The following is a 230686-nucleotide window of genomic DNA, read 5'->3' as shown; positions in this document are numbered from 1 at the left end:
CTTCAAAAGTGTCAATAAAGCGTTGAGCTTCTTCTTCTGTATTTTCAAAGCCAAAGCTTAGACGAATAGCCGAATGAGCCCAAGACCCATCGACTCCCATGGCTAGTAAGGTTGATGAAGAATGACCGGTTTGGCGGCTAGAACAGGCACTGGTGGTGGACACATAGATGCCCTTTTCTTCCAAAGCGTGGACCATCACTTCTCCACGAACCGCCTTTAAGGCAAAGCAGAGTACATGGGGAGAAGCGCCTGATTCAGGAGAGAAAATGCGGATGGTATCAGGGTATTGTTTGAGGTAAGCTCTGATTAAAGCTTGGATGGCTTCTTGGCGCTGATTTTCTTCCTGAGCCCGCTCTAAACTTAAGCGGAAAGCCTTGGCTGTTGCCACAATTCCGGGCAAGTTTTCGGTACCACTCCGTAGATTCGCTTCTTGGCCGCCACCTTCTACTAAATTCTTTAAAGTCCGGTTTTTCTTTTTGTAGAGAATTCCCACTCCCCGAGGCCCATTGAATTTATGCGATGAGAAGGAATACAAATCTACCCGAGAATGAATGAGGGGATTCTTAAAACGGCCTAAGCTTTGGACGCCATCAACATGGAAGTGGATGGTGGGGAAATCGGTTAAAATTTCAGCTATCTCCTTGATCGGTTGGATGGTCCCAATTTCATTATTTACAGCCATGATTGACACCAGAATCGTATCCGGTCGTAATGCGGTCTGAAGATCCTTGGGGTTTACCCGCCCTTCCTTATCAACAGGTAAGTAAGTCACTTCAAAACCTTCTTGTTCCAGCTCTTTTAAAGTATGACTGACTGAGGGGTGTTCAACACTAGAAGTAATGATATGTTTACCCCGGCCAGCTTTTTCGTAGGCTGTGCCTTTAAGCGCCCAGTTATTGGATTCCGTTCCCCCACTGGTAAAAAAGATTTCCTCTGCCTGACAGCCACAGAGTTCTGCGATTTGCTGGCGGGCCTTATTGAGCAAGGCTTTGGCTTGGTTACCTAAGTCATGCAAGCTGGAGGGGTTGCCGTAATAATTCTCCATGGTCATCACCAGGGACTTTAAAGCGGCAGGATCAATTTTAGTTGTTGCACTATTATCAAAATAAATGATTTCTGACATGATTACTCCTTTATATACGGACAAAATAATGACTGCTAGTCATTCAATCAATGGATAAAAAGCAAAAGTGCATCAAATCAATAGCTATCCAATTGATTGAAGCACTTTTCTTGTTTAGAGACTGATCAATGAGTCCCTATTAATATTTAATACAAACGCTCTTCTTTCTCTTGACGATATTGGTTCTCGACTTTATTAGAAGCCCCTGACTCTAATTGGTCAACAGCTTGACTAATGGTCTGATGGGCTTTTTTATAATCGAAAGTTTGATTAAAGTAATAAGAAGATTTTTCGATGGCTTGATTCAGTTCAGGATGGTTGGCCCGGTAGCGGTTAGCATATTGAACGGTTTGTTCGGTCAATAAGGCTTGGTCAATCATATTTTCCGTTTCTAAATCAAGACGCTCAATTGCCTCGGAAACTTCATTGACGAGCTGGTCAATTTCATCCATATCCAGTTTGATCCGATTCATTTTGCGCTCGAGTTCTTCAACTTTATCTTCAGTAGCAAAATAACGATCTAGATAAGCATCAGGCAGTCCCGGTAAATGATACTGATTAACCCGGCGTTTCATATTACGCATATCTAAGTCGAAAGTATAGAGCATGTCACGGGCATCGCGTTCTTTTTGCCGGAGATTGGCTAAGGAGCCCACAATATGGGATTGGGCCTTATCAATTTCATTAAGTTGTTCATATTTGTCTTTATAAACGCTCTGCATGTCGGTATAGGCAATGACGTGGGCTCCTAGACGTTGGTTAACGGTATCTACTTCTTCGTGGATGCGGTCAATTTGATCGGCGTAGTCCTGTAACTTGCCCAGTTCATTATCATGGAGCAGATAATTTTGGGACACCCGGTCAATTTCTAGTGAGCCATAGCGATTACTTTGGCGGACTTGGTTAATTCTTTGTTCAAGGTTACCTTGGTTTTTCTCAATATATTCCTTAGCCCGTAATTCAACTTCCATTAATTCATAGCTGCGGTCAATTTGAGCTTCAGTTGCGCTCATTAAGGAAGATGTTTCACTTAAATCGCATTCAGCTAAGGCTGCATAGCATTGCTCGATGCCCTTTTCTACCTGTTGAATTTCTTCATCAACCCGTACACCAGAAGGGAACTGGAAGTCCATATCTAGCATTTGCGAATAGCCAGATTTAAGGTCTTCAAGTTGTTCTTCATATTCATTATCAATCTTATCCAATAACTTAGGAATTTCTTCCATCATCGCTTCTAAGGCTTCGATATCTTCCTTAGTTTGGTCTAAAACATCATGAGCTGCTAGGTAGTCGGCATCGCTCATTAAGGTATTGTATTTGGTAAAGTCCAATTCAATATAAGAAAGATGTTTTTCCAAAGTTTCTTGTGAATCCCCATAGGCATAACCATGGGCAAGGAGTTGTTTTCTTATTTTGGCATAGCGGTCATTAACCTCTTGAAAATAAGCTTCATTTTTTGACTCGCTAGCTAAGAGTTCTTCTAAGGATTGATTGATATTCTGAACATCTTGCAAAGTATCATAAATCAACTTTTCGGTTTCTTCGGCCGTTTTTCTAGACTTAATCAGCGAAAATTTATCAGCATCTGCCTGGGCCTGCACCAGTGCCGCTTCAATTTCAGGCAACTTATACTGTTTAATGGTTTGCCACTTGGCTTGTTCAGCCTCAAATAGCCGGCGTGTATTTCCACTCACATTTTTATTACGGATAGTGTAGAGTTTATCTGCAACAGGAATGGCCATGATCTCCTGTTTCTTCTCATCAAGTTCTAGGTTGGTTTTGCTTTGCTTGCGACCTAAGTAGTAGAGTAGGCCATAGCCAATCAAAATAATCACAATGATGATGATTAGAGCAATTATAAATCCCACTGTCTTCCCCCCTCTATTGCTAAAAAGACGCTTTTATACCTAATAATAAACATTATACGCTAAAGTTGGGACTTAGTCCACACTAGCCTCAGAGCAATGGCCAAAGTATTCGCCAGGCAAAGGTCTACTCCCGCTATACAATAAAAGTCTGTTACAAAAACTGTAACAGACTTTTCTAAAAGCAGATTAAACTTGGTTGTAGTATTCAACAACGAGTGATTCGTCGATTTCTTGGTTCATTTCATCGCGTTCTGGTAAGCGTGATAATGAGCCTTCTAGTTTATCAGCATCAAATTCAACATAAGGAACGTGACCGTATAAACCTTCAACAGAATCTTTAATCACTTGTAAGTTCTTAGATTTTTCACGAACGCCGATAACTTGTCCTACTTCAACAATGTAAGAAGGGATATCAACACGTTTGCCATCAACAGTGATATGTCCATGGGAAACTAATTGACGTGCTTGGCGACGGGTAGAAGCTAAACCTAAACGGTAAACCATGTTATCTAAACGTTGTTCTAAAAGGGTCATGAAGTTGGTACCCACAGTACCTTCTTTGATCTTTTCAGCACGGTTGTATAGATTATGGAATTGCTTTTCAGTTAAACCATAGATAAAACGTAATTTTTGTTTTTCTTGTAATTGAAGACCGTATTCAGATAAGCTCTTACGACGTTGGTTAGGTCCATGTTGACCAGGAGCGTAAGGGCGACGAGCTAATTCTTTACCAGTTCCGGATAATGAAATCCCATAACGACGTGATTTCTTCCAGCTTGTTCCAGTATAACGTGACATAAATTGTTTCCTCCATTTTTTAAAATAATTAGTATTGGAGTAAAATAATTATGGAATTGATCGCATTCGTGTAGTTCATCCAAGGCTTTCCCCTATGCAGCCGCAGGTACTCACTACACCATTCGTGGGCGAACTATTGACGAGCTTGCTTCAACTCTGCTGCATTATTTTACACAACCACTAGTGTACTAAATATCAGCCCTGCTGTCAATTTATTTACCAATATTTTTCTGATACTTCATCCTAAGCAGACTTATTGAAGTTTTGCTATAAAGTCCAGGGTAGCTTGGGCGCTTTGACGCCCCACTTTTTCAATAAACTCTTCAAAAGTTATATTAGCATCATGGTTAGCGGTATCTGAGATGGCCCGGATAATGACGAAAGGAATCTTAAAACGATAAGCCACTTGCCCTATCGCCGTGCCTTCCATCTCGGTACACATGGCTCCGGGGAAGTGCTCTTGAATCCAAGCCACCTTGTCTTGGCTAGCGATAAAGGAATCTCCAGAAACAATCGGGCCAACTTTAATGTTAGCTTGGCTAGCATGTTCAGAGTAATACTGATAAAAAGCTGAACGCCATTGAGGGTCGGTTGGGTAGTTCACCGGCATCCCATCCACTTGGCCTAAGACATTATCAAACGCAGTTGCATCGACATCGTTATAGATGGCATATTCCGCCAAAACAATGTCACCAATCTTTAAACTAGGATCAATAGCTCCAGCTGAACCGGTATTAATAATCACATCCGGATCTTCCAGAGCAACGACAGTCGTCGCCAAGGCCGCATTGACCTTGCCGACCCCGGACTGGGCAATCACTAAGTCCTTGCCTTGATAGCTGCCTAGCCAATAGGTCATATCAGCGATAGTCTTTTCTTCTAAATGGTCAATAGTTTCAATATAATAATTCACTTCCCGACTCAGGGCCGCGATAATAGCAATTTTCATTCTTCTCTCCTATACAAAAAATGCGATAGCTGTCACTATAATGATGGCTAAAATTAAAATAACGATGCCCCAATTAAGGAAGCGGTCTATTGAAGGCCGCTGATTAGCTTTTCTTACGCTTTCACTTTGATTCGTTTCATCAAGGTCTGCTGATTGGCTCGCTGCTTTAGTCGCTTCCAAGTCTGTTTCGTCCTCTTGAGAGCTTGCAGAAACTTCCTCGCCCTCCTGATCACTAGCTGCTTCAGAGTGATTGACTGAGGGCGTTGGACGAGATTCATTATCCACTTCATCTTGATCATCAAACTCTTCCTCTTGTTTGAAGAGGCGCCGCCAGATATTCTTGCGGTTGTTCTTTTCCCGGGCCTTCCGATAAGAGCGTCGGGTAATTAAAGGATCCTTTTGCTTCATAATGATTACTTCGTTTCACCTCGTAATTTGATAATCTCCCATTGTTTGACGGCATAAATGGTCTTCATGTCACAGATATCTCCTTTTTCAATCGCCGCTTGTACTTCTTCGAAACTCAATTGAAAAACTTCAATATGTTCATCCGCGTCTTGGGCTTTAGGATGAGCGACCTTAGCCAAGCTGGAGGCTTGATAAATTTGAAGATATTCATCTAAATAGCCCGGTGAGACATAAAATTTATCCAGGGCTTGCCAGTTTTTAGCTTGAAAGGCGGTCTCCTCTTCGAGTTCACGCTTGGCAGCAGTTAACAGGTCTTCTCCGGGATCGACTAAGCCAGCTGGAATTTCTAAAATAGCCTTTTCGATGGCTTTACGGTATTGCTTGACCAGTAATAATTTATCATTGTTAAGGGCTAAAATTGCCACTGCCGGGGCATGGTGGATGATTTCGCGATTGGCTTTTTCTTTATTTTGTAACTCCACCACGTGCTTTTCAACTTCAATCAAACTTCCTTGGTAAATGGTTTCTTTAGTGAGTGTTTTTTCACCGAATTCCATGAGGCTACCCCTTTTCTTTGAAATTAAATTCTTTTTTATTGTAACAAAAATCTCTCAGAATGGGTCAAGCTCTCTTATTCTTAAGCAGAACTTACATATTATTTGTTAAAAGCGTCTTTTTCAACTAGAATATAAACAGACAAAAATAAAGGAGGTAATCACTATGGGTTGGATTTGGTCCCTCATTGTTGGTGGTGTACTTGGTGCAATCGCTGGTGCCATCATTGGTAGAGACGTTCCCGGTGGAGTGATTGGAAATGTAATCGCAGGTATTCTCGGTTCCTGGCTAGGTGGAAAATTAATGTCTGGCTTCGGTCCAGAAATCGGTGGTTTTTACATTATCCCTACTCTACTCGGTGCCATTATTATTTTGCTCATCTATTACTGGCTGGCTAAAAAGCTAGGCTAATTAATTATCAATTAAAAAAAGGCCCTGAGTCACTTGATTAGCATTTAATCAGTGACTCAGGGCTTTTTATTTTTCTTAATGGCTGCTATTTATCAGCGCTTAAAGCCGCCATAGTAACATAGTTATAAGGTTGGTTATAGTGAGGCAAGAAGAAGATATCTAGGAGTTGTAATTTATCCATGGTTAATTGTTCTTGAATGGCTAAGGAGAACATGTGGATTAATTGGTGCATATCGTAATGAGAAGCTAATTGGGCACCTACGATCCGGTTACCTTCTTCAGTATAAACAATCCGAATTTTTACCTTTTCATTCTTTTCTTCTGGCATAAAGCCTGGTAATTGTAAGTCTTCATAGTCAACATATTTCACTGGAATATCGGCTTTTTTCGCAGCCTTAACACTTAAACCGGTGGAAACTAATTTCAAGTCAAAGATTTCAATCCCATTTGAGCCTTGAACACCAGCGCCATCAATGGCAGTCCCTGCTGCATTGTGGGCACCAACGATCCCGGCACGAACTGCATTACTTGCTAAGGCAATATAGGTAGTATCTTGCAAAGCGTTGGAATAGTTGGTGGCACAGTCACCCACAGCATAAACATCAGGGTCAGAGGTTTGGAAACCACGGTTAACTAAATATGCGCCATTGCCGAAACGTTCCAAGTGGTCTTCCCCAAGGTTTGAATTAGGTCTAAAGCCGATACAGTTAATCACAGCATCCACTTCATATTGGCCTTTATCGGTTTTTAGTCCAGTGACCCGTCCATTTTCACCTAAATACTCTTGGGCGAATTCACCGTAATGGGTCTCAATCCCGTTTTCTTTAAGGTTTTCATCCATTAATTGGGAGAACTCTTTGTCATAGTAGGAAGCCAAACAAGTATCTTCAGCATCGAATAATAAAACATTCTTACCACGACGTCTTGCTGCTTCAGCAATTTCTACCCCAATATAACCGGCACCAATAACGGCTACGGTATCTACACCTTCCTTGCTGAGTTCTTGGTCAACCGCTTGGCCTTCTTGGAAGAGTTTTAAGAAGTGGATCCCATCTAAGTCTTTACCTGGTAAGTTAGGAGCAATTGGTGCAGAGCCTTCAGCAAGAATTAACTTATCATAAGATTCTTCAATTTCTTGCCCGTCTTTTGTTTTGGCATAAACGACCTTCTTATCAAAATCAACCTTTTCCACATTAGTTTCCAAAGAAATTTTAGCCCCTTTGGCTTCAAAATCTTCTGGTTTAGTATAGAAAAGTCCTTCATAGCCATCGATTTGACGACCTACCCATAAGGCAGTCCCGCAGCCTAAATAACTTAAGTTTGAGTTGCGGTCAAGCATGACTAATTCATTGCCTTCTCCATAATTATCTAAGATAGTATTTGCCGCTGCAATCCCAGCATGGTTTGTACCAACAATTACAAATTTCATTTTGCTACCTCCTAAATTTTGTACTATTTTCTACATGTTTATTATATCACGAAGTCATGTAAGCGCTATTTATATTAGCGAATTAGCGTAAAATCAAGGTAAAAAGACACAATTTGTATTTATTTTCACTAACTAGATACAATTATTGTTTATTTTATAACTAAATTAGCTTTTTGCTTTCCTTTTTTGTTTTTATTTACCCCTCTTCTATGGATTAGACAAATAAAAAAAGCTACCCCAATCAGGATAGGAATCTGATTGGAATAGCTTATTCATTTATTGAACGTTCACCGCTTGAGGGCCTCTTTGTCCCCAAGCAATTTCAAAAGCTAGAAGATCATTGACCAGCACTTTTTCATAGTCAGCTGCCTGTAAGGCAGTCCGGTGGATAAAAACATCTTTTTCAAAATAAGGATGAAGGACTTGGATAAAACCATAGCCACGTTTTTCATCGTATGACTTTAAAATTCCTTGGTACATGACTAATCTTCCTCTTTGACTAGTGCTTCAGGGAAGTAATTAAGAACGATGTCAGCACAACGTTGGCAAAGACTTTCAGCTCCTTCAACACTACCTACTGAAGGATAAACGCCCCGGCAACGGTCACACACCTTACCCTCAGCCGGAACAATGGCAATGGCATAGTCCTCGTAATCGCTGGCTTGGTTATCTGCTTCTTGATAGTCTTTAATTTCTAACTGGGAAACAATCAGATAAGTTTTTAGGTCATCCCCAATGCTTTCCAAGAATTGGCGACTATCTTCCTTAGCATAAACAATGACCTTGGCTTCTAAAGACTTACCGATCACTTTTTCGTTACGAGCACTTTCTAGGCTATGGTTAACATCATCTCTAAAGTCAAAGAATTTTTCCCATTTTGCTTTTAATGCTTCAGCATTACTATAGTCTTCTACTTCAGGGAAGTCTGCTAATTGAACATAGTCCTCAGCTTCACCCATGTAGGACCAAATTTCTTCCGTGGTATGAGGAATGATTGGTGTAAGTAAAATAGTAATCTTCTTCAATACTTCGTACATTACTGTTTGCATGTTGCGACGTTTAGGATCATCGGCTAAGAGAATATAAGTGACATCCTTGGAATAATCCAAATAGAAACTAGACATGACTTGGGTGAGGAAATTAATGATTTCTTGATAAATACTGTTGAAATCATAGTGATTGTAGTAGTCAATGACATGGTCGACTAATTCATTAAGTAGGACCAAGATATATTGGTCAATACTGTCAAGATCGTCGTAAGCGACATAATTTTCCTCGGCATCGAAATCAAAGAGATTGCCTAGGGTAAAGCGCAAGGTATTCCGAATCTTCCGGTAGGACTCAGCCACTTGACCCAGGATATCATCAGAAATGCGGACATCATAGCGGGAATCTACTGAAGCCACCCAGAGGCGCAAAATATCTGCCCCACGTTGGTCACAGACATCATTAGGAGACACGGTGTTTCCTAATGACTTACTCATTTTACGCCCTTCCCCATCATTAACAAAACCTTGGGAAACGACTTCCTTATAAGGCGCATGGTCATTCACTGCAACAGAGGTTAAGAGACTAGAGTTAAACCAACCACGGTATTGGTCAGACCCTTCCAGATACATGTCTGCTGGATAGGAAAGATCATTTCGCGTTTGTAAAATCCCAGCCCAAGATGAACCTGAGTCAAACCAAACGTCCATAATGTCATTTTCCTTGGTGAATTCTCCATTTGGTGAGTGTTCATTTTGGTAGCCTTCAGGGAGTAAGTCTTTGGCTTCTTTTTCAAACCAAATATTTGACCCATGTTCTTCGAAGAGCTTAGCCACATGGTTGATGGTTTCTTCGCTAATGATTGGTGTGCCGTCTTCTGCATAGAAAATAGGTAGCGGAACGCCCCAGACTCTTTGTCTAGAGATGACCCAGTCACCCCGGTCGCGAATCATGTTATAGATCCGGTGTTGACCAGAAGGATGCCACCAAGTCACTTCATTATTGATAACATCTAGGGTCTTTTCACGAATTTTGTCTACTGAACAGAACCATTGAGGGAGGGCTCTAAAAATAACTGGTTTCTTGGTCCGCCAGTCATGGGGATAACTATGGACAAAGTATTCTACCTTTAATAAGGTGCCATTTTTAGTCATTTTATCAATGACTAAGTCATTCCCTTCTTCGTAGAAGATCCCTTCTAAGCCTTCAGCTTCTTCAGTAAAGCAGCCTTGGTCATCCACAGGGGATAAGACATCTAAGCCATATTTAACCCCGACATAGTAGTCATCTTCCCCATGTCCAGGCGCCGTATGAACTAAACCAGTACCTGATTCAGTGGTCACATGGTCTCCCAGGATGAGTAGTAATTCGCGGTCATAGAATGGGTGGTTGGCCTTCATCAATTCCAGGTCTTGGCCTAAGACTCTATCTTCAACTTGATAATCGGTCCATTGGAATTTTTCTGCTAAACTTTCTAGCAGTTCGCTAGCAACGACATAGTGATGACCATTGACCGCCACTAAACTGTATTCGATTTGTGGATGAACTGCAATAGCTTCACTAGCAGGCAGGGTCCATGGTGTGGTGGTCCAGATAATAAATTCAGTATCCTCTGGTAACTTACCCTTAGTATCCTTGGCCTTGAAGGCAGCATAGATACTTGGGGTTTCCACGTCCTTATATTCAATTTCCGCCTCAGCTAAGGTCGATTCACTTGAAGGTGACCAATAGACCGGTTTATTTCCCCGATAAATTAAGCCCTTCTTAGCCATTTCACCAAAAACTCGAATTTCTTGAGCTTCAAACTTTTTAGTATAGGTAATATACGGATCTTCCCAATCACCTTGTCCCCCTAGTCGTTTGAAATCTTGACGTTGGCTATCGATTTGTTGGCTCGCGTAATCTTGACAGATCTGACGAAATTCAGCGGTCGACAATGACTTACGGTCTACCCCTGAATTAGTCACTGCTTGTTCAATCGGTAGGCCATGGGTATCCCAGCCCGGCACATAGGGGCTGTAGTAGCCCTGCATGCTTTTAGAACGGATAATGATGTCCTTGGTAATCTTATTTAAAGCATGACCAATATGAATATTCCCATTAGCATAGGGAGGGCCATCATGGAGAACAAAGGGTTGATTGTCCTTATTTTGTCTCAAACGTCTTTCATAAACCTGATTTTCTTCCCATTCTTTCTGACGTTCTGGTTCTTTTTTGGGTAAATTTCCCCGCATAGGGAACTTAGTTTTTCCTAAGTTTAAAGTATCTTTCATTTTCATAAACAATTGCTTCCTCTCATTAAAATAAAAAAACACACCGCCCAAAGGGACGATGTGTGCTCGTGGTACCACCCAATTTTACAGATAAAGTTCTGCCTTAAAGTCTTAACGCAACTAACGGCCCAGCTTACTCTACATGTTCAGCCAAACAGGTCAACAGATGATAATCTAAGGCTTTAATCATCTATCTCACACCCCACATAGACTCGCTCACACTAAAGTACCCTAAACCGTGTTCTGTTGTAAATCTTATTGCAATCAATTATACGCAAGAAAAGCTAAATTTTCAACTTCAAAATAACGCCCATTTGCTCAGTTCTAATTATCGCTATCCAGCTTCTCAGCTTCTTCATCAAATAGTTTTTGTGCCTCCTCAGGCATTTGGGCAGGTTGGTCTCCAGAAGCTTGGTCAAAAAATTCTTTTTGCGCTTGTTTATGCTTAGCCTCATCCAAAGCTTCTTGGTAGAGTTGGTCAGCTTCCTGGTTGCGTACCTGGAAGTTCTCCCCAGCTAGGACTTCGTCCAATACCGGTGTCTCAACTTTTTCTTCTTCTTGATCTGCAAAGAGTTCCTCCCATTGCGGATCATCTAAAACTTCTTTTGCATTATTAATCAAGCCTTGCATTTGGAAGATGTAATAGCGCGACATTTCCCTGAGCCGTGATTTCTCTTTAACAATGGTATTGGCTTTATCCGCTGCCGTTTGTAGGAGTTTTTGGGCTTCCGATTCGGCTTTTTGAATAATAAGATCAGCCTCATTCAAGCTATCCGCGCGCACCCGGTCAGCGGCTTGTTGGGCAACGACTATAGACCGATTCACTGAGGCTTCTCGTTCACGATATTCATCGAGTTGGTTATTGACATCGTATAATTCCTGTTGCAAATATTGGTTATTGGTCTCCAGATTATCCATGACCATGGAAAGCTCTTTAAGATAAGCGTCGACCTCTTTTTTATCATAACCCCGCATTTTGCTATTAAATGTTTTTTCTCTCACTTGTTTAGCTTGCATCGAAAGTAACCTCCTAGCGATTTTCTAAACGACTTAATTGTACCCGATACTTGCCCTTTTTGCTGACCTTAAGCACCTTGTCTAGGCGCAGCCGCCCATGATGTCTAAGCGATAAAATATCTCCTTCAGACACTGTTTGAGCACTGTTGGTTAAGGGCATCCAATTGTATTTCACTAAACCAGCTTCAATGGCTGATTTTACCTTTGACCGCGACAAGTTAAAGCCCTCGCTTAAAACCAAGTCCATGCGAAAGGAGGTTAGTGACCTTTCCAAAGGCTGCCAAGGGTCTTCCACTTGGATCCGATCAGCAAAATCGATGGCTTCTAATTTAACACTGACTTTTCCAATACGTTGAATTTGACTGTTTACAAAGTCAGTGAGAGAAGCATCAATAAAAAATTGCCAGTCCAAGTCAGAGTGAATGATATCGCCAATTCGATTTCTTTGTAAACCTTCCCCCAGTAAAGTTCCTAGGACTTGGCGATGTTCAATATGGTTGAACTTGACGGCATAATTAATCTGAATCAAACTAATGTTAAAATCACTGTCATTGACCTCCTCATAGCGAGGGGCAATGATCATCCGGCGCATTTCAGCTTGAGGATAACCGCCAAAATCTTTAACCTGTAGGTCTTCATCCTTACCAATGAGGGAATAGACAATGGCCTGCTCTCTAGGATCCAAAAAGTGGCTTAAAAAAGGTTGAAAAGATGCAGACACTCGGTTTTTCCAATTAATCACCTGGTCAACAAAATCCGCCTCACTCGGCAAGAAATGCATCAAAGTCGAATCGGTCATCTCAAATAACAGTCCTTCTAGCGTAAAACATTTAAGCCACTAATGGCTAGTTCTAAGACTAAGATGGCTACAATAGGGCTAAAACTAATGCCGCCGATCGGTGGGATTATCCGTTCGAACCAGTCAATATAGGGCCTGACGATCCGGTCCAATAATTGGCCCAAACGACTCTGTCTAGCGCCTGGCAACCAAGATAAAAGTGCCCAAACGATGATAACAGAAATATATATTTGCAATACATTTTGAATAAAATTAATCATTAACATTCCTACCTTTTTGGCTAGTCTTTGAAGAAAGCTGACCCTACTCGAATAAAGCTGGCCCCTTCTTTAATGGCAAGTGGATAGTCTTGGCTCATTCCCATGCTAAGCTCGGTGCAAGGAGCGTGCATCCATTGTTGGTCAGCAACTTGGTCACGCAAGCTTGCCAATTGTCTAAAAATTTCTTGAACTTCTGAGTCACTGGCAGCACTCGGAGCCATGGTCATCAAACCCACTACCTTGATTTTCTTAAATTCAGCTAAATGTTCGATGAAGGGAAGGGTTTCTTCCTTGGTTAGACCATGTTTAGAAGTCTCTCCGGAGATATTCACTTCAACAAAACATTTAATCTCTTTAGTCGCCCGCTTATCAATCTCTTTAGCTATCTTTATACGGTCTAAGGCATGGTAATAGTCAATTTCATTAATAACCTCTTTGACCTTTCGTGACTGCAAGGGACCGATTAAATGCCAAATCACATCATCCGGCATAGCTGCTTTTTTAGCTAATAAGCCTTGGACATAATTTTCTGCAAAGTGACGGATGCCACAATGGTATACTGCCATGGCCTCTTCAGAACTATGATATTTAGAAACGCAAATCAGCGTGACCTTGTTTGAAGAACACGCTGATTGCTTAGTATCCTCTATGATACCTTCAATTTGTTTAACATTGGCTTGAATCGTCATGATCTTAACGACGACGCTTTCTAAAGAATGGTGGTGTGTCTAACTCATCATCTTCACTAACGTTATCAGTAAAGCGGTTGTCTTGTTGGTAGCGTGGGTCTTGGCCACCATAATTACGTCCTGAATCATTCCAAGGCTCTTGGTTTACTTGCCCTTGGCGGTTTTGGAAAGCTTGGTTATTTGGAACTTGTTTTTCTTCAAAGTATTCGGGACGATTACCTAAATTTCTGGCTTGTCCTTGATTTTGAAAGGCTTGGTCTTGATAATTTGGTGTTGCTTGGCTAACGGGACGTTGCTTTTTTGCCTTACGTTGTTTTTCTTGGCGACGTTCAGGATCAATCCCGGTAGCAATAACGGTTACCACCACTTCGTCATCTAAACGATCATTAATAGTGGTACCAAAAATGATGTTCACTTCGCTAGAAGAAGCCGCACCAACGATTTCAGCAGCGTCTTGGGCTTCAAATAGGGTTAGGTCTTCTCCACCAGAAATATTCAAGAGAATTTGTTCAGCCCCATCAATGGATACTTCTAATAATGGTGAAGAAATGGCCTTCTTGGTTGCTTCAGCCGTACGGTTTTCCCCGCTTGCTGTACCAATGCCCATTAAGGCTGTCCCTTGGTCTTGCATCACGGTACGCACGTCAGCAAAGTCCAAGTTCACATAGCCGGGTGAGGTAATCAAGTCAGAAATTCCTTGAACCCCTTGGCGTAAGACATTGTCCGCTTCACCAAAGGCTTCCCGCATTGGGGTTTTCTTATCAACAATTTCTAATAAGCGGTTGTTAGAAATGGTCACTAAGGTATCCACATATTCCTTCATGTTGGCAATACCTTCTGCTGCTGCACGACCACGTTTAGGGCCTTCAAAGGTGAATGGGCGGGTAACTACCCCAACGGTTAAAGCACCTAAGTCTTCCTTAGCAATACGAGCAACAATTGGAGCAGCACCGGTACCAGTACCACCACCCATACCAGCGGTAATAAAGATTAAATCAGCACCTTCTAGTGCTTCGCGAATTTGGTCTTCACTTTCTTCAGCGGCTTTTTGCCCTACTTCTGGTTGGGCCCCAGCACCAAGACCACGGGTCACTTTAGGACCTAAGTGAATCTTTGCATCTGCTTTAGAGTTAGCCAAGGCTTGGGTATCAGTATTAGCAACAATAAATTCAACACCCTTAACGCCTTCATCGATCATGCGGTTAACAGCATTGTTACCCCCACCACCAACACCAATGACCTTGATGTTAGCGTTATTGTTGTATTCTGCAGTATTATCAAATTCTAAATCCATAGTTAATCCTCCTATTTATAAGCAATTCCCTCTTAACTAAACATATCATCAAAAACTTGACGTATTTTTTGTAAGAATCCTTCATCTTCTTGGTTGTCATCTTGATACTCTTGACCAGCATCTTCAGCTGTTGCATAAACATCACGCTCATCATTCGTTACAGAATCCTTATAAGTTGGTTCATCCACAACTGCCTCTTGATGAAGGGCTTGATTGGAAGCTTGGTAACTTGGTTTACTTTGATTACTGTTTACAGAATGGGTCTTTCCTTGAGCAACATGATAAATATCTGGTAGCTTAGCTGCATAAGCCACAACGCCATATGCTGTTGTAAAGCTTGGATTTCTTAGGCCAACTTGTTCAGGAATATAGAATCTAACATCCGTTCCAAACATTTCCTCAGCCAAATCAACTAAACCTGGTAAGGAAGCGGCTCCTCCGGTGATCACAACTCCTCCAGGAAGTTCAAAGGCTTCCACTTGGTCTAAGGCTTTCTTTAGCGTTTCAAATATTTGTTGTAAACGTGCTTCAATAATTTCTGCAAGATACTGTTCATCAACACGAACAGGGTCTTTTTTCCCGATCGTTTCAACTGGGAAATATTCATCAGGACTGGTAACGTCTGATTTTGCGTAGCCATATTCTAATTTAATACGTTCAGCATTTTCTAAAGTCGTATTGAGTATAGTGGAAATATCTTTTGAAACATATTCTCCACCTTCTTGATCAACATAAGAGAATTTTAATTGACCTTCATGAATCACACTGGCTGTAGATTGCCCGCCACCCATGTCGATGATAATAGTTCCAAAATCGCGTTCATCTTCAGATAAGGCCACTTGACCATTGGCCAAGGGTTGAACAACTAGGTCATCAACAATGAGACCAGCTTTATCAACACAACGTTTAATGTTGTGAATGATGGTTTTGGGCCCGGTGATCATGCTGGCGTATAATTCTAAACGAACGCCAATCATACCACGTGGGTCGCGAATGCCATCAAAACCATCAACGATAAATTCTTCAGGAACAACTGATATAATTTCTCTCTCGGGGGGTACAGCTCTCACTTTAGCTGCTGATAAGACATTGTAGACGTCCTTGTCGGTGATTTCTCGATTTTCTCCTGAAACGGCAATCATTCCGTAACAAGGTTCAATATTAATTTGATTACTTGGAACGCCGACAACCACTCGATCAATTTGTATGTTAGCTTTCTGTTCGGCTTGGTTTACTGCACTTCTAATCGCTTCGACGGTTTTATCAATATCAACAATAACTCCTCGGCTTAGGCCTTCAGAGCGTTGACTACCAACACCGATAATATTTAAACGTTGATTAACATTTTCGGCAACAACGACTTTGACGGAAGTGGTTCCAATGTCTAATCCTACATATGTTTTGGGTTGAACCATATGATTGAAACCTCCTATTTAATTCTATAAGTATTAGATATGACTATATCGCAATTAATTTTAACATAAATCCTATTAAGACGAAACGAATTTGTTAGTAATCGGCCTTTTTACTTCTACCACTTGGCCAGCAAATAGGACTATTAATTGTTTTTAATCATTGTATAAGAGACATGTCCGTTTTTTCAATCCAATTTAATAGATAAATTCTAAGAATTACTTGACCTAGTCTGAGTCACTGTTGATGACTGCTGGCTCGAATTAGTGCCGGGTCTAGGGTTGGACTGACTACTAGTTTGCCTTTGTGAAGAAGTCCCTTCCTCACTTGCTCCGCTTTGCTCTCCTCTTGGCTTAGGTTTATCTCCTGGCTTAGACTCGCTGCTATGCTTATCAGCCTTTGACTGCTTTTCTTTAGACTTTTCCTTTACCTGGTCCACTTTTTCTTGGTAGGAAGCTTTTTCCTCCGGACTCACAAAAGGATCGTTGAGGGGATTCTTTTCTTGGAAATAGCTCCCTACTTCCATATTAATTACCCCGGTTTTTCCTTCTAATTCACTAACGATTTGCTCATAATACTGCATCCGGTCAGCGATACTATCGATAAAACCTACCACGATATTACCATCTTCCATTTTTAAAGCAATATGGTTAGGGTAATTATCATCGCTAATATTCACAACCTCATTAATCTTAGCCAGTAAGTCATCAGACAATTTGGAAAGTTGGTTGGCCAGGTGAAGAAGTTCTTGGTCTTCAAAACTCGTAAAGAGGGGAATATCCTGGTCAAGATAAGGAATAGCCCCATCAAGAATAATATGATTTTCCAAAACGGGATAATAAAAATCTTGTTTCTTCACATAGCCAATGGCACGGAATTCTTGGACATTAACTTCGACCGTTCGATTTCCCTTAGCATTCAGCTGAACACTGCGGACACTGGGGAACAATTGTTTTAAGCGGTTATCCACCACCCCGGTTTTTGATTCAATCCCTAGATAGGTCATATTTTCCCGTAAGCCTGATCCATAGAGAATCTGCTCTTGGGGGACAATATTATTCCCACTTACTTCAATTGCAGCGATACGGTTAAGTGGTGAAAGCCAAAGGACACTAAAAATAATCATAAAAAGGAAAGCAGCAGCTAAAATCAATCGTGCCCACGAGACTGATTTTAACTGCACTTTTTTGTTCTTTGACCGGGATAAATAGGTCCAATTGATATACTTTCTATAATTAAAAGTCTTTTTGTGCTTTTGCTCTTGATCTTTAGTGGAATCTTCGCCCTTTCCCTCTTCTTCATTTGGCAGGCCTTGTTGCTTATCTTTTAGCCCTAAGTGTTTTTGCGGATGCACTTGACTTAGTCCAGGGTCATCACTGGACTCATCGGCTTGCCCTTCACTTGAGGCCAATTCTTCCTGCTTCTCGGCCTCTTGACGCCGTTGACGAAAGCGTCGGGCTTCCTTATCCCAATCAACCATAATAACCTCCTTTAGAGCAGATCTTTAATGACTTGAATAATCCGATCACTAGCATCAGGGACGCCTAAGTTTTTTGCTTGGTGGCTCATTTGGATGCGCTTACCCGGATTGGTCATTAGTTCATCAATAGTTTGCAGTAAGCGTTTAGGGCTGAGGTCTTTTTCTAGGATCATTTTGGCAGCCTGATTGTTGACCAAACTTTCAGCGTTATGCTGTTGGTGGTTATTAGTTACATTAGGACTAGGAATCAAGATACTTGGTGTACCGACTGCCGTCAGTTCAGTAAGCGTCGTTGCTCCACTCCGACAAACAACTAAGTCTACCTTACGCATAAGTTCAGGCATATTATTGATATACGGCAGGATTCTAACATTGGAAAAGTTCTCCATATTAGGAAAGCGAGCTTGCCAATCCTCATAGTAAATATCTCCAGTGGCGATGATACTTTGATAGGACCGGTGTTGTAGTTCACCTACCATGTCCAAAACCACTTCATTGATCCGTTGTGCCCCCCGGCTTCCGCCAAATATAAGCACTGTAGGCAGGTCATTATCTAAGTGAAAACTTTCTAAATCAACTTGAGAAGAATCTCCAGCTAATTCTTGGGCCCTAGGGTTTCCCGTAAAGACCACCTTATTATTGTGATGTTTAAAATCTTCCTTGACCTCAGAATAGCAAATACAAATTTTATCAACATAGCGACTGAGAAACTTATTAGTGACCCCAGCAACACTATTTTGTTCATGAATAATCGTTGGAATTTTCATCTTAGCGGCTTGGTAAAGAACCGGTGCACAAACATAACCACCTGTTCCAATCACCACATCTGGTTGGAAAGCTTTTAAATATTTTTTACATTGATGAATACTTTTGACCATGTAGGCTAGAGTGCGCACATTGTCAAAAGAAAGTGAGCGTTTTAGCCCCTGGATTCTAATCGTCTGAAAGTCAATGCCCAAATTAGGAACAATTTTCCCTTCAAGCCCCTTTTCTGTTCCAATATAGAGGAATTCCGCTTGGGGGTATTGCGTTAAAATTTCTTTCCTCAGTGCTAGGGCTGGATAAATATGTCCGCCTGTCCCACCACCAGATAAAACGATTCGCATAGTAAAACTCCTTTTTAGCTTTCCTGATTCTTTAATTCTGCTACTGCATCGATAAAGCGTTGACCACGCACTTCAAAATTAGGGTATTGGTCCCAAGAAGCACAGGCAGGGGATAAAAGAATCACATCTCCTGGCTGGCTTAAACGGTAAGCAGCTTGGGTCGCCTCTTCAATATTTTTAGCGACACTAATTTGAGAAATTCCTGCCTTATTAGCGAGATCGATAAATTTATCCTGGGTTTCTCCCATAGCTACTAGGGCATGCACATGACCTAGCTCTTTTAATAGCTCTTCCACACCATTTCCTCGGTCCAAGCCACCAGCTATCCATACTAAGGACTCTTTAAAACTGCGTAAGGCTGTGATGCTGGCTTCATTATTGGTCGCCTTGGAATCATTGTAAAAGCGGCGGTCTTTTATTTGATCAACAAATTGAATCCGGTGTTTGACTCCATGGAATTGTGAACAAGCTGCTTGGATACTTGCATTGCTTACGCCTAATAATTTAGCGATAGCAAGAGCGACTAAGGCATTCTGAACATTGTGTTTACCAGGTAAGAAGAGGTCTTCTCGTTTTAAGACCGTCTCACTCCCCCACATTAGGGTCCCTTCTTTTTCATTATACCATGCCCCTTTTTCCAACTCACTTTCTATCGAAATCGGAATAACTTGGGCAGAACTTTCCTTAGCCTTTTGCCAAAGGATTTCTTGGTCATAGTTTAATAGTAAGTAATCGTCTGGACCTTGGTTCTTAGTAATCCGCCATTTGGCAGCGAGGTAATTTTCAATACTTCCATGATAGTCTAAGTGGGTTGGGTAGAGGTCAATGATGGCTGCAATATGGGGACGAAATGTTTCAATTCCCATTAATTGAAAGCTGGACAATTCCAATACTAAACGATCTTGACTGCTTAATCCTTGGCTGGCGGTTAAAGCCGGTATTCCTATATTGCCGGCTACTTCCGTTTTTCCGGTTAATTCCCTAGCGCCTTGTAAGATCTCTCCCAATAAGGAGGTAGTGGTTGTCTTACCATTTGATCCGGTAATACCAATGACCTCCGCTTGGTTAAACCAGGCTAGAAGCTCGATATCGGTATAAATCGGTAAGTTCAACTCCTGGGCTCTTTGAACCATGGGGTTGCTATAAGGGATGCCAGGATTTTTGACCATAAAAGCAAAGTCCTCGTCTAGGAGCTCAATAGGATGATAGCCAGAAATAATACGAACATTGTGCTCAATAAGATCTTGGGCGGCTTTATTTTCATCTAGGGGCTGCTTATCATTGACAGTCACAATCGCACCTTCGGCAGCGAGTTTCTTAACCACACTCAGACCCGTTTTGGCCAAACCTAAGACCAAAACCTTTTTATTCTTTACTGTTTGCTTACTAGATGTTTGCTCCATAATATACTCCTAAAAAATAAAAATTCCGATAACACTTAAAGCTGCAGCAATGCCCCATAAAACAAAGTCAATTTTCCATTCACTCCAGCCTTCCATTTCAAAATGATGGTGGATGGGGGTCATTTTGAAAATGCGCTTGCCAGTCTTTTTGAAATAAGTCACTTGAATCATGACACTAGCCGTTTCCACGACGTAAATAAAACCGAAAACTAATAAACTCCAAGGATTTCCAGTCATTAAGCTAATCACCGCTAAGCTAGCGCCAATTGCCAATGAACCAGCGTCACCCATAAAGACTTTAGCGGTTTTCATATTAAAGATTAGAAAACCAAACAAAGAAGCAATCAAGGCAACGTTGAAGAGCGCCAGATCCATCTGCCCTTGTTTTAAAAAGATAATGAGATAGGCAGTTAGGCTAATAATCCCGTTACCACTGGCTAAACCGTCAATTCCATCGGTGAGGTTGAATGCATTGGAAAAGCCGGTGATCCAAAAAACCGCAAAAATAAAGACCACTAAAATAGATGAAGTACTCAAGCCAAAGGGAAGCGGTAAGGAAAAGTTTAACCCCGAAAAATACATGGCCAGAATCAGAACGGCCGAGGCCATAAGCTGGGATAAAAATTTTTGCTTCGATGTTAGGCCTTCATTTTGTTTTTTGAAAATTTTCAAAAAGTCATCCACAAAGCCGATCCCAGCGAAGAGAACTAAGGAAAGCATTAGAATTACCAGAGGAAGGGAAAAGTAATGATTCCAAAGTTTGTGGATCGTCAAGGCCAACAAACTAGCAAATAGGAAAACTAAGCCTCCCATAGTAGGGGTGCCACTTTTTTGCTTGTGCCAGCTGGGACCAATGGCTAAAATCTCCTGACCAAATTGTTTAGCATGCATCCATTGGATAAAGATCGGTATTAAGATAACCGTTATTACAAAACTCAATATAAAGGTAAATAGCATAAATGATTCTCCCGTTCTCATTATTGTAATTCTACAGTAAGCCCCTGGCCATCAGAAATCGGCCGGCCAGGTTCTATATTTTGACTGATCACTTTACCTTCACCATTCACTTTGAGATTAATTCCTAACAAACGTGCTAAGGTAATAGCTTCTGTCTTTTCTAAGCCAAGGAAGTTTGGCATTTCCACATGCCCGTTGGTTAAGAGATAAACACGATTATCTAAAGATCGTCTAGTCCCCGCTTGTGGAAATTGTTCAATCACCTTATCTCCGTCACCAATCACTTCAACGTTGACAAAGCCATTTCCCTGCATGGTTTGCTGGCCACTTTGGATACTGCTGTTAACCACATTAGGCACTGCCGTTAAATGCGCTTGGTCGGATTGATCTAACTTCCCATATTCCATCGCCCTTTTCATAAAGGGAACAAAGATTTCTGAAAGTTGTACCTGAGCCAACTTTCCTGCTGAAGGAGATGGTTTCTTTAGGGTTAAGTATAAAATGTATTGGGGATGATCGGAAGGTGCAAAGCCGACAACAGAATGTAAATAATTCGATTCACCAGATAAGTAACGCCCCGCTTTTTCATCAAAAATTTCTGCTGTCCCGGTCTTAACCGCCAGACGAGTACCTTCAACATCATAGATTTTACCAGTACCAGTTGGGGCATAGACGATGGACTCCAAAGCTTTCAAGGTTTTTTGAGCGGTTTCTTCAGAAATCGGTGAGGAAATCACTTCTGGTTTGACAACTTCAATACTGCCATCTTCTTTTTCAAGGCGGTCTATTACATGTAATTTCATCATCTTGCCACCGTTACCGACTGCGGTATAAGCTTGCATTAAGGCCCAAGGAGTGACTTGGATTCCTTGTCCAAAAGCGGTATTGGCCTTTTGGAGTTCTTCATCATAATTCATCGAACCCGCTATCTCATCAGAGAAACCTGAATTAGGTTTCTGAGTTAAGCCAAATTCCACCATATACTTATGCCAGGTATCATAGCCCATGGCTTGAACCAATTTTACCACAAGCACGTTAGATGATTGGGATAATCCTTCTAACTGGGTAATGGTTCCCCAACCGACCTTATTCCAGTCACTAATGCGGATACCATCCACAATAATACTCCCCGATTGATAGGTAGCATCAGGATCAAACACCCCTTCTTCAATAGCAGCAGCAATGGTCAAAACCTTAATAACCGACCCGGGTTCAAAGGCTTCACCAACCAAAAGATTGGTCCACATATCTTCAATCCCTTTGCGGGTTTGCATGTTAAAAGTCGGTCGTTGGCTGGCTGCCAGAACATTCCCAGTAGAAGGCTCAACCAACATGGCTGTCATCGATTCAGGATGGTAATTATCATAGATGTTAGACATCAAACCCTCTAGGTAGGTTTGTAAACGGGTATCGATGGTCGTGTAGACATCTAAGCCATCTTTAGCTTCACTGTTAGCCGCTTCATTATCATCACTATTGGCATCATTGACAGCGACTTGGTCATGGCCAGCCTGGTAGTCTTTGATAGCATTCTTTCCTGCCAGATGGGAGTCTAAGCTCTTCTCTAAGCCTAATTGCCCCACGAGGCGACTATCCAGGGGATTTTCCGCTTCTTGAAATTGGGCATAACCAATCACGTGAGAGGCAAAGATTCCCGAGGGATATAGGCGGGAAGGTTGGGGGTCAAAGTGGATCCCTTGCAGGTTTTCATTTTGAATCTCTTGCATTTTCGCATAGGAAAGGTTTTTCCCAGCTTGGCCAAATTCAATTTGAGTGGCATTTTCCGTGTTTAATTGTTTGAGGATGTCTTCTTTTGACATATCAATATGCTTACTTAAAACTTCTGCTGTGTGCTCTTTTTGATCATCAGGAACATGGATGGGTTCGGCGCCTTCATCGGCCCAAGCGGAGGTTAAAACAGCGTATAAATTATAAGAAGTAGCATCCGTAGCTATCGCGTTACCACCAACATCATAGATGGTCCCACGTTTAGCCAATTGAATACTACTTCTTCCATATTGTTGCTGTGCACTTGCTCTTAAGTCCACCCCATCAACTTCTCCACCCAGCATGATATAAGCTAGTCTCCCTACAAAGAGGACAAAAATAAAACTAACCAAAAGCATCATGATATGCAGAAATTGTAAACGGTTTTGCTTGCTATTTTGATGTTTCATTGGTGACATTCCTTATATTTTCTTCTTCTAGCTTCAAGCCGTTGTCCTTGGCATACTGCATAACTCTTTCATAACTAGATAGTTCATTAACTTCTTGTTGGAGATTACCTTTTTCCGTTTTTAAGGCCTGGGTTTCTCTTTGCACATTTTGTAATTCTTGTCTTTTAGCGTCCACTGATGAACGTGCATTAATCAGCCAAAAAATCGCCACCATTAAAAAGAGAATCATTCCTGCTGAAAGCAAAAAATCTTTTCCCGTAAAAAAAGTAGAGGTCTCTACATGGTAGTGACCATTTAAAGATTTTGCTGAATGACTATACCTATGATCAATTTCCTCCTTAGGCAGGGCATATTGAAGTTTAGCTTTCTCTCTTTCAAGTGCTGGTGATGACACATTAACGACTCCTCTCAAATTACTCCGATACCCGTTCAATGACACGTAACTTGGCGCTTTGTGCCCGTGAATTCTTGTCTAATTCTTCCTGGCTGGGATAAATCGGTTTTTTATTTACTAGACGAAACTTAGCTTGGGGCAGTTGGCTTTCCAATAAGGGCAACTGGCTAGGAAGATTATCCACAGTGCTGGCCTCTTTAAACATGACCTTAACAATTCGGTCTTCCAAGGACTGAAAACTAATGGCTGCAATCCGCCCCTCAACCTTTATCAATTGCAAACCCTGACTTAAGGAACTTTCAATGGCTCCCAATTCGTCATTGACTGCAATACGGATGGCTTGAAAACTGCGTTTAGCTGGGTGACCGCCCTTGCGGCGGGCGGGAGCGGGAATGGCTTCTTTGATAATTTCCACTAATTCAGCTGTCCGAGTAATAGCTGCCTTTTGGCGGTGGTTTTCAATGTTACGCGCAATGGCCTTGGCAAACTTTTCCTCACCATAGCGTTTGAGGATGCGAACTAAATCGGCATAAGACCATTCATTAACCACTTCTTTAGCAGTCAATGATTGACTTTGGTCCATCCGCATATCTAAAGGAGCATCCTGCTTATAGGAAAAGCCCCGCTCTCTATCATCTAATTGCGGGGAAGACACGCCTAAGTCATAAAGAATACCGTCAACTTGCTTAACGCCTCTTTGGGCAAGTTGCTCTTCTAACTGAGCAAAATTAGCATGGATCAAAGTCAGTTGCCCAGCTGCAATCGCATCAGCGAAGCGGTCCTTAGCATGGTTGATGGCCTGGATATCTTGGTCAAAAGCATAAAGGCGACCCTTGGCTGATAGTTTACTTAAGAGATAGCTGGTATGACCGCCGCCTCCCAAGGTGCAATCGACATAAGAACCATCTTCTTTAACATTTAAGGCATCAACCGTTTCTTTTAAAAGAACCGTAATATGATGAAATGTTTCTGACATAGGGGCCTCCTTCTCCTAAAGACCAAAATCAAACAGGTTTTCTGCAATATCTTCAAAATTATCTGAAAGCGACTCAGCTTCTGCTAGCCAGCGGCCTTCATCCCAGATTTCTATCCGTTCACTGACACCAATCACGCGACAGGCCTTTTCTAAATGAGCAAAATCGATCAAGGTTTGGGGAATATTAATCCGCCCTTGCTTATCCAGTTCTACCTCTTGGGCAGCTGAGTAAAAAAAACGGGTAAAGGCCCGGGCATCCTTCTTAGCTAAGGGAAGTTGTTTTAACTTTTCCTGGACCAGGTCCCAGGTAGCTTTCGGATAACCAAAAATACAGCCATCCAAGCCGCGAGTAATTACAAAACGCTCCCCTAAATCATCGCGCAATTTAGCGGGCATAATCAGGCGACCCTTGCTGTCGATATTATGTTTATATTCTCCCATTAACATAATTTTTCGCCTTTCTGTGTCCCTGGTCCGCCTAGCTTACTAAGATAATATTAGTTTACCACAATCCTCCACAATCCTCCATTATTCCCCAAATATTTTTGAATTTTTACCACATCCTCCACTTTTCTAAAAAAGGCAGCAAAAAAGCTCAAGCAAGAAAGCAGAATTTACTTTCTCACCTGAGCTATTCACTCTAGTATTTACAAAAAAGACCTACTTGATGATAACTTGGATAAAACGGACAATAAGCATGAGCAAGTAAGAAATAGAGGTCAGAACAAAGAGACGTTTGGAGAGTTTCCTAAAGAAACGAGTCCAGCAAAAAATTCCCTCCAGCTTTTCCTCCTGGTACAGGCCCCAAAGCCCCAGGATACCTAAAATAATAAAATACAAGGGAAGTAAGGAAAAATAAAAAATGGTCTCGGTTAAATAATGGAAGCATAACCATAGTATAGGATGCATGACATCGATGGGCAACAAGTGGATATGCCGTCCATCATTTAAATACTGACGAAAATAAAGGGCTAAAAATAAAGTTAAAAATGGCATAAGATAAATAATAATTTCTGTCCATGAAAACGACATCGGCTGACCTCCTTAGTATGTAAAGGCTAAAAAATAGTGGACAAACTGGGTTGATTAAATAGGCTGACTAATGCCAGCTCTCTCAAAATGACATCTATATACTAACCTAAAGTCAAAAAAAGCAAAAGCCCTTTCGCTAAGTAGCCACAGACCTAAACTGTTTAAGACTCGGATAAGAGAGTAATAAACTAAAAATAAAAAAAGAGATCAGAACTTATGTCCCAACCTCTCACAGCAGAATCATTATTCTGCATCTTCATTATTAGACATCACGTCTTGGCCATCGTAGTATCCACAACTTGGGCAGACATGATGTGACTTACGGTATTCACCACAATTTGGACAAGTAACCATTCCTGGAACTTCCAACTTGTAATGAGTACGGCGTTTGCGTTTTCTTTGTTTTGATGTTTTACGTTTTGGTACTGCCATCTCCATTACACCTCCTAATTAGTTTCAGATTATGATTCAGAAGTATTATCGCTCAATAGATCCTTCAACTTGGCAAAGCGAGGATCGATTTGATCCGATTTTTTTTCATCATTTTGAAATGAAGCTTCTGTCATTAAATTCCAATCGTCGCCAGATGGTAATTCTGTTGCTTCCAACTCATCAGGCGTCAATCGTTTAAGAGGGATATGTGTGATGATATTATCAACAATGGCCCTCCCCAAATCCACTGTATTATCCTCAAGTTCAATGACTAAGTTGTCCTCGTCTTGGACAAGTTCACTTTGCCAACCTGATTCAATATAGCGTTCTCGAATTGGAAACTGCATTGCCACATCTACCGGTTCAAGAGACCGTGAAGATGGGAGCGTTATAGTTAAAGCTATTTCTAATTGAGCCAATACTGTATGATCGTCGTATATCAAATACCCTTGAACCTTTACTGGTGATAAGTCGAGGACTTCTTGATTTTTATTCATTAAATCAGCTTTAAGGTCCAAGGTCTTATCAACCTTTAAGGGATCTTGGGCTTTTATACGGAGTTCTTGAAAAGACCATTTCATCATTGACCACCATTAAGCAACAAGAAAAATTATACCGATTTTCAATCGCTTTGTCAATGTTATTTCCTTGACAATCTTTTTCTCTACTTGCTCCCTTTCCACTATTTTTTATAACATGATCGGAGGATGAGCGAAAAGTTGACTTTCTTTACTTTTCATAACTACTTGCTGATAGATTTCATCCACACGAATCCATAAAGGCCAGGCCTTACTTTCATCCTTGCCTACACGGTTTATCATAGCATAAGAAGATGGATCTGTAATTTCTAAGCCTTTTAAATATTTTCTTCCCCTAGCATTAGCCCCTAAAAGATAGAGAGGTTGACGTTTTTTTAAATGATCCTGCATTTCCTGGTCAGAAACCCCTAAAAAAATCATCAAGAGCGCCCGTTGGATCCGGTACTTAGACCATTTTTTATTGGTAACCCGATTGAGAAAATCGGCATAGCAGGTCTCCCGCCGGGCGGATTCAATAAATTTTTTTTCAATTCCTTCGTAAACTTGATAATAGTCTGCCAGCTTTTGACGGGATTCAGATAAGATTTTATAACGCAATAAGGGGTACAAAACTGACCAAGAACTGTCATAATTGACTAATTCAAGCTTTTCCACCATCGCCTTAGGCATCAGCCAGTCGAGCTGACGGCAATCTACCTGATCTTCCAGTAGAGCCTTCCTAATACTGGTACTGGAAGCATAATTAGCCCCTGGGCTCATGTCTTGGTCTCGGTGCTGACTTCCTTTTCGCTTGATTGCAGTTAGGGACATGGGCGCTTGATACTTAGCATTGGCCTTGGCGTAAGAATAGGCTAATAAGACATTACTGTTATCAGTGAAATCGATCTTTAAATGCCTTAATTCAGGAACGTCCGCCACTAAATCAGCTAGGAGACTAATCGAGCTCTTGCCATAATTATTGGCATGAAAGGCTTCATTTTGCTGTTTCAAAGCCACCGTTTCCTCATGATCACTCACCCATTGAGCTAATTCTTGGTAGGGGGAAAAATCCTCTAGCTCACTACCAAAAGCTAATTGCTGGCAGCCCAGTGCATGTAGGCAACCCACTGCCCCTTCTGCGAAGAGGTCAGCCGGTTGAACGGCATACCAGAAGGGAAGTTCGACCACCAAGTCGCAGCCATTTTTCAAAGCGACTTCCGCTCGATGCCACTTAGAAAGCAAGGCTGCTTGACCCCTTTGGACATAATTGCCACTCATTATGGCAATGATAACTGTATCCGGTTGACGGCCCTTAAGCTGTTGGATCAAATAAGCATGGCCATTATGAAAAGGATTCCATTCTACAATCATTCCACAGACAGACATGTTAGGTTTACCTCCTTAACTCACTCAGTCTTCCCCTGGAAAATATCTACTTACTTTTTACAGGAAAAGAAGAGGCGGCGACTCTTTTCGCTAGGTTTATCTTGGCTAAAGTCTGCTGTGATTTGAATATCAGTAAAACCTGAGCTGAGTAAGGCTTCTTGATAGTTTATTAGGGGCCAAATTTGTTCCTGATGTACTTCTTCAAAACGCTGGTAAAGTTGACTGTCCTCATCCTTAACGAAGATATTCAATAAATGATCGATGGTATTAGGCCCCCTCAGCTGGTCACTTTGCCAAGTAAAAACAGCATCATCCCAGCTATCCACCCATTGAAAGTCAGGGTATATGCAATTCATCTGGTAAGAACTATGGATATCAAAAAGCAGGAGGCCACCCTTTTCTAAGGCCTCATAGCAAGCCTTAAAGGTAGCTTCTAAGTCAGCTAGACTATCTAAGTAACAGATACTGTCACAAAAGATGGAAATCAGGTCATAGCTTGTCTCAGTTTTGAAGCTACGCATATCTGCTTGAAAGTAAGGAATATAGATGCCTGCCTCCTGCATCTCTGCTTGAGCAATCGCTAACATTTCTTCAGACAGGTCCATGCCTGTCACATCATAACCCGCCTTAGCCAGTTCCAGGGTTAAGCGCCCATCTCCACAAGCCATATCCAAAATTTTTAGTCCCTCCTGATGAGTCAAGCGCGTCTCAACCTGATCTTCTAAATAATTCTGCCAGGCTTGGTAGAGGGATTGGTCAAAAATTTGGTGGTAGACTTCACTAAACAAGGCATATTGGTTAGTCTTCATCATCAGTTTCCAACAAAGCAGTTAAATTAACCAATGGCGCATCATTCCATAATTTTTCAATATTATAATGACTACGCACCTCTTTATTAAAGACATGGACAATGACATCCACACAGTCAATTAATACCCAGGCATGGCCGTCTTTTCCTTCAATGCCTTTGACCGTATACCCTGCAGTTTCAACAGCTTCTGCAATACTATCCACAATGGCATTGACTTGTCGGTCATTTTTAGCGCTAACAATAACGAAATAATCAGTCAGTGGGGTTAATTGGTTAACTTCAAGAGCAACAATATCTTGCCCTAAACGATCATCAGCTGCCTTTACAATAAGCTCCATTAACGGACGATTTAATTGATTAGTCATTCACTCTTTCCTTTCTTATTAATCCAAGCATTATATACCGCTAAGCTCTCAGGATAAATACTTTGTCCCTTTTCAATCAGATGTTTTAGATTTTGCTTAATTTTATAATCCACCGCCAAATCGATGGACTTTTCAGTTAAGTTCCGAGCCTGGTCCACCCCAGGAAAATCGCGGCCTGGCTCCATGTAGTCTGCTAAAAAGACTAACTTAGCCGTATCGGTCCAGTCAATACTTCCGGTGGTGTGCTTATAAATAGCATAATAAATTTCTAAGTCGTGGAGGCCAAATTCATCCACAGCCTTCATCGCTGCTAGGGGGCCATGCCAGATCGCATTACCATAGTTCACCCACTCTTCATCAAAACCAGGGAAGTGGGCATAGGTCTTTAACGTTTCCAGACTATCTTCTTTGGCGTAGTCATGGAGCAAACCAGCAATCCCAGCCCGCTCCCAGTTCAACTGATATTTTTGGGCGAGTTCTATAGCGGTGGACTCCACCCGTAAACAGTGCTCGAAGCGATCCTTAGATAAATTATTTTTTAATGCCTTAATTAAGTCTTCACGACTAGCCACAATGTATTTGTGGGAATAATTGATTTCTTTAGTCATGATATAACCCTTCCTTATTAATATAATCTCTGACCGCTTCAGGTAATAAGTAGCGGATGCTGGATCCCTTATTGACGCTTTGCCGTATATAGCTTGAAGAAATATCAATTTGAGGACTATCGACATAGATAATATTATAGTCACTCGGCATATCATAGCCAGGTCTTTGAACCCCGACAAAATGACAAAGCCGCATTAATTCTTCAACCCGGTACCACTTGGGGAGATTTTCCACCATGTCACCGCCGATAATAAAATAATACTCATTGTCAGGGTGGAGGGTGGTCAAGATATCCATAGTATCGTAAGTATAGGATTTACCGGGACGATCGAGCTCAATTTTTTCTATTGCAAAGTGATCATTTGCTTGGATGGCAAGGTCTAGCATGGCCAAACGTTTGTCGGCAGCAATAGTCTCCTTATGCTCGGCATGGGGCGGAAGATTGCTAGGCATAAAGTCCACTCGGTCCAGGCATAACTTTTCATAGACCTGTTCAGCCACCATCAAATGCCCTTGGTGAATGGGATTGAAGGTCCCCCCTAAAAGACCAATTCTTTTTTTAGCCGGACTGCTTTCCTGGGCTTCTTCAAGGACTTGGCAGCTGTAATTCCCTTGTCTTTGCCTATTCTCAGCCATTCATTACACTCCCTTATTTTTTAAGGCGCGAATTTCTTTCGATAGCTTTTGATTCTTTTCCTCTGAGGAAGTCCGGTAGAGGACGATAGTGTGTCCGATACTATAAGCGAATTGAGGCGCTAGGGCCTGGTCAATGGCTTCAAGAGCTTGGTCGGTTTCAATTTCTGCGTTTTGTAAGACTGAGACTTTAACTAACTCTCTCTTCTCTAAGGCTTGGTCAATTTGTTCCATTAGCTCATCTTTTAAGCCGTTTTTTCCAATTTGCAAAATGGCCTTTTCATGATGAGCTGCTTTTTTGATTGCCTTTTTTTGTTTATTAATTAGCATATTTCCTCCTAAATAAGTGGTTTTCTTTGAAAAATATCGACTGTTTTAGGTGCATAAATAGCTACTTTTCCTGTTTTCTTGATACTTAGCCAACCTAGGCCAGCAATAACCAAGTCACATGATTCTTTAATGGTATAGTCCTGACCAACAAGATCAGGAAATTGCTCGACTTCACTGGCACTTGGTGGAGTGAGTAGGCCCCCTTGGTGTTTAGCTAAGAATTCATCTGATCCCTCGGTTTTCCGCCGGTGAATGTCCACTTGATTACTTAAGTAAACTGTTACCCCTTGCTTGTCTCCTGCTAAGTAGTCAAAGCGAGCCATTCCACCTAGGAATAAACTCTGACCCGGATTTAATTGAAAGGTTCTCGGCTTTATCCGCTTTTGGGGGAGGATCTGCTCAATACTTTTATAATCCAACAAACTGGTCATTTGACTGTCCTTAAGAATACCAGGCGTGTCAATTAAGTCACTATCCTCATCGAAAGGAATTTTTATCAAATCTAAAGTGGTTCCTGGAAATTGACTGGTAGTAATAACACTATCGCTAAAGCCTTGGGCCCTAAGCATACTGTTAATTAAGGTCGATTTCCCCACATTACTTACTCCAACAATGTAAACATTGCGGCCCTTGCGGTGTTGGTCAATAAAATTAAAGAGATCATCTATGGCTTTATTTTTGACGGCAGAGGTTAGGAAGACATTTCTGGCTTTAAAGCCTTGGTCTTTTAAATATTTCTTCAACCAGGCTTCAATTTTACTGCTTTTGACATCACTAGGGAGCAGGTCAACTTTATTTGCTACAAATACAATATCATTATTGCCCACTAAACGTTCTAAGGCGGGAATAATGGTGGACTGTACGTCAAAAATATCAATGACATTGACGATTAAAGCATCGTCCTCACTGATCTCATGTAAAATCTGCCTAAATTCTGCTGGAGTCATTTGGACTTTTTCTAATTGGTTATAGTGGCGCAATTTAAAACAGCGTTGGCAATAGAGCTCGCCACTTTCTACCCCCTTGTCATAGGCACTTTTTGGAGTGTAACCTCGCTCCTTGGGCTGGTCTGTTTGCAAGCCTGCTCCACAACCAATACAATAAAGGACTTCCTCAGTCAATCCGATCCCTCCACTTTAATTCTGAATAGCGTCTTTTTAGTCCATTAAAGACAAAGCTTTCGATACGACGGTTTATCCGCGTGACTAGACTATCACTGTTGGTCACCGGTCGGACCAAGACACTGCGCAAGCCTTGCCGGTTGGCCACAAAAATATCAGTCAATAGCTGGTCGCCAATAATAATAACTTCCTCTTCTTTTAAGCCGGAAATTTTCAATAAATGTCTTATTCCCTTGCGAAAGGGTTTAAAAGCTGCTGAATAGTATGGAACTTGCAATTGATCTGCGACATGTTTTACCCGCTGTTCATTGTTATTGGATAAAATCATGACCTCAATGCCGTTGTCTTGCATCTCTTTGACCCATTCAATCAATTCCTGGGTAGCATCTGGAAAATCCCAGGCAATTAAGGTATTGTCTAAATCAGTTATTATCCCTTTCACACTCAAGCTCTTTAGGGCTTGGGGCGAGATGGAATAAATTGTATCTACCAACCAGGTCGGTAGGAAGTAGTCTGTGAGCATATCCCTCTCCTCTCTACATTTCTTACATTATAGCATAATCATTGGCATTGATAATTGATGGGGTCTTTTAAATAGAGGAAAACACGACTCCTAAAACTAGCCGCTAGAAGTCGTGTTTAAACATATTATTCAAACTCATCCAGGGTTTTCACTTCTTCAAAGCGACTCCCCTTATCATCAATAGCAAAGTCATAGAGGCTGACCTCTTCAAGGCTAGTCTCCAGCAGGTCCTTAATTTCTTGACTATGGGAAGCCTGAACCATGGTCATTACAGTAGGTCCAGCTCCACTAAGATAAGTGCCATAGACTCCAGGAACACCTTTTAAAAGTTGACGCACTTGTTCTAATTCAGGCACTAAGCTCTTACGATAAGGCTCATGGAAATAATCCTGTTCCATTAACCGCCCCGCGTCATCCAGATTGCCTTCCATTAACTTGGAAACTAGAACATTTCCCATCCCGTTGGCCCGGACAGCATCAGCATATGACAGCTGGTCAGGAAGAACTTCGCGGGCTTTTTTAGTCGATAATTGATAATGAGGTACGGTAGCGATTAAGCGGGTATTAGGAAAGACCTCCTTAGACCAAATCACTTCTTCAGACCCGATGGCCACTCCAATCACTAGTCCGCCTGCTAAACAAGGAGCAATGTTATCAGGATGTCCTTCGATTTTATTAGCTAAATTAATTTTATGGCTTAGTGACCACTGGAATTGATTGAGATAATCAACAATTTCAATAGCAGCAACAATGGCACTGGAACTGCTCCCTAGGCCACGTGTGATGGGAATCTGACTGTGCATATATAATTGTTGGGGCGGTGTTTGGGGGGCAAGATCGAGAATGGTTTTTATCAATAAGTTATTCTCATCAGTCGGGACATCATCCCCCAGGTTATGTCTAATCTCCCATTCTTGACTAGGGCCGATAATATCTACTCTCAAATACAGGTCGACAGCCACCCCGACTGAGTCAAAACCTGGGCCTAAATTGGCTGAAGTGGCGGGAACTATAACACGCTGCATGCTTTAGTCCTCCTTCTCTTCTTTAAAAATAGGATAGGAAGCCAGTAATTCCACTCCTGGGGCGCTTTCAAGCTGCTTGGCAATTTCTTGATGGGCAGAATAGCTTCCTGGACTGGTTAATATATACAACATTCCTTCTTGGTAATTGCCCAAGTGGTTGATAGAGATTCCTTCTTGGTTGAGGAGATCGAACAGGGTCTTTAGGCCTTGACTCTGGTCCTGGATGGCTAAACGATAGTAATAAGGATAGTTGGCTTGGGCAGACAAGTGGACCTTTTCGTCTAAAGAATAATTGGCAAAGACTTGGTAGTCATCATTTTCCTGGTTCTTAGCGACTTGGATGATATCACTCACAACAGCAACCCCTGTTGGCAACTCGCCGGCTCCGGGACCGTAAAACATCATTTCTCCCCCAGCCTTGCTCTTGGTATAAACAGCATTCATCTCTTGCTTAACCATAGCTAATGGATGTGATTTTTCTAGTAAAAAGCTTTGCACTTCACAGGCGAAATTTTCTCCTTGACGGTCAAGAACTGCCAGGGATTTAATCACGTAACCTAAATTCTTAGCAATCTCAATGTCTAGCGCATTTAAGTCACTAATCCCTTTGATCATCACGTCATCTAAGTTAAGACTAATACCAAAGCCCATCTTAGCGAGGATAACCGCCTTACGACCAGCATCAAGGCCATCAACATCGGCACTAGGATCGGCTTCGGCGAAACCGAGTTTTTGAGCTTTAGCTAAGGCTTCTTGGTAGCTAGAACCATTTTCGGTCATTTCGCTAATAATAAAGTTAGAGGTCCCATTTAGAATCCCTAATATTTCAGTAACTTCATCGCCGGCGAAACTATTTCGTAGGGTGTTTAAGATAGGGATGCCACCAGCGACCGCCGCCTCGAAACGTAAGTCAACTTCCTTAGTTTCAGCGAGTTGACTTAAGGCAGCTCCATGTTCACAAATAAGGTCCTTGTTGGCAGTAACCACCGCTTTTCCGGCTTGAAGAGCGCCTTCAATACATTGCTTGGCAAAATCGATGCCACCCATAACTTCAACCACAATATCAATGTCAGGGTCAGCAATAATCTCTTGATAATCAGTAACAATTTCAGCCTGACTAGAAAATTCTTCGGTGACTTTTTCGGGGCTTCTAACAAAGATCTTTTTTACTTCAAGGGAATGGTGGAGTTGGCTGGTAATTTTGGCCTGATGGTCGCGCAAAACGCGGAATACACCCTGACCAACTGTTCCTAAACCTAAAATAGCTATCTTCTTACTTACCATACTTGCCTCCTTCTTATCTAATGCTTGGGTATTTCTTCTAAAGCCTGCTTCACATAATAACGATCGGTTGGGTAAGCTTGGTCGACACCATTAATTTTCATGGTATCTTCATCCCCCTTACCAGCAATCAAGACCACGACCTCTCCATCATAAGCAGAAGCTTGTTGAAAAGCATAGGCAATGGCTTGGGGACGATTAGGGATAATTTCTGCCTGACGCTTAGCCGCTTGAATGGGTTGGTTGATTTCTTGGCATATTTTTTCTACTGATTCAGTCCCAGGATCATCCATAGTAAGAATAATTTCATCCGCATATTGGGCGGCTACTTTCCCTAAATCCTTTCGCCTAGAAATTGCTTTGTCCCCTGCAGAGCCAAAGACCACAATGCTATGGGCCTTAGGATACATTTGTTGGCTTGCTTCAAAAAGTTTTTCTAGGCTCAATTTATTGTGGGCAAAGTCAACGATAGCATGGATGCGTTTATCCGTGGAATGATAGACTTCCATCCGGCCTTCAGTTTGTGCTTTTTGTAAGGCCTTTTTTATGGTGTCATAGGGGACCTGATAATAGCGGGCAATCGCAATGGCGACTAGGGCGTTTTCTACATTGAACCGCCCCAGCATCTTCATCCGGATCTCCCCATCAAAATCAGGGGCATGTAAGCTAAAGCGTTGTTGGTCGGGACCAGATACAATATCCTTAGCTAGATAATCGGCCTGTTCATTCTTAGTAGAGACCGTCACAATTTTCTTGACCGTTTTCGAATCGCTTGCTCTTTGATAAATTCGGTCGATATGGTCAGCGTCTAAGTTAATCACCGCCAACTGACTTTGGTCAAAAAGCTTCAACTTACTCATGAAGTAATCTTCGAAATTAGGATGCTCGCTTGGCGAAATATGGTCCGTGGAAATATTCAGAAAAGCGCCAACTTCAAAGGGAACTTCTGCTACCCGGTGATACTTGAGAGCCTGACTAGAGACTTCCATGGTCATAAAGTCGATTGCTGACTCGCGGACATGGTTAAAGCGATAGAAAAGTTCAAGGGACTCAGGCGTGGTTAAGTGGGATTCTCCTTGGTCAACTCCATCATAATAACTAGAGGAAGACAGATAGGCAGTTGGCTGCTTTCCTAAGCTTTCCTGGTACAAATCAAGAATCTTAGTTAAATAGAAGGTAGTCGTTGTCTTCCCCTTCGTTCCCGTAATCCCAGTTAGGTGAAAGGCTTGGTAAGGGGCTTGGTAAAAGAAATCCGCAATAATGGGCATGGCTAAACGGATATCTTCCACTTGTATAAGGGGGAGATTCAGACCATAGTCCTGCTCACTCACATAGGCAATGGCTCCTAAAGCTTGGGCTTGTTCTAAATAAGCCGGCTTAAAGTGAGCTCCCTTGCAGAAGAATAAGGTTCCTTCAGAAACCGCTTTGGAATTGTAACTTAAGTTTTGGACTGACGCCTGGCTCGTTAGCAGCGGACTCTTTAATTGCCCTCGTTCATCAAGTAGGCGACATATCTCCCTTAATGTCTTTTTCATAATTGCCTCACTTTCTCTTCTGAATTTTCATTATACACTAAGTCAACTTTGTTTAACAAGATCAGTCCAATGTCCAGCTACAGAAAAAGCCTGGACAATCTCCAGGCTGTTTGTTAGTCAAATTATTGAATGAGGTCATAAATCTCCATAGCGGCTAGATCGATGTCATCAAATTGAAAAGTTTGATCTACCCCATGCTCGATTAATAGAAAGCTTTCACTTTCACGATCATAGCGCACCATGCATCGTTCCTCGCCCTCTTTTTCAAATCGTCTCACTTCAATATCTGATCCCTCTTCAAGCATGGCCTCAAGTCGAGAAATAATCGCTTTTAGTTGTGAAGCTTGCATTTTCTGTCCCCTTTCATTACTCTTGTTTCATTTTAACAAAAAGTCATGAAATGAAAAGGAAAAATTATTGAAAGGGCCAGATATTTTCGGAAATTTTCTCAAAAAAGCTAGTATCATCATCTTCCATCTGACTTTCTTGCTCCCTTATTAAAGAAGTATACAAGGCATAGACCCGTTCACAGAAAGTCTGGGCAGAAATTTCCTGCTCCAAACGCTGAAAGGCTTGGCAATTCTCAGAAGCTGAGCCTGCTAAGGAAAGTACTGCCTGGCTGAACTGGTCAACTTGGTCAAGTAATTTACCTATCGGAGCTGTCCGGTTTAAGTTAAGTAAATAGTCATTCTTCATAGCCACAATGGGCAAATGATTGCCAATGGCCTCGATAAAAGTAATTCCCTGGGTCTCAGTCACGGATAAATTCACATAAATATCAGCGATTTGATAATAACCGTTAATTTCTTCATGGGGAACCATCCCAGTAAAAATAACTGCATGACTTATCTTGAGTTCTTGGCTAAGGGCCATTAAGTGGTCTTTTTCCGGTCCATCACCGACTATCAGTAGCCGAGCCTGGGGGATAAGTTCCAGAAGCTGAGCCATCTGCCGAATTAAACTATCTAAATTCTTCTCTTGGGCAATTCGGTTAACCGTGATAAGAACCAGCTGGTCATCCGCAAGCCCTAGCTCATCCTTTAATTGTTGGCGGTCTGCCTTTGCTAACTGCTTTGAGAAACGGACACCGGACGGTATGACTTCAATCGGGCGCTCAACACCGTATTCCTGTAACACTTGGCGGATCATTTGGCTAGGAGCAATAACCGTATTAGCTAATTGACAAAAATAACGGGTATAGGACTTAACCGCCGCCTTAGGCACTAAGTGACCATTTAAGATATAATGCAGGTAATTTTCATACCAGGTGTGATAAGTATGCACAATGGGTAAACGCAAACGGTGAGCCACCATGACGCCAAAAATCCCCATGGTAAACTCGGTATGGGTATGGATGATATCTAATTCTAATTCTTTGGCCTTCTTATAAATCGGTCGCAAAGTTGTCACCGCCACCCGACGTTCTTTAAAAAAGAGAAAGGGAATGGATTCGTACCTAAATATTCCTTCTTCCGCTTGATCCTCTTTCACCTTAGGATCTGTCGTGGTGAAAATATAAACTTGGTGGCCGGCTTTGGTCAATTCTTCTTTTAAGGTCTGAATTGAGCTAGCCACCCCACTAGTTTGTGGAAAATAAGTATCCGTAAAAAAGCCGATCTTCATTTTCCTCTCCCCTCATTATCATCTACTATTAAGCTGTGCAAAGTACTTTTATTTTAGCACAGGTCAGAGTGAATACCAATCCAAGAAAAAAGTGCTGGTATGATTGAATCACTCTCCTTCACTGAAGGCAGTATTCATTACCAGCACTTAATTAGTTTATTCTTTTTAGTCTAACTTAGACACATAGTCATGAACCATTTCGGCCACTTCTTCTGAACTGGTCTTTTCATTCATGGCTTTGTGAGCTAATTCTTCACATTCTTTAGAATCTAAGCGAGCCATTAAGGAACGCGATTTAAGAATTGAAGTTGCGCTCATAGAGAATTCATCTAAGCCCATACCAACAAGTAATGGGATAGCAGTTTGGTCACCAGCTACTTCCCCACACATACCGGTCCATTTACCTTCTTTGTGACTAGCTTGAATCACATAGTTAATCAGGCGTAGAACGGCTGGGTTATAAGGTTGGTAGAGGTAAGAGATATTATTATTCATCCGGTCAGCAGCCATGGTGTATTGGATCAAGTCGTTGGTTCCAATACTAAAGAAGTCAACTTCCTTGGCAAATTGATCAGCTAAAACAGCAGCTGCTGGGATTTCAATCATAATCCCCACTTGAATATTGTCAGCAACTTCAACGCCTTCGTCAATTAATTTTTGACGTTCTTCCTCATATAGGGCTTTAGCTTGACGCCATTCTTCTAAAGTGGCTACCATTGGGAACATAATGCTTAATTTCCCATAAGCGGAAGCACGTAGAAGTGCCCGCAATTGGGTCCGGAACATATCCGTTTCTCTTAAGCAAATCCGGATAGCACGGTAACCCAAGAAAGGATTTAGCTCTTCAGGTAAGGCTAAATAAGGGAGTTTCTTATCTCCACCAATATCCATAGTCCGGATAACCACATTCTTACCATTAAGAGATTCTAAAACTTCCTTATAAGCTTCAAATTGTTCTTCTTCAGTTGGGAAGTGGTCTGAATCCATATAGAGGAATTCTGTCCGATAAAGCCCCACACCTTCAGCTCCGTTTTCATGGACACCAGGTAAGTCTTTAGGCGAACCGATATTGGCAACAATTTCAAACTGTTTACCATCTTTGGTTAAGGAATCCGCATCTTTTAGGCTTTCCCATTCAAGCTTTTGTTTTTGATAAGCCTTAGCTTTGTCCTTATAGCTATCAACAGTGGCTTGGTCTGGATTAATTAATACTTCCCCTTCAAAACCGTCAACAATGACTAAGTCACCATCACTAACCGCTTCAGAGGCAGAAGTGGTCCCGACAACAGCGGCAACTTCTAAGCTACGCGCCATAATTGCTGAGTGAGATGTCCGTCCACCAATATCAGTAACAAATCCTTTAACATATTTGTTTAATTGTGCTGTATCACTCGGAGTTAAATCAGGAGCAATAACAATTGCATCCTCATCAATTAAACTCAAGTTAGGAATTTTGGCGCCGATTAAATGTGCGATGAGGCGGTCGGTAACATCTTTAATATCCGCTGCACGTTCTTGCATATAAGGGTTATCTTCCATGGCTTTAAAGATAGCAATAAAGCCATCAGCAGTTTGGCGCACAGCAGTTTGAGCATCAAGATTTTCATCTTTGATTTTTTGTTGGTAAGTCGCAATCATTTCTGGGTCATCTAGCATTTGTAAATGCGCATCAAAAACTCCTGCTTCTTCTTCAGATAGACGTTCTTGCGCAATCACTTTAATCTTAGCGATCTCAATGCGACTATCGTCAATAGCCTTAGTTAAGCGGTCAATTTCCGCATCAGCATCTTCTACTTTTCCTTCTTCAAAGGATAAGTCAGGTTGTTCCAAAAGAAAGGCCTTAGCAATGGCGTAACCATCACTAGCCCCAATTCCTTTCAACTTTTCCATGTTATTCTGACAACCCTTCACTTTTCATGGTTTCTTGGATAGCTGCCATTGCTTCTTCTTCATCTTCACCTTCGACAGAGATGGTTACATCGGCACCTTGGCCTACGCCTAAGGACATTACACCCATGATGGATTTCAAGTTAACAGATTTACCCTTATATTCTAAGTTAATATCAGATTTAAATTTGCTTGCAGTTTGCACAAGTAAGGTTGCTGGACGAGCATGGATACCAGTTTCTGCAGTAATATTAAAGTCTTGAGTTTTCATTATTATAATCTCCTTTTTTTAAATCTACATAATTTGACGACTTTCCCAACTATCGCTTAAAGAAAAGAAAACCGTTACATTAATAATGTACCATTTTTTAAGCATGGTGACAACTACTTAATTAAATTCTCCTTGGCTTTAGCATGGGAAAACAAGCTTTATGACTTGAATGTCAAACATGGTCAATGTATAATAACAATTGAAGGTCAATGTTTATCAAAAAGGTATTTTTACAATATATGGATATAAAAATATTGGCCAATTTCTTAAGAAAGGAGCGTGGCACTATTGAAATGCCAACGTTGTAACCAACGCGAAGCTGCCATTCACATGTATGCGAATATTAACGGTCAAAGGCAGGCAATTAACCTTTGCCAACCTTGTTATGCAGAGATAATTCGCAACCAATCTCAAACCGGTAAAAGCAATAATGATAATAATTCATGGGGCAACCTCTATGAGCTACTCAGACAAATGCAAGATAAAGGATCCCATAATGCTAACGGTCAAGAGCCTCCACACCATCCTAATGATGGCCAAGGAAATAGCTTGTTGGCTAATTATGGAACCAACATGACTGAATTGGCTCGGCAAGGCAAGTACGACCCGGTCATTGGCCGTGACCAAGAAATAAATCGGGTGATCGAAATTCTCAACCGTCGCACCAAAAATAATCCTGTCCTCATTGGAGAAGCCGGTGTTGGTAAAACGGCAGTTGTGGAAGGTTTAGCCCAAAAAATAGTGGCTAAAGAAGTTCCTGAAAAGTTACAAAACAAGGAAGTTATTAGTTTAGATGTGGCTTCCTTAGTCCAAGGTACTGGCGTTCGGGGCCAATTTGAAGAAAAAATGCAAGCCCTGATCAAAGAAGTCAGCTCAAATCAATCAATCATTCTATTTATTGATGAAATCCATGAAATCGTGGGAGCAGGAACAGCTGATAATTCATCAATGGATGCTGGCAACATCTTAAAACCTGCCCTGGCCCGAGGCGAAATGCAATTAGTCGGTGCAACAACTTTAAATGAATTCCGTCGTATCGAAAAAGATGGCGCTCTGGCCCGCCGCTTACAACCGGTTCAAGTGGATGAGCCTTCGGTGGAAGAAGCCATCACTATTATCAAGGGCTTAGCCGACCAATACCAAAAATTCCACCATGTTCACTTTACTGACCAAGCCTTAGAAGCAACGGTTACCCTGTCTAATCGTTATATCCAAGACCGGCAATTACCTGATAAGGCCATCGACCTACTTGATGAAGCGGGGTCCAAGAAAAACTTAACCATTCCCTTCTTGGATAAGGAGGCCTTAAAAGATCAGATTCAAGAATTAGAAAAATTAAAGGAAATGGCTACCGATGCTGAAGACTATGAGAAAGCAGCCTATTACCGCGACCAATTAAAGAAATATAAGGATATGGCCGCTAATAATGAAGCTGTTGTTGAACAAGTCCCAACGATCACTGTCGAAGACATTGAAGAATTAGTGGAAGCCAAAACCGGTATCCCCGTTGGCCAGTTACAAGACCAAGAACAAAACAATTTATTGCAACTTGAGGATGAACTCAAGGAGACAATTATCGGCCAAGATCCTGCTGTCGAAAAAGTATCAGCAGCAATCCGCCGTAACCGTGTGGGCTTCCACCCAGGTAATAAACCCATTGCTTCCTTCCTATTTGTGGGGCCTACGGGTGTCGGCAAGACAGAATTAGCCCGTCAGCTTGCTAAGCAACTCTTTGGTAGTGAAGAAGCAATGATCCGCTTTGACATGTCCGAATACATGGAAAAACACAGTGTCTCTAAGATGATCGGTTCACCACCCGGCTATGTCGGCTATGACGAAGCTGGCCAATTAACTGAGCAAGTCAGACGGCAACCTTATTCCCTCATTCTCTTAGATGAAGTGGAAAAGGCCCACCCTGATGTCCTCAACCTCTTCCTACAAATCATGGAAGACGGTCGACTTACTGATGCACAAGGTCGTACGGTTTCCTTTAAAGATACCCTTATCATCATGACCTCCAATGCCGGAACGGGTAACGTTGAAGCTAGCGTCGGTTTTGCCGCTAGTCAACAAGGAAAAAACCAATCTGTCTTGGACCAATTGGATAATTACTTTAAACCTGAATTCATGAACCGCTTTGACGGCATCATCGAATTCCAACCACTGACCAAGGAAGAATTAATTCAAATTGTCGACCACATGCTCACCAGCATGAACAAATTACTCAAGGGACAAAAAATCAGCATTGCCATTGACGACCAAGTGAAAGAAGCTCTTGTAAAACTGGGCTATGACCCCAAACTGGGTGCCCGCCCATTAAGACGGGTCATTCAAGAACAGATTGAAAACCAAGTCGCGGATCTATACTTAAAGGATCCAAGTATTAGCTATGTCCACTTTACTGTGGATGATTCTGGCAACATTGTTGTTAATGAGAGTGAAAATAGTCAGGCACTTGAAGAAACCGAAGCCGATTAATTAAATAAGCCATTTTAAAAGGAGCTGGGACAAATCCCAACTCCTTTTTTGTGCATAATTAATAGAGTATTTTTAAAACGCTAATCAAGCACCTATTTAAGCAGTTTAGCCGCGTGAATAGTTAGGAGCCTCCTTAGTGATTTGAACATCATGGGGATGAGATTCCACTAGGCCAGCCGAACTGATGCGGACAAATTGACCATTTTGGCGTAAGTCTTCCACATTGTGAGCACCGCAATAGCCCATTCCTGACCGTAAACCACCCACCATTTGATAAACAATAGCACTAACAGGCCCTTTATAGGAAACTCGGCCTTCGATACCTTCGGGCACCAATTTATTAGCTTCATTCACTTCACCTTGGAAGTAACGGTCGGCCGACCCTTTTTTCATGGCAGCCATACTCCCCATACCGCGGTAAGTCTTGAAGCGTCTGCCTTGATAAATTTCCATTTCACCAGGGGCTTCATCAGTACCCGCTAGCATGGAACCTAGCATAACTGCGTGACCACCAGCTGCCAGGGCTTTCACGATGTCCCCAGAATACTTGATACCCCCATCGGCAATAATGGTTTTACCAAATTCATTAGCTACTTGGGCCGCATCGTAAATGGCGGTTAATTGGGGCATCCCTACCCCAGCGACCACCCGGGTAGTACAAATAGAACCAGGTCCAATGCCTACCTTAACCACGTCCACGCCTGCTTCAAAAAGTGCTCTCGTTCCCTCAGCAGTCGCCACATTACCAGCAATAATGGTGAGATGAGGATAGGATTGACGGACTTCTTTGATCTTATTTAAGACACCTTGAGAGTGACCGTGCGCCGTATCAATCACAATAGCATCAACCTCTGCTTCAGCTAAAGCTTGAACCCGACGGAAGGTATCGGAAGTCACGCCCACAGCCGCAGCACACAATAAACGGCCACTGTCATCCTTAGCCGCATCGGGATAATTTCTTACATTTGCTAAATCCTTAAAAGTAATCAAACCGGACAGATTTCCCGCTTCATCGACAAGGGGAAGCTTTTCAATCCGGTGACTTTGTAAAATTTCTTCAGCCGCTTCTAAACTGGTCCCGACAGGCGCGGTGACTAAATTATCCTTAGTCATATAGTCAGCGATTTTTCGTGAGCTATCCGTAACAAACCGTTTATCGCGGTTAGTAATAATCCCCACTAGCTTATGAGAGCTTTGACTTTCCACAATGGGAACACCAGAAATGTGGTAAAGGCTCATTAATTCTTCGGCTTCTCTAACGGTACTATCAGGATAAAGATAAAAAGGATTAGTAATCACACCACTTTCTGAGCGTTTAACCTTTCTGACTTCCCCCGCCTGGTCATCAATGGTCATATTTTTATGGATGACACCCATACCGCCTGAACGTGCCAGAGCGATGGCCATTTCTGATTCAGTCACAGTATCCATACTTGCCGAGAGTATCGGAACGTTTAAGCGTATATTATCAGCTAATTGAACACTGACATTGACCTGGTCAGGGACAATATCACTCGCTTGGGGTATCAATAATACGTCATCAAATGTTAGTCCTTCTTTAACAAATTTATTTTCCCATTGATTCATGAAGCCAAAACTCCTTTTTTTGATATTTTATATTGATCCCTAATATAGCACAAGTAAAAGCAAAAATACATACATTTTTAGTAAATATCTAATAAAATATACGACTTATAAGCGATTTAAAGGAAAATAAAACCCCTTTTTACCAAAATAGACTGTTTTTGGTAAAAAGGGAGCATTAGTGAATTAACTAGCTATAAGTGTTCACCTTATCAAAAACTGACAGGGCTTATCGCTATCCTATTAGGGCTGCTTTTGCTTTTTTGCGCACTTATTCGATTCCTATAATAAGGATTCCAATTGCACATCAGGATATTTTTGTTGGAACCAATTTTCAGCAAATTGATTTTCAAAAAGAAAGACAGGTTGGTCAAAGCGGTCTTTGCAGAGCAAGTTACGACTCGATGACATGGAAGGATCCAGTTGATCTTTGGAAATCCAACGAGCAATTTTATTGCCCAGGGGTGTCATTTCCACTTCCGAATTATATTCATTTAACAAACGGTACTGGAAGACTTCGAACTGGAGTTGTCCGACTGCCCCTAAGATATACTCCTCGGTGTGCCAGGTTTTATAAAGTTGGATAGCCCCTTCTTCAACGAGTTGTTTAATCCCCTTATGGAAGGATTTTTGCTTCATGACATTCTTAGGACTCACCTTCATAAATAATTCCGGCGTAAATTGTGGGAGGGGTTTAAAGTTTACCTTGTGCTTGCCTGAATAGATGGAGTCTCCAATTTGAAAGTTTCCGGTATCATAAAGGCCAATAATATCCCCTGCCACTGCTAAACTAGCATGTTCACGAGTATCGGCCATGAAGCGCGTGGTATTATTCAGCTTTAACTTCTTATCCGTTCGAGCTACAGTGACATCCATGCCTTCATGAAACTCGCCCGAGCAAATCCGAACAAAGGCAATCCGGTCACGGTGTCGGGGATCCATGTTGGCTTGAATCTTGAAGATAAATCCGGTTAATTGTTCATCAAGAGGGTCAACTAAGTCCTCTTCCACTGTTTCAACCGCTTGGGGCGCGGGAGCAAAATCGACAAAGGCATCTAAGAAGGTTTGAACACCAAAACCCGTTAAGGCAGAACCAAAGAAAACTGGCGTTAACTTCCCTGCTTGGATGGCCTCCGAGTCAAAAGGATTTCCGGCCTCATTTAAGAGTTGAGCATTCTCCACGGCCTCCTCATACCAAGGCGAATTTTTCACTTCATAATCCCCTTCAAGTTCACCATCTTCATTTAAAGGTAAGAAATCATTACCGCCATTAGCTTCTGGGTGAGTCAATTCTAAGCGATTATTAAAGAGATCGTAGTTGCCTTGGTAGGTCTTTCCCATGCCCATGGGCCAGTTCATGGCATAGGCATCGATCCCTAGGACTTCCTCTAGTTCACTAATCAGTTCCATAGGTTCACGGCCATCACGGTCCAATTTATTCATAAAGGTGAAGATCGGAATGCCCCGATGGCTAGCCACTTCAAACAATCTCTTGGTTTGGGCCTCAATCCCTTTCCCAGAATCAACCACCATGACCGCAGCATCCACTGCCATCAAGGTCCGATAGGTATCCTCGGAAAAGTCCTCGTGGCCCGGGGTATCCACAATATTAATTTGGTAGCCGTCGTAATCCACCTGCATCACCGAACTGGTCACTGAGATCCCACGCTGTTGTTCAATCTTCATCCAGTCGGACTTGGCAAAGTGACCACTTTTCTTGCCCTTAACCGTCCCTGCCTGGCGAATAGCTCCTGAATATAGGAGTAATTGTTCAGTAATAGTCGTTTTCCCGGCATCGGGGTGGGAAATAATGGCAAAGGTCCTTCTTTTTTTTACTTCTTCTGCTCTATTCATGCATGACATCCTTTTTTTATAACTTCTTTTTTCTATGGTTCAGTAAAAAACTTGCTTATTTATCATATCATAACCCCATAAAACTAAGAAAGTTTTCTTTTAAAAAAGAGAGTGTGACAGTCACACAAAGGATAAAATTGCTGGAGAAAATTGAGATAAGCTCAGTGAAACTGAGCGTTACCAGTTTTTGAAGTGGACGTTCGTCCTGTGACTGGAACACGTTTTGATTAGATAGTTCGTATTAAAAAAGCTGGGACTTTCGCCCCAGCCTCTTAGTTGAGTTTATTTTTCTGCTAAATAGCGTGACAAGAAGGCCTTGGTCCGTTCATGTTGAGGGTGATTGATCACTTGGTCAGGTTCGCCATCTTCAACAATGACCCCTTGGTCCATAAAGCAAATTCGCGAAGAAACGTCACGAGCAAAGGCCATTTCATGGGTCACCACAATCATAGTTAGGCCTTCTTTAGCGAGTTCAGTCATAGTTCCTAGCACCTCACCGACCATCTCCGGATCCAAAGCCGAGGTCGGTTCATCAAAGAGTAAGATTTCTGGGTCCATAGATAGGGCCCGGGCAATAGCGACCCGTTGCTGTTGTCCACCTGATAGTTGGTCAGGACGAGCATCACGGTAAGGAGCCATGCCTACTTTTTCTAGGTTTTTCAAAGCGGTTTTTTCCGCATCTTTTTTATTTCTTTTCAGAATTTTTTCTTGGCCGATCACACAGTTTTCCAGCACATTCATATTCTTAAACAAGTTGAACTGTTGGAAAACCATGCCCACCTTGGCCCGATATTTATTCTTATCAAAGTTTTTAGCTAGGATAGACTGGTCATGATAGATAATATCACCAGAAGTGGGCTGTTCCAGCAAGTTCATACAGCGTAATAAAGTTGACTTCCCTGATCCTGATGAACCAATAATAGAGATCACATCACCAGGGCTAACCGCAAAGTCAATATCCTTTAAAACCAAATTATCGCCAAACTTCTTCTCTAAGTGAGAAATTGTTAAAATCTCATTTTTCATGAATATTCACCTCACTAGTCGATGATTGATAGACAGTATAAGTATCGCTTCCCGACATCTTCTTTTCCACCAAGCGTAGTAAGCGGGTCGTGGTAAAGGTCAGTACGAAGTAAATAATCGCTGTGATGAAGAAAGTTTGGAAGGTCAGATAGGTAGTCCCGGCTGCCGATTTAGAAACAAAGAATAGTTCAGTAACAGCAATAACATTTAAGACTGAGGTGTCCTTGATATTAATCACAAACTCATTTCCTAAAGCAGGTAATATACTACGAATCGCTTGGGGTAAGACCACATAGGTCATGGTTTGGAAGTGATTCATACCAATTGCTTTAGCCGCTTCTGATTGACCATCGTCGACACCGATAATCCCACCCCGGATAACTTCAGCGAGGTAAGCACCGGTATTCACTGAAACAATGAGCAAGGCAGCGAACATGGAACTCATATCAATCCCTAGGAATAATTTCGACCCATAGAAAATCATCATGGCTTGGACCATCATTGGGGTCCCCCGGAAGACTTCAATATAAGCCGTAATCAAGAATTCAACCACTTTGTATAAGATAGATACTATCCCGCTACTTTCGCCAATTGGCATCGACCGATAAATCGCAATCAATAAACCAATTAGAAAGCCGACAATGGTAGATATCAAGGCAATATACATGGTCGTCGCAGCACCTTTAAGCAATTGACCCTTGTAAGTCGACCAGATGCTGGCCACTTCACCCCAAAAACCAATATCTTCGCCGCGATTATTTAAATCAACCATTTCTTGCATCAGGTTTTCCCGATCCTTATCTGGAATGGTCGCTAAGGCTTGGTTAATTGGTTCCATTAAAGGTGAATCTTTGCGGAGTCCGACGGAGGACCAGTTAGCAATATCCCCCGTATCAAAGCCCTTCCCTTCATCAAAGGAAACAATCTTTAAGTCCGGATTAGCAGCGACAGCAGAGAGGGCTCCCGGCCGGTCTGAAATATAGGCATCAATCTTATTACTTAGCAAGGAAGAGATCATAGTTGGGAAAGAATCCATTGGGGTTTGTTTGTCAATTCCTTGCATTTGATCGAGTAAATCAACGTGGAAAGTATTTAATTGTGCGGTTACCTTGGCCCCATTAAAGTCATTAATGGATTGGGCATTGGCATAAGGACCATCCTTTAAGGTCACTACAACCATGTCTGAGCCATAATATTCATCGGTAAAATCGATTTGTTTTTCCCGTTCAGGTGTCGGTGACATTCCCGCTACAATGGCATCAATTTTTGCCGATTGTAAGGCAGGTGGCAAACCATCCCATTCCATCTTTACGATTTCTAGCTTTAGCCCTAAAGCATCGGCAATTTGCTTGGCTATTTGCACATCGTAACCATTAGCATATTCCCCACTAGCGTTACTAATTTCGATGGCGCCATTAGCGTCTGTCGTTTGACTCCAATTATAGGGAGCATAATTTGCTTCCATCCCTACTCTTAATACACCAGGTGTCTCTAATCCCTGATTAAGAGCTTCTTGATCAACCTCAATTCTTGGCTGATTTTCAGCAGCATCTACCCTTAGTGGACTAGCTAAACCAACCAAAAGGGATAAGGTTAACAAGAGAAAAGAAAGCGCTGCTCCAAATCTCTTTGACATATATCTTCGCTCCAATCTTCTATTTGAGTGGTTCTAAAATAAGAAATAAAAGTTATATTCACAAAGCTCTCTACTCCCTTATTGATAGAACATTTCTCTATTATAGACCAAAGGAAGTCCATAGTTCAAGAATAGCAAAAAATATCCAAATAAAAAGCCCTGCTAGGTCTAACTAGACCAAAAGCAGGGACTTTTCATCGCGACTACCCGTTCATGTCTTTAATTTTGATCATCCGGGTCTTAGTGGATCGCTCATTCTCTTCTAATTTACTTTGAATATAAGCGATCGTTTCCTTGGTATCGGGAATAACCCGATATTCCAAGGCATTCACCCGTCGTCTGGTTGATTCAATATCATCAGCCATTAACTGACAGGTCTTTTCAATTTCACTGAGTTCTAATAACTTAGGCATGACTTGATTTAAGGTTGCAATCGCGTCATCTAACTCACTTGCAGTATTTAAGAAACTATAAGTGTTACGATCCTTACCTTCTTGGTATTCATCTGAATAGTGGAAATTCATCTTAGGAACATCGACACTCATAATATTTTCATGACGAATTTCAAGTTCCACACTCTGACTAGGTATGGCCACTAATTCATCAATGTAAGCCTCGTTAACCAGGGCAGATGCAAGCACAAAATTTTCCAGAGCTAAGGATAGGTCTGCTTCGACCTCTTGACGAAGGTCATTATTTTTTCGAATGAGGTCAATAAACTGACGCATTAGCTCATCTTGCTTATCTTTTAACAATTTATGGCCGCGAGTTGCTATGGAAAGATTGCCTTGGAGTTTTTGCAATTCCATCCGAGTAGGCTTAACATTTAAAGCATTTGCCATAAAATATCACCCCTTCTTCACTAGGCCTCTTCATGACTTTCTTGATCAGCTTGCTTATTGTCTGATTCTTGGTCTTCCGATCCCTGATCAGATTTCGGATAGTATTTTTCAATATACTTATCATTAATCCGAGTTAGTTCTGATTTCGGTAGGATGGTTAACAATTGCCAAGCCAGGTCTAAGGTTTCATAGATGGTTCGGTTGGTATCGAAACCTTGGTTGACATATTCTTTTTCAAAACGCTCAGCAAATTTTAAGTAAAGTTTATCCGTATCAGAAAGAGCTGATTCACCTAAGACAACCGCTAATTCACGCGCTTCTTTCCCCTTGGCATAGGCTGCAAAGAGTTGGTTCATGGTGTCGGCATGGTCTTCGCGGGTTTTCCCTTCACCGGTCCCATCATCTTTTAAACGTGACAAGGAAGGTAAAACATCAATCGGAGGAGTAATCCCTTGGTGGTTCAATTCCTTATCCAAAATAATTTGTCCTTCAGTAATATAACCGGTTAAGTCAGGAATTGGGTGGGTAATATCATCTTCAGGCATGGTTAAAATTGGAATTTGAGTCACTGAACCTTTAGCGTCCTTAATCCGACCGGCACGTTCATAGATTCCGGCCAAGTCGGTATAAAGGTAACCAGGATAGCCACGACGTCCCGGCACTTCCCGCCGAGCAGCAGACACTTCCCGCAAGGCTTCACAATAGTTAGTCATGTCTGTCATGATCACTAAGACGTGCATGTCCTTTTCATAGGCTAGGTATTCAGCTGCCGTTAAGGCCACTTTAGGAGTAGCCAAACGTTCAATGGAAGGGTCATCGGCCAAGTTGATAAACATCACTGACCGGTCAATGGCCCCAGTTTCTTTAAAACTATCAATGAAGAATTGGGCATCCTCGAAGGTGACCCCCATAGCGGCAAAAACAACCGCAAAGTTTTCATCGTCATTTAAAACAGTCGCTTGACGGGCAATTTGGGCAGCTAATTCCTTATGGGGCAAACCAGATCCAGAGAAGATAGGTAATTTTTGCCCCCGGACTAAGGAGTTCATATGGTCAATGGTTGAAATCCCGGTTTGGATAAATTCATCCGGGTATTCCCGGGCCATGGGGTTGATTACCTGACCATTAACATCACGGGATTGTTCTGGAATCGGTGTTGGGCCACCATCAACCACATTCCCTAAACCATCAAAAGTTCGGCCAATAATGTCCTCTGACACACCGAATTCCAAAGGATGGCCTTGGAAACGAACCCGGGAGTCACGGATATTAATCCCTGAGCCACCCCCATAAATTTGGACAATGGCCTTGTCTTCTTGAACTTCAAGCACTTCACCAATGCGGGACTCGCCGTTTTGCATTTTAATTTCAACAAGTTCGTTATACCCGACACCTGATACGTCATCGACAACCATTAACGGGCCCGAAATATCAACAATGGATTTATATTCTCTTTGCACTATTTCACGCCTCCTTTTTGAACAACTTCCTGCATAGTCGGTTTGATTGAATTGTTCAAGTCATCCAACTTGGAAATTTCAGCTTCTGGAACATATTTCATCCGGGCGATTTGCTCACGGATGGTTGAAGTTCCTTCCACAATCTCATCATAATAAGCCCCTAATTCCATGGCTTTACGCGCTTCACTGTTGAAAGCTAGAATATTTCTTAACATCTTAAACTGCTTTTCTGAAGAAGTCTTGGTGTCGACTTCATCATAAGAGTTTTGTTGTAAATAATCTTCTCTCAACATACGAGCGATAACCAGAGTCAGACGGTCTTCTTGAGACAGGGCATCCACACCAACTAAACGGACAATTTCTTGGAGGCTATCCTCTTCTTGTAGAATCGCCATAGACTTAGTGACCATACCCGTCCAATCCACATCGAGTTCTTTTGAAATTCCCTCAGTCACTTCTTTTTGGTAGAGAGAATAAGAATCCAGCCAGTTAACCGCTGGGAAGTGTCTTTGTTGGGAGAGGTTAGCATCCAAGCCCCAATAAACCTTAATCACCCGCATGGTATTTTGGGTAACGGGTTCTGAGGTATCTCCCCCTGGAGGTGAAACCGCACCCACTGCGGTAACTGCCCCACGGCGTTCATCAGAGCCCAGAGTCTCAACCATTCCGGCACGTTCATAATATTCAGCCAAACGACTACCCAAATAAGCTGGATAACCTTCGTCCCCTGGCATTTCTTCCAAACGACCTGACATTTCCCGCAAGGCTTCAGCCCAACGAGAAGTCGAGTCAGCCATGATAGCGACAGAATATCCCATGTCACGGAAATATTCAGCGATGGTTATCCCTGTATAGATCGAGGCTTCCCGGGCTGCCACTGGCATGTTAGAGGTATTAGCAATCAAGACCGTCCGTTCCATGATCGATTCACCCGTTTTGGGGTCAATCAATTTAGGAAATTCATCAATAACTTCGGTCATCTCGTTACCACGTTCACCACAACCAACGTAAACCACAATGTCAGCGTCAGCATACTTGGCAATTTGGTGTTGCAAGACGGTTTTCCCAGCACCGAAAGGCCCAGGGATGGCTGCTGCCCCGCCCTTAGTAATTGGGAAGAAGGTATCAATTACCCGTTGTCCTGTCGTCATAATTTCATGCGGTAAGAATTTTTGCTTAAAGGGTCTTCCGACACGCACAGGCCAACGTTGAGACATCCCGAAGGATTTTACTTGGTCACTGTCTTTTAAGCGAATCGAATAGACATCATCATCGAGGGTATAGTCGCCTGATTCAATGCTTTCAATGGTCCCACTCACCCCATTAGGAACGAGGATGCGGTGTTCAATCACTGATCCTTCTTGAACGGTACCTACAATATCACCACTGACTACTTCATCACCTACTGATTTAGTGGCTTGGAAAGTCCACACTGCTTGGTGGTCAAGGGAGTCGACTTCTGATCCTCTAACCAGGTAATTCGACTCAGTGACTTGCATAAATTCATCTAAGGGACGTTGGATCCCATCAAACATTTTGGTTAACAATCCAGGCCCCAATTCTACAGAGAGTGGAGACCCCGTTGGGTGAACGGGTTCGCCTGGTTTAATTCCTGAGGTTTCTTCATAAACCTGAATATAAGCCACGTCTTGATGCATTTCAATAATTTCACCGATGAGGTTTAAATTCCCTACCCGGCAAACTTCTTGAACAGCTGCATCGTCCATATCTTTGGCTTTTACTAAAGGACCAGAAACTTCAATAATTTTTCCTGATTTCAACTAGTTTCCTCCTTCATCCTATAAAATATTTTGTCCAACAGCTTTTTCGACATTATCATTCACACGTTTCTTACCAATTCCCAAGCTGCCATTATTTGTTGGGATAAGAATAATTGCTGGAGTGACTTGGGAATCGTAAAAAGAAATGGTTTCTGGGATTTCCTTGGCAAGACTTTCTGTCAAATAAATAATCCCATAATTATTTTCAGCTAAATGATGAATGGTACGGCGAGCTTCGTCGCCACTAACCACAGGATAAGCGTCAAAACCAATGAGTTGAAAAGCAGTGACAACTTGTTTTTCACCAACTACTCCTATTTTACTCGTCATATATCGGCCGCATCCTTTCTTTTAGCTTGTTTTCATCAATTTGGTTACTCTTACCAACAAGTATCAAGCGCAAATTGGTCACTTCGTTATTTAAAAAGTAAAGATAAGCCAAGACTGGTAGGGGGCCAAAGGCTTGTAAACGCGCATCACGCAAGTGGTCACTAATGACGCCTTCAATAGCCGCATCTAAACCATCTAGGGAAATTCTATCTTGATTGGATAGTTCACTTTCCGTTTCAGATAAGACTTGGCTAAAATGTTCCCCATAATCCTTCACTTCATAGGCCTTAAAAATACTGGAATAATCCTTATTCTCAGCCCATTCTAAGAGTGAAGAAAGCGGAATAGAGCCGTGTTCATTGAGTAATGAACGAATGAAGGAACTCGACCGCTTCTGTTGCATGGCACGTAGTAAAAGAGATAAATTCTCTAAATCAATCCGTAAAGCCACCCATTCAGTCACTTGGTCATCATCAATGGCTAAAGCCAAATAGTGAATGTGAGACAAATAGGCGTCATCGAGCATCACCGAAATGTCATTAATTTGTTTGGTGTCCTCAACATAGGTCCTCACCGTATTAATGGCTTCAAGCATGCGCTGATCAATGACCGATGACTTGCCAGTTTTTATCGCCTGCCGCAAACTATCTATCTGATAGGGGCCGGCTGGCAAATACATATGATGAAAGTCTTGGTCACTAAATAACTCTTTAAAAATAACCTTGGCGTTATGATAGCTATACCGCAGACCTAAAAGATCGACTACCTTTTGGTCAGGAATGTTTTGATAAACTTCTTGCATAGCCTGCATGAGCCGGTCGATTAAGAAACCATCAAAATCACGACTTGATAGAATGTCATCAGGAATCCGATAAGCACTATGCTGTAATTGAGCGATAGCGTCTTCCAAGTTTTTGGCGCTTAGTAAGGCTTGATAGTCGCTCTTATCCAGGAATTCTTCTTCATGGATACGTACAGTGACATTTAAACTCGCATAACTTGTTTCAGTCACAGCTATCTTCTCCCTTCTAATCATTCAATTGTTTAGCAACGTAGACAGATAGATGATCTTCTTGTTCACGAATCAATTGGTCAAAAGTCAGATCATAGTTCATGGTTTCTTGCTCAATAACTACCCCACCATGTCCTTTAAGTAAGTCTTGGCTAAAACGAATGTGGGGATATTTTTCTTGCAGGCTTAGCTTAGCCTCTTGACCCAGTTGCTTCTGACTCAGCTCTCCAATAACAATTTGGGTATTTTCTGCTTGTGGAATCGCTGAAAGCGCCCGGTCCAGCATGCTAACAAAGTCCGCTTGACTGAGTTGGCTTAAGGCCAGTTGAGCTTCTTTAAATGCCTGCTGAATTAATTCTTGCTTCTTAGCTAAGAGGTCTTGATTTAATTGATTACTATAACTTTGCTTTTGTCTTTCTAGATTATCATGATAGTCACGTTCAGCTTTTTCTTTTTGCTTTTGCCATTTGGCCTGGCTTTGCTCCTTGGCATCACTTATGTCTTTTTCTAATGTTGCTTTGGCATGATCCAGCTTGGCTTCATTTTCTGAACGGACTTCTTTGTACACTTCTTCAGTTAGTTGCTTAATTGTAGCCATATCCGTCCTCCTTTATCATGCTTAGCTAATTGAAAAGACCATCATTACTGAAATAACCAATGCTAAAATCGCATAGGTTTCAACCATGATCGCTAGAATGATCCCGTTAACATTGTTTTCAGGGCGTTTTGCTAGAATTTGTAAGGAAGAAGTTGCCACTTGACCTTGATATTTAGCAGACACTAAACCAACAAAAGCTACTGGTAGGCTAGCTAAGAAATATTGGAAACCTTGACTTAAACTCATTCCTGCACTGGCTTGAATAAAGATCAAAATCCCTACCACGAAACCATATAAACCTTGGGTACCTGGCAGAAGTTGTAAGATTAAGGCTTGCACAAATTTTTCGGGTTGGTCTTTAATTAAGGCTGCAGCAGCTTCCCCTGTTTCACCAACACCACGGGCAGAACCCATACCTGCTAAAATAACCGCTAAGGCTGCACCTAAATAGGTAAATAAAATTCCGCCGTTTTCAGTTAAAAATCCTAACCAATTTTCCATTAATGTATACCTCCATTATTTATTTTCTACATTTTCATTAACGTCCGATAAATGAATATACTTTTGTAAGGTGTCAATCGGCTTAAAGCGACGTCCCCCACCTTCAACAAACTTACCAAAGAATTCCACGAAAGTAAGTCTGAGTCCGTGCACATAAGCACTTAAGAGTGAAAGGAACATGTTAAAGCCGTGCAGGGCAACAATCAATACGATCCCCACTGTAAAACGAAGTGGGACGGGTAATAAGCCCACAATCATATTGAAGGCCATGGCGATGCTCCCCCCAGATAGCCCTAAGGCCATCAGTCTTGAATAAGAAACAAAGTCACCTAAATAGGAACTCACGCCATATAAGTTATATAAACCACTGGCAAAACCGACAATTTTCTTATCAGCATAGACCATAGGAACAATAATCATACCGATAGCCGCTATAATCGCAATTACACCCGCTATCGTCATTAGCATGGGGTAATTGAAGACATAGCCAGCAATGACTAAGGCTAAACTCAAGAACATCAGTAGCCAGCCACCACTTTCGCTATACATTTCCTGGAAGTCGCCACGGCGCCATTCCGTCACCGCCTTAATAATTAAAGCGACCATCATGTGAACAAAACCAAAAGCAATCGAAATAATCAATAATTGCATGGCTTGGTTCAAGGGATCAATTAATTTAAAAGGTAATGAAGCCCCAAAGAATGATCCATAGGCGAGTCCCACTAACATCGTGGTATAACTTAGTAAGTGGCCCATTTTCATGGTGCTACGCATGGAATCTTTCATATCCACAAACCTTAAAGCCAGGAAGGTGACAATCCACATCACTAAACCATAGCCCAAGTCTCCCATCATCATCCCAAAAAACAGCATATAGAATGGGGTGAGATACGGGGTCGGATCCGTCTCACGATAATTAGGTGTGGCATACATCAGCGTAATGGCTTCAAAGGGTTCAACTAAGGCATTATTCTCTAACTTAATCGGAACTTGGTCATCGTCAATTTCTTTTTGACTAATTTCCTCTTTAATCAGCGCATATTGATTGTCATCCAAATCACGAGCAAGTTGCTGCTCCAATTTTTCCAGGTCTTGGACACTCACCCACCCTTTAATATAAGTGAGATAGTTGGTATCATGCGCTAAATCTTCAACCAAAGCCCGCTGACTACGATTATAGAAAGTTTCAGAAGCAAGCTGTAAATTGAAAATTTGCGCTTCCAAGCTCCTAAAGTTTTCCACTAATTCTTGTTCTCTACGATTGAGCCATAAGCGGTGGTCTTCTAAGGCATCATACACCTTATCGGGAGCTTCATGGTAAGGGTAGTCCCACAGCTCAAAGTGACTATTATTTAATAAGTCACTATAGGAATTGTCGTCCCTTTCATCTTGTAGCAGGACAACCCCAATATGTTCCTGGGTAGAAAAAACTTCCTCAATCGCTAGACCATCAGCTGCTTTAATCTTATTAAAATAGGACCGATCCTCATCATTAGGTAAGTAGCCTAAGAAGGCTTTAAAGTGTTTACTTGCTAATAAATCGCTAGGATTTATTGATAGAGCCCGCCAATTACTAATGGTATTTTGAGCTTGTTCAACTTTTTTCCTTTGATCAATGAGGTCTTGGCGGTCCTTAGATAATTGTTCAATCTCTTGAATAAGGGATTGGGCTTGATCAACGTCAACCGCTTTAATTAACTCACTCATGGTATATGTGGGACGCTTGGTCGTCAATCGACTTAATAGCGGCTGAATGGTTAGGTAGCGTGATAAGGTCGTTAAAGCTTGCTCTGACCGCCGATACCAACTTTGATAATAATCATATTGGCGGTTATTTTTCTTAGCAAGTTCTTCACTTGAAAGCTCCTGATCTTCACTACTTAAGTCGCTAATTTCCACATTTTGTACACCTTGCAGGGATTGAATTAATTGTTCTTTATCTGTAGGCTTGGTGATCAATGAAATTTTTTGCATTTTAGCAATTGACATATACCTTCTTCACCTCCTCTACAATATAGTCAACAATACTTGCTTTATGGGCTTGATAATCCTCAACCAGCTTAGCGATTCTTTTCTGATTCTTCTCATCACCTTGGCGCTTATAGTTTTCCAGCGCTTCTTGATTAGAGCTTGCTAAAGATTCGACATATTGGCGATATTCCGCTTTTGCTTCTTGCTCAAATTGCTCAATTTGGCTGTCTTTTTCGTCTTTTAGCTCTTGAATTTTTGCTTGGGTTGCTTCACTTAATTGATTGGCTTCCTCATCAACAGCTAAGACTTGCGCCAATGTCTGATTTTCCATACTTTCACCCCCCTCACATACCTAGCCTATCTAGCAAAATCTTTGAAAAAAGGGAAGTTCGACGTGACCAAACTTCCCACAACTATTTTTTATATATTTTTGACCAAGACAGACTTTGGCGTATATAACTAATGGACTACAATAAAAAGATACCACATTTGTTAACAAAGGGTCAATCGATACCCTTTATGTATATATTATAAGCTCCTTTTTATGGAACAGCAATAAAAAGATAAGTATTCTTTTCAGACTGAACGATTTTACCTATAATAAAACCATTACAAATAAAGGAGCCCACCCCCATGACCACTATTCATATGAGTCAAGCGCTCAATTCTAAGCTATACCATGACGCTCTTACCATTAGAAAGCAAGTCTTTATTGAGGAGCAAGGTGTCGACCCCAAAATTGAAATTGATAACTTTGAATCGCTTTGCTTCCACTTCTGCCTCTATCAAAATGACCAGGCGCTTGCGACTTGTCGACTCTATCCTTTGAACCAGGAAGAAATAAAAATGCAACGGTTTGCAGTCTCTAAAAATGCCCGCCATTTAGGCTACGGGCAAGCTTTAATGGAAGCCTGCCTAAAATTTGCTAAAAATCGTCATTACTCAAGCTGCGTCCTTGATGCCCAAGAAACAGCCGTTCCCTTCTATTTAAAACTCGGTTTTAAAATTGAAAGCGAGGTCTTTTTAGAAGCAGGGATTAAGCACCGTAAGATGGCTTATGCCTTAAGATAAAAAAATTATTTTTCTTTATCAATGCGTTCAATAACAAAGGGTGTTTCTTGGTAAACATAATAGTTTAACCAATTAGTAAATAACATATTTGAGGTTGACCGCCATCTCAGTAAAGGTTTTTTATTGGGATTATCCTCGGGATAATAATTCAATGGCACCTTGATTTCTATCCCTTCATTGATATCTCGCTTATATTCCCGGTCTAGCGTATCAGCGTCATATTCCACATGGCCAAAGATAAAGACAAAACGTTGGTCCTTGCTATGGACAGCGGTTATTCCCGTTTCTGGTGAGGAAATAAGCACTTCCAGATCGGGATTAGCCTCGATATCCTCGCGACGGACTTCAGTATAGCGGGAATGAGGGATATAGAAGACATCATCTAAGCCACGTAGTAGGGAAATTTCCGGATGGTCCATGTATTGGGGATAAACTCCAAAAAGCTTATGGTCCAAGGAATATTTCTTGATGCCAAAGTGATGGTATAGACCGGCCTGGGCTCCCCAACAAATATGGAGGGTAGAGAAGACATGGTTAGAGCTCCACTCCATAATGTCAACTAATTCATCCCAATAATTAACTTCTTCAAAATCCAATTGCTCTACTGGCGCACCGGTGATAATCATGCCATCAAAGTAACGATCTTTAATATCAGCAAAGGTCCGGTAAAAAGTATCCAGGTGTTTAGCTGATGTATTTTTTGCCTTATGGGACTGCATGTGAATGAAGGTGACATTAACCTGTAGGGCTGAATTACTTAACAGCCGCAATAATTGCTCTTCAGTGGCCTCTTTGGTCGGCATTAAATTGACAATAATGACTTCCAGCGAACGAAAGTCTTGCATGGCCGCGCGACGTTCATCCATGACAAAGATATTCTCACTAGCCAATTTCTTTAAAGCAGGTAAATTTTCTTGTACTTTTATGGGCATGATCCCCATTCCTCCATTCCATAAAAAAAGTCCCTACAGCATGAATACTCATACTATAAGGACGCTTCACCGTGTTACCACCCTACTTCGTAATCGATTGATTACCTCTCATCTACACTATCATGTAGTGGTAAGTTATCGATTACCAAGCGCTAAGTGTTCACCATTGCTCACAATTAGTTGCTCATAGACCATCTTCAGCCAGCGCCTCATACTCTCTTTCACCAAACAGAGCTCGCTCAAATAATTAACTGACTTACTTATCTATTCAAAGCTTACTTTTTTATATTATTGATCTCATTTTATCGGTTGTAACTATCTTTGTCAAGATAGGACTAGGATAAGTAAAGCAGAAACTGTGAAGCAATTGAAAAATAGATTAAAACACTGGTCAAGTCACTTAAGGTCGTAATAAAGGGGCCAGAAGCTACTGCTGGGTCAAAGCCAAGCCGGTCCATAAGGAGGGGAATGATGCTTCCTGCTAAATTAGCCACGGTAATCGCACATAGCATAGCTACCCCAACGACCAGACCCAAGACCATATTCTTTTGCCAGAGGGTGATAATCAGGAAAATCGTTCCCCCAGTAATCAGTCCACATATTAAACCCGTAAACAATTCGCGAAAGATCAATTGAAGGAAGGTAGACTCTTCATTATCTGGATTAGCAATTTTTCTCACCGCAACCGCTAAGGACTGGGTCCCTGCATTACCTGAAGTCCCGGTAATTAAGGTAATAAATAAAGATAAAGTGGCCACTTCAGAAATCATATCCTCAAAATGACCAATCAAGGTAGAAGTTCCCATCCCCAAAAACAAGAGAGTAATTAACCAGGGCAACCGTGACTGAGCTGATTTGACTGGCGTTTGATAAGGTTCATCAACCGACACCCCAGCCAAACCCGAGTAGTCAGCTACGGCTTCTTCATCCATAACATCCAAGATATCATCAACCGTAATAATCCCTAGTAACTCCCCGGTCGCTTCAATAACAGGGATAGCTAAGAAATCATAGTCTTGAATGGTTCTGGCCACGTCTTGTTGGTTATCGTCAACCGATACCGTCACCACTCGCGGCGACATGGCTTCAGAAACTAGCCGGTTAGCATCAGAGGTGATTAGATCTCTCAGGGTGAGAACCCCGACTAAACGGGAATCATCATCCACAACATAGAGATAATAAATGGTTTCAGCATTCTCAGCCTTGGCCCTCACTAGAGTCATGGCCGACTTGATGGTTTGATTGGCCTTAATCTGGACAAATTCAGTGGTCATAATCGCCCCAGCAGTTTCATCCTCATAATCCATTAAGGTCTTAATCTTTTCCGCTTGTTCGATGGGAATTAGGCGCATATAATGGACAATTTTATTAGGAGAAAACTTTTTCAGAATATCCGCTGCATTATCCCGGTACATTTCTCCCAGCATATTGGCTGTATATTGGTCATCCATGGCCTCTAAATAATCAATAATATCTTCTTGCTCATCCTCATCCAAAACGTCATAAACATCGGCTAATTCCTTAGCTGAGATATATTGGTAAAGCAGACGACGTTCTTCATCGCTTAGTTTGATATAAATTTTGGCTTGGTCATAAGGATGGTTCTTAAAAAATTCATAACGCAAAGCCGACTGATCATGTTTAGCTAAGGCTTCTTTAACGCGGTCAACAATTTCTTCAGGAGTCAATTCCTCTTCTTGTTCTGGCTTAGAACTGCTAAGTCTTTTTTGTTCTTGATCCTTCATTTTAGGAGTCCCCCTTTTGATAACTAGCTAACCAAGTTTTAAAGTCTTGGGATAAAGGTGCTTCAATCACTAAATCTTCCTGGGTTAAAGGCTGCTTGAAGGCCAGACGTTGACAGTGTAAAGCCTGACCAGCCAGCCCGGCTTCCTGACTACCACCGTAGAGATCGTCCCCACAAAGAGGGGCGCCTAGATAAGCAAAGTGGACTCTAATTTGATGGGTACGTCCGGTATGAAGTTGAACCCGATAGCGGTACAATCCAGCCTGACTATCCTCCAACCAATACTCTGTCTTAGCGTATTGACCGTCCGTTCTGACACAGCGTTCGATAATTGACCCCTCCTTGCGACCAATCGGCGCTTCAATCAGGCCATGCTGGTCTGACCCGATAGCAGAATGGGTAAAGGCTAAATACTGCTTATTGATACCGCCAGACTGCATTAATTGATCGATTTGTGAATGGGCGTACTTGTGCTTAGCAAAGATCATTGCCCCACTCGTAAAACGGTCTAAACGGGTCACAACATGGATGACTCGGTTTTCATAATTTTTTCTAACAAAGTAGCCTTTAACAAAATTAGCCATGGAGTATTCATCCTTAAATTGTGAAGGAATGGAGGTGTAGCCGGCCGGTTTATTAACAATTAAATAATCGCGGTCTTCATAAAGAATATCCAAAGGAAAATCCACCGCCATAATTTGATCTTGGCTGCCCTCAGCTGGGTAGATAATGGTCACTTGGTCTCCCAAAGAAAGGAAGTATTTACTCCCAACTCGCTTATTATTAACTAAAATAGTCCCTCCATGGTATTTGATTTTAGCCAGTTGACGGCGGGAAACGCCTTTTTGCCTAAGAAAAGTCTTCACATATACTTCCTGGTCACAAGTCCACGAGAAAAATAACATAAGCTGTCAATTATCCTTTCTTATCGCGGTCGCCTAGGCCAATAAAGGCATTTTCCACTCGGTCCCAGAAATGCATATGACGGTACCTGGCAAAGTGAACCCGTGATTTAGCAATTCGGAACTCAATATTTTTCACTCCTTTTAGGGAAAAAGATAAATGATCCAGGGTCATAAAGACACCAGCTAAAAATTCATCATCCAATTTTACCCGGATCCACTCATCGCCAGCAATCAGGATAGGACTAGAGATGGTGCGGTAGACCCGGTTATTTAAAGAAGCAATCTCTGTGACTTGCAGGGTATCCAAGCGGGGATGAACCACCGCGCCTCCTAGAGACTTGTTCAAGCCTGTTGACCCAGTCGGTGTCGATACACATAAGCCGTCTCCTTTAAAGAGTTCAAATTTTTCTTCTTTTATAAAGACTTCCCCAGTCATCGTCCCTTCAAAACGGCGCAAGGTTGCTTCATTAAGCGCAATCAGGTGATTCTTTTCGCCATCCACCTTTTCTAAAGCCACTTCCAAGAGCGGGTAAGAGACGCTCTCACCCGAATCATTGAGGAGAAAATCAATAAACTGGTCCAATTCATCAACTGTCCAGTCAGTATAAAAACCTAAGTGTCCAGTATGAACGCCGACAAAGCGGACATGGTCGAGCTGTTTTTCATAGTGGTGGAAGGCTTCCAATAAGGTGCCGTCCCCACCAATGGATACCACAATATCTGGATGGTCTTGGTCAATGCTGAAATCAGCCTGTTTACACGCAGAAAGCAGCCTCGCTTGCACATCCTTAGATGATTCATTGTCGTTACTTACTATTGCGATACGCATTGGTTGATTCTCCTTTTACATCCATATTATGATAAAATTTTAACTTGAAAAAATAATTCTTTTGGCCTATTTTATTAAGTAATTATATTAACTTAACTATAATCCTTACCCTACTATTAAAACATATTTTTCTTGCTTTAGGCAGCGATTACTGACTTTAAAGGCAAGTTTTTTGGCAAGGTCTTGAATGCTTGTTATAATACTTGGAGAAAAGAGGAGAGTGAATTTATGCACAAGGACATTGAAACAGAATATAAAAATATTCTTAGTCCAGAAGAATATCAAAAGCTCTTATCTTTATTTGATCTTCATTCAAATGAAGCCAAGCACCAACATAATATGTACTTTGATACCGAATCTCTCCGCCTGAAAGCAAACCACAGTGCCTTAAGGATTCGGCTAAGCGATACCTATGCCCATCTCACCTATAAGCAGTCACTGACTAGCGCCAAATCCTTGGAAGTCACTGATAAGGTCAGCCAAGCAAGTGCGCAAGCCATGATGGAGACAGGTCAATTTCAGCCTGGAGCTAACTTAAGCGCCTTATTCCATGAAATTGGTTTAGACGCTAGTGAATTACGACCTATTGGTCAATTTAAAACCACTCGCTTGGAAAAAAATTGGAAAAAGCAAAAGCTTGTATTAGACGCTTGCTCTTTTTACACTTACAATGATTATGAATTAGAATTAGAAGTTGAGCCTGGAGAGGACGATCCAAAGCGTTATTTTAATGAATTTTTATCTAGCTATCATATTACTCGTCGACCTTCCAAGCCAAAAATTGCCCGAATGCAATTAGATAAGCCATTATATCCATTCGAATAATTTATACAGTTTGATCATCATTAATTGGGGGAGAATACAATGAAATCGGACTATAATTGTCATAGCATGGCAAAAAAACATCATAATAATCATATCTTTGAAATCTTTTTATTTGTTAATCCAATTGACCCGTTTTGTCTAGAATTAGAAGAAGAGTTATTGCGGTTTGTTGCTAACAGTGACAAAAAAATCTACTTCCGCCTCGTTTCCTGTGTGGACCACCACTTCTTTTGGAACTATTTCAAGACTTTAGCCAAAAACAAGCAAAGCTTAGAAGAGAGAAATGAACTTTACCAATGCATGTATAAGGTATCTTTGGGATATAAGGCTGCTCTCTGCCAAGGCAAGAAGCGAGGCCGCACTTTCCTAATGACCATGCAAGAAGTTTTTGGCTGTCAAAAGAAATCCTACAGCTTAAAGCGTATGGAGAAATATGCTAAAAAGATTGGCCTTGACTTTGATATGTGGATGGAAGATCTCTATTCTAAGCAAACCCGTGAAGATGTTCTAGAGGATTTACAATTGGCCCATCAAATGGAAATTGTGAACTACCCTTCTTTAGTTATCTTTGATAACTTAAACTACCAATACGGCCTGAGAATTGAAGACGCCTTTACGGCCCAAGATCTGGAAGAATTAACCACTCAAATGTTACCCCAAGCTGAAAAAAAAATTAGCGAGTCTACTCATTTAGAGAAAGAAAACAAGAGTCAGTCAAAGAAAAAATCACACTACCGCTCCTTGGATAAGGACAGTCTCAAATTAATCCGCCATTGAAGTCAATTTGGCGACCTTTTCCCATAAAAAAGCGATCCGCAAAAACGGATCGCTTTTTTTATAGCAATTTTACCATGGCTTGACTGACTTGCCATAACCAGTTCTCATAAGCAAAGCTCAATTGGGGCCTAAAGGGACGCGGATTAAGGTAATTCAGTAAAAAAGTATAGATCTCTGAATCAAGTAACTTTTCTTCTTTAAGTAGAAAAACATAGGCAGCTAATAACCAGAGTTTTTCTTTGATATAGATAGACTCTCCCCTAAAGAAAAAACACGTATCCGGTAAGTCGTCTAAGGACAATTTTCGAAAATAGAGCTGCTCTAAGAGCCTTTTCTCGGCCTTAAGCGGACGTTGACGAATTTTGCGCCTTAAAGACCGGGTCTCCCTTACTTTCAACAACTGACTAATCCCTAGTCCACTAGCTCCCTCTTGATTAAGTAAGCCAACTTGCTTGGGGTAAGAAAACAAATAGAGATAATCGTCAATACTTAAGTGATAACGGCATAAGAGATGACCATAATCGTTAAAACTTTGAATTTCAACTAAGCGAGTCTCCTCCACCCAATAAGGCAAATAAGGGCCAAAGCAGGGCAAATACTGAAAAAACGGGGCTAAGCGATTTAAATTGTTAGCCGTCAAGCGTAAGTCCCTTTTTTTAGGATTGAGTAGCCATAAGACCTGCACTTTTGCTCGGTGATAATCTTGCTCGCGACTGATGACAGCTTCTTTGGTCAGTAGGCTAGCCTGAAGTTCAATACTTACCACCACATCTCCTGCTTGAAAGAGGATATCTGAACGATGGTCAGGCGTGTAGCTAGCAACTTCTACACGAGCCTGATAGCCCTTAGCTACTAAGATTTGCCTGATCTGCTCCTTATTATTCAAGTGCCACTGAGATTCCCGGCGCCAATATTTGAGACTTAATTGATTATTTTGATGGGCAAAATGTGGCTTCTTCCTTGAATGACAACGATAAACTAATTCTTGCCCGCAGTTTGGGCAGTAGAAGATCTGCTGGTTAAGAGCCAATATTTTTCTTTGAATGCGGTCATCGACCTCATAAGAACTAATCAACTGACCATTAGCTAATTTTGCATAATACATGATTATTCCCCCTCATAGGAATATATCCGTAATCAGGGTTAAAATTAGCTGATTAATGCAGGATCAATTCTTTTTATCTAAAACCAATCGCTTTTTCAATGCGTGCTAGGGTTTGGTTAGCGACTTCATTGGCTTGTTTAGCACCAGCTGCTAAGACATCATCCAGTTCACTGCTTGCTAAGAGATGTTGATAGTCTTTTTGCATCGGTTCTAAAACGGCAATTAGCGCTTGGCTGAGGTCCGTTTTCAGTTGGCCATAACCCGAATTGGCATAGGTTTTTTCTAGTTGACTAATGCTTTGGTCAGAAAAGGCTGAGAAAATATCTAATAGATTAGAAACGCCTGGTTTATTTTCTGGATCATAGGAAATTTCTCCGCTTGAGTCCGTTACTGCACTTTTAATTTTCTTTTCAATCGTTTTCGGATCATCCAGTAAGGAAATAAAAGCTTTTTTATTGTCGTCTGATTTACTCATTTTCTTGCTTGGATCTTGTAAACTCATAATCCGCCCACCTGCCTTCGGTGTATAGATGTCTGGTTTAACCAGTAGCTTCTCTTCCTTAGTGCCGAAGCGGTTATTGAAGCGGTCGACAAAATTACGGGTCAGTTCCATATGTTGCTTTTGGTCTTCACCCACTGGTACCAAGTCAGCATCATAAAGCACAATGTCAGCCACCATCAAAGCGGGATAGCCTAAAAGGCCGGCAAAAATATTGTCTTGCTTTTGCGCCTTGTCCTTAAACTGAGTCATCCGTTCCAATTCCCCTAGTGGAGTCAGACATTGGACAATCCAAGCCGCTTGGGCGTGGGCTGGAACCTGACTTTGGATAAAGATAGCGGATTTTTTAGGATCAACCCCTAAGGCTAGGTATAAGGCCGCCAAAGACCTGGTATTCTTTCTTAAAGTCTCTGGATCTTGGGGGACAGTAATGGCATGTTCATTGACCACACAATAATAAGTGTCAAATTGATCCTGTAAATCGACAAATTGCTTTAAGGCACCCACGTAATTACCAATGGTTGGCGTGCCGCTTGGTTGTACCCCGGAAAAAATTCGTTTCATGAAAAGAAAACCTCCTCTAATTTTCCCTATTATATCACGAACCTGATCGGATAGACGGTATAAGTAATAAATTCACGAAGTCTTTTTTTAATCGAGCTGGTGAATTTTTCGCTTATAAATAGTAGAAATAGCTCCCTCAAACACTGTTTTACTCTGTGTTATGTTTTATAAGTTAAAAAATCAGAAATTGATCAAACAAAGGTCAAAAAACGACTATATTGAAATACCTAGTTCCATATTGCTTATTTTATCACAAGCTTCGTTAAGTTTTGCTCATTTATTTTTAAAAAAGAACTAGTATACGGTTCACTTTTATGATATACTGTGTATGTATACGGAACACAAGTCAAACCTTAAAGGAGAAATTGACATGGTTAAATTATATACTTCCCCTAGTTGTACTTCTTGCCGCAAAGCTCGGGCTTGGCTAGAAGAAAACAACATTGCCTATGTGGAACGTAATATATTCCAAGAACCTCTAAGCCGCGATGAGATTAAAGAAATCTTAAGAATGACAGAAGATGGTACTGAAGAGATTATTTCTACTCGTTCAAAAGCCTTTCAAGAATTACATATTGATTTAAATGAAATCAGTTTAAATGAATTATTCGATCTTATCCAAGAAAACCCAGGACTATTGCGTCGACCAATCATCATGGACGAAAAACGTTTGCAAGTAGGCTATAATGAAGATGAAATTCGTCGCTTCTTGCCAAGAGAAGTAAGAACGATCGAACTTCACGAAGCTTTAAGAAAAATGGGATAAGCTCCCTTACTGTTTAAATCGATGGCATGTTCATCCTCTAGCTTTTTGAATGGAGGGTGAAGATGCCTTTTTTCATTTTAGCTGATTTATGGTAAAATAATCGTTGAAACAAAAATATGCTTAAAGAAAAGATAATCACTAAATATTCGGAGGTGATTTGTGATGGAAATGGAGTATCTTAATGATAATACCATGCGCGTATTCATCGCCAAAGATGATCTCGAATCGCGCGGAATTACCCTCTTAGACCTCATGAAAGATCAAAGCCAAGTTGAAAACTTCTTTATGAGTATCTTAGAAGAAGCCGATGTTTCAAAGCGCTTTCAAGATTCAGAAGCTTTAACTTTCCAAGTCCTTCCTAAGAATGGCGGTATCGACCTCTATATTAGTAAAGCCACAGCAGATGGCCAATATATGGACAAGGATGGCTTGGAAAATCTACTTGAAAATATTACACAAAATATGAGTCCCGAGGAGGAAAACTCCTCTACAAACCCTAGTGAAGCAGACACAAAGGGAGGTCGACCTGAACTTGCTTTAGCCTTTAAGTCCTGGGACCAAGTCCTGACTTTTCTGAAATCCTACCAAGTGGATGAAGCTAGCCTAGAAGTCTATGTCTACCAAGAGCTTTTTCAAGTGATTATAAGGTTTGAAAAAGAAGACCTCACCCAGGCTAGACAAGCAGATCTGACTAGCTATGCCTTAGAGTTTGGTCAGCTGAGTCCCTTTGCTCCTGCCCTACTCCGCGAGCATGGCCAATTATTAATTCATCCAGAATCAATTAATCAGGTTGCTCAATTATTCCAATAAAAAAATCCAGCTCATCAGCTGGATTTTTTTATTGGAATAATTTTTTCGTAGGCATAGCGTCTGCCACTACCCGCTAATTCAATCTCTCCTAAGTACTGATAACCGGCTTTTAAAATAATCTTCTGCATGCCAAGGTTATCGGGATGGGTATCAATTCTTAAGTCATTAGTCTCTAAGTGATAAGCTAGGTCTTCAAAGGCCTGAAATAAGGCCCGACTAAGCCCCTGACCGCGGTACTTAGTCGCCAAGGCTACCCGATGAAAAGCTAGGTAGTCTCCCTGACACTGCCAAATTGAATAGTTGTCATAATCCCTGTCTATAGGCCTAGCAATAAAAAATCCGGCCACATCCTCTTCGATTAAGGCTAAATACGCGTTTTTTTCTTCAATATCTTTTAATAGGCTGTCCGCTTGGTAGACGGTTGGATCCTGCCATTGATCAATATTTTGTTGACGTAAATAAGCCGCCCCTGCCTTAATGATCGCCTGGATAGCTGGTAAATCTTCACTCTGAGCTAAGCGAATTTGCATCTTTTCCATCCTGATTCCTCCCGGTAAAAAGTTCATTACCACTTTACCATAAAGTTCATTAGCAAGAGTATTGAAAATTCTTAAGCTCAAATTAAAAAAGCTTCCATCCACAGAAATTTCTAAAATCTCATGTGGATAGAAGCTTTTAATGCTTAGCAGCTAATCGTTTAGAAGTTAGGGCTATTTTTGCCCTTCTTCTTGAAGTTTATGGAAGTCTTCTTCTGGTTGATCATTGTCAGTCCAGGCTTTTTGGTCAGCGTTACCAGAGATTTCTTTAATTTTCTTCTCAACGTCTTCACTTTGGTAAGCTTTCACAATCTTCTTATACACTTCATTGTCTTTATTTTCAGATTTCACTGCAATAATATTCTTATATTGAGTTCCTAAATTATCAAGGTCATCGGTATCAGAGAAAATACCATCATTAGGATCGAAACCTGCAGAAACTGCGTAGTTGGTATTAGCAACAATAGCGTCAGAGTCTTTTAAGGCACGTGGCACTTGGGCCGCATCCATTTCAACCAGCTCAATATTTTTAGGATTTGAGGTAATATCATTAACAGTAGGAGTAATCCCTGCATTGTCATCAATTTCTAAGACACCAGCTTGTTCTAACAAGAGTAAGGCCCGGCCCCCATTGGTAGCGTCATTAGGGATGGCTACTTTAGCATTTTGAGGAAGGTCTTTAAGATCTTTAACTGTATCGGAGTAGACCACCATAGCTGAAATATAAGTATAACCAATCGGCACTAAGTCAGCATTATTGTTCTTATTATAGTCCAATAAATAAGCCACATGTTGCATAGCATTCATGTCAATTTCGCCTTCTTGAACAGCCCGGTTAGGTTGCACATAGTCTGAGAATAGTTGAACTTTTAAGTCAATATTTTCATCTTTCAATTTATCAGAGACTTCAGTCCAAATCTTTTCTTCATTTTCACCAGCAACCCCAACAGTGACAGTGCCGCCCTCTTCTGGCGCTTTGGCTTCTTTTGAACAGCCTCCTAGTAATAATAAGGATAAGGCTGAGGCTAAAACAACATTCCATTTCTTCATAAAAATTCTCCCCTTTTATAATTCGTTTAATGTTCGAAATGTTTTACTAAACGGTCAGCAACAGCTTGACTGATGAAGACCATAATTAAAATCAATAAGGTAGCAACTAGGATTACATCATTTTGGTAGCGTTGGTAACCACGGTTAATGGCTAAGTCACCAAGACCACCACCACCAACGACACCTGCCATAGCGGTTAAACCAATCACGTTAATGACGGTGAGGGCAGATACCCGAATCAAACCTGGAATAGCTTCTTTCAAGTAAACTCGGGTAACAATTTCAGTTGTGGTTGACCCCATAGCCAGGGCTGCTTCGATAACACCAGGATCAATTTCTAATAAGGCGTTTTGGACTTGACGGGCATAGAAAGGAATCGTCCCCACAATTAAGGGAACCAAGGCTCCTGCTGTCCCGATGGCTGTCCCCATAATTAGGCGGGTAAAGCCCCCTAAAAGTGCTATTAAAATAACGAAGGGAATCGACCGACCGATGTTTACGACCTTATCTAAGACATTGTAAACGGCCTTATTTTCTTTAAGACCTCCAGGCATATAGAGAACAAGGAAGACGCCGATCACTAAACCAATAGCAAAAGCAAAGAGGCAGGTAATAACCGTCATAAATAAGGTTTCCCAAGTGGCTTCAACGAATTGGTCGGAAATAGCCACCACATTTGGCATGATTTTTTCTAAGAATTCCATGCTTATTTATCCCCCTTCTCTATATGATCGAATGTATACTCCTTAGTATGGACGCCACTGCTGTGGACGAAGTCAATGGCTTCTTGCACCCGACTAGACTCTCCATTTAAGGAAATAAGGAGGGTCCCTACGGGCGTTCCTTGAAGAATTTCGATATTCGCATAAAGGATATTAGCTAATAAATCATACTTCTTTGTTAAGGAAGCCAGCAGGGGTTCCCCAGTAGAAGCTCCGGTAAAATCGATCCTGAGCAAGCGGTCACCCGGCTCAATATTTAATAAGTCAGGGTTAGACAGGATGGTTTCAATGCCCTTTTCTGTTGGACTAGCTGAACTAATGAAGTCCTGAGTCAGGTCTTCATGCGGATTTGAGAAGATATTTAAAATACTATCCTGTTCAACCACCGAGCCGGCTTCCATAACCGCCACCCGATCACAAATTTGTTTGATAACGGCCATTTCATGAGTAATAATGACTATAGTAATTCCTAGTTCACGGTTAACTTGCTTGAGCAAGTCCAAAATTTGGCTGGTTGTTTTTGGGTCTAAAGCACTGGTTGCTTCATCACAGAGAAGGACATGGGGATCATTGGCCAAGGCCCGCGCAATAGCGACCCTTTGCTTTTGACCGCCAGATAATTGACTAGGATAAGAATCGCCCCGGTTACCCAAGCCTACCAGGTCCAGTAAGTGTTGGACTTTCTTTTGGCTTTCTTCTTTAGATAAACCGGACCCTTTTAGCGGATAAGCAACATTTTCAGCAACTGTCCGGGATTTCATCAAGTTAAAATGTTGGAAAATCATTCCAATTTTTTTACGGGCTAGACGTAGATCTTTTTCAGATAGCGCTGTAATTTCTTGACCATTAACAAAAACCTGTCCACTGCTTGGTCTTTGCAGGCAATTAATGGTTCTGACTAAGGTACTCTTCCCAGCGCCAGAGTAGCCAATCACACCAAAGATTTCTCCTGATTGGATGGATAAGGAGACATCCTTAACGGCATGAACGGCTTTATCATCACTCTCAAAAGTAACGGATACATTTTTTAATTCAATCAAAACGACCGCCTACCTTTCTATCACTTTCATAAACACTATTCTAACATTTTTTTGTCTTTTCAGCATGGCTTCTATTATATTACACTTGATCGCTTTTATCGATAACAAAGTTGAATTGCCCCTACAGGTCTCTTGCTTTACTTTCAAAACCATTAATTTTATAATTATTCTAAAGTAGGAAGTAATGCTAGAGAAAGGATATGATACATAATGGCATACACAGAAACAAAAAAAGCACTTAATCAATTAGTTGCTGACCTAGTTCAAGCCCACACCGTTATCCATCAAATTCACTGGTATATGCGGGGGGAAGGTTTTCTTTTCTATCATCCAAAACTCGATAGCTTTATGGATGATATTCTTGAACAGCTCGACGTTGTTTCTGAACGTATAATCACTATCGATGGTTCTCCCTTCTCAACCCTTAAAGAGTTTTCTGACCATACCCGTATTCCCGACCATAAAGGCGAGTGGGATACCAGTATCCAAGAAGATATGCATCGGGTGGCTGATGTTATCCGCATCTTAGCAGACGACTATCAATTAGGGGTCGATGCAGCAAGCAAGGAAGGCGACGTCGCTAGTGAGGACATCTGTACTGGCTACCTCCGTGACGCTCAAAAAACCCTATGGATGGTTGAAGCGGAACTAGGCCAAGCGCCTAATATTGACAAAGACTAAGGCCAATAAAATTTACTTATAAACATAAAAAGGACCGCTGTGGGTCCTTTTTTAATGCTTATTTTTCAAGTGCAGCCTTGGCTTGGTCACAGATTGCAGTGAAAGCTTCAGAATCGTTAACAGCGATATCTGCTAACATTTTACGGTTGATATCCACGTTAGCTTGGTGTAAACCGTTCATTAAACGGCTATAGCTTAAGCCATTTAAACGTGCAGCCGCATTAATACGGGTAATCCATAAACGACGGAAGTCACGTTTTCTTTGACGACGGTCACGGTAAGCGTATGAATAGGATTTCATAACCGCTTGTTTAGCTACTTTATAGTTGGTTGATTTGCTACCAAAGTAACCTTTTGCTAATTTTAAATATTTTTTACGACGACGGCGTGTAACCGTTCCACCTTTAACACGTGCCATGTTATTCCTCCTTGATTATACTTAGTTCTCTATCTATGCGTCCTGCTTAACTGATCTTACTTGTAAGTGTCAAGCATTTGTTCAATACGTCTTTGGTCGGAAACATGCACCATTGCTGGTTGTTTGTGTTGACGACGTTGTTTCTTGGTTTTACCGTGAAAACGGTGTGAACGTTCTGAATGGCTACGTTTTAATTTTCCTGAAGCAGTCCGTTTAAAACGTTTAGCTGACGCACGATGTGTTTTTTGTTTTGGCATAATATATCCTCCTGAAATTAATCTTCTTTTGGTGCTAATTGTAGTTGCATAGAGCGTCCTTCCATCTTAGGCTTTTGCTCTACAGTAGCTACATCAGCAAGTTCGCTGGCAAAGCGTTCCAAAACCTCGCGACCTAAATCTTTATGGGTAATGGCGCGACCTCTAAAGCGAATAGAAACCTTCACCTTGTCCCCTTTATCAATGAATTTCTTTCCTTGACGTACTTTAGTTTGAAAGTCGTTTTCATCAATCGTTGGGCTTAAACGGATTTCTTTCACTTGAATCGTCTTTTGATTTTTACGTTGTTCACGCGCTTTACGTTGCTGTTGATAACGATATTTACCATAATCCATAATCCGAGCAACAGGCGGTTTAGCATTAGGTGAGACCAGAACCAAATCGAGTCCTGCTTCCTCAGCCCGCTCTAAGGCATCTCTTTTTGAAATAACCCCTAGCTGTTCTCCTTCTGGATCGATAACGCGTAATTCTTTTGCACGAATATCTTCATTAGTAAATAATTCGTTAAATTTATTCTTAGCGATATACCTTCACCTCCGAATGTTAAAGTGACAACAATAAATGAGATTTCGGCATAGAAAAACGGCGAATATAAAACACTATACCCGCCGTACTTGCACAATAGTCCCTAGGGACCATGTGTCACTGTATCTATCGGCCCGAGGACGTCCTTGTCAACTCAGGCGAGAAACGGGTGTTTCTGCTTCTTTTCTCAACTTTTATAGATTACTATAAAGCTTTCACCTTGTCAAGACATTATTCTTTAATTTGTGTTTTAAAGGCTTCTTTCACTTTTAAGAGCAAGTCAGGATCTTGATCAAGTTCAATAGCTAAGGCGACAAAGGCTTCCACGGCTCGCTTAAGTTGCTGGTGGGCTTCCGGACTATCAGCCACTTGGAGAAACCCTTCTTCATGAACGAAAACCTTACCCTGACCAACGCCCACATTGCCATAAAAAGTTGGGCAAGCATAGCTCACATTGCCAATATCAGTAGACCCAGGTTTTTCCTCTTCCTCGCTAATATCGTCAAAACCACTCAGGCGCATGTGATCTTCCATGCGGTCGGCCAAGACTGGATTAACTAAGAGGTCATAGAATTCATTTTCTGGGTAGCTGATTTCCAATTGACAGCCTGTCATCAAGGCAGCGCCTCGGGCACAATTAATAACCCGATCCAAGGCCTGACGATAAGTGGCTAATTTAGGTGCCCGCACATAGAAGAAAGCCGTCGCCGATTCAGGAATAACATTAGCGGCCTGGCCCCCTTCTTTAATAATGCCATGGATGCGGACATCACTGGGCAGTTGCTGTCTAAGATAAGAGACCCCGGTAAAGGTCAAGTTGACAGCATCCAAGGCGTTGATTCCCAGTTCGGGACTCATGGCAGCATGGGCGGCCCGACCGATAAAGTGAAAGTTAACGGCATTCATGGCTAGGGCACTGGCCTTGAGGTTGGTACTTTCATAGAGGTGCATCTGCATACAGGTATCAATATCATCAAAAGCCCCGCTCCGAGCTAAATCGACCTTGCGGCCAAAATTTTCTTCCGCTGGCGTACCAATCACGACCACCGTTCCTTGGAAGAACTCCTTCATTTGACTTAAGACAATTCCTGCGCCTACAGTCGAGGCTGAGATCCAATTGTGGCCACAGGCGTGCCCTGGTTTTTTATCGGGTCCGAAACCCGGCAAGGCATCATATTCCGCTAGAAAGGCAATCTTAGGCCCATCTCCCAAGCGATATTCTGCTCGAAAGGCGGTTTCAACCCCCTGATAGGCTCGGTCTACCTGAAAACCAGCTTCTTGGAGGAGCTTGGCCAGGTAGTCCGAAGAGACGTATTCCTGGTCGCCTAATTCTGGATGTTGGAAAATGAACTGGCTGATATCAAGAATTTGCGGAAAATTTGCTTTAACTTTTTGCCGCACATGATCATGTAGGGCGGTGATTTTTTGCTCATCTTTCATTAATGCTTCACCTTCTCTCTGTTAGTTATTAGGGATAGAGGACCAGAAAGACGTCGAGGTCTTTGTGATAAGTGGCTAAAAAGCTTTGAATGGTATTTTTTGCCACTGACAAGGCCTGGTCCTTGGGATAACCATATACTCCAGCGGATATTAAAGGAAAGGCCAGCGACTTTACCGGGATACTAGCAGCTAGCTGGAGAGACTCTAGGTAGCAAGAAGTTAATAGCGCTTCTTCTTCCTGGTCGCCACCCTGCCAAACTGGCCCTACCGTGTGAATCACATAATCAGCGGGTAATTGATAGCCGCGGGTTAATTTTGCCTGACCAGTTGGACAGCCTCCTAATTGCTTGCATTCAGCCAAAAGTTCAGGGCCAGCCGCCTGGTGAATGGCCCCATCAACACCTCCTCCTCCTAGCAGAGAGGAGTTGGCTGCATTGACAATGGCTTCTACTTCCACTTGGGTAATATCCCCATGAATGATTTGAAATGTCATATCAGTGCTCGCTTTCTAATAATGCTTTTCGGCTAAGAAAATTATAAACCATGACCACAAGAATGCCAGCTAATTTAGCCAGATGGGCGTCCAGGCGTAGTTGCTCTATCAGTAGGTATAAGATCAGTTCTTGAATCAGCAAGCCTGAAAGAGCTAAGACTAAAAACAGGAGAAATTCCCGCCAGCGCTCCTCCTTAGAAAAGCTAGACTGAAAGACAAAGCGCATACTGGCCCAATAGTTAAAGACTAAAGAAAGCATAAAGGCGCACAAATTAGCCCCTAAGTAATGGCATTGCCAGCTGATTAATAAGCTAAAGACGAAAAAATCAAGAAGCGTGCTTAGACCACCTACCAGGATAAAGCGCATAATTTGCCTGATCATCTTTTCCCACCCACTTTTCTTTTTAGAGGTCACTTACTTTTAACTGATAAAAAACGTGCCAGCTTTAAGCTAATTGGTCACTAGATCATTAGCTTAAAAGCCTAAGCACGTTGTCAAGTTAACTAGTCTTTTACACCATAACTATCAATTTCTGCATGGATCATGTTAATGAATTCATCTAAGTCCACAGTTTCTGTTTTCTTAGAGCCATAACGACGAACGGTTACCGTGCCATTTTCAATTTCATTGTCACCAAAGACTAATTGATAAGGCACTTTGCGGGTTTGGGCTTCACGAATCTTGTAACCCATTTTTTCATTCCGGTCATCAACCTCAATCCGGAGCCCTTCACTACGCATACGGTTAGCCACTTGGTAGACATAATCCGCATGTTGGTTTTCATTCACTGGGATTAAGATGGCTTGTTGTGGAGCTAACCAAGTTGGGAAGGCGCCCTTATATTCTTCAATTAAGTAAGCTACAAAACGTTCCATAGTGGAAACAATTCCCCGATGGATCATCACAGGACGGTGGGTATTTTGACCATCTTCACCAACATAGGTCACATCGAATTTTTCCGGTAGGAGGAAGTCCAATTGGATGGTTGAAAGGGTTTCCTCATTACCAAGGGCAGTTTTCACTTGGACATCCAACTTAGGTCCGTAGAAGGCCGCTTCCCCTTCGGCTTCAAAATAGTCCAAGCCTAATTCATCCATAGCTTCCTTTAACATGGATTGGGCTTTTTCCCACATTTCATCATCATCAAAGTATTTCTTGGTATCTTTAGGGTCGCGGTAACTTAAACGATAACGGTAGTCAGTAATATTGAAGTCATGGTAGGCATCTTGCATGAAGCGTAAAATGCTCTTGAATTCGTCCTTAATTTGGTCTAAACGTACAAAGATATGGGAGTCATTCAAGGTCATTTCTCTTACCCGTTGTAAACCGGATAGGGCCCCTGATTTTTCATAACGGTGCATCATCCCTAGTTCAGCAATACGGATAGGGAGTTCCCGGTAAGAATGCACCTTATTTTGGTAAACCCGGATGTGGTGAGGGCAGTTCATTGGACGTAGGACAAAGCTTTCACCATCTTCAAAATCCATGGTTGGGAACATGTCGTCACTATAATGGTCCCAGTGACCCGACGTCTTGTATAAGTCTACATCAGCCATGATTGGGGTATAGACGTGTTGGTAACCGGCTTGAACTTCCTTGTCGACAATATAGCGTTCAACTTGACGGCGAATGGTTGCTCCGTTTGGTAACCAGAATGGCAGACCTTGACCAGTTTTAGGATCAATCATAAAGAGGTCTAATTCTTTACCAATTTTACGGTGGTCACGTTCCTTAGCTTCTTCGCGACGTTTAAGATCCTCTTTAAGGTCTTTTTCATTGAAGTAACTGGTCCCATAAACCCTTTGCATCATGGCATTGTCAGAGTTTCCTCGCCAATAAGCTCCTGCTAAGGAAAGTAATTTAAAGTGTTTAATATAGCCTGTTGAAGGCACATGGCCGCCCCGGCAGAGGTCAGTAAATTCTCCTTGGCTATAGGTGGTAAGGCTGGCATCTTCAGGTAGATCAGCAATAATTTCTAACTTATAAGGGTCATTTTTAAAGATTTCCTTGGCTTCTTCACGGCTTACTTCCTTACCTACCACTGGGTAGTCTTCTTTAACAATCTTTTCCATCTCAGCTTCAACCCGTGGCAAGTCTTCCTCACTCACTTGTTGGCCTTGACCATTATCGGTGTCATAGTAGAAGCCATTTTCGATGGCTGGTCCTACCCCAAATTTAATGTCAGGATAGAGACGGCGCAAAGCTTGAGCCAGTAAATGGGCGCTGGAATGGCGGAGAATATCTAAGGCTTCTTGCTCAGTTTCTTTATTCTTAGGATCGATTAAACGAATGCTACCATCACTTTCAATCGCTTCATCTAAGCCCTTTAATTCATCATTTAAAGTGTAAGCAACCACCCGTTTGGCTAAAGAATTGCTAATGGATTTAGCCACATCGCGGCCACTCACACCGGATTCAAATTCCTTTACACTTTGATCAGGAAAAGTTAACTGTATCATTTTATCAAATTCCTCCTATAAAAAAATCCCTTCTGAGCATGCTCAGAAGGGACGATTACTAATTCATATCGTGGTTCCACCCTAGTTTACACCTATAGTGTCTCTAGTACGCTGATAACGTTGCGCTAACGTCATATAGAAAGTCTAAGAAGTGGTATCCTATAAAACCTGTCAGGCATTTGCACCATCTAGCCTGTCTCTCCTACAAGTTGATTATATTCAGTCTTCTATCACTGACTTGCTTTAATTAAAGCACTTTTTATGAAACAATTCAAGCTTTTATTTAGGAAAGTGAACGGACTCTAATTCGAATAGCGACGGTTGCGCCCGGACATGGTTACTTCCTCGCTCAAATAACGAACCCTTTCCATAATCCGCTGCGCCTTCACCGTTTCCGAATCTCCTTGATTAGTATGGGCCAAATGATTTTCTAATTCCTGCATGGAGAAATTAGAAGTGAAAAAAGTAGCCTGGCCTTGACTCATACGGTTCTGCAAGAGAACCCCTAAGACTTCATCACGGACCCAAGCCGAATTACTTTCAGCACCAATATCATCAATCATCAATACTTGGGCTTCTTGGAGGCTCTTGAGTCGCTGGTTAACACGATTATCTTTAATGGCACTCTTGATCTCACTAATAAAAGTGGGATAGTGGAACAAGGTGGTAGTAAAACCATGTTCAGCCAAGTGGTTAGCCACAGCTGCCGCTAAGTAGGACTTACCCACACCAAAGGGACCATGTAAGTAAAGGCCTTGATGAAATTGCTTGGGCTTAGACTGCATGGCTTCAACAAAATCAATGGCCTTCTCCAAGGCAGCTTGACGTTTGGGATCGGTCAGGTCAAAGTTTTGGAAGGAGGCTTGCTTTAAATCCTTAGGCATTTCCAGTAAAGTGACCCGTTGCTTTTTCTCCCGCTCTTTTTGGGCGGCGAGAAATTCATCAGTCGCCTGGTATTCAATATCAATATAATTAAAATTCATAATGAGCTTAGGATAGAAATTAGGAAATTTGGGCCTTTTCCCCGCCCTGATCCGTTCTTTTTCTTGAACAAATTCATAGAGTTTCGATATCGAACGGTCAATCGTTTCTTGGTCCAAGTCTTCTTTATGCTTATCAATAAATTGTCTAACATCCGGATCACTCAAGACTTGGGCCTTGGTTTGGTCTAAGCGTTGGCGAAAGTTGCCTTTATTGAGCTCATGGCTGATATCTTCCCCAATATTTCTCATTCGTCTCCCTCCTCACTATTCAATGCCCGAATCCGATCGGCTAAGGCTTGGACACTTTTATGGTCCATTTTTTCCTCTTTATCTGTCGTCTCTTGTTTTTGATTAAACCAAGCGGGCTGTAATTCTTGATAGGTTTTGCGTTTGGTATTTTGCCGCTTATTTTTATTTTGTCTTTGTTTTTGAATCCGTTTAGTCCGTTTGTTGAGATAAGTGAGTGCCTGTTCCGGACTTTGAATATTTTTTTGACTCCAATCATCCACTGTCCGCTCAAAGGTCGACCGGACAATACTTGAACTTTCCTGGCTGATCAAATAATAGTGAATCATAATGTTCAAGGTTGGTCCATCGATAAGTCCCTTATTCATGACCATCTCTAAGGTTTTTATCTCGTTGGTAGTTAGATAGCCGTTTTTTTGTTCTTTGATAGTCTTAGCAAAGGTTAGGGGCGGATAAGCCTTAGCCGCCTTGATCAAGGCTAGACTAGCTTCATCCTGATTTTCTTTGGGTAAATCCTGACCCTGACTTTCGGTCTGCCGCTTGGCTTGGTCCATTTGATAGTCAGGTCGTTTTTTTACCGGTTGGTTCGCCATGGCCTTGATCACTAGGCCTTGGTAGTAATTAATGTCCACTTGGTTGGTTCTTAGATTACTTGCCTTAATGGCAAATTGGGACAGGGCAACTTCATCCAAGCCATAGAGAGCATGGAGGCTTTGGGTCATCTCCTTAACTTCTTGACTGACCGCCCGCTCACTGAGGAAAGACCTTTGTACCAACTCAGTAAAATAAGCCATATCAAAATCACTGACCAGGCTAGTTTTTATAAGGGATTTATTCGGCTTCTTTAGCAAGCTTTGCTTTTCGCTTTCAGTCAATTGGCGACTGCTTTGAGACAGGTGAAAAACATCCTGAAAAGTCGCTGTGACCTCCTGCCAATCATTTTCCTGACTATCAGCAATCTTTTCAAAGCTAAAGCGGTCCAATAAGCGATTAAAACGCTCTTCCCCCACATGGTCTAAAAGTAAGCTAGTCATTAGGCTATCCTTAAAAAACTGCTCAGAAGAAACCGGTGCTAACAACTGATAGAGGGCCTGAACTGGGGCTTGACCACTTTGCTGGGTGTAGCTACGTAAGAGACCAATGGCTTCTAATCGGCGCCTACTTCTGACATAGCGTTCTTTAGAAAAAACCAATTGGTCCATAATTTCCCCATGATTAATTACTTCTGACTGATAAGTCGAACGGTCGATATAGGCATAGAGAGTCATATAGAGAGCAAAGGCCTCAGCCCCAATAATTGGTTGGTAGAGATAGGTTAAGACTTCCAGATCGGCATTGGAAACAATTTGGGTGAGGATAATTTTTAGAGGTTCACGTGGATTTAACTTTTCCCATGGATTCAAGGCCGATCTTCCTCCGCATTATTGGCTTCTAAGTCTAAATTCGTTTGCCCCTCCGCGTTATTTTTTTGCATTTGCTTCAGCTGCTCAATTTCTTGCAAAAAGACAGTAGGATCTTCAAAGTGGCGGTAGACACTGGCATAGCGAATATAGGAAACTTCATCGATCTTGGGCAAAATATCCATGACCATTTCCCCTATTAGGGTCGAAGGAACCTCGTTTTGCCCTTTTTGACGAATGTCCGATTCGATATTCTTAACCACATCTTCTAAGGTTTCTAGGGCAATTGGTCGTTTTTCACAGGACCTCACTAAGCCCCGTAATAATTTTTCTTTGGAAAATTCTTCCCGGGTACCGTCCCGTTTGATAACCAGTAAAGGCATCTTCTCTACTCGTTCAAAGGTCGTGAAGCGAAAATCACATTGCGTACATAGGCGTCGCCTTCTTATCGATGTATTTTCCTCCACAGGCCGACTATCGATTACCTTCGTATTATTATCTTGACATCTGGGGCAGCGCACAATATTCACCTTCCTTGGACATTTTCTAAAATATTTCTTTTATTAATTATAGCACAGTTTAAAGCCGGAAGGATAAGGGGGCAAAAGCCAGCTTAGCCAGCTTATTTTTTGGCTTGAAAGCCTTGGATACTCAACCAGGCCTCGACTTGCTGTTCCGTTTGCTGGATGCTGCCCTGGTTATCAATCACAATATCTGCCCAGCGAAGTTTCTGTTCAATATTATATTGCGACAGCATGCGGTCAAAGGCCTCGTCTTCACTTAAATTATCCCGGTCCATCAGTCGTTGCAATTGAATGCTTTCTGGAACATAGACCAACATCACCGCATCACAAGCGTTCTGGTACTTGGTCTCATAGAGTAAAGGAATATCCAAAATAATCAATTGATGGCCCTGGTCTTGGTAAGACTGGGCTTGGTCGTTGACCCAGTCATAGATATAAGGCAAGAGCAGTTGATTAAGAGCTTTGAGTTGATCCTTATCTGTAAAGACCACATCCCCTAATTTCTTCCGATTAAGGGTGCCATTGGGAAAGAGAAAATCCTCTCCAAAATGCTCTTTTATAGCTTGTAAACCCTGTGTTCCCGGCTCAACGACAGCTCGAGCCCCCAGGTCTGCATCCACTACCGGAAAACCAACTTTTTTAAAATAATTAGAAACAGTAGATTTTCCTGTAGCAATTGACCCTGTTAATCCTAAGCGAAAAGTCATTCATACACTCCCTTTATTTCTGACAATTGGGACAAAAATGCGTCCCTCGCTGTCCTAACTTAATTTTCTCAATGCTTCTTCCACAATTTAAACAGGCTTGGCCCTGGCGCTGGTAAACCTTGAGATAATTTTGATATTGGCCGCCCTCCCCTAAGGTGTTCTGATAGGTCCGCACACTAGAGCCGCCTAAGTCTACCGCTCGACTCAGTATCTCTCGCATGGCTTCTAATAGGAGCAAGGTCTCTTGGTCAGTCAACGAATTGGCTGGCCGACCTGGATAAATTCCCGCTTGAAATAGAGATTCATCAGCATAAATATTACCAATTCCGGCAATTTTTTGCTGGTCCAGTATTAATGATTTAATGGGCCGCTTAGACGTCGCTAATATTTTTTGGAATTGATCCAAGCTGATATCCCAGGGTTCTGGACCGAGTTTTAAATTTTTAATAGCTTGGGGCATATCTTGGCGAGAAAATAAGGATATCCGACCAAATTTACGCACATCATGATAGCGTAGGTCCCTGCCATCACGCAAGTGACAGATGAGGTGACTATGCTTTAAAACCGGCGTCTGCCTATCGCAGACAAAATACTTGCCTTCCATCCGCAGATGGCTAATCCAGGCGTAATCGCTCCAATAAAAAAACAGGTATTTTCCATAACGGTCGACCCGTTCAAAGGTCTCCCCTCGCATGGCTTGGCGAAAGAGTTGAGGGGGGCAATTAATAATCTTGGGCCATTTTACTTCCACATCCTGTATTTGGGCTTGAGGAAGGACTCTATTAAGCCCCCGTCTCACATTTTCTACTTCAGGTAACTCTGGCATTAACTAGCCTCCTTCATCCCGCTAAAACACTGTTAGCAGTCTAACCTATTCTAATCAAACAATAACCATAAATAAAGTAAAGAGTGTGACGGCTGCACTAAAGATCGATAACACTGGAGCTAAAGAGCAAAAATTCTTGAAAAGAATTTCTTGCACTTTAGTGAAGTGGAGATCGATCTGCAGCCGGAGCACGTTTGAAAGAATGCGACGGATGCGCCAAAGGACGAAAACGCTAGGCATACTATATCCTCAGATTCCAATAGCTAAAACAAAAAACGAAGAGAGAACCCTATTCAATAGTCTCCCTTCGTTTATGAAAATGCCAGCAAAGCTAACTTATAGATCAGGCCTTACTTCACTTTATTTGATAGGCTTAGAACCCTTGTCCCAACCTATCCTCTCTATTAAAATTTTTCTTAGATTTTCCTACTTGGCATCATACCAAGTGGACCCATAGTTACTATCAACAATTAAGGGGACGTCTAAGGCAACGGCATTTTCCATGACATCTTTGACTAAGGCAGCTAAGTCTTCTAAGTCCTCTTGGGCCACTTCAAAAATTAACTCATCGTGGACTTGGAGGAGAAGATTTGCCTGAAGATGATGTTCCTTTAGGGCTTGATCCATCTCAACCATGGCTACCTTAATAATGTCGGCTGCCGTTCCTTGAATTGGCGAATTCATCGCAGTTCTTTCGGCAAAGGATCTAACATTATAATTTTTAGCCTTTAAGTCAGGAAGGTAGCGACGGCGGTTAAAGAGGGTCTTAGCGTAACCAGCCTCACGAGCGATTTCCACACTCTTATCCATATATTCAGCCACTTTAGGATAAATTTCAAAATATTTATCAATAAAGGCCTTAGCCTCTTGACGAGAAATCGAAAGGTTTTGACTGAGGCCATAGTCACTAATCCCGTAAACAATCCCAAAATTGACTGCCTTGGCTTGACGTCTCTCATCCTTACTAATGTCCTTTTCATCTTTATGGAAGACTTTACCCGCTGTGGCAGTATGGATATCCTTATTTTCTTTAAAGGCTTCTTGAAGATGAGGGTCTCCAGAAACATGGGCAAGGACACGTAATTCAATTTGCGAATAGTCCGATGAGAAAATGACCCAGTCCGGATGAGAAGGCACAAAGGCTTGGCGAATTTTACGCCCCTCTTCGGTACGGATAGGAATATTTTGTAAGTTCGGATCAGCTGAGCTTAAGCGCCCGGTAGTGGTTAGGGTTTGAATAAAACGACTGTGTACCTTGCCATCTTGGTGGATGTAATCAAGAATCCCTTGGACGTAAGTGGATTGGAGCTTAGCTAATTGCCGATAGGCTAAGATCAAATCAATGATGGGCACCCCTTGTAATTTTTCCAATTCAGATTGGGCCGTTGAATAATTACCGGACTTGGTTTTCTTGCCACCCTTTAGGCCCATATCTTCAAAGAGAATCTTGCTCAGCTGTTGGGTGGAATTAATATTAAATTCAACCCCGGCTTCCCGGTAAATTTCTTCTTGCAGCTGGTCAAGTTGTTCTTCATAAGACTGAGATAAACCTTCTAGTCTGCTGCGGTCAACGGAAATTCCCATAATTTCCATTTTAGCTAGAACTTGGGCTAAAGGGAGTTCAATTTTTTGGTAAAGTTCGACCATCTCATCCGCTTCTAGGCGATCTTTAATAATAGGTAGTAGGTCATTAATGACAGATACCTTAGCTACCAGGTGTTCATAAAGACGGGTTTTATCTTCAGGTACCGCCACTTTCTTGCCTTTCCCATAGACTTCACTATCATAGGCTAGATAATCCAAATTGAATTCTCGGGCCACATTAGCCACATCGCCACTCAAATCACGGGCATGAATGAGATAGGAAGCGATAAGAACATCATCACTGACTCCTTCTAGCTCCATACCCAAACGTTTTAAGATCACTTGGCTGCGCTTAGCATCATAGAGAACCTTTTTAGCGTGGGGATCTTCTATCCAATTTTTAAAAGCTTGGCTTTCCTTCACCAGGTCTGGAGAGGCCAAATAGATGTGATTCTTATTCCCCCAAACAACGTAGATTAACTCCCCTTCATGGTAATTATTTTCGAACATTTCTAGATAGAGGGCTGTTTGGTCTTGGGTGAAATGCTTAGCTTCAAGGTGGTCAAGGACTTGATATTCAGGGACTTCCCAGCTGGAATCCTCTAATTCAAAGTCAGCGTCAGTCCCAGAGTTAGCTAAGAATTTTTCCATAAATTGCTTGAAGTTCATCTCACGATAAAAGTTAACCAAATCTTGAGCCTGAATGCCTTGGCATTTTAAGTCTGTCAGGGATTTTTCAACTGGAGCATCAAGAATAATCCGAGCTAATTTTTTGGATAAAAAGGCCTGATCCTTATCCTTGACTAAGTTTTCCTTACGTTTTTTCCCGGAAACTTGATCGATATTAGCATAGACCTCTTCCATGGAACCAAATTCCTGGATTAGTTTCAAGGCGGTCTTCTCCCCAATTCCAGTCACACCAGGATAATTATCGGAATTATCGCCCATCAACCCCTTAACATCAATGAGTTGTTCAGGGCTGATCCCTTGGTCTGCTTGGATGGATTGGGGAGTATAGGAATCAATATTAGTCACTCCCTTACGGTTAATATCTACCCTAACCTGGTCCCTAGCCAGTTGAATCAAGTCCTTATCGCCAGAGATAATCACTACATCCATACCAGCCTCTGCGCCTCTTTGGGACAGGGTACCGATGATATCATCCGCTTCATAATTTGCTAATTCATAGTGGGCAATACCAAAAGCATCCAGCAATTTATTAAAATAAGGCATCTGTTCTATAAATTCTTGTGGTGTTTTATCCCGGCCACCCTTGTATTCATGATAATATGCCGTCCGAAAGGTGGTCTTACCAGCATCCCAAGCCACCAGGGCATGGCTAGGCTTTTCTTTTTCTAAGACGTGGGTCAACATCAAGTGAAAAGCATATAGGGCATTGGTATGTAGGCCGTTATTATTTTTAAAACGATTTAAATCATGCATGGCAAAGAAAGCCCGAAAGGCTAATGATGAGCCATCGAATAGCAATAATTTTTCTTGCTTGGACAAGTTGATTCTCCTTTACAATCTTAATGGTCCATATATTGGGGAAGAACAGTTAGCATGGCATCCATAACATTTTTTTCTCCCGTGGTTTCATTATTAGTAATGACATGAATTGTGAGGTAGCCCTTTAATTCATCAACTCTTAAAATTTCAAAATGAAAGGTCAGGGTCACATGATGATAGATGGGGTTATTAATCGTAAAATTCAATTCCACCAAATCTGAATGGGGGCCAGGGAATTGACCTGAAACTGTCCGTGTTACGGCTCCAATTAGAGCAATGGGCGGAATTTGGGCGCCCTCCTTACCAGGTAGATAAAGGGGATTATGATCATCCGTTACTCCCATGTAGAGCATGATATCGCGTTCACGAAAAGATTCCGTTGTGGAAAAAGTATCGCCCACTTGAAATCTTCTTTTCTGATTTTGCTTTTCTTCCATTAGCCACCACTCTTCTCCCTTATATTTTAAGTATTTCTTTTATTTTAGCAAAAGCAAGCCCAGTTGACAAAAAGCCTAGCTAGGCAAAAATAAGAGCCAATGATTAAAAAAGTCTGACCAGACTGGCTAGGTCAGCGATGACTTAGAGACAGTGGTCAGACTTTTCAAGTGCTTTTATATTTTATTGTGGAATAACCAATTGTTGGCCAGGTAAAATCAATGAGTTGGCCTTTAATTGATTGGCTGCCAGTAATTGGTTTAAGGAAACCCCATGGTTAAGTGCAATTCGATATAAGTTATCCCCGGCCTTAATTTGATAAGTATTGGCCGCTTGAACTTGACTGACTGGCTTAGGGCTGGCTGGCCTTTGACTAGAAGTTGGTGCACTAATTTCTTGACTAGCACTTACTCCTGATTTAGCTGTGGGTTGATAAGCAGCTTTAGCCGCTAAATTTAATTTTTGCCCTACATAAATCGCATTGGAAGTTAAGCCGTTCATTTCTTTTAACTGGTTCACAGTCAGGCCTTGGTTACGAGCAATGCGGTAGAGGGTATCCCCAGCTTGGACTTGGTAGACCCCTGCCTGACTACCATTATGACTTGGTCTTGGATTATTGGCAGCTGGGCTATTGTTGGAGGGCTTATGACTGCCTTGGCTAGTTTGGTTAGTAAAGACTTGACCTGGATAAATGAAATTCGAAGTTAAGCCATACTTAGCCTTTAAAGTATCAACTGTCATTCCTAAGTGCCGTGCCACTGTCCACAAGCCGTCACCAGCTTGAACGGTGTAAGACTTGTAACCTGCATTGCTTTGACCTTGAGATTGCTTATTGGTATTTGTCACTACTGGACTAGCTGAGTTTTGTTTTTGCCCAGGAGCATAGAGAACCTGACCAGGGTAGATAAAGTTAGTAGTCAAGCCATTAGCAGCTTTAACTGCTTCAATGGTCGTTCCCAAGTTCTTAGCAACCGTCCATAAACCATCTCCAGCTTGGACCTTATAGGACTGTTTGGCAGACTGAGCGGGCTTTGCAACAGGGCTAGAAGGTCTTACTGGTGAGCTCGTGTTTGTTTTGGCTGGACTGGATGAGCTTGCCCCGGCGTAAAGGACTTGCCCAGGGTAAATCAGGTTGGAACTGAGGCCGTTAGCTTGTTTGACTGCCTCAATACTAGTTCCCAGTTGGCGAGCTACTGTCCATAAGCCGTCACCAGGTTTCACCACATAGGACCGTCCGCCTGGTTGAGCTGTAGGCGTGCTTACTTGGCTAGAATTTGTTTGATTGTTACTAATCGTTTTTCCTGGCGTATCGTATTGGCTTAAATTATTCTTAGCGATAATGCTATTTAATTTGCTGCCATAGGAAGTATCAGTTGCATAGCGACCGGTTAACCAAGCCGTGGCATCCTTATAGGAATTGGTGTTGCTCTTCCAGGCCCCACTATAGAAATTAGGGTTCCAAGAAGTTCCATTTTTTAGGACACCAACATAATCGATGAGGGATTCCCGGTAAGATGGATACATCCGAAAGCCATCATTAATTTGATAATAATTTCCGCGACCATCATCCTCTAGGGTGTTAAAATTAGCTGTTTTCCCTCTATAATTACCCTTGATACCAAAGAGATTATTATAGGGCGCTTGAGATAAGCGGCTAGATCCCCAGCCTGATTCTAAGGCTGCTTGTGCCATCATCACAGAAGCATAAAGGTCATTTTGATTGGCTAAGTCATAGGCGTAAGGTAAAATTTTATTAAGAAAATTATTACTAGTAGGTGCCAAAGTCGTTGCTTGGACGGGTGTATAGTTTGCCAATGCATCGGCCCCAGCAATAGCAACTACGGAGCTCAATAAAACCGCACTGGTCTTAATAAGTTTCTTGGACTTTTCTTGATGACCTGTCATAATATTAGAAATCCCCTCTCATCATCTAGAATTACTCATTAATAATTATAGTATAAATCGCGAGGAAAAAAATGCCTTTTAACAAAAGATGGGATTCTTAATATTCGTAATAATTTTGTAACATTGCTAGCGTATAATAGAAGCAATTCGATAGAATGCGAGGAAAATTTATGTTAAAAAATGTGATCGAAGTCAGCCATCACATTATCAAAGGACATTTACAAACCAGCATGACTGCCTTAGACGCCACTATTGGCAATGGCCATGATACCTTACTCTTAGCTCAAATCGTTGGCCAATCAGGCCAAGTTTATGGCTTTGACCTCCAAGAACAAGCCATTGAAGCTACTCAAGCCTTATTAGAAAAACACCACTGTCAAAAACAAGTGAGGCTTTACCATGATTCTCACGCTAACATTTCTAAGTATCTGAAGACTGGTGACTGCTTGGACCTGGTGGTTTTTAACTTGGGTTACCTCCCTAAGGGAGATAAAAGCATTATTACCAAGCCTAAGTCGACAATCCCAGCTATCGAGTCTAGTCTTTCACGGTTAAAACCTGGTGGAATCCTCTTAGTGGCGGCCTACTTGGGCCATCCTGGAGGAATTGAAGAAGCTTCGGCGATTCAAGACTACCTCAGTCAAATCGACCAAGATCAGTATAGCGCTAGTCACTTTGAATTCCTTAACCAAAAGCACCTCCCCCCAAAATTATTTCTTGTCGAGAGGAGATCCTAGTATGAATAAAGTGAAACCTCTGCTAAAAAACTTCCAACAGTCCTTTTCTTGGCCAAATTTTTGCTTTCAGCTTTCCTGGCTCTTATTAACCTTCCTCCCCGGATTAAAAGCAATCTGGTCCACCGAAATTATCAATTTTTATGGCCTAGTTCTGGCTTTTATCTTCCAGTGGCTCAACCAGGAACTCTTTTTACTCTTTAGCTTTGGGGAAAAGCATTCCCTGATCGGCCAAACTAAAGCTTTACTTCTCATCGAATGTCTTTGCTTTATAGTTATTTTTTTATTGGCCTTTTCTTTCGGCTGGCTGGCTTTAGCCCTAGGCATTCTTATCTGGCTCTTGACTCATAGTCATATGATCAGCCAGCAATGGAACCCTTACCTAGCCATCATTATCTATTCCGGGCAATTGTTATTGATGAATAATCTCCTAGAATATTTAAATTTTTCGACCTTTCTTACCGCTTTTAGCCTAAGCTATTGGCTAATTTACTTGGGGTTTTTAGCAACTTTGACCCAATTGATCACAAAAACTAAAAAAAGCTTGGTTCTCTGGGGAGTCCTACTAATGATTGCAGCCATCCCAGTCGCCATTTTCTTCAAACAAGACCAAGTCTCACTAGTTATTGGTCTCATTTTCATAAGCATTGTCTGTCTATTCAGTAAGCACTATCAAGAAAAAAATAACCACCATGAAAACTAACCCTCTTTGCCCCCGGCAAGAGGGTTTTTAGCTTACTAAGATTAGCTTGCACCTATCACAGTAAACCTTGTTCCCTTAAGCTGATAAAAGAGCTATGCCCCACCACTAAATGGTCCAAAAGTTCAACCCCGATTATTTTTCCTGCTTCTTTTAAGCGTTTGGTGAATTCAATATCCTCTGGGGAGGGCTCCGGATTTCCTGAGGGATGGTTGTGGCCTACCATAATTCGGGCAGCCGATACCCTAACCGCTTCTTTATAGATTTCCCGAGGATGGGCCACCGACATATTTAACCCGCCGATAAAGATAATCTGTTTTTTGATCACTTCATTTTTAGTATTTAAATAAAAGACCAAGACCTTCTCTTGATGACTATCGGCTAATTCACTGAGATAATAGTCCCCTGCTTCCTGACTTGAATGAATGGTTCCCAATTTTATTAACCGAGCTTGGTATAAACGCTTGGAGAACTCAAAAATAGCCTGGAGTTCCACTGCCTTAGCCTTACCAATGCCTTCAATGGCCAGTAATTCTTCCGTAGCAGCCATTTTCAATTGATATAAGTCTTCAAAATGGTTCAAGAGTTTATGGGCTAACTGGATGGCTGACCCATATTTGCCCCCTGATCGTAAAATAATAGCCAGCAATTCATAAGTTGGCAAACTATTGGCCCCATATTCCATTAAACGCTCCCGCGGTCTAGACGATTCGGGCAAGGTTTTAATAGGAATACATGTTTTTTTACTATCCATATCTAAGCCACCTCCACCCTATATAGCCGCGAATACCCTTTGAATTCGTCAAACAGCGAAGAGTTAAAAAAACAAAAAGATCAGAATCCTTAAAATCCTGATCTTCTTTTTTATAACTTCTTATAAGAAAAATGTGTCTATTCTACTGTTACCGATTTAGCCAGATTTCTGGGCTTATCGACATCTAAGCCGCGATCAATAGTCGCATAGTAAGCGAGGAGTTGAGCGGGGATGACTGTAATCAATGGCGTTAATAAATCATGCACATGGGGGAGGACAATTTGGTCCCCTTCTTGGTCTAGTCCTTCCATAGCAATAATTAAATTATGGGCGCCACGTGAGCGAGTCTCTTCCACATTACCACGAGTTAACAGGGCGGTCTTGGCTTGGCTAATGATCGCCACAACAGGGACGCCATCTTCGATCAATGAAATGGTACCATGTTTTAATTCTCCAGAAGCAAAACCTTCTGTTTGAATATAAGAGACCTCTTTTAATTTCAAAGCCGCTTCAACAGAAACCGCATAATCTAGGCCACGACCAATATAAAAGGCTGATCTTTGGTCTTTAAAGTAATCGGTTGCCAGTTGATGGAAATAATCCGCTTGGCCAACCACTTCATCCATGGCTTGGGCAGCAATTGATAATTCATGTTTTAAGTCAAAAGGAAGATTCAAGCCCTTCTTACGAGCAATTTGATCAGCAATAATTGCTAAAACTGTTATTTGTCCAGTATAAGCCTTGGTAGAAGCCACCGCAATTTCAGGGCCCACATGCAAGAGTAAAGTATAGTCAGCCTCCCGTGATAAGGTAGACCCTGGCACATTGGTAATGGTTAAGGAAGGATAACCTTGGGCATTGGTTTGGACTAGGACTTGGCGGCTATCCGCTGTTTCACCAGATTGGGTTAAATAGATAAAGAATGGTTTCTCAGGTAAAAGTGGCGGATTATAAGAGAATTCCGAAGCCACATGAACCTCTGTAGGAACCTTAGCAATTCTTTCCAGAAGGACTTTACCAACTAAACCAGCATGCATACTAGTCCCAGCGGCTACAATAAAGATACGGTCACTTTCAGCAATAGCTTCAACCAGGTCACGGTCGATACTTAATTGTCCTTGATCATTTTCATAGGCTTGAATAATTTTACGGATGGCTGCTGGTTGTTCTACGATTTCTTTTTCCATGTAGTAGTCATAGGTGCCCTTTTCTAAATCGTCAGCATCCAGACTAGCAGTATAAGGATCTCTGCTTACGACTTCACCCGCTAAATTCTCAATAGTCACTTGGTCTTTACTTAGGGTGACTAATTCACCATCATGGATTTCAATATATTGGTCAGTATAGGCGATCGAAGCCATGGCATCAGAAGCGATGGTATTAAAGCCTTGCCCTTTTCCAATTAGGAGCGGGCTCTTATTCTTAGCTGCATAAAGGTGGTCAGGATCTTCTGTATCAATCAAGCCTAAAGCATAGGACCCTTCTAAGAGGTCAACTGTTTTTCTTAGAGCGCTTGGAGCATCAATGTTTTCTTCACGGCTAAATTTCGCAAGCAATTCCACGACAACTTCGGTATCAGTATCCGAATAAAAATCAACATCAGCTAAATAATCATTTTTTAAGGCTTGGTAGTTTTCAATCACCCCATTATGAACCAAGGCAAAGCGGCCATCATGGGATAAATGAGGATGGGCGTTAGGGACTGATGGCACCCCATGGGTTGCCCAGCGTGTATGACCTATCCCTAAATGAGCCGGGATAGACAGATCGACTTCTTCGCGTAATTGAGCAATCCGCCCTTTGACTTTAAAGAGGTGTCCTTGGTCTTCTTCATCGACCACATAGATTCCCGCTGAGTCATAGCCCCGGTATTCTAGGCGTTCTAAGCCCTTCAAAAGCACCTCTTGAGCCCGCATTTCGCCAATAAATCCTACAATTCCACACATAAATAGTTTCCTCCTAAAAATACCCATCACTTAATGGGCACACTGATATTAACTACTTAAGCACGAGAAAAGGATTTTGTTTCATTTGCTAAAAATGATTTTTGTGCTTTTCTATGGATTGTGCAACCCCTAGGCCACCCGCCGAATCTTCGATAAACCTAGTCCTCGTCACTGAAAAAATACTTTAATCAGTCAGGCGCTATCTGTCTATAACAGATTTTATTAATAACATTTAAGTAGTAATTACATCCTAGGCTATTGTTAAAAGCTTGTCAATATAGGCAGAGCCCCTGTTAACAAAATTAAGTAAAATTTATAAAAATAAAAAGAAAGAGTGTGACATAAATTAAAAAGGCTAGGACTTTAACCCTAGCCTCTTCTAATCAATTAGAAAAGTTTATCATCCACTAATTCGTAGCCTTTAAATCAGCTAAGCGTTCTTTAGTAGCTTGGTATTTTTGTTGGTAATCTTTGCCTTTTTGACGCTCTTTCTCTACTAGGTCAGCGGGAGCATTATTAACAAAGCCTTGGTTGGCTAGTTTCTTGTCTACCCGTTCAACTTCACTGGCCCATTTAGCGAGTTCCGCTTCTAAGCGTTGAATTTCTTCATCGATGTCAATGAAACCTGCTAAAGGAAGGTAAATTTCCCCATCACTAAAGAATAGGGTCATGGCTTGGTCAGGAATTTCCGTATCTAAGGCCATTTTTAATTCACTTGGATTAGCAAAGCGATTAATGTATTCTTTGTTTTCCTCTAACATGGTCAAAATTTCTTGAGAATTGGCTTTGACATGAATAGCAATTGGCTTGGAAGGTGCGACATTGTTTTCATTCCGTGCCGTACGGATAGAGCGAATAAAGGAAATCAAAGCCTCCATATGGCGAGCAGCTTCTTGGTGGATTTGACTTTCTTCGACTTCAGGATACTTAGCCGTCACAATAGAATTGCCTTGGTGAGGAATATGTTGCCAGATTTCTTCGGTAACAAAAGGCATAATGGGGTGAAGTAGGGCTAACATTTGTTCCAAGACATAGCTGAGGACGCTTCTGGTCGTATGTTTGGCGTCTTCATCATCACCTTGTAAGACTTCCTTACTCATTTCAATATACCAGTCACAGAAGTCATTCCAAATAAAGTGATAAAGGGCCCGACCAGCTTCACCAAATTCAAAGGCATCAAAACGGTCAGTCACCTTGGCAATGGTTTCATTTAAGCGAGTCAAAATCCACTGGTCAACAATGGAAGTGACCTTACTTAGATCAATGTCATCATAGGTCATCCCATCCAAGTTCATCAAGGCATAGCGGGAAGCATTCCAAATTTTATTGATAAAGTTCCATGCCGCTTCCAATTTTTCTGGATAGTAGCGGATATCTTGGCCTGGCGTTGACCCTGTGGCTAAGAACCAGCGTAAAGCGTCAGCCCCGTATTGGTCAACAACGTCCATAGGGTCCACTCCGTTGCCCAGTGACTTAGACATTTTTCGCCCTTGGGAGTCGCGAATCAAACCGTGAATAAGAACATTTTTGAAAGGACGTTCTCCGGTAAATTCTAATGATTGGAAGATCATCCGACTGACCCAGAAGAAAATAATATCATAACCGGTTACCAAGGTGTCTGTTGGGAAGTAACGCTTATAGTCGCTAGCCTCTTCATCTGGCCAACCCATAGTGGAGAATGGCCAGAGAGCACTTGAAAACCAGGTATCTAAGACATCAGGATCTTGCACCCAATTTTCTTCATCCTCAGGCGCTTCCATCCCAACATAGACTTCCCCACTATCCTTATGGTACCAAGCAGGAATTTGGTGTCCCCACCAGAGTTGGCGGGAAATAACCCAGTCATGAACATTTTCCATCCAGGAAACAAAGGTCTGTTCGAAACGTGGTGGGTAGAAGTCGACACGGTTTTCGGTATTTTGATTGTCTAGGGCTTGCTTAGCTAAGGGAGCCATCTTCACAAACCATTGGGTCGAAAGTCTTGGTTCTACCACAGCGTCAGAGCGTTCGGAGTGACCCACACTGTGGACAATCTCTTCAATGTCTACCAAGCTACCCTCAGCTTTTAAGTCTTCAACAATGGCTTGACGGCATTCATCCCGGGTCATGCCTTGGTACTTGCCGGCATTTTCGTTCATTGTACCGTCATCATTCATGACGTTAATCCGCTCTAAATTGTGGCGGTTGCCCACCGCAAAGTCATTAGGATCATGGGCTGGGGTGATTTTAACCACACCAGTACCAAAGTCACGGTCGACATAGTCATCACTAATCACAGGAATTTCTCTACCCACAATTGGTAGGATAACGGTCTTACCGATGTAGTCTTGGTAGCGTTCATCATCAGGGTGGACCGCAACGGCTGTGTCCCCTAACAGGGTTTCTGGACGGGTAGTGGCTAGGCGCAAGGAGCCTGACCCATCAGCCAGAGGGTATTCCAAATGATAGAAAGCGCCCTTGTCATCTTTGTAGACCACTTCAATATCTGATAAGGCAGTTTGGAAGACCGGATCCCAATTAATAATGTACTCACCCCGGTAAATAAGGCCCTTTTCATACAAGGTCACAAAAACTTTACGTACTGCTTCTGATAAGCCCTCATCTAGGGTAAAACGTTCCCGGTTATAATCGACAGAAATCCCCATTTTGGCCCATTGGTTACGAATGGTTTGGGCATATTCTTCTTTCCATTCCCAGGTTTTGTCGATGAATTTTTCCCGGCCTAAGTCATAACGGGAAAGATTCTCCTCTTTACGTAACTTTTCTTCGACTTTGGCTTGGGTAGCAATTCCCGCATGGTCCATCCCAGGTAACCACAAGGTATCATAGCCTTGCATGCGTTTTTGGCGGACAATCATGTCTTGGAGGGTTACATCCCAGGCATGGCCGAGGTGGAGTTTACCCGTGACATTGGGTGGAGGAATCACCACGGAATAGGCTTCGACTGAAGCATCTCCATTAGGTTCAAAGACTTTTTTATCGAGCCATTGGTCATAACGGCCTGCTTCTACCTCATTAGGATTATATTTTTTGGGCATATCAATTTCTTGCACTAAAAAGCACCTCTCTTTATGGAATGATTTATTGATTCTATCTGAAATAAGTAAAAAAGCCCTAGCTTCCTGTTTAGGGAAGATAGGGCGCTAAGTGCACGGTGCCACCTATATTTATGACTGGATGATAACGGCATCGACCGGACAGTTCAGTTTGTAAGCAACCATGCCTTTTTCTCTTGATGGCCTCTCACCAAACGCCACTCGCTTCACCGATTCAAAAGCAACCTCTTACGCATTACCTTTACTTATTTTCCATTTAGTTTAACAAGAAAGCTGGGAAAAAGCAATTTAATTTCAAGGTCTAGGCTAACCAACCGTGGTCGTTCTGAGTCCTCCCCTTGGGTGAAGAAACATAGGGATTGCCTTTCACATAAAAGCGTAACGGTTTATGGGTCCACTCGCCCTTATTGGGAATACCGATACGGGGACCTCGAGCAATCTCTGCTACTGGTCTTGGCTCACGGAAATCAATAGTCAAGGGGTCTTGTAAAACCGACGTTCCGTAGTCGACTTCCTTATCGACCCCTAAAGCTTGAGATAATTTGCCCGGCCCATTCGTTAAGAGCCTGCGCTGGTCTTGTTTGCGCCGACTCTGCATGAGGTCAATTCCTTCCACGGGTTCCAGGGCTCGTATCAATACCCCTTGGGGTTCATCTTTACTTTGGGTAATCATATTCACACACCAATGACCGTGAATATTATAAATATAAAAAATCCCCGCCTCCTGGTAAAAGGCTTCTAAACTGGCGGTCCGCTTGCCGCCATACACATGGGCCGCTTGGTCACTTTCCCCCAAATAAGCTTCCGTTTCAACAATAATACCACTAGTCACTCCAGCTGAGGACTTTCTTCTTAAACGGCAACCTAATAATTTTTGAGCAATTTCCGGTGTCGATAAATCAGGATCTTTAAAGAAAAGTTCAGCCATTAGTCAGCCGTTCCTTTAGTTTTACCTTCCCATTCATTGAAACCACCCTTTAAGATATAGATGTCTTCATAGCCTTCCTGCTTTAGGACTGAGGCCATTCGCGTGGCAATATTTACCCCATTGTCATAGAGGTAAATCTTTTGGGACCGGTTGAGGCCAGGGGCTTTTTTCAATTGACGAACCTCACTATAAGGGATATTACGGGCGCCAAGAATATGGGATGAACGAAATTCTTGAGCTTCCCGAACATCAATAATTTGAGCTTGATGCATGGTAGCTTGAAAATCTGCTTGGTCAATCATGCTTGCTGATTGCTTTCTTTTAATCCAAAAATAAGCTTGATAAATCAAGAAAGCTAATAAAGCCACGACTAATAATAGATAAATTAAAGTAAAACCACCAATTGTTTGTGCTAATAACATAAATTACTCCTTACTTTTCTGTCTAACTAAATTGGCCGCACCAATCACTCCCGCATCATTACCCAATTGGGCTAAAGAAATTTTGACTTGCCGGAGATTAGGGCGGTAAGTATATTCCTTAAGAATGGGTGTCATTTTGTCAATCAGATACTGGCCGGCATTAGCTACTCCCCCACCCAAAACAATTTGTTCGGGGTTAAAGATGCAGGTTAACTGGCTCAAACAAAGCGCCAAGGCTTTCAAGGACCGTTCCATCACCTTTTCAGCTAATAAATCGCCCGCCTTAGCCGCATCAACAATGCTTTTGACGTCCACCTCTTGGCCTCCACGAAGCTGCTTGGCTAAGGAAGTATCAAAGCGCGAATCCCTAGCATAGTCCTTACTTAAACGCAGGATACCTGTCGCTGAAGCCAAGGTTTCTACACAGCCTCTGGATCCGCAAGTACATAAGTAACCATCGACTTCGCTAGTCATATGGCCAATTTCCCCTGCAGAACCTTGACCTAGCAAGAGCTCGCCCTGGCAGATAATGCCGCCGCCCACGCCCGTTCCTAGGGTAACCAAGATCATATTTTGACTCTTACTTCCTGCCCCTTTGGCGAGTTCACCCAGAGCAGCCACATTGGCATCATTTTCAATATAAACGGGCAGCTGGCCTAAGCGGCTTTGAAACTGGTCGACGACAGTAATCTCATTCTCCCAACCCAGGTTATAGGCCCCAGTAACCGTGCCCCGCTCGCGGTTTATAGCGCCAGGAGATCCCATACCGATCCCCATACAGTCCTTTAGGTCTAAGTGGGCTGCCTCAACACGGTCTTGGATGGTTTTAGCCAGGTTAGAAACAATATTAATCCCATGGTCAGAAGTGTCCGTGGGGATTTGCCACTGATCGATTTTTTCAAGATCTGGAGTAAACAAAGCCAGCTTGGCGGTTGTTCCTCCTAAGTCAATACCAACTATAAATGCCATACTTGCCTCCTAATGTATAAATAGGGTATTAAAAGCCCCATGATTCGCAATAATTATACCAGCAATCACTGAATAAACAAGAATTGATAAGAGGATACTGGTTAGACGGTGTTTAGGATTATTGGTGATAATGAGGGTGGCTAAGAAACCACCGACAATGCCCCCAATATGCCCTGACATATCCACATTGGCCATGAACAAATTCATAACAATATTCAAGATAATTAGGGTCTGGTATTGGTAGCCCATGGCCTGAAAATAGCGGTCATGAGGGTTGAGATAGCGCATGGCTAAGAAGAAAGCAAACAAGCCAAATAGCGCCGTACTGGCTCCTGCTGAAACGCTGGTTGAGAATTGATAACTAAATAAGTTCCCCATAATGCCAGAATAAAGATAGATAAACAAAAAGCGCCAGGAACCAATAATCCCCTCCACTTCACTCCCTAGATACCAGAGGGTAATGGAATTGAATAAGAGATGAGAAAAACCGATATGAACAAAAATTGGCGTAATTAAGCGCCAGTATTGCCCATAGATAGCAATTAAAGCATTTTCCTTAGCACCAAAATGCAGGAGGGTTGAGATACTGAGACTCGATCCCGTGACTTCCATCAAGAGATAAATAATAATTTGAATAGCTAATAAAGCATAGGTGATATAAGCTCTTCTTCGCATTTTAACTCCTCTGTGTCAACTAAGTATAATTACCTATTAACTTTACCATACTTTTTATCGACAAGCTGTCAATTAATAGGTAAATCAAATAAAGCACAATAGACAAGATGACGATAAATATTTGGGCTTTATAATTGAATTTTTTCATGGTTGCGATGATAAGATCAGGCGTCCAAGGCAAAGCGACTCTATCCTTAATATAAGTGATTCTATCAAATGTAAAAGACTTCTTTATGGACCCACAAGGTAATTTAGCTTGGTAGCTTTCATTATACTGCTAAACGTTCTCCTTCTTCATAGGAAAGTTGATAAGATTGTATCTTGTTTGAATAGCATTTAGCGATATTTCGGTAGTATAACCTGCTAGTAAATGATAAGGAATATTTAGACATGAACCCCCCAAAAAACTTGAATACTTGGTCCAGGTCTTGGGGGGACTATACACAAGTCGTTTTTATATTTCTCGTACATGAACAAAAATTTAACCAGGCATCACTAAGCCACCATCAACGTATAATATTTGACCGGTCATCATCTTACTCCAATCAGATGCTAAAAATAATACGGGACCAACTACATCTTCGACTTGAACCATTCGAGCTAAAGGAGTTGATTCAATAATCTTTTCTTTCAATATTTCTTTCGTTGTTTTTGTTGAGTCTGTTGGATAGACCAAACCTGGTGCGACACCATTCACCCTAATATTAAAGACGCCTAAGTCCTTAGCCATGCTTTTCGTATAACCAACAATGCCGGCTTTAGTAGTGATGTAATCCGCATAAGGGACAACAGGATCAGCAACCAAATTAGATACCATATTGATGATACTGCCTGAATTATTTTCCATCATAGTTTCTAAAACCGCTTGGGTGAGTAGATAAGTTGATTTTAAGCCCCCTTCTAGCTGTCTTTCATAGTCTTCCCAAGAAAGCTGCCAAACTTTCTTCCTTTTTTCTGCATCAAATTGAAAAGGAGAAAAGACATTATTTACTAAAACGTCAAGGCGACCGAAATTATCTAATGTTTTCTTAACAACCTGATGGACCCCTTCTTGCCTTGTAACATCTCCCTTAGCGAGAATGGCTTGGATGCCTTGAGAGGTACAATAGTCCGCTACCGCTCTTGCTTGCTCTTCACTTTTGCGATAATTAATGACGACATTAGCACCTGATTTTGCAAATCCTTTTGCTATTGCGGCCCCAATTCCTCGACTTGATCCACTAATTAAAACGACTTTTCCAGCCAGCAAATTACTCACTCCTTCATTTTCTAATCTCTATAGGAATTCCAGCGTTCAGAATCTCTAAGAGAAGCAGAGTCAATATCTACTATTCGAACTAATTCTCTTAGTAGGGAATAACCATCAGAATTCCAAGCTGAGTGCACTTGCATCATCGCAGATAGACTCGTTACACGAGTAACCCCTATTTTTCCCCAATGGTTAGCTATTTTAAATAAACTCTCTGTAGGAGCTGCTACCCCTACGCTCTGTAAAATGGATAATTTATTAACTAGTAAATCATCAATATCCTCCCATTGGTCTACAGCAATTACTTGTATCACGCGAGACAAAGGGGAAGGCCTGAAAGTCAATGCTTGGCTATAAGTCACTAACCAGTTCTCAGGATGAGCTGGGAAGAACTCACACCCTCCCTGCCATTCAATTTCTTCGCGCCACTGAGATCGTAAGTAAGCTTCTTCTAGCGATAACTTTCTGAGTGGATAACGATTTTCATAAGCTCTTAATTCTCCTGCTAACATGAGAGCAAATTCCCTGGGAGAAACTTGACCTCCTCCTTCCACAAAATAAATTTGAGGGGAGTAGCATCCTTGTTGATCATAATAAACGACTGCTTTAGCTGCTTCATGAACGAGATGATTTACCTTTTCAGCATTTAATAATTGATGATGAATAAGGCCAAAACTCAATTTATTGCCAAAAGCTATGAAATGACTTGTTGGTGACAGCTTTGCTTGAATAGCTGCCATGGTTTGATTATTTCCATAAGCAAGGACACAATCAGAAGCGTCAATCAGGGTTTGCTCACGCTCCTTATCTCCTCCCTGCCAGGAAACGATTGCTAATTTATTAGCCAATTTAGGCTCAATTCGAATCAGTAATTGACAAAATAAGCCAATGAAACTCGGTTCACTAGAAGATACTTTTCCAATTAGCTTCCCTTTCACTAATAAATTAGCCACTAAACTCCATAAGGGTAAAGCAGGCACATTTCCTGCCCATATATGCGCACACATTTGTGGGGCAAAAGCGCGACTATATCCCCCATGTATTCTGGGCACAAATTCTTCTAAAATATTAGGATTTTCAAAATTTTCAGCGACCCAGCGCCTTAGCTCATGTTGCCTAAAATTCAATAAAAATTTAGTCAAAGCTAAGCGTAGAATTTCTGAATCATAGCCGGTAATAATAGGAAGTATTTTTTCATATTTCTTTCTAAGAGAATTCTGGCGATCTAATAAACAAATGGTCGCCTTATCGATAGCTGCTATGGTTTCTGTTAAACTGATTTCAGAAGTATCATTTTTCATGCGTTCTATCATTATTTTTAACTGTTCAACATTAGGCGCTGGGACTTGAATCCGTATTGAATCAAATATAAGTTCACGGTTTTCAATAGCAAGATCATCTACTATAGGTGGCAAATAGCCACAGTTTATGTTAATCATGGTGACCCTCTAACCAATCTTTAGCTGCTATAGAGCAGCCCTTAGGCTCTCCATTTTTTACTCGCCCCAATAATTCAAAACCTTCTCCATGGTCAATTGCTAAGTCTCCTGTTTGAATAGCAGGGACAGAATTAATATTTGCTAAATCAATATGAACGAGTAAACCTGGTTTCCCCTGTTCAACCTCTACACCCGTCGCGGGATCGATGATTTTGTATTTTATCCAATGCGGCCCTCGTTTTAATAACAATTTGTCAAAAGCAAACTGGGTATAATATTCTGTGGATAATTCTGTCATACCATACATATTCACTGGATTTGTTCTTACCGGGAAAACCGAAAGCAGCTTTTGATAAAAAGTATCTAGCTGATAAACCTTAGAAAAATTTTTGAAGCCACCAGTATCAAATAATAGACTATCTGGATGGATCGGAAGCACTTCTCCTTGGCTTAAGGCTTCAAATAAGTGTACAAAGCTATAACTAGCTCCTAAAATAATTACTGGTTGCTTTTGATGCGCTATTAGCCATTCTTTTAAAGCAGCGACTTCTAGGCCTTTCTCAGTGATAAAATGCATGGAATCCGGCTGACCATTAGCCTTCAATATTTCTAAATAGTGAGCCAGTGAAGAGTTAGGCATCTCTTTTTCATTTGGAAAAAGAATTGCCGTAGGTAAACATTGATCAGTGACATACTGCTTAAAACCTAACAAGGCAGACAAATCATAAATTTCTAGATCTTTATGATAGTGTTTTCCACTGACTCCCGTCGTCGTCCCGCTTGTCATAAATATACGCGAACATTGTTCATGTGGTGTTGCACTCAAAAATGCATTTTTAAAGGCATCGGTTGACACTGCCGGGATGTCCTTCCAATGACCTACTTGTCTTATCCCTACAGCTCTTCTTTGACAGAATTGCTGATAATCTTGATTATGTTTATATAAATATTCAAATAAAAGTAGAGCCACATCATTAAAATTTTCTTTTTCTTCGGGATGCTCTATAAAATGTTTAATAATCTTTTTCATTTTTCCCTCCTACAAAATAAAAAGGCCACTATCCTCTTGAGTTCAAGATGACAGTAGCCTTCTCCCGTTGAATAGATTTCCCTACGCAATAACTTGATCAGGTTCTACGGGTATATTCTCAGCCATCCGGCACCCCGAATCTCAATTCACACAAATTTTATCATAGCGCTTACATAGCATCAATATGTAAGGCTTTTTTTAATGATTTCATAAAAAATGACTTGCAAGGAGGAAAGTGAGCTAAAAGTAGAAAATCCCTGATATCCATGGAAGGAATTAGGTGCGATAGACTGTCGACTGTCTACCATAGTTAGTTCATGTGGTCCAGGTCAGACTTTTGCAAGCTATTTCGATTAGGAAATTTTTAAAAAGAGGCTGGAAAAACTTTCCAACCTCTTTTCACTATATAGATATCTAAAAAGAAAATGTCATTCGAAAGCCAATCTCAGCCTTAACTTAATAAGAGCTTCCAACAAGTATCAGCAAATCGAGTGATAGTCTGAAATCTATCGGCACATTCTCTTTTTAGCAATAGAAATATTTCTATTTTTTAACTTCTCTAAATAAGCATACTTTACGTAATTTTGGACTATATTTTTTTAATTCAATACGGTCAGGGTTGTTACGACGATTTTTTTCTGTTAAGTAAATGCGTTCGCCCTTAAGTTCCGTATTTTCTAAAAGAATGTTAATACGCATTATTTTCCCTCCATCAGATCAATAATTTATCATAGATTTTTAATCATACCTTAAAAAGTCTACCATAGTTCTCAGTGCTTTTCAAACTTTTTATAAAAATGCCCTTTAATTATTTTTTATGGTAATAGGCATCCAAGACCTTGTGTCCAACAACTTCTGCTGTTTTATCATAAGCCGAGGCACTGATTTCAGGAATGACTACCGATAAGGCAATCTTAGGTTGTTCGTAAGGTGCGTAAGAAACAAAGGTCGAGTTAATTATCCCTTCGGTCCCTGTTTCCGCCGTACCAGTTTTAGCAGCAATAGTCACCGGGAAGCCTCTAAATTCATTATATGAGAGGCCTTGCGGATGGTTGGCTGCTGACCAGAAACCTTGTTGAATCCGTCCCAGTGCTTCTGGACTTAATTGTACGGCATTCAACAATTTAGGTTGGTTTTGATAAACCACTTGAGGGGTGTCAGACTCATGCTCACCATTTTCTCTGAGCACTTGTTTAAGCACATGGCTGGCATAGCGTTTACCACCGTTAGCGATAGTTGCGACATATTGGTTCAATTGCATGGGCGTATAGGTATCATATTGACCAAAAGCCAAGTCAATATAGTTACCAGGGTTCCCCCCTTCACCTTCCAGACCAGTCACCTCATTTTGTAGGTCAATGCCGGTCGAGCTTCCTAAACCAAATTGATGGTAAAAATTACGCAACTTATTACCCGTTTCTGGATCTAAACCAGCCAGGGACATCCCTGCTTCATAGTTGGGCAGGCCACCAATCGCCATGGCAGTCCGAATCATATAGACATTGGAAGACCTTGCCAGAGCCATGACATCATTAATAGGAACGGGGCTAGTATTGTGGGCTGCCCACCAGGAAGCCTTCCTTGGTGTCCCAGTAAAGTAAAGCGGTTGGTCAATAAAGATATTTTCTTGACCCGGTTTTAAGACGCCATAATGGTAACCGGCCCCAACTGTGGCCCCTTTGACTGTAGATCCCATGGTAAAGGATGAATTAATGGTTCCCAGGGCATCGTCAATGATTTCGCCATGTTCATTGCGGTATTTACCAGCCATGGCCAGGATCTCCCCGTTATTAGGGTCACTGGCTACCACATAGATGGAATTATTTTTACCGGTACTTGACCCGTGCAGGTAGCCTTCCAAAATTTCTTCAATTTTCTTTTGGAAATCTGTATCAATAGTTAATTGAACAGTGTTTCCCATGGAGCCAGGATAAGCCTTGTCGGTTCTAACGACCTCGCCCCTTTGGTTAATTTCAGTTTCGTACTTGGTCTTGGCGCCGTGCAGGGTATCTTCATGCATGGCTTCCAGGTAAGACTTACCAACCCGGTCATTGCGGGCATAACCTTGGGCCAGGTAGTATTCAGCCTTATCACTCGGCAGTCCTTCTTCTTCAGAAGTCACGCTACCGATTACTGAACGGAGTAAATCTTTTTGTGGATATTCTCTGCGCCAATCCATGGTGGTATTGACCCCAGGCATTTCATTACTATGCTCGCTGACCAGGGCAATTTCTTCATTGCTGACATCCTTGTTTTTAATCAAGGTTGGTGTGAGGGCGTAGGCCCCATTCATGCGCTTATAAATCAGAACCGCTTCGAGATCATCTCCAGAAAAATTGATATCCTCTTCAGAGACGTAGGATAATTGCTTTTCATAAAGTTCACTATCCCTTAACCGCAAGTCTTCTTCTGACATCCGCTCATTTAAGCGGTCTTGGTTGCTGGCAATCCAATAATCCTTTCGGTCTCGTTCTGTGACTTCCCCAGTATCCAAATGAATAAAACTGGCTAATTTTCGGGCAGTCTTGGCCATGTCTTCCCCCGTGACATTGGGGCCTCGAGTGTAATTAATGGCTTGGAGTCCCTCGTTATCCACCAACATCTTATGGTTACGGTCCACAATATAACCTCTAGGAACACTTTCTTCAGACATATTCTTTTCAGTCATATGGACCAGTTCTTGGAAGGCTTGACCATTAACAACCTGTAAGTAGCCTAAGCGGAAGATAAGTAGAGCAAATAAAATAAATACAATATAAAGTAAAATGTTTAGCCGATTCAGGTAATTGTGCCAATGGGGCGATTTCCGCCGTAAAGTTTTGGAATTAACCTGGGCTTGTTTTTCTCTCCCCTTGCGCTTAGCTGACTTATCAAAGTCATGCGACATGCCTTCACCTACTTTCTTTTTCTTATCATCATTAAGTGCCAACACTCACTTTCTAAAAAGCAAGTCACCTATCATTATAATCGATTTCTATGATTTTGTCTGACTGAAAGTAGACTTTTATAAATTCTTTGAAAGATCTCTTGCCCTTGCCATGTTCTGATAAATTAATTTGTGCTAAGCTAAGGTGAAATAAAGCATCTTTAAGGAGTTAGCACGGTGTCTTTAATGAAGAATTTTTCCAAAATGAATGCAGTTAAACGGTCGCTCTTATTAGCGGCCGGCCTCCCAGTTTTAATCCTGGTCTTTATTTACCTGTTTCAGGGTCTCTTTCCCTTTGGCAATCAGACGATTTTAACTGTGGACTTAGGCCAGCAATATATTGATTTCTTCCAATATTACCGGGAGACCCTGCTAGGCAATTGGCAGCAAATCTTCTACTCTTTCCAAAAGGGAATGGGAGGAGAGATGGTAGGAACTTGGACTTATTATTTAATGAGTCCCTTTAACCTCCTACTCCTCCCCTTTCCCCAAAAAGCCCTTCCCTTAGCCTGTGTCTGCCTGGTCCTAGCCAAGAGCGCAGCTGCTAGTGCTAGTTTTTTCTGGCTACTTTACAAAAATTATGGCGATCACGGCCCCTTAACCATCAGTTTTGCCTGTTTCTATAGTTTAATGGGCTATTTTTCCGCTAACCAACTCAATATCATGTGGCTAGATGGCCTGGTCTTTTTGCCTTTAATCATCCTAGGCATCCGGGACCTTATCCACCACCAAAGGAGCACTTACTATATCATTAGCCTGGCTCTCTTATTGATAGCCAATTATTATATCGGTTATATGGTTTGTCTTTTTGCTATGCTCTTCTTTCTTTATGAACTCTTTGGCGCCCAATTTACCAAGAGGCTTAAACAAGCAAAATTCTCATTCAAGCAATATTTTACTAGTGGCCTGCGCTTTATTTTGTCTTCCGTGGCAGCTGCCGGACTAGCAGCTTTCAGCCTTATTCCGACCTACTTTGCCCTGGCCCAAAGTAAAGGCAGCTACCAAGACCTTCATTTTGACTGGTCCTTTGCCTATCCACTCTGGCAGGTCATCAGCAAATTGGTGGTCGGCCCCTTTAACTTTGACCAAATGCCGGAGGGTTTACCTAATATCTTTGTCCCTTCCCTGGCCATTTTAGCGGCCCTGGTATTTTTCCTGCAAAGGCGGTTCAGCTGGCAAGAAAAACTGATGAGCTTTTTGGTCTTAGCTTTCTTACTCTTGTCCATGAATGTTAAAGCCCTAAATTTAATCTGGCATGGTTTTCAATATCCTATCTGGTACCCCTACCGTTTTTCCTTTGTCTTTTCTTTTTTCGTCCTTTACCTAGCTTATCGGACTGTAAGGCAAGTAGAACCTCTAGGTAATAAGCCAGCCATTGTGACCCTTTGCCTAATTGGTTTATCTACTCTGACCTTGGCCTTACACTACCAGGATTTTTCTTATATTAGTCCTAATAGCCTCCTTTTCTCAACAATAGCCTTTGTGTTTAGTTTTTTTGGCCTCTACTATCTCAGTCACTCCAGTATGAAAACGGCTCCCTTGCTACTTTTATCTGCCTTGGCTTTGATTGAAAGCATGACCAATACCGCTTTAACCTTAAATTCTATTTCTTACCTGAACTATGATAGCTACGCCCAGTATTTAGAAGTCAGCCAACCGCTTTTAGCTCGTTTGCAGGATGATTCCGGCGAAGATTTCTACCGCATTGCTAAGACCTTTCAACGGACTAAAAATGACCCCATGCAATTGTCCTACTATGGATTAGACCATTTTAATTCAACCATTGAAAGATCGACCACCGAGCTTTTTAAAGCTTTGGGCCAACCGACAACCACTGGTTCAGTCAATTACTCGAATGGCAGCTTGGTAACGGATAGCCTCTTTAATGTCAGGTATCTGATTAATAGTCAAGTCCAAAGCCAAAAAGAAGTGGAAGATAAGGCCTATGAGCGCCGCTTAGTTAGCCACCGCCCCGATTTCAACCATTATCCTTTAGTTGACCAGGTCCAAGGTTTTTCTGCTTTTAAGAACCCCTACGCCCTGTCGCTCGGCTTTCTGGTCAATGAAGCGATCAGTCAGATGGACTTAGTCCCTGACCAACCGATCGATAACCAAGACAAACTCTTGGCCTATCTCAATGATCAAGACGATCGAGCGACTAAGGACAGCTCTCTGGATTTCTTCCAGGTCAGAGACTTTAAGCGAATGGATTTAACTAACCTAGAAAGTGATGAACCCAGTCGGATTAATACCAGCTACCATAAGAAGGACCTAGAGAGTAAAAGTTTTATCGACTTTACCCTAAAAATTGATAGCAAGCACGCCTACTACCTGACTGTACCAGGGGATTTATCGGAGGACGATGTGACATATTACTTAGATGGCAAAAAGCTAAACTATGATAAAAGTTACAATTCTACCCAAGTCTTTAATATCGCCAACCAATCCAGCCCAGGAGAAAGGATTTTTACCATCGAGGTAAAAGCGGATAGTATCAACCTTTCCCAGCTCAACCTCTATTCTTTAGCTAACCAAACTTTCGATCAGGTGATGAGTAACGTGGCGGATCAAAAACTTCATATTAGCCGCTTCGCTGATAACCACATCAAAGGACGCTTTGAAGGCAAAACACATGACCAAGCTCTCCTCCTTACCATCCCCTATAATGAAGGCTGGCGGGCCCAGGTCAACGGTAAAAAAGTCAATTTGGAACCAGTTTTAGACCGGAGTATGATGGTCATTAAAGAAATCCCCCAAGGAGAAAATCAACTAGAACTCCGTTTTTGTCCTCAAGGATTAACCTTAGGTATAGTTATTTCCCTATCCCATGTCCTTGTTCTGTGCATGCTTTACCGAATCAAACGGAAATAGAACAATTAGAAAATGCATCCAATCCTCGTTTTGAAGGGATGCATTTTTTGCTTGATGAATATTATTTCTCTCCAGCTTTTTGCCAGAGCACACAGGTGAAACTTGGGCTAGCGGATTTCGCATACTTGGCTTCCTGACTGGCTAAATCAAGATCAACATCTGGGTGGACAGGGAGATATAGCCCTTCGCGATAGCCAAGAACCTGCTTAGGGTAATATTGGATAAAGTCTTGGGTATCTCGGAAATGGGCATAATTATAAATGGAATCTTTTTTCTCTTGATAGTATTGCCCCCAGTCTCCCGACTCAGTAATGGAACCGATTAAAAGATAGCCTCCCGGCTTTAATAAGTCAAAGCATGAAGCAATAAAGGCTTCTAAATCCGCAATAAATTCAATAGCAGTCATGGAAAAAATCAGGTCAAAAGTTTCCTTAGGGAGATCCAAGTGATTCATATCCATCTTTTGAAAGCTAATAGGCAAGTCTAGTGCTTCAGCTTTTCCTTTTGCTTCTTTTAACATTTGGCTGGAAATATCGATCGCTTGCACTTGAGCCCCCGCTTGAGCCAGGCGGACACTATAATTGCCTGTGCCACAACCTGCATCTAAGACCGACATGCCTGCCTGAACATCAACTAAGGCAAAAGCCAGGTCCGCTTCAATCTGATCGACAAAAGCCCCGACTTCTCCGTGATACCAGCTATCATAATCTCCTGCTAGGTCATCAAATAAGGCCATTGACTTCACCTCCTTTACTCAATATAGTTTATTTTATCCTATTTATTGATAAAATGGTGCTGGTAAGAGCTTTTTAACCAGGCTAGAGTCTTTAAATATTAGTAAAAAAGCGATTTTCTAAGCGGACTCGGTTAATTTTTTGCTATACTAAACTGATGCAAAGACTGTTTAATGAGGAGGAAAATTTTGAAAACCTTACGTTTATTCTTTGATAGTATCTTTCGCTTTAAAGATACACTTGTGGCTTTTTATATGACTTTGAAGCATAAATTAGTCTACATTTTATTATTGAGCCTAGTGATGACCCTACCGGCTATCCAACCCAGCTACCAGCTACTTCATACGGTGAGAGGCAATGGGGCTAGCATTATCCAATCCATACCCGATTTTACGATTGAAAATAACCAACTAGTCAGTGAAAAGGACCAGGCCTTTATCAATAAGACTGATTTCTTAAACTATGTCTATAACCCCAAAGACCAAATCAGTCAAGAAGACCTTAAAAAAATCGATTCATCAGCCCTAACCATTTATACAAACCCGAAAAATATCACATTCTCCTTTATTGGTCAGCAACAAAGCTTTCCTTATGCTGACTTTAGCACGGACTTAGATAGCCAAGGGCAAAAGCAAATTATCCAAAGCCTGACACAATTCCAACCTTGGGTCTATCTCTTAGTCTTTTTAGGGATTTTCCTATTTAATAGCTTACAGGTAAGTCTATTGGCCCTAGTGATTGCCTTGTTTATGGCACCCATGGCTATTACCCGTAAATTGCAATTGACCCTTGGCAAGCGCTATAATTTTGCCTTAACGGCCATGACCTTCCCTCTAGTCCTTATCCAATTGGTTCATCTCTTTGGCTACCAGGTAACCTTTTCCTTTTACATCATCCTCTTTACTGCTTTAATCCGTATCTGGGCCTTTACCAAACAAATTAAAGTGGTAAAGATTGATCCTAAGCAATGGGAAGCCAATAAAGATCAAGTGAAAAACGATAAGAACTTGGTAAACTTAGACAAACAAGAAGAAGAGACTAACCGAGAACAAAAAGATGACCCTGACCATTCCAATAAAAATGATGACTAAAAAATGCGCTCCTGTGAGCGCATTTTTTTAACGGTTGTTTTCTTTATTTTGCTTGCGTTTTTGCCGAGCAACTTGTCTTTGTTTTTTATTATATTTGTCCCGTTTATAAGACTTAATTTGGCGGTCAAGTTTTTTCTTATAGCCGGGTTTAACTTTTCTTTTCTTATTGCGGTTTATCATTCCCCTAATGACATGGTCCGTTTCCTCTTGGTGGCGGTCTTTTCTTAATTGCCGTTCCTTATGGTCTTTGACTGCGACCCATTGACCGTTTTTAATGTCTTTAATCTCAAAGTGGATCCCACGATCTTCTAACCAGCGAATCGCATTTTCTTGGTCAGGATGGTAGAAGGTTAAGGCAATGCCCTTCATTCCTTGCCGCCCTGTACGGCCTACCCGGTGGATAAAGAATTCTAACTCCTTAGGAATATCATAGTTGACCACATGGGAGACCCCTTCAATGTCAATCCCGCGGGCAGCTAGATCCGTAGCCACCACATATTGATAATCGAGGTGTTGGATTTGACGCATCACCCGCCGCCGTTCACGACTGTCGAGGTCGCCGTGCAACTTAGCTACCGATAGCCCCCATTGCTTGAGTTTTAAATAAAGTTGGTCCACTTCCTCAATAGTATTTGCAAAAATAAGGACCAAATAGGGTTCGCCCATGGTTAAGACTTGCTTGAGCAGGTCATCTTTGGACCGCCCTCTTAAGGGGAGTAAGATATTGGTAATGGTTGGGGAGATCAGCTTTTCGTTGGCCACTTGGATCCATTCTGGATGTTCCAAATACTTTCTAAGGAAGGGACGTAATTTCTCTGGGATTGTAGCAGAGAAGACGTAAATCTTCAAATCATCGGGCATCCGACTGGCGATTTGGTCAACCGTATGCAAGAAGCCCATATCCAAAGTCATATCCGCCTCATCCACCACAAAGTGTTCTACTTTATGGACATTGATCGACCCTTCAGTCACTAAGTCTAATAAGCGACCCGGAGTTCCAATCACCACTTGTGGGTCTTGATTTTCTAAACGTTCTTTTTGCCGCTTGGTGTCGGTCCCCCCATAGGCTCTTTCAATATGAAAATCAAAGTCACTATCACCAACAAGCTGTTGGGCGGTTTGGTATAACTGGTCGGCTAATTCCCGGCTCGGTGCCGTGATGACTAATTGGGTATAATTAGCCGGTTTTAATTGGTCGATTAAGGGGAGCAAGAAAGCATGGGACTTGCCTGATCCGGTTTGACTTTGGGCAACTAGGCTTTTTCCAGCTTGAATAACGGGAATAACTTTCTTTTGAATCGGGGTAGGTTCTTTAAAGGCTAATTTCTCTAGGGCTGCCTCAATAAAAGGCTGGAAATGGTATTCTTTAAATGACATAAAATTCTCCTTTAGCTTTTAAGACTTAAGCGATGATTGTTAGATTAAAATACAGCTTGCCAAGCCAACGACTAGTGGTTATAATTTAGGGTTTATAAAGGCCTGCTAGCCAGATTGCATTCAGCTGATAGACATTCTATAATAAAACCACTCTGTAAATGAAAAATGAAAGGACTTATCACAATGGACCAACAAGTTTCGGGAATCATTGTCCTCTTTGGGGCATCCGGTGACCTCGCCCAACGGAAATTATATCCCTCTTTATTTCACCTCTACCAACAAGGCTGGCTAAGCCAGCGTTTTGCCTTGATCGGCACTTCTCGTCGCCCTTGGACAGATGCACATTATCATGAGATCATCGTTGAATCAATTATTAACTACACCAAGGATGACAGTTTGAGAGCAGTGGCTAGTGAATTTGCCAAGCATTTTTATTATATCTCAAATGATGCTTCACAAACAGAGGATTATATCCTACTCAAGGACAAAATGCTAGACCTGCAAAAGCAATATCAAACTGATAAGAACTTTCTTTATTACTTATCCATTGCCCCTAGTCTCTTTGAGATCACTTCACACCACTTAAAGAAAACTGGAATTATTGATATTCCTGGTAACCATCGGGTGATTTTAGAAAAGCCCTTTGGTGTTGACCTGGCTTCTGCTCAATCACTCAATCAGGCCCTTAATATCTCCTTTGCCGAAAGTGATATTTACCGGATTGACCACTATGTCGGCAAGGAAAGTGTCCTAAATATTTGGGCAACCCGCCAGTACAATCCCTTTTTCGAAGCCATCTGGAACCACAACTATATTGACCACTTCCAAGTGACCCTATCAGAAGATTTACCAGTTGGTAGTCGGGGGGGCTATTATGACCAAACTGGAGCCCTCTTAGATATGTTCCAAAACCATATCCTACAAGTCATCTCCTTTGTAGGCATGGATTTACCCAGCTCACAAGACGACCTCCATCCTAAGAAAGAAGCCTTTTTAAGAGAAATTCCTTCTTTTGACCTCGAAAGTGTCCAAACTAATATTGTCCGGGGCCAATATGGTCAAGCAGAAGATGGCAGTGAGCCGGCCTATCGTGACCTGGAAGGTGTTCGTGAAGACAGCAGTACCGAAACCTTTGTCGCTGGTAAGTTCCGCATCAACAATGACCGCTGGCAGGGAACCCCCTTTTATTTCCGAACGGGTAAGGCACTCAGCAGCGGAAAATATACCACTGTGGAAGCGGTCCTCAAGGATAACTTGTCGACCTGCGATTCCCCTAACCGGATGACCTTTGTGATTACCCCTGAATACGGCTTAGAAGTCTCCATGAATCAAAAAGCCTTTAAAGGTGGCTTTAAACCGCAAACCATGCGCATGCTGCCCGATAAGGAAATCCTCGAATCTCGGGTAGCCAGTGAATCCTACGAAATTCTCATCTACTACGCCTTCCTTGGTAATCAGATGCTATTTACCACCTGGGACGAGCTCAAAGAACAATGGCGGATCGCCGACTCCATTAAGGATGCCTGGTCACAACTTGATCCCCCTGCCTTTCCTAACTACCCCGCTATGACTAAAGGCCCCGAAGCCGCCAAAGACCTCATCGAAAGCGACGGTCGCCGCTGGATCAACCCTCAATACTAAGAAAGAGTGCGACAGTCACAACAAAGGACGAAAGCACTGGAGAAAACTGGGATAAGCTCAGTGAAGCTGAGCGTTACCAGTTTTTGAAGTGGACGTTCGTCCTGTGACTGGAGCAGGTTTGAATAGAGTGTGACAAGCGCAAAAAGAGGGGAGAGAGCTACGCATACTATATCTGTAACTCGCTTTGCTTCGAACAGCTATAGCAATTGGAAGGAGTGCGCAGTAAATCCTCAAAGAGGATTTGCAAGGACTTCTGAAATGGAGCTCACCTCGCGCTTGGAACAGGTTTGGTAAGGATGTGAGGAAGGATCAGGGAGGGAGATTCCTTGGAGGAAAAGATGAAAAGAGCAGCAAAGCTGATCGTTCAACTTTTCTGAAAGGACATCCCCTACCCCTTCCGAACTCAACTAAAGAGTGCGACAGTCACAAGAAAGGACGAAAGCACTGCACACACAATATCTGAAAAAGAGGCTGCAAGATTAGATTGCAGCCTCTTTTAAAATATTCAGCTTTAGGAAGATTAGTCTCAAGGTATAGAAAACCTTCCTTAACCGAGCCTAAAACTATTCCTTATTGCCCTTTTCTCTTAAATAATTTTTAGCGGCTTGATTCAATTCTGCCACAATATCTTGGCACTCTGCTTTGGAATAGGCATTGGCGCCTGATGCCTTGGCATGACCACCGCCTTCATGGGCTTGGGCAATCTGATTAATTGCTGGGCCTTTACTACGAATGCGACAACGCATGGATCCATCAGACTTTTCAACAAAGATTACCCAGGCCAGCACCCCCTGGATAGATCCCGGTGTTTGCACAATATTATGGGATTCCGCCTCAGTCACTCCCAAATTCTTTAAGACTTCTTGACTGATGAAGACCGCATTAACCAAACCATCTTCGCTTAATTTAAAGTTTTCTAGAACATAGCCTTTCAAGCGCGCTTGGCCCATGGTTTCAGTTAAGGAAGCCTGCATGCGTTCGCTGGCTGGGAAATCGTATTTACGTAATTCGGTGGCAATAGCCATGGTTTTTACTGAGGTATTATCATATAGGAAACGCCCAGTATCGCCCACGATGCCTAAGAACAAATATTCCGCTCCCTGGTCAGTCATAGTAAAAGTCTCCGGATAACTTAAAAGAATATCCGCCCAAATTTCACTGGCCGCACTAGCCTCTGGCAGGACATAGTTGATATCCCCATAGCTATCATGGTTAGGATGGTGGTCCACTTTAATCACCATTTTGGCTTTTTGATAACGTTGGTCATCAATACGTTCGGTGTTGGCCGTATCATTTATAATGACTAAGGCCTCTGAGTAAAGTTCATCAGGGATGTCATCCATTTGGCCAAAATTAGCCAAGGACGGCTCATCTTCCCCAGCAGCATAAATTTTTTTCTCAGGATAAGTGGCTTCTAAGACAGCCTTGAGTCCCATTTGTGATCCCAGGGCATCTGGGTCTGGGTTGACATGGCGGTGGATAATTATTGTTTCATAGTCTTTAATGGCTTGAATGATATCACTAATCATAAGTTTTCACTCTTTCTATATGGCTTCTTACTGTCTAAATAAGTTAACAGATATAATGGCTTGGGCAATATTTAATTGCTGGTAGTAGACTTTAATACTTATCTTACAATTTTGTCTACTATGGTAAAGCATTTCAGGATAGATTTGAATGGATTTGTCGCAGTCAACAGCGGCAAAGTAATAGTAATTCATTGATTCAATAATGGCTAACTCTCCGATAGCGTCTTTCACATAGCGACAAGTTGCCACATTGATCAGGGTGGCTAGAAGACTCTCCGATAGGGTCCCCAGGTGGTTAGCAAAAGACCCATCACTTTGGAAGGTATAAAACAACTCCGACCGGTCACTGGCCGCGCGTTTGAGCTTATCGTTTAATAGAATCTCTAAGCGGTAATCTTTGTAGGCAGCGTTTTCGTTAAACTGCATGGTATAGAGGACATCTTGCCGGGACATAATTCCCACTAACTTGCCCTGGTCATCAACCACAGGCGCCATTTCTAAATTATCCCACAGCATGAGCTGGGTTATACTGGCCACACTCATTTTTAATTTAGCTACCAAGGGCGAAGGGGTCATCACTTCAACAATAGGGGTATCCGCATTAGCATCGAGAATATCCTTAGCTGCAATGACCCCCACCACTTCATAGTTATGATTGAGAACAGGAAAACGCGTATGGTTAGACTCTTCATTCAACTGTCGGTAGCGGCTCACCTTGTCGTCTTGGAAGAGAAACTTGACCCGGTCTAGGGGGACATAAATATCTTCAACCAGGACAATATTTTGTTGAATCGCCCGCTCAACCAAAACCTTGTTAATAATCTTAACCGTCGAATAGGAGTCAAAGCTCACGCCAAGCAAAGGGATCTGGCGTTGGTTAGCCAAGTCGACCATCCTTTGACTCGGGCTAAAGCCCCCAGAAATAATAACAGGAACATCGTGGGATAAGGCCAGTTCTTGGACATTGTCTCGGTTCCCCGTGATCATCAGGAGGTTCGGTTTCAAATAGCTAGCAATCGAAGAGACCTTCATGGCTCCAATGATAAAGTCACGGATCATATAGTCCAGTCCCTGTTCACCGCCAAAGACCTTCGCATTGGTTAAAGAGACGACTTCGCCTACTGACATGGCTTGGTATTTAGGACTTTCCGCCTCTTCAACCCGGACTGTCCCTACCCGGTCTATGGTTTGAACGAGGCCGCGGTTCTCCGCCTCCTTAATCCCCCGGTAGGCTGTCCCTTGAGACACGTCCAGGTTGCGTGCTAGACTCCTGACCGAAATGCTGTGGTCGACGGGGAGGTCTTTTATATATTGAATTACTTGTTCATGCTTAGTAGTCATTTTTCTTCCTCTTCGTTCACTAATACAAGGGTAGCCGAATATTTTCAAAATCCACGGTTAATAAATCACTCAAGGTTATACCTAGTAATCGAACCCCTTGACTAACATCACCATATTGTTCCCACAAGTCTTGGGCATGAAAATAAATATCATCATAAGAATTAATCGGATCCTTCAAGGCCCGTTGGCGGGTGGTAGTTTCAAAATTGCCATAGCGAAATTTCAAAGTCACAGTTTGCCCTTGAATATTTTTGTCTTGCAGGCTATTGGCCACTTTTTGGGCGAGATGTCTTAAGACTTCATTAACTTGGTCATCGTGGTATAGGAAGGGATATAGGGTCGTTTCCGTGCCATTAGACTTACGACTAGTCCGTGCTTTAACGGGACGGTCATCCACTCCCCTAACCCGCTCATATAGGACAATACCCGCCTTACCGAAATAATTAATACAATCCTCTTGGGACAATTGCTTGAGATCTTTTCCCTTATAAATATTTAACTCATGCATTTTTTCACTGGTGCGCTTACCAATACCGTAAAACTTTTCAATGGGAAGCTCTTCTAAAAAGGCAAGCGCCCGTTTTGGAGTAATAATGGTCATGCCATGAGGTTTATGAAAATCAGAGGCTAATTTGGCGATAAATTTATTATAGGATACCCCAATACTACAGGTAAGGCCCAGTTTATGATAGATATCCTTTTGAATCCGTTCAGCCACGTCCATGGCATAGAGGAGTTGGTAGTGGTTGTTAGTCACATCCAGAAAAGCCTCGTCGATTGAGAGAGGTTCAATAATATCAGTATATTCACGGAAGACATCACGGACCTCTTCACCGACTTTGCGGTAATAGTCCTTATTGCCCTTAACAAAGTAAGCTTGGGGGCATAGGCGGTAGGCTTCACTAGCACTCATGGCAGAATGCACGCCGAATTTTCGCGCTTCATAGCTCGCCGTTGCCACTACACCCTTGCCACTGTTTTCTTTAGGATGCTGGGCTATAATGACCGGTTTACCCCGGAGATGGGGATGGTCACGTTGTTCAATTGAAGCATAGAAGGCATCCATATCCACGTGAAGAATTTTTCTTGAAGGATCGATTTTAGGCTCCCTAAATTCTAAAACACCAATACGACGCATAAGTCACCTCCTCGTCTCCTTAATAAAATTATCATAGCATAAATTCGGCCCCTGCTTTCATGATGGCGCTTTTGCAAGCCAAAATAAAAAGGCTGAGCTCTCACCCAACCTGTTTAAGCATCACAATAGACTTTGGATATCGATGTGGTCTAATGAAGGAACATCATAGACCGTTGCCTCCAATTGCAAGTAATCAAAATATTGATTAATCGACAGTTGCTTAATGGCTTGCTTACGTTCCCGGTAAGAAGCTGGCAATTGGTGTTTCCAAGCAAAGTCAGTAAAATATTTTTCGACATCATAGCGACTGATTTTTGGATAACCCGCTCGTTTAAACTCACGCGCCTTCTTTTGACAAAGCGGCTGAATTAATAAACTTTGCCATTTGGATAAGCTATTGTTCGTCTTCTTCACAATTATTGCTCATCCTCATCCTTGATTAGGATCGTATCTTCATCGGTAGTCACCACATCAACAGTTTCATCATTACTGTCCGCTTGAATGTCTTCTTCCTCAGTTGGAGTTTGACCAGTCCCCGTTTGATGGCCTTTGATTTGAGCCACACTCATACGTTCAAAAACTAATAAAACACCTTCAACGTCAATGGTTACCGTATTATTAGTTTCATCAATTTCAGAGACTACCCCGTGTAAACCTGAAACCATCACCACTTCGTCGCCAACAGTTAGGCTATCCATCATTTGTTGCTTTTGCTCTTGTTGCTTCTTGGCAGGACGAATCATTAAGAAATACATCATCGCACCAATAATCACAATATATAATAAAATACTTACCATAATTTATAACCTCCATCTATTTATTAACACAATTATACTAAAAATTCTTAGGATTTTTCTCATTAAGGCCATAGCGTTCAAAGAAGTCTTCCTTGAAGTCAAGCAAGTTATCATCGCGAATGGCTTGACGAACATTGGCCATGAGATCGGTCAAGAAGTGCAAGTTATGAATACTGGTCAACCGCGCCCCTAGGATCTCATTAGTGTGGATCAAGTGTCTGATATAGGCCCGACTATAATTTTGACAGGTATAACAGGAACATGCTTCATCTAAGGGCCTAAAATCACGTTTAAAGGTGGCGTTCTTTACCACTAAGCGGCCCCGACTAGTCATGCAGGTCCCATTACGGGCAATCCGGGTCGCAAGGACACAGTCAAACATATCTATCCCGCGAATGGCTCCTTCAATCAGAGCATCTGGACTGCCTACCCCCATCAGGTAACGGGGTTTATGACTAGGCATAACTGGTGTCAGGTAGTCAAGGACTGCGTACATTTCGTCCTTAGATTCACCTACTGATAGGCCACCAATAGAGTAACCCGGGAAATCGAGATTAATTAAATCCTGGGCATGCTGGAGTCTTAAGTCCTTATAGCCGCCTCCTTGGATAATTCCAAACAGGGCTTGGTCTTCCGGACGCTGGTGGGCCGCTAAGCCCCGCTCAGCCCAGCGGGTCGTACGATTAATACTATTCTTCATATAATCATAAGAAGCATCAAATGGCGGACATTCGTCCAAACTCATAATAATGTCTGCCCCTAAGTTATTTTCAATGGAAATCGCTTTTTCAGGACTTAAGAAAAGCCGGTGCCCGTTCAGGTGGCTTCTAAAATAGACTCCTTCCTCTTCCAGGCGGCGGATCTTAGTTAGCGAGAAGACCTGGAAACCGCCAGAATCAGTCAAGATAGGACGGTCCCAATTCATAAATTGGTGTAGACCGCCAGCTTCTTTAACGATATCATCTCCCGGACGTAACCACAAATGGTAGGTATTGGAAAGAATGATTTCTGCTCCCAAGCCCTTCAACTCTTCAGGTGACAGTCCCTTGACTGTGGCTAGGGTTCCGACTGGCATGAAAATAGGTGTTTCAAATGACCCATGCGGCGTGGTCACCCGCCCTAAGCGAGCACCCGTGTGCTTTTCCGTTTTGATTAATTCATAAGTAAGTGCTGGCATTTCCTACACCTTTCTAGCTAAGAAAAAAATAATGAACAAGACTATTTTAGCAAAGATTTCAGCATTTAACTAGGACTAGGCCAGTGAAAAAGGAAATTGTCTTGACTAGAAAATCTTAACAGTTAGTAGTTAATAAAAAAGGCTGCGACTCTGGTCACAGCCTTTATGTCATTATTTTCTTCTATTAATCGCTATTCATTCGCTTAGGCTTCGTTGATTTTTTCAAAGCTGGCCCGGTCTTGGTCCTTATCATAGTCCACTTCAACCTCTTGGCCTGCGGCGACATCTCCGCCGATAATAGCACGAGCCAGTGGCGTTTCCACTTCATTAGTGATAAAGCGACGGAGTGGACGCGCACCAAATTCTGGTTCATAGGCCGTCTCAGCAATCCAATCAATTAAATTATCACTAAAGTGCAATTGAATGTGTTGGTCTTTGAGACGTTTATTGAGGCCTGAGAGCATCTTGGCAACAATCCCATGCATATTGTCTTGTGACAATGGTGTAAAGAGAATAATATCGTCAATCCGGTTAAGAAATTCAGGTTTGAAATAGCTATAGAGACGTTCTTTGACCTTGTCTCGAGCCTCGGTAGATATTTCTGAAGTATTCCCATCTTTAGCGTCTTCTAAGAGTAAGTCAGACCCGATGTTACTGGTCATGATAATGATGGTATTCTTAAAGTCCACGGTCCGACCTTGACCATCTGTCAAACGACCATCGTCAAGGATTTGGAGGAGAATGTTATAAACATCACTATGGGCCTTTTCAATTTCATCCAGGAGAACAACGGAATAGGGATGACGGCGGACTGCTTCAGTTAATTGTCCCCCTTCTTCATAACCGATGTAGCCAGGTGAAGCCCCAACTAAACGCGACACATTGGCTTTCTCCATGTATTCACTCATATCGATACGGATCATGTTATCTTCAGAGTCAAAGACTTGTTCCGCTAAAGCCTTAGCTAATTCCGTTTTACCTACCCCGGTTGGTCCTAAGAAGAGGAAGGAACCAAGAGGACGGTTAGGGTCTTGGATGCCTGCCCGGGAACGAAGAACCGTATCCGTTACGCTGTTAACGGCTTGGTCTTGACCGATCACCCGTACATGGAGGCGGTCAGCGAGGTCAAGTAATTTTTCCCGTTCATTTTGGGCTAACTTAGTCACTGGGATGCCGGTTTGGCGAGACACCACTTCTTCAATTTGGTCCTCGGTTACCGATTCTTGGACCAGGCTCGGTTTACCGCTGGCTTCAGCTTCGTATTTTTCTTCCATATCTTCTAATTCTTTAGCCAACTTAGGTAGGGTCCCATGTTGCAATTGGGCAGCTTTTTCTAAATCATAATTATTTTGAGCAATTTCTAATTGCCGTTTAGCATCGTCAATTTCTTGACGTTTATCTTGGATATGACTGAGGGAGGCTTTTTCATCTTCCCATTCCAAGGTCAGTTGGTTAGTCTTTTCACGGACTTCAGCCAGTTCTTTTTGCAATTCTTCTAAACGTTCCTTAGAAGCCGGATCATCTTCCTCTTTTAGGGCTTCTTCTTCAATTTCTAATTGCAATTGACGGCGCCGTTGTTGGTCGAGTTCCGTTGGCATGGAATTCATTTCTACACGAATCTCGGCGCTGGCCTCATCGACTAGGTCAATGGCCTTATCAGGAAGGTAACGGTCAGTAATGTAGCGGTCAGATAATTCAGCTGCGGTAACTAAAGCTTGGTCATGGATTTTAACGTGGTGGTGGTTTTCAAAGCTTTCTCTCAAACCACGTAAGATGGAGATGGTATCTTCGACAGTCGGCTCATTAACGAGAACCTTTTGAAAACGACGCTCTAAAGCCTTATCGGTTTCCATGTATTCCCGGTATTCATCTAGGGTAGTCGCTCCAATGCAGTGTAGTTCACCACGGGCTAACATTGGTTTTAAGAGGTTACCAGCATCCATAGCCCCTTCTGCCTTACCCGCACCAACAATGGTGTGGATTTCATCAATAAAGAGGATAATTTCTCCGTCTGACTTCTTAATTTCATTAAGCACCGCTTTTAGACGTTCTTCAAATTCACCCCGGTACTTGGCTCCGGCTAATAAGGACCCCATATCGAGGGAAAAGATGGTCTTATCACGCAGGTTACTTGGCACGTCACCTTTGACGATTCTTTGAGCCAAGCCTTCTACAATTGCGGTCTTACCAACACCCGGTTCCCCAATGAGGACAGGGTTATTCTTGGTCTTTCTAGAAAGAATCCGAATAACATCACGAATTTCATCATCGCGGCCAATAATGGGATCCATTTTACCTTCTCTAGCAATCGCGGTTAAGTCGCTCCCATATTTTTCTAGGGAATTATAATTTTCTTCAGCGTTTTGTGAGGTCACGCGATCACCCTTTCTCAAGTCTTTGATCTTATCCTTCACTTGGTCATAATTGGTATAAGTTTTTAACCATTTAGTGAGGTCGAGATAGTTCAATTTTAAAATACTTAGTAATAGAATTTCAGTAGACAAGTATTCATCTTGGAATCCTTGGGCCTCTTCTTGGGCGGTTTGCAATAATTCTGCTAGGGAACGCGAAATACTTTGACCGTATTGCACATTGCTGCCATTCACTACAGCAATATTATCCAGTTCACGGTCAAGTTCCTTATCGAATTCGTCCATTGGAATATTCATTTGATGATAAAAATTATAAGCAAATTGTCCAGGTTGTACTAATGCTTTGAAGAGATGCGGAATCGAGATTTCTTGATGATGTCTTGTCATCGCAATTTGTTGCGCATTTGCAAGAGCTTCTTGTAAACTTCTTGTCATTTCCATATTATTCATTCTCTTCGCTCCTTTGATTCATTCATTTTAAAGGTATCTTTTAACCTTTACATTGACTATTATAGCATATTGGTCAGTATTGATCAATACATTTAGTCAAAATTAGTCAAATAATTTTAGATGAATTTCTTTCCAAGATGACAAAAAGGAGCTGTGTTATCAACATCACAGCTCCTTACTTTTAATTATCTTTGACTTTAAAAATTACTTGCTCGCTATCTGTATCATAGGAGAGATTGACTTGGTCCTGTGCTTTTATTTGTCCACTAATTATGCGCTCAGCTAAAGGTGTTTCCAAATGTTTGCGAATGAAGCGTTTTAAAGGCCGCGCTCCAAATTCAGGTTCATAAGCAGAGTCAGCTAAGCAATCCTTTAAGTCCTCTTGATAAGTTAGGAAAATATCTTGCTGACTTAAGCGAACTTTCAACTGGTCTAGAAGTTTTTCAACAATTGCCTCCATATCTTCTTTAGATAGGGCAGAGAAGAGAATCGTATCATCAATCCGGTTTAAAAATTCAGGTCGGAAATGTTCTTGGAGTTTCTTCGTTACTGCTTGACGAGCTTCAAGCGATATCTCACTGTTTTTATGTTGAAGCATATCCGCAAGCAGAATATCCGAACCTAAATTACTGGTCATAATCAAAATAGTATTTTTGAAATCAATCACTTGACCCTGGTTATCTGTTAGCCGGCCATCATCTAGAATTTGTAATAAGAGGTTAAAGACATCCCGGTGGGCCTTTTCAATTTCATCTAAAAGAATAACCGCATAGGGTTGTCTACGAACTGCTTCCGTCAATTGTCCCCCTTCTTCGTAACCAACATATCCAGGAGGCGCCCCAACTAAGCGTGCAACACTGTGCTTTTCCATATATTCACTCATGTCTAAACGGATAATTTTTTCTTCATCATTAAATAACTGGTCAGCTAAGGCTTTAGCTAATTCCGTCTTCCCAACCCCAGTAGGCCCAAGGAATAAGAAAGACCCAATAGGTCGGTTAGGATCTTGGACATCGGCACGAGACCGTATAACCGCCTGACTAACGGCTTGAACAGCTGGATCTTGACCAACAATACGTTGGTGTAATCGGCTAGCTAAATGCATTAATTTTTCCCGTTCATGTTCAGCCACTTGGGCCACAGGGATGCCAGTTTGTCTGGCAATTACTTTGGCCACATCATTCTTCCTTACCCAGGGATCTAATAAGGGGCCATCACTACCATCTAGAATGGCCTGATAGTCTGCCTGAACTTGCCTTATTTTATCTTCATGCTGAGGAATGCTTTCCTCTTGTAAAATTTTGACTGCCTGGCTATTAAAGTCTTTTTGGGCTTGAGCCAAGTCTAAGCGGGCTTGTAATAAATTTTGCCGGTAATCTTGCCAGTCTTTCAGCAAATTTTTTTCTACCTGCCATTGCTTTTCTAGACTAGCTTCCTCATTTTGGGCGCTAGAAAGAGCCTGTTGAAGTTTATCTTTTTCATCAGCTTGCCCGTCTGAAGCGGTTTGCGCATTGGCTAAAGTTAGCTCCATATGATAGCGCTCTTCTCTGGCAGCTAATAAGCTATCAGGCACTTTTTTTAGAGCCATACTTACTTCCGCACAAGCAATATCTAAGACATCGATGGCCTTATCTGGTAAGTAACGATCAGTCATGTAGCGATCACTTAAGGCCACACTGGCTTCGATGGCTTGATCTTCTATAAAAACGTGGTGATAGCTTTCATGTTGGGCCTGTAATCCTTTAAGAATCGCCTGACTCTCCACTAAAGTCGGTTGGTCAATAAGTATTCGTTGGAAACGACGGTCAAGGGCACGGTCCTTTTCAAAGTATTGGTGGTACTCTTGGTGGGTGGTCGCCCCAATACAGTGAATTTCACCTCGAGCTAACATAGGCTTGAGTAAGTTACCAGCGTCCATAGCACCTTCTGTCTTTCCGGCCCCCACAATCGTATGAATTTCATCAATAAAGAGAATGATTTTTCCTTGTGAGCTTCTCACTTCATCGAGTACTGCTTTTAAGCGTTCCTCAAAATCACCACGATACTTTGCTCCTGCTATCAGGGCTCCAATGTCTAAAGCCATAACAATAGTGTCCTTTAAACTTGAAGGAAGCTTATCTTTCTCAATATGCTGGACTAAGCCTTCGACTAAGGCAGTTTTACCTACGCCAGCTTCCCCAATGAGGAGGGGGTTATTCTTTGACCGCCGCGATAGGATGAGCACCATATCAGCCAGTTCTTTTTCTCGGCCAATAATGGGATCCATTTCACCCGCTCGATAGCTGGCATTTAAATTTCTGGCATACTTGGATAAGGCCGGAAAGGATAAACTCACATCATCTTTGTCAACCATCCGCTTCTCCTGATAATCGGCTAATTTTTTATGGGCACTCGCACGGTTAACATAATTATTTAACCAATGGGTCAGTTCATTGTTTTTCTGATCAAATAGGGCCATTAAGAGGTCTTGACTAGCGATTTCGTTAGCTTGTCGCTTTTCTTGGTAGTCTTCTGCCCCTTGAAGCAGGTCACCGAGTTGTTTAGAAAATTGCTGACCGTAGTTAAGATTCTTGCCATAGTTGCTACCTATACGTGACAACTCGCGATTAATTTCCGCCTGCATTGCCTTCATTGGTACATTTAAAGACTTTAAGAAACGATAGATAAAACCATTTTGATCTTCAATTAAATAGTTAAAGACATGGGCAATGGCAATATTTTTATGTTTTTTCTCAATGGCCAAATTTTCTGCTTGTTTTAAGGCCGCTTCTATATTTTCGGCCAAGCGTTTTTTACTATTAACCATTTTTTCCCTCCTTTACTTGCCTATAAATAATAAGAAGAGTCTGGGACAAAAGTCTCAGACTCATTTCAAAATACGAACTATCTAATCAAAACATGTTCCAAAAGTCAGCCCTGACGTCCACTTCACGAACTATGTACGATAGGCTTGCGCCTATCTTCCATAGTTTGTTCCAGTGGTTCAGGGCTCTTTTGACTTTTGTCACACTCTCCTGCTATCTCTGTTCAACTTATACTCATTATGCTTCTTATAGCAATAAGCTATAAGGATTTTCTAGATAAGAAACAATTAGGTCTAAGAAAGCACCAGCTGGATCTCCATCCAATAATTGATGGTCAAAGGTTAAACTTAATGGGAATTTACTTAACTCAACGACTTCACCGTTATCATCAAAGGCTAATTCCTTTTGAATGGCTCCCAGACCCAGAATACCAGCTTCTGGTGGGTTGATTACCGGGGTGAAGTATTCAATTCCTCGTCCTCCCATATTAGTGATAGAAAAGGTAGAACCGGAATAGAGATCTGCTGGTAGTTGGCCAGCCTTAGCTTGGCTAGTGACTTCGTTAATTTTTTCGCCTAATTTACTTAGACTGAGGCCTTGAGCATCTCTAATGACAGGAACCACTAAGCCATCAGCAACTGCCGTTGCCATGCCAATGTGAACCGCTTCATGTTGTTCCCAGTGTCCATCCTGATACCAGCTATTCATTTCTGGCGTTTCTTCTAAAGCCTTCACAGCTGCTCGGGTGATTAAGGTGGTCCAGCCTAATGCTGCACCATCATTGGCTTTCGATTTAATTTCTTGACGTAGCTTGCTTAATTGAGTCACGTCTGCCTTGCGATGTAAGGACAGCTGGGCTGTGGTTTGTAAGCTTTGTACCATCCGTTTAGCAATCGTCTTCCGCATCCCTGGTAAACCTTCACCAGCTTGACTAGTTACTGCTTGGCTAGGCTTAGCTTCAGGTTGATAGCGTTCAACATCACGGCGGGTAATCCGGCCATTACCACCTGTTCCCGGAATATCCTCTATATTATACCCTTTTTCTTCAGCTAATTTACGGGCTACAGGAGTGATAAAGATGCGGTCGCCCTTAACGGCTCCTTGGCGTGCTTTGGTATCCGTTTTATCCTTGTTGACTTCTTTTGGACTATCTTTTTTACTGGAACTGGATTCTGCTTCAGTTTCACTAGCTGCTTCTTCTGTATCTTCAACTTCTACTTCTTCACCAGCTTCCCCAATATAAGCCATAGCGGCCTTACATTTTAGGGTGTCACCTTCATCAGCTAGAATTTTAATCACAGTTCCTGCTTCTGGTGCTTCAACATCTCCAGATAATTTTTCTGAACTAATCGTTGCTAGGACATCACCTGAAGAAACTTCATCGCCTTCTTTAACATACCATTGTTCGATGGTCCCTTCTGTCATGGTGAGTCCTAATGTTGGCATTACTACTTCTGTCGCCATATATTTCCGCCTCCTTATGCTCTTAAGTCGTCAATAAGTTCAGCAGCTTCTTCAATGACCTTATCCGCATCGGGTAAGTATAATTGTTCCAAGTTCACCGCAAATGGTACGGGCACATTAGGTGCACAGATACACTTAATTGGTCCATCAAGGTAATCGAAGGCCTTGTCACTCACCACTGAGGCAATATCGGTTGCTGTGTTATTGTGAGGGTTGGATTCATCAATAACAATTAGACGTCCGGTTTTCTTGACCGATTCAATCACAGTTTCTTGGTCCCAAGGGGCAACTGTTCTTAAATCAATGACTTCTACAGAAATACCGTCCTTGGACAAACGTTCAGCAACTTCTTCAGCGACAAAGAGCATTTTACCAATAGTCACAATGGTTAAGTCATCCCCTTGGCGATATACATTAGCCTTACCAATTGGAATAGTATAGTATTCTTCTGGAACTTCGCCCTTTTGACCGTAGATGGTCTTGTCTTCAGAAAAGACAACAATATTATTGTCTTCAATCGATGAAAGGAGTAAGCCCTTGGCATCATAAGGAGTCGCAGGAACAACCACTTTAATCCCTGGAATCGAACCAAAAATTCCATAATAAGAACCCGAGTGTTGGGCTGCCGCACTCGCTCCAGCACCATGCATGGTCCTAACTACCATAGGAATCTGAGCCTTACCACCAAACATATAACGCATTTTTGAACCTTGACCCAGTAAAGAGTCTAAACAGAAACCAATAAAGTCGTTAAACATTAATTCAGGGACTGGACGTAAACCAGTGACAGCCATCCCCACTGCTGCAGCCATATACCCCATTTCTGATAAGGGGGTATCAATGACACGATCTAGACCGTACTTAGGTCCTAAACCCTTGGTTACCCCCATAACGCCACCCCAGGCATCCTCATTTTCTTCAGCTAAATGGTCAACTTCACGACCACCCGCAATATCCTCTCCTAAGAGGACAACGCGGTCGTCTTTTTCCATGGCTTGGTCTAAAGCTTCATTAATTGCGGTCATAAAGGCAATTTCTCTACTCATATTAAAGTCTCCTCTCTCAGCTAAATCCTCAGATTAGTCAGCGAAAACATCGGTTAATAGGTTTTCAGCAGCAGGAATTGGACTCTCTTTAGCATATTCCACTGCGTCTTCAACATCTTGTTTGGCTTGGGCTTCAATTTCTTCTAATTCTTCTTGACTGGCTAAACCGTGTTCAATGGCATAGTCTTTAAAGACTTGAATAGCGTCACGGTCTGCCCATTCTTTTTCTGGACCTGAGAGGGCTTTATATTTTTGTTCGTCACCCTCGAAGTGACCATAGTTACGGTAGGCCACACATTCAATTAACGTTGGTCCTCCACCCTGACGAGCCCGGTCAATTGCCTCACCAGCTGCTTCATAAACAGCCATCAAATCTTTCCCATCGACACGGACACCTGGCATATTGTAAGCTGCCGCCCGTTCAGCGATGGTTTCCGAACCGGATGAATACCATTGTGGAGTCGATTCCGCAAAGAAGTTATTTTCATTAACGAAAATAACTGGTAATTGCCAAATACTTGCCATATTTAAGCACTCATGGAACAGGCCTTCGTTGGAAGCTCCGTCTCCGAAGAAACAAACAGCTACTGAGTCAGTTTTGAGGTATTTATTACGCATAGCTGCTCCGACCGCTAGCCCGAAACCGCCACCAACCATACCATTAGCCCCTAGGATTCTCTTATCGAGGTCAGCAATATGCATGGAGCCTCCCTTACCTTTACCGAGGCCGGTCTCTTTACCAAAAATCTCGGCCATCATGCCCTTAAGGTCGCCTCCCTTAGCCACACAGTGTCCATGACCACGGTGAGTAGAGGTAATATAATCATCATCAGTTAAGTGAGCACAAACGCCACTAGCAATAGCTTCTTCGCCAGCATATAAGTGAACAAAACCAGGAATTTCTCCTTGGGCAAAGAAGCGGTGAACAGTATCTTCAAAGTCCCGAATTTCGTTCATTGTCTTATAGATCGCTTTTGCCTTATCCGGACTCATGGCTTTGACTTCAACATCAGAAGCTGTTTTAATATCGGTTGCCATCCGTTCTTTAAACTGGGCTTGCCCGGAGCTTTTTCTTTGCTCTTGTTGTTCTTGTGTTTTCACCATAATGAATTCCTCCTATTGTTTCTGTTTAACTCATTAATATTTTCTTACCAATGCTTTAGCGACATCTCCAATAGTTTCCGATAAGGTAGGGTGAGCAAAGACCATTTGGGCAAGTTCATCAATAGTGCCTTCACATTGATAGACTGCTAAGAGAATATGCATGATTTCACTGGCACCATGACCAACTACCAAACCTCCTAAGATCTGCCCATACTGTCTTTCACTAATAATATTGACAAATCCCTCACTCTCCTCGAGAGCAGCAGCTGCCCCATTCATCATGAAAGGAATCTGATGACTAATCACATCATAGCCGGCCTCTTTAGCTTGATCTTCATGTAAGCCAAAGCTTTCCACGTCAACATCGACCGCCATCTTACGAGGCACAGCATTAAAGTCAAGTGGGTATTCAGCCTGACCTAAAATCGCCTTGACAGCCTTAATGCCTTCATGGCTAGCAGCATGGGCAAAGGGCCAGCCACCGATCAAATCACCAACACCATAAATTCCAGGAGAGCTGCTTTGATAGCTTTCATCAACTGCTAAATAAGTGCCTTTTTTATCCAATTCAAGTCCCATAGCCTTTACCATGGTCAAATCTGGACGCCGGCTAAGCATTAAGAGAAGCTGGTCAAAGTCAATCTTTTGACCATCACTCAGATGGACCTGGTCAGGACTAAGATGGTCAATGGTTACACCTTCAATCACTTCTACAGAAAGTTTTTTGAATAGCTTTTTGACATAGTCTTGGACCTCTTTGACTTGGTTTGGAATAATGGTTTCCTTTTCCTCGATCAGACTTACCTTCACACCCAAAGCAGCCATAGCAAAGGCAAATTCTACCCCATGCTCACTGGCTCCAACAATCACTAGGTGCTCAGGTAAGTCTTCCATATGGAAAAAGTTCTCATGGGTCAAATAATCTACCTTTTCAATTCCCGGAATTGTTGGTTCTAAAACCCGACTACCGGTTGCCAATAAAACGTTCTTGGCACTAAGGGTCTGATCATTGACCTTAAAGGTCTTGTCTTTAACAAAGACAGCTTCACCTTCAATAAAATCAATCTCATTGCTTTTAAAAATTTGCAAGATTCCTTGCTGGTTTTGCTGGACGACTTGATCTTTCCGCGCTTTTAAGACTTTAAAATCAATGTCATCACTGACTTGAGCTAATCCATATTGGGCCAGTTGCTTACTTTGTAAGGCCCAGCGGCCATTTTGAACATAGCTTTGAATGGGAATACAACCTGAATTTAAACAAGTCCCCCCTACCGGACCTTTATCAACGACAGCCGTTTTCAGACCTGACTTAGCTGCTTCTTCCGCAGCAATATAGCCTCCCGGGCCTGAACCAATGACTAATAAATCATAATCTGCCAAGAAAATCACTCCTTCCAAGCACAAATGTAATCGCTTTCATTAATAATAACACATTCTTTTTTAATTGCCAGAAAATTCATACATCGTTTTGAATTTTATTGTAAAATTTATCCAATATATATTATTATTAGAAAAATTTCATACAAATCATTATTAGCTCTCAGCCCGATCACGCAAAAAGAGCTGGCTCTTCAGCCAGCTCACGTGAAAAATTTTTAATTTCTAATAAAGACTTGCTCTTTACTCTAGCTGTCAAGAACTAGCATTAACTTTTCCTTTATGCCTTGCTTTGGCCAGACTTCATGCGATCAGCAAGAAAGAGGCAAAGAATGGAAACGACAGCTAAAATGATTGATAAAATAATCGCTAAGCGGTAAGAGCCGCTGAAATCATAGAGGTAACCATACATAGAAACAGCCACGGCCGCTCCGGCATTGGCAATAAAGTTCACTGAAGGATAGACCTTATCAAATAACTTTAATGAGAAAATATGCTTGGTCACCAAGGCCAAGCCTACTGCTGAAATAGAATAGACCGCCCCATAGAGGAAGCTTCCCAATAATGAGATTTCTGCCACTCTAAAGGTCATAATGACAATAAGGCCGAGAACCATGGTTGCTAGCATAGTGTAGACCGACACCATCGCTCCCTTGGCATCAGAAATAAAACCAATAATGATTTTAAAAATAATATTCCCTAACATTCCTGCAGATACCATTAATGCCGCCATAGTTGGTAAGTAACCGTACTCTTCGCCAATGGCAGGGAAGTGTTGGGCTAAACCGGTTAAAGCCGTGATCAATAAACTAGCTACAATTAACAAGACAAAGGTCGGTTGGGTATAGGAGAAGGCTTCTTCCCCACTATCGTCTCCTGTTTCATCCGCATCAGCTGCCTCTTCTTGGTAGCCATAAGGTAGTTTATTTTCATCGCGAGGATCAAAAGCAAAAGGATAGATAATAGCTGGTAAGGCTAAGAGAACAAATAAAAGTGCTTGAACCAGATAGGTTTGTCGCCAGCCAATACTTTGGATCAGTTGGGTTAGCATCGGGGCGAAAATCGCTCCAGCTACGCCTGAAAATGCAAAAACCACACTCGAAACTGTTCCGTGCTTAGCTTTATACCAATTATTAATCAATAATTGTAAGGGAACAATCCCGTAAAAGGCAGCAAAAACGCCACGGGTAAAGGCTAGAATATAGAATTGCCACATGGCATTAGAAAAGCCCATGACCATAGTAGACAAGGCCGTCACTAAAGCAGACACTATCAAGACTTTCTTAAAAGAAAAACGTTTTAAGACCCCTGGCACAGCAAAGGCAGCAAAGGCTGTTCCAAAACTAATCAGGGTGGCGTGGATGGCAAAAGTTCCCGTCATGACATTTAAATCTTTGGAAACCGGCCCTAAAAAGACACCCATCGAATTAATATTTAAACCGACTGACCCAGCTACCGTAAAGGCCATAATAATTGTTAGAATAAGATATTTACCTTTCATACCATCTCCTCTTTCTATCAATAAATAGGAAAGAAAAGCTGGAGCAATAAAATACTCCAGCTTTAATCACTTCATAAGCTATTAAAGAATACTTAGTGATGAAATTACTTGGTCAGCTTCTTCAACCATGCTGTCAAGAATTTCTTTTACTGGGCGAACTTCTTCTACTACACCAGCAATTTGTCCAATGGTTACCGTACCATTTTCGGTGTCCCCTTTGGCTCCTTTAACTAAGAGCTCTAAGCTGACTGGTTCAAAGTCTTCGCGGCCACCGCCATTATCGATAATTTCTTGTAAGTGGTCAGAGCCTTTGGTTTGTAGTAAACGAATTGGAGAGCCAATTTCACGAGCCATTTCAAAGGTGGAATTTTCCTGTGCTGACACAGTAGCTTCCTTATAGCTGTCAGCAATTGGAGCTTCTTCACTGGCAACGAGAACCGTACCTAGTTGTGCTCCTGAGGCCCCTAAGGCAAAGGCAGCTGCTAAACCGTGACCATCTGCCACACCACCAGCAGTCACCACAGGGATCTTAACTGCTTTAGAAACAGCGCGGGTTAGGGTCATAGTTGCCACTGTCCCGATATGTCCACCGGCTTCGTTTCCTTCACAGACCACGGCATCGACACCAGCTGCTTCCATTTTAGCCGCTTGTCTGGCTGTCGCCACTACTGGAATTACCTTGCAGCCTGCTTGGTGCAAGGGTTCGATCACTGGCTTAGGATTCCCAGCACCCGTTGTTACGACCGGAACTTTTTCTTCGGCGATAACCTCGATCATATCAGCAATATTTGGTGACATTAACATCAAGTTAACCCCAAATGGTTTATCAGTTAGTTCTCGAGTTTTTCTAATTTCTTCATGGAGGGTTTCTTTATCCATACCCGCTGAAGCAATAATCCCTAAACCACCTGCTTCTGAAACAGCGGCTACCAATTGGTGATAAGCCACGCCCCCCATAGCACCTTGTAGAATAGGGTATTTGGTTCCGATAACTTCTAATAATGGATTTGACATAGTAAGGATCTCCTTTGCATAATAATTTTTTGTTAAAATGAAAGCAATAACAAGTCTTAACAGAATCCTAACCATATGGGCAATGGTCAATAATAGAAAAGTTGGAGGCAGCTTGTCTTATTAACCTTTTTTCGTAAAATATAAGAAAGCGCTTTAACTTTTGCTACACCTTCATCCTACTGTATTGCTCACTCTTTCACCAGTTGATAATATGCAAAACAGCCTTGCAAAAAATACAAGACCTATTCAAAGGAGTATAGAATCATGAAAATGTCATCCATCAACCTCCAGCACCTCTACTATTTTATCGTTGCTGCTAGACATCAAAATTATAGTTTAGCCGCTGAAAAACTCTTTATCACCACCTCGACGCTCAGTCGAGCTATCCAAGGTCTAGAAGAAACGACCGGTGTACCCTTATTTATTAACAATAAAGGTCGTGTACGTTTAACTGACTATGGGACGGTTTTTTATCGCTATGCCTACCAAAGCATTCGTACCATTGAAGAAGGAATTTTCGACCTCCAATCTATGGCCGATATTCGCCACGACACCATCCACATTTCTTGTGACAGTCTCTTTTCCATTGCTAATAACATGATTCCTTCCCTATTAGCCTACTGTCAAAAGGCGGATAGCAATCTCAAGATTAACTTTGAACAGCTCCCCACTAGTCAAATGATCAAAGACCTACTCGATGAAAAATTAGATGTCGTTTTTGCTAGTGACTTTGGTTTTGACAACTACAATACGCAAATAGAAACGGAACTCCTCTTTGAAGAACGCCTAGCCTTAGCTGTACCCGATGCTCATCCCTTAGCCAAGAAGGACCAAGTTACCCTACAAGAAACGGTCGACCTCACCTTTATTCGTACTAGTGATAACGAAAATTTCAAAAAATTAATCACCAACCTACAATTAGCTTCGATTTCTAAGAAGACCTATCCCATCCATACCATCCACCGGGTGGTTGATGACAATACCCTAATGGCTATGGTGAGAAATAATATTGGAGTTGCCCTGGTCTCAGAGAATACCATTGCTGGGACAGTCGGTGTTAAAATTCTCCCCATTGTCGACCTACCTATTAAACGTCCTATCTATATGATAAAAAAGAAAGAAAACCTCCCTTCCTATAGTGTGGACGTTTTCACCCAATATGTGCGTCAATTTATCGCTGAGGAATATAAATAATTTAGCCTGTTACTGATTCAATTGGCCTCTTGCATTTCTTGCAAGGGGCATTTGTCTTTTCTGAAATACAATTTCGTGATTTTCTTCACTATAATAGGAATTGAAAGCAAAACAAGTCTTTTCACTTCCACTCATGGGCAAAACGGAAGAGAAAGGATACTGTCTAATGAACATTCAATTACTTGATGGCGTAAAAGTTATTGATTTTTCTACCATGGTAGCCGCTCCAACCACAGCCCGCGTAATGGCTGACTGGGGAGCAGATGTTCTCAAGGTGGAAGCTCCCTCTGGAGACCAATTAAGAGGGACCGGTGCCACCATGAACGTTACCGCTACTGAGGATGAAAACCCTATTTTTGAAACCGATAACCTCAATAAAAAAGGGATTACCCTTAACCTGAAAAGCGAAGAAGGTTATCAAATCATGATGCAATTACTTGAAGAAGCCGACGTTTTTATTTCTAATATTCGCATTCATTCTTTAGAAAAATTAGGCTTAGGCTATGAAACCCTGAAGGCCAAATTTCCTCATTTAATTTGGGGTCATTTTTCAGGTTACGGCACCAAGGGCGAAGAAGCTCACCGTCCAGGTTATGATGTCGTCGGTTACTGGGCCCGCGGTGGCTTTATGGCTAGTTTAGCCCCAGTGAACCATCCTCCAATTTCTGCTCCTTCAGGGGTGGGCGATAGTGTGGCTGGTCTTTCCCTCTTAAGTGGAATTCTAGCTGCCTTACTCAAGCAAAGAGAAACCGGTCAAGGTGAAGAAGTCCGTGTATCACTTTTAGGCTCTGCCATTTTCTGTAATAAGATGATGATTGTTTCTTCCCAATATGAAGACCACTATCCTAAAGACCGTATGCATCCCAATAACCCCTTCCTGCAGTCCTATCAAACCAAAGATGGCGAATGGATCATGCTCTGCCTCGTGCGCTATGAAAGTGAATTTCCTCGCTTTATGAAGATTATCGGTTTAGAGGAATATATTGATGATGAAAGCGTCAATACCTTGGATGCCTTCCAAAAGAATCCTAAGCAATCAGAATTTGTCAAACAAGTTGAAGCAGCTATTGGCAATATGGAAAGCCAAGACTTAATTGATAAGATGCTGGCTGAAGACTTTACCTTTGAACGGGCACAAACCTTTGATGAAATTCCAAATGATAAACAAGCCTGGGCTAATAATTACCTGGAAAATATGGAATTTGGTAAGGATGGCAAACGTGTGGCCATGCCAGCTTCGCCAGTTCAATTCTCAGATGATCAAAAAATTCCATTCAACCATGCGCCTCGCTTAGGAGAACACAATCAGGAAATTCTATCCGGCCTAGGTTACAGTGAAGAAGACATCCAGTCACTAAAAGAAAAAGGCGTTATTTAGTTCAAAGCCTATAAAATAGAAAGGGAAATGATTATGTCTGACTATGTAGTAACTTCAATTAAAGATGGTATTATGACAATTTTGGTCAATCGTCCCGAAGTCCTCAATGCGATTGATACCCAAGTGGTGAATATGATTGGAGACGCCATCACAAGTGGTGAAGAAAATGATGAAGTAAAAGGCATGCTCCTCAGAGGGGCCGGTGATAAGGCCTTTATTGCTGGGGGAGACATCGCTTGGTTCTTAGACAATATTCGTGCGAAAAACTGGGCCGCCTTTGAAGAAAATATGAAAGGCCACAAAGTCATCCGTGGCAAAATGGAACAATGTAAGAAACCATTAATCGCAGTAGTTGACGGCTGGGCCCTGGGCGGCGGTTGTGAACTGGCCTTAGCCAGTCGGGCCATGATTGTCACTGACAAAGCCAAATTCGGCCTTCCTGAAGCTACTTTAGGAATTATCCCAGGCTACGGTGGCATGCTGCGCTTAAACCACCAATTAGGCAAGGAAATGGCTAAATTCTTCGCTATGACTGGGACCATCTTCGGACCTGATGACACCGAAAAATTAGGCTTATCCCATGCCCGAGCAAATACAGAAGAAGAAATTTATGCGGCAGCTAAAGAATTAATTAATAATATGCCTGACAAATACCGGGAACGTGAAATTCCTGAAGACTACCATGACCAATTAGTGGCCTTCAGTGATGAAAATATTATGAAGACCATTTACGGGGAACCGGTAGAAGGTATCGATAACTCTAAATTCGTTGAAAAGATCCACGAACGCTCTCCTTCATCCATTTTCACTGCCAACCGGGTGGTCGATGAACAAAGCGGTAAAAGCATTGATGAAGGGATTCAAATTGAAATTGCTGCCATCTTGAAACTCTTCCAATCCGAACAAGCTGAATATGGTATTGCAGCCTTCGTTAATAAAGAAAAAACCGACTACTATAACGATTATTGGAAGGAAATCCTTGAAAAAGGGCGCTAATAAAAAGATTATTATATAAACTAGCCTTCATAAAATAGATATACCTAGATAAAAAGCTTTCTACCACAGGGTAGAGAGCTTTTTCTTTGCCTACTTTTAAGAGTTCTACATATTTAATAAGGAAGACAGGCGCTATAATCTCTCCTTGTCCCCTAAGCATCCTTAGCCTCACTAAGCAATAAAATAAGGCCGGGGTTTCTTCCCCAGCCTAGCTAGTCAATTTAAATCTCATTGAGAATAAACTCTTGCATGTCTTCTTTTCCTAAGACTACTCGCTCTGCCCCTTGTGATAGGGCTAACATTTCATGTTCTCCAGCTTCAACAATGACTGGCGCGATAAAGGCTACTCGGTCACTAATGGCCTGGGTAATCCTTTGAGAATGAGCGACTCCCCCAGTAAGAATGATCCGGTCGACCTTGCCCTTGAGTACTGTAGCTAGCGAGCCAATAGCCTTAGCAATTTGATAAACAAAGGCATCAATGACCAGCTGATAATAATCATTTCCTTGGTCAGCCTCGGCTTGGACTTGACGCATATCAGTCAAACCTGTATAGGATTTTATACCGCCCTCTTGCTTATTCAGTCGAACCATTTCTTCATAAGAACAGCCCTCAATCACCTTAAACAGGGCTAATAATGGGAGTTCGCCGGTGCGGTCCATCCCCATGGGTCCTTCATCATCGGAAATATTATCAATCATCCTGCCTTGCTGGTGGACACTGGTCGAAATACCACCACCCATATGGCAAACAATCAAATTGGCTGCTTGGTAGCTAGTTCCTAATTCTTGACAAACCTTCATGGCAACTGCTCGGGTATTGAGGGCATGGCTGCCACTCACCCGCTCTGCCCCCTTTAAGCCCGACAGTCGAGCAACAGGGTCAAACTGGTCAACCGCTACTGAATCATAAATCATAATGGGTAAATCCGTCTGATCATACTCTATCTTTAATTCATAGGCGATAATGGCTGCAAGACTGGAAGCGTGTGGATTTCTGGTCTTATGAGTGAGATAGTCAACCATCTGTTCATTGATCCGATAAGCCCCCGCATTAACAGCAGGCAAAGTCCCTCCCCGGGCTGAAATGGCATCAAGATCATCCAAGGTCAAATCCTGTTCTTCTATAAACTTGACCACACATTGTTTACGTAAATCCTTTTGTTTAATGACCGGCCCTAAATGGGCTAAATCCTTGGGACTATGCTGGTAATTTTCTACGGCTTGGATCTTACCATCACTATAGACTGACACTTTAGTCGAAGTGGATCCCGGATTAATGGCTAAAATTTTCATAGGCTACCTCCAGGAAAAAAGTGCTAACAGTAAGGCAAATACTTTTTCATCGCTGCTTGACCCCCGCGAATTCATCACAATAGGAACCTGGGCCCCTTTAACAATGGTGGCTAAACGCCCCTTCCCCAGTACAGTCAAGGCCTTACTGAGAATATTTCCCGTTGTCATATCAGGAGAGATTAAAATATCTGCCTGTCCTGCCACCTCTGAGTGATAATCTTTGAGCTGGCTAGCCACTTGACTAAGGGCCAAGTCTAAGGAGATCGGACCGGCAATACTGCCTTTAAAATCAGGATCCTGGCTGAAGACCTTCATTAAGTCATACGCATCCTTAGACGATGGGATTTTCTCATTGACTTCCTCTGTAGCGCCTAAAACAGCAATTTTAGGAGCCTGTATGCCAATATCGTTCATCACTTCAATGGCATGTCGAATGATTATCTTTTTCTGGTCAAAATTGGGATTTAAATTCATTCCCCCATCAGTATTTATCAGCAACTTAGGGTATTGGGGGATATCCAATAAGGTTACCGTTGAAAGTAAGCCACTGCGAACAATCCCACTTTCCTTATTGACGATTGGCCGGAGAAAATGACTTGAAGGAAGTTTGCCCTTGCAGAGCATCTGGATTTCTCCTTGGTGGACCTTTTCCACGGCTAACTTAGCGGCAGAAAGATCATCCTGGACATCAAGCACTTGATAATGACTCAGTTGGTAATCCTTAACTAAGGAATCAATCTTAGCTTTATCCCCCAGAAAAACGGGTTCAATATAGTCTTTTATCCTTGGGTCACTGGCGGTTTCAATACTGGACTGGTCCAGAGCATTGACAAAGCCCACTTTAACCTTGCCTTTGGGTTGAAAGATAGTTAAAAGTTCTTCAAATGATTTCATGGCAAAGCTCCTTTACCAGCCATGGTCAATTTCTCCCAAATCAATCGGATCAGAAATACGGGAAACATTGAGCAGGTGACGATAGGTCAAGTTTTCTGAAATAACGTTATTACCCCAGGTTCCACAACCTAAAGACACGGAAGTATTCAAGCCGTTAGTAGCACCACCCATGGCATTCACGACTTGGTTAACCATTAAGCGTGAAATTGGTAAATGAAGGCCAACATATTCTTCTCGTTGACGGCTATTGGTAAAGACGACAGAAGAATGCCCTGCCCCTCCCTGGATGACCAGGTTTCTCTTGGCTAAGTCAACAGCTTCTTCGAAGTCATCATAGGCAGCCATAGTCATTAAGGGGAATAATTTTTCTTTGGTGAGGGGTTCTTCTTGGTCGTTTTTACTGATTTTAGCCACAACAATCTCAGCCTCTTCTGGAATATCTACCCCTGCTACTTGACCAACAAAGTGCGGACTCTTTCCAATCAGGTCAGCTTTAAATTTCCCTGTTTCATCAATTAAATTCTCCCTGAGCTGGTCAACCGTTGCTGAATCGGTGATCACGTAGGCCTGATATTTTTCCAAAGCTGCAACTAAGTCGGCTTCTTTATGTCTAGGATAAAATAAAATTTGCTGACTAGTACATGGGAGCCCATTATCAAAAGCCCGAGCTGCTACACTTAATTCGGCGGCTTTATCAACATCAAAGTCATCATCCAAAATCCCCTGGGAGTTTCCTGCACCAACTCCATAAGCTGGTGGCCCGCTAGAATAGGCGGCATGAACTAATCCTGGTCCCCCGGTGGCTACAATCAAATCAGTATTGGCCATTAAGTCCTGGGTCGCCTGGTTGGATGGTGATTCGTAGTAAACCAATAGGTCCTTAGGCGCCCCTACTTCTGCCAAAGCATCCCGCATCACTTCAATGGTCTTAGCGGTACTTTTAATAGCACTTGGGTGGGGTGAAAAAACCAGAGCATTCCGACCTTTAAGTGCCATCATCCCATTGCCTAAAGGGGTAATCGTCGGTTGGGTAACTGGTGTAACCGAACCGATCACCCCAGCCGGATGAGCAAGCTCAGTGATGCCTGTTTCTTTGTCATAATGAATTACTCCTACTGATTTTTCGGCTTTGATATCTTCCCAGACATTTTTAGCGATATTCTGCACCTTTTCGGTACCAGAATCTAATCTCCCCATACCGGTTTCCTCAATGGCAAAAGCTGCTAATTCTCCGGCTTTTTGGTAAACTCGCTTGGCAACATTTTCTACCATAGCATCCACTTCGGCTTGGCTATAGTCTTGGATAGCTTCCATGGCTTTTCTAGCGCGTTCAATTAAGTCCTTAACATCTGACATTGTTCTTCCTCCTTATAAAATATCTCTAGATAACTTGCTTAGTTGGAAATATAGTAATCTCACTGACATTAGCATCAGCTGGTGCTCCAATGGCAAAAGCAATAGCTTGAGCGACCCGGTCAGCTGGAATGGCCACTTCTTCATAGACCTTTTCTAAGCCGGCCTTAATGGCTGCATCCGTGGTATGAGCAGTGAGGTTGGTATCAATATCCCCGGGATAAAGGGTAGTTGTCCTGATATTAGTCCCTTCGTCAGCAGATTCGCGACGGATTACTTCCATAAAGACTCTCACCCCCCATTTACTTGCACAATAAGCCCCTGTATCAATAAAAGGATGGAGGCCAGCAATGGAAGAAACCGTGAGAAGATGACCCGCCTTTTGCTCTTTAAAGACAGGCATGGCTGCGGCGATCCCATACATAACTCCCTTTAAGTTAATATCAATCTGCCGATCCCATTCCTCAACCTTAATATCTGATAGGCGGGACAGTTGCATAATTCCGGCACAAAGGAAGCTGGCATCTAAGTGGCCATATTTCTCGATACTAAAATCAACTAATTTTTGATTGGCTTCGTAGGAAGTCACATCAATTTGAAAATATTGACTATCTCCCCCTTTGGCATTAATGGCTTGAGAGACTTCCTGGGCACGATTAGCATCTAAATCTGCCACAATGACCTTGGCCCCTTTTTCCGCCAGCAAATAAGCAGTAGCTTGACCAATTCCGCTAGCCGCACCAGTAACAATAACTACCTTGCCTTGAATATTCATAGTATTCTCCTATCTTGTGTTGTTAGCGCTTTCATTTCTTTAGCTAAAGGACTCGTCATAAAGATATCTTTACTGCAGTTTACCAAGAAAGATCGATAAATAATAATACATATTTTGCATTTATCGATAACTTTAATTTATATAAAAGGAGATTAATTTAAACCAGTAAAAATCCCCCAAGTCTATAAGTATGGCTTGGAGGAGTTATTCAAGTGCTATATATTCTATTAAGCAAATTCACAAAGATAATCCCTAGAAAAATCGAAAAAGGCTTTAGCGGCTTGGGAGAAATAATGGTCTTTCTTATAGACCAGGCTGATCGTCCGCTGGATGGAATAATCGGCGACCCTAAGTGGGATTATCTTTTCTTGACTGGATAAGAGGGAAATTTTAGGGGTAAAAGAAATCCCATAACCGGCTTCGACCAATTTATGGATAGCAGCGGCATCCTCTAATTCGATCTGATAATCAGGCGTAAAGCCGGCCCGTTGGCAGAAACCATCTGTTAACTCCCGAAAACTGTAGCCCTGACTCGAACCAACAAATTTTTCCGCCTTTAAGTCACTTAAGGCAACCTGCTTGGCCTGGGCCAAGGGGTGTTTCCGACTCACTGTGACAAAGATTTCTTCACTGATTATAGGGAGGGTCTCGACTTGGTCATGGTTAATCTCATGGGTAGCTATCCAAAAATCCAATTGATCCTTTAACAATTTTTCGAGCATCAAGCCACTCGCTGCTTCATACTGCTTGACTCGAACCTTGGGATAATCGTGGAGAAAGTCACTCAATAAGTTAGGGAAGACATGGGGAAGGGTAACGCCAATGATAATTTCACCATGTTCTAAACCAGAAATTTCCCTAACCACCCGCTTGCCTTCGCTCAGGGCGCTAAAAGAATGGTCCAAGTAAGTTAAAAAAGTCTCCCCATAGTGGTTTAAATAAATACTACGACCTTGGCGAACAAATAAATCGACCCCTAAGTCTTCTTCTAATTGTTTAATAGCCCGGCTAATGGCTGGTTGGGATACATTTAATTCTTCAGCGGCACTGGTCATATTGCCTATCTCAGCCACCGCTTTAAAATATTTCAAAGCATAGTAGTTCATTTTTACCACCTCTTCATTGATTGTCCTTATTATTTCAATTTCGCATCCAATTTTCAAGGGCTAGTCAGCAAGCTTTCTTGGATCAACTATCCGTACAAAAAAATGCCATACCCTTTTGCGGTATGACATTTTTTATGACAATTCACATCAAAACAATTTAGTCTAAAAGCAAATTACTTGCAACAGCAGCTCTCATTATAAACTTAGAAACTAAGCCAATTCAGCGCGGGCAGTAGCAAGGGCTTGACGCAGAGCGTTAGCCGCTTCATCAACTTCTGCATTGCTTGCTTTCAAGTTGAGGCGGGTTCCTACAGCCTTGGTGATCACTTGATTTAAATGATTGTAGGCATTGAAAGAAACCTTGCCCAGCAATTCGCTATCACGGATGCTCCGAACTTCACCGATCAGGTCACGAAGTTCAAGTTTTCTTTCTTTAGAAGCACGGGCATTCAAGGTTGCTTGTGCAATTTCACGGGCTTCACCTAATTGAGCCTTGATTTCTTCCATTGCGGCTTTTACATCGACTGTTTTAGCGTGAAGGTCTAATTGTAGGCCAACAGCCTTAGTTAATGTGGCATTGAGTGCCGTGTAAACTTCAGTTGGCACATTTCCTAGGATTGACCCATCACGTTCAAAGCGGGTATTCCAAATGAGATCTTTCAATTCACGTTTAAGGGCATTTGGAGCAATTTGTTGATCAGCTGGGATGCTTTCTAAGTAAGCAAGAGCATCCCCGTAAGCTGCCTGGAGTTCAGCAACCGCATCATCAATTTGGTAAACGCGGGTTTCTGAATATAATTGAACCCCAACCGCACGAGTAATGGCCTTGTTTAGTTTGTGGTATACATCAAATGGTACTTTAGATAGAATGTATTCGTCACGTTTGAAGCGGGTGTCCCAGATAGCCTTGTCCAATTTTTCCTTAATATAAGTCGTAGCAATATCTTTAGGGGTGATATTCCGGTAAGCATTACCGAAGACTTCTAAGGCTTCTAATTCATTTAAACGTTTAGTCAAACGTTCTGCCGTTGAGAAAGGATCGACAACAGACATGAAGGCGTGGGTAATTTCTAGACCAGCTTTAGAGTGAACGATTTGTGGTTTCATCCGCCATTCTGTCGTTGCTGTTTTAATTAATTCGGCACCCTTGCGCAAGACTTGAGCGCGTAAACGAAAGGTATTTGGGTTGTAGAAGCTGCCTGGGTGGTAGCTAAGCACCATACCGTCTGCGACGCTACGTCCGATATCCAGGGCCATTTGACCTAACTTATCCAAAACATAGTTCACAGGTGTCCCATTGAAGGTCACTTCAGAAGGAATTAATTCGGCAATGGCACCGACGACTTCTGTTGAGAGATAGACATCTTGACGAACCGCTTCGGCTTTAAGTTCAGCGATACGTTGGATTAATTCACCAATCTTAGTGAAGTTTAAGTTCACGGGGAGGATCGAATCCATGATCGCTCCGATGCCAGCAGCAGGACGTTCCCCTTTTTGTAAGTTTTCTAATAGGCTAAGGACGCTATCCGTTGTTCCAGTTACTTTAGCCACTAATTTTTCAAAGTCTTCGAAGCTAACAGCAGGTTTGTCTTCACCAGCTGCATAGAAGGAGAAGCCAGACGCCCGACTAACACTAGGTTGGCCTTCCACAATGTGGTGAACGTCGCTTTCATCAGGTCCTAATTCGCCATAACGAATCACAAATTTAGACAATTCGACTAATAATTCATGGTTTAATTCATTATCAACGAGAACTTCTCCTAAGGTCTTTAAAACCTCTTCGCTAGTCGCACGGTCTTCGTCTTGAACCGATACTGCAATAGCAACCGAGAGAACTTTATTGAAGCCTGCGGGATTTTCCTTAGCAAAGTTTTCTAAAGCGGCAAAGTCAATCGCTTGTTCTTCACTAGCAAGGCCTTTTTCCGGGTTGACTTGTTTATAATCATCGTCAACTTTTTCGACCTTTACTGCTTGCTTGTCTTTACCAGTAGCCTCTTCATCGATTGCTTCTGTTTCTTCTTTTTCATCTTTTTCGGCTTTCTGAGATGTTTTATCAAAATCTTTTTCGCTATCTTCTACTGGAGAAGACTCTTCCTTATTAGTTGACCTTTCTGGACTAAGCTCTTTTGACTCACTAACTTCTTCATGATGACCAAGCTCTTCACTTTTCGCAGGAGAAACTTCTTCCTGATATTCTAGAGGAGCTTCAGCTGCTTTTTCAGCAAGTTCTTCCTCAAGATCTTTAATTTCTGCTTCAGGCAGAGCCGTTTCAGTTTCTGCTTCACTCTCAATGGTTTGTGATTCTTCTACTACAGCATCATGGTCTTGGCCTTGCTGTTCAGGGATAACCAATGATTGTTCTGCTGTTTGGTTACTTTCAACTTGATCAATTTCAGCTGCTAGTACAGCTTCCTGAGAAGCAAAAAGCATAGTCATCCCAAAGGCTAAAGAAAGTGCGCCCTTGCTAACTTTGCGACTTAATAAAATGTGTAATTGAGTGGTCGATTGACTCATCTTCATTCCTCCTGTATTCACATGAAAACCAGTGATAACATCAACAACATCTTAAGCGCTTACAAAGATGGCAAAAAGAAACAATTTATTGTTCCATTTCACAGTCCTACTTTAAAACTTTGTCCTAAATTTGTCACCCTTATCAAGGAAATTAATTAGAAAAAGTTTAAAAAAGCCGATAAATCAAGGATGAATTTCTCAACAAAAAACAATATAGTATTTTATCTTTGAACGGTAGCAGCATGTACCTTAATTAACCAAAAAAGCGCTTCCTTGTGCCCCTGGTCAAGGACACGACAAAAAAGGACTGGGTGGCTTTCCCAGTCCTTGTATGGATTTTATATTTTAAGAGAGTAAAAGCTTAGCGAGTTGACTTTATTTATCTTGCTTTTCTCCTTGCCCTTCACCATCGGCTTGAGAGTCCTTATCTTCCTTGCCAGATTTCTTGCCATCTTCTAGGAAGGGGGTACCGAAATCAAGGAAGTGACCTGGTCTAAAGTCGGTAAAGAAACGACTGAATTCATCATTGAAGCGTTGGTGCATTTGGTTAAAGTGATCCATTAATTGATCATATTGGGCTTGGTTTTCATCAGTAACATCCACCCAGCCGGTGTCTTGACCATTAATGTTCATCCGCATCTTGCGGCTAACTTGCGGTTTTGAACTTTTAGCTTGAGTTGGATGATTAGCGCCTGAAGATTCTTCAACCTTATAAGAAACTACATCATCATCTTCTAATTCATTGACATCAACTTGGAATTGAGCGCCCTTATCCTTTAAGAAAGCTAATTTATCTTGGTCTGAAAGGTTAGCATATTTGATGAAATCTTGTTCGTTAAGTTCTGCAACTAGGGTCCCTTTACCATATTTATCACTATTAACTTCTGCAGTTACTGTATACATTTTCATAAATGATCACCTTTCTTAGTTATTTTGATTATCTTACTATTAGGATCTCTTTCATCCTACATCTATAGTATAAGCCTTTAATCAAACTTAGTCAAGTTATATATCTGACTTTTTTTGACTTTAACAACAAAAAAGAGAGTGACCCCACTCTCCCTATTTGCTAAAGTCTTTATCCTTAGAAAAAACAACTACCTTCGATTCATTTTCCAAAACAACATCATCATCTTGATTGATAACTTTTACAGACACATAGGCAATGCCCCGATCTGACTTGCTTTTAGAGGGTCTAAAATCAGTAATTTCGCCTTCGATATGCAGGTCGTCGCCGGGGTAAACGGGTTTAGTCCAATTGAGGGTCACTCCGGCACCAATATCCCCATGTTTAAAAGGAATACTTTCAACCATTAATTTCATCATAATGGCAGTCACCAACCAGCCACTAGCGCAAAGTTGCTTAAAAAAGCTGTTTTCAGCGGCCTGCTTATCTAAGTGGAAGGGTTGGGGATCATACTTTTTAGCAAAGTTGATGGCTTCTTCTTCAGACAAATGATAGCTACGGCTTTTGAATGTTAGGCCTACCTGACAGTTTTCTAAATAGATAGCTTCCACGGTCTATTCCTCCTTTTTCCTAATTATCAGACAATTAAAAAAACTGTGCCTAAGACACAGTTTTTAAATCGCTTATTTTTTGCGACGACGTTCAGCAATACGAGCTGCTTTTCCGTGACGGTCACGTAAGTAGTAAAGTTTCGCACGACGTACTTTACCTTGACGGATCACTTCAATTTTAGCTACTCGAGGAGTATGTACTGGCCAGATACGTTCAACACCAACACCGTTTGATACTTTACGAACAGTGAAGGTTTCGCTGATACCTTGACCCTTACGTGCTAAAACAACGCCTTCAAAAATTTGGATACGTTCACGTTCACCTTCAACAACACGTGCGTGTACACGAACGGTGTCTCCGGGACGGAAATCTGGAATATCGCTGCGTAATTGTTCGGAAACAATTTCATCGATTAACTTTGGGTTATGACTCATGATAATTCTCCTTTTCCAACAGATATTCATGTTCCATAGCGACAGCGGAATATTGTTTAAATTTGTGAAATAACCTCACTCGTAAAATGATACCAAAATTCAAGTCCTGTGTAAAGGCTTATTTTGGATTTTCTGCCTGGATTTCTAGCAGCCACTGCTTTTCTTGGTCAGACAGCTCAGCTCGGTCTAAGAGGTCAGGCCGTCTGAGATAGGTACGACGGATGGCTTCCTTCCCCTTCCAATCGGCAATCTTTTGGTGGTCACCGCTGACGAGGACATCCGGAACATCCATACCCCTAAAGGACCGTGGCCGGGTATATTGGGGGTATTCCAATAGGCCAGTCGAAAAAGATTCCACTTCCACTGACTCATTATTTCCTACCGCCTCATCCAATAGGCGCACCGTGGCATCAATTACCGTCATGGCACCTAGCTCGCCACCGGTTAAGACAAAGTCCCCAATGGAAATTTCATCGGTCACATAGTTTCTGATCCGTTCATCATAGCCTTCATAATGACCACAGATAAAGATTAGCTGGTCTTCTTGGGCCAGTTCTTCCGCCTTGGCTTGGTTAAACCGCTGTCCAGCAGGATCCATTAAAATCACCCGGCTAGCTGGGCGCTTGGATAAATCCTCGCTCACTAAAAGCGGATCGATGGCCTCCAGGGCCCGATAGATTGGGCCCACTTGCAGCAGCATACCCGCTCCCCCGCCAAAGGGATAGTCATCAACATGACCATGCTTATTATTGGCAAATTGGCGAAAGTCAGTGACTTCAATATCGACTAGGCCTTTTTCCTGGGCCTTACCAATAATGGACTGATTCATGGGTCCAGTAAACATGTCTGGAAATAGACTTAAAATATTAACCTTCATCGTCAATCAATCCTTCAAGTACATCGATTACTATTTTCTTCTCTTCTAAATCGATCGTTTTGACCACGTCATCAATATAGGGAATCAGGACATCCTTCTTGCCCGGCTGACTGCGTTGGATAGTCCAAACATCATTGGGGCCTAATTGGGTGATGGCCTTGACCTTTCCTAGCAGCTTACCCGCTAAGTCATAGACCGCTAAACCGATGATTTGATCATAGAAGAACTCGCCTTCAGCTAAATCATCACTTTGCCGATTTTCAGCTGCAACCATCACTTCCATCCCCTTAAAGCCTTCCACATCATTAATTGACGGCATGCCTTTAAAACTAAGAATATGAAAATTTTTATGCTGGCGGTGACTCATTACCTCAACCTCAGCTTGCTTATTTTTACGGTCAAAGATGACTAGTTGGCTTCCTGGTTGAAAACGTTTGTCGGGAAAGTCAGTGGTCGCAATTACCCGGACCTCTCCCTTTAGGCCTTGGGTATTGACAATCTTTCCCACACGGTAAAATTCTTGACTCATCGTATCTCCTTATCAAGTCTGCTTAATGCCTAAGAAAAAAACTAGGATATAATCCTAGTTTAACTGATAATCTTACTAATACCAATCATCTTATTGGTCTTCATCGATACGATCGATAGTTAACCGAACCCGACGATGACCTTTTACGCGTACACTATATAAAATTGTGCGAATAGCATTCGCTACGCGTCCGCGCTTACCAATGACACGTCCAACGTCATCGGGATGTACCATTAAATGGTATTCTAAGAATTCATCCCCATCACTCACTTCGAGTTGAATGTCTTCAGGATAACTCACTAAAGGTTGAATAATAGTCATTAGTAAATTTTCAATGTCCGGCATGCAATTCACCTATCTTTATTTATTATGCTTAGCTTCGTGATGTTTTTGCATAATTCCTTGACGAGAAAGAATGTTACGAACAGTATCAGTAGGTTGAGCACCGTTTCCTAACCATTTTAAAGCAAGTTCTTCATCTAAAACAACTTCTTCTGGTTGGGTAGTTGGGTTATAGGTACCAATCTTTTCGATGATACGTCCGTCACGTGGTGAACGCGCATCTGCTGCGACGATACGGTAAAATGGGTTACGTTTTGACCCCATACGTTTTAAGCGTAATTTAACTGCCATGAATAAAATTCCTCCTTATGTTTTTATTTTTTCAATCTTTTATTCACATTGCTATACTATAGCAAATTCTTAGGAGTCTGTAAAGTATTTTTTCTTTACAGCTGAAATTTATTCCTAAGAACAGCTAGTCAACCATTTTCTTCCAGAGGTCTTGCTCTCTGGCGCGCTTATCGCACTCTGTTCATTAATCATTAAATTGACTTTGGTAGAGTTGAGCGTATTTGCCCTTTTTAGCCAGTAATTCTTCATGGCTTCCTTGTTCAACGATATCCCCCTGGTCTAGGACCAGAATTTTATCGGCTTCCACGATGGTGGACAAGCGGTGGGCAATGACAAAGTTGGTCCGTCCTTGCATAAGCTTAGCCATGGCTGACTGGATAAGTTGTTCGGTACGGGTGTCCACTGACGAGGTGGCTTCATCAAGGATCATGACTTCAGGGTTAGAGATAAAGGCCCGAGCAATGGTAATTAATTGCTTTTGCCCCTGGGAAATATTATTAGCTTCTTCATTTAAGAGAGTGTTGAAACCATCGGGCAAGCTTTGAATAAAGTGATAGCAATGAGCATCCTTGGCTGCTTGAACCACTTCTTCATCGCTAGCTCCCTCGGCCCCATAACGGATATTATCCGCAATGGTCCCCTGCTGGAGCCAGGTATCTTGAAGCACCATGCCAAAAAACTGACGCAGGTTTTCCCGGCTGGCTTGGCGGATATCAATACCGTTGACGCGAATAGCCCCGCGGTTAACATCATAGAACCGCAGCAGTAAAGAAATCAGGGTCGATTTTCCTGCCCCGGTTGGACCTACAATCGCTATGGTCTGACCTTTTTCAACCTGGAGATTCAAGTCTTTAATAATCATCTCTTCCTCATAGGCAAAGCCAACATGGTCAAAGACAATACTTTCAATCGGCGGCTCTATTTCATAAGTGCTATCCTCAACCACTTCGGGAGCATCTAATAATTCAAAGATCCGGTCGGCCGAGGCCAGGGTTTCTTGGAGAAGAGTAGCCATTTCGGCAATGGTATTAATGGGCCGGGTAATTTTTTGACTATATTGAATAAAAGCCAATACATCCCCAATTAAAATTCTCTGCCCTAGGACGAGTAACCCTCCCACAATGGCAATGGCCACGTAGCCAATATTACTGATAAAGGTCATCACTGGCAGTAAGATTCCCGCCATAAAACTGGCATGGTAGGAGACTTCATAGAGATGGTTATTATAACGTTGAAATTCTTGGTCAGCCCGGTCTTGATAATTATAGGCCTTAATCAGGTCAGTCCCGGTGAAACTTTCCTCAATGTAGCCCACAATAGCTCCCAGGCCCTTTGCCTTGGCCCGAAAATATTTCTGCGACCGTGAGGTGATGAAGCGTGTTGCAAAAAAGGACAGCGGGATGGTAATAAAGAAAATTCCCGTCATAGTGACTGAAATTCTCAACATCATAATCAAAATGCCGACTAAAAGAATGGCTCCATAAAAGACTTGGTCAATACTTTGCTGAATATTACGTCCCAAGCTTTCAATATCATTGGTCATCCGACTCAATAAGTCACCTGTCAATTGTTGGTCGAAGAAGGACAGGGGGATTTTCTTGATTTTTTCCGAGACAGCTTGACGCAATTCCTTGATAAAGGATTGGGCCAAATAAGTCAGCAAGCGCCCCTGAAAGTAACGAAAAAGGCCCAGGACCAGGTAGATGGCAATAAGATAGAGACAGAAGACCTTGATCTGGTCAAAATTAATGGCCTGGCCCTGGCTGATGTCGGCTGCAATGCCATTGGTTAAGTCTCCCATAATCCGAGGAGCGATAATATCACAGGCTGCAATCACAATAGTCGCTAACAAGCTAAAAATGAGTAGCCAATGGTACTTGCCTAAATGCTTGATTAAACGCAGCAAATTAGCTTGGCTACTTTGGTGTTTCTTCCTAGCCATGGATGTCATCCTCCTCCCCTTGACTAATAACAATTTCACGATAGAGTTCGGAATGCTTCATAAGCTCTTCATGGCTGCCATATGCACTAACCTTGCCCTCATCTAAGACCAAGATCTTATCGGCATGGCGGATGGTGGCCACTCTTTGCGCCACAATGATTAACATGGCCTCGCCCAAGTTATCTTTTAGGGCTTGGCGCAATTGATAATCCGTTTGATAGTCTAAGGCTGAAAAAGAATCATCAAATAAGTAAAGAGGGACCCGGCGGCTAAGGGCCCGAGCAATGGCCAAGCGTTGGCGTTGCCCCCCAGAAAAATTGACCCCTCCCCGAACCATGCCGTCATCTAAGGGACGGTCAGATAAAAAGTCCCTGGCCTGGGCAATGTCTAGGTTGTTCTCCATAGCAGCATCGGTAACAGATTCATCCGCATAAGATAGGTTTTCCCCCACAGTCTTGGTAAAGAAGAAATTCTGTTGGGGAATATAAGAAATGTACTGGCGAACCGATCCTGGCGCTAAACTTTCAATGGCATGACCATTGATTAAGAGCTCGCCCTCACTGGGTGGGTAAAACTGTAAGAGGAGTTTTAGGAGGGTGGACTTCCCTGACCCGGTTCCACCAATGATCCCTAGGCTTTCCCCTTTGCTTAAAGAGAAATTAATCTTATCTAGGGCAGGTAAGGCTGCTCCTGGATAGTAAAAAGTCAAATCCTTAGCCTCTACCCGACTGATGGGTTCGGTAAGTAGCTTATCACCAATCATTTCTGCTTGAGGATAAGCCAAGACTTCACTGATTCTTTCCGTTGAAGTCACGGTCCGTGGCAACATAGTAAGTAAGTTACAAATCATGATTAAAGCCGTTAGGACCTGGGTAATATACTGGAGATAGGCCATTAAGCCACCAATCTCTAAGCTCCCCTGACTAATTAAATGGGCCCCAAAATAGGCAATAGCAACGATTCCTAGATTTAAAACCGTGGAAAGAATCGGCATAACGGTAATCATTAAATTGTTCACCTTTAAGGCGATTTGATAATATTCATCATTGGCCTGGCTAAAGACGTCTTCTTCATAGTCATTCTTATTAAAGGCCCGAATGACCTTTAAACCAGTCAAACGTTGGCGAAAAAGTAGGTTAATCCGGTCTAACTTTCCTTGTAAACAGGGAAAATAAGGGAGAGCCTTCTTGATAATGACCCACATCCCTAAAAGTAAAAAGGGAATGCTCAATAATATAATAACGGATAATTGCATGTTGGTTAACATGGCCATAATGAGGCCCCCAATAAACATGAGCGGCCCACGCACCCAAGGCCTCAGTCCCATAAGCGCCATTTGTTCTACCTGGCTGACATCGTCTGTCGTTCGCGTGATTAAGGATGAAATGCCAAAGTGCTCGGTATCATCAAAGGTCATATGGTTGACCTTGGTATAGATAGCGTGTCTAACATCGCGAGAAAAACCCATAGCAACCTTGGCAGAATGAAAGGCCGCTGATCCCCGACAAATCACTGTCAACAGCACGACCACCAGCATCAAGCTTCCAATTTTTAAAATAAATGAAGTATCCCCTTGAGCCACCCCCTGGTCAACCACTTCAGCCATTAAACGTGGTAAAAATAATTCCCCTAGGGCGTTACCAAAAGTTAAAGCAATCACCAACAAAATCCGCCAGCGATAACTCTTTAAATAGGAAAACACTTGCATAAAAATGACCAACCTCCCCCTGAATGTGATTACTGACTAACTACTAAAATACCCTATCTAAAAAAACATAGCAAATCATTTACATTTCCACTAAAAAAGCCCCGCTAGAAGCGAAGCTTGTTAAAAGATAATTTGAATAAAGTCTCCCAAACTTAATCAATGATAGGCTGAGATATTTAACTCATTTGCCTGCTTGAATTCTTGAGAGCTATTGCTTTGTTTGACTAAGTCAAGGCCTAGGTGCTTAATTATAGCGACCAAGGAGACGTTTGACCTTCTCATAGAGGGCGAGGAAGTGGGGATGCGGTGACCAGGTAAAGGTTCCAATATTTCTTTCCGCATAGCCGTTAAAGGATTGTTTGAAATGAAGCAAGCCGTTATTCTCGTCAAAGGGCTCACTGATGCCCAAGAAATTATAGACCGGAATATCATGGTCTAGGGCCAGCTTGATGGATTGATCTTGGATCAGATAAGGAGCATTAATGATGGAATATTCCTCATCTGAGCCTGAATAGAGATAGGTCATCTCATAAGGACTCTCAATAAAGAGAGCAACTGCTAAAACGGTTTGTTCTTCTTTGGCTTGGTCCACCCAGACTTGGGCATCGGCAATCTTTTTCACTTGAGCGTCATATTGGGATTGGTATTCCCGTCTTTGATTGTTCTTCTTGCGGCTATTGGGATTTTTAGCCAGGTCTTCATCTAAGTCCGCTAAGATTCCTTCTAATTCCTCTTGACGTTCAACTAAACTAGCTTGGTAGTCTTTGAAGTTAATTTCCGCAATGACAAAGCGGGCTGCACTGCCGATGTTCTGATAAACTTCTTCAAAGTATGGATATTCCTTAGGCGCAATCCCCAATCGCTGACAAGTTTCCTCATAGCAAGCATAGAAGCGCGGTATTTCTTCAATTCCAGTAATCTCTCGGACCACGGTACTATACTTATGGGCTTGTTTGAGGGATTGTTGGGCGCCGTGAAGGTAGGATTTTTCCACCTTGTTGGGGTCCACTGTAGTCAAATCCTTCTTATAATTCCAGTCAAATCCCGCAAATTCTGGTCTTTGGTCCTGGTAATGGTAGGTGAAGCCTGCTGCTTGAATCCAGGAAACCAGATCTTCGTTAATCTTTTTGGGGTTTTGTGCCTTTTCATCAGTAACAATAATCCCAAGATCTGGCTTCACGAGTAAGGAGATCCCCTTATGAGACTTGACAAAATCCTTAACCCCATTCAAGAAAGTAATGATTTGGTCGCGATTGCCTAAATCTCCAGGTAGCCAGCCTTCTAATTCAAAGGCCCCACCCACATGGGTAGGTAAGCTGGCCAAAATGCAGGCTTCTAGAATCTGATCTTGGTCGTCTGTTAAGGCTAAATAATGAATTTCTCGGCCCCGGGCGGCTTTTAAGCGCGCCATGTCGAGCGATTGCAAGTGGTTGCTGCGGCCTAATTGTTTGATCCACTTGTCAAAATCATCTGCTGCTATTTCAACGAATTTCATTTATCCCACTAGTCTCCTTCACATTTACCCTTTTTTGCCACGTTTTTTACGTTGCTTATTTAATTTTTTCTTCATGTGTTTTGCTGCTAGTTCTTGAGCCCGCTGTTTCTTGCGACGGCCACCATCCATACCAGGCATATTAGGCATATTACCCATTCCATTAGGCATGCCCCCCATTAGGGAAGATAAGGAACTCATATCCCCATTGGTCATGGCTGACATCATGGTCCGACTTTGGTTAAATTGTTTAATCAATTGATTGACTTGATTGACGGTAGTTGCTGACCCCTTAGCAATCCGCCGGCGCCGGCTTTGGTTAATTTCATCCGGATGGGTCCGTTCATAATCGGTCATGGACTGGATAATGGCCTTGGTACGGACCATATCTTTAGGGTCGATGTTTAACTTATCAACCGGTAGTATCTTATTTAAGCCCGGTATCATCTTGATGATGCTTTCAAATGAGCCCATCTTGTTCATTTGGTCCATTTGCTTAACGAAGTCATTAAAGTCGTAGGTATTGGCTTGCATCTTAGCCGCCATCTCTTCGGCTTCTTTTTCATCAAATTCTTTTTGGGCCTTTTCAATCAGGGTCATCATGTCCCCCATACCCAGAATTCGGTTAGACATTCGGTCAGGATAGAAGGTTTCAATGTCTTCTAATTTTTCCCCGACCCCGGTAAATTTAATCGGTTTGCCAGTGATAGAGGCAATCGACAAGGCCGCCCCACCACGGGTGTCCCCGTCTAATTTAGTCAGGATAACCCCAGTGAGTGCTAATTCTTCATCAAAAGTCTTAGCCACATTAGCAGCTTCTTGACCACTCATGGCATCAACAGTTAAGAGAATTTCATCGGGATGAACGGCTGCTTGGATGTTCTTTAATTCATCCATCAAGGTTTGGTCAATTTGTAAACGTCCGGCAGTATCGATAAAGATAGTATCGTAGTTATTCTCTTTGGCATAAACGACTGCCTTTTGGGCAATCTCAACAGGGCTGACTTGGTTACCTAGTTGGAAGACAGGTAGGTCCAGCTGACGGCCAATGGTTTCTAACTGGTCAATCGCAGCAGGACGGTAGACGTCGGCAGCCACTAAGAGAGGTTTGCGATGGCCTTCCTCCCGTAAGTGATTGGCTAGTTTACCCACCGTAGTGGTTTTACCGGCCCCTTGTAAACCGGCCATCATAATAATTGTGGGCCCATCTTCATTATAGTTAATGCCGACTTGCTCGCCACCCAGTAATTCAGTCAATTCTTCATCGACGATTTTGACAATTTGTTGGGTTGGACTCAGCGATTCTAAGACATCACTATTTAGGGCCTTATCTTGGACCTTGCGAACAAAGTTTTTTACCACTTTAAAGTTAACGTCAGCCTCTAGTAAGGCCAAACGCACTTCCCGCATCATTTCTCGCAAGTCGCCTTCTGAGATTTTTCCCTTTTTACCGACTTTTTCTACCGCTCCTTGCAGGCGGTCCGATAAACTTTCAAAAGCCATTCCTTACACCTCTTTATCATCCATTATTAGTAACTTATCTATTGTTTGTTTGAGTTCGTTATCTTGAGCATAGTTCTTTTTGACATAGTCCCTGAGCTCCTTGATCGTCGCTTGCCGCTTACGGTAGTCAGAGGCTAAGTGTAAGCGGGACTCATAATTTTCAAGGGTCTTTTCCGTTCGACGAATGTTATCATAAACGGCCTGCCGACTGACATCGAAATAGGCCGCAATTTCACCGAGGGAGTAGTCATCTTGGTAGTAAAGACTAATATAATCTTGTTGTTTTTTGGTTAATAACTGGTAATAGAAGTCCAGTAAGCGGTTAATTTCATTAGTCTTTTGAATTTCCATATTTGCCTCCATCACTAGATTACTTCTAGCTTACAATCTTTAAGAATACCGAAGTCCTTAGGGAAAGTCAATGCAGAGGCCAGTAAAATCCCCTTAAGATTAGGAGGCAGAAAAAGGCTGGGAGATCTTTTCCCAGCCCTGTATATCAAAACCTGTTCCAAGCGCAAAGCAAGCGTCCGCTTCAGAAAATACCAACGCACAGATTAGTTGAGTTCGGAAGGGTGAGGGGATGTCCTTTCGAAAAAGTTGAACGATCAAGCAAGTTGAGTTCGGACGCCAGCCTTGAAGTTGCTTCAGAAAATCCCAACGCACAGTCGTGCTGTGCTTTTGGTATTTTCCTCCAGCAATTCAAGTCTCTGACGGCGTCCTCACATCCTTTTATCTGATCTTATCATCTTTTCCTCCAAGGAATCTCCCTCCCTGATCCTTCCTCACATCCTTATAGCTGTGCTTATGGTATTTTCCTCCAGCGATCTTGCTCTTTGACGCGCTTGTCACACTCTCATGATTTTTAGACTTCAACGACGTCTTTGACTAATTGATAAATAAATTTCTCCCCGTCAAAGGGTTGTAAATCATCCATTCCTTCGCCTAATCCTATCAGCTTCACTGGTAGGTCTAGCTCATAACGGATGGCAAAGATAACTCCCCCACGGGCGGTTCCATCTAATTTGGTTAAAACTAGGCCGGTAATATCGACGGTTTTATTAAATTCCTTGGCCTGTACCAGGGCGTTTTGTCCCGTGGTAGCATCTAGAACCAGTAAGGTTTCATGAGGAGCGTCGGGAATTTCCCGTTTAATAACCCGATTCATCTTGTCCAGTTCATTCATCAAGTTCTTCTTGTTTTGTAAGCGACCCGCTGTGTCAATTAATAGGTAGTCATAGCCTTCACTGACCGCTTTGTGAACAGCGTCATAAACCACAGCAGAAGGATCACCATTAGCCTTACCACTAACCACCGGTGCTCCGACCCGTTGGCCCCAGGTATTTAATTGTTCCACCGCTCCGGCCCGAAAGGTATCTCCAGCAGCTAAAAGGACTTTCTTGCCCTGGCTGATGTAGTGGTGGGCGACCTTGGCAATAGTGGTGGTTTTTCCGACTCCATTGACCCCAACAAAGAGCATCACAGTTGGTCCATCGGGGTTTTCCTTTAAGGAAACTGAGCTATCCTGACCCTTTTCATAGATCTTAACCATTTCCTCAATAACAGTATTTTTGACATCTTCTCCCTTGGTCACATTCCGTCTTTGCACTTCCTCACGAACAGCATCCGATAGGGCTAGTGTCATGTCAAAGCCAACATCACTAGTAATCAAGGCTTCCTCTAAATCATCAAAGAATGCTTCATCGACCTCACGAAAACCAGCAAAGAGGTCATTCATACGCTCAGAGAAACTTTTCCGCGTTTTCTCGACGCCCTTGTCATACTTTTCAAAGACAATCTTCTCTTCTTCTTCCTCCCGGTTCTTAGCTTGTTCAGCAACTAGCGGATCTTCACCGGTAAAGGCTTGTTTAATACGGTCAAATAAACCCAAATTGATTCACTCCCTTATGACTTCAATACCAATTCTTCAATGGCATGGGCAACCCCATCGTCCATATTGGATTTGGTAATATAGTCAGCATATTTTTTTATTGTTGCATTGCCATTAGCCATGACAACGGCAGTTCCTGCCCATTGTAACATAGCCTTATCGTTCTCTTCATCACCAATGGCCATGACTTCGCTAACATCAATCTTTAAATATTTAGCTAAAGCGGCCAAGCCCTGTCCCTTGTCTACGCCCTTAGGCATCACTTCTAACTGATGGCCGTGAGAGCGCATGACGGAATAGTCTTGGTAGAGCCAGTCCGGCAAGTCCGATAACTGGTCTTCAATATGCTCCTTAGGGGTATTGGTCACCGTTTTATAAAAATGATGGTCCATCCCCACAGCATCCAAGTCAAAAGGAACAAAGGGAAGAAAAGGCATCTGTTGGTCATAGTGGCCCGGCCAGTCCTTGGGGTACTTAAGACGATGGACGGTATCGATATCTACCGCGTCAATAGGTAAATCGAGTCCATACATCATGTCATAAATGCGAAGCACATCAGCTGTCGTCATAATGGTTTCAGAAATGATCTCACGGGAATCATTATGTAAAACTAAGCCACCATTATAAGTAATCGAGAAATGTTTAGCAGTATTCATGTTAAAGCGGTCCAAGGCAAATTGAATGCCTTCAATGGGACGACCGGTACAAATCACCACTTCAATCCCCGCTTCCACGGCTCTTCTTATGGTAGAAGCATTGGCTTCACTAATGGTCTTATCATCGCGTAATAAGGTCCCATCTAAGTCAATAGCAATAAGTTTAATCATGCAATCTATCCTTTATAAATCCTTAGCGCATGCCGAAGCAAACTTTACAAAATTTCTTTCTCATTATATCACAGATCAAGAAAATAGCCCATTTTGGAAGAGAGTGCGACGGGTGCACCAAAGATCGATAACACTAGAGCTAAAGAGCAAAAATTCTTGAAAAGAATTTCTTGCACTTTAGTGAAGTGGAGATCGATCTGCACCCGGAGCAGGTTTAAAGAGAGTGTGACAGTCACAACAAAGGACGAAATCACTGGAGAAAACTGGGAAAACCTCAGCAAAGCTGAGCGTTAACAGTTTTTAGTTGGTTTTGACTAGACAGTTCGCCTTTAAAAAAGGACTGGGGAGAAATTTCCCAGTCCTAATTATAGTTTAAATCCATTATTCCTAATTCAATTGATCATCAACATCCTCTAAACGAACCGATGCCAGTTGAGAAATTCCCTCCTGCTGCATGGTCACCCCATAAAGAATGTTAGCGGCTTCCATGGTTCCCTTACGGTGGGAAATAACAATAAATTGCGTTTTTTTAGCAAATTTTTGCAAGTAGCGTCCATAGCGGGCCACATTGGCATCATCTAAGGCCGCTTCAACTTCATCCAAAATGGAGAAAGGCACCGTTTTGACATCCAAAATGGCAAAGAGCAAGGCAATAGCGGTAAGGGCCCGCTCACCACCCGATAACAAGCTCAAGAGCTGGAGTTTCTTTCCTGGCGGTTGGGCCATGATTTCTACCCCAGTATTCAGTAAGTCATTGGGATCGGTGAGCTTGAGGGTCGCCTTGCCCCCACCAAAGAGAGCCGGAAAAATACTTTCAAAGGCGTCGCGGATAGCTTCAAAGGTAGTCTTAAAGTGGGTAGAGACTTCACTATCCATTTCAGCAATGGTTTGATAAAGATTTTCACGAGCATCGATAGCATCTTGGCGCTGTTTATCGATAAAGCAAAAACGCTCATACACCTCATCATATTCCTCAATAGCCTGCATATTGACTGGTCCCAAGTGGTCAATAGCCTGCTTTAATTGCTTGACCCGGCTGGAGGCTTGGTCAATCGACATGGTTAACTGACTTTCTGCCCGCGCCCGTTCATAGGTCAAACCGTATGATTCACTTAATTGTTCCAAGTGATTATCGATCGATACCTCATAGCGACTAGCACTGGCCTCTAACTTAGCAATACTTTGCAAGTTGTTTTGAATTTCTGAGTTCAGTTGGCTAATCATTTGATTGGCCGCTTCAACCCTTTGACTGGCTTCCTGGCGTTCTTCTTTTGCTGTTTTTAACTGGACCTGAATGTCTTTACTTTGCTTTTGGAAGCTTTGCAATTGGGACTCTAAATGCTTTTTCTTCTCCTCCTGGTCGCTATCATTGGTCAGAGCTTGGCTTAGTAAGTTAGCAAGCTCTTGATAGGCCTGTTCCTGATCAGCGAGCTCTGCGGATAAGCTGGTTTTTCGGTCCTTAGCCTGCTTAACTTGCTCCTTGGTAACCGCAAAGTCAGTCGCAATCTCTTGAAAATCATTTTGCAGCTGGGCTTTTTGCTGGCCTTTTTCTTCATCAGAGAGTAAACGAGCATCGATCTTGGCCTTGGCTGCTTGAATTTTTTCCTGTAAGTGAGTCAGTTTTTCCTGGCTGGTGGCCAGGTCTGCCTGACCCTGCTTAACATCCTCTCGGCTAAGATTTTTCTCATAATCCTGGCCTTGGACTTCCTTAGCCAATTTCTCCAGCTCCTGAGTTAAGTGCTCCCTTTCGGCCTGGCTAGAACGCAGGTCATAGCGAGCCTCACTTCCTTTTTCTTTCAAGCTTTCTAAGGCCTGAGTCAGCTGATCTTGGCCTTGCTGCTGGGTCGCTATTCGGCTAGCCGCTTCTTGGTAAGAGGCTTCCATGGATTCAATATCTTGGCTTAAGCTTTGGATGTCATTTTTACGACTAAGGAGAGAGGTCTGGTTCCGCTTATTAGCGCCCCCGGTTAAGGATCCTCCTGCATTAACTAGGTCTCCGGTCAAAGTGACGATCCGGTAACGAGCATGGAGAGTCTGGGATAGGCGACGAGCCCCGGTTAAGTCCTCAGCCACAATGATATTTCCCATCACATTTTCCATGACGGTTTGAAATTGATCGTTAAAGTCTACCAAGTCAACCAACAGGCCGATATAAGCGGGATCAGCTTGAACACGGCTGACTTGCTGGTCACTGATCCGCCGACTTTTCATAGTATCCAGGGGAAGGAAGGTCGCCCGTCCGGCCTTCTTAGCCTTCAAGTAGGTAATCACTTCCTGGGCCACTTGGCCATCCTGGGTGACGATATTTTGCATGCTGCCCCCTAAGGCCGTTTCTACCGCCAGGGTATAATTTTCAGGCACATCTATCAATTCCGCAATGGCCCCAAAAATCCCTCTTTTTTGGCTCTTTAATTTCAGGGCATTTTTGACCCCGTAGTAAAAGCCTTCGTGGTTATCCTCTAAATTCTTTAAGGAATCTAACTGGGCTTGTTTTCTCAAAAGCTTTTGATAGAGAGACTGGTTAGCCTTAGTCGCTTTTTGGACTTGGTCTTGAGACTGCCTTAATGACTGGGCTTGGTCTTGATAGTCTTGGAGCAAGTCTTTTAACCTTTGCTCTTTTTGACTAATTTCTTGGTCCAATTCTTCCTGCTGGCCCTTCAGCTTAGCCTGTTCTTTTTGACTGTTCCGGATCCTCTCCGCATATTTTTCTTGGTTCTTTTGCCCTTGTTGGATATCCTTCTCAGTTTGCTGGATTTGGTTAGATAAATGGCTTTCTTCCTGTAAATAAGCGATGTACTGGTTACGTAGGTCTTCCAAATCTTCTTCACTGTAGTCACTTAAAGCCGCTAATTGCTCCTTGAGGGATTGATAGGAGTCGGCTTGGCTTTGATAAGTTTCTTGATACTTATCTAGCTGAGACTGGTTACTTTTTAAGTCCGCTTTCAGTTTTTCAATTTTTGCTTGTAAATTGGCCTGTTCTTTTTCTTGGCTTTGGCGGTTAGACTGGATAAAACGCTGCTCCTGCTCCATCATTTGCAGTTGGCTACGTAGTTTCTCCCCAGCCTGGAGTTTGACCACGTAGTTGTCATTGAGCGCGTTAACGCGCTCATCAGACTGTTCTTCAGCGGCCTTGGCTTGGTTCAGAGCTGTTTCTTCCTGGTCAAGTTGACGTTTTTTCCCTTCATTGCTGGTCTGAATGCTTTCCAAATCTTTCTTAGCCAGTTGCCATTGTTCATTAAGGGTTTCAATTTGAACGGCAGTCAGGGCAATTTCAATTTGACTAAGCTCTTGCTTCTTGTCCCGGTAGGAAACGGCCGCTTCTTTTTGCTCCTTGAGGGGTTCCAAGCGGCCTTCAATCTCTGACAAGATATCTTCAATCCGATTTAAATTCTCTTGAGACCGGTCCAACTTGCGTTCAGCTTCTTGCTTCTTACTCTTATACTTCATGACCCCGGCAGCTTCTTCAAAGATAGCGCGTCGCTCTTCAGCCCGCTGGGTAAAGATCTCTTCTACCTTGCCTTGGGAAATAATAGAGAAGGATTCCTTTCCCACTCCCGTATCCATCATTAACTGGGTGATATCCTTTAAGCGGCAATTTTGGCCATTAATTTTATAGATGCTGTCGCCGGAACGGGTATAGCGTCTCAATACCGAGACCTCATCACTATCCATATCAAGAACCCGGTCACTGTTGTCAAAGGTTAAAACCACCTGGGCATATTGGGATTGACGTCGACTTTGTGAACCTGAGAAAATCACGTCATCCATTCTTTTCCCCCGCAGTGATTTGGCGGATTGTTCACCGAGCACCCATTTCACTGCTTCAGTGATATTCGATTTACCACTACCGTTTGGTCCAACTATGGCTGTAAACCCCCGGTCGAGTTCGACTCGGGTTTTCTCTGCAAAGCTCTTAAAACCGACCATTTCAATTGTTTTTAAATACACACACTTGCCGTCCTTTATTTATCTTTTTGTATATCCTCGAGGGCCTGTTTGGCTGCCGCCTGTTCAGCATGCTTCTTAGAAGTCCCCTGGCCTTGACCGATGATTTCACCATCTAAACAGACTGCCACTTCAAAGCGTTTATTATGGGAGGGGCCAGATTCCTTCAACAAACGATAAGATAGGTTAATCTGACCATCTTTTTGTAGTTCTTCTTGGAGGGCGGTTTTATTGTCTCGGTGATCCTTAAATTCACCGCTCTCGATCTTAGGATAAATGGTTTGCTCTAGAAACTTCTCAATAGCATCTAACCCAAGATCAAGATATAAGGCTCCCACAACGGCTTCAAATAAGTCACAAAGTAAGGAAGAACGTTCGCGACCACCATTGGCCTCTTCACCGTGCCCTAGACGGACATATTGGTCAAAGCCACACTCCTTACAGCGTTTACTCAAACTTTCCTCACAGACAATCAAGGCACGAATCCGAGATAAGTCGCCTTCTGGTAATTGGGGAAAGTAATGGTAGAGGAAATTAGAGACTGTTAACTCTAAAACAGCATCCCCTAAAAATTCAATCCGTTCATTGTCCTGTAAATTTTCTTTGCGTTTTTCATTTACATAAGATGAATGCGTAAAGGCAATTTGATAATGACGCTTTTCATGAATGTCCAAATCAAATTGCTCTTTAAAAAGCTGCTTAATCGCTTTAAACATGGTTTTCCTCCTTAATAGTTAACTCTTTTTCGCCAAACTAATAGCATCAACTAATTCTTCTAAGGTTTCAATATGGTCTGCAGTTGAATCGGGAATGGAGACCTTGAAATAATCTTCTAAGGTCATGACCAGCTCCACAATATCTAAGGAATCTGCCCCAAGGTCCTTAGATAAGTGGGTGGTTTTATCGATTTTCTCATCTTCCAAACCAAAGCGTTCACTGATCATTTCCCGAATGATATCAAAAATTTTTCTCTCTTCCATAGTTGGTCTTCCTTCTCAAAACAATTCCTTTTCAAAGGCCTAGTCTTCTGCTTGACCTTCCTTATTAGCGATTTGTTGGGCCAAACTGTCATAGGTACCTGATTTCACAATTTGCCGGGCCTGGCCGATGGTTGCAGCAACAGTCTTAGCACTGGCATTCCCGTGACACTTAATCACTGGGGCTTTTACTCCAAATAGGGTCGCTCCACCAACACTTTCAATATCAAATTGCCCTAGGGTTTCCTTTAATGAATTTTTTATCAGTAAGGCCCCTAGTTTTGTTTGGAGGTTCCCTGATTTGAGGCTGTGACTGACTAATGTAAGAATCTCTTTAGCCGTCCCCTCAATGGCCTTTAAAACGGCATTACCGGTAAAGCCATCACTAACCACCACATCGCAGACCCCAGCTAAGATGTCGCGGGATTCCACATTACCGATGAAGTGGATCTGTTCTTCCTGGCTCAATAATTCAAAGGCTTCTTTAGTGACTTTGTTGCCCTTGCTATCCTCAGAACCATTATTCAAGAGTCCCACCCGTGGCTGACTCTTACCTAAGACGTCCTTAGCGTATTGGTTACCCATCAAGGCATTCTCCCAAAGTTGCTTGGCCTTGGCATCGGCATTAGCGCCCATATCCACCAAGACAAAGGATTCCCCTGACTCTCTTAAATTAGGTAGGGTTCCCAATAAGGCCGGACGATCAATCCCTTTAATTCGCCCGACTAACAAGGTCCCTGCTGCTAAGAGGGCCCCAGTATTACCGGCTGAGACCAAGGCATCTGCCTGTCCTTTTTTTACCGCCTTAGCGGCAACCACCATGGAGGCATCCTTCTTGCGACGGATGGCCCGGACCGGTTCATCATCACCAGCAATTTTTTCTGAGCAATGGATGATTTCAATGGGATAGTCGCCCTTAGGAAGCAGGGCTTGGATTTGGGCTTGGTCCCCATAGAGCAGGATCTGAATATCGGAATAGGTCTGGACTGCTGCCAGAGCCCCTTCCACGATAGCTTGAGGGGCGTGGTCACCACCCATAGCATCTACTGCAATTTTAATCATGAGCTTCACTCCTTTAGCCTAGATCAGGCTTGACGTTCTTCTTCCACTTGATTCAACCAGGCCCCTAGTAAGGGATAGTCCTGGACATTTTCCATCAGATAGGGGGCAAATTGAATGGCGTCCTGGCGGCTATATTCCAGAATCTCGCCATCTTCGACCGGGTCGGCTAACTGGAATTCAGGTAAGCCACTCTGCTTGGTGCCAAAATAGTCCCCTGCTCCCCGTAATTCTAAGTCTTGCTGGCTCAAATAAAAGCCATCATTGGACTCAGTCATGATCCGCATCCGTTCTTTACCGTTTTCAGTATGGGGGTCAGCCAACAAGAGGCAGAAAGAGGCTACCTGGCCCCGGCCAACCCGACCCCGTAATTGGTGGAGTTGGGCTAGACCGAAGTGGTCGGCATCCAAAATAAGCATTAAGCTGGCATTGGGAACATTGACTCCTACCTCAACCACAGTGGTGGCCACCAAAAGCTGGATCGTATTATCACTATAGGCCTGCATGACAGCCTCTTTTTCTTCATTAGATAACTGCCCATGAAGGAGGCCGACCTGGTAGTGGTCACCAAAACGGCCCTGGTAATCGGCATAAATTTTTTCGGCGTTTTGGGCCTCAACTTTTTCTGACTCGCCTACCAGGGGACAAATAATATAAGCTTGTCGACCCTTAGCCAGTTCCTGTTTTAAGAGATAGTCGACCTGACTAGCCTCCTGGGGCCTTAGCCAGAGGGTCTTAACCGGCTGACGACCAGCGGGGAGTTCCTTTAACTTGGAAACTTCCATGTCGCCCATCAAGGTAATTTCTAGGGTTCGAGGGATGGGGGTAGCGGTCATATAGAGGACATTTGGGTGGCGGTCTCTATTCTTATCGATTAATTGCCGGCGCTGCTTAACCCCAAAGCGGTGCTGTTCATCGATAATGACTAGCCCCAGGTCCTTAAAATGAACATCTTCCTGGAAGAGGGCATGGGTGCCGATCATCAGGTCAAGGTCTCCCCGGGCCAGCTGGGAAAGAATTTGCTTGCGTTCTTTGCCCTTGGTAGACCCGGTTAACAAAGCACAGCGCAGTCCCGTGGCTTGGTATATACTTTGAGCTTCTTTAAAGTGCTGCTCAGCTAAAATTTCGGTAGGCACCATTAAGGCCCCTTGAAAGCCAGCTGATATAGCAGCCGCTAGGGCGATCAAAGCCACAATGGTCTTTCCGCTCCCCACATCCCCTTGCAAGAGCCGGTTCATGGGATAGGGTTGCAGGAGGTCCCGACAAATTTGATTAGTAACTTCTTTTTGTCCCTGAGTCAATTCAAAGGGAATTGAGCGGATAAATGCTTTCAGCTGGTCATTGTCATAGAGAATTTGTACCCCCGCTTCTTGGTAGCGCTGGTTGAGCTTGCGCCATTGAATACGGAGACTATAGAGAAAGAGCTCCTGGTACTTAATCTGGCGCCGGGCTTGCTGACTATCAGCCTCAGTATTTGGAAAATGCATCAAGCGTATTGCCTGGCGATGAGGAATTAACTGATAGCGCTTTGACAATGCTTCGGGGATAAGCTCAGGAATCTGATCTTCATACTGGTCAAGAGCCGTCTTAATTAACTGCCTTAAAGCGGACTGTGAGAGCCCCTTAGTTGTATGGTAGACAGAGGCGGTCTCATTATCCTCACTGGAAAAATTGATAAGTTTAATCCCCAACAATTGCTGGCGCTTGGCTTCATAAGTCCCATAAATCAGAATCTCTTCTTGGCTATGAATTTGCTTTTTGAGGTAGGCTTGGTTGAAGAAATTAACATTGATAATTTCATGGTCCACCTGCAAACGAAAATGCAGGCGGTTACCCTTGCGTCCCCGAAAATAATTCACCACTGGTTCAGTAACCACACGGCCCTTTAAGGTCGCTTTTTGATTGTCGGCCAATTCCTGAATACTTTTAACCGATAAGTCTTCATAGCGAAAAGGAAATTGACAAAGTAAATCATAAATGCTTTCAATCTTCAAACGCTTCAACAGGGCTGCTTTTTTAGGGCCTACTCCAGTTAAGACGCTGACTGGATCAGTGATACTCGTCATTGGCTTACTCCTTCCCGCTGCAGGCTACTAAAGATCGATGTCCGCTAAGATATTAATTAAGTCGCGGCGATAATTGTAACCAGATAATTGGTTAACCACCAGGAATTCATCGCAGTCTAATTCTTTCATCAAATGGCTAAATTTAGCCTGAATTTCTTTAGGGCTAGCGATTAATTTAGCCTCTTGGTAATGGTCAATAGTTTCCTTCTCCTCATCGGAAAAAGGATAGAATTCCGCTTCCTCCACACTCAAGAGTTGGTACAAGGCCCGCTTGTTACTCCTAAAAGTCAGTATCCAAGCATCAACGGCCTTCTCTAAGCCTTCTAAGACATTCTCATCATAGGCCGAAATGACATAGAGCGACACCATGACATGGGGGCTATTACTAATCCCATTGGGTTTAAAATACTTGCGATAAATGCGGATAGCTTCTTTACATTCTTCATAGGAAGGATTGAGGAAGAGACCAAAAAGCATGCCCCAGCCTTGTTCAGCAATATAGCGAACATGGCGGGTGCTAGTCACCATGACATAATACGGAATCTCATGGTCAAATAAAACTGGCATGGCCCGGGCTTTCCCCTCTTGGTGGACTGACCGTTGATCATGCATATAGTCATAAAGGGCGACTAATTCATCCTTATAGGGTTTGGGATTCTTAAAGTCAAAGCCCCCCATTTCCTTTTGGTCAGCCTGTTCCTTAGGATTGCTATAACCTACCCCGGCTTCAATCCGGTGGGGGGCTAAGCATTCCAAAACTTTAAAGTTCTCAGCCAGTTGATAGGCACTTAAATTATCCAGCATCACCCCACCTGTGCCCAGGCGGATATGCTTGGTAATCGCCGCTGCATAGCCTAATGTGACTTGGGGGCTTGACCCTAAGAGTGCCGGAGTGCTGTGGTGTTCAGCAAACCAGTAACGAGCCAGTCCCTTTTCATCTGCCAATTGTAATAAATTCATGGCACTTTTAAAGGATTCGATCGCAGTCATTTCACGATCGCGAGGGATAAAATCCAAAATACCTATTTTCATATGACTCATTCTCTTTCACCCTTCTAAATATAGAAAACAGACTGCAAGACAGCCTGTTTCTTAACTATTCAACAGAAATTAAATAACTATAGACAGGCTGGTCCCCTTTATAGACTTCAACTTCTAATTGATCATTATCTTCAGTGATAAGATCTGCTAACTGACTAGCTTCTTCTTCACTGATGTCTTCACCATAGATTAAAGTCACTAATTCACTTTCTTCATCGGTTAAGGCCTGGACCGTTTTACGGGCAGCCTGACTCTTATCAGTATCACAGACTTGTATATCGCCTTCAACCAGGCCCATATAGTCACCCTTGTGGATGGTTAAACCAGAGATCGAGGTGTCCCGAATCGCATGGGTCACTTGACCACTCTTGACTTCATGAAAGGCTTCTTTCATAGAACTTTCATTACTTGCTAAGTCATCATTGAGGTTAAAGCCGAGTAAGGCCGCTAGCCCTTGGGTAATCGACTCGGTTTCCAAGACCACGGTAGGCACCTCGCTGACATCAGCCGCTTGTTTGGCTGCCATAAAGATATTCTTATTGTTAGGTAAGAGGATGATATTTTCAGCGTTAACTGCTTCAATGGCCTTAACAAAGTCTTCCGTCGACGGATTCATGGTCTGACCACCGGAAATGATGTAGCTAGCTCCCGCCTCTTTAAAGAGTTCGCTCACGCCTTCACCGGCACAAACAGCAATAATACTGTAAGCTTGCTTTTCCTTAGGGGCTGCCTTGGCCTTATTGGTCAGGATATCCTCATGTTGCTGGCGCATATTATCCACTTTCACTTTGATTAAGGTCCCAAATTTTTGCCCATAATTGAGGACATCACCAGGACGTTCAGTGTGGACATGGACCTTGACCACTTCATCATCATTAACCACTAATAAGGAATCCCCGCGTTCACTCAAGTAATTCCGGAAAGTCTCGTAGTCAAAGTCTTCATAGTCTTCTGAGCCTTGCCCTAAGGCCACCATAATTTCGGTACAGAAGCCGAATTTGATATCTTCTGAAGACACGGAATGGGAAGTATTATAGTAATTTTCTTCATGGGCTAATTCAGTGAGGTCGGTATTTTCAACATTGGTATGGAAACTAGCAACCGCTTCACCCGTCAAGGCCTCTAAAAAGCCAGCATAGATTAGGCATAGTCCTTGCCCACCAGAATCAACCACGCCTACTTCTTTTAGTACAGGAAGCAGGTTAGGGGTATTCTCTAAAGCCAAGTTAGCGCCTTCAGAAACAGCGCGCATAACCTCAATGACGTCATCACTCTTCTCAGCTTGGACGAGACCGGCTTCTGCTCCCTCACGGACCACGGTCAAGATCGTCCCTTCCACTGGCTTCATGACTGCCTTATAGGCTGACTTAACCGCCTGGTCAAAGCTATTGGCTAGGGCCTTGGCATCTAACTTTTCGAGACCCTTACAGCCCTTAGCAAAGCCTCTAAAGATTTGGGATAGGATTACGCCGGAATTCCCCCGTGCTCCCATTAGCAAACCCTTGGCTAGGGCATCGGCAACTTCTTCGACACTTTGCCCATCGTTCTTCTCGACTCCGTCTAACCCCGCTGAAAAGGATAAGTTCATATTTGTCCCTGTATCCCCATCAGGTACTGGAAAGACATTTAAGGAATCGACATAATCTGCTCCTTGCTTTAACTTGTCGCAACCTACGGCAACCATGTTTCTTAAATCTGATGCATCAATGACTAACTGACTCATGCAGCGTCTTCCTCCCTTCGCTTATTGATCCTCTGTATATATGCCTTGGACAAAGACGTTCACTACATTAGCAGTGATGCCTAGTTGCCGTCCTAAATCATATTTTACAGAGCGTTGCACGTTACGACAAATTTCTGAGATCTTGGTGCCGTAGTTTACCATAATATAAACATCGACGATCACCAGATCAGCCTCGCTACGAACAACGACTCCCTTGGTATAATTTTCAATTTTTAAGATTTCAGAAATGCCATCACGGATTTGGTTCTTGCTGGCCATGCCGACCACACCATAATTTTGTGTGGTAGCCATTCCCACAACCTTAGCAATCACGTCATTAGTAATTTCAATTTCGCCATATTCAGAATCCATTTTTACAGGCATTGTTTTTCCTCCTTGTTAATAAGAGTCATTTTTTCGATGAATACGCTTGAAGATTCTTATATCATAATCCTTTTCCCATTGTACCAATTTTTGGCGGATATTGCACTCTCTGGCCTAAATTAAAAGCTAATAATAAAAAAACACATTAGCGATAGAATGATTAACACTCTATGGCTAATGTGATTTTCTATCGTTAGTTTGTTGACTAAACACGTTGAACTTTTCCTGATTTAAGGGCACGAGCTGAAACCCAAACACGTTTAGGTTTTCCATCAACTAACACACGAACTTTTTGCAAGTTTGGTTTAAAGGTACGTTTTGAGCTGTTTAAAGCGTGTGAACGGTTGTTTCCAGATTTTGCTTTACGACCTGTGAAATAACATTGTTTTGCCATGTTGAATAACTCCCTTCTTACAGTTTTTTGAACATACTAGAATATTTTATCATAGGGGTTACTGGGTTGCAAGTTCTTTTAGAAAATACTTAGCAAATACCTAGTGAGCATCCCTGGTTTGTAAGACCATCAAGAGTCCCGTAGAAAAGCTTAAGGACATGGGCCGGCCATCAGGGAGAAACTCATTAGAAATAAATGACCGCGGGTTATCAGAAGCAAAGTCCTCTAAGCGGTACTTAACGTCTTTTAAGGTCAGCCCGCTGATGGGCCCCATAGAGATCAAAGAAAGATAGGTCATGCCCTCATAGGGATAAATGGTATGATCACCAGGCTCCAAAAAGCGAACCGTGTTGGTATCGGAAACAAATTCTAAACGAGAGATGACCGACTGAAAACGGTCTTGGTAGGCCATCCAAAGGTTATTAAGGGTATGGTCGAGTCGACCACCCAGCATGCCATAAAAAATGATATGTTCCGCCTGGGGCCAATTTTTTATCATTTCCGTGAGAGCAGCTTCAGTATCAGTATCATTCTTCTCACTGGGTAAGACAATACATTTCTGGGCCGCTTCTTGGATCGCTTGTCTTTCCTCCGCGGTCACCGAATCAAAGTCCCCCACAGCTAGGTTGAGAGGTAAGCCGGCGCGGAGCAACTCTCTCGCCCCCCGGTCTATCCCCACCCAGGCCACTTGGGGGTCATTTTTGTAACTAGCAATAATGGGATTATCCAAATGAGCAATTGAACTCCCCACAGCAATAATACGTTGAATCATTTTCCTCACTCACTTTTAGCAGCAAGCATCCCGCAAGGAAGCGATGGCTTGGTTAGAATCCCCTTTGTAGACATAAGAACCGGAAACAAAGACATCCACCCCTTGGTCGTAGCACTGACGAATGGTGGTGTTATCGATCCCTCCATCGACTTGGATTTGATAATGGTAGCCTTTTTCCTGACGGATTTGGTCCAGTTCAGTCATTTTTTCTACCATATCGGGAATGAAGGCTTGGCCACCAAAGCCTGGGTTAACCGTCATGACTAAGACCATATCAACCATATTCAAGATCGGTGTGATGGCTGATACTGGAGTTGCTGGGTTAAGCGCCACCGCAGCTTTCATGCCTTGGAATTGAATATTTTGAATGGTCCGGTGTAAGTGGGTGACCGCTTCAAAATGCACCGTCATACTATCTGCTCCCGCTTGGGCTAAAGATTCGATATAGTCATCTGGATTATCCACCATCATATGGCAATCAATGAAAAGTTTGGTGTGAGGACGTAGGGCTTCCACCATGGGTGCACCAAATGTGAGGTTGGGGACAAAATGGCCATCCATAATATCCACATGAACCCAGTCTGCTCCAGCTTCTTCAATCCGGGCAACTTCTTCACGCATACGACCGGTATCAGCATTTAAAATACTTGGGGCAATTTTCATTTTTTCTTCCTCCTATTTTTCTGTTGGTAATCGGGTTTTTTATTAATAATTTCCTGCAAAAATTCCACATAATGGTCATAACGACTTTGACTAATCTCGCCTGCCGCTAGGGCTGCTTTAATGGCGCAGTGAGGTTCATGGGTATGGGAGCACTCCCGGAACTTACAGGAGTCACTCCGCTCTCTCATTTCAGGGAAGTAGTCTCCCAAGTCTTCCTTTTCAATGCTATCTAAACTTAAACTAGAAAAGCCAGGCGTGTCGACTAGCTTACCCCCATAGACATCATGCAATTCGACATGGCGGGTGGTATGCTTGCCCCGGCCCATGCCCTTAGAAATAGCAGCCGTTTCCTTATGGAGGTCAGGCAGGAGATGGTTTAACAAGGTGGTCTTACCAACCCCTGACTGTCCCATAGCGGCGATGGTTTTCCCATGAAAAAGTTCAGTCAGCAAATCTTCGTCTGCTTGAGATAGGTCTAAATTCGTTAAAACCTGGTAGCCCAGGGACTGGTAATTGGCCAATAGCGGCTGCAACTCTTCACGTTCTGCTTCATCAAATAAATCTAACTTAGAAAAGTAAAGCGCTGGTTGGATCCTTTGGCTTTCACTATAGACCAACATGCGGTCAATCAACTTGCTAGGGATTTGTGGTTGGGTCACGGAAGCAACGACAAAGGCTAAGTCAATATTAGCCACCGGTGGCCGGTCAAGCTCGTTTTTGCGCTCTTTCACGGCAGTTAAGACCCCTTCATGGGGATTATCTGCTTGAAAACTGACATAGTCACCCACTAAGGGGGTCAGCTGTTCCTTACGAAAGAGGCCGCGCGCCCGGGTTTGGTAGATCTTCCGACTATCTTGGTCTTCAATATAGTAAAAGCCACTCAAGACCTTAACGATCTGGCCCTGTTTTTCTGTTTGTCTATTAGTCATCGCCTGGTTTCACTCGATTCTCTAAAATCGTCTTGCCGTCACGAACCACCTTGAAACGAGCGGTTTTATTAGGCTCAGTTTCAAAACTCAAAGTATAAGACTTATCGTCAGTGATGGTAAAGTGATCAGCCACTTCATTGTAAGAATGGTTTAAATCATCAATGTAAATTTCAATCTCATTGGCTGCCTGCCGTTGGGAAGTAGACTCACCATCAGAATCTCCACGAGATCTTTTGCCCTTGTAAGGAATAGTGATGGTGTGACGGAAGCTATGTGTGGGCTCCTCCTCAGGCCCTAAAGAAAGGGTCACAGTCAAATTCGCCCCGCGATTAAAGTTGGCTCCAGGCGCGATACTTTGGGAAACCACTAAGCCCTTAGCTACAGAATCCGAATTTGCTTCATTAAAGCTGACATTCAAGCCTACACTTTGGGCATATTGTTGGACGCCCGCTTGGTTTAAACCTTGCAGGTTGGCCATCGTTAAGGGTTCCTTACCCAGACTCACGACCAAGTGCAGGTTGGTTTCACTAGCCACCACACTAGCACCCGGAGCTGGATTTTGGGAAATCACTTTACCCTTTTCTACCTCTTCACTATAGACTTCTTCACTACTTACGGAGAAACCCTTCTTCTCAGCATCTTTTTTAGCCTGTTCTAGGGTCTGTCCTTGGTAGTTAGGAATTTCAATAGGTTCCTTACCCTGGCTAATATAGAGGTCAATGGGCTGGTCAGCCTTGACCTTCCGCCCACTACTCGGATCGGTCCGGATCACTCGCCCGCTTTCCACCTGGTCGCTATATTCTTGATGACTCTCACCCAGGCTAAAGCTATTATTGACCAGGCTATTACGGGCCTGGTCTTCGGTCATATTGGTTAAATCAGGGACCGGTTGACTTTGCCCCTGGCCAAAGACAAAGACGCCGAGAAGCAGTAAGATGGCCAAGAGCCCCCCAATGAACCAAGGCCATTTCCGCTTGGACCGACTGGATGTTTTTGGCGGAGCTGCTTTTACTTTTGGCTCACTTTGGGCCTCTGCCTTTTGACTCGCTAAGCCGGCACCGAGCGGCATGGCCTTGGTCGCTTGAGCCGTCTCTTTGGACTCTGGCTTGGCTTGGGGAGTGACCTTAGTCTCGTCAGTAATTTGTTTTTCGATCGCGTCCTTAGCCATAACAATGGTTTCATTCTTCATCAATGAAGGCGTAAATGGTGCTTCATTGGCCCGGCTGGGATCCAGACAGGTCGCTAAATCTTGCCGCATCTGTTCGCAAGTCTGATAGCGTTCATTAGCTTCCTTGGCCGTTGCCTTCATAATAACATTTTGCATGGCTTGGGGGATATCGGAACGGAATTGATTAATATCCGGTAGGGATTCCTGGAAATGTTGGATGGCTATGCTAACGGCTGATTCCCCGTCAAAGGGCACCTGGCCAGTGAGCATTTCAAAGGAAACAATCCCCAAACTATAGATATCGGATTGGTAACTAGCCATCGACCCCCGAGCTTGTTCTGGGGAGAGGTAGTGGACCGAGCCAATAATAGTATTGGTCTGGGTAATCGAGGTTTCCGTTGAAACCAAGGCAATCCCAAAGTCCATGATTTTTACCTGGCCATCGGGTTTAATCATGATATTTTGCGGTTTTAAGTCCCGGTGGATAATCCCCTTACGATGGGCACATTCGACCCCAGCCAGGATTTGCATCATGATCCCTTGATAAGTTTCTTTACTGATGGGATGATTTTCGCGAATAAATTGTTTAAGGTCAATTCCCTCAATGTATTCCATCACGATATAGTGGCCATCATCATCGTCACCGACATCGTAAATATTGACAATATTGGGATGGTTCACTTCTGAAATCGACATGGCTTCCCGTTTGAAACGTCGGGTTGCGTCATCCATATCCGAAGTCCCAATGCGGAGGAATTTAATGGCGACCTCCCGTTCCAAAATCGGATCATAGGCTAAATAGACAGTTGCCATTCCTCCAGAGCCAAGGTGGCGGATAATTTCATAACGATTACCAATCACTTGACCTTGTTTCATGACACATCCCCTCCCTCAATCCTGGCGAGGACCACCGAAATATTATCCCGGCCTCCAGCTTGGTTAGCTGCAGCGATTAAGGCCTGAGCCGCCTGATTAACATCTTCATCGCTAGCGATAATCTGACCGATATCGTCATCAGTCAGCATATCGGTTAAGCCATCTGAACAGAGTAAGAGCATGGTCTGAGCCTCTAAGGCAAACACCGAAATATCCACCTTGATATCTTCGCTTACCCCCACCGTCTGAGTCACAATATTCTTTTGCGGGTGGTTTTGGGCTTCAGATGGAGTAATCATGTTCATATCTAAGAGTTCTTGGACAAAGGAATGGTCGCGAGTCAAAGGCTTCAAGATCTCACCATCGTAGCAATAAGCCCGACTATCGCCCACATGGGCTACAATCCCCTTGCCTTCAATAATCGCAATCCCCACAATAGTGGTTCCCATGCCTGACAAATCATTATATTTTTCTGAAGCTTGTAAAACCCGGTCATTAGCAGAAACAATATTATCTTCTAACCAAGTTTGAACCGCTTCCGTATCGGTCTTAGGAGACTCCTCCCAGGCATGGCCAACTGCATAGAGGGCCATTTCACTGGCTACATCCCCAGCATTATGACCGCCCATACCGTCACAGAGCAGGAGTAGGGCCTGCTCGGCTTGATTATAAAAAACCCCTACTTGGTCTTGATTTGAGCTTCTAATTTGACCAGTATCGGTCAACTGACTAACTTCCATAGTAATTGCTCCTAACTTTGTTTTTCTAATAAAGCGACAAAAAAGCCATCGCTATTAAAATGATGTGGTAAGATTTCCAGGCAAGCAGCATTGATCAAAGAGGGTTTTAAGACTTTCTGCCACTCAGGCCCAATGGCTTTGAGGGCGAAGTCTGGGTGAGTCGCTAGAAATTCTTCGACCACTTGCCAGTTCTCTTCTGCTGTTATTGTACAGGTACTATAGACCAAGCGACCAGCCTTTTTTAGTAGGGGACTGACATTATTTAAGATTTCTAATTGAATTTTTTGCAAATTCTTTAGATCTTGAAAATCCTTGTTTAACTTGGTATCCGGTTTGCGCCGGAAGAGACCCACGCCTGAACAGGGAGCGTCAACTAAAATCCCGTCAAAGCTTTCCGCTGGAAATTGTTCTCCGAGTTGACTGGCATCTCCTTGTTGGATACTTACCTGACTATCGACATGCATGCGTTTAACATTATCAGCAATTAAGGGTAATTTATTCTCTGCAATATCAAAGGCTAAGACCTGGCCCCTTTCGCCCACATATTCAGCTAATTGGACCGTCTTGCCCCCGGGTGCCGCACAGGCATCTAGGACCCGGTCGCCAGCTTTGGGATTCAAGATGTCGACGGCCAGGCTGGCAGCCTCATCTTGAATGGTAATAACTCCCTTCTCAAAGAGTTCAGATTGGGCTGGATTACCGGATTTAACTTTTAGCTGGTGGGGAGCTATCTGACTGCTTTGGTTAGGAAAACCTTGATCGGCTAAAATCTGACTAATTTTATCCTGGTCCTGCCAATAATCTCGACTAATTCGCACATTAACCTGGGCCGGTTCTACCATGGCTTGGGCAATTTGCTGGGTGGTTTCCATACCGAAACGTTGGGCAAAATAATTCACCCATTCTACTGGCAAGCTAGTCTCTAAGGAAAGAACATAGGCCTGGTCGCTTGCCTGCTGGCTAATAAAGTCCTCGATGGTCGGATAGGTTCGGAAGAGGTTACGCAGGGTCCCATTGGTAAAACGTCCCAGGGTCTGGTTACCGCGCTTCTTAGCGATGCGTACGGCTTCGTCCACAATGGCGTGGTCAGGAACGGCATCGAGATAATAATGCTGGTAGGCTGATAATTCGAGTAAAGCCAGCAACCACTTCTTGGTCCGCTTATAGCGTTTCAATACCTGTTTTAAGAGTTCTTGGAGGGTCCAATGGAATTGCAGACTCCCGTAAACTAGCCGGGTATAGAGATCTCGGTCCGAGTCTCCTACCCGACTGTGGCTGAGCACCTGATTGACTTCTTGGTTAACAAAGGCCTCGCCCTTATAGACTAGGCTTAGGGTTTCCATAGCCTGGTAGCGGGCGCTAGCTTTGAGTCCTGAGGGTTTATTGGAATGTGTCGCCGACTTCAATTTGACCCGCTCCTCCATTAATAAAACTCGTAATATCCATGGCCTTCTTCCCTGCTGGTTGGATTTCAGTAATAGCTAAAACGGTTCCCTCTCCGCAAGCCACTAGGAAACGGGCCGGTTTCTTGTCAATAGCGATCACTGTCCCTGGGACTTGGTCAGTTTCTTGGTCTTGAAGCACTTCAGTTGCCCAGATCTTCCAGCGTTTATCATCAAAGAAAGTGTGAGCCACCGGCCAGCTATTAAAGGCCCGAACTTGGTTATGGATTTCTTGGGCAGTATTGTCCCAGTTGATTCGTTCCTCTTCTCGGGTGATATTAGGTGAAAAAGTCGCTTCCGCTTCATTTTGAGGAGTCTCAGTCACTGTCCCATTAAAGAGAGCGGGTAAGGTTTCTAGCAATACTTGACTCCCCAGTTCACTCAAGCGGTCAAACATTTCCGCAACGGTGACTTGGTCATCAATAGGAATAGCCGCTTGTTTTAGAATTGCTCCAGCGTCCATTTTCTTAACCATACGAATAATACTTATCCCGGTCTCCTTTTCTCCCTTCCAGATGGCGTAGTGGACGGGTGCCCCACCCCGGTACTTGGGTAGGAGGCTGGCATGAACATTAATGGCTCCGTATTTAGGATAATTCAATAAACGCTCGGGTAAAAATTGCCCGTAAGCAGCCGTCACGATTAAATCGATATCCCCCTGACTGAGTAGTTGGTCGAGCTCTTGGTCTTGACTGATTTTTTCAGGTTGGTAAACGGGAATATCAGCTGCTTGGGCGGCTTCTTTAACCGCTGAGGCTTGGAGGCGGTGTTTCCGTCCCACGGGTCGGTCAGGCTGGGTAACCACGGCGCTCACTTCATAGTCAGGGTGGTCAATTAAGGCCTGTAGACTCTTCACCGAAAATTCTGGCGTCCCCATAAATACAATTTTTTTCATAATGAATAACTTCCTCCTCAGTGCAATTCCTATCCCCTGTTTTCCTATAAGAAAGATAAAGGCTCGACATCAATAGAGACATAGAGTTTCTTTTTACTCCAGTCTTGAGCCAAGTCACGGATTTCTTGGAATAGGGGCTGAATGTGTGCTTGATTGCGGTACTGGTACAAAATTTGATAATAATAACGGTTTTTAATCCGAGAAATGGCATTTTGACTGGGGCCAATGACATAGTCTTTACTGCCCTGGCTGCGTTCACGCAGTAAAGTAGCCAAGGTTAAGGCCGCTTTTAGGGCATCTTTTTCATTAAAGTGTGAGATAGATAACCTGATGGTATAGAAATAAGGGGAATAATGATTGAGTTTACGGTAGGTCATTTCCTTTTGGTAGAAGCGGTCATAATCGTGGTGCTTAGCGAGTTGTAGGGCATAGTGGTCTGGATTAAAGGTTTGAATCATGACCCGCCCTTCCAAGTCACCCCGACCGGCTCGGCCACTCACCTGGGTTAAGAGCTGAAAGGTCCGCTCTGAAGCCCGGAAATCAGGCAGGTAGAGGGAGGTATCCGCATTGATCACTCCCACTAGGGTAATATTAGGGAAATCTAGCCCCTTAGCAATCATTTGCGTTCCCAGCAAAATATCCGCCTCGCCACTTGCCACTTTGGCTAACAAACGCTCATGGGCGCCCTTTTTACGGGTGGTATCATTATCCATCCTGACCAAGTGCTTGCCAGGAAAGAGTTGGTAAATCTCTTCTTCAACCTTTTCCGTGCCGCTGCCAAAGGGACGTAAGTGTTGGCCTTGGCAGAGGGGGCAGACTTGGGGATAGGGCCGGCTATAGCCACAATAATGGCACTGTAAACTGCGATCACTATAATGATAGGTTAGGGAAACATCACAATTTTGACATTGAAAAACATAGCCACAATCCCGACACATGACATAATTAGCATAGCCCCGCCGATTAAGCATGAGGGCCACTTGTTGGCCCTGGCTTAAGGTTTGATCGATGGCTTCTTTGAGTGAGCGGGAGAATTGGTAGTAATTTTTATGCTTAAACTCTTCCCGCATATCGATCAAGTCAACAGCTGGTAAAGCCTTACCGTTAATCCGTCCAGGGAGACTAAGCAAGTGGTAGACCCCATTTTGGGCCCGGGCCCGGCTTTCTAAGGCGGGTGTTGCTGACCCTAAGAGTAAGGGACAGGAATGATAAGACGCCCGCCACTTGGCCACATCCCGGGCATGGTAGCGCGGGGCTTCCTCTTGTTTATAAGTGGTCTCATGTTCCTCATCAATAATGATGATGCCAATATTATCAATGGGGGCAAAGATCGATGACCGAGCACCCACGACTACCCGAGCATCTCCTCTGCGCATCTTCCGCCATTCATCAAAATGCTCGCCAACGCTTAATTGACTGTGAAGAACAGCGACCAAATCTCCAAAGCGCCCCTTCAACTGGGCCACCATTTGTGGAGTCAAGGCAATTTCTGGTACCAATAAAATGGCATTTTGCCCTTGATCGAGGGCTTGGCGGATTAATTGCAGGTAAACTTCTGTCTTCCCACTACCCGTCACTCCTTGCAAGAGATAGGTGTCATTAACTTGGTCACTGATCGCCTGTTTGACTTCTTGGTAAACCTGACTTTGGTCATCGGTTAAGGGCTTATCTTGGGTTCGCTCTTGATAGCGGTCGGCATAGGGATCACGGTTGACTTCGACTTCAAATAACTTTAACCAACCGAAATCTTGCCCACGGCGGATAGTTTGTAAGGAGAGATCATAATTCTCCCGCAACCATTTGACGCTCACCCGCCGGCCTTCAAGTTCCATGAGCACTTCACAGAGTAAGATCTGCTTTTTAGCGGTTTTTCTAAGTTGGTCGCGCTCCTGTTCTAATTGTTCTGCATCCATCAAGGGTTGGATCCATTTTTCAGTTTTATAATGTTTGCGGTCAGCAACCCGGTAGTCAAGGCTGACCTCGCCTGCCTCTTTTAAAGCTAGCAAGTCTTTTAACTGCCCGGCTTCTTCTGCCACCTCCCAGGAGACTTCTTCCTGGTCTTCAAAGTAGCTTTGCCGGTGTTGGTAAGTCAATGTCTCACTAGGGACGAAGTACTTATGGTAGTCCACCTTTAACAAGCGGGGCAGCATGGTTTGGTAACAAGTCACCACATAAGAAAACAAATGCTCGGCCATATCTCGACCCAGATTCAACATTTCCGGAGTTAAAACCGCTTGGTCATCAAGCAGGCTAGTGATTTCTTTAAGTTCACCTTCAAATTCACTGGTCGCGGTTAATTCCACCACATAGGCCAGTACCTGGCGGACACCAAAGGGAACTTGGACGCGCATCCCCACCTGAATCAAGTCCTGATAGCGGTCGGGAATATAATAATCATAGGGATGGTCAGTCTGCATGGTAGGAACATCAACAATGACCCGGGCAAAACGGGGGGCTCTTGTCTTTTCTGTGACCATATCCATTCTCCTTTCCGCTATTTCTCTATCTATTGTACTAAAACTTAAATCAGCTTCCAACTATCTCTAGTTTTCCAAAGCACGAAAAAAAGACCGGCTAACCGATCTTTGTTCGTGCTTATTATTAGTTAAGGCTTTCGTCCTTAGCTAAAGAATCTGGATCAATGCCTAAGTCACCGGAATTAATCTCTTCTAAGGCTTGGCCAACATACTTAGGAGAATGATAGTCTGTTAACATCGGATTTTGGTTTTCTTGAAGTTCGTGGGCCCGTTTAGCGGCAATGGTACACAGAGAATATTTAGAATTTACTTGCTTTAACAAAGAATCAATCGATGGATAAATAATCATAATTAATCTCCCTCTCCTAGATAATTCTCAACAATATCGTCAATAAAACGGTCAACTTTCAAATGTTCTGCCTTAATGATGGTTTGGATCCGTTTTACCGCTAGATCCACATCATCATTTTCCACCACATAGTCATATTGGGTCATTAATTGCAACTCGGTGCGCGCCTTGTCCATCCGTTCCGCAATCACTTCTGGACTGTCCGTTCCCCGGTTAACGATGCGTGATTCCAATTCTCTTAAGTTTGGTGGCGCCAGAAAAATGAAAACCCCATCAGGCATCCGCCGTTTTACCTGCAAGGCACCCTGTACTTCAATTTCTAAGAAGACATCCTTTCCTGCATTTGTCATTTTATCAATGTAATCCAGGGGTGTCCCGTAAAAATTTCCTACATATTCCGCATATTCTAACAACTTTTCATCTTCGATCATTTTCTCGAACTCTTCTCGCGATACGAAAAAATAATCCTTTCCGTCTACTTCCCCTTCACGTGGTTGACGTGTAGTTGCTGAAACGGAATAGAAAAATTGATTTTTTTCTTGATCAGTCTCAAATAATGCTTTGCGGACCGTCCCTTTACCTACCCCAGAGGGTCCTGAAAGCACAACCAATAATCCTTTCGATTTCATAGAACACCTTTCATCCTTTAAAAGTTTATAAAGTGTATCATACCACAAATTAAAAGACTTGTCGTAAATTATTTAAATAAAGTAAATAATTAAAAAGTCCTTATTCTTTTCATGACTAAGTGTCGCATGGAATAAACAGGCAGCCACACGATCTTTATTAGAGTTACGTTCATTTTAGCATAGATTTATTCCTTTGAAGCGATTTTACTTCACTTAAAAGCTTTCTTACCTATAAAAAACATCTGTTCGAATTTCACTTGACACTAGAACGAACGTTCGCTATACTATAAATCAGTTAGAACAAACGTTCTGAAATTGTTTATTTTTATTATTTAAGGAGGGTCTAAGATGCAAAATCCAAGTCAATCGTTCTCATGGAATAGCTTAATTCATAACATTATCCCGATAAGTTCACAGACCAACGTCGCTAGACCGTTACAGTCCATTAATAAAAACCCCGCTGAAAAGCTTCAAGATCTCGAGCCAGTTACAGAAAATGATGCCCTATCCAGTCAGATCAAGGATTACCAAAAACAACAGCTTCCCGTCTACATTACCGTTAGACGCAATATGGGTAATATGTATACCAAAGACACCCTCTTTGGCTATTTTCAAAAATATTCTTCCCATCCCCAAAGTCAAATGGTTATCTTTGAAGATGTCGATAGCGAGGTCAACTTTATGATCCCTAAGCAAGAAATCTTAGCTATTTGGGAACCCAATGCCTAGAGCCAGCACTAATTCATCCTGATTCAATCACTTTACTAAATAAAAACTTCTACCATCACCAAAATAACTTCTCAATCATCGTTTAATTATGAAAAAGCCAGTTTACTCACTTTCTTGATGTCCTTCCTAAGCGAAGCACTAAGAAATCCCCCAGAGAGTAAACTGGTTTTTATTTTTATAAAATCGGCGCTAAGAGGCGAGAGCCCTTTTGTTTGAACTTCTTCCAGCCGGATTGATTGTCGAAGTATTCTCGGGTCAGAAGCGTCGAATCCTCTAAGTCACGTTCATATTGGGCAATCAATTCAGCCACCACCGTCTTATCATAGATAAAGGCGTTCACTTCAAAATTCAAGCGGAAAGATCGAATATCGAAGTTGGCGGTCCCCACACTGGCAATCCGGTCATCCACAATCATCATCTTGGAATGCAGGAAGCCCTTGTCATAGCGATGAACATGAACGCCAGAGGCTAAGACTTCCTTACTATAGTATTCAGTGGCCCGATAAACAAAGGGGTGGTCCGGCTTACATGGGATCATGATATGGACTTCAATACCAGACAGGGCGGCAAGTTCCAAAGCCTCCAAAATCGGTGAATCCGGAATAAAGTAAGGCGTGTGCAAGTAAATCCGTGACCTGGCCATGGTGATCATCTTCAAATACCCCATCTTAATTTGGTCGGTTTCATCTTCAGGTCCCGAGGAAACAATTTGCATAGGAACTTTATCCTCAACCGGGAATAAGGGGAAATAGTCATGGGCCAATTCAGGTTCAGCCAGTAAGAGACTAGTATCCTCGTCCGTTGACGCATACCAGTCAACCACAAAACGACTTTGCAGGGCTTGAACTGCCTCGCCAACTACCCTTAAATGGGTGTCGCGCCAGTAGCCCAAGGGCCCCTTACCGATATATTCCTTAGCAATATTAAAGCCGCCGATATAGCCAACCCGCCCGTCAATAACAACAATTTTGCGGTGGTTACGGAAGTTCAAACGGAAATTTTGAATCCAGGTCGAGTAACCAAAGAAGGCCGAAGCCACTCCCCCTGCTGCTCGCAGCGCTTCTAAATCCTTATCCTTTAATTGACGACTTCCTAGGGCATCATATAGGAGCCTGACTTCAACCCCCTCTTGGGCTTTTTTAGTCAAGGCGTCTAAGACCCGGTTACCCACCTCGTCAGGAGTAAGGATATAGTATTGGATATGAATATGATGCTTGGCTGCCGCGATATCCTTTAAGAGGGCTTCAATTTTTTCCTTGCCCTCATCAAAGATTTCAACCTCATTATTAGCGGTTAAAATTGAAAAATTAGAGCGGTAAAGCAGGATAATTAATTCTTGCAGTTCAGGATCATAGTCAGAGATAAAACGCTGTTTGCCCGAGTCATCAATGTTTTTGTTGACTAGGGTGGTCATCCCCATAGCTTCCTTCTCATTCAATTGGAAGATCTGCTTATCAGAAATCTTTCTCCCCAAGAAAAAGTAAATCACAAAACCTAGCCCCGGCAGTAAGATTAGGACAAGTAACCAAGCCCAAATCGTCGCTACTGGCCGCTCTTGGCGAAAAACCGTATAAATCGCCGACACCGTATTAATTAAAATAATGGCAATAATTAAAATATTTACCCAATTGGTCATAAATCCTAACCTCTCTCTCAAACTAAATAAGATTATAGCAAATTTCACAATAAATAAAAATAAAAACTAAAAGGCATACTTCCCCTAATAAGCAAAAGAGCTGGAGCCAGTGCTCCAGCTTCCTTGGGCTGTCTTTGCTTTAATCATCATTCAGTAAGCGAGAACGCTCACGCCTTGATATATAAGGCGTATTTTTAGGGATAAAGTTCTTAGCCGAAACATTCATAATCACAATCAAGATAATCAAGCTAAGGACAATATTCACCAAGGCTGACAAGGCATTTTGTTGGAAGTTAACCTGGGTCGTTAGGCTAAGGTCACTGACTAAATATTCATAAGTCAGGAAGCGCACTAAGAAATAGGCTAGCCATGCCAGGATAGTACCGGTTACCAAGTTAAGATAGGCCGACCCCATCCGCCGGTTATGCAAGGTCCGTTGTAAATTACGGGCAAAGAGACCCGCAATGCCTAAACAACCACTAGCGATAATCATACCAATAATTTGGCCGATATGATCAGCCGGGTTATCCAGTCCAATGCAGGAAACTGCTCCTAACAAAAGACCAACGAAACTTCCGGCAAAATTTCCGCGCCTGAAAGCATAGTAAATCAGCAAGGTATAGCCAATCCTTAAAGCAATTCCCCACTCAGAAATAACCGCTGGGAAAATTAACTGAATAAGAAAAGCTAAGGCTAGGTAAAGTAAGCCTTCAACGATAATCACTAAACGTTGGGAAGATTTCATAACTTAGTCCTTTCTAATGCTAAGATTTTGCGTCTTGTTTCTGCTTGTGATTTTTATTGTGCTTGTTTTTTGAATTCGGTTTATTATTTTTCTTGGCATTATTTTTTTGGTTGGAATGGTTCTTTTGATTGGAATTATTCTTTTGATTTTCTTTCTTGAAGTTACGCTTACCGCGACGGTGAGAAGATTCCATAATCACCGGTAAAACCATGGGACGGCGGTTAGTTTCCTTATAGAGATATTTAGCCACCACTTCCCGAATTTTACCCTTTAAGTCGGCCCAATCAAAGTTTTTAGGATCTGCTAGGGCCTTTTCAACCTCTTCGCGCACCAGTTCCTTGCTGGCGTTAAGAAGATCAGTACTCTCCTTCATAAAGACAAAGCCCCGAGAAATGATTTCAGGTTGGGAAAGAATCTTACCTTGGCTTCTCGAAATGGTCAAGACAATCACAAAAATCCCATCTTCTGAGAGAATGCGGCGGTCACGTAAGACAATATTACCAATATCGCCAACCCCACTCCCATCAACCAAGACATTCTCAGACGGAACTGAGCTGGCTAGGCGAAGTTTGCCCTTCTCGTATTTAAGGACGTCACCTTTTTCAAGCAGGAAGATATGGTCATCATCATAGCCCAGACTTTGAGCAATTTTACCATGAGCGTGTAAGAGACGGTATTCTCCCGACACAGGCACCACATAATCTGGATTGAAAAGACCAATCAAGACTTCCAAATCCTTTGGTGAAGCGTGACCACTAGATTTATAAGCCGATAAGACTTGGAGAGCATGGCCACCAGCCCGGTAGATCTCATCTTCAGTATCAGCCATCACGGTTTCTAAGCCCACGGATGGACTCGAAGTAATCAAGACCAAATCGCCCTTTTGAATTTTAATATTCTTGTGGGACCCCTTGGACATGGCTTGTAAATTGGTTAGGATTTCCCCGTATTCACCAGTCTCCAAGATAATAATTTCATCATCAGCAAAGTTCTTTAAATTGTCATTGGGCTGGATCAGATTCTTGGAAGGGATGGTGAGCTTGTTCAAGCGGATGGCCACATCGATAATTTCTTCAATTTGATCGCCTGATAAGAAGACATGGCGGTTAGTGGCCCGCGCCACATTTAAGACTTGTTGGATCCGTAATATATTACTATCCACCGTGGCTAAGACGACCCGTCCGCTAGCCTTGTCCACTTCCTTTAAAATAGCCTGTTCCAGTTTTTCTTCCGAGGTATTTTCAAAATAGGAATCCGCATGTTGGGAATCACTCAAGAGGGCAATTACCCCAGATGAGGCAATTTCGCCAATGCGGTTAAAGCTGGTCTTATAACCATCACCAACCGTCAAATCAAATTTGAAGTCCCCGGTATAAACAATGCTGCCTTCTTCAGTTTGGACTGCAATCCCCAATGATTCTGGGACCGTGTGGGTCGTGCTGAAGAACTTAACCACAGCATCATCAAAATCAATTTCGTTAGAATCATCGATCACGTAGAAGTCTTTGAAGTTCTTCACCCCACGCTTCTTACAATTGATCTTAGCTAATTCAATGGTCAATTCCGTCCCAAAGACGGGAACATTAACCTCTTTTAAGAGATAAGGCAGGGCTCCAATCGCATCGGCATGGCCGTGGCTCAAAAAGACCCCAGCTACCTTATCCTTGTGTTCGATGACATAGGTAAAATCAGGGATCATGATATCGACCCCTAACATTTCATCAGGTGGGAAGATTAGGCCACAGTCTAAGATAAAAATCTTATCATTGACTTCGACCAGGTACATGTTCTTACCATCTTCACGAACACCACCCAATGGAATAATACTTATTCCACTCATTACAACTCCTCTTTCTTCTTACAAAAATTCTTTATAAAGGAAAGAAGCATCTTTATAACCTATTGGTAAAGATGCTCACTTCATCTTTTATAGCTTTTAGATCAAATTCCGAGCAATTAAGGTTTCGGCAATCTCGATGGAATTATAAGCCGCACCCTTCCATAAATTATCGGAAACGATCCATAGATGGAAGCCATTCTTCACATCCAGGTCTTGACGAATCCTTCCCACAAAGGTTTCAGGACGGTTGACTGCATTCACGGGTTGAGGATAGACTTGTTGCTTCACGTCATCTTCCACAATCACATTATCTGCTTGGTCTAAAACAGCCATCAAGTCCTCAATGGTCACATCATCACGGTCAATTTCAATATAAACGGATTCGGCGTGCCCCTTAACGACTGGTACTCGGACACAGGTTGCTGAAACCGGTAAATCAGGACGACCTAAGATTTTCTTGGTTTCATTGGTCATCTTCATTTCTTCAAAGGTGTAGTGGTTGTCTTGGAACTTATCAATTTGCGCTAGGACATTGAAGGCCATTTGATAATGTTTTTCATCACCAGCTACCGGTAAAATCTTAGGTTCATCAATCTCATCGCCAGATAAGATATCGCGAAATTGATTTTCCATTTCCAAAACAGCCCGAGTCCCTGCACCAGAAACCGCTTGATAGGTCGACACAATGACCCGCTTTAAGCCGAAAGCCTTTTCGATTGGTCTTAAGGCCATCACCATTTGAATGGTTGAACAGTTTGGATTGGCGATAAGACCGTGGTGGTTATCCATGGCTTCTTGGTTAACCTCTGGGACAATCAAAGGAGTGTCTTCATCCATCCGATAGGCACTCGTGTTATCCACCACAACGGCTCCAGCTTCAACGGCCTTAGGCGCAAATTCCTTAGACCGATCGCCACCTGCTGAGAAAAAGGCAATATCGATACCTTCAAAAGAATCAGCAGTTAATTCTTCTACAGTATATTTTTCATCGCCCACGCTTAATTCTTTCCCAGCAGAACGGCTAGAAGCCAGTAAACGCACCTTGTCATAAGGAATCTTGGATTGCGCTAATAAATAGCGGAGTTGTTCGCCCACAGCTCCGGTCGCACCCACAATAGCGATATTATATTTCTTTGTCATGTTTACACTTCCTCTATTTTCATGTTCGATCAAGCTTATAACTCATTTTACCAAATTATCAAGGCTTTCACAAATTAACTTCATTGTAAAGTCTTACTAAGCAAGAAAGAGTGCGACAAGCGCGTCAAAGAGCAAGACCGCTGGAAGAAAAAGGACGCTTGCTCTGCGCTTGGTTCAGGTTTTGATGAGATCCTTGCTACTAAAAAAGGCTAGAACTTTTGTCCCAGCCTTCCTTTATAAAAAGTTAAACTTATTCAGCGTCTTTGTCGGTCAAAGCCTTCATGGAGAGGTTGATCCGACCGCGGTTATCGACTTCAATGACTTTAACTTTGACTTGGTCACCAATTTGGACCACATCTTCAACCTTATTGGTGCGTTTATGTTGGAGTTCAGAAATGTGAACCATCCCGTTTTGTTTAGGGGTTAATTGGACAAAGGCGCCAAATTTCTCAATTCGAGTAACGGTCCCAGTAAAGACTTGGCCGACTTCAATTTCCAAGGTGAGTTCTTCAATGATTTCAATGGCCTTATCAATCATGGCCTCATCACTCGAAGAAATACTTACTTGGCCATCATCATCGATATCAATCTTGACTCCGGTAGCTTCGATAATCTTATCGATGGTTTCACCACCCTTACCGATGACTTCACCGATCTTTTCAGGTTTAATTTGAATCATCTTAATCTTCGGTGCATAAGGGCTGAGATGGTCACGTGGCGCATCCAAGGTACCTTGGAGGTGGTCAAGCAGTTGCATGCGGGCAACTTTAGCTTGGGCTAGGGATTCACGGAGGATATCTTCAGTAATCCCTTTGATCTTAATATCCATTTGCAAGGCGGTAATCCCTTGTCTAGTTCCGGCCACCTTAAAGTCCATATCACCTAAGTGGTCTTCAAGACCTTGGATATCGGTTAGAATAGTATATTTATTGTTATCTTCTTGGTCCATAATCAAGCCCATGGCGATCCCCGCTACAGGTGCTTTGATCGGCACACCAGCATCCATCAAGGCCAGGGTCCCTGCACAAATAGAAGCTTGGGAAGAAGACCCATTAGATTCTAAGACTTCAGCTACTAAACGAATGGTATAAGGGAACTCCTCTTGGGAAGGAATGACTCTTTGTAAGGCCCGATGACCTAATTCCCCGTGACCAATTTCCCGACGGCCTGGTGAACCGTAACGTCCAGTGGAACCCACTGAATATTGAGGGAAGTTATAGTGGTGGATGAAGTGCCGTTCGGTTTCAGGACTAATTCCATCCAAGGGTTGGTATTCAGATAGAGGAGCTAGGGTACATGCGGAGAGGACTTGGGTTTGTCCCCGGGTAAATAAACCGGACCCATGAACCCGTGGCAAGAGCCCTACTTCTGAAGAGAGAGGACGGATTTCGTCAATTTTACGCCCATCAGGACGGACCTTGTCTTCGGTAATCAGGCGGCGAACTTCGTCATATTCTAACTTATCAGCTAGGGCCACAATTTGATTATGTTTAGCGACAAAGTCTTCGTCATCTAAGAATTGGCTATCGTAAAACTCAATCATTTCGTCCTTAACCGCTTGAACGCCCTCTTCACGTTCCAACTTGTCAAAGATTTGGATAGCGTCTACCATTTTTTGATGGTAGCGGGTATAGACTTCCGCTTCAGTTTCTGGAGCAAAAGCTTCCGCTTCAAAAGGCATTTTTTCTTGGCCAACTGCTTGGCGGATCTCTTCTTGGAAGTAGCAAAGTTCCTTAATGTTCGCATGACCAAACATCAAAGCTTCTAACATTTCTTCTTCACTTAATTCTTGGGCAGAGGATTCCACCATATTAATAGCAGTTTGAGTCCCAGCAACAGTCAATTCCAAGTCAGATTGGGCTTGTTGGTCTAGGGTTGGGTTAATCACTAAGTTACCATCGACGCGACCAACATTGACTCCCGCAATCGGACCATCAAAAGGAATATCCGAAATGGTTAAGGCCACGGAAGAACCTAACATGGCAGCCATCTCTGGGCTACAGTCGTTATCTACGGACATGACGGTGTTAATCACTTGGACTTCATTTTTGAAACCTTCTGGGAACATTGGCCGGATTGGACGGTCAATCAAACGGGCAGTTAAAGTGGCATGTTCAGTTGGCCGGCCCTCTCTTTTAATGAAGCCGCCTGGAATTTTACCAGCAGCATATTGTTTTTCTTCATAATTCACTGTAAGAGGGAAGAAATCTTGGCCTTCTTTGGCTTCCTTAGCCCCAACAACAGCAGTTAAGACGACAGTATCCCCGTAGCGTACCAGGGCCGCAGCATTAGCCTGTTTAGCCAGTTGGCCAACTTCGATTTGGAGCGGACGGCCCGCCCAATTCATTTTAAATACTTGTTTTTCAGACATATTTACTCCTTTTCTCCCCCAACCACCTACTAAGCAAGGTTATATGTTTTTCCTAAAGCACATAACTTTGATTAGTAAGAGGTCAATATGGGGGCTTTTAGCTAGATTTTACTTTAAAAAAAGCGAGACTCCAAAGAATCTCGCTTAAAGGTGTTCCAAGCGCAGAGCAAGCGCCTTTTTTCCAACGCTCTCGCTCTTTGGTGCGCTTATCACACTTTCTTAATTAACGACGTAAACCTAAACTCTTAATTAAGTTACGGTAACGAGTAACGTCTTTGTTACGTAAGTAAGCTAATAAGTTACGACGGTGACCGATTTTCTTCATTAAACCACGGTAGGAGTGGTGGTCTTTCTTATGAGTTTTAGCGTGTTCGTTAAGGTTGTTGATATCTGCAGTTAATAAAGCAATTTGTACTTCAGCAGAACCAGTGTCCCCTTCATGTGTTGCGTATTTTTCGATAATAGCGTCTTTTTCTTCTTTAGTTAATGCCATTATATTCACCTTTCTTTCTCTTGTATTCTTCCATAGTCTGAGTAAGCCGTTGGTGATTCGGCTGACCAAGAAAATGGTTGTGCTTTAAGCACAGCAGTCATTATACGAGAAATCGGCTAAACTTGCAAGAAATATCCTTAATTTTACTCGGTTTCGCCAGCATTTTTTGGCCTTTTTTCAGTTTTTCACTTAAAATAAAGATAATTATAATAAAGGAGAAGACTTATGAAACATTTAGATCGAACATTCTTCCCCCATTTACTTGGCTCGCTACTTGCCTTGATCCCCTTCGCCTTAATTTGTTTAACGGCAGCCATCCATCCTGCCTTTATCCAAGGGGCTGATCAAGCGATTGGTGGGGCACTGTTTGCTTGGGGGCCCCAGTGGTGGCAGACCTTTGTCACTTACTTCACTGAAATGGGGACCACGGTTTATATTATTATTGCCGCCCTCATTATTAGTGCCATTCTCTATTACTTCAAGTACCGCTTCCTAGGAATTTGGTTTTCTAGCCAACTCATCCTTGGCGTCCTGCTCGGTAACCAAAGTATTAAATATATTGTTAAACGCCCTCGACCTAGCTTTATCCAACCCCTTATCGAACAAGGTGGTTATTCCTTCCCTAGCGCCCATTCTATGGGGAGCGTTTTAATGTATGGGGGCTTGTGCTTAATTGCTTTTTACTTTATCCGTTCTTATAAGAAGCGCCAAATTTTAGGAATTGCTACAGGGATCCTCTGCCTAGCCATTGCCCTCAGTCGGGTCTACCTTGGCGTTCATTATTTTTCCGACATCGTGGCCGGCTTGTCCTTAGGAGTAGCCTGGTTAATCTTATCAAGTACCCTCTTGCCTGCATTTCCAAGGGCCATTAAAGATGATCCAAGTGACCAAGAAGGCGAACAAGCCGAAGACTGGGAAGATGAACCAGAAAGCCCTGATTCAGACAAAGAGGGAAAAACCACGCCCCAGCTCCATGTTATCCACAGTAAGAGTGAAGATCCAGACCAACAGGACCGCTTCATCACTAGCTTGGACACTGCTGAAGGCCAAGACTTAGCTGACGACTTAGAGAAATTGGAAGCAGAGCCTGACCCTAGTGATAACAATGAGGACTAGTAAAAAAGAAAACAAAAGTTAAATCTGAAGCGCAAAGAGCTCCCCCTTGCAGATTGTAGCAAGGGAGAGCTTTTCTTTTGTGGTCCTTTACTTTTTACTATTAATAAACATGGTTTATTTAATCGACCAACATCACTTAATCTTATATTCTGCCTTAAGTTCTAAGATGATATCCCGCAATTCAGCCGCTTTTTCGAAGTTCAGGTCTTTAGCTGCTTGACGCATTTCTAATTCCACATTGTGGACAGCTTCTTCTTTTTCATTGCGGTTCATGCCCCGGATGGTATCCATGAGCGATTCATTTTCTTCTGCATTGTTCACTGCGGTAGTAATGCGGATGGAATCACGAATTTCTTTTTGGATGGTTTTCGGAGTAATGTGATGTTCCTCATTATAAGCCTCTTGAATCGCCCGCCGTCTAGCGGTTTCATCAATGGCTGCCTGCATGGATCCGGTCACAGTATCCGCATACATAATCACGTGGCCATTTTCATTACGAGCAGCCCGTCCAATGGTTTGGATCAGCGACCGCTCATTACGGAGGAAGCCTTCCTTATCCGCGTCTAAGATAATCACCAAAGACACTTCAGGCACATCGATCCCTTCCCGCAGGAGGTTTATCCCCACCAGGACATCGAAGACGCCCAGACGGAGGTCACGGATAATTTCGGTCCGCTCGAGGGTTTTAATATCCGAGTGTAGGTATTTCACCTTAATGCCGACCTCTTCTAAGTAATCGGTCAGGTCTTCGGACATTTTCTTGGTCAGAGTGGTGACAAAGACCCGGTCGCCTCTATCTACCCGCTCATTAATTTCACTAATCAAGTCATCAATTTGACCCTTAATCGGGCGAACTTCCACTTTGGGGTCTAAGAGACCGGTTGGCCGGATAATTTGTTCCACAACTTCGCCATGAGCCTTCTCAATTTCATAGTCCCCAGGGGTAGCGGAAACATAGATGGCTTGGTTGACGCGTTCTTCAAATTCAGCTAATTTCAAAGGCCGGTTGTCTAAGGCAGAAGGCAGGCGAAAACCATAATCGACTAGCTGTTCCTTCCTGGCTTTGTCACCGTTGTACATGCCACGTACTTGGGGCATGGTCATGTGGGATTCGTCAACCATGAGCAGGTAATCGTCAGGGAAGAAGTCCAGCAAGGTATATGGGGGTTGACCCGGCGCCCGACCGTCCATATGGCGGGAATAGTTCTCAATCCCGTTACAATAGCCCATTTCTAATAGCATTTCGATATCGTAACGAGTTCTCTGTTCCAGACGTTGGGCCTCTAGGAGTTTGCCTTCGTCATTAAACTTCTTCAATTGGACCTCTAATTCGGCCTCAATTGAGTCAACCGCTCTTTGCATCTTATTATAATCAACCACAAAGTGAGTGGCTGGATAGATGGGATAGTGTTTGACGTCATTTTTGACTTCACCGGTCAAAACATCAACTTGACGAATCCGATCAATTTCATCGCCAAAGAACTCCACCCGGATAGCTTCACTGTCACGGGAAGGCAGGAAGACTTCCACCACATCCCCGCGGACGCGGAAAGTCCCACGGCGGAACTCAATATCATTACGCTCGTACTGCATATCCACCAAACGCCGCATAAAGTCGTTACGGTCAACTTCTTGACCTTGGCGGATGGAAAGCACGTGGTTTTTATATTCCATTGGGTCCACTAAACCGTAGATACAGGACACCGATGCCACAATGATGGTATCCCGGCGTTCCAGGATCGATGAGGTGGCTGAGTGGCGGAGCTTATCAATCTCATCATTGACTGAGGCCGATTTTTCAATATAGGAATCGCTCGATGGCACATAGGCTTCTGGTTGGTAGTAGTCATAGTAAGAGACAAAGTATTCGACTGCATTATGGGGGAAGAATTCCTTGAGCTCTGAATACAATTGTCCCGCTAGGGTTTTATTATGGGCTAAGACCAAGGTCGGCCGGTTGGTCTCCGCAATGACATTAGCCATGGTAAAGGTCTTTCCGGTCCCGGTACCGCCTAAAAGGACCTGGGCCTTATCGTTATTTTCCACCCCTTCAACCAGTTTTTTGATGGCTTGGGGTTGGTCCCCACTGGGTTGGTAGGATGATACTAATTCAAACTTGCCGTCCACTATACTTCACTCCATTTTTTCTTTTCTCCTATCTAGTTTATCACGACTAGGACCTAAACCCTATTTTAAGCTTCCAAGGACTAAGTAAAATTTCTCTTGCCAGCCTGGTCAAATTTCTGTATAATATTCATGTTAGTGACCTGTTCACTTGAAAAAGCGAAAAAAGAAAGAGGTGGACTCCATGGCAAACATTGCATCAGCTATTAAACGCGTACGTCAAAACGAAAAGAACGCTGCAGTAAACTCTGCAAAAGTCAGCGAAATGCGTACCGCTATTAAACGTTTCGAAACTGCTGTCCAAGAAGGCGCAGATAACGTCGAAGAATTACACCAACATGCTCAAAAATTAGTGGACCAAGCAGTTTCTAAGAACTTAATCCACGCTAATAAAGCAAGCCGTATTAATTCACGTATGGCTCAAAAATTAAACAAGTAATAAAAAAGCCACCGCTTCTCTTAACTGGCCTAAGCCGTTAAAGAAGCGGTGTTTTTTTGTCCATTTTTATAATTAACTAAGCCGCAAAACGTAAGATAAACCATTCAATGCCTAAGTTAGGGTCTACCTGGCCTGACTTAATCTCATAATCCAACTCCACCAAGTCCTGGTAGGCCGCCAATAATTGCTGGCCGTCGTAAGAGCGCATTTGTTTCATACTCATCTTGACCCGGTAAGGATGGGCCCCTAGGCTCTTGGCAATAGCCCCTTGGTCATAACCCGTGCGGGATAGGAGCGCAATCTGGCTAAAAAGACGGAAGTTAGCCTCTAAGAGGGCCAAAATCGCAATGGGTTGGTGTTTTTCCTGGATTAGGGTCCGGTACAAGTCCAAGGCCGCTTCCAGGCGGTGGGCCATGACATAGTCGGTCAAATGGAAGATATTATTATCCAAGGAAGGCGACACCACGGTCTCGACATCGTGCCTGCTGATACGATCTTCCTGACCCACAAAGAGAAAGAGCTTCTCCAATTCATTCATGGCATTGGATAATTGATAGTTGGTTCTTTCCAAAAAGAGCTGTAAGACTGAGCGATCCATCAAATAGCCCGCATTTCTGACATAGTCCTTGATGTAGTTAGTCGTAGTCGACTCGTCTGCCAAGGAGACATCAACCAGATTGGCGGCTTTTTTTAACTGCTTAACGACCTTCTTGCGGCCGTCGAGTTTCTCAAAATCACAGACAAAGACCAGGGTCACGTCAGGAGCCGGTTCAGCCATATAATCCAGCAGGGCTTGGGTATTTTCCTCCTTCTTCCCCTTCTCTGTACTTAAAAAGACCGGCTGAGTCAGCCAAATAATCTTGGGCTCAGAAAAAAAGGAAATGGTATTGGCCTCGACTAAGGCCTCTTCTAAGGAATGTTCTTCTAAGTCTAAGCGGACAAAGTTGAAATCACTGACCGCTTCCTGGTCCCCAATGACCGCCCGGCTTAACTGATTTTCAAATTCTTGGATCAAAAACTTCTCCTCCCCTAGTAAAAGGTAGATGGGATCCACTTGTCCTGCTTTTATTTTCTGTATGGTGCTTTGAAAAGTCATGACGCCCCTCCTCACATCCCATCTATTTTAACTGACAAGGCCGACTTTGTCATTAAACAAGTCAATCTCCAATAGAATCTTCTTTTCCCGCTGCTTTTACCGTCTTAAAACGATAGTGTCTCCCTAAGTAAAAATAATGAATCGCCCCATCCCGGTCAGTGCGGAAAGTCGTCGCCTGGACTGCGGCTAGATCATCGACTACCCGGTCGCTAGGATGGCCGTAGCGGTTATTCTCTCCCACTGAAATCAAGGCATAGTGGGGTTGCCATTGGGCGATTAGATCACTAGGGCTGGAATGGTCAGAGCCGTGGTGGGCTACCTTTAAGACATCGATCGGGCCCTTTATCTTGTCCGCCATTTGCACTTCCGCAGATCCATCAATATCCCCAGTAAAGAGAAAAGTCAAAGGACCCATGGCCCCTAACATGGCTAAGGAATCTTCGTTTTCCCCTGTTCCTGACTCTTCTGGCATCAAAACCTCTAGGGCCATGGACCGACTGAGGGTCAGACTTTGGCCGGCTTGGAGCCAGACCACTTGGATATGGGGATTCTTACTGGCTTTGAGCGCCTGATCCAAGGCGGTTAGAACTTCATGGTCTTCCTGCATGCCAACAGGTAAATAGAGAGTATCTACCGGGATTTGACGAATGATTTCAGGTGCTGACCCATAGTGGTCAAAGTCCCCATGGGTCAAGAAAAGCCCCGCCAGTGAGCGGACTCCCTGGGCAGCTAAGGCAGGCTGGATCTGGCTCTCAAACAAGGTCCGCCTGGGTCGCTCTTGCCAGTCTTCTTTTGGAAAAGTGGGTCTGCCAGCTGCGTCAATCAGGTAAGCTGAGGCAGAAAATGGCGGTTTGACGAGGATACAATCCCCTTGACCGATATCTAAGACAGCTACCTGGCCCAAGGGAGATAAATAAGGAAAAAGATATAAAGCTAAGAGAGCCGAAGCCAGGACCAGCCAGCCCCGCCCTTTCATGTCGGCTAAGACTTGCCGGTCTAACCAATAAGCGAGCACCAAGCAATAACACATGATAAAGACAAAAGGTATATGTCCCGTTAGCCAGTAAAATCCGGGCAGGTCACTAAAAAAGACCGACAACTTCTCTAGATGAAGGATCACCCAGGTCAGGGGCCAGGACACTAGGGTCACTAGCCAGCCTAAACCTCCTATCCCTAAGCCCACTACCAGGAGAAGCCCAGGAAAGAGGCAGACGGAAAACAACCAGGAATAAAAGTAATTCACCCACAGAGCTAACCAAGAGAAACCAGCCTGACTGATAATGAGAAAAGGAATGGTGACCAAGGTACAGGACAGGGAGAAGATGAACTCTTCCTGCCAGGCATGCTTAAAGGGCGGCGCTTGTTTAATGATTAATAAGGTGGCAGTTAGGGCATAGGACAATTGAAAACCTAAGGAAAAGATGGCCTGAGGATTAATAAGAAGGATAAACACTACCGACCAGGCGAGGCCAGCCCAGGGATCGACAGGACGATTGGCTCTTCTTTGGATAAAGGCGTAAAGATAGGAACCAATGGCTCGGATCATCCCATAAGGTAAGCCTAATAAACAGCCATAAAGGATTAAGACGACTAAGGCGATCCATTGGTAGTATTCCACCAAGACCCCTAGACGCAAGAGAGACCGCTTCAACAGGGCTAACAAATAGTTAACATGGAAACCGGATAAGGAAAATAAATGAATAATCCCAATTTCCTGGTAGGCAGCCATGGCGGAGGGATCAATGCCGGACTTATCATTCAGAAATAAGGCCTGGAAGTAATCCGCCAAGATTCCTAAGTCCAATCTCTGTAAATAGGAGTAAATGCTCTGTCGGAGGTTGGGCCAAAAATAAGCCCAATAGGGTAAATCAACCAGACCCTGAACCTTCTCCACCTCAAAGAGCCAATCAATGTTCTGCCGACTTAAATAGGCCTGGTAATCAAAGCCATGAAAATTACGCTGGCCTCCAGGAGGGGTTAATTGGCCTAGGAGACTGACTTGAAAGGATCGCTCTTGATTTAACCAAACCGCCTGCTCAGCCTCAGATTTCAAGTAATAGAAAACTTGAAACTTTTCTCCCGTTGTCAATTCTTGCCCCTTAAATTGGACTAAGTCGCCCTCCACCTTCAAGCTATCGATAGCCACTTCTAAAGTTAGATCAGCCTCCCCAGCAATAAAGTGGGACATCCTTTGACTAAGAAGATAAAGATAAAGGCCCATAAGTAACTGACTAACAACCAACCATTTAATTAACCCTTTCTCCTTTAAGGCAATCACCCGGCCCCAGTACCAGAGGTAGAAAATCAGCGTCCAGACTGATGGCGCCAGCATGAGAGCTGTCAGTAAGAGAATCCCCAAGGCTAACCAAAAAATCTTCGTTTTCATCTTAGTTCACAGTAATTTGTTCTTTGATCTTCTCAAAGGTCTTGTCACCAATACCAGAGACCTCGGTAATCTCCTCAATCGTTTGAAAAGACCCCTTACTTTCCCGATATTGAATAATATCAGCCGCCTTCTTCTCTCCAATGCCTGATATTTCTTGGAGTTGGCTGGCATCAGCAGTATTGATATTGATCTTCTGACTATCTCCCTGGCTACTTCCTGCAGTTGGGCCATCCCCAGACAAAACAGGAGTTATAGCCATCAAGTCTTTCGCTCCCACTTCTTCATCCAAGGCCGGCACATAGACCACCATCTGGTCCTGGAGGCGCTGGGAGAGATTAATGCGTTTGGAATCGGCTTGGTCATTTAGCCCACCCGCCAAATCAATAGCATCAAGAACGCGGTCACCCGCCTGGACTTGGTAGAGGCCAGGTGACTTGACCGCCCCTTTGACATCCACATAGATCAATTCATCGACTTGACTCTCTGAATTACTATCTTGACCAGCTTCCGCTTGGTCTGTCATGGACGACTCCGACTGACTATTTTCCTCTTGGTCATCTGACTCCACCAAGGCGGTTGCACTTACTGGAGCTTGACCCGCTGGATCAAGCACCCGATCAAACGCCAAGTAAATCACACCAGCAGCCAATAAAACAAAAGCTATAAAAACTCCTGCCAGTAACTTGCCATAGTTTTCAATAATTTCTGCAAAAGATAAGTTCTTTAAATCTTCCCACCACGCTTGCATAGCGACACCTCTTTCTCTACTTATTCATCCGTAAAGAAAGACTCAGTTAACGAAAAAAGCTGACTTCAATTTCATGAAATCAGCTTGAATGCCCTATGCATCAAAACGATAGCAAACTACCCGGGTGTGGCCGTATGTTGCGTTTTTAAAGGCGTGTAAATTTCCCACAGTGTCAGGCAGGTTATCTTGACTATCCAACTCACAAACCACCGTGACTTGGTCACTGAGCCAGCCCTCTTCCTGGAACTGGAGGAGCAAGTCTTCTAAATGTTGGCCCTTATAAGGCGGATCTAAGAAAACCCAATCAAATTGTAAATCAGGAGCCTTCTTCCGCAAAGACTTCAACTGCTTTTGGTTGTCACCCTTAAGTAAGTGGTAGCGATCTTCAAGGTGGGCCTTAGCCACATTCTTAGCAATTGTTTCTTGGGCCTTACGGAAACGTTCAAAGGCATAAACCTCATCAGCTCCCCGCGATAAGGCTTCTAGTCCCAGAGCGCCTGACCCCGCATAAAAGTCAAGGACAATCCCGCCATCTAGGTATTGGCCAATAATATTAAACATGGATTCCTTAATCTTATCTGTCGTGGGCCGGGTATTCGATCCTGGCACCGCTTGTAGGGGTATTCCCCCAAATTCACCGGCAATAATCCGCATCCTGCCACATCCCTTCTCAATTCGCTATTCATTATATCACAGTCATTTGCTAAGAGACGACCGATTCATAGCCCTTTTCCGGCTATAAACAAAGAAAGACCTTGGCACTAAAGCACCAAGGTCCGCTAGAGGGAGAGTAAGATATTCTTGCACTTTTATTTAAGCAATTTAGATACTATTAACTATCGCTTAAGGTCTAGTTAATTATTTACGACGACGGAAAGATAGAGCTGAACCAGCAGCAACTAAGGCAACACCTAAGCCAGCAACAGAACCTGCAACTACGCCAGTAGCTGGTAATTTAGCGTTAGCTTTTTGAGATTTAGCGTCTTTCTTAGCTTTGTTGTCTTTCTTAGCTTTTTCGTTAGCTACAACAACTTTAGAATCTTTGTCAGATTTCTTCTTGTCATCTTTCTTAGATTCGTTTTTCTTAGCTTTGTTGTCTTTGTTAACTTCGCTATCTTTCTTGTCTTTGCTGTCTTTGTTCTTGTCGTCTTTCTTGGTGTCGTCTTTTTTGCTTTCGTCTTTCTTCTTGTCGTCTTTCTTAACTTCGTCTTTTTTATCTTCTTTAGCAGGAGTTTCTGCTTTTTCAACGTAGCTGAAAGTTGGGGTCCATTTACCTGAAGCAGTTTGAACAGCATCAACATGGTTGTTTACTTGTGCTAATGCAGTACCTTCTAATTTAGAACGGTCTAACATTGCTTGACCAATTTCGATAGCTTTTTCTTTAGTTTCTGCTTCATATTCGTATGGTGAGTGGTTTGGATCTTCAACTGTTTTTTCTTCTGGTTGTGCTACAGCAGGGTTACCAGAAACGTTTGAAGGTACACCATCTTTGTCTAAACCTGGTTTAAATAAGTTTGATGAGTTATTTTCTTCAACAGGTTTTACTTCTGGTTTTGCTGGTGTAGCTTCTGGTTTTACGTTTACAGCTGGTTTACCAGAAATGCTTGTAGGTACGCCGTCTGCGTCTACTGGTGTTACAAATGCGTCTGCTGCGTGAGCTACAGAAGCATCAGCTGCGAATAATACACCAGCTGCTGCAGTTGTAGCAGCTGCGCCTAATAATAATTTTTTCAAGTCTTTCATAATATTGACCTCCCATTACAAAAATCATATATTTCTTTGCCAGTGCACTAGTAAAGAATGTCAGCATATTTATCGCTGAACTTTCGTGCAAGTAAATTTTTTATCTCCCTCTATAAATTAATTTTAGTACATATTCAATTATATTCAAGTTATACTTCGTAAAATATTCACACTTTTTGCGTTTTCTGGCTAATATTTCATATTTTTGACACAATAAAGCTAGTATTAACAAGGATTATGATCTATATTTACAAAATTTACAATTTAATTACAGAAATATTAATTTAACAAAGTTATCCTTTATTTCTATTTCTTTTTATGATTTTTAAAATTTTAAGCAAAAAAGTTTTGATAAAGAACTATTAATTCTCATCACCCCCTAGATACTATAGACTACAAAAAAACCTTGGCGCCAAAGCACCAAGGTTCAGTAGAGGGAGAGTATGATATTTTGCACGCTTTTTTAAGCAATTAAGATATTATTAACTATTCCCTTAAGAGCTAGTTAATTATTTACGACGACGGAAAGATAGTGCTGAACCAGCAGCAATTAAAGCAACACCTAAGCCAGCAACAGAACCAGCAACTACACCAGTAGCTGGTAATTTAGCGTTAGCTTTTTCAGCTTTAGCTTCTTTATCAGCTTTTTGGTCTTTTTCGTTAGCTACTACAACTTTAGGATCTTCTTTCTTACCATCTTTTTCAGTTTCTTCAGCTTTTTCGTCTTTGTCTTCTTTTTCAAGTTTGCTGAAGTCAAAGAGATCTTCTAATTCAGTATTAGCTTCTACTTGTAATTGGATGTAGTATTTGCCATCTGCACCTACTTGAATGTCGTAGCCTTCGTTTACTGGATCATTCTTGATTGCAGTTTCTGCAGCTACGAAAGCGTCTGCTAAGGTGTCATATGCTTTATCTGGATCGAATTCAAATTCTGGATCTTCTTCTACTAAACCACTAAAGTCAAAGAGATCTTCTAATGATTTTTCAGTTTCTTCAGCAGGTTCTTCGGTGTCTTCTGCTGGAGTTTCTTCAGCAGGTTTTTCATTTTCTTCTGCTAAACCGCTAAAGTCAAAGAGATCTTCTAAGGTTTTTTCGGTTTCTTCTGCTGGTTTTTCATTTTCTTCAGCTGGAGTTTCTTCTTTTTCTACATAGCTGAATTGTGGAGCCCATTTACCTGAAGCAGTTTGAACAGCATCAACATGGTTATTAACTTCTGCTAAAGCAGTTCCTTCTAATTCAGAACGTTTAAGCATAGCTTCACCAATTTCGATAGCAGCTTCTTTAGTTTCTGCTTCATATTCATATGGTGAGTGGTATGGGTCTTCTTCTGCAACTTCTTCTGGTTGTTCAACAGCTTCATTACCAGAAACGCTTGTAGGTACTCCATCTTTATCTACACCTGGTTTAAACAAGTTTGAAGAATTGTCTTCTTCAACAGGTTTTACATCTGGAGTTTCAGTTGTATTTTCTGTATTTTCTGCTGGGTTTACATCTGGGTTTCCACCAAGAATAACATTACCGTTTTCATCAACTGGAGTTACATATGCATCTGCTTGAGCAACTGCAGCATCAGAAGCGAAGAATACACCAGCTGCTGCGGTTGTAGCCGCTGCGCCTAATAATAATTTTTTCAAGTCTTTCATAATCTATTGACCTCCCATTACAAAATTGAGTGATAGATACACTACGTTAAGTAATTGTTATATTTAATATTTATCTTTCTTTGCCAGTGCACTAGTAAAGAATTTCAGCTTTCTTATAAGCTGTGATTACCGTGCAAAATTTTATCACCGCTCTCCCTCATATCTCTTATTTTAACAGATATTTTTATTTTTTGTATGAATAAAGCACATAAAATTCACAATTTAATCATATTTTATAAAATTACTAAAATATGACACGATAAAAACCATTCATGGCAAGCAATTTGTGTATTTCAATAGAAATTATTAAATAAATTACATTTTTATGACAATTGTCATCATTGGATCAACATCACTGACATTGTAAGTTTTCTTATAACTTTATTTAGCTTTACGTTAACTTTTATTTTCAAATAAATAAAAAAACGCAGCAGATTTCCTGCTACGTTGACTTGTTTATTTCGGTGGATAGATAAAGTCTTCAAACTCCTTGATGACTTTGGCGCGGTCTTCTTCGCCTTCCAAGGCCACTGTAAAATCCATATTAATGGTCGCTTTGGGAGAAACAGTGACTTTGATGACTTGGCGGACTTTTTTGAGTCCCTCGATGGCATCTTCTACCTGGTCCTTATCGACATAAAGGATGGCATATTTGCGTTCCTTATTTAGGTAGTGAAGGTAGCCATAGCGTTTCAATTGCCGAGTTTTTTGGGTAGAATTCAACCAGACGACGAGTTCTTGCCGTTGGGTATGAGAATTGGTCATGGCACCAGGCTCCTTTCTTTGAAGTTATTATTGTCTTATTCAGTTTCTAATTCAATGAGTAGGTCTCCGATTTCAACTTGTTCGCCCGCTTGGACAGTGACTTGGCGGACCTTGCCGGCTTTCGGTGCCTTGATCGTGGTTTCCATCTTCATGGCTTCAGTCACTAAGACCACTTGGCCAGCACTGACATGGTCGCCTTCACTGATTTCTACCTTGAGAATCGACCCGGGCATGGTTGCTGCAATGTGGTTAGGGTTATTGGTGTCTGCCTTGGGACGACTAGCCACCACATTGGTGTAGTGGGCGTCTTGGACAGCAATTTCCCGCCGTTGACCATTCAAGTCGAAATAGATAATCCGCTGACCGGAATGGTCGGCTTCCCCAATTTCAATCAGGCGAATAAGGAGGACCTTGCCCTTTTCAATTTCAACGGTAATGGTTTCGCCTTGCCGCATGCCATTGAAGAAGGTCGGCGTATCGACATTCGAGATGTCACTGTAACGAGCAATCTTCTCCCGGTAATCGGTGAAGACTTTAGGATACATGAGATAGCCGAGCACGTCTTTCTTGTCGACCTCATCGCCCAATTTTTCGCTTAATTCTTCTTTGACTTGGTCGAAATCAACCGGTTCTAAGAGGTCTCCTGGGCGTTCTTCCGTATAGTCAGCCCCTTTGAGGATGATATCCCGGACATCCGCTGGGAAACCGCCCGCAGGTTGACCCAACTTGCCTTGGAAGAATTCAATCACGGAATCAGGGAAATCGATGGTCTTCCCTTTTTTGTAGAAGTCTTCAATGGATAGGTCATTTTGAACCATAAAAAGGGCCATATCACCAACCACCTTAGAAGATGGTGTCACCTTAACGATATCACCAAAGAGCAAGTTGACATCGTGGTACATGACCTTGACTTCTTCCCAGCGGTCCCCTAAGCCTACGGAAGCGGCTTGTTGTTGGAGGTTGGTATATTGGCCCCCTGGCATTTCGGTCCGGTAAATTTCGGTTTCTGGGGTTTTTAATCCGGAAGCAAAGTCTTCATAATAAGTCCGCACACTTGACCAGTATTGGTTCATGGCTTGGGCGTTCTTCACATTAATCGTTGGCTTGCGGTCATTATGTTCCAAAGCATAATAGAAACTGGTCATACTTGGCTGGCTGGTGGTTGAGGAGAAGGCTGACGTGGCCACGTCCACAATATCAATGCCCGCACGAACTGCTTCGGAATACATCATAATTCCATTACCCGAAGTGTCATGGGTATGGAGATGGATTGGCACATCGATTTTATCTTTTAATTCAGAAATCAAGACATAGGCGGCTTGCGGCTTCAAGAGCCCCGCCATGTCCTTAATAGCGATAATGTCAGCGCCCATGGTTTGGAGATCCTTGGCTAAGTTGACATAGTAATTGAGGTCATACTTGCTGCGGTTAGGGTCTAGGATATCTCCGGTGTAACACATGGCGGCTTCGGCAATCTTTCCAGTTTCCTTGACAAATTCCAAGGGGCGTTCAATTTGCTTGGACCAGTTCAAACTGTCAAAGATTCGAAAGACATCGATCCCCGTTTCAGCCGCTTGTTTAATAAATGCTCGGAGGACATTGTCCGGATAAGCGGTATAGCCCACGGCATTAGATCCTCTAAAGAGCATTTGCAGGAGGGTATTGGGCATAGCCCGACGGAGTTTTTCTAAACGTACCCAAGGATCTTCCGTTAAGAAGCGGTAGGCCGTGTCAAAGGTCGCCCCGCCCCAGACTTCTTGGGAGAAGATGGCCGGATTAGCCACCTCCATTTGTTCAGCTGCCTTGAGCATGTCGCGGGTCCGCATCCGGGTCGCGATCAGACTTTGGTGAGCGTCTCGCATGGTAGTTTCGGTTAGGAGAACTTCCTTGCTGTCATGGATATAACTTTGCACGCCTGACACGCCCTCTTGATCGAGAACCTGTTTAGCGGTTGGTCGGTCTAAGGAGACTGCTTCTAAGTCAGGGATATGAGCCGGACGGTAGTGGGGCTTATCTTTTTGTTGTAAGCCTGGAAAACCATTGACGGTCGTGTCCCCAATATATTGGAGGATCTTATTGCCCCGGTCGCGGTTACGCTCCTTAGGGAAGTCGAAAAGTTCGGGGGTATTGTCAATAAAGGTAGTGGTGGCTTGACCACTGGTAAAGGTCGGATGGGTGAGCACATTCATTAGGAATGGAATATTATTGTGGACACCCCGAATCCGGTATTCCCTTAGGCCCCGGACCATCTTCCGCACCGCATCTTCAAAGGTCATCGAATGGGAAACCAACTTGGTTAACAGGGAATCATAATAAGGCGAAACCTCAGTATTGGTATAACCATTCCCAGCGTCTAACCGTAGACCAAATCCACCCGGTGACCGGTAAGTATTAATTTTCCCGGTATCAGGGAAGAAATGATTGGCAGGGTCTTCCGTCGTGATCCGACATTGGATGGAATAGCCAATTAAGGGCATAGCCTCCTGCTTGGGAATTCCTATCTCTGCTAAAGTCTTCCCTGCTGCGATTTGGATCTGAGCTTGGACAATGTCGATACCGGTTATTTCTTCACTGACCGTATGTTCCACTTGGACCCGGGGATTGACTTCAATAAAGTAGAAATCATCACCAGAAACCAGGAATTCAACGGTCCCCGCATTAACATAATTCACATTCTCCATCAATTGCCGAGCGGCTTCACAGATCCGTAGTCTTAAGTCATGGTCTAAGGAAACGGATGGCGCCATTTCCACCACTTTTTGGTGGCGACGCTGGATCGAACAGTCCCGTTCCCATAGGTGGACCACATTACCGGCTTGGTCACCTAAGATTTGGACTTCAATATGCTTAGGGTTTTCAATGTATTTTTCCGCATAAATTTCATCGGAACCAAAGGCAGTCTTGGCTTCACTTTTAGCGGTATGATAGGCTTCTTCCACTTCATCGTCAGAGCGGACTACCCGCATCCCCCGGCCACCGCCACCTAGAGCAGCTTTGACCATAATCGGATAGCCAGCCTTCTTAGCAAAAGCCTTGACCTCTTCAACCGATTCCACGTCCCCTTCAGTCCCGGGAACTTCTTGGATGCCCGCCTGATGGGCAGCAACCTTGGCCTTAATCTTGTCCCCAAACATGTCTAGGGTATCGGTATTTGGTCCAATGAAGATAATCCCCTCTTCCCGGCAGCGACTAGCAAATTCTTGGTTTTCAGAGAGAAAACCATAGCCGGGATGAATGGCATCAGCCTGAGTTTCCTTAGCAATGCGGATAATATCTTCAATATCTAAATAGGCATCAACAGGTTTCTTGCCGGCGCCAACCAGGTAGGATTCATCAGCCTTAAAACGGTGGACACTAGTTTCATCTTCACGGGCGAAAATAGCCACAGTTTCAATGCCTAATTCATAGCAGGCCCGAAAGACCCGAATCGCAATCTCGCCACGGTTGGCGACTAAGACTTTTTTAATCATAATATTCCCTCCGTTAATGCTTGAATCAGCTTTGCCTATGAAAGCGGTTATAATAGCCTCATTATAACACAAGAAATTAAGAAAGCTGTTGAGTAAGCATCATGCGGCGGTTACGGTAGTCAATGGCTAGGGCCAAACCTACCATAATTCCAGTTGTCATGATTGAGGAACCCCCGTAGGAAATAAAGGGGAAGGTAACCCCGGTAATGGGGATAAGACCAGTGATCCCGCCCAGGTTGACAATGGCCTGGCTGAGAAAATAGAAACCCACACCAATCATGACTAATTGGTAGAAGTTATTTTGAATTTTCTTAGCCCGGTAAAAGATATAAAAAGTGAGATAGAAATAGAGGGCCAAGATTACAAAGAGGCCGATAAAGCCGTACTCCTCTCCGATGATCGCCATGATAAAGTCGGTATGGGCTTCAGGCAGGTAGCCGGTCTTTTGGATACTGTTGCCCGGCCCTTGCCCCAGTAAACCGCCCATGGCTAAGGCATAGAAGGAGTTGACTAGTTGCAGTCCCGAGCTCTTGGCGACTTTGAAGGGATCAGTAAAGGAAATAAAGCGTTGGATCCGATAGTTGACGTCCCCTGAACCCGAAAAATCGAAGAGGTTCAAAAGTCCGATCACGAGGACATAGGCTAAGGCACCTAGTCCCAGGGTTCTGAGGGTATACTTACTGGAAATTCCTGACGCTAAGGTCATGCCCCCTAAGATTAAGCCTAATAAGAGGACTCCCCCAGTATCTGGGAAAGTGAGGACCAGCCCCAGCCAGAAAAATAAGGCCAAAGGAAGGACCAAGTTGGCCTTCACCGTCTTAAAGAAGCCCTTATTCAAGATTGCCAGGCGGTGGCGGTCTAGGTAGTCGGCCCAGAGCAGAATCATCACGGGCTTAAGAAATTCGACCGGTTGAATCGAAATCGGTCCCAAAATAATCCAACCCTTGGCCCCATTAATGGCTGGCATCAGGAAACGCACCACCAGGAGAAGCACTGTCATTACTAAGAGCAAGCCACTTCTGAACTTGGGTTTTCTGAAATAATCAGGCTTAAAGCGATAAGTCACTAAGCCAACAACTGTCCCAATGAAGGCAAAAACAACCTGGCGGACAATATAAGTGGTGGCCGATTCATAGCCGGTTTCTTGGAGGGACCGGTAACTGGAAGCCGAAAAGACCCCAATCAGACCGAGCACCAGCAAGAGAAAACTAGGAATCAGGATATGCTGATTTAAACCCCAGGAAAAGTTTTGAAAAATCGGATGGGAAAATTTCGCTTTTTTTCTGGCCTTTTTACTTTTTTTATTGGATTTTGCTTGGCTAGCCTTGCCTTGACTAGCTGAATGAATCAATCGCATCAAAACGCTCCTCATTGATTATATTCTATAAATTAAAGATTACATGCTGACCTATTTTTCAATTATAGCATAGCTAACATGAAAAATAATGAGACCAAAAGAAAAAGGCCAAGACAAAAGTCTCAACCTTTATTCGACTAGTCCGCTTCAATCAGCATGCTTAGTCATTTTTCTTTTTACGTTTGTTGTAACGAGCCCGTTCGCTCTTATTCAGGATTTGTTTACGGAGACGAACATTTTCTGGAGTCACTTCACAGTATTCATCGTCATCCATAAATTCAAGCGATTGTTCCAGGTTTAGGATCCGTGGTGCCTTGATGGTAGCGGTTTGGTCCTTGGTTGCGGAACGGACGTTAGTTAAGTTCTTAGAACGAACAATATTCACGTCAATGTCCGCTTCACGGGCATTTTCTCCGACAATCATCCCTTCATAGACTTCGGTCCCTGGTTCAACAAAGATAGTTCCGCGGTCTTCAACCTGCATGATCCCGTAAGTGGTTGCCTTACCAGTTTCGGTAGAAACTAAGGCCCCATTACGACGGCCACCAATTTCTTCCTTAATGACAGCTTGGTATTGTTCAAAGGTATGGTTTAAGATCCCGTAACCATGGGTCATTTGTACAAATTCAGTAGAGTAACCAATCATGCCCCGGGAAGGTACTAAGTATTCTAAGCGAGCGGTTCCTCGGCCAGTGTTTTCCATATTACGCATGGTCCCGTGACGTTCATTTAAGGATTGAATCACGGCACCTTGGTATTCTTCTGGGGTATCGATTTGTACGGCTTCAAAGGGTTCACATTCTACTCCGTCAATAACCTTGCGAATAACTTTTGGCCGTGACACTTGTAGTTCAAAGCCTTCACGACGCATGTTTTCAATCAAGATGGACAGGTGGAGTTCCCCACGACCAGAAACCACCCATTGGTCTGGTTGGTCAGTATCTTCAACCCGTAAGGAAACGTCAGTATGAAGTTCATATTTCAAACGTTCTTCAATCTTGCGTGCAGTCACCTTATCGCCTTCACGACCAGCAAATGGTGAGTCGTTAGTTAAGAAGGTCATTTGTAGGGTTGGTTCATCAATGTGTAAAGGTGGTAGTTTTTCTTGGACTTCGGTATCGGTCACGGTTTCACCCACGTAGATGTCTTCCATCCCAGAAACGGCAATAATGTCACCGGCCTTGGCTTCATCGATTTCAATCCGGTCTAAACCGAGATAACCGAATAATTTAGTAACCCGGAAGTTCTTTTGACTACCGTCTAACTTGTTTAAGGTCACGGTATCGCCCACTCGAATGGTTCCCCGGAAGACCCGGCCCACTCCGATACGTCCGACATAGTCATTATAATCGAGCATGCAGACTTGGAATTGGAGGGGTTCATCTTCATTATCTTCTGGAGCAGGAATGTTTTCCAGAATACTATCAAAGAGTGGATCCATGGTTTTTTCTTGTTTTTCAGGATCAGGAGCTAAACTTGAAGTCCCGTTCACAGCGGAAGCATAAACGACCGGGAATTCAATTTGGCTCTCATCAGCCCCCAATTCAATGAAGAGGTCTAAGACTTCGTCAACCACTTCTAAGGGACGGGCTGCGGGTTTATCAATTTTATTCACCACAACCACAGCTGGTTTACCCGCTTCAAAGGCCTTTTGTAGGACGAAACGGGTTTGAGGCATGGTCCCTTCAAAGGCGTCCACCACTAAAACCACGCCATCCACCATAGTCATAATCCGTTCAACCTCGCCACCGAAGTCGGCGTGGCCTGGGGTGTCCATGATGTTAATCCGGGTGCCCTTATAATTCACCGCGGTATTCTTGGCTAAGATAGTAATTCCGCGTTCACGTTCAATCGCATTGGAATCCATGGCACGGTCAGCCAGCTGGGTACGCTCATCCAGTGTATCTGATTCTTCTAAGAGTTGGTTCACCAACGTTGTCTTCCCGTGGTCAACGTGAGCAATAATTGCGACGTTACGAATATCATTGCGATTTCCCATTATTTTAATTCCTCCAAACAAAATAATAATGAACTTGTTTTGATTTTCTGTTAATGCTTTTGGTTTTTACAGACGATTCATTGTAACACTCATCTGTCTAAAATCCTAGTTTTTTTATCAGTTGGGAAAAAACTAGGCTCTATCCGTTTGACTTCATTCAAACGAAAGCAAATTTTACAACTGATGGACAAGAGCGACTTCCCTAGTCGTCTTCCTGCACTGAGCGTTCATAGAGGTCACGGAAGGTTTGATAGGCGCTAGGATAGGCAATCACAGAAGCATTGGCTTGCATGAGATTAAGGGCTTGGCCATCGAGCTGGGTCAGTTTCAAAGGACTTTCATTGACTAGGGCCACCCCTGCCGCTAAGTCCCAGGGCTTGAGAGCTAAGGCAGCATATAGGGACAGCTCCCCTTTTAAGACATTGAGGATTTCCAAACCCGCACTGCCGTTGTAGCGAATCCCTAGAGACTGACTGACCAGGTCTTTAGCGTGGTAGTGGTCATCGAGTAAGATTTGTCGGTTGAGGGCGATCAGACTCTCACTAATCGCTAAGTCGTCATAAGGGACTTGATAGGGTTGTCCATTACGTTGGATTCCTTGGCCCTTGACAGCTGAAAAATAATCGTCATTCATCACGTCATAGATGGCGCCAAGTTGGACATCCCCGTCCAAGGCAAAAGCCACCATAATAGCAAAGTGATTATGCTGGCAGACAAAATTTGTGGTTCCATCAATGGGATCAATGATCCAGACTGGTCCTTCCAAGCTGTCAATCTGGCCTTGTCCCCCCTCTTCACCTAAGATCTTATCTTGAGGAAAGTGGGCCTTAATCTGACTGCGGATAAATTTTTCGGTCGATTGATCGAGATTAGTCACTAGGTCTTTAGGATTGGACTTGGTTTGAACGATCAAGGGATTCTTCAAGCCTTCATGAATCTGATCAGCAGCTTGGTAAATCCACTGTCTCACCAATTGGGCACGTTTATTTAAATCCAAAAGATTACCTCCTTTAATATAGATAGTTTCCATTTAATCCTACCCTACACTCTTTATGCTAGACTTAAAAGAGTGTAAAGCTTTAAGCCATTTTTATTGTTTTACCGGATTCTTGCTGGGCTTTCTTCACAGTAGGATAGAGCTCATAGCCAGACGCTTGGGCAAATTCCTTAGCTAATTGTTTTTCTTCCATCTTACTTGGTATAATTTTCTTAAAGCCCTTGTACTTGTCGAGAAACTCCTGGCGGTCAATACCGCCTTCATAAGCCGCCTCCAAGGCAACCCATAAAGCAATCACATCAGCAATCTCTTGACTAGAACATTCAAAGGGAAAGGGATAAGAATAAGCTTTCATGTTTATTTCCTCTCTTAATATTAACTATATTTATTATAGCAAACAAAAACAGCTAATAAAGAAATAGGATGTGAGGAAGGATCAGGGGGGGCGATTCCTTGGAAGAAAAGATGATAAGACCAGCTTGCTGGTCGTTCAACTTTTCTGAAAGGACATCCCCTCACCCTTCCGAACTCAACTATAGAGAGTGCGACGGGTGCACCAAAGATCGCTAGAGCTACGCATACTATATCTGTACGTCGCTTTGCTTCCTACAGCTATAGCAACTGGAGCTAAAGAGCAAAAATTCTTGAAAAGAATTTCTTGCACTTTAGTGAAGTGGAGAGCGATCTGCACCCGGAGCACGTTTGGAGAGAGGCCGACAGTCACAACAAAGAACAAACATTACTATTAAGAAGTCTGAAATATTAATCCCAGCTATAAAGTCATTGATAAAGGAGCTTTACTATGCGTTTAGATAAATTCATTGCAAATTTTACCCTCTATAGTCGTAAAGAAGTCAAAAAATTAATCAAGGCCAAACGGATTACAGTGAACGATTCTATTGCCAGCCGTCCTGAAATGCAGGTTGACGAAGAGACCGATACCATTAGTCTGGACGGTCAATGGATCGGATATGAACCCTACATTTATTACCTGCTTAATAAACCGCAAAATTGTCTGTCTACTACCCGTCCCGGTCCCACACCGATTGTGACGGATTTTCTGCCAGCTAACGAAGTTGAGATTTACCAACCCTTTCCCGTGGGGCGCTTAGATAAGGATACCGAGGGCCTCCTCCTTCTGACTAATGACGGCGACTTCGCCCATGACCTCCTCTCACCTAAGAAATTAGTCAGCAAGGAGTACTATGCTGAGATTGAAGGGATTGTGACTGAAGAGGATGTCGAAGCTTTCGCTAAAGGCTTAGCCATCAACCAAGGCGACCACTGTGCCCCTAGTCAGCTAGATATTTTGGCCACTGATCCAGCCAAGAACCGGTCGGAAATCACCGTGACCTTGACAGAGGGCAAGTATCATCAGGTCAAGCGCATGTTTCAAGCAGTCGGAAAAGAGGTTATCTACCTACAACGCTTTCGAATTGGCTCGCTCTACTTGCCTGAAGAACTTGAGCTCGGTCAGACCTTTAAACTCCTCCCTGAGGAAGCCCAATTAGCTTTAAAAAACAAGACAGACTAAAAGTCCCATCCATATCGAATAAAAAACTCCTCATTTCTGCTCTGGCTCTAAATCAATAGAGTCCTTAAGCAAGCATTGAGGAGTTTTTATTTGTCATTTTATCCGGCAAATTTCAACCGCTTAGCTAGACGTGACAGGAGGAAGCAGGTGATCCAATAGAGGAAGGTCATCGCCACAAAAATTGGAATCACATAAGAGGTCTCCTGACCATAGATAATCCGGGCATTATGGGTCAGCTCTGGTAAGGAAATCACCGTTGCTAAGCTGGTGTCCTTAATGAGAGCAATCAGCTGACTGACAATGGAAGGTAGCATGGATCGGATCGCTTGAGGTAGGATAATTAAAAAAATCACCTGACCACGGGTGAAGCCGGTTGAAAGTCCCGCCTCCATTTGTCCCTTAGGTACGGCATTCATCCCACCACGAATGATTTCTGAAATCATGCAAGACTCAAAGATGGTCATTGCTGCCACCGCTGCCCAAAAGATATTCAAGCGCAGGCCGATTTGTGGTAAGGCAAAGTAAGTAAAAAATATAATTAATAGCAAGGGTAAATTACGGATGGTATCAACAACTAAGCCTACTCCCTTGGCTACAAAAGGGAGCTTAAGGTAGCGAATGACTCCTAAGAGCGTCCCTAAGAGTAAACTCAAAAGGATGGTTATCCCAGTGACCTTTAAAGTCACCCATAGGCCTTCTAAGAGAAAGGAAATATTTACCCAAGAAAAAGCATCAGAAAAATTCATGATCATCCCTCCTAGTTACTCAAGCGTCGTTCTAGATACTGCATCAAGGCTGTCAGTGGTATGGTTAACACTAAGTAGAACAAAGCCACTAAGATATAAGAATCAAAGGTATTAAAGGTTTCACTAGCAATCAAGTCTCCAAAATACATCAAATCTAGCCCAGCAACCATAGCCAAAATACTCGAGTTCTTCACCAGGTTAATGAACTGGTTGCCTAGTGGTGGGATCACGATGCGAACGGCTTGAGGGAAGATAATGTAGACCATGGTCTCAGTCGCGGTGAAACCTTGGGATAGTCCCGCCTCCATTTGTCCATGAGGAACGGCTTCAATCCCCGACCTCACCACATCAGCAATAAAGGCCGAGGTATAGATAGTGAGACCAATTAAACCGGCAGTAAAGCCATTTAATTTCACCCAGTATAGAGGCACAACCACGTAGAAGAACATTACAATGATTAACAAGGGAATATTGCGGAAAAATTCCACATAGATGTCTCCCAGCATCCGAAGGCCCTTATGATGGCTGGTTTGCATAATCCCCACCAAGCTCCCGATGACTAGGGAGAAAACTAAGGCTAAGACACTGACCAAGATGGTATTCTTAAAACCGAGGAACAATTCACTGGAATAGTTATTCAATAATTGAAACATTTTACTCCCCCTCCTTGACGTCATTAGCAATGGACGCTTCTTGAGCCTGGTCACCAAACCACTTCTTGAAAATAGCTTGATAGCTGCCGTCAGCAATCATATCTTTTAAGCCCTGATTGATGGCTTGGCGGAAGTCGTCTTGACCTTTATTTACCGCAATCCCATAAGGCTCCCGAGTAAAGGTAGATCCGGCAATATGGTAGTCAGGGTTTTCCTTACTGATCCCCAAAAGAATGGCATTATCAGTGGTCATAGCTTGGCCTTGACCAGATTTCAAAGCAGTGAAAGCTTCCGAATAATTTTCCAATTCCAAGACCTTGGCTTCTGGGGCGTGTTCCTTAATTCTTTGTGCTGAAGTGGATCCCTTAACCGCAAGAACTGTATGGTCAGGCCCCAGGTCCTCAATCCCCTTAAGCTTGACATCTGGCCCTACTAAGAGGGCTTGCCCGGCATTAAAATAAATATCAGAAAAATCGACCTGTTTTTTCCGCTCTTCAGAAATGGTCATGGTAGCAATAATAGCGTCGATATTGGCATTTTTGAGTAATGGAATCCGAGTTTTGGAGGTCACTTCGACAAATTCTGCCTGAGCATTAGGGCCGGCGATCCGCTTGGTCAATTCCTTAGCGATATCAATATCAAAGCCCTCAACTTCCCCTTTTTCAATGTTGTAAAAGCCGAATAGATTGGTATCCACCTTGACCCCCCAACGAATCTTAGGGGGTTGGTCAGTTTGCAAGCGGTCCATAATATTTTTCTCACTCACAGACTTCCCACAGGCACTGAGCAAACACAGCAGGCCTGTCAGGGCGAGGAGTAAGAGCTTTTTACCTGGATTTTTCATGGTAGACCCTCCTTTTATAAGCCTTCAAGGGAGGAGATAAAGTCACGCGCCCGTCGTGATTTTGGTTGACTGAAGAATTCCTCACTCGGACGATCTTCGACAATTTCACCCGCCTCCATAAAGATAGTCCGGGTTGAGACATGACGGGCAAAGCGCATTTCGTGGGTGACCACCACCATGGTCATTTGATCACGTTGGGCAATGCCTTGCATAACTTCTAAGACTTCACCGACCATTTCTGGGTCCAGGGCCGAAGTAGGTTCATCGAAAAGCAAGACCTTAGGCTTCATAGCCAATCCCCGAGCAATGGCCACCCTTTGCTTTTGACCACCAGAGAGTTGGCTTGGATAAGAATCCCGCTTGTCCCACATATTCACGCGCTTGAGTAGCCGCTCGGCACGCTCATAGGCTTCTTCTTTGGTCTTTCCAATGACCTTAATCGGTGCCAGAGTCACATTCTCCATAACGGTCATATGCGGATACAATTCAAAGTGTTGGAAGACCATGCCAAAGTCACGGCGAATTTGACGGATATTGGTTTTAGGATCAGCAATATCCTCACCATCACAATAGAGATGACCACTAGAAATTTCTTCCAGGCCATTAATACAACGCAAAAGGGTCGACTTCCCAGACCCAGACGGCCCAATCAAGGTGACCACCTCTCCCTCAGCAATGCCAAGGTTAATATCTTTTAAGGCATGAAAATCACCGTAATACTTTTCCACATCTTTAAATTCAATGATCATGTTTCTCACTCCAATCCTGCGATAATCAAATATGTTATATTTTCTAACATATTTTTTATGGTTGTTTATATTTTACGTATTTACTTCTGAATTGTCAAACTATTTTACATAGAAATTTAAGGGTTCTTTATTATTTATTAATAAAATAAGTTATTAGCTAATTATTGGGTGAAAATGCGGTTTTTATGTGTTACTTTTTTTAACAATTTTCAGCTAAAAAAGCGCATAAAAAAAGACCGCATGTTAGCTTGCAGTCTTCTCTATCAAGTCTAATCCTTTAGTTTTTAAACAGCTTTGATTCTTTGACTAAGATCCTTAAAACCTGTTGACCGGCCATAATAATCTCATAAAGGGGGCGCACATCTTCCGATACCCGGCCTAAAGTTCTTAAATAAATTTCACCATCACCCGCTAAACACAGGTGAAAATAGCCGGTGTGGACCCGGTTAAGCCGGTTAATTTCATCTAAGGCCTCACCTCGTTGGTTATAGTCCTTCACATAGGCCAGCTTACTGTAGGTAATTTGATAATCCACCGCCGGGTCTTCCTTACCATCGATAATAATGGCTACAGGGATGACCTCCCTATCCGGCAGCTGCATTCCCATCCGGAAGAGTTTCTGACCACCTTCCAACTCAGATTCTTCAACCGGGACGCCTCCTTTTAAGGCATAGTCCTTAAATTTATCAGTAATTTTACTCATAGCGACACTCCATCCTAGTCTTTTCCCTTAGTATGGCTAAGAAATCCCTAAAGTGCAAGTCATAGATCATTGATTAGTCACATATTAGCTAATAAAAAAGCCCTTGCCGGAGCAAGAGCCTTTCTTGTATTATTTTATTCTTACATATGGATCGGCATGCCGAGAACGCCTTCTGCTGTATCCATTAAGCTTTCCCCGAGGGATGGGTGGCCATGGATAGTGAGGGCAATGTCTTCAGCATTCATGCCTGCTTCAATAGCTAGGCCTGCTTCAGCCATCACGTCTGAAGCCCCAACACCGACCATTTGGGCACCAACGATCACCTTGTCATCCTTAGTAGCAACTAAGCGCACGAAACCTTCTTTTTGGTTCAATGACAAAGCCCGTCCATTCCCAGCTAATGGGAACTTGGTTGCTTTCACGTCAAGGCCTTGGTCTTTGGCTTCTTTTTCGGTTAGACCATAAGAAGCAATTTCAGGGTCAGTGAAGGCAACGGAAGGCATTACCTTGTAGTCAACTGCTGCTGGTTTGCCGGAAATAGCTTCCGCAGCAATTTTACCTTCGTAGGACGCTTTGTGGGCTAAAGCAGCACCAGGAACCACGTCACCAATCGCAAAGATATTCTTCACGCTGGTGCGGCCTTGGTTATCCACTTCAATTAAGCCACGGTCATTAGTCTTCACACCTAAGGCTTCTAAGCCGAGATCTTCGGTGTTAGGACGACGGCCGACACAGACTAAGACATAGTCCGCTTCGACTTCGTTAGCCTTACCGTCAATTTCATATTTAACGGTTACAGAGTCCCCGTTGTCGACAGCTTCCTTAGCCATGGCGTTCACATGGATATCCATACCTTTGGCTTTCATGCCTTTTTCCACAACCTTAACCATATCTTTTTCAAAGTTAGGTAAGATTTGAGGAGAACCTTCTAAGATGGTGACTTGGCTACCGAGGTTAGCATAAGCTGAACCCAGTTCGGCACCGATGACCCCACCACCGATAACAACAAGTTTCTTAGGCACTTCTTTTAAGTTTAAGGCACCTGTGGAGTCAATGACACGGCCACCAAACTTAAAGCCTTTGATTTCAATTGGATGGGAACCTGTCGCAATGATTGCGTGTTTGTAGCTATAGAGTTGGTGTTCATCACCTTCACCCATCACGGTTAATTCACGTTCATTGTTGAAGAAAGCTTCCCCGCGGATGATTTCCACTTTGTTTTTCTTCAATAGCATTTCTACCCCACTGGTTAGGGTTTTAACCACGCTATTGTCTTTCCATTCTTGTGTTTTGGTGAAATCTAAGCTAGCTTTTGAATCCACACCAAAGACGTCTAAACCGCCATTGGCTTCGTGGTAAGCATGTCCAGCTTGGATTAAAGCCTTGGAAGGAATACAGCCAACGTTTAAGCAGACACCACCAATATATTCACGTTCAATAATGGCTACTTTTTGTCCCATTTGGGCTGCGCGGATCGCCGCAACGTATCCGCCAGGTCCAGCCCCAACAACGACTGTATCCAGTTCAATTGCCATTGCACCTACAACCATTTACTAACTACCTCCTTAAGATTCCATTAATAATAATTCAGGATCGCTAAGCAGACGACCGACTTCATTCAAGGCTTTTTGTCCTGTTGCGCCGTCAACGATACGGTGGTCGAATGTTAATGAAAGTTTCAATACTCGACCAACTGCTAATTCACCATTGTCGTCAACTACAGGTTGTTGCACAATTGCACCAAAGCCTAAAATGGCAACTTCTGGGTAGTTAAGAATTGGGGTGAAGTATTCCCCGCCAACTGAACCGATGTTAGAAATTGAAACAGTACCGTCTGACATGTCAGCAGCCTTCAATTTACCTTCATGGGCCTTGGCAGCTTTATCATTAATTTCATCAGCAATATCAAACATGGATTTGCGGTCTGCATTATGAACTACAGGAACGTATAATCCTTGGTCAGTATCAGTAGCAATACCAATGTTGTAATATTTCTTCAATAAGAATTCTTGGGCGTCATCATCCACAGAAGCGTTAAGCATTGGGTATTTCTTAACTGCAGCAATTAAAGCTTTCACTGCATATGGTAAGAAGGTTAACTTCGTATCACGTTCAGCAGCAATGCCCTTGAATTTCTTACGGTGATCCCATAGTTTGGATACTTCGACATCCTTGAACAAGGTCACTTGAGGAGCAGTGTATTTAGAGGTTTCCATGGATTTAGCGATAGCTTTACGCATTGGAGTCATCTTCACGTGTTCTACATCGCCGTCTTCATGGCTTTCCTTCTTAGGCGCAGCTTTCTTAGCAGGTTCTTCGCTGGCTTTAGCACTTGTTGCTTCAGCAGCTGGAGCACTTGCAGCTTGTCCATCAAAGTTATCAATATCTTCTTTGAGGACACGGCCATTCTTACCAGTACCTGCAACTTGAGAGATGTCAACGCCTTTTTCACGGGCATATTGACGCACGGAAGGCATTGCTAATACGCGTTTGTTTGGATCAGCGGTTTGTGGAACGCCACCGTTGCCATTAGCTGCACCGGTTGCTCCTTCATTGCCTTCATCAGCTTTTTCAAGTTGAGCTGGCGAAGCTGGAGTTGAAGATGGTGCTGAGCCTTCGCTGTTATGTTCTGGTGAGTCGATTTCAGCAAGAACATCACCCACATTGGCTACTTCACCGGCAGGCACAATGATGTTCTTAATGGTACCAGCAACTGGAGCGTAAACTTCTTCAACGGATTTGTCATTTTGAATTTCAACAACCGCAGTATCTTCAGTGACTTCGTCGCCTTCACTGACTAACCATTCAGCGATTTCACCTTCGGCCATTCCTTCACCAACATCTGGTAGGCGGAATTGATAATATCCGGTACTTGCGTTAGCTGAAGGAGCTGAGGTTTCTTCACTAGCTGGAGCTTCAGAAGCTGTATTATCACTTTCTGGTAAACCTTCCCCTGAGAAGTCAATCAAAGGTTCCCCAACGATAGCTACGTCACCTTCTTCAACGTATAATTTTTCAATTTTACCGCTTACAGGTGAAGCGATTTCTTCAACAGATTTATCATTTTGGATTTCAACAAGAACATCTTCTTCTTGGACGGAGTCTCCGACAGCAACGTGCCAGCTAACAACTTCGCCTTCGCTCATGCCTTCACCGACGTCTGGCATATTAAAAGTATATGTCATCTTTTTTCATCATCCCTTCTTAGCTTAAGTGATTCAATAGGATTACTTATTTCTAGAAATTAACTGTGTTCTTAACTGCTTCTTTGATGTCATCAGCATTTGGCAACCAGTCATTTTCTGCTAAACCAAATGGGTAAACTGTATCAGGAGCTGATACGAATTCAATTGGTGATTCTAGAGAAAGAATGAAACGTTGAGAAATTTCAGCGATCACATTGTTACCTGCACCAGCTTCACGTTGAGCTTCTTGTACCATGACAACACGGCCGGTTTTTTCAACAGATTTACCAATGGTTTCATAGTCAACTGGTGAAATCGTCCGTAAGTCAATGACTTCAACAGAAATATTTTCTTTTTCTAATTCTTCCGCAGCCTTAAGTGCTTCACGTACCATGTAACCGTAAGCGATCACAGTAACGTCAGAGCCTTCACGAGCCACATTGGCTACACCTAGAGGAATGGTATATTCTTCTTCAGGAACCTCTTCACGGAATGAACGGTATAACTTCATGTGTTCAAGGAATAAGACTGGGTCGTTGTCACGAATTGCTGAAGCAAGTAAACCTTTAGCTTCATAAGGACTTGATGGGACAACCACTTTCATCCCTGGGGTTTGGACAAAGAGACCTTCTACTGAGTCCGCGTGCATTTCAGGTGTGTGAACCCCACCACCAAATGGTGAACGAACGGTAATTGGGAAGTTACGGGTTGCTCCATAACGGAAGCGGTAACGTGACATTTGTCCAGCTAGGGAGTCCATCACTTCAAATACGAAAGCGAAGAATTGGATTTCCATGATAGGACGGAAACCTTGGAGACAAAGTCCGATTGCCATACCACCAATACCTGATTCAGATAGAGGCGTATCACTTACACGGTCTTCACCATATTTATCATATAAACCTTTAGAAGCACGGAACACACCACCGTTTTTACCTACGTCTTCACCGAAAAGTAAAATTTTATCGTCACGAGCCATTTCTTGGTCTAACGTTGCAGTGATGGCTTCTACCATTGTTTTTCCAGTTCTCTTGGCCATCCTTATTCACTCTCCTTCGCTTCATATTTTTCAATTTGTTCTTTAATGTTTTGTCCTGGTTCTTCAAACATGTTCTTCAAGAAGTCAGAAACTTTTTGCTTAGGTGCAGCTTCAGCCTTCTTGATGGCTGCTTGAACTTCTTCTTTAACGCTTTCGACATAGTCGCTTTCAGTTTGTTCGTCCCAGAGACCTTTTTCTTCTAGGTATGCACGGAAACGAATCAATGGTTCACGACTGGTCCAGCTTTGGATATCTTCATCGGTACGATAAATCTTAGGATCGTCACCGGAAGTGGAGTGAGCGCCGAGACGGTTGGTAATGGTTTCAATTAAGACTGGTCCGTTGCCTGCTGCAGCCCATTCACGTGCTTGTTTAGCTACCGCATAAACTGCTAAGGCATCGTTACCATCCACTTGAACACCTGGCATACCAGCTGCAACAGCTTTTTGTGCTAAGGATTTAGCCGCTGATTGTTTTTGACGTGGGGTGGAAATCGCAAAACCATTGTTTTGAATGAAGAAAACAATTGGTGCTTTATAGCGACCAGCATAGTTCCAAGCTTCATATGAGTCCCCTTGACTTGAACCACCGTCACCAGTGTAGGTGTAAGTGACATTCTTAGAACCATTTAATTTTTGACCAACAGCATTACCCATACCTTGGATAAGTTGGGCCCCAATAATAATTTGTGGAGGCATTGCATGGAAGTCTTCTGGATAATCATTTCCTTCAACGTGTCCACGAGACCAATGGAAAGCCTTATCTACTGGTAATCCCTTAGCCACTAATTGTGGAATATCACGGTAACCTGGGAATAGCCAGTCATCTTGTTCAAAGGCATAAGAGCTAGCCATTTGGGAAGCTTCTTGTCCATAAGTTGGCGCATAGAAACCTAAACGTCCTTGGCGAGCAAGTGCCATTGAGCGTTCGTGTAAGGTTCTTGAAAAGACCATCCGTTTCATTATTTCTACAAGTTGGTCGTCAGTTAAGTCTGGCATAATGTCAGGGTTAACGACTTTCCCTTCCTCGTCTAGTATACGAACCATTTGGAACTGTTCGTCAATACCAGCAAGTTGTGCTTGATAATCTACTGGTTGTTTTGCCATCTGTACACATTCCTTTCTGTAAAGAAAATATTTTGCCATGCCTTGGCATTGGCTTATTCACCCTTCACTTCACTAATTTATCATGGAAAGGAAGCGAATTCAAACAATAGAGGTCCAAATCCTAACTTTCTATATTAGAACAGTTGCTTTATTTGTGTAAACGTTAACATGCGCGCTGTAATTGATTTTCTAAAAGTCTGGCTAAAGTACTTATATAAAGCCATTTTTAAAAATAATACAGGTATTTGCAACTGTTATAATACTGTTACAATTCAATTAGGAAAGCGCTTGCCTTGTGAAATTTTTATTAATTACGGGATACATTTATTGTTCTGATTCGATGATTTATGGCCTTAAAAAACAGCGAGATCCTTTTGACTTATTTGCTGTAATTTGAGAAAATGAATTAAAATATAAGATAGTTAATGGAGGATAAGCTGTATGTACTTAATGGATGACATAACCCGTGATGGCAATCCAGTTTTACACCGTGAAGCAGACACCATCACTTTTCCCTTAAATGAAGCGCAAAAACAAGCCGCTCACGATATGATGGAATACCTGTATAATAGTCAAGATGAAGAAAAGGGCCCTGAACTTGGTCTCCGCGCTGGTGTTGGTCTCGCTGCCCCTCAAGTGGGTATTGGTGAAAAGATGATCGCCCTTTTGGTTCCTAATATCGAAGATCCTGATTCCGATGAAGAGATTATTTTAGAAGGGGTTATGGTCAATCCAAAGATCATTAGTCATTCCGTAGAAAAAGTTTGCCTCAGAGAAGGCGAAGGCTGCCTCTCAGTTGATGACGATGTGTCCGGTTATGTGCCCCGCTACGCTCGCATCACTATCACTTACGATGACCTGGAAGGCAATCACTTTAAGAAACGTTTCAAGGGCTATCCTGCCATCGTCTTGCAACACGAAATCGACCACCTTGACGGTCACCTCTACTACGAAAGAATTAATAAAACCGATCCATATTCCTTGGGCGAACACACCTATCTATTAGGTGACGAGTTTTAATCCTTGACCAAGAAAAAAGGACCTAGCTAGCAGCCACTTCCCTGGCTTGGAGCTAAGTCCTTTTTCTTATGCATTCAATTCTTGGGCAATTTGGGCAAAGATGCCTCCAGCAATCATCATTTTATCCGCTTGCGGCAGGGATTTCGCTCCCTTTTGACTAATGATGGTAACGGCATTATCTTCACTAGAGAAACCGATGGCTTGTTGACTCACGTCATTAGCCACAATCATATCGATCCCCTTGGCGGCTAATTTCTTCTTCGCATAGTCAAGCACATGGTTGGTTTCCGCTGCAAAGCCAACTAGGAAGGTGCCATCCTGGGAAAGGCTCTTGAGAATATCAGGATTTTCTACCAGGCTAATTTGTAAGTGATCCTGGTCATTTTCTTTATTCTTCTTGATCTTCTCGGTGCTAGGCGTCTCGACCCGGTAGTCAGAAACAGCCGCTGCCATGATAATGATATCACTGGCCTCGTTCAATTCATGCATGACTTGGTAGAGTTGGCGAGCATCTTTCACTTGACGGGTTTTAATAGCAGGTAAATGGGGCAAGCCTTGGGCCGTTGGGGTCATCACTAAGGTCACCTCAGCCCCTAAGAGAGCCGCCACATGAGCCAAGGCCAGGCCCATCTTCCCTGAAGAATGGTTACCAATAAAGCGGACGGGGTCGATGGCTTCTTGAGTGCCCCCTGCGGATACCGCAATCTGCTTCCCTTTAAAGGAGCTATTCTTAAGGACATTCTTTGCTTGATCGGCAAAGGCCTTCTCCACAGCGACCAAAGCCTTGACTGCTTGCAAGACCCCAATGGGTTCAGGCATCCGCCCTTTGCCTTCATAACCTTCTGCCAAAAAGCCAGAGGCCGGTTCGATAACAATATCTCCCCTCTCTCTCAGGCTGGCGACATTATTAACCGTCGCAGGATTTTCCCACATCTTATTATTCATGGCTGGAACAAAAATCCGTGGGCAATCCATGGCTAATAAGGTAGCAGTGGCTTCATTACCCCCTAAGCCCAAGCTCGCCTTGGCTAGGGTGTTAGCGGTAGCTGGGAGGACAACCACCAGGTCAGCCCAGTCAGCTAAATGAATGTGACCGATACTGTCTGGATAAGCCCCCTGTTCAGTTAAGACGGGGTACTTGGTTAAGACCTCGAAGGTAAAGGAGCGGACAAATTGTTCAGCTGCCTCAGTCATCACTACCCTAACTTCAGCGCCTGACTTGATCAAGAGGCGCACAAAGTCTGGCGCCTTGTAAGCAGCAATTCCACCAGTCACGATCACAACGATTTGTTTGTTTTCTAACACCTTAATCTCCTATCCTTTGGCAATCTCTCTTACCACTGTTTCCATTTTCTCCACTTCAATCACCCGTTCAGGCCGGCTGTCAGCTTCAAGGATGGCTTGGATTGCTTGGGGATAGTCCAAGCCATTGGCCGCTTGCACTGCCTCTAAGAGTTCTAAGTCACTTAAATGACTGTCGCCCTTAGCGATTGATTCCAAAACGGCAGCGGGGAATTTAAAAGGACTAGCTGTCGACACCACAATACTTTCACCTGCTAACTGGTCCTTCACCTTGCCTAGGCAAGCGGAAGCCACGGCCGTATGGGGATCCATGAGGTAATGGTCTTCTTGATAAACGCGCTTAATTTCAGTTCTGGTTTCAGCTTCATCACTATAGGCTCCAATAAAGCTATCAAAGGCCGCTTGCACTTCTTGACCTAATTGGTAGTGACCTTCGTCCTGTAATGCAGCCATCAAGTCTTTAACCGCTTGACTATCCTGGCCCACGGCGTAATACAAGAGCCGTTCCAGATTACTGGAGACCAAAATATCCATCGATGGAGAGATCGTCAACTTAAAGGGGCGACGGCGGTCATAAGTTCCGCTAGTGAAGAAGTCATAAAGGACGGTATTATCGTTAGAGGCACAGACTAAGCGGTCAATCGGTAGGCCCATTTGCTTAGCATAGTAGCCAGCCAATATATTTCCAAAATTCCCGGTTGGCACCGTAAAGTTGACCAAGTCTCCTGCTTGAATAGCGCCCTGTTTCAATAATTGCCCATAGGCATAGAAATAGTAAACCACTTGAGGGAACAAGCGACCGATATTCATGGAATTAGCAGAAGAAAATTGGCTATGGTTGGCTTGAAGTTCCGCTGCTAAGTCCTTATCATTGAAAAGCTCCTTGACCTTACTTTGAGCGTCATCAAAGTTTCCTTTGACCCCAAAGACATAGGTGTTGTCTCCTTTTTGAGTCAGCATTTGTTTTTCCTGAATGCTGGAAACCCCGCCCTTAGGATAGAAGACAATGATCTTAGTCCCAGTCACGTCTTCAAAACCAGCCATGGCGGCCTTACCCGTGTCCCCTGAAGTCGCGGTTAAAATGATAATTTCCTCATCGCGACCCAAGACTTTTTGGGCAGCCTTCATTAAATGAGGCAGTAAGGATAAGGCCATATCCTTAAAGGCAATCGTTGGCCCATGGAAAAGCTCCAAAAGATAGTGGTCTGATACGCCTACAACTGGCGCAATACGGTCATCATCAAATTTTTCATCATAGGCGGCTTGGATACAGGATTGTAAAATGTCCTTAGGGAAATCATCAAAATAGAGGCTTAAAATTTGAAAGGCTAGTTCCTGGTAGGACAACTTGCTCATCGTCTCCCAATCTCCTTCGTAATGAGGAATCGATTCAGGAACATAAAGTCCCCCATCAGGCGCTAAACCTTGCAAAATCGCCTCCGTTGCCCGAACAGAAAGCTGATTATTTCTCGTACTGGTGTATAACATGGATAACCTCCTAGGTAAGCAGATATTATTGCCGTTATTTTACCATACTTAAGCCTTGAGTTGGTCCACTAGGAATTAAAAACTACAAGTCCTTATCATTTTCTAGACAGCCGAAAAAGCGAATAACAGGAAATATTTTTCAAAAAGACTACAACTCTTGGCCTTTTTATGGTTAAATAGAAATTGAAAAACTATGGATTCTTGATCTATTATGGCCCTTTGTGCTATAATTGAGTAGTTTTTAGGAATTCAAAGAATTCATAAAAGTAATAATCAGGAGGTAGAATGATGAAATTTGTAGCAAAAACGCGTGATGCTGCAGGAACATCCGCTTCAAAGGCTTTACGCCGTGAAGACCTAGTTCCAGGTGTCGTGTATGCTAGTGACCTAGACCCTATCAAAATTTCAATGGAACGCCCAGACGTGGAAAAAATTGAACGTGATTTAGGGACTAACTCAGTTTTCGAATTAGAAATTGAAGGACAAGGAAGCCGTACTGTTTTCCTACGTGAAATTTCTCGCGCAGCAATTAAGCCAATCGTTTATAACATTAGCTTACAAGCGATCAAGAAAGGTGAAAAACTTGAGGTTAACGTTCCTGTATCTATCGTTGGCGAAGAGAAGCTAGCTAACCCTGCTGGTGTGGCAGCGATCAACGTTTACGAAGTTACCTTACGTATTGACCCTGCTAAAGCGCCAGAATACTTCACTGTGGATGTTAGCGGCTTAGACATTAATGACAGCGTTACTGCCGGAGAAGTTAAATTCGAAGGTATGGAAGATGCTGAATTAATTACCGACCCAGAAGAAGTTATCGTATCAGTCAGCGCTCCAGATGACGAACCTGAAGAAGATGCAGAACCATCTGCAGCAGCTGAACCTGAAGTTATCGGCGAAAAAGATTCTGACGAAGAATAATCACTTCATACAAAAAACGCAAGCCCAAATGGACTTGCGTTTTTTCTTTTGCTTTATTTGATTAGAAGAACATTTTTGCCGCAACAAAGACCAGGGCAAAGAGAGCTACTGAGCCAGCGAAACAAACCGCAAAGACTTTTTGGCCCTTTTCAAAGACCACTTTAAAGTTCACATTTACCCCTAAAGCAGCCATTGCCATCCCTAAGAGAATGTAGGCCAAGTCAACTAAGTGGCCCACAATAGCATCTGATAGTCCTGCATAGGTCCCAATCGCTGAAGAAATGATGAAACCTAACATAAACCATGGCCATTGAATCTTGGCATGACTATTGCCATCACTACGGCGACTAGCAATATAAGAGAAAATCAAGGATACGGGGGCTAACATTAATACCCGTGATAACTTAACAATCACAGCAATATTTTCTGAAGCAGCTCCCCCTGCAGCACCAGCAGCAACAGCATGGGCAATCTCATGTAAAGAGCCACCAGCTAGGACCCCAAACTGAACATCGGTCAAGCCCATAACTGGCCGTAAGAGCACCATAATCAAGGTGAAAATGGTCCCCAGAATAGCGACCACGGCAACAGAAATCACCTCATCGTCCTCATCCGTTTCAATAATGGGTGACAAACCAAGTACTGCGGCTGCCCCACAGATCCCACAACCAGAAGCGGATAAGAGGGATAGTTTACGTTCTATTCCAGCAGCCTTAGCCAGACTATAAATCAAGCCAATCGTGAAGGCAATCACTACAATAGCCAGGGTAATGGTCTTGACCCCGTGTTGAGCCAGCACTTCCAGGTTGAGCCGGAAACCCATCAGGATAATCCCCAAACGTAAGAACTTGTTAGAGATAAAGCCTGATCCCCCTTTGGCGATTTCCTTTAATTGACCGGATGCTTGTAAAACCATCCCAATAATTAAGGCAATCACTAAGTGACCAATTAAAGATAAGCCAGGGAAGCCTGATAGCCATTTAGCAAATAATGATACTAATAATAACAGAATAAATGAGAGCCAGAAGCTCTTCTTTTTTAAAATGTCCATATCTTCCTCCTTAAAATAATAAAAGCACCTCAGAAGTCGCTTCTTATAACGGAAAAGGCTTCCGAGGTAGCTATTTTATTAGACCATAGTTTGGTTAATTTGTCCAAATTTTTTTAAAGAAATTTAAAATGTCTGTCTTTAACCCTTAATAGTTAGGCCAGTATCATATTTCTTGTCATCGATGATTAATTTGACCTTGTAATCTCCCTTATCAAAGCCGTATTTGGTGACTACAGTCCGAGTTTCCCGGTCATCTTTTGGCAGGAAGGTTCCGGCACACATGGCACCACGATGCCCCTTAGCGGTTGAGATAAAGTAACGACGGGTATCTTCCTCGCCTTCAAGGACTAACATGACCAATTGACCTTTTTCAAACATAGCTTCAAAGGTAAACATATCTTCTTCATCGGTTAGACGAACATCGACCTTTTCTGGAACTGGTTCACTGACTTCTTCAGCTGGGATGTCATAGTCCATTTGCGCGGTTTCACCTAAGTAACCGAGGACACGACCAGCACCTAATTGTAGGTCATATTCGCCACCCTTCTTAGAATATAATGGGAATTTTTCAGCCCGGTAGTAGTTAGAACGCACGCTTAATTCATATTCTTTAACGCCATGGTTCCATTCAACGGTAATGGATTCTAATTTTGCATCCGGATCTTCTTGCATGGCGAATGGCCCTAATTCTTTGGATGGGTTGCCTTGGCCGTCATAAGCAATACCGCCGGAATGAATGAGGTAGTGGTCTTCATTATAGTAAACCACGTTACAGATGTATGGTGAGAAGAATTCATAGCCACGTTCTTTACCATATTGCCAGACTTGTTCAATTTCCATGGTTTCGGTATCAATCTTGTAACGGACCCCACGTGAATAGGATTCTTCTGGTGTTAGGTACTTGTCTGGATCTTGAGCCCCGTAGTGGTGGTTGTCAAAGCACATTACGTCACCATCAGGAGTAATTAAGTTGGCATGTTGTTCATATTGCCAGTCAAATTCGCCGTCACCCACTGGAGTGAAGAGATACTTGTGGTATTCTTCTGGCCAGCCATCTGGATCAGAAATAATCCAGTTAATTTCTTCAGTATCGAAGTCAATGTTAACCATGGCATTAACGTGACGACCAGATAAGGTTAGGGAATTGGTGTGCTCGTCATACCAGACCGCATTGTTGTGGAACCAGTCTTCTTCTGACCAGGAGCCTGATTTTTGAGAACCTGGTTTTAACAAATCGATATAGTTAATGGTTCGTTTTACCACACCGGTATCTTTATCCACTACCACTAGTTGGTCTTCCACGGTACTGTTCTCATGGTTACAGGTTAAAGCGATGATGTCTCCGTTAGGTAAGACACAGCAATCGTGGTGGAAGCCGGTAGGTACCCGGTATTCGGTATAAATCTTACCTACGGCTGAAAACTCATACATCCCACTCATGAAGTATGGCATAGAGGTCAAGCGGTCACTGGACATGAGTAAATGGCCATTATCTAGCACCTTAACGTCCCAGACCATTGGTACATCTAATTTCAAACGCACGTCACCCGCATAGTCAACCGCAATGGCTAAGGCATAGTTAGCCGGGCAGAGGAACATGATATTGTCCTGCATATATTCTGGAGTAGTTTCAATCGAATTCACCAGGTCGGTTCCTTCCACTTCGCCCACCGGAATGGTCACTGTATGCTTTTTGGAAGGGGTTTGGTAAGGATAAATTTCCACCTTGTTTTCATATTCAGGATAGAGTCCCACAATAGGAAGAACATGTTCGGTGCCGACAGGGAAGGTTTGGAAGATATCTGCTTCTTCAGTTTTACCTAAGACACGGACAGTAATCGCGGTAGGTTCTTCGGTCTTGAAGAGAACCACTGCGGATAAGGGGTTAATGAGATAGGCATTGTATTTCACTAAGGGATTGTCTAGGGTATAGTCACCCAAGTGAAACTCTTCTAACATAGCCTCTTCGGCTTTTCTTTGTTTTTCAATCAGGTGTTCTTTGTAGGTATAGGTTGCTGTTTCTGTCATGGTTATTCCTCCTCTAACATTTTTTCAATCACTGGTTTTTGTTGTAAGCCCGCTTTTCGGGTGATTTCATTACCGTCTTTAAAATAAACTAAGGTTGGATAGCCTTCGACGCCATATTCTTCTACGATGTCAGTATTTTCTTCAAAACTCACTTTAAGAATAGTCAGGTCATCCCCATGGCTTTTATTAATATCCTCTAGGATAAAACTTAACATTTTACAAGGGCCACAGGTCTTCGAATAGAAATCGACCAAAACATTGCCCTCAGCAATTTCAGCTTTAAAATCACCTTGTTGGTATTCTTTTATCATCTCAACACTCCTTCATTCAATGTTTGATAGCTATTTGATGATGCAGTGGTTAAAACTTTTATTAAGCCTTAAACCCATCGCATGAGTCATGAATATCTTTGACATCAACTCCTTTACAGGTTATCCCAAATTTTCTCTTGATTAATATGGGTCAGGGCCTTCCGTGTCATTTTAAAGAAGCCCTCTTCTTCCATATGGTGTAATTCTTGGTTTAGGCTGGACCGGCTGACCTTGATTAACTTGGCAAAAATTTCTTGGGTGAAGGGTAATTCCATGTCGGGTTTTATATCGCTCCGCCCAATTTCTAGGGAGTTCTTGGAGGCAATCCAGTAACACACCCGTTCACGAATGGTGGGATAGTTCAAGCAAGAAATGATCCGCTGTGATTCTAAGCCCCGCTCAATCAAGTGGTGGACATAGAGTTCCATGCCCAAGCTGTCTTCAAAAACGATAGCTTTAAATAATTTTGCCGGTATCCAGGTAACAGTAGTGGCACGTAAGACCACTAAATCATAGGTATAGTTTAGATTCTCGTTAAAATAAAGGTATTCCAATAGGATTGAATTGGTAAAGAAGAGTGTGGTATTTAACTCTTTCCCTTCTGCCGAATAATTCACTGTTTTGAGTAAACCTTTATCGACAATGCCAATTTCAGTAATCCGTGTTCCAATAGTCTCAATCACATCGCCCTTTTTATAGCTTTCCTGGCGGGTGTGATTAATGACTTTCTCATGGTTGAGACAGTAGTCAATAAATGATGTTGACATTTTCCCATCCCCCTGTATCTTTCAATATGGTTGGTTTTCTCCTTTTATTTTAATACAAGCTGAGGCATGTCTGCTTCACTTCATTTCTTAACTAGGCAGTAAGTCTTCTTGTCTTGCCAATTTTTCTTTCTCCTTGCCCGCTTCACCGAGTTTTCGATAAACCATGCCAGCTACGGGGAGAGAAATAATTTCAATGATTAGGGCAGCGGCTGAAATAGTGATCTGTAAGAGATTAGCTAGTTCAGGATAAACGCCCATCAAATTATAAGCAGCAATCCCGGCAAACATAATTGAAACTCCAGAGTGAGGCATCATAATGACTCCCATATACTTTTCAACGACTTTAGGCGCATGACTGATTTTGGCTCCCAGATAGCACCCCAAGTATTTGCCTAGGGCTCTAATCAAGATATAAGCTACCATAAGCATGCCGCCATCAAATAAGGCCGCTGGATTCAGGTGAATCGATAGGTTGACAATGAAAATCATTAAGGCGTAAGAGTGAACCGGTCCGAGATCCATTTGCAAGCTCGGAACTTTCTCAGGATCAACCACGTTCATAAAGGCACACGACCCGGCAATTCCGGCTAATAAGGACATCATCTGAGTTTCAGTAAAGACATGCCAGTTCAAATAATTATCTAAGGCATAGATGACCAGCATGGTGAGCAAATAAATAAGGAAGCTTTGCTGTTTGGAAGCGCCCTTTCCTACTAATTTCCCTGCGACAACTCCGATCAGTCCTCCCAAGAGAATCGGAGCTAAAATCATAATCAGTAATGACCCTAAGACGGAAGTGGAACTTTCGTTTAGAACTGCTCCAATCACTGAAACTAAGGGGAAGAAGACAATGTTAACCATCACTGAGTTAAAAGCCGTCATCGAGGGCACCGAATCAGATAAGGGGCCAGAACAATCATATTGTTCCACCACTGAGACCGGAGGGGCCGGTGCAGTTGCAATAGCGATTCCCCCAAAGAGTAAGGCAGCAATGATTGGTAAACCTAGGAAATGAAGAATAAGGGCAAAGGACCCCGTCACTACTGTAAAGGTTACCACCAAATCGGATAGTCCCATGGCGAAGACCTTACTGATGGAATCTTTGATGTCACGGTAAACTAACTTATAGCCCACCATCGACCCCACCAGAATTTGCATGAGTACCATCAGTGATTGATAAACCTTGGTTGAAATTAATTCAGGGCTTAAAAGGTTTAGCCCGTGCTCTCCGAGAAACATAGCCACAATCAACCAACCAATGATTGCTGGGAATTTGATTTTCTTAGCCAGTTCTCCGGCAAAATAAGCAATAATCATTGCCAGTAAGAATCGAAGAACAAACACATTGAACACTCCTTTCCAATATTTTTCTTAAATTCTCTATTACTTATTGGTCGTTATAGCCTTCTCACTTTGGGTGAAAAATATAGTTCATAATTTCACATACTTAACTAAAAAAAGAGAGAAAGCCTTCAGCTAGGCTTTAACTTTAGTTATCCTTTTCACAAAACATTATAGCAAACGCTTTCTTATTAAAGTGTTTGCGCGCCAACAATTCTATAAAATCTTTCTTTTTTTATCAAAAATAGGTCTCCGTCAATAAAAAAACGCCCCCTCAAAGGACGTCTCAAAATAATCATTCCATCTAATCAATCGTTAAAATTGCAGCTTAATCTTCTGGGTTTAAGAGTCTGGGGGCATTATTAAATAACAAGGCCACCACTAAAGCCCCTACTAACCAGGTAAAGAAACCGGTAGGTACATTGACAATCGTCGTATACCACCAAGCATTCATTCCTTCTGGCGCATAGGAAGACCAAAAGGCATAGCCAGCGAACCAATGAATAAAGTATTGGGCAACCATCCCAATAAAGGTCGCTGAAAAGATACCGACCCATAGGCCTTTTTTATCCCCTTTTAAGGCTGCACTCTTCACGCGATTAGCAAAAACTCCAGTTAAACCTGCCAACATAAAGGCGAAGAAGTATTCAAGGAAGACTTGGAAGGGAGTTAGAATCGTGGCTTGACCGGTGATTAATTGCAAGAGCCCAAACAGAAAGCCGGCAGCAAAACCGCTCTTTATCCCCCGTCTTAAGGAGATCAAATAAATGGGAATAACTCCTAAGTTCACCCCAATACCAACTCCATTGGTTGTCGGCAAAAGTCCTAATAAATAAGCTAATACCGCTACCATAGCAATTTCCAATAAAATCCTTACTTGTTTACTTTGTCCCATAATAATTAAATCCTTTCTTAGCACAAAAACAGGTAAGAGAAAATGCCTCTTACCTGTTTATCGTGCACTTTCTTCCGCTAGTATTACCTAGTCTCAAGTTCAAAGGGTCTGTAAATTACATCTCAGCCATAAAGGCTCCCCTAGTACCAACTATTTAATTATATATACTGCATCCTTACTGTCGAGTTCCCGCATCTTGACCCGAATTTTTTCTTGCCGGGAAGTGGGAATATTTTTACCAACAATATCCGCTCGAATCGGTAATTCCCGGTGGCCCCGGTCAATGAGCGTCACTAAAGAGATCTTGCTTGGACGCCCATGATCCATCAAGGCATCCATGGTCGCCCGAATGGTCCGACCGGTCATGAGCACATCATCACAGATAAAGATATGTTTACCATTCACATCAAAGTCCAGCTGGGATAAGTCTTTGATCAGCTTATCCTTTTCCTGGTCGAGGTCATCACGATAGGCGCGGACGTCTAATTCCCCATAAAAGACATCAGCCTCTTCTAACTGGTTGATGCGGTCCTTAATCCGGTTAGCAATAATAGCTCCCCGGGTTTTAATCCCCACGATGGCTAAATTAGCGGTACCATGGTTGCGTTCCAAAATCTCATAACTCATTCGCGTTAAGGCGCGCTTCATTTCTGCTTCGTTGAGAAGCTCGACTTCTGTTGCCAAGGCATCTCCCCCTTATCCTTTATTCTACTCATCATTGTAGCGAAATATTGTGAAGTCTGCAATTATTTCTTAACCTTGAGCATCGTCAGGGGGATTGCGCTTGCTTAATCCCCCCGGGTCAAGTATGCTAATAGCACATTAAGCGGAGGTAAATCATGTTCAATGCCGATTATTATTATCTAAAAATGAAAACCCACTACTTAAGCTTGCCCTATTCTGGCAAGAAGCGGCGGGTGCGAGTCCTACTCCCTAAAAATTACCAGCAGGAATCCGCGTCCTACCCAGTCGTTTACATGCATGACGGACAAAATGTTTTTTATAGTAAGGAATCCTTCCTAGGTTATTCCTGGAAGGTCATTCCCACCCTCAAGCGTAATCCCGATTTAGCCAAGATGATTGTGGTCGGAATCGACAATGACCCTCAGACTCGGGCGGATGATTATAATGCTTGGAGCTTCGAAAACCCTAGTGACCCTAAGGCAAGGCCCTTGGGCGGCTTAGGCAATGATTTTAGTGACTTCATTATGAAAGTGGTTAAACCCTTTATCGACCAGACCTATCGAACTAAAACCGATAAAAAACATACCGCCATGATCGGGTCTTCTTTTGGGGCCAATATTACCGCCTATATGGGAA

206 protein-coding genes, 2 riboswitches and 1 other annotated feature (2 of these 209 only partly in view) are annotated in these 230686 nt (G+C 42.8%); of the genes, 23 read left to right on the top strand and 183 right to left on the bottom strand.

What is annotated here, in order from left to right:
• The 6 genes from DBT49_RS03510 to DBT49_RS03485 all read right to left on the bottom strand — a co-directional run.
• Positions 1-1114, bottom strand: partial view of a cysteine desulfurase family protein gene (locus DBT49_RS03510; RefSeq protein WP_070559418.1) — the 5' portion only. It extends 32 nt beyond the left edge of the window; only the first 1114 of its 1146 coding nucleotides appear in the window; it begins with the start codon at positions 1112-1114; its stop codon lies off the left edge, out of view.
• A 155-nt stretch (positions 1115-1269) separates the two neighbouring features.
• Complete coding sequence (locus DBT49_RS03505; RefSeq protein ID WP_111872397.1) at positions 1270-2991, bottom strand: septation ring formation regulator EzrA; 1722 nt, start codon at positions 2989-2991, stop codon at positions 1270-1272.
• 186 nt (positions 2992-3177) lie between these two features.
• Positions 3178-3789 carry a 30S ribosomal protein S4 gene (rpsD, locus tag DBT49_RS03500; protein ID WP_111872396.1) on the bottom strand — a complete coding sequence of 204 codons (612 nt, stop codon included), beginning with the start codon at positions 3787-3789 and terminating at the stop codon, positions 3178-3180.
• 253 nt (positions 3790-4042) lie between these two features.
• A complete protein-coding gene (locus DBT49_RS03495) occupies positions 4043-4738 on the bottom strand; it encodes a 5'-methylthioadenosine/adenosylhomocysteine nucleosidase (protein WP_070559228.1) in 696 nt (231 codons plus the stop codon).
• Positions 4739-4747: 9 nt separating this feature from the next.
• Positions 4748-5146: a hypothetical protein gene (locus DBT49_RS03490; protein ID WP_070559230.1), complete on the bottom strand. Its 399-nt coding sequence runs from the start codon at positions 5144-5146 to the stop codon at positions 4748-4750.
• 5 nt (positions 5147-5151) lie between these two features.
• Positions 5152-5703: an NUDIX hydrolase gene (locus DBT49_RS03485; protein WP_070559232.1), complete on the bottom strand. Its 552-nt coding sequence runs from the start codon at positions 5701-5703 to the stop codon at positions 5152-5154.
• Positions 5704-5866: 163 nt separating this feature from the next.
• Between DBT49_RS03485 and DBT49_RS03480 the strand changes: the two genes are divergently transcribed.
• On the top strand, positions 5867-6112 hold the full coding sequence (locus tag DBT49_RS03480; protein WP_013669621.1) for a GlsB/YeaQ/YmgE family stress response membrane protein: 246 nt from the start codon (positions 5867-5869) through the stop codon (positions 6110-6112).
• An 85-nt stretch (positions 6113-6197) separates the two neighbouring features.
• Here the strand turns inward: DBT49_RS03480 and nox are convergent, their stop codons facing one another.
• From nox to DBT49_RS03305, 35 genes are all read right to left on the bottom strand, one after another.
• A complete protein-coding gene (nox, locus tag DBT49_RS03475) occupies positions 6198-7541 on the bottom strand; it encodes a H2O-forming NADH oxidase (protein ID WP_070559234.1) in 1344 nt (447 codons plus the stop codon).
• A 276-nt stretch (positions 7542-7817) separates the two neighbouring features.
• The gene (locus DBT49_RS03470; RefSeq protein WP_070559236.1) at positions 7818-8021 is read right to left on the bottom strand and encodes a cold-shock protein; all 204 of its coding nucleotides are present in this window, start codon (positions 8019-8021) and stop codon (positions 7818-7820) included.
• A 2-nt stretch (positions 8022-8023) separates the two neighbouring features.
• Entirely contained in the window at positions 8024-10807 is a 2784-nt protein-coding gene (gene ileS / locus DBT49_RS03465) for an isoleucine--tRNA ligase (RefSeq protein ID WP_070559238.1), read from the bottom strand.
• A 318-nt stretch (positions 10808-11125) separates the two neighbouring features.
• Positions 11126-11818, bottom strand: coding sequence for a DivIVA domain-containing protein (locus tag DBT49_RS03460; protein WP_070559240.1), 693 nt, complete (start codon positions 11816-11818; stop codon positions 11126-11128).
• 13 nt (positions 11819-11831) lie between these two features.
• Positions 11832-12617, bottom strand: a complete 786-nt coding sequence (locus tag DBT49_RS03455; RefSeq protein WP_070559242.1) for a YlmH family RNA-binding protein — start codon at positions 12615-12617, stop codon at positions 11832-11834.
• A 17-nt stretch (positions 12618-12634) separates the two neighbouring features.
• On the bottom strand, positions 12635-12877 hold the full coding sequence (locus DBT49_RS03450; RefSeq protein WP_013669306.1) for a YggT family protein: 243 nt from the start codon (positions 12875-12877) through the stop codon (positions 12635-12637).
• Positions 12878-12897: 20 nt separating this feature from the next.
• Positions 12898-13566: a YggS family pyridoxal phosphate-dependent enzyme gene (locus DBT49_RS03445; protein WP_070559246.1), complete on the bottom strand. Its 669-nt coding sequence runs from the start codon at positions 13564-13566 to the stop codon at positions 12898-12900.
• 4 nt (positions 13567-13570) lie between these two features.
• On the bottom strand, positions 13571-14860 hold the full coding sequence (gene ftsZ, locus DBT49_RS03440; RefSeq protein WP_070559248.1) for a cell division protein FtsZ: 1290 nt from the start codon (positions 14858-14860) through the stop codon (positions 13571-13573).
• A gap of 32 nt (positions 14861-14892) precedes the next feature.
• The gene (gene ftsA, locus DBT49_RS03435; RefSeq protein WP_070559251.1) at positions 14893-16275 is read right to left on the bottom strand and encodes a cell division protein FtsA; all 1383 of its coding nucleotides are present in this window, start codon (positions 16273-16275) and stop codon (positions 14893-14895) included.
• A 209-nt stretch (positions 16276-16484) separates the two neighbouring features.
• Entirely contained in the window at positions 16485-17753 is a 1269-nt protein-coding gene (locus tag DBT49_RS03430) for a cell division protein FtsQ/DivIB (protein WP_070559253.1), read from the bottom strand.
• A gap of 11 nt (positions 17754-17764) precedes the next feature.
• On the bottom strand, positions 17765-18859 hold the full coding sequence (murG, locus tag DBT49_RS03425; RefSeq protein ID WP_070559254.1) for an undecaprenyldiphospho-muramoylpentapeptide beta-N-acetylglucosaminyltransferase: 1095 nt from the start codon (positions 18857-18859) through the stop codon (positions 17765-17767).
• 14 nt (positions 18860-18873) lie between these two features.
• Complete coding sequence (gene murD, locus DBT49_RS03420; protein ID WP_070559256.1) at positions 18874-20262, bottom strand: UDP-N-acetylmuramoyl-L-alanine--D-glutamate ligase; 1389 nt, start codon at positions 20260-20262, stop codon at positions 18874-18876.
• Positions 20263-20271: 9 nt separating this feature from the next.
• Positions 20272-21219 (bottom strand): phospho-N-acetylmuramoyl-pentapeptide-transferase, encoded by a 948-nt coding sequence (mraY, locus tag DBT49_RS03415; protein ID WP_111872395.1) that lies wholly within the window; start codon positions 21217-21219, stop codon positions 20272-20274.
• Between the two features lie 20 nt (positions 21220-21239).
• The gene (locus tag DBT49_RS03410; protein ID WP_101560557.1) at positions 21240-23396 is read right to left on the bottom strand and encodes a penicillin-binding protein; all 2157 of its coding nucleotides are present in this window, start codon (positions 23394-23396) and stop codon (positions 21240-21242) included.
• Positions 23380-23790: a cell division protein FtsL gene (ftsL, locus tag DBT49_RS03405; protein WP_013668707.1), complete on the bottom strand. Its 411-nt coding sequence runs from the start codon at positions 23788-23790 to the stop codon at positions 23380-23382. Before ftsL ends, DBT49_RS03410 begins: the two co-directional genes overlap by 17 nt.
• A gap of 19 nt (positions 23791-23809) precedes the next feature.
• A complete protein-coding gene (gene rsmH / locus DBT49_RS03400) occupies positions 23810-24766 on the bottom strand; it encodes a 16S rRNA (cytosine(1402)-N(4))-methyltransferase RsmH (protein ID WP_070559262.1) in 957 nt (318 codons plus the stop codon).
• A 15-nt stretch (positions 24767-24781) separates the two neighbouring features.
• Positions 24782-25213, bottom strand: a complete 432-nt coding sequence (gene mraZ, locus DBT49_RS03395) for a division/cell wall cluster transcriptional repressor MraZ (RefSeq protein WP_070559269.1) — start codon at positions 25211-25213, stop codon at positions 24782-24784.
• Positions 25214-25426: 213 nt separating this feature from the next.
• The gene (locus DBT49_RS03390; protein ID WP_070559271.1) at positions 25427-25798 is read right to left on the bottom strand and encodes a DUF3397 domain-containing protein; all 372 of its coding nucleotides are present in this window, start codon (positions 25796-25798) and stop codon (positions 25427-25429) included.
• A 243-nt stretch (positions 25799-26041) separates the two neighbouring features.
• Positions 26042-26230 (bottom strand): 50S ribosomal protein L32, encoded by a 189-nt coding sequence (gene rpmF, locus DBT49_RS03385; protein ID WP_081456691.1) that lies wholly within the window; start codon positions 26228-26230, stop codon positions 26042-26044.
• A 29-nt stretch (positions 26231-26259) separates the two neighbouring features.
• Positions 26260-26811, bottom strand: a complete 552-nt coding sequence (locus DBT49_RS03380; protein ID WP_070559273.1) for a YceD family protein — start codon at positions 26809-26811, stop codon at positions 26260-26262.
• Between the two features lie 108 nt (positions 26812-26919).
• Positions 26920-28134 (bottom strand): tRNA(Met) cytidine acetate ligase, encoded by a 1215-nt coding sequence (locus tag DBT49_RS03375; protein WP_070559275.1) that lies wholly within the window; start codon positions 28132-28134, stop codon positions 26920-26922.
• A 50-nt stretch (positions 28135-28184) separates the two neighbouring features.
• Positions 28185-28943: a class I SAM-dependent DNA methyltransferase gene (locus tag DBT49_RS03370; protein WP_168163192.1), complete on the bottom strand. Its 759-nt coding sequence runs from the start codon at positions 28941-28943 to the stop codon at positions 28185-28187.
• Positions 28933-29310 carry a ribosome silencing factor gene (gene rsfS, locus DBT49_RS03365; protein WP_070559280.1) on the bottom strand — a complete coding sequence of 126 codons (378 nt, stop codon included), beginning with the start codon at positions 29308-29310 and terminating at the stop codon, positions 28933-28935. Before rsfS ends, DBT49_RS03370 begins: the two co-directional genes overlap by 11 nt.
• Entirely contained in the window at positions 29307-29918 is a 612-nt protein-coding gene (gene yqeK, locus DBT49_RS03360; protein WP_070559286.1) for a bis(5'-nucleosyl)-tetraphosphatase (symmetrical) YqeK, read from the bottom strand. The genes rsfS and yqeK overlap by 4 nt, the downstream gene beginning before the upstream one ends.
• Positions 29911-30555 (bottom strand): nicotinate-nucleotide adenylyltransferase, encoded by a 645-nt coding sequence (locus tag DBT49_RS03355; RefSeq protein WP_070559290.1) that lies wholly within the window; start codon positions 30553-30555, stop codon positions 29911-29913. The genes yqeK and DBT49_RS03355 overlap by 8 nt, the downstream gene beginning before the upstream one ends.
• Positions 30556-30558: 3 nt before the next feature.
• Positions 30559-30882: a ribosome assembly RNA-binding protein YhbY gene (gene yhbY / locus DBT49_RS03350; RefSeq protein WP_070559292.1), complete on the bottom strand. Its 324-nt coding sequence runs from the start codon at positions 30880-30882 to the stop codon at positions 30559-30561.
• A gap of 8 nt (positions 30883-30890) precedes the next feature.
• On the bottom strand, positions 30891-32003 hold the full coding sequence (gene yqeH / locus DBT49_RS03345) for a ribosome biogenesis GTPase YqeH (RefSeq protein WP_070559294.1): 1113 nt from the start codon (positions 32001-32003) through the stop codon (positions 30891-30893).
• A complete protein-coding gene (locus DBT49_RS03340) occupies positions 31996-32526 on the bottom strand; it encodes a YqeG family HAD IIIA-type phosphatase (protein WP_070559296.1) in 531 nt (176 codons plus the stop codon). The genes yqeH and DBT49_RS03340 overlap by 8 nt, the downstream gene beginning before the upstream one ends.
• A gap of 125 nt (positions 32527-32651) precedes the next feature.
• A complete protein-coding gene (gene thrB / locus DBT49_RS03335) occupies positions 32652-33551 on the bottom strand; it encodes a homoserine kinase (RefSeq protein ID WP_070559298.1) in 900 nt (299 codons plus the stop codon).
• A 3-nt stretch (positions 33552-33554) separates the two neighbouring features.
• Positions 33555-34835, bottom strand: coding sequence for a homoserine dehydrogenase (locus DBT49_RS03330; protein ID WP_070559301.1), 1281 nt, complete (start codon positions 34833-34835; stop codon positions 33555-33557).
• Between the two features lie 17 nt (positions 34836-34852).
• A complete protein-coding gene (locus tag DBT49_RS03325) occupies positions 34853-36367 on the bottom strand; it encodes a Mur ligase family protein (protein WP_070559303.1) in 1515 nt (504 codons plus the stop codon).
• A 122-nt stretch (positions 36368-36489) separates the two neighbouring features.
• Positions 36490-36717: a YkuJ family protein gene (locus DBT49_RS03320; RefSeq protein ID WP_013669196.1), complete on the bottom strand. Its 228-nt coding sequence runs from the start codon at positions 36715-36717 to the stop codon at positions 36490-36492.
• A gap of 64 nt (positions 36718-36781) precedes the next feature.
• Positions 36782-37990: a glycosyltransferase family 4 protein gene (locus DBT49_RS03315; protein ID WP_070559305.1), complete on the bottom strand. Its 1209-nt coding sequence runs from the start codon at positions 37988-37990 to the stop codon at positions 36782-36784.
• Between the two features lie 165 nt (positions 37991-38155).
• The gene (gene ptsP / locus DBT49_RS03310) at positions 38156-39880 is read right to left on the bottom strand and encodes a phosphoenolpyruvate--protein phosphotransferase (RefSeq protein ID WP_064292289.1); all 1725 of its coding nucleotides are present in this window, start codon (positions 39878-39880) and stop codon (positions 38156-38158) included.
• 1 nt (position 39881) lies between these two features.
• On the bottom strand, positions 39882-40148 hold the full coding sequence (locus DBT49_RS03305; RefSeq protein WP_013668503.1) for a phosphocarrier protein HPr: 267 nt from the start codon (positions 40146-40148) through the stop codon (positions 39882-39884).
• Positions 40149-40436: 288 nt separating this feature from the next.
• On the opposite strand from DBT49_RS03305, the gene DBT49_RS03300 reads away from it, so the two are divergent.
• Complete coding sequence (locus DBT49_RS03300; RefSeq protein WP_101560558.1) at positions 40437-42626, top strand: ATP-dependent Clp protease ATP-binding subunit; 2190 nt, start codon at positions 40437-40439, stop codon at positions 42624-42626.
• A 105-nt stretch (positions 42627-42731) separates the two neighbouring features.
• Here DBT49_RS03300 and guaB read toward each other — a convergent pair whose 3' ends face one another.
• The 13 genes from guaB to DBT49_RS03235 form a co-directional block, all read right to left on the bottom strand.
• Positions 42732-44213 carry an IMP dehydrogenase gene (gene guaB, locus DBT49_RS03295; RefSeq protein ID WP_070559309.1) on the bottom strand — a complete coding sequence of 494 codons (1482 nt, stop codon included), beginning with the start codon at positions 44211-44213 and terminating at the stop codon, positions 42732-42734.
• A gap of 279 nt (positions 44214-44492) precedes the next feature.
• The gene (locus DBT49_RS03290) at positions 44493-46064 is read right to left on the bottom strand and encodes a peptide chain release factor 3 (protein WP_070559311.1); all 1572 of its coding nucleotides are present in this window, start codon (positions 46062-46064) and stop codon (positions 44493-44495) included.
• Positions 46065-46346: 282 nt separating this feature from the next.
• Positions 46347-47090, bottom strand: coding sequence for an amino acid ABC transporter ATP-binding protein (locus DBT49_RS03285; RefSeq protein WP_070559313.1), 744 nt, complete (start codon positions 47088-47090; stop codon positions 46347-46349).
• Complete coding sequence (locus DBT49_RS03280) at positions 47080-48726, bottom strand: ABC transporter permease subunit (protein WP_101560559.1); 1647 nt, start codon at positions 48724-48726, stop codon at positions 47080-47082. Before DBT49_RS03280 ends, DBT49_RS03285 begins: the two co-directional genes overlap by 11 nt.
• A 203-nt stretch (positions 48727-48929) precedes the next feature.
• Positions 48930-49568 (bottom strand): V-type ATP synthase subunit D, encoded by a 639-nt coding sequence (locus tag DBT49_RS03275; RefSeq protein ID WP_070559317.1) that lies wholly within the window; start codon positions 49566-49568, stop codon positions 48930-48932.
• 20 nt (positions 49569-49588) lie between these two features.
• The gene (locus DBT49_RS03270) at positions 49589-51028 is read right to left on the bottom strand and encodes a V-type ATP synthase subunit B (protein ID WP_070559319.1); all 1440 of its coding nucleotides are present in this window, start codon (positions 51026-51028) and stop codon (positions 49589-49591) included.
• Positions 51028-52809, bottom strand: a complete 1782-nt coding sequence (locus tag DBT49_RS03265) for a V-type ATP synthase subunit A (RefSeq protein WP_070559322.1) — start codon at positions 52807-52809, stop codon at positions 51028-51030. The genes DBT49_RS03270 and DBT49_RS03265 overlap by 1 nt, the downstream gene beginning before the upstream one ends.
• An 18-nt stretch (positions 52810-52827) precedes the next feature.
• Positions 52828-53139, bottom strand: a complete 312-nt coding sequence (locus DBT49_RS03260) for a V-type ATP synthase subunit F (RefSeq protein WP_070559324.1) — start codon at positions 53137-53139, stop codon at positions 52828-52830.
• Complete coding sequence (locus DBT49_RS03255) at positions 53129-54151, bottom strand: V-type ATPase subunit (protein ID WP_070559326.1); 1023 nt, start codon at positions 54149-54151, stop codon at positions 53129-53131. The genes DBT49_RS03260 and DBT49_RS03255 overlap by 11 nt, the downstream gene beginning before the upstream one ends.
• A 16-nt stretch (positions 54152-54167) precedes the next feature.
• Positions 54168-54749 (bottom strand): V-type ATP synthase subunit E, encoded by a 582-nt coding sequence (locus tag DBT49_RS03250; RefSeq protein WP_070559327.1) that lies wholly within the window; start codon positions 54747-54749, stop codon positions 54168-54170.
• 21 nt (positions 54750-54770) lie between these two features.
• The gene (locus tag DBT49_RS03245; RefSeq protein WP_013668531.1) at positions 54771-55250 is read right to left on the bottom strand and encodes a V-type ATP synthase subunit K; all 480 of its coding nucleotides are present in this window, start codon (positions 55248-55250) and stop codon (positions 54771-54773) included.
• 15 nt (positions 55251-55265) lie between these two features.
• On the bottom strand, positions 55266-57239 hold the full coding sequence (locus DBT49_RS03240; RefSeq protein ID WP_070559329.1) for a V-type ATP synthase subunit I: 1974 nt from the start codon (positions 57237-57239) through the stop codon (positions 55266-55268).
• Entirely contained in the window at positions 57226-57552 is a 327-nt protein-coding gene (locus tag DBT49_RS03235; RefSeq protein ID WP_070559331.1) for a DUF3450 domain-containing protein, read from the bottom strand. The genes DBT49_RS03240 and DBT49_RS03235 overlap by 14 nt, the downstream gene beginning before the upstream one ends.
• Positions 57553-57854: 302 nt before the next feature.
• On the opposite strand from DBT49_RS03235, the gene DBT49_RS03230 reads away from it, so the two are divergent.
• Entirely contained in the window at positions 57855-58292 is a 438-nt protein-coding gene (locus tag DBT49_RS03230) for a GNAT family N-acetyltransferase (RefSeq protein WP_083300460.1), read from the top strand.
• Between the two features lie 5 nt (positions 58293-58297).
• Here the strand turns inward: DBT49_RS03230 and metA are convergent, their stop codons facing one another.
• The 4 genes from metA to DBT49_RS03210 form a co-directional block, all read right to left on the bottom strand.
• Positions 58298-59224, bottom strand: a complete 927-nt coding sequence (gene metA / locus DBT49_RS03225; protein ID WP_013670041.1) for a homoserine O-acetyltransferase MetA — start codon at positions 59222-59224, stop codon at positions 58298-58300.
• Positions 59225-59278: 54 nt separating this feature from the next.
• Positions 59279-59505: a binding site (T-box leader), on the bottom strand.
• Positions 59506-59559: 54 nt separating this feature from the next.
• Positions 59560-60969 (bottom strand): magnesium transporter, encoded by a 1410-nt coding sequence (mgtE, locus tag DBT49_RS03220; protein ID WP_070559333.1) that lies wholly within the window; start codon positions 60967-60969, stop codon positions 59560-59562.
• Between the two features lies 1 nt (position 60970).
• Positions 60971-61873 carry an RluA family pseudouridine synthase gene (locus tag DBT49_RS03215; RefSeq protein ID WP_070559335.1) on the bottom strand — a complete coding sequence of 301 codons (903 nt, stop codon included), beginning with the start codon at positions 61871-61873 and terminating at the stop codon, positions 60971-60973.
• 10 nt (positions 61874-61883) lie between these two features.
• Positions 61884-62702 carry an NAD kinase gene (locus DBT49_RS03210; RefSeq protein WP_013669620.1) on the bottom strand — a complete coding sequence of 273 codons (819 nt, stop codon included), beginning with the start codon at positions 62700-62702 and terminating at the stop codon, positions 61884-61886.
• Between the two features lie 228 nt (positions 62703-62930).
• Between DBT49_RS03210 and DBT49_RS03205 the strand changes: the two genes are divergently transcribed.
• Together DBT49_RS03205 and DBT49_RS03200 are read left to right on the top strand one after the other, a co-directional pair.
• Positions 62931-63527 (top strand): CYTH domain-containing protein, encoded by a 597-nt coding sequence (locus DBT49_RS03205; RefSeq protein ID WP_070559337.1) that lies wholly within the window; start codon positions 62931-62933, stop codon positions 63525-63527.
• Positions 63528-63566: 39 nt separating this feature from the next.
• Complete coding sequence (locus DBT49_RS03200) at positions 63567-64304, top strand: DsbA family protein (RefSeq protein ID WP_070559339.1); 738 nt, start codon at positions 63567-63569, stop codon at positions 64302-64304.
• A gap of 58 nt (positions 64305-64362) precedes the next feature.
• On the opposite strand, the gene DBT49_RS03195 is transcribed toward DBT49_RS03200, so the two are convergent.
• Both DBT49_RS03195 and trpS read right to left on the bottom strand, forming a co-directional pair.
• Positions 64363-65409 (bottom strand): competence protein CoiA, encoded by a 1047-nt coding sequence (locus DBT49_RS03195; protein ID WP_070559341.1) that lies wholly within the window; start codon positions 65407-65409, stop codon positions 64363-64365.
• A gap of 73 nt (positions 65410-65482) precedes the next feature.
• Positions 65483-66472: a tryptophan--tRNA ligase gene (gene trpS, locus DBT49_RS03190; RefSeq protein WP_111872394.1), complete on the bottom strand. Its 990-nt coding sequence runs from the start codon at positions 66470-66472 to the stop codon at positions 65483-65485.
• Positions 66473-66842: 370 nt separating this feature from the next.
• Between trpS and spxA the strand changes: the two genes are divergently transcribed.
• Together spxA and DBT49_RS03180 are read left to right on the top strand one after the other, a co-directional pair.
• Positions 66843-67238 (top strand): transcriptional regulator SpxA, encoded by a 396-nt coding sequence (gene spxA, locus DBT49_RS03185; RefSeq protein ID WP_070559345.1) that lies wholly within the window; start codon positions 66843-66845, stop codon positions 67236-67238.
• Positions 67239-67400: 162 nt separating this feature from the next.
• On the top strand, positions 67401-68048 hold the full coding sequence (locus tag DBT49_RS03180) for an adaptor protein MecA (protein ID WP_060777957.1): 648 nt from the start codon (positions 67401-67403) through the stop codon (positions 68046-68048).
• A gap of 14 nt (positions 68049-68062) precedes the next feature.
• On the opposite strand, the gene DBT49_RS03175 is transcribed toward DBT49_RS03180, so the two are convergent.
• The 4 genes from DBT49_RS03175 to DBT49_RS03160 all read right to left on the bottom strand — a co-directional run bounded on the left by DBT49_RS03175 (position 68063) and on the right by DBT49_RS03160 (position 71396).
• Positions 68063-68587 (bottom strand): GNAT family N-acetyltransferase, encoded by a 525-nt coding sequence (locus DBT49_RS03175; RefSeq protein ID WP_070559347.1) that lies wholly within the window; start codon positions 68585-68587, stop codon positions 68063-68065.
• A 171-nt stretch (positions 68588-68758) separates the two neighbouring features.
• Complete coding sequence (locus DBT49_RS03170) at positions 68759-69634, bottom strand: MetQ/NlpA family ABC transporter substrate-binding protein (protein ID WP_070559349.1); 876 nt, start codon at positions 69632-69634, stop codon at positions 68759-68761.
• Between the two features lie 26 nt (positions 69635-69660).
• On the bottom strand, positions 69661-70338 hold the full coding sequence (locus DBT49_RS03165; RefSeq protein ID WP_070559351.1) for a methionine ABC transporter permease: 678 nt from the start codon (positions 70336-70338) through the stop codon (positions 69661-69663).
• A 2-nt stretch (positions 70339-70340) separates the two neighbouring features.
• Positions 70341-71396 (bottom strand): methionine ABC transporter ATP-binding protein, encoded by a 1056-nt coding sequence (locus DBT49_RS03160; protein ID WP_070559353.1) that lies wholly within the window; start codon positions 71394-71396, stop codon positions 70341-70343.
• A gap of 210 nt (positions 71397-71606) precedes the next feature.
• On the opposite strand from DBT49_RS03160, the gene DBT49_RS03155 reads away from it, so the two are divergent.
• Entirely contained in the window at positions 71607-72077 is a 471-nt protein-coding gene (locus DBT49_RS03155; RefSeq protein ID WP_070559355.1) for a Dps family protein, read from the top strand.
• A 58-nt stretch (positions 72078-72135) separates the two neighbouring features.
• Here the strand turns inward: DBT49_RS03155 and rplT are convergent, their stop codons facing one another.
• From rplT to DBT49_RS03080, 15 genes are all read right to left on the bottom strand, one after another.
• Complete coding sequence (gene rplT, locus DBT49_RS03150; protein WP_070559357.1) at positions 72136-72495, bottom strand: 50S ribosomal protein L20; 360 nt, start codon at positions 72493-72495, stop codon at positions 72136-72138.
• 56 nt (positions 72496-72551) lie between these two features.
• On the bottom strand, positions 72552-72752 hold the full coding sequence (gene rpmI / locus DBT49_RS03145; protein WP_111872393.1) for a 50S ribosomal protein L35: 201 nt from the start codon (positions 72750-72752) through the stop codon (positions 72552-72554).
• 17 nt (positions 72753-72769) lie between these two features.
• Positions 72770-73294 (bottom strand): translation initiation factor IF-3, encoded by a 525-nt coding sequence (gene infC, locus DBT49_RS03140; RefSeq protein WP_041706154.1) that lies wholly within the window; start codon positions 73292-73294, stop codon positions 72770-72772.
• Between the two features lie 232 nt (positions 73295-73526).
• Positions 73527-74735 carry a M20 family metallopeptidase gene (locus tag DBT49_RS03135; protein ID WP_070559359.1) on the bottom strand — a complete coding sequence of 403 codons (1209 nt, stop codon included), beginning with the start codon at positions 74733-74735 and terminating at the stop codon, positions 73527-73529.
• 28 nt (positions 74736-74763) lie between these two features.
• Positions 74764-75228 (bottom strand): O-acetyl-ADP-ribose deacetylase, encoded by a 465-nt coding sequence (locus DBT49_RS03130; protein WP_070559361.1) that lies wholly within the window; start codon positions 75226-75228, stop codon positions 74764-74766.
• A 1-nt stretch (position 75229) separates the two neighbouring features.
• Positions 75230-75610, bottom strand: coding sequence for a GtrA family protein (locus DBT49_RS03125; protein WP_070559363.1), 381 nt, complete (start codon positions 75608-75610; stop codon positions 75230-75232).
• 122 nt (positions 75611-75732) lie between these two features.
• Positions 75733-77688: a threonine--tRNA ligase gene (gene thrS / locus DBT49_RS03120; RefSeq protein WP_070559365.1), complete on the bottom strand. Its 1956-nt coding sequence runs from the start codon at positions 77686-77688 to the stop codon at positions 75733-75735.
• A 302-nt stretch (positions 77689-77990) separates the two neighbouring features.
• Positions 77991-78920 (bottom strand): primosomal protein DnaI, encoded by a 930-nt coding sequence (gene dnaI / locus DBT49_RS03115; protein WP_070559367.1) that lies wholly within the window; start codon positions 78918-78920, stop codon positions 77991-77993.
• Positions 78917-80320, bottom strand: coding sequence for a DnaD domain protein (locus tag DBT49_RS03110; protein ID WP_111846178.1), 1404 nt, complete (start codon positions 80318-80320; stop codon positions 78917-78919). The genes dnaI and DBT49_RS03110 overlap by 4 nt, the downstream gene beginning before the upstream one ends.
• Entirely contained in the window at positions 80317-80838 is a 522-nt protein-coding gene (nrdR, locus tag DBT49_RS03105) for a transcriptional regulator NrdR (RefSeq protein WP_070559371.1), read from the bottom strand. The genes DBT49_RS03110 and nrdR overlap by 4 nt, the downstream gene beginning before the upstream one ends.
• Positions 80839-80939: 101 nt before the next feature.
• Positions 80940-81548, bottom strand: coding sequence for a dephospho-CoA kinase (coaE, locus tag DBT49_RS03100; RefSeq protein WP_070559373.1), 609 nt, complete (start codon positions 81546-81548; stop codon positions 80940-80942).
• 13 nt (positions 81549-81561) lie between these two features.
• Entirely contained in the window at positions 81562-82374 is an 813-nt protein-coding gene (mutM, locus tag DBT49_RS03095) for a DNA-formamidopyrimidine glycosylase (RefSeq protein ID WP_070559375.1), read from the bottom strand.
• 426 nt (positions 82375-82800) lie between these two features.
• Positions 82801-85467, bottom strand: a complete 2667-nt coding sequence (gene polA / locus DBT49_RS03090; protein WP_070559377.1) for a DNA polymerase I — start codon at positions 85465-85467, stop codon at positions 82801-82803.
• A gap of 20 nt (positions 85468-85487) precedes the next feature.
• Positions 85488-85904 carry a hotdog family protein gene (locus DBT49_RS03085; RefSeq protein WP_064292218.1) on the bottom strand — a complete coding sequence of 139 codons (417 nt, stop codon included), beginning with the start codon at positions 85902-85904 and terminating at the stop codon, positions 85488-85490.
• A gap of 181 nt (positions 85905-86085) precedes the next feature.
• Positions 86086-87807 (bottom strand): LysM peptidoglycan-binding domain-containing protein, encoded by a 1722-nt coding sequence (locus DBT49_RS03080; RefSeq protein ID WP_070559379.1) that lies wholly within the window; start codon positions 87805-87807, stop codon positions 86086-86088.
• Positions 87808-87977: 170 nt separating this feature from the next.
• Between DBT49_RS03080 and DBT49_RS03075 the strand changes: the two genes are divergently transcribed.
• Entirely contained in the window at positions 87978-88544 is a 567-nt protein-coding gene (locus tag DBT49_RS03075; protein WP_070559381.1) for a tRNA (mnm(5)s(2)U34)-methyltransferase, read from the top strand.
• Between the two features lies 1 nt (position 88545).
• The gene (locus DBT49_RS03070; protein ID WP_070559383.1) at positions 88546-89244 is read left to right on the top strand and encodes a hypothetical protein; all 699 of its coding nucleotides are present in this window, start codon (positions 88546-88548) and stop codon (positions 89242-89244) included.
• Positions 89245-89299: 55 nt separating this feature from the next.
• Here the strand turns inward: DBT49_RS03070 and radC are convergent, their stop codons facing one another.
• The 12 genes from radC to DBT49_RS03010 form a co-directional block, all read right to left on the bottom strand.
• A complete protein-coding gene (gene radC / locus DBT49_RS03065; RefSeq protein WP_070559389.1) occupies positions 89300-89995 on the bottom strand; it encodes a RadC family protein in 696 nt (231 codons plus the stop codon).
• A 137-nt stretch (positions 89996-90132) separates the two neighbouring features.
• Positions 90133-91941, bottom strand: a complete 1809-nt coding sequence (gene glmS, locus DBT49_RS03060; RefSeq protein ID WP_070559391.1) for a glutamine--fructose-6-phosphate transaminase (isomerizing) — start codon at positions 91939-91941, stop codon at positions 90133-90135.
• 407 nt (positions 91942-92348) lie between these two features.
• On the bottom strand, positions 92349-94979 hold the full coding sequence (locus DBT49_RS03055; RefSeq protein ID WP_070559422.1) for a valine--tRNA ligase: 2631 nt from the start codon (positions 94977-94979) through the stop codon (positions 92349-92351).
• A 319-nt stretch (positions 94980-95298) separates the two neighbouring features.
• Positions 95299-95925, bottom strand: a complete 627-nt coding sequence (locus DBT49_RS03050) for a DNA-3-methyladenine glycosylase (protein WP_070559393.1) — start codon at positions 95923-95925, stop codon at positions 95299-95301.
• The gene (locus tag DBT49_RS03045) at positions 95925-96347 is read right to left on the bottom strand and encodes a rhodanese-like domain-containing protein (protein WP_070559395.1); all 423 of its coding nucleotides are present in this window, start codon (positions 96345-96347) and stop codon (positions 95925-95927) included. Before DBT49_RS03045 ends, DBT49_RS03050 begins: the two co-directional genes overlap by 1 nt.
• A gap of 3 nt (positions 96348-96350) precedes the next feature.
• Positions 96351-97316 (bottom strand): ROK family glucokinase, encoded by a 966-nt coding sequence (locus DBT49_RS03040; protein WP_070559396.1) that lies wholly within the window; start codon positions 97314-97316, stop codon positions 96351-96353.
• Between the two features lie 9 nt (positions 97317-97325).
• Positions 97326-97991, bottom strand: a complete 666-nt coding sequence (locus tag DBT49_RS03035; protein WP_070559397.1) for a rhomboid family intramembrane serine protease — start codon at positions 97989-97991, stop codon at positions 97326-97328.
• A gap of 481 nt (positions 97992-98472) precedes the next feature.
• On the bottom strand, positions 98473-99240 hold the full coding sequence (locus DBT49_RS03030) for an SDR family oxidoreductase (RefSeq protein WP_070559399.1): 768 nt from the start codon (positions 99238-99240) through the stop codon (positions 98473-98475).
• A 20-nt stretch (positions 99241-99260) separates the two neighbouring features.
• Positions 99261-100679 carry an acyl-CoA reductase gene (locus DBT49_RS03025; RefSeq protein ID WP_111872392.1) on the bottom strand — a complete coding sequence of 473 codons (1419 nt, stop codon included), beginning with the start codon at positions 100677-100679 and terminating at the stop codon, positions 99261-99263.
• Positions 100672-101709, bottom strand: coding sequence for a LuxE/PaaK family acyltransferase (locus DBT49_RS03020; protein WP_070559403.1), 1038 nt, complete (start codon positions 101707-101709; stop codon positions 100672-100674). Before DBT49_RS03020 ends, DBT49_RS03025 begins: the two co-directional genes overlap by 8 nt.
• A 61-nt stretch (positions 101710-101770) precedes the next feature.
• A riboswitch (TPP riboswitch) is annotated at positions 101771-101856 on the bottom strand.
• 396 nt (positions 101857-102252) lie between these two features.
• On the bottom strand, positions 102253-102408 hold the full coding sequence (gene rpmG, locus DBT49_RS03015; RefSeq protein WP_013670055.1) for a 50S ribosomal protein L33: 156 nt from the start codon (positions 102406-102408) through the stop codon (positions 102253-102255).
• Between the two features lie 109 nt (positions 102409-102517).
• Positions 102518-104638: a penicillin-binding transpeptidase domain-containing protein gene (locus tag DBT49_RS03010; protein WP_111827331.1), complete on the bottom strand. Its 2121-nt coding sequence runs from the start codon at positions 104636-104638 to the stop codon at positions 102518-102520.
• A 183-nt stretch (positions 104639-104821) separates the two neighbouring features.
• Between DBT49_RS03010 and DBT49_RS03005 the strand changes: the two genes are divergently transcribed.
• Positions 104822-107506 carry a YfhO family protein gene (locus DBT49_RS03005; RefSeq protein WP_070559428.1) on the top strand — a complete coding sequence of 895 codons (2685 nt, stop codon included), beginning with the start codon at positions 104822-104824 and terminating at the stop codon, positions 107504-107506.
• A 61-nt stretch (positions 107507-107567) separates the two neighbouring features.
• Here DBT49_RS03005 and DBT49_RS03000 read toward each other — a convergent pair whose 3' ends face one another.
• Positions 107568-108242 carry a class I SAM-dependent methyltransferase gene (locus DBT49_RS03000; protein WP_070559405.1) on the bottom strand — a complete coding sequence of 225 codons (675 nt, stop codon included), beginning with the start codon at positions 108240-108242 and terminating at the stop codon, positions 107568-107570.
• A gap of 186 nt (positions 108243-108428) precedes the next feature.
• Between DBT49_RS03000 and DBT49_RS02995 the strand changes: the two genes are divergently transcribed.
• On the top strand, positions 108429-109331 hold the full coding sequence (locus tag DBT49_RS02995) for a DUF1189 family protein (protein WP_070559407.1): 903 nt from the start codon (positions 108429-108431) through the stop codon (positions 109329-109331).
• Between the two features lie 27 nt (positions 109332-109358).
• On the opposite strand, the gene DBT49_RS02990 is transcribed toward DBT49_RS02995, so the two are convergent.
• On the bottom strand, positions 109359-110708 hold the full coding sequence (locus tag DBT49_RS02990; RefSeq protein WP_070559409.1) for a DEAD/DEAH box helicase: 1350 nt from the start codon (positions 110706-110708) through the stop codon (positions 109359-109361).
• Between the two features lie 183 nt (positions 110709-110891).
• On the opposite strand from DBT49_RS02990, the gene zwf reads away from it, so the two are divergent.
• The gene (gene zwf, locus DBT49_RS02985) at positions 110892-112349 is read left to right on the top strand and encodes a glucose-6-phosphate dehydrogenase (RefSeq protein WP_070559410.1); all 1458 of its coding nucleotides are present in this window, start codon (positions 110892-110894) and stop codon (positions 112347-112349) included.
• A 563-nt stretch (positions 112350-112912) separates the two neighbouring features.
• Here the strand turns inward: zwf and DBT49_RS02980 are convergent.
• The 14 genes from DBT49_RS02980 to DBT49_RS02915 form a co-directional block, all read right to left on the bottom strand.
• Entirely contained in the window at positions 112913-113875 is a 963-nt protein-coding gene (locus tag DBT49_RS02980; RefSeq protein WP_070558690.1) for a DHH family phosphoesterase, read from the bottom strand.
• Positions 113876-113905: 30 nt separating this feature from the next.
• Positions 113906-115219, bottom strand: a complete 1314-nt coding sequence (locus DBT49_RS02975; RefSeq protein WP_070558421.1) for a DRTGG domain-containing protein — start codon at positions 115217-115219, stop codon at positions 113906-113908.
• Positions 115220-115238: 19 nt separating this feature from the next.
• Positions 115239-116357 carry a DNA polymerase IV gene (gene dinB / locus DBT49_RS02970; protein WP_070558423.1) on the bottom strand — a complete coding sequence of 373 codons (1119 nt, stop codon included), beginning with the start codon at positions 116355-116357 and terminating at the stop codon, positions 115239-115241.
• Positions 116358-116477: 120 nt separating this feature from the next.
• Positions 116478-116771 (bottom strand): post-transcriptional regulator, encoded by a 294-nt coding sequence (locus DBT49_RS02965; protein ID WP_181646015.1) that lies wholly within the window; start codon positions 116769-116771, stop codon positions 116478-116480.
• Positions 116772-116773: 2 nt separating this feature from the next.
• Positions 116774-117154 (bottom strand): preprotein translocase subunit YajC, encoded by a 381-nt coding sequence (gene yajC, locus DBT49_RS02960; RefSeq protein ID WP_070558428.1) that lies wholly within the window; start codon positions 117152-117154, stop codon positions 116774-116776.
• A 37-nt stretch (positions 117155-117191) separates the two neighbouring features.
• A complete protein-coding gene (gene tgt / locus DBT49_RS02955) occupies positions 117192-118331 on the bottom strand; it encodes a tRNA guanosine(34) transglycosylase Tgt (protein WP_111846179.1) in 1140 nt (379 codons plus the stop codon).
• 203 nt (positions 118332-118534) lie between these two features.
• Complete coding sequence (gene clpB / locus DBT49_RS02950) at positions 118535-121153, bottom strand: ATP-dependent chaperone ClpB (protein WP_070558434.1); 2619 nt, start codon at positions 121151-121153, stop codon at positions 118535-118537.
• Between the two features lie 181 nt (positions 121154-121334).
• Entirely contained in the window at positions 121335-123959 is a 2625-nt protein-coding gene (locus tag DBT49_RS02945) for an ATP-dependent Clp protease ATP-binding subunit (protein WP_070558435.1), read from the bottom strand.
• 244 nt (positions 123960-124203) lie between these two features.
• A complete protein-coding gene (locus DBT49_RS02940) occupies positions 124204-125421 on the bottom strand; it encodes a dihydrolipoamide acetyltransferase family protein (RefSeq protein ID WP_070558436.1) in 1218 nt (405 codons plus the stop codon).
• A 14-nt stretch (positions 125422-125435) separates the two neighbouring features.
• Positions 125436-126467 carry an alpha-ketoacid dehydrogenase subunit beta gene (locus DBT49_RS02935; protein WP_101560563.1) on the bottom strand — a complete coding sequence of 344 codons (1032 nt, stop codon included), beginning with the start codon at positions 126465-126467 and terminating at the stop codon, positions 125436-125438.
• Between the two features lie 33 nt (positions 126468-126500).
• Positions 126501-127505: a thiamine pyrophosphate-dependent dehydrogenase E1 component subunit alpha gene (locus DBT49_RS02930; RefSeq protein WP_141745198.1), complete on the bottom strand. Its 1005-nt coding sequence runs from the start codon at positions 127503-127505 to the stop codon at positions 126501-126503.
• A 99-nt stretch (positions 127506-127604) separates the two neighbouring features.
• On the bottom strand, positions 127605-128951 hold the full coding sequence (locus DBT49_RS02925; RefSeq protein ID WP_070558441.1) for a dihydrolipoyl dehydrogenase family protein: 1347 nt from the start codon (positions 128949-128951) through the stop codon (positions 127605-127607).
• Positions 128952-129228: 277 nt separating this feature from the next.
• Positions 129229-130449, bottom strand: a complete 1221-nt coding sequence (locus DBT49_RS02920) for an MFS transporter (RefSeq protein ID WP_070558444.1) — start codon at positions 130447-130449, stop codon at positions 129229-129231.
• 81 nt (positions 130450-130530) lie between these two features.
• Positions 130531-131463: an NAD(P)H-dependent flavin oxidoreductase gene (locus DBT49_RS02915; protein WP_060777912.1), complete on the bottom strand. Its 933-nt coding sequence runs from the start codon at positions 131461-131463 to the stop codon at positions 130531-130533.
• A 264-nt stretch (positions 131464-131727) separates the two neighbouring features.
• Here DBT49_RS02915 and DBT49_RS02910 point away from each other — a divergent pair, with 264 nt between their 5' ends.
• The 3 genes from DBT49_RS02910 to DBT49_RS02900 all read left to right on the top strand — a co-directional run bounded on the left by DBT49_RS02910 (position 131728) and on the right by DBT49_RS02900 (position 135031).
• A complete protein-coding gene (locus DBT49_RS02910) occupies positions 131728-132657 on the top strand; it encodes a LysR family transcriptional regulator (protein ID WP_064293184.1) in 930 nt (309 codons plus the stop codon).
• A 166-nt stretch (positions 132658-132823) separates the two neighbouring features.
• The gene (locus tag DBT49_RS02905; protein ID WP_070558447.1) at positions 132824-134035 is read left to right on the top strand and encodes a CaiB/BaiF CoA transferase family protein; all 1212 of its coding nucleotides are present in this window, start codon (positions 132824-132826) and stop codon (positions 134033-134035) included.
• A 33-nt stretch (positions 134036-134068) separates the two neighbouring features.
• Positions 134069-135031, top strand: coding sequence for an enoyl-CoA hydratase/isomerase family protein (locus DBT49_RS02900; protein ID WP_070558450.1), 963 nt, complete (start codon positions 134069-134071; stop codon positions 135029-135031).
• Between the two features lie 221 nt (positions 135032-135252).
• Here the strand turns inward: DBT49_RS02900 and buk are convergent, their stop codons facing one another.
• The 39 genes from buk to gmk all read right to left on the bottom strand — a co-directional run bounded on the left by buk (position 135253) and on the right by gmk (position 178849).
• Entirely contained in the window at positions 135253-136326 is a 1074-nt protein-coding gene (gene buk / locus DBT49_RS02895; protein ID WP_070558453.1) for a butyrate kinase, read from the bottom strand.
• A gap of 3 nt (positions 136327-136329) precedes the next feature.
• A complete protein-coding gene (locus tag DBT49_RS02890; protein WP_070558455.1) occupies positions 136330-137220 on the bottom strand; it encodes a phosphate acyltransferase in 891 nt (296 codons plus the stop codon).
• A gap of 12 nt (positions 137221-137232) precedes the next feature.
• Positions 137233-138576 carry an aldehyde dehydrogenase family protein gene (locus tag DBT49_RS02885; RefSeq protein ID WP_070558456.1) on the bottom strand — a complete coding sequence of 448 codons (1344 nt, stop codon included), beginning with the start codon at positions 138574-138576 and terminating at the stop codon, positions 137233-137235.
• Between the two features lie 25 nt (positions 138577-138601).
• Positions 138602-139348 (bottom strand): SDR family oxidoreductase, encoded by a 747-nt coding sequence (locus tag DBT49_RS02880; RefSeq protein ID WP_070558458.1) that lies wholly within the window; start codon positions 139346-139348, stop codon positions 138602-138604.
• A 227-nt stretch (positions 139349-139575) separates the two neighbouring features.
• Positions 139576-140454: a LysR family transcriptional regulator gene (locus DBT49_RS02875; protein ID WP_070558460.1), complete on the bottom strand. Its 879-nt coding sequence runs from the start codon at positions 140452-140454 to the stop codon at positions 139576-139578.
• Between the two features lie 210 nt (positions 140455-140664).
• Positions 140665-142968, bottom strand: coding sequence for a CAMP factor family pore-forming toxin (locus tag DBT49_RS02870; RefSeq protein WP_070558461.1), 2304 nt, complete (start codon positions 142966-142968; stop codon positions 140665-140667).
• A 375-nt stretch (positions 142969-143343) separates the two neighbouring features.
• A complete protein-coding gene (locus DBT49_RS02865; protein WP_070558463.1) occupies positions 143344-143877 on the bottom strand; it encodes a hypothetical protein in 534 nt (177 codons plus the stop codon).
• 153 nt (positions 143878-144030) lie between these two features.
• Positions 144031-144486, bottom strand: coding sequence for a MaoC family dehydratase (locus DBT49_RS02860; RefSeq protein ID WP_070558465.1), 456 nt, complete (start codon positions 144484-144486; stop codon positions 144031-144033).
• Between the two features lie 72 nt (positions 144487-144558).
• Complete coding sequence (gene rplS / locus DBT49_RS02855; protein WP_013669011.1) at positions 144559-144921, bottom strand: 50S ribosomal protein L19; 363 nt, start codon at positions 144919-144921, stop codon at positions 144559-144561.
• Between the two features lie 118 nt (positions 144922-145039).
• A complete protein-coding gene (trmD, locus tag DBT49_RS02850) occupies positions 145040-145798 on the bottom strand; it encodes a tRNA (guanosine(37)-N1)-methyltransferase TrmD (protein ID WP_070558467.1) in 759 nt (252 codons plus the stop codon).
• Positions 145788-146327: a ribosome maturation factor RimM gene (gene rimM / locus DBT49_RS02845; protein ID WP_070558469.1), complete on the bottom strand. Its 540-nt coding sequence runs from the start codon at positions 146325-146327 to the stop codon at positions 145788-145790. Before rimM ends, trmD begins: the two co-directional genes overlap by 11 nt.
• A gap of 90 nt (positions 146328-146417) precedes the next feature.
• Positions 146418-146672 (bottom strand): KH domain-containing protein, encoded by a 255-nt coding sequence (locus DBT49_RS02840; protein ID WP_064293197.1) that lies wholly within the window; start codon positions 146670-146672, stop codon positions 146418-146420.
• Between the two features lie 15 nt (positions 146673-146687).
• Entirely contained in the window at positions 146688-146960 is a 273-nt protein-coding gene (gene rpsP, locus DBT49_RS02835) for a 30S ribosomal protein S16 (protein ID WP_013668726.1), read from the bottom strand.
• A gap of 184 nt (positions 146961-147144) precedes the next feature.
• Complete coding sequence (locus tag DBT49_RS02830; protein ID WP_070558471.1) at positions 147145-148902, bottom strand: ABC transporter ATP-binding protein; 1758 nt, start codon at positions 148900-148902, stop codon at positions 147145-147147.
• A complete protein-coding gene (locus DBT49_RS02825) occupies positions 148895-150610 on the bottom strand; it encodes an ABC transporter ATP-binding protein (protein ID WP_070558473.1) in 1716 nt (571 codons plus the stop codon). Before DBT49_RS02825 ends, DBT49_RS02830 begins: the two co-directional genes overlap by 8 nt.
• Positions 150611-150854: 244 nt before the next feature.
• Positions 150855-152105, bottom strand: coding sequence for a peptidoglycan bridge formation glycyltransferase FemA/FemB family protein (locus tag DBT49_RS02820; protein ID WP_070558474.1), 1251 nt, complete (start codon positions 152103-152105; stop codon positions 150855-150857).
• Between the two features lie 24 nt (positions 152106-152129).
• Complete coding sequence (gene ffh / locus DBT49_RS02815; RefSeq protein ID WP_070558476.1) at positions 152130-153605, bottom strand: signal recognition particle protein; 1476 nt, start codon at positions 153603-153605, stop codon at positions 152130-152132.
• Between the two features lie 3 nt (positions 153606-153608).
• Positions 153609-153956 (bottom strand): putative DNA-binding protein, encoded by a 348-nt coding sequence (locus DBT49_RS02810; RefSeq protein WP_070558478.1) that lies wholly within the window; start codon positions 153954-153956, stop codon positions 153609-153611.
• A 511-nt stretch (positions 153957-154467) separates the two neighbouring features.
• Entirely contained in the window at positions 154468-155493 is a 1026-nt protein-coding gene (gene ftsY / locus DBT49_RS02805) for a signal recognition particle-docking protein FtsY (RefSeq protein WP_070558482.1), read from the bottom strand.
• Positions 155494-155507: 14 nt separating this feature from the next.
• A complete protein-coding gene (locus DBT49_RS02800; RefSeq protein WP_070558484.1) occupies positions 155508-156320 on the bottom strand; it encodes a Cof-type HAD-IIB family hydrolase in 813 nt (270 codons plus the stop codon).
• A 387-nt stretch (positions 156321-156707) separates the two neighbouring features.
• A complete protein-coding gene (gene smc / locus DBT49_RS02795) occupies positions 156708-160268 on the bottom strand; it encodes a chromosome segregation protein SMC (RefSeq protein WP_111872390.1) in 3561 nt (1186 codons plus the stop codon).
• Positions 160269-160282: 14 nt separating this feature from the next.
• Positions 160283-160981, bottom strand: coding sequence for a ribonuclease III (gene rnc, locus DBT49_RS02790; protein ID WP_083300404.1), 699 nt, complete (start codon positions 160979-160981; stop codon positions 160283-160285).
• A gap of 18 nt (positions 160982-160999) precedes the next feature.
• Entirely contained in the window at positions 161000-161245 is a 246-nt protein-coding gene (gene acpP / locus DBT49_RS02785) for an acyl carrier protein (RefSeq protein WP_060777885.1), read from the bottom strand.
• A gap of 39 nt (positions 161246-161284) precedes the next feature.
• The gene (gene plsX, locus DBT49_RS02780) at positions 161285-162304 is read right to left on the bottom strand and encodes a phosphate acyltransferase PlsX (RefSeq protein ID WP_070558487.1); all 1020 of its coding nucleotides are present in this window, start codon (positions 162302-162304) and stop codon (positions 161285-161287) included.
• Between the two features lie 23 nt (positions 162305-162327).
• Positions 162328-164367: an ATP-dependent DNA helicase RecG gene (gene recG / locus DBT49_RS02775; RefSeq protein WP_070558489.1), complete on the bottom strand. Its 2040-nt coding sequence runs from the start codon at positions 164365-164367 to the stop codon at positions 162328-162330.
• 27 nt (positions 164368-164394) lie between these two features.
• Positions 164395-165399 carry an MsnO8 family LLM class oxidoreductase gene (locus DBT49_RS02770; RefSeq protein ID WP_070558490.1) on the bottom strand — a complete coding sequence of 335 codons (1005 nt, stop codon included), beginning with the start codon at positions 165397-165399 and terminating at the stop codon, positions 164395-164397.
• A gap of 64 nt (positions 165400-165463) precedes the next feature.
• Positions 165464-167131 carry a DAK2 domain-containing protein gene (locus DBT49_RS02765; protein WP_070558491.1) on the bottom strand — a complete coding sequence of 556 codons (1668 nt, stop codon included), beginning with the start codon at positions 167129-167131 and terminating at the stop codon, positions 165464-165466.
• 21 nt (positions 167132-167152) lie between these two features.
• Positions 167153-167515, bottom strand: coding sequence for an Asp23/Gls24 family envelope stress response protein (locus tag DBT49_RS02760; RefSeq protein WP_013668911.1), 363 nt, complete (start codon positions 167513-167515; stop codon positions 167153-167155).
• Between the two features lie 205 nt (positions 167516-167720).
• On the bottom strand, positions 167721-167909 hold the full coding sequence (rpmB, locus tag DBT49_RS02755; RefSeq protein WP_041706165.1) for a 50S ribosomal protein L28: 189 nt from the start codon (positions 167907-167909) through the stop codon (positions 167721-167723).
• 100 nt (positions 167910-168009) lie between these two features.
• Complete coding sequence (locus tag DBT49_RS02750) at positions 168010-168681, bottom strand: thiamine diphosphokinase (protein WP_083300406.1); 672 nt, start codon at positions 168679-168681, stop codon at positions 168010-168012.
• Positions 168682-168696: 15 nt separating this feature from the next.
• Positions 168697-169344 (bottom strand): ribulose-phosphate 3-epimerase, encoded by a 648-nt coding sequence (rpe, locus tag DBT49_RS02745; RefSeq protein WP_070558493.1) that lies wholly within the window; start codon positions 169342-169344, stop codon positions 168697-168699.
• Entirely contained in the window at positions 169341-170273 is a 933-nt protein-coding gene (rsgA, locus tag DBT49_RS02740) for a ribosome small subunit-dependent GTPase A (RefSeq protein WP_070558495.1), read from the bottom strand. Before rsgA ends, rpe begins: the two co-directional genes overlap by 4 nt.
• Positions 170266-172317, bottom strand: a complete 2052-nt coding sequence (pknB, locus tag DBT49_RS02735; RefSeq protein ID WP_111872389.1) for a Stk1 family PASTA domain-containing Ser/Thr kinase — start codon at positions 172315-172317, stop codon at positions 170266-170268. The genes rsgA and pknB overlap by 8 nt, the downstream gene beginning before the upstream one ends.
• Positions 172314-173057, bottom strand: a complete 744-nt coding sequence (locus DBT49_RS02730) for a Stp1/IreP family PP2C-type Ser/Thr phosphatase (protein WP_070558498.1) — start codon at positions 173055-173057, stop codon at positions 172314-172316. Before DBT49_RS02730 ends, pknB begins: the two co-directional genes overlap by 4 nt.
• 11 nt (positions 173058-173068) lie before the next feature.
• A complete protein-coding gene (rsmB, locus tag DBT49_RS02725) occupies positions 173069-174481 on the bottom strand; it encodes a 16S rRNA (cytosine(967)-C(5))-methyltransferase RsmB (protein WP_070558500.1) in 1413 nt (470 codons plus the stop codon).
• A complete protein-coding gene (gene fmt, locus DBT49_RS02720; protein ID WP_070558502.1) occupies positions 174438-175394 on the bottom strand; it encodes a methionyl-tRNA formyltransferase in 957 nt (318 codons plus the stop codon). The genes rsmB and fmt overlap by 44 nt, the downstream gene beginning before the upstream one ends.
• Positions 175395-175438: 44 nt before the next feature.
• Complete coding sequence (priA, locus tag DBT49_RS02715; protein ID WP_070558504.1) at positions 175439-177871, bottom strand: primosomal protein N'; 2433 nt, start codon at positions 177869-177871, stop codon at positions 175439-175441.
• A gap of 124 nt (positions 177872-177995) precedes the next feature.
• Positions 177996-178220: a DNA-directed RNA polymerase subunit omega gene (gene rpoZ, locus DBT49_RS02710; RefSeq protein WP_013669681.1), complete on the bottom strand. Its 225-nt coding sequence runs from the start codon at positions 178218-178220 to the stop codon at positions 177996-177998.
• A gap of 2 nt (positions 178221-178222) precedes the next feature.
• A complete protein-coding gene (gene gmk / locus DBT49_RS02705; protein ID WP_064293552.1) occupies positions 178223-178849 on the bottom strand; it encodes a guanylate kinase in 627 nt (208 codons plus the stop codon).
• A 348-nt stretch (positions 178850-179197) separates the two neighbouring features.
• Between gmk and DBT49_RS02700 the strand changes: the two genes are divergently transcribed.
• On the top strand, positions 179198-179578 hold the full coding sequence (locus tag DBT49_RS02700; protein ID WP_070558506.1) for a hypothetical protein: 381 nt from the start codon (positions 179198-179200) through the stop codon (positions 179576-179578).
• 175 nt (positions 179579-179753) lie between these two features.
• On the opposite strand, the gene cls is transcribed toward DBT49_RS02700, so the two are convergent.
• From cls to rpsO, 6 genes are all read right to left on the bottom strand, one after another.
• The gene (gene cls, locus DBT49_RS02695) at positions 179754-181214 is read right to left on the bottom strand and encodes a cardiolipin synthase (RefSeq protein WP_070558508.1); all 1461 of its coding nucleotides are present in this window, start codon (positions 181212-181214) and stop codon (positions 179754-179756) included.
• Positions 181215-181353: 139 nt separating this feature from the next.
• Positions 181354-181959 (bottom strand): energy-coupled thiamine transporter ThiT, encoded by a 606-nt coding sequence (locus DBT49_RS02690; protein ID WP_070558510.1) that lies wholly within the window; start codon positions 181957-181959, stop codon positions 181354-181356.
• A gap of 19 nt (positions 181960-181978) precedes the next feature.
• A complete protein-coding gene (locus DBT49_RS02685; protein WP_070558512.1) occupies positions 181979-183799 on the bottom strand; it encodes a ribonuclease J in 1821 nt (606 codons plus the stop codon).
• Between the two features lie 96 nt (positions 183800-183895).
• A complete protein-coding gene (locus DBT49_RS02680; protein WP_070558514.1) occupies positions 183896-184939 on the bottom strand; it encodes an aspartate-semialdehyde dehydrogenase in 1044 nt (347 codons plus the stop codon).
• Between the two features lie 250 nt (positions 184940-185189).
• Positions 185190-187310: a polyribonucleotide nucleotidyltransferase gene (gene pnp / locus DBT49_RS02675; protein WP_070558516.1), complete on the bottom strand. Its 2121-nt coding sequence runs from the start codon at positions 187308-187310 to the stop codon at positions 185190-185192.
• A 223-nt stretch (positions 187311-187533) separates the two neighbouring features.
• Positions 187534-187803, bottom strand: a complete 270-nt coding sequence (rpsO, locus tag DBT49_RS02670; RefSeq protein WP_013668480.1) for a 30S ribosomal protein S15 — start codon at positions 187801-187803, stop codon at positions 187534-187536.
• 225 nt (positions 187804-188028) lie between these two features.
• Between rpsO and DBT49_RS02665 the strand changes: the two genes are divergently transcribed.
• Complete coding sequence (locus tag DBT49_RS02665) at positions 188029-188919, top strand: phosphatase PAP2 family protein (protein WP_070558518.1); 891 nt, start codon at positions 188029-188031, stop codon at positions 188917-188919.
• Positions 188920-189051: 132 nt separating this feature from the next.
• Here DBT49_RS02665 and uvrB read toward each other — a convergent pair whose 3' ends face one another.
• Complete coding sequence (gene uvrB / locus DBT49_RS02660; RefSeq protein ID WP_180754246.1) at positions 189052-191046, bottom strand: excinuclease ABC subunit UvrB; 1995 nt, start codon at positions 191044-191046, stop codon at positions 189052-189054.
• 181 nt (positions 191047-191227) lie between these two features.
• On the opposite strand from uvrB, the gene rpsT reads away from it, so the two are divergent.
• Positions 191228-191482 (top strand): 30S ribosomal protein S20, encoded by a 255-nt coding sequence (gene rpsT / locus DBT49_RS02655; RefSeq protein ID WP_060777862.1) that lies wholly within the window; start codon positions 191228-191230, stop codon positions 191480-191482.
• 76 nt (positions 191483-191558) lie between these two features.
• Here rpsT and holA read toward each other — a convergent pair whose 3' ends face one another.
• The 12 genes from holA to DBT49_RS02595 all read right to left on the bottom strand — a co-directional run bounded on the left by holA (position 191559) and on the right by DBT49_RS02595 (position 208041).
• Positions 191559-192578, bottom strand: a complete 1020-nt coding sequence (gene holA / locus DBT49_RS02650) for a DNA polymerase III subunit delta (RefSeq protein WP_070558522.1) — start codon at positions 192576-192578, stop codon at positions 191559-191561.
• A gap of 61 nt (positions 192579-192639) precedes the next feature.
• Entirely contained in the window at positions 192640-194964 is a 2325-nt protein-coding gene (locus tag DBT49_RS02645) for a DNA internalization-related competence protein ComEC/Rec2 (protein ID WP_101560565.1), read from the bottom strand.
• Position 194965: 1 nt separating this feature from the next.
• On the bottom strand, positions 194966-195712 hold the full coding sequence (locus tag DBT49_RS02640; RefSeq protein ID WP_070558525.1) for a helix-hairpin-helix domain-containing protein: 747 nt from the start codon (positions 195710-195712) through the stop codon (positions 194966-194968).
• 93 nt (positions 195713-195805) lie between these two features.
• The gene (gene rsmD, locus DBT49_RS02635; protein ID WP_256374761.1) at positions 195806-196387 is read right to left on the bottom strand and encodes a 16S rRNA (guanine(966)-N(2))-methyltransferase RsmD; all 582 of its coding nucleotides are present in this window, start codon (positions 196385-196387) and stop codon (positions 195806-195808) included.
• 183 nt (positions 196388-196570) lie between these two features.
• Positions 196571-197455, bottom strand: coding sequence for an LPXTG cell wall anchor domain-containing protein (locus DBT49_RS02630; protein WP_070558528.1), 885 nt, complete (start codon positions 197453-197455; stop codon positions 196571-196573).
• Between the two features lie 509 nt (positions 197456-197964).
• A complete protein-coding gene (locus DBT49_RS02625; RefSeq protein WP_111872388.1) occupies positions 197965-199098 on the bottom strand; it encodes a DUF5633 domain-containing protein in 1134 nt (377 codons plus the stop codon).
• A 456-nt stretch (positions 199099-199554) separates the two neighbouring features.
• Entirely contained in the window at positions 199555-199863 is a 309-nt protein-coding gene (locus DBT49_RS02620) for a YlbG family protein (protein ID WP_070558531.1), read from the bottom strand.
• 35 nt (positions 199864-199898) lie between these two features.
• Positions 199899-203330, bottom strand: coding sequence for a pyruvate carboxylase (locus DBT49_RS02615; protein ID WP_070558693.1), 3432 nt, complete (start codon positions 203328-203330; stop codon positions 199899-199901).
• A gap of 79 nt (positions 203331-203409) precedes the next feature.
• Positions 203410-204690, bottom strand: coding sequence for an FtsW/RodA/SpoVE family cell cycle protein (locus DBT49_RS02610; protein WP_168163171.1), 1281 nt, complete (start codon positions 204688-204690; stop codon positions 203410-203412).
• Positions 204691-204850: 160 nt separating this feature from the next.
• Positions 204851-206689, bottom strand: a complete 1839-nt coding sequence (typA, locus tag DBT49_RS02605) for a translational GTPase TypA (protein WP_070558533.1) — start codon at positions 206687-206689, stop codon at positions 204851-204853.
• 202 nt (positions 206690-206891) lie between these two features.
• Positions 206892-207686: an inositol monophosphatase family protein gene (locus tag DBT49_RS02600; protein WP_070558535.1), complete on the bottom strand. Its 795-nt coding sequence runs from the start codon at positions 207684-207686 to the stop codon at positions 206892-206894.
• 82 nt (positions 207687-207768) lie between these two features.
• Positions 207769-208041: a UPF0223 family protein gene (locus DBT49_RS02595; protein ID WP_070558537.1), complete on the bottom strand. Its 273-nt coding sequence runs from the start codon at positions 208039-208041 to the stop codon at positions 207769-207771.
• A gap of 447 nt (positions 208042-208488) precedes the next feature.
• Here DBT49_RS02595 and DBT49_RS02590 point away from each other — a divergent pair, with 447 nt between their 5' ends.
• The gene (locus tag DBT49_RS02590; RefSeq protein WP_070558539.1) at positions 208489-209220 is read left to right on the top strand and encodes a pseudouridine synthase; all 732 of its coding nucleotides are present in this window, start codon (positions 208489-208491) and stop codon (positions 209218-209220) included.
• Positions 209221-209318: 98 nt separating this feature from the next.
• Here DBT49_RS02590 and DBT49_RS02585 read toward each other — a convergent pair whose 3' ends face one another.
• The 9 genes from DBT49_RS02585 to pdhA all read right to left on the bottom strand — a co-directional run bounded on the left by DBT49_RS02585 (position 209319) and on the right by pdhA (position 218245).
• Positions 209319-209966, bottom strand: a complete 648-nt coding sequence (locus DBT49_RS02585) for an amino acid ABC transporter permease (RefSeq protein WP_070558541.1) — start codon at positions 209964-209966, stop codon at positions 209319-209321.
• Between the two features lie 11 nt (positions 209967-209977).
• On the bottom strand, positions 209978-210619 hold the full coding sequence (locus DBT49_RS02580; protein ID WP_070558543.1) for an amino acid ABC transporter permease: 642 nt from the start codon (positions 210617-210619) through the stop codon (positions 209978-209980).
• Position 210620: 1 nt separating this feature from the next.
• Positions 210621-211463 (bottom strand): glutamate ABC transporter substrate-binding protein, encoded by an 843-nt coding sequence (locus DBT49_RS02575; protein WP_111872387.1) that lies wholly within the window; start codon positions 211461-211463, stop codon positions 210621-210623.
• Between the two features lie 14 nt (positions 211464-211477).
• Complete coding sequence (locus DBT49_RS02570; protein ID WP_013669549.1) at positions 211478-212212, bottom strand: amino acid ABC transporter ATP-binding protein; 735 nt, start codon at positions 212210-212212, stop codon at positions 211478-211480.
• A 277-nt stretch (positions 212213-212489) separates the two neighbouring features.
• Positions 212490-212915, bottom strand: coding sequence for a hypothetical protein (locus DBT49_RS02565; protein WP_070558546.1), 426 nt, complete (start codon positions 212913-212915; stop codon positions 212490-212492).
• A 140-nt stretch (positions 212916-213055) separates the two neighbouring features.
• Complete coding sequence (gene lpdA, locus DBT49_RS02560) at positions 213056-214465, bottom strand: dihydrolipoyl dehydrogenase (RefSeq protein WP_070558548.1); 1410 nt, start codon at positions 214463-214465, stop codon at positions 213056-213058.
• A gap of 15 nt (positions 214466-214480) precedes the next feature.
• Entirely contained in the window at positions 214481-216100 is a 1620-nt protein-coding gene (locus DBT49_RS02555; RefSeq protein WP_070558550.1) for a 2-oxo acid dehydrogenase subunit E2, read from the bottom strand.
• A 52-nt stretch (positions 216101-216152) separates the two neighbouring features.
• A complete protein-coding gene (locus DBT49_RS02550) occupies positions 216153-217139 on the bottom strand; it encodes an alpha-ketoacid dehydrogenase subunit beta (RefSeq protein WP_070558552.1) in 987 nt (328 codons plus the stop codon).
• Positions 217140-217141: 2 nt separating this feature from the next.
• Positions 217142-218245, bottom strand: coding sequence for a pyruvate dehydrogenase (acetyl-transferring) E1 component subunit alpha (gene pdhA / locus DBT49_RS02545; RefSeq protein WP_064292729.1), 1104 nt, complete (start codon positions 218243-218245; stop codon positions 217142-217144).
• Between the two features lie 441 nt (positions 218246-218686).
• Here pdhA and def point away from each other — a divergent pair, with 441 nt between their 5' ends.
• Positions 218687-219265 (top strand): peptide deformylase, encoded by a 579-nt coding sequence (gene def, locus DBT49_RS02540; RefSeq protein ID WP_070558554.1) that lies wholly within the window; start codon positions 218687-218689, stop codon positions 219263-219265.
• Positions 219266-219331: 66 nt separating this feature from the next.
• Here def and coaBC read toward each other — a convergent pair whose 3' ends face one another.
• Entirely contained in the window at positions 219332-220570 is a 1239-nt protein-coding gene (gene coaBC / locus DBT49_RS02535; RefSeq protein ID WP_070558556.1) for a bifunctional phosphopantothenoylcysteine decarboxylase/phosphopantothenate--cysteine ligase CoaBC, read from the bottom strand.
• 9 nt (positions 220571-220579) lie between these two features.
• Positions 220580-222055: a threonine synthase gene (gene thrC, locus DBT49_RS02530; RefSeq protein WP_070558558.1), complete on the bottom strand. Its 1476-nt coding sequence runs from the start codon at positions 222053-222055 to the stop codon at positions 220580-220582.
• 288 nt (positions 222056-222343) lie between these two features.
• Between thrC and DBT49_RS02525 the strand changes: the two genes are divergently transcribed.
• On the top strand, positions 222344-222973 hold the full coding sequence (locus DBT49_RS02525) for a 50S ribosomal protein L25 (RefSeq protein ID WP_070558560.1): 630 nt from the start codon (positions 222344-222346) through the stop codon (positions 222971-222973).
• Positions 222974-223034: 61 nt separating this feature from the next.
• Here the strand turns inward: DBT49_RS02525 and DBT49_RS02520 are convergent, their stop codons facing one another.
• The 7 genes from DBT49_RS02520 to pyrR form a co-directional block, all read right to left on the bottom strand.
• The gene (locus DBT49_RS02520; protein WP_070558562.1) at positions 223035-224024 is read right to left on the bottom strand and encodes a YeiH family protein; all 990 of its coding nucleotides are present in this window, start codon (positions 224022-224024) and stop codon (positions 223035-223037) included.
• Positions 224025-224162: 138 nt separating this feature from the next.
• A complete protein-coding gene (locus DBT49_RS02515; RefSeq protein WP_111872386.1) occupies positions 224163-226052 on the bottom strand; it encodes an aryl-sulfate sulfotransferase in 1890 nt (629 codons plus the stop codon).
• A 2-nt stretch (positions 226053-226054) separates the two neighbouring features.
• Positions 226055-226363 carry a thioredoxin family protein gene (locus tag DBT49_RS02510; RefSeq protein ID WP_013668698.1) on the bottom strand — a complete coding sequence of 103 codons (309 nt, stop codon included), beginning with the start codon at positions 226361-226363 and terminating at the stop codon, positions 226055-226057.
• A gap of 113 nt (positions 226364-226476) precedes the next feature.
• Positions 226477-227130 carry a Crp/Fnr family transcriptional regulator gene (locus DBT49_RS02505; RefSeq protein ID WP_070558565.1) on the bottom strand — a complete coding sequence of 218 codons (654 nt, stop codon included), beginning with the start codon at positions 227128-227130 and terminating at the stop codon, positions 226477-226479.
• 87 nt (positions 227131-227217) lie between these two features.
• On the bottom strand, positions 227218-228474 hold the full coding sequence (locus DBT49_RS02500) for a cation:proton antiporter (protein WP_070558567.1): 1257 nt from the start codon (positions 228472-228474) through the stop codon (positions 227218-227220).
• 325 nt (positions 228475-228799) lie between these two features.
• Positions 228800-229366, bottom strand: a complete 567-nt coding sequence (gene thiT / locus DBT49_RS02495; protein ID WP_070558568.1) for an energy-coupled thiamine transporter ThiT — start codon at positions 229364-229366, stop codon at positions 228800-228802.
• Positions 229367-229418: 52 nt separating this feature from the next.
• Positions 229419-229518: riboswitch (TPP riboswitch) on the bottom strand.
• A complete protein-coding gene (pyrR, locus tag DBT49_RS02490) occupies positions 229517-230050 on the bottom strand; it encodes a bifunctional pyr operon transcriptional regulator/uracil phosphoribosyltransferase PyrR (RefSeq protein ID WP_224783429.1) in 534 nt (177 codons plus the stop codon). Its footprint overlaps the riboswitch before it by 2 nt.
• Before the next feature lie 155 nt (positions 230051-230205).
• On the opposite strand from pyrR, the gene DBT49_RS02485 reads away from it, so the two are divergent.
• On the top strand, positions 230206-230686 hold the 5' portion of the coding sequence (locus tag DBT49_RS02485) for an alpha/beta hydrolase (protein WP_070558573.1). 347 nt of this gene lie beyond the right edge of the window; only the first 481 of its 828 coding nucleotides appear in the window; its start codon is at positions 230206-230208; its stop codon lies off the right edge, out of view.

The organism is Aerococcus mictus (assembly GCF_003286595.3).
Classification (GTDB): Bacteria; Bacillota; Bacilli; order Lactobacillales; family Aerococcaceae; genus Aerococcus; species Aerococcus mictus.
The sequence above is the reverse complement of the archived record's forward strand: the minus strand, read 5'-3'. Positions and strand labels throughout refer to the sequence as shown.

Coding starts and splice junctions, on each gene's coding strand:
- typA (WP_070558533.1), bottom strand. CDS start 206,689: ATGGGAAATCGCAATGATATTCGTAACGTCGCAATTATTGCTCACGTT.
- DBT49_RS03240 (WP_070559329.1), bottom strand. CDS start 57,239: ATGTCAATTGCTAAAATGCAAAAAATTTCATTGATCACCAAGCCTACA.
- DBT49_RS02520 (WP_070558562.1), bottom strand. CDS start 224,024: ATGGACATTTTAAAAAAGAAGAGCTTCTGGCTCTCATTTATTCTGTTA.
- DBT49_RS02890 (WP_070558455.1), bottom strand. CDS start 137,220: ATGAAATCATTTGAAGAACTTTTAACTATCTTTCAACCCAAAGGCAAG.
- DBT49_RS03125 (WP_070559363.1), bottom strand. CDS start 75,610: ATGATCAGGCAAATTATGCGCTTTATCCTGGTAGGTGGTCTAAGCACG.
- ptsP (WP_064292289.1), bottom strand. CDS start 39,880: ATGGAAAAGTTGAAAGGAATTGGGGCTAGTGATGGTTACGCCATTGCT.
- DBT49_RS02590 (WP_070558539.1), top strand. CDS start 208,489: ATGCGTTTAGATAAATTCATTGCAAATTTTACCCTCTATAGTCGTAAA.
- DBT49_RS02840 (WP_064293197.1), bottom strand. CDS start 146,672: ATGCCGGACATTGAAAATTTACTAATGACTATTATTCAACCTTTAGTG.
- pdhA (WP_064292729.1), bottom strand. CDS start 218,245: ATGGCAAAACAACCAGTAGATTATCAAGCACAACTTGCTGGTATTGAC.
- DBT49_RS02510 (WP_013668698.1), bottom strand. CDS start 226,363: ATGATAAAAGAATACCAACAAGGTGATTTTAAAGCTGAAATTGCTGAG.
- DBT49_RS03410 (WP_101560557.1), bottom strand. CDS start 23,396: ATGAAACATCAAAATAGCAAGCAAAACCGTTTACAATTTCTGCATATC.
- lpdA (WP_070558548.1), bottom strand. CDS start 214,465: ATGGTTGTAGGTGCAATGGCAATTGAACTGGATACAGTCGTTGTTGGG.
- DBT49_RS02820 (WP_070558474.1), bottom strand. CDS start 152,105: ATGAAATTCGTTGAAATAGCAGCAGATGATTTTGACAAGTGGATCAAA.
- DBT49_RS03260 (WP_070559324.1), bottom strand. CDS start 53,139: ATGACGAGTAAAATAGGAGTAGTTGGTGAAAAACAAGTTGTCACTGCT.
- spxA (WP_070559345.1), top strand. CDS start 66,843: ATGGTTAAATTATATACTTCCCCTAGTTGTACTTCTTGCCGCAAAGCT.
- DBT49_RS03025 (WP_111872392.1), bottom strand. CDS start 100,679: ATGATTAACATAAACTGTGGCTATTTGCCACCTATAGTAGATGATCTT.
- DBT49_RS02630 (WP_070558528.1), bottom strand. CDS start 197,455: ATGAAAGACTTGAAAAAATTATTATTAGGCGCAGCTGCTACAACTGCA.
- DBT49_RS02760 (WP_013668911.1), bottom strand. CDS start 167,515: ATGCCTGTAAAAATGGATTCTGAATATGGCGAAATTGAAATTACTAAT.
- rpmB (WP_041706165.1), bottom strand. CDS start 167,909: ATGGCAAAACAATGTTATTTCACAGGTCGTAAAGCAAAATCTGGAAAC.
- DBT49_RS03020 (WP_070559403.1), bottom strand. CDS start 101,709: ATGAAAAAGATTATTAAACATTTTATAGAGCATCCCGAAGAAAAAGAA.
- rpsP (WP_013668726.1), bottom strand. CDS start 146,960: ATGGCAGTTAAATTACGCTTAAAACGTATGGGGTCAAAACGTAACCCA.
- rsfS (WP_070559280.1), bottom strand. CDS start 29,310: ATGACTAATCAATTAAATCGTCCGTTAATGGAGCTTATTGTAAAGGCA.
- murD (WP_070559256.1), bottom strand. CDS start 20,262: ATGGAGCAAACATCTAGTAAGCAAACAGTAAAGAATAAAAAGGTTTTG.
- DBT49_RS03165 (WP_070559351.1), bottom strand. CDS start 70,338: ATGGAATTCTTAGAAAAAATCATGCCAAATGTGGTGGCTATTTCCGAC.
- DBT49_RS02690 (WP_070558510.1), bottom strand. CDS start 181,959: ATGAAATCTTCCCAACGTTTAGTGATTATCGTTGAAGGCTTACTTTAC.
- DBT49_RS02730 (WP_070558498.1), bottom strand. CDS start 173,057: ATGGAAGTTAGTCAGTTGACCGATACTGGTCAAATTAGAAGCTCAAAT.
- murG (WP_070559254.1), bottom strand. CDS start 18,859: ATGCGAATCGTTTTATCTGGTGGTGGGACAGGCGGACATATTTATCCA.
- DBT49_RS02625 (WP_111872388.1), bottom strand. CDS start 199,098: ATGAAAGACTTGAAAAAATTATTATTAGGCGCAGCGGCTACAACCGCA.
- DBT49_RS03390 (WP_070559271.1), bottom strand. CDS start 25,798: ATGTCGTTTTCATGGACAGAAATTATTATTTATCTTATGCCATTTTTA.
- DBT49_RS02940 (WP_070558436.1), bottom strand. CDS start 125,421: ATGGCGACAGAAGTAGTAATGCCAACATTAGGACTCACCATGACAGAA.
- DBT49_RS03340 (WP_070559296.1), bottom strand. CDS start 32,526: ATGCTCACAGACTACTTCCTACCGACCTGGTTGGTAGATACAATTTAT.
- DBT49_RS03130 (WP_070559361.1), bottom strand. CDS start 75,228: ATGACATTTCAAATCATTCATGGGGATATTACCCAAGTGGAAGTAGAA.
- DBT49_RS03480 (WP_013669621.1), top strand. CDS start 5,867: ATGGGTTGGATTTGGTCCCTCATTGTTGGTGGTGTACTTGGTGCAATC.
- ileS (WP_070559238.1), bottom strand. CDS start 10,807: ATGAAAATGAAAGATACTTTAAACTTAGGAAAAACTAAGTTCCCTATG.
- DBT49_RS03195 (WP_070559341.1), bottom strand. CDS start 65,409: ATGTATTATGCAAAATTAGCTAATGGTCAGTTGATTAGTTCTTATGAG.
- DBT49_RS03180 (WP_060777957.1), top strand. CDS start 67,401: ATGGAAATGGAGTATCTTAATGATAATACCATGCGCGTATTCATCGCC.
- thrS (WP_070559365.1), bottom strand. CDS start 77,688: ATGATACAGTTAACTTTTCCTGATCAAAGTGTAAAGGAATTTGAATCC.
- coaE (WP_070559373.1), bottom strand. CDS start 81,548: ATGACTTTTCGCTTAGGATTAACAGGGTCAATTGCTACAGGAAAATCT.
- DBT49_RS03320 (WP_013669196.1), bottom strand. CDS start 36,717: ATGCAAGCTTCACAACTAAAAGCGATTATTTCTCGACTTGAGGCCATG.
- DBT49_RS03470 (WP_070559236.1), bottom strand. CDS start 8,021: ATGTACCAAGGAATTTTAAAGTCATACGATGAAAAACGTGGCTATGGT.
- DBT49_RS03330 (WP_070559301.1), bottom strand. CDS start 34,835: ATGGTAAGTAAGAAGATAGCTATTTTAGGTTTAGGAACAGTTGGTCAG.
- DBT49_RS03170 (WP_070559349.1), bottom strand. CDS start 69,634: ATGAAGAAATGGAATGTTGTTTTAGCCTCAGCCTTATCCTTATTATTA.
- DBT49_RS02770 (WP_070558490.1), bottom strand. CDS start 165,399: ATGAAAATAGGTATTTTGGATTTTATCCCTCGCGATCGTGAAATGACT.
- cls (WP_070558508.1), bottom strand. CDS start 181,214: ATGACCAATTGGGTAAATATTTTAATTATTGCCATTATTTTAATTAAT.
- rsgA (WP_070558495.1), bottom strand. CDS start 170,273: ATGACTAATAGACAAACAGAAAAACAGGGCCAGATCGTTAAGGTCTTG.
- DBT49_RS03085 (WP_064292218.1), bottom strand. CDS start 85,904: ATGGAAGAAAAGCAAAATCAGAAAAGAAGATTTCAAGTGGGCGATACT.
- DBT49_RS02830 (WP_070558471.1), bottom strand. CDS start 148,902: ATGGCTAGGAAGAAACACCAAAGTAGCCAAGCTAATTTGCTGCGTTTA.
- metA (WP_013670041.1), bottom strand. CDS start 59,224: ATGCCCATAAAAGTACAAGAAAATTTACCTGCTTTAAAGAAATTGGCT.
- DBT49_RS02765 (WP_070558491.1), bottom strand. CDS start 167,131: ATGAGTCAGTTAGTCATTGATGCATCAGATTTAAGAAACATGGTTGCC.
- DBT49_RS03235 (WP_070559331.1), bottom strand. CDS start 57,552: ATGGAAAATCAGACATTGGCGCAAGTCTTAGCTGTTGATGAGGAAGCC.
- DBT49_RS03495 (WP_070559228.1), bottom strand. CDS start 4,738: ATGAAAATTGCTATTATCGCGGCCCTGAGTCGGGAAGTGAATTATTAT.
- DBT49_RS03230 (WP_083300460.1), top strand. CDS start 57,855: ATGACCACTATTCATATGAGTCAAGCGCTCAATTCTAAGCTATACCAT.
- DBT49_RS02920 (WP_070558444.1), bottom strand. CDS start 130,449: ATGAAAGGTAAATATCTTATTCTAACAATTATTATGGCCTTTACGGTA.
- DBT49_RS02885 (WP_070558456.1), bottom strand. CDS start 138,576: ATGTCAGATGTTAAGGACTTAATTGAACGCGCTAGAAAAGCCATGGAA.
- DBT49_RS03445 (WP_070559246.1), bottom strand. CDS start 13,566: ATGACGATTCAAGCCAATGTTAAACAAATTGAAGGTATCATAGAGGAT.
- DBT49_RS02865 (WP_070558463.1), bottom strand. CDS start 143,877: ATGAAAATGTATACAGTAACTGCAGAAGTTAATAGTGATAAATATGGT.
- DBT49_RS03455 (WP_070559242.1), bottom strand. CDS start 12,617: ATGACCGATTCGACTTTGATGCATTTCTTGCCGAGTGAGGCGGATTTT.
- DBT49_RS03175 (WP_070559347.1), bottom strand. CDS start 68,587: ATGGAAAAGATGCAAATTCGCTTAGCTCAGAGTGAAGATTTACCAGCT.
- mgtE (WP_070559333.1), bottom strand. CDS start 60,969: ATGAAGGATCAAGAACAAAAAAGACTTAGCAGTTCTAAGCCAGAACAA.
- DBT49_RS03280 (WP_101560559.1), bottom strand. CDS start 48,726: ATGTCAAAGAGATTTGGAGCAGCGCTTTCTTTTCTCTTGTTAACCTTA.
- rsmH (WP_070559262.1), bottom strand. CDS start 24,766: ATGTCAGAAACATTTCATCATATTACGGTTCTTTTAAAAGAAACGGTT.
- nox (WP_070559234.1), bottom strand. CDS start 7,541: ATGAAATTTGTAATTGTTGGTACAAACCATGCTGGGATTGCAGCGGCA.
- DBT49_RS02570 (WP_013669549.1), bottom strand. CDS start 212,212: ATGATCATTGAATTTAAAGATGTGGAAAAGTATTACGGTGATTTTCAT.
- DBT49_RS02645 (WP_101560565.1), bottom strand. CDS start 194,964: ATGAAAACGAAGATTTTTTGGTTAGCCTTGGGGATTCTCTTACTGACA.
- mraZ (WP_070559269.1), bottom strand. CDS start 25,213: ATGTTAATGGGAGAATATAAACATAATATCGACAGCAAGGGTCGCCTG.
- glmS (WP_070559391.1), bottom strand. CDS start 91,941: ATGTGTGGAATTGTAGGATTTATTGGCGAAATGCGGGCTCAAGAGGTG.
- tgt (WP_111846179.1), bottom strand. CDS start 118,331: ATGCCAGCACTTACTTATGAATTAATCAAAACGGAAAAGCACACGGGT.
- DBT49_RS03315 (WP_070559305.1), bottom strand. CDS start 37,990: ATGAAGATCGGCTTTTTTACGGATACTTATTTTCCACAAACTAGTGGG.
- DBT49_RS03380 (WP_070559273.1), bottom strand. CDS start 26,811: ATGAAATGGTCTTTTCAAGAACTCCGTATAAAAGCCCAAGATCCCTTA.
- DBT49_RS03035 (WP_070559397.1), bottom strand. CDS start 97,991: ATGCGAAGAAGAGCTTATATCACCTATGCTTTATTAGCTATTCAAATT.
- gmk (WP_064293552.1), bottom strand. CDS start 178,849: ATGAAATCGAAAGGATTATTGGTTGTGCTTTCAGGACCCTCTGGGGTA.
- clpB (WP_070558434.1), bottom strand. CDS start 121,153: ATGAATAATATGGAAATGACAAGAAGTTTACAAGAAGCTCTTGCAAAT.
- ffh (WP_070558476.1), bottom strand. CDS start 153,605: ATGGCTTTTGAAAGTTTATCGGACCGCCTGCAAGGAGCGGTAGAAAAA.
- DBT49_RS02685 (WP_070558512.1), bottom strand. CDS start 183,799: ATGAGTGGAATAAGTATTATTCCATTGGGTGGTGTTCGTGAAGATGGT.
- DBT49_RS03215 (WP_070559335.1), bottom strand. CDS start 61,873: ATGTTATTTTTCTCGTGGACTTGTGACCAGGAAGTATATGTGAAGACT.
- rimM (WP_070558469.1), bottom strand. CDS start 146,327: ATGAGTCAAGAATTTTACCGTGTGGGAAAGATTGTCAATACCCAAGGC.
- rpsT (WP_060777862.1), top strand. CDS start 191,228: ATGGCAAACATTGCATCAGCTATTAAACGCGTACGTCAAAACGAAAAG.
- DBT49_RS02915 (WP_060777912.1), bottom strand. CDS start 131,463: ATGTCAAATCCATTATTAGAAGTTATCGGAACCAAATACCCTATTCTA.
- DBT49_RS02515 (WP_111872386.1), bottom strand. CDS start 226,052: ATGACAGAAACAGCAACCTATACCTACAAAGAACACCTGATTGAAAAA.
- DBT49_RS02665 (WP_070558518.1), top strand. CDS start 188,029: ATGAAACATTTAGATCGAACATTCTTCCCCCATTTACTTGGCTCGCTA.
- yqeK (WP_070559286.1), bottom strand. CDS start 29,918: ATGACTAAAGAAATCAATTATTCCCACAAATACATTGTGGCTAGTCGT.
- dnaI (WP_070559367.1), bottom strand. CDS start 78,920: ATGAGAAATATTGGGGAAGATATCAGCCATGAGCTCAATAAAGGCAAC.
- DBT49_RS02505 (WP_070558565.1), bottom strand. CDS start 227,130: ATGTCAACATCATTTATTGACTACTGTCTCAACCATGAGAAAGTCATT.
- plsX (WP_070558487.1), bottom strand. CDS start 162,304: ATGATTAAAATTGCAGTAGATGCTATGGGTGGTGACCACGCCCCTCAA.
- DBT49_RS03250 (WP_070559327.1), bottom strand. CDS start 54,749: ATGGCTACAATTAAGCAACTAACTGAAGAAGTGTACAAAGAAGTCCGT.
- def (WP_070558554.1), top strand. CDS start 218,687: ATGTACTTAATGGATGACATAACCCGTGATGGCAATCCAGTTTTACAC.
- DBT49_RS02620 (WP_070558531.1), bottom strand. CDS start 199,863: ATGACCAATTCTCATACCCAACGGCAAGAACTCGTCGTCTGGTTGAAT.
- pnp (WP_070558516.1), bottom strand. CDS start 187,310: ATGTCTGAAAAACAAGTATTTAAAATGAATTGGGCGGGCCGTCCGCTC.
- DBT49_RS03370 (WP_168163192.1), bottom strand. CDS start 28,943: ATGAAGACTAACCAATATGCCTTGTTTAGTGAAGTCTACCACCAAATT.
- DBT49_RS03375 (WP_070559275.1), bottom strand. CDS start 28,134: ATGTCTGTCTGTGGAATGATTGTAGAATGGAATCCTTTTCATAATGGC.
- DBT49_RS02880 (WP_070558458.1), bottom strand. CDS start 139,348: ATGAATATTCAAGGCAAGGTAGTTATTGTTACTGGTGCGGCTAGCGGA.
- DBT49_RS02810 (WP_070558478.1), bottom strand. CDS start 153,956: ATGGAAATTCAAAAGACTAATGAAATTAACCGCTTACTGGACTTCTAT.
- DBT49_RS02610 (WP_168163171.1), bottom strand. CDS start 204,690: ATGCGATTGATTCATTCAGCTAGTCAAGGCAAGGCTAGCCAAGCAAAA.
- thrB (WP_070559298.1), bottom strand. CDS start 33,551: ATGCAGCGTGTTATAGTTCCCGCCACTTCAGCCAATTTAGGCCCAGGT.
- DBT49_RS02555 (WP_070558550.1), bottom strand. CDS start 216,100: ATGACATATACTTTTAATATGCCAGACGTCGGTGAAGGCATGAGCGAA.
- ftsA (WP_070559251.1), bottom strand. CDS start 16,275: ATGGTTCAACCCAAAACATATGTAGGATTAGACATTGGAACCACTTCC.
- DBT49_RS02580 (WP_070558543.1), bottom strand. CDS start 210,619: ATGTTTCAATTATTGAATAACTATTCCAGTGAATTGTTCCTCGGTTTT.
- mutM (WP_070559375.1), bottom strand. CDS start 82,374: ATGCCAGAGTTACCTGAAGTAGAAAATGTGAGACGGGGGCTTAATAGA.
- rplT (WP_070559357.1), bottom strand. CDS start 72,495: ATGGCACGTGTTAAAGGTGGAACGGTTACACGCCGTCGTCGTAAAAAA.
- rpmG (WP_013670055.1), bottom strand. CDS start 102,408: ATGCGTATTAACATTCTTTTAGAAAATACGGAACTTAAGGGCGAACGC.
- DBT49_RS03080 (WP_070559379.1), bottom strand. CDS start 87,807: ATGACAGGTCATCAAGAAAAGTCCAAGAAACTTATTAAGACCAGTGCG.
- DBT49_RS03275 (WP_070559317.1), bottom strand. CDS start 49,568: ATGGCAAATGCTTTAAATGTTAAGCCTACTCGGATGGAATTGCAAAAA.
- acpP (WP_060777885.1), bottom strand. CDS start 161,245: ATGGAAGAGAGAAAAATTTTTGATATCATTCGGGAAATGATCAGTGAA.
- DBT49_RS02825 (WP_070558473.1), bottom strand. CDS start 150,610: ATGCAAGTGTTTTCCTATTTAAAGAGTTATCGCTGGCGGATTTTGTTG.
- DBT49_RS03200 (WP_070559339.1), top strand. CDS start 63,567: ATGAAATCGGACTATAATTGTCATAGCATGGCAAAAAAACATCATAAT.
- DBT49_RS02990 (WP_070559409.1), bottom strand. CDS start 110,708: ATGTCATTTAAAGAATACCATTTCCAGCCTTTTATTGAGGCAGCCCTA.
- DBT49_RS03450 (WP_013669306.1), bottom strand. CDS start 12,877: ATGATTAATTTTATTCAAAATGTATTGCAAATATATATTTCTGTTATC.
- guaB (WP_070559309.1), bottom strand. CDS start 44,213: ATGAATCAATGGGAAAATAAATTTGTTAAAGAAGGACTAACATTTGAT.
- rpe (WP_070558493.1), bottom strand. CDS start 169,344: ATGAAAATTGCCCCAAGTATTTTAAATGCTGATACCGGTCGTATGCGT.
- rpsD (WP_111872396.1), bottom strand. CDS start 3,789: ATGTCACGTTATACTGGAACAAGCTGGAAGAAATCACGTCGTTATGGG.
- ftsZ (WP_070559248.1), bottom strand. CDS start 14,860: ATGGATTTAGAATTTGATAATACTGCAGAATACAACAATAACGCTAAC.
- rpmI (WP_111872393.1), bottom strand. CDS start 72,752: ATGCCAAAACAAAAAACACATCGTGCGTCAGCTAAACGTTTTAAACGG.
- rpoZ (WP_013669681.1), bottom strand. CDS start 178,220: ATGATTATTTATCCATCGATTGATTCTTTGTTAAAGCAAGTAAATTCT.
- DBT49_RS03055 (WP_070559422.1), bottom strand. CDS start 94,979: ATGCCCAAAAAATATAATCCTAATGAGGTAGAAGCAGGCCGTTATGAC.
- DBT49_RS03355 (WP_070559290.1), bottom strand. CDS start 30,555: ATGGCTGAGAATAGGCAAAGACAAGGGAATTACAGCTGCCAAGTCCTT.
- DBT49_RS03490 (WP_070559230.1), bottom strand. CDS start 5,146: ATGAAGCAAAAGGATCCTTTAATTACCCGACGCTCTTATCGGAAGGCC.
- recG (WP_070558489.1), bottom strand. CDS start 164,367: ATGACGAGTATCACTGATCCAGTCAGCGTCTTAACTGGAGTAGGCCCT.
- holA (WP_070558522.1), bottom strand. CDS start 192,578: ATGACTTTTCAAAGCACCATACAGAAAATAAAAGCAGGACAAGTGGAT.
- buk (WP_070558453.1), bottom strand. CDS start 136,326: ATGAAAATTTTAGCCATTAATCCGGGATCCACTTCGACTAAAGTGTCA.
- DBT49_RS03155 (WP_070559355.1), top strand. CDS start 71,607: ATGGCATACACAGAAACAAAAAAAGCACTTAATCAATTAGTTGCTGAC.
- priA (WP_070558504.1), bottom strand. CDS start 177,871: ATGGTCACAGAAAAGACAAGAGCCCCCCGTTTTGCCCGGGTCATTGTT.
- DBT49_RS02945 (WP_070558435.1), bottom strand. CDS start 123,959: ATGGTTAATAGTAAAAAACGCTTGGCCGAAAATATAGAAGCGGCCTTA.
- DBT49_RS03040 (WP_070559396.1), bottom strand. CDS start 97,316: ATGGCATTTATAGTTGGTATTGACTTAGGAGGAACAACCGCCAAGCTG.
- rpsO (WP_013668480.1), bottom strand. CDS start 187,803: ATGGCATTAACTAAAGAAGAAAAAGACGCTATTATCGAAAAATACGCA.
- DBT49_RS02525 (WP_070558560.1), top strand. CDS start 222,344: ATGAAATTTGTAGCAAAAACGCGTGATGCTGCAGGAACATCCGCTTCA.
- DBT49_RS02800 (WP_070558484.1), bottom strand. CDS start 156,320: ATGATTAAACTTATTGCTATTGACTTAGATGGGACCTTATTACGCGAT.
- yhbY (WP_070559292.1), bottom strand. CDS start 30,882: ATGCTAATTAATAAACAAAAAAAGGCAATCAAAAAAGCAGCTCATCAT.
- DBT49_RS03075 (WP_070559381.1), top strand. CDS start 87,978: ATGTTAAAAAATGTGATCGAAGTCAGCCATCACATTATCAAAGGACAT.
- DBT49_RS03205 (WP_070559337.1), top strand. CDS start 62,931: ATGCACAAGGACATTGAAACAGAATATAAAAATATTCTTAGTCCAGAA.
- DBT49_RS02905 (WP_070558447.1), top strand. CDS start 132,824: ATGAACATTCAATTACTTGATGGCGTAAAAGTTATTGATTTTTCTACC.
- DBT49_RS03245 (WP_013668531.1), bottom strand. CDS start 55,250: ATGGAAAATTGGTTAGGATTTTTAACTGAAAACGGCGGAATTTTATTT.
- rnc (WP_083300404.1), bottom strand. CDS start 160,981: ATGTTTAAAGCGATTAAGCAGCTTTTTAAAGAGCAATTTGATTTGGAC.
- DBT49_RS03430 (WP_070559253.1), bottom strand. CDS start 17,753: ATGGTTGATTGGGATAAGGAAGCCCGACGCTTTCGTCAACGGCGTCAA.
- DBT49_RS02870 (WP_070558461.1), bottom strand. CDS start 142,968: ATGAGTCAATCGACCACTCAATTACACATTTTATTAAGTCGCAAAGTT.
- DBT49_RS02585 (WP_070558541.1), bottom strand. CDS start 209,966: ATGAATTTTTCTGATGCTTTTTCTTGGGTAAATATTTCCTTTCTCTTA.
- thiT (WP_070558568.1), bottom strand. CDS start 229,366: ATGGGACAAAGTAAACAAGTAAGGATTTTATTGGAAATTGCTATGGTA.
- rplS (WP_013669011.1), bottom strand. CDS start 144,921: ATGAGTCATAACCCAAAGTTAATCGATGAAATTGTTTCCGAACAATTA.
- DBT49_RS02575 (WP_111872387.1), bottom strand. CDS start 211,463: ATGAAAAATCCAGGTAAAAAGCTCTTACTCCTCGCCCTGACAGGCCTG.
- DBT49_RS03325 (WP_070559303.1), bottom strand. CDS start 36,367: ATGAAAAAGACATTAAGGGAGATATGTCGCCTACTTGATGAACGAGGG.
- mraY (WP_111872395.1), bottom strand. CDS start 21,219: ATGCTATTTACCTTTATATTGAGTTTTGTAATAACGGTTATCTTAATA.
- DBT49_RS03070 (WP_070559383.1), top strand. CDS start 88,546: ATGAATAAAGTGAAACCTCTGCTAAAAAACTTCCAACAGTCCTTTTCT.
- DBT49_RS02900 (WP_070558450.1), top strand. CDS start 134,069: ATGTCTGACTATGTAGTAACTTCAATTAAAGATGGTATTATGACAATT.
- DBT49_RS02875 (WP_070558460.1), bottom strand. CDS start 140,454: ATGAACTACTATGCTTTGAAATATTTTAAAGCGGTGGCTGAGATAGGC.
- DBT49_RS03290 (WP_070559311.1), bottom strand. CDS start 46,064: ATGAATAGAGCAGAAGAAGTAAAAAAAAGAAGGACCTTTGCCATTATT.
- thrC (WP_070558558.1), bottom strand. CDS start 222,055: ATGTTATACACCAGTACGAGAAATAATCAGCTTTCTGTTCGGGCAACG.
- DBT49_RS02750 (WP_083300406.1), bottom strand. CDS start 168,681: ATGATTCAACGTATTATTGCTGTGGGGAGTTCAATTGCTCATTTGGAT.
- dinB (WP_070558423.1), bottom strand. CDS start 116,357: ATGCGTCGTATTGGTGTTTTAGAATTTAGGGAGCCTAAAATCGATCCT.
- fmt (WP_070558502.1), bottom strand. CDS start 175,394: ATGAAAAAAATTGTATTTATGGGGACGCCAGAATTTTCGGTGAAGAGT.
- DBT49_RS03000 (WP_070559405.1), bottom strand. CDS start 108,242: ATGGCCTTATTTGATGACCTAGCAGGAGATTATGATAGCTGGTATCAC.
- DBT49_RS03285 (WP_070559313.1), bottom strand. CDS start 47,090: ATGAAAAATGAGATTTTAACAATTTCTCACTTAGAGAAGAAGTTTGGC.
- DBT49_RS02640 (WP_070558525.1), bottom strand. CDS start 195,712: ATGCAAGCGTGGTGGGAAGATTTAAAGAACTTATCTTTTGCAGAAATT.
- radC (WP_070559389.1), bottom strand. CDS start 89,995: ATGGATAGTAAAAAAACATGTATTCCTATTAAAACCTTGCCCGAATCG.
- trpS (WP_111872394.1), bottom strand. CDS start 66,472: ATGAAACGAATTTTTTCCGGGGTACAACCAAGCGGCACGCCAACCATT.
- DBT49_RS02975 (WP_070558421.1), bottom strand. CDS start 115,219: ATGACTACTAAGCATGAACAAGTAATTCAATATATAAAAGACCTCCCC.
- DBT49_RS02930 (WP_141745198.1), bottom strand. CDS start 127,505: ATGGCAACCGATATTAAAACAGCTTCTGATGTTGAAGTCAAAGCCATG.
- DBT49_RS03460 (WP_070559240.1), bottom strand. CDS start 11,818: ATGCAAGCTAAACAAGTGAGAGAAAAAACATTTAATAGCAAAATGCGG.
- zwf (WP_070559410.1), top strand. CDS start 110,892: ATGGACCAACAAGTTTCGGGAATCATTGTCCTCTTTGGGGCATCCGGT.
- rpmF (WP_081456691.1), bottom strand. CDS start 26,230: ATGGCAGTACCAAAACGTAAAACATCAAAACAAAGAAAACGCAAACGC.
- rsmB (WP_070558500.1), bottom strand. CDS start 174,481: ATGGAGGAGCGGGTCAAATTGAAGTCGGCGACACATTCCAATAAACCC.
- DBT49_RS02910 (WP_064293184.1), top strand. CDS start 131,728: ATGAAAATGTCATCCATCAACCTCCAGCACCTCTACTATTTTATCGTT.
- DBT49_RS03005 (WP_070559428.1), top strand. CDS start 104,822: ATGAAGAATTTTTCCAAAATGAATGCAGTTAAACGGTCGCTCTTATTA.
- DBT49_RS02700 (WP_070558506.1), top strand. CDS start 179,198: ATGCAAAATCCAAGTCAATCGTTCTCATGGAATAGCTTAATTCATAAC.
- DBT49_RS03485 (WP_070559232.1), bottom strand. CDS start 5,703: ATGGAATTCGGTGAAAAAACACTCACTAAAGAAACCATTTACCAAGGA.
- trmD (WP_070558467.1), bottom strand. CDS start 145,798: ATGAAGGTTAATATTTTAAGTCTATTTCCAGACATGTTTACTGGACCC.
- DBT49_RS03135 (WP_070559359.1), bottom strand. CDS start 74,735: ATGAAAGATGAGCAAAAAATCACCGCCCTACATGATCATGTGCGGCAA.
- pknB (WP_111872389.1), bottom strand. CDS start 172,317: ATGAAACAAGGTCAAGTGATTGGTAATCGTTATGAAATTATCCGCCAC.
- DBT49_RS02935 (WP_101560563.1), bottom strand. CDS start 126,467: ATGAGTAGAGAAATTGCCTTTATGACCGCAATTAATGAAGCTTTAGAC.
- yajC (WP_070558428.1), bottom strand. CDS start 117,154: ATGGTAAGTATTTTATTATATATTGTGATTATTGGTGCGATGATGTAT.
- DBT49_RS02595 (WP_070558537.1), bottom strand. CDS start 208,041: ATGAAAGCTTATTCTTATCCCTTTCCCTTTGAATGTTCTAGTCAAGAG.
- DBT49_RS03305 (WP_013668503.1), bottom strand. CDS start 40,148: ATGAAAACTCAAGACTTTAATATTACTGCAGAAACTGGTATCCATGCT.
- DBT49_RS03050 (WP_070559393.1), bottom strand. CDS start 95,925: ATGGCTGAACTTTTCTTTAAAGATCCTGATTTATCGACACCGGAAATT.
- DBT49_RS03210 (WP_013669620.1), bottom strand. CDS start 62,702: ATGCGTATCGCAATAGTAAGTAACGACAATGAATCATCTAAGGATGTG.
- DBT49_RS02680 (WP_070558514.1), bottom strand. CDS start 184,939: ATGACAAAGAAATATAATATCGCTATTGTGGGTGCGACCGGAGCTGTG.
- DBT49_RS02565 (WP_070558546.1), bottom strand. CDS start 212,915: ATGAGTAAAATTACTGATAAATTTAAGGACTATGCCTTAAAAGGAGGC.
- DBT49_RS03045 (WP_070559395.1), bottom strand. CDS start 96,347: ATGTTATTAGCACAAACAATTGGTGGTTTTACTTTAATTTATCTATTA.
- DBT49_RS02550 (WP_070558552.1), bottom strand. CDS start 217,139: ATGGCCAAGAGAACTGGAAAAACAATGGTAGAAGCCATCACTGCAACG.